Source organism: Arthrobacter sp. TmT3-37 (genome assembly GCF_054510835.1).
This window is the reverse complement of the sequence record NZ_JBTNDU010000003.1, coordinates 226,760-418,213: the sequence shown is the minus strand read 5'-3', so window position 1 is coordinate 418,213 and position 191,454 is coordinate 226,760. Positions and strand designations below refer to the sequence as shown.

The 191,454-nt window shown below is 69.5% G+C and carries 178 protein-coding genes, 1 tRNA gene and 3 riboswitches (1 of these 182 running past the window's edge); of the genes, 76 read left to right on the top strand and 103 right to left on the bottom strand.

The window, feature by feature from the left end; all coding sequences use genetic code 11:
* Positions 1-467: 467 nt before the first annotated feature.
* A complete protein-coding gene (locus ACX80U_RS06970; protein ID WP_459267877.1) occupies positions 468-698 on the bottom strand; it encodes a hypothetical protein in 231 nt (76 codons plus the stop codon).
* Positions 699-701: 3 nt separating this feature from the next.
* A complete protein-coding gene (locus tag ACX80U_RS06965; RefSeq protein WP_459267876.1) occupies positions 702-2,213 on the bottom strand; it encodes a glycosyltransferase family 2 protein in 1,512 nt (503 codons plus the stop codon).
* Between the two features lie 226 nt (positions 2,214-2,439).
* On the opposite strand from ACX80U_RS06965, the gene ACX80U_RS06960 reads away from it, so the two are divergent.
* The gene (locus ACX80U_RS06960; protein WP_459267875.1) at positions 2,440-3,105 is read left to right on the top strand and encodes a dihydrofolate reductase family protein; all 666 of its coding nucleotides are present in this window, start codon (positions 2,440-2,442) and stop codon (positions 3,103-3,105) included.
* A 493-nt stretch (positions 3,106-3,598) separates the two neighbouring features.
* Positions 3,599-4,183, top strand: a complete 585-nt coding sequence (locus ACX80U_RS06955; protein ID WP_208739412.1) for a Pr6Pr family membrane protein — start codon at positions 3,599-3,601, stop codon at positions 4,181-4,183.
* Positions 4,184-4,730: 547 nt separating this feature from the next.
* Here ACX80U_RS06955 and ACX80U_RS06950 read toward each other — a convergent pair.
* Positions 4,731-5,183 carry a VOC family protein gene (locus ACX80U_RS06950; RefSeq protein ID WP_459267874.1) on the bottom strand — a complete coding sequence of 151 codons (453 nt, stop codon included), beginning with the start codon at positions 5,181-5,183 and terminating at the stop codon, positions 4,731-4,733.
* A 330-nt stretch (positions 5,184-5,513) separates the two neighbouring features.
* A complete protein-coding gene (locus tag ACX80U_RS06945; protein ID WP_459267873.1) occupies positions 5,514-5,891 on the bottom strand; it encodes a DUF1304 domain-containing protein in 378 nt (125 codons plus the stop codon).
* Positions 5,892-6,597: 706 nt separating this feature from the next.
* Between ACX80U_RS06945 and ACX80U_RS06940 the strand changes: the two genes are divergently transcribed.
* A complete protein-coding gene (locus ACX80U_RS06940; protein ID WP_133081913.1) occupies positions 6,598-7,077 on the top strand; it encodes a DUF7793 family protein in 480 nt (159 codons plus the stop codon).
* A 418-nt stretch (positions 7,078-7,495) separates the two neighbouring features.
* Here the strand turns inward: ACX80U_RS06940 and ACX80U_RS06935 are convergent, their stop codons facing one another.
* Both ACX80U_RS06935 and ACX80U_RS06930 read right to left on the bottom strand, forming a co-directional pair.
* Positions 7,496-9,739: a rhamnogalacturonan lyase gene (locus tag ACX80U_RS06935; protein ID WP_459267872.1), complete on the bottom strand. Its 2,244-nt coding sequence runs from the start codon at positions 9,737-9,739 to the stop codon at positions 7,496-7,498.
* Between the two features lie 261 nt (positions 9,740-10,000).
* Positions 10,001-10,339: a hypothetical protein gene (locus ACX80U_RS06930; protein WP_459267871.1), complete on the bottom strand. Its 339-nt coding sequence runs from the start codon at positions 10,337-10,339 to the stop codon at positions 10,001-10,003.
* 594 nt (positions 10,340-10,933) lie between these two features.
* On the opposite strand from ACX80U_RS06930, the gene ACX80U_RS06925 reads away from it, so the two are divergent.
* A complete protein-coding gene (locus tag ACX80U_RS06925) occupies positions 10,934-11,293 on the top strand; it encodes a hypothetical protein (protein WP_133081911.1) in 360 nt (119 codons plus the stop codon).
* A 300-nt stretch (positions 11,294-11,593) separates the two neighbouring features.
* Here the strand turns inward: ACX80U_RS06925 and glgA are convergent, their stop codons facing one another.
* Entirely contained in the window at positions 11,594-12,787 is a 1,194-nt protein-coding gene (gene glgA / locus ACX80U_RS06920; RefSeq protein ID WP_459267870.1) for a glycogen synthase, read from the bottom strand.
* 130 nt (positions 12,788-12,917) lie between these two features.
* On the opposite strand from glgA, the gene glgC reads away from it, so the two are divergent.
* The gene (gene glgC, locus ACX80U_RS06915; RefSeq protein ID WP_133081972.1) at positions 12,918-14,177 is read left to right on the top strand and encodes a glucose-1-phosphate adenylyltransferase; all 1,260 of its coding nucleotides are present in this window, start codon (positions 12,918-12,920) and stop codon (positions 14,175-14,177) included.
* A 54-nt stretch (positions 14,178-14,231) separates the two neighbouring features.
* On the opposite strand, the gene ACX80U_RS06910 is transcribed toward glgC, so the two are convergent.
* From ACX80U_RS06910 to ACX80U_RS06900, 3 genes are read right to left on the bottom strand one after another with little or no spacing between them, the layout of a single operon-like run.
* Entirely contained in the window at positions 14,232-15,083 is an 852-nt protein-coding gene (locus ACX80U_RS06910) for a transglutaminase N-terminal domain-containing protein (RefSeq protein WP_133081909.1), read from the bottom strand.
* A complete protein-coding gene (locus ACX80U_RS06905) occupies positions 15,080-16,006 on the bottom strand; it encodes an alpha-E domain-containing protein (RefSeq protein ID WP_133081908.1) in 927 nt (308 codons plus the stop codon). Before ACX80U_RS06905 ends, ACX80U_RS06910 begins: the two co-directional genes overlap by 4 nt.
* Positions 16,007-16,057: 51 nt before the next feature.
* Complete coding sequence (locus ACX80U_RS06900; RefSeq protein WP_133081907.1) at positions 16,058-17,626, bottom strand: circularly permuted type 2 ATP-grasp protein; 1,569 nt, start codon at positions 17,624-17,626, stop codon at positions 16,058-16,060.
* A 109-nt stretch (positions 17,627-17,735) separates the two neighbouring features.
* Here ACX80U_RS06900 and pepN point away from each other — a divergent pair, with 109 nt between their 5' ends.
* The gene (pepN, locus tag ACX80U_RS06895; RefSeq protein ID WP_459267869.1) at positions 17,736-20,336 is read left to right on the top strand and encodes an aminopeptidase N; all 2,601 of its coding nucleotides are present in this window, start codon (positions 17,736-17,738) and stop codon (positions 20,334-20,336) included.
* On the opposite strand, the gene ACX80U_RS06890 is transcribed toward pepN, so the two are convergent.
* From ACX80U_RS06890 to ACX80U_RS06875, 4 genes are all read right to left on the bottom strand, one after another.
* A complete protein-coding gene (locus tag ACX80U_RS06890) occupies positions 20,321-21,397 on the bottom strand; it encodes a lipoyl protein ligase domain-containing protein (protein WP_133081905.1) in 1,077 nt (358 codons plus the stop codon). The two genes, pepN and ACX80U_RS06890, sit on opposite strands and share 16 nt — an antisense overlap.
* Before the next feature lie 234 nt (positions 21,398-21,631).
* Positions 21,632-21,889 (bottom strand): type B 50S ribosomal protein L31, encoded by a 258-nt coding sequence (locus ACX80U_RS06885; RefSeq protein WP_105030659.1) that lies wholly within the window; start codon positions 21,887-21,889, stop codon positions 21,632-21,634.
* Between the two features lie 101 nt (positions 21,890-21,990).
* Positions 21,991-22,818, bottom strand: a complete 828-nt coding sequence (locus tag ACX80U_RS06880; protein WP_459267868.1) for a TrmH family RNA methyltransferase — start codon at positions 22,816-22,818, stop codon at positions 21,991-21,993.
* 40 nt (positions 22,819-22,858) lie between these two features.
* Positions 22,859-23,644 (bottom strand): ATP-binding cassette domain-containing protein, encoded by a 786-nt coding sequence (locus tag ACX80U_RS06875; protein WP_133081903.1) that lies wholly within the window; start codon positions 23,642-23,644, stop codon positions 22,859-22,861.
* A 201-nt stretch (positions 23,645-23,845) separates the two neighbouring features.
* On the opposite strand from ACX80U_RS06875, the gene serB reads away from it, so the two are divergent.
* On the top strand, positions 23,846-24,730 hold the full coding sequence (gene serB, locus ACX80U_RS06870) for a phosphoserine phosphatase SerB (RefSeq protein WP_459267867.1): 885 nt from the start codon (positions 23,846-23,848) through the stop codon (positions 24,728-24,730).
* Position 24,731: 1 nt separating this feature from the next.
* Here the strand turns inward: serB and ACX80U_RS06865 are convergent, their stop codons facing one another.
* Together ACX80U_RS06865 and fabG are read right to left on the bottom strand one after the other, a co-directional pair.
* Complete coding sequence (locus ACX80U_RS06865) at positions 24,732-25,481, bottom strand: SDR family oxidoreductase (protein WP_459267866.1); 750 nt, start codon at positions 25,479-25,481, stop codon at positions 24,732-24,734.
* Between the two features lie 81 nt (positions 25,482-25,562).
* The gene (gene fabG / locus ACX80U_RS06860) at positions 25,563-26,300 is read right to left on the bottom strand and encodes a 3-oxoacyl-ACP reductase FabG (RefSeq protein WP_459267865.1); all 738 of its coding nucleotides are present in this window, start codon (positions 26,298-26,300) and stop codon (positions 25,563-25,565) included.
* A 207-nt stretch (positions 26,301-26,507) separates the two neighbouring features.
* Here fabG and ACX80U_RS06855 point away from each other — a divergent pair, with 207 nt between their 5' ends.
* From ACX80U_RS06855 to ACX80U_RS06845, 3 genes are read left to right on the top strand one after another with little or no spacing between them, the layout of a single operon-like run.
* Positions 26,508-26,933 carry a DUF3099 domain-containing protein gene (locus tag ACX80U_RS06855; RefSeq protein ID WP_459267864.1) on the top strand — a complete coding sequence of 142 codons (426 nt, stop codon included), beginning with the start codon at positions 26,508-26,510 and terminating at the stop codon, positions 26,931-26,933.
* Positions 26,926-27,225 carry a hypothetical protein gene (locus ACX80U_RS06850; RefSeq protein ID WP_459267863.1) on the top strand — a complete coding sequence of 100 codons (300 nt, stop codon included), beginning with the start codon at positions 26,926-26,928 and terminating at the stop codon, positions 27,223-27,225. The genes ACX80U_RS06855 and ACX80U_RS06850 overlap by 8 nt, the downstream gene beginning before the upstream one ends.
* Positions 27,226-28,053, top strand: coding sequence for an SURF1 family cytochrome oxidase biogenesis protein (locus ACX80U_RS06845; protein WP_459267862.1), 828 nt, complete (start codon positions 27,226-27,228; stop codon positions 28,051-28,053).
* 12 nt (positions 28,054-28,065) lie between these two features.
* On the opposite strand, the gene ACX80U_RS06840 is transcribed toward ACX80U_RS06845, so the two are convergent.
* Positions 28,066-28,467 (bottom strand): MmcQ/YjbR family DNA-binding protein, encoded by a 402-nt coding sequence (locus ACX80U_RS06840; protein WP_459267861.1) that lies wholly within the window; start codon positions 28,465-28,467, stop codon positions 28,066-28,068.
* 72 nt (positions 28,468-28,539) lie between these two features.
* On the bottom strand, positions 28,540-30,138 hold the full coding sequence (locus ACX80U_RS06835) for an ABC-F family ATP-binding cassette domain-containing protein (protein ID WP_459267860.1): 1,599 nt from the start codon (positions 30,136-30,138) through the stop codon (positions 28,540-28,542).
* A 168-nt stretch (positions 30,139-30,306) separates the two neighbouring features.
* On the opposite strand from ACX80U_RS06835, the gene ACX80U_RS06830 reads away from it, so the two are divergent.
* Genes ACX80U_RS06830 through ACX80U_RS06820 form a run of 3 tightly spaced genes read left to right on the top strand, consistent with a single transcriptional unit; the run spans position 30,307 to position 32,361 of the window.
* Complete coding sequence (locus ACX80U_RS06830) at positions 30,307-30,948, top strand: biotin transporter BioY (protein WP_244186226.1); 642 nt, start codon at positions 30,307-30,309, stop codon at positions 30,946-30,948.
* A complete protein-coding gene (locus tag ACX80U_RS06825; protein WP_459267859.1) occupies positions 30,941-31,645 on the top strand; it encodes an energy-coupling factor ABC transporter ATP-binding protein in 705 nt (234 codons plus the stop codon). Before ACX80U_RS06830 ends, ACX80U_RS06825 begins: the two co-directional genes overlap by 8 nt.
* Positions 31,642-32,361, top strand: coding sequence for an energy-coupling factor transporter transmembrane component T family protein (locus ACX80U_RS06820; protein WP_459267858.1), 720 nt, complete (start codon positions 31,642-31,644; stop codon positions 32,359-32,361). Before ACX80U_RS06825 ends, ACX80U_RS06820 begins: the two co-directional genes overlap by 4 nt.
* Before the next feature lie 113 nt (positions 32,362-32,474).
* Here ACX80U_RS06820 and ACX80U_RS06815 read toward each other — a convergent pair whose 3' ends face one another.
* Genes ACX80U_RS06815 through ACX80U_RS06790 form a run of 6 tightly spaced genes read right to left on the bottom strand, consistent with a single transcriptional unit; the run spans position 32,475 to position 37,693 of the window.
* On the bottom strand, positions 32,475-32,804 hold the full coding sequence (locus tag ACX80U_RS06815) for a metal-sulfur cluster assembly factor (protein WP_133081892.1): 330 nt from the start codon (positions 32,802-32,804) through the stop codon (positions 32,475-32,477).
* Between the two features lie 56 nt (positions 32,805-32,860).
* A complete protein-coding gene (sufC, locus tag ACX80U_RS06810; protein ID WP_133081891.1) occupies positions 32,861-33,622 on the bottom strand; it encodes a Fe-S cluster assembly ATPase SufC in 762 nt (253 codons plus the stop codon).
* Positions 33,623-33,679: 57 nt separating this feature from the next.
* Positions 33,680-34,039, bottom strand: a complete 360-nt coding sequence (locus ACX80U_RS06805) for a non-heme iron oxygenase ferredoxin subunit (RefSeq protein WP_133081890.1) — start codon at positions 34,037-34,039, stop codon at positions 33,680-33,682.
* A complete protein-coding gene (gene sufD, locus ACX80U_RS06800) occupies positions 34,039-35,367 on the bottom strand; it encodes a Fe-S cluster assembly protein SufD (protein WP_208741107.1) in 1,329 nt (442 codons plus the stop codon). Before sufD ends, ACX80U_RS06805 begins: the two co-directional genes overlap by 1 nt.
* A 2-nt stretch (positions 35,368-35,369) precedes the next feature.
* Positions 35,370-36,842 (bottom strand): Fe-S cluster assembly protein SufB, encoded by a 1,473-nt coding sequence (gene sufB, locus ACX80U_RS06795; RefSeq protein WP_133081888.1) that lies wholly within the window; start codon positions 36,840-36,842, stop codon positions 35,370-35,372.
* A complete protein-coding gene (locus ACX80U_RS06790; protein WP_459267857.1) occupies positions 36,842-37,693 on the bottom strand; it encodes a helix-turn-helix transcriptional regulator in 852 nt (283 codons plus the stop codon). Before ACX80U_RS06790 ends, sufB begins: the two co-directional genes overlap by 1 nt.
* Before the next feature lie 128 nt (positions 37,694-37,821).
* Between ACX80U_RS06790 and ACX80U_RS06785 the strand changes: the two genes are divergently transcribed.
* From ACX80U_RS06785 to ACX80U_RS06775, 3 genes are read left to right on the top strand one after another with little or no spacing between them, the layout of a single operon-like run.
* Positions 37,822-38,772, top strand: coding sequence for an ABC transporter ATP-binding protein (locus tag ACX80U_RS06785; RefSeq protein WP_459267856.1), 951 nt, complete (start codon positions 37,822-37,824; stop codon positions 38,770-38,772).
* Positions 38,769-39,572, top strand: a complete 804-nt coding sequence (locus ACX80U_RS06780) for an ABC transporter permease (protein WP_459267855.1) — start codon at positions 38,769-38,771, stop codon at positions 39,570-39,572. The genes ACX80U_RS06785 and ACX80U_RS06780 overlap by 4 nt, the downstream gene beginning before the upstream one ends.
* A 4-nt stretch (positions 39,573-39,576) precedes the next feature.
* Positions 39,577-40,548 (top strand): COX15/CtaA family protein, encoded by a 972-nt coding sequence (locus ACX80U_RS06775; RefSeq protein ID WP_459267854.1) that lies wholly within the window; start codon positions 39,577-39,579, stop codon positions 40,546-40,548.
* 85 nt (positions 40,549-40,633) lie between these two features.
* On the opposite strand, the gene ACX80U_RS06770 is transcribed toward ACX80U_RS06775, so the two are convergent.
* Together ACX80U_RS06770 and ACX80U_RS06765 are read right to left on the bottom strand one after the other, a co-directional pair.
* Entirely contained in the window at positions 40,634-41,557 is a 924-nt protein-coding gene (locus tag ACX80U_RS06770) for a dihydrodipicolinate synthase family protein (protein ID WP_459267853.1), read from the bottom strand.
* Positions 41,558-41,661: 104 nt separating this feature from the next.
* Entirely contained in the window at positions 41,662-42,606 is a 945-nt protein-coding gene (locus ACX80U_RS06765) for a heme o synthase (protein ID WP_208741099.1), read from the bottom strand.
* Between the two features lie 499 nt (positions 42,607-43,105).
* On the opposite strand from ACX80U_RS06765, the gene tkt reads away from it, so the two are divergent.
* From tkt to pgl, 6 genes are read left to right on the top strand one after another with little or no spacing between them, the layout of a single operon-like run.
* Positions 43,106-45,292, top strand: a complete 2,187-nt coding sequence (gene tkt, locus ACX80U_RS06760) for a transketolase (protein WP_459267852.1) — start codon at positions 43,106-43,108, stop codon at positions 45,290-45,292.
* Positions 45,293-45,351: 59 nt separating this feature from the next.
* The gene (tal, locus tag ACX80U_RS06755; protein ID WP_459267851.1) at positions 45,352-46,461 is read left to right on the top strand and encodes a transaldolase; all 1,110 of its coding nucleotides are present in this window, start codon (positions 45,352-45,354) and stop codon (positions 46,459-46,461) included.
* Between the two features lie 5 nt (positions 46,462-46,466).
* Positions 46,467-48,125: a glucose-6-phosphate isomerase gene (locus tag ACX80U_RS06750; RefSeq protein ID WP_459267850.1), complete on the top strand. Its 1,659-nt coding sequence runs from the start codon at positions 46,467-46,469 to the stop codon at positions 48,123-48,125.
* Positions 48,118-49,662: a glucose-6-phosphate dehydrogenase gene (gene zwf, locus ACX80U_RS06745; protein WP_208741094.1), complete on the top strand. Its 1,545-nt coding sequence runs from the start codon at positions 48,118-48,120 to the stop codon at positions 49,660-49,662. The genes ACX80U_RS06750 and zwf overlap by 8 nt, the downstream gene beginning before the upstream one ends.
* Positions 49,659-50,588: a glucose-6-phosphate dehydrogenase assembly protein OpcA gene (locus tag ACX80U_RS06740; RefSeq protein ID WP_133081879.1), complete on the top strand. Its 930-nt coding sequence runs from the start codon at positions 49,659-49,661 to the stop codon at positions 50,586-50,588. Before zwf ends, ACX80U_RS06740 begins: the two co-directional genes overlap by 4 nt.
* Positions 50,589-50,592: 4 nt before the next feature.
* Positions 50,593-51,414 carry a 6-phosphogluconolactonase gene (gene pgl, locus ACX80U_RS06735; protein WP_133081878.1) on the top strand — a complete coding sequence of 274 codons (822 nt, stop codon included), beginning with the start codon at positions 50,593-50,595 and terminating at the stop codon, positions 51,412-51,414.
* Between the two features lie 77 nt (positions 51,415-51,491).
* On the opposite strand, the gene secG is transcribed toward pgl, so the two are convergent.
* The 13 genes from secG to ACX80U_RS06670 all read right to left on the bottom strand — a co-directional run bounded on the left by secG (position 51,492) and on the right by ACX80U_RS06670 (position 65,912).
* Entirely contained in the window at positions 51,492-51,743 is a 252-nt protein-coding gene (secG, locus tag ACX80U_RS06730) for a preprotein translocase subunit SecG (protein ID WP_043445180.1), read from the bottom strand.
* A gap of 52 nt (positions 51,744-51,795) precedes the next feature.
* A complete protein-coding gene (tpiA, locus tag ACX80U_RS06725; RefSeq protein WP_459267849.1) occupies positions 51,796-52,611 on the bottom strand; it encodes a triose-phosphate isomerase in 816 nt (271 codons plus the stop codon).
* 114 nt (positions 52,612-52,725) lie between these two features.
* Positions 52,726-53,976 (bottom strand): phosphoglycerate kinase, encoded by a 1,251-nt coding sequence (locus ACX80U_RS06720; RefSeq protein ID WP_459267848.1) that lies wholly within the window; start codon positions 53,974-53,976, stop codon positions 52,726-52,728.
* 10 nt (positions 53,977-53,986) lie between these two features.
* On the bottom strand, positions 53,987-54,997 hold the full coding sequence (gene gap / locus ACX80U_RS06715; protein WP_133081875.1) for a type I glyceraldehyde-3-phosphate dehydrogenase: 1,011 nt from the start codon (positions 54,995-54,997) through the stop codon (positions 53,987-53,989).
* Between the two features lie 260 nt (positions 54,998-55,257).
* Positions 55,258-55,887 carry a superoxide dismutase gene (locus tag ACX80U_RS06710; RefSeq protein WP_459267847.1) on the bottom strand — a complete coding sequence of 210 codons (630 nt, stop codon included), beginning with the start codon at positions 55,885-55,887 and terminating at the stop codon, positions 55,258-55,260.
* Between the two features lie 118 nt (positions 55,888-56,005).
* Positions 56,006-56,986, bottom strand: a complete 981-nt coding sequence (whiA, locus tag ACX80U_RS06705) for a DNA-binding protein WhiA (RefSeq protein WP_133081873.1) — start codon at positions 56,984-56,986, stop codon at positions 56,006-56,008.
* A gap of 10 nt (positions 56,987-56,996) precedes the next feature.
* The gene (locus tag ACX80U_RS06700; protein WP_459267846.1) at positions 56,997-58,022 is read right to left on the bottom strand and encodes a gluconeogenesis factor YvcK family protein; all 1,026 of its coding nucleotides are present in this window, start codon (positions 58,020-58,022) and stop codon (positions 56,997-56,999) included.
* Positions 58,022-58,921 (bottom strand): RNase adapter RapZ, encoded by a 900-nt coding sequence (gene rapZ / locus ACX80U_RS06695; RefSeq protein WP_459267845.1) that lies wholly within the window; start codon positions 58,919-58,921, stop codon positions 58,022-58,024. Before rapZ ends, ACX80U_RS06700 begins: the two co-directional genes overlap by 1 nt.
* A gap of 101 nt (positions 58,922-59,022) precedes the next feature.
* A complete protein-coding gene (uvrC, locus tag ACX80U_RS06690; protein ID WP_459267844.1) occupies positions 59,023-61,065 on the bottom strand; it encodes an excinuclease ABC subunit UvrC in 2,043 nt (680 codons plus the stop codon).
* 76 nt (positions 61,066-61,141) lie between these two features.
* Positions 61,142-61,810, bottom strand: a complete 669-nt coding sequence (locus ACX80U_RS06685; RefSeq protein ID WP_208741078.1) for a lysophospholipid acyltransferase family protein — start codon at positions 61,808-61,810, stop codon at positions 61,142-61,144.
* Positions 61,797-62,453, bottom strand: a complete 657-nt coding sequence (locus ACX80U_RS06680) for an HAD hydrolase-like protein (RefSeq protein ID WP_459267887.1) — start codon at positions 62,451-62,453, stop codon at positions 61,797-61,799. Before ACX80U_RS06680 ends, ACX80U_RS06685 begins: the two co-directional genes overlap by 14 nt.
* An 86-nt stretch (positions 62,454-62,539) precedes the next feature.
* Entirely contained in the window at positions 62,540-65,449 is a 2,910-nt protein-coding gene (uvrA, locus tag ACX80U_RS06675; protein WP_459267843.1) for an excinuclease ABC subunit UvrA, read from the bottom strand.
* 85 nt (positions 65,450-65,534) lie between these two features.
* A complete protein-coding gene (locus ACX80U_RS06670) occupies positions 65,535-65,912 on the bottom strand; it encodes a GntR family transcriptional regulator (RefSeq protein ID WP_459267842.1) in 378 nt (125 codons plus the stop codon).
* A gap of 109 nt (positions 65,913-66,021) precedes the next feature.
* Between ACX80U_RS06670 and ACX80U_RS06665 the strand changes: the two genes are divergently transcribed.
* Positions 66,022-66,672 carry an MBL fold metallo-hydrolase gene (locus ACX80U_RS06665; RefSeq protein ID WP_459267841.1) on the top strand — a complete coding sequence of 217 codons (651 nt, stop codon included), beginning with the start codon at positions 66,022-66,024 and terminating at the stop codon, positions 66,670-66,672.
* Positions 66,673-66,712: 40 nt separating this feature from the next.
* Here ACX80U_RS06665 and ACX80U_RS06660 read toward each other — a convergent pair whose 3' ends face one another.
* The gene (locus ACX80U_RS06660; RefSeq protein ID WP_459267840.1) at positions 66,713-67,486 is read right to left on the bottom strand and encodes a trans-aconitate 2-methyltransferase; all 774 of its coding nucleotides are present in this window, start codon (positions 67,484-67,486) and stop codon (positions 66,713-66,715) included.
* Positions 67,487-67,537: 51 nt separating this feature from the next.
* Between ACX80U_RS06660 and ACX80U_RS06655 the strand changes: the two genes are divergently transcribed.
* From ACX80U_RS06655 to ACX80U_RS06645, 3 genes are all read left to right on the top strand, one after another.
* Positions 67,538-70,084 (top strand): DEAD/DEAH box helicase, encoded by a 2,547-nt coding sequence (locus tag ACX80U_RS06655; RefSeq protein ID WP_459267839.1) that lies wholly within the window; start codon positions 67,538-67,540, stop codon positions 70,082-70,084.
* An 87-nt stretch (positions 70,085-70,171) separates the two neighbouring features.
* Complete coding sequence (locus ACX80U_RS06650) at positions 70,172-70,648, top strand: GNAT family N-acetyltransferase (protein WP_133081863.1); 477 nt, start codon at positions 70,172-70,174, stop codon at positions 70,646-70,648.
* Positions 70,645-72,039 (top strand): alpha/beta fold hydrolase, encoded by a 1,395-nt coding sequence (locus ACX80U_RS06645; RefSeq protein ID WP_459267838.1) that lies wholly within the window; start codon positions 70,645-70,647, stop codon positions 72,037-72,039. The genes ACX80U_RS06650 and ACX80U_RS06645 overlap by 4 nt, the downstream gene beginning before the upstream one ends.
* 102 nt (positions 72,040-72,141) lie before the next feature.
* Here the strand turns inward: ACX80U_RS06645 and ACX80U_RS06640 are convergent, their stop codons facing one another.
* The 3 genes from ACX80U_RS06640 to coaE all read right to left on the bottom strand — a co-directional run bounded on the left by ACX80U_RS06640 (position 72,142) and on the right by coaE (position 76,613).
* On the bottom strand, positions 72,142-73,218 hold the full coding sequence (locus ACX80U_RS06640) for a TerC/Alx family metal homeostasis membrane protein (protein WP_133081862.1): 1,077 nt from the start codon (positions 73,216-73,218) through the stop codon (positions 72,142-72,144).
* Between the two features lie 260 nt (positions 73,219-73,478).
* Positions 73,479-75,554: an excinuclease ABC subunit UvrB gene (uvrB, locus tag ACX80U_RS06635; RefSeq protein ID WP_133081861.1), complete on the bottom strand. Its 2,076-nt coding sequence runs from the start codon at positions 75,552-75,554 to the stop codon at positions 73,479-73,481.
* A gap of 81 nt (positions 75,555-75,635) precedes the next feature.
* Positions 75,636-76,613, bottom strand: a complete 978-nt coding sequence (coaE, locus tag ACX80U_RS06630) for a dephospho-CoA kinase (protein ID WP_459267837.1) — start codon at positions 76,611-76,613, stop codon at positions 75,636-75,638.
* Between the two features lie 119 nt (positions 76,614-76,732).
* Here coaE and ACX80U_RS06625 point away from each other — a divergent pair, with 119 nt between their 5' ends.
* A complete protein-coding gene (locus ACX80U_RS06625) occupies positions 76,733-78,397 on the top strand; it encodes a RecQ family ATP-dependent DNA helicase (RefSeq protein WP_459267836.1) in 1,665 nt (554 codons plus the stop codon).
* Between the two features lie 71 nt (positions 78,398-78,468).
* On the opposite strand, the gene ACX80U_RS06620 is transcribed toward ACX80U_RS06625, so the two are convergent.
* Positions 78,469-78,807, bottom strand: coding sequence for a hypothetical protein (locus tag ACX80U_RS06620; RefSeq protein ID WP_459267835.1), 339 nt, complete (start codon positions 78,805-78,807; stop codon positions 78,469-78,471).
* Positions 78,808-79,047: 240 nt separating this feature from the next.
* Between ACX80U_RS06620 and ACX80U_RS06615 the strand changes: the two genes are divergently transcribed.
* The 3 genes from ACX80U_RS06615 to ACX80U_RS06605 are packed head-to-tail and all read left to right on the top strand — an operon-like array spanning position 79,048 to position 81,342.
* Positions 79,048-79,749, top strand: coding sequence for a GAF and ANTAR domain-containing protein (locus tag ACX80U_RS06615; RefSeq protein ID WP_459267834.1), 702 nt, complete (start codon positions 79,048-79,050; stop codon positions 79,747-79,749).
* A gap of 10 nt (positions 79,750-79,759) precedes the next feature.
* The gene (locus tag ACX80U_RS06610; RefSeq protein WP_347876227.1) at positions 79,760-80,173 is read left to right on the top strand and encodes a hypothetical protein; all 414 of its coding nucleotides are present in this window, start codon (positions 79,760-79,762) and stop codon (positions 80,171-80,173) included.
* Positions 80,174-80,193: 20 nt separating this feature from the next.
* A complete protein-coding gene (locus ACX80U_RS06605) occupies positions 80,194-81,342 on the top strand; it encodes a class I SAM-dependent methyltransferase (RefSeq protein ID WP_459267833.1) in 1,149 nt (382 codons plus the stop codon).
* 142 nt (positions 81,343-81,484) lie between these two features.
* Here ACX80U_RS06605 and rpsA read toward each other — a convergent pair whose 3' ends face one another.
* Positions 81,485-82,957, bottom strand: coding sequence for a 30S ribosomal protein S1 (gene rpsA / locus ACX80U_RS06600; protein ID WP_133081856.1), 1,473 nt, complete (start codon positions 82,955-82,957; stop codon positions 81,485-81,487).
* A gap of 379 nt (positions 82,958-83,336) precedes the next feature.
* Between rpsA and ACX80U_RS06595 the strand changes: the two genes are divergently transcribed.
* The 5 genes from ACX80U_RS06595 to ACX80U_RS06575 all read left to right on the top strand — a co-directional run bounded on the left by ACX80U_RS06595 (position 83,337) and on the right by ACX80U_RS06575 (position 89,640).
* A complete protein-coding gene (locus ACX80U_RS06595) occupies positions 83,337-84,893 on the top strand; it encodes an ABC transporter substrate-binding protein (protein WP_459267832.1) in 1,557 nt (518 codons plus the stop codon).
* Positions 84,894-84,915: 22 nt separating this feature from the next.
* The gene (locus tag ACX80U_RS06590; RefSeq protein ID WP_459267831.1) at positions 84,916-85,857 is read left to right on the top strand and encodes an ABC transporter permease; all 942 of its coding nucleotides are present in this window, start codon (positions 84,916-84,918) and stop codon (positions 85,855-85,857) included.
* Entirely contained in the window at positions 85,850-86,680 is an 831-nt protein-coding gene (locus tag ACX80U_RS06585; RefSeq protein WP_459267830.1) for an ABC transporter permease, read from the top strand. The genes ACX80U_RS06590 and ACX80U_RS06585 overlap by 8 nt, the downstream gene beginning before the upstream one ends.
* Positions 86,677-88,320, top strand: a complete 1,644-nt coding sequence (locus tag ACX80U_RS06580) for an ATP-binding cassette domain-containing protein (protein WP_459267829.1) — start codon at positions 86,677-86,679, stop codon at positions 88,318-88,320. Before ACX80U_RS06585 ends, ACX80U_RS06580 begins: the two co-directional genes overlap by 4 nt.
* A gap of 87 nt (positions 88,321-88,407) precedes the next feature.
* Positions 88,408-89,640, top strand: a complete 1,233-nt coding sequence (locus tag ACX80U_RS06575; RefSeq protein WP_459267828.1) for an MFS transporter — start codon at positions 88,408-88,410, stop codon at positions 89,638-89,640.
* Positions 89,641-89,753: 113 nt separating this feature from the next.
* On the opposite strand, the gene ACX80U_RS06570 is transcribed toward ACX80U_RS06575, so the two are convergent.
* Both ACX80U_RS06570 and ACX80U_RS06565 read right to left on the bottom strand, forming a co-directional pair.
* Positions 89,754-91,055 (bottom strand): GNAT family N-acetyltransferase, encoded by a 1,302-nt coding sequence (locus tag ACX80U_RS06570; RefSeq protein ID WP_459267827.1) that lies wholly within the window; start codon positions 91,053-91,055, stop codon positions 89,754-89,756.
* A gap of 688 nt (positions 91,056-91,743) precedes the next feature.
* Positions 91,744-91,962, bottom strand: coding sequence for a hypothetical protein (locus ACX80U_RS06565; protein ID WP_459267889.1), 219 nt, complete (start codon positions 91,960-91,962; stop codon positions 91,744-91,746).
* Between ACX80U_RS06565 and ACX80U_RS06560 the strand changes: the two genes are divergently transcribed.
* Positions 91,943-93,484 carry an HNH endonuclease signature motif containing protein gene (locus tag ACX80U_RS06560; RefSeq protein WP_459267886.1) on the top strand — a complete coding sequence of 514 codons (1,542 nt, stop codon included), beginning with the start codon at positions 91,943-91,945 and terminating at the stop codon, positions 93,482-93,484. The genes ACX80U_RS06565 and ACX80U_RS06560 overlap by 20 nt on opposite strands.
* A 415-nt stretch (positions 93,485-93,899) precedes the next feature.
* On the opposite strand, the gene polA is transcribed toward ACX80U_RS06560, so the two are convergent.
* Positions 93,900-96,548 (bottom strand): DNA polymerase I, encoded by a 2,649-nt coding sequence (gene polA / locus ACX80U_RS06555; RefSeq protein ID WP_459267885.1) that lies wholly within the window; start codon positions 96,546-96,548, stop codon positions 93,900-93,902.
* A 172-nt stretch (positions 96,549-96,720) separates the two neighbouring features.
* On the opposite strand from polA, the gene ACX80U_RS06550 reads away from it, so the two are divergent.
* The 3 genes from ACX80U_RS06550 to ACX80U_RS06540 all read left to right on the top strand — a co-directional run bounded on the left by ACX80U_RS06550 (position 96,721) and on the right by ACX80U_RS06540 (position 98,161).
* Complete coding sequence (locus tag ACX80U_RS06550; protein WP_459267826.1) at positions 96,721-97,209, top strand: hotdog fold thioesterase; 489 nt, start codon at positions 96,721-96,723, stop codon at positions 97,207-97,209.
* 254 nt (positions 97,210-97,463) lie between these two features.
* On the top strand, positions 97,464-97,673 hold the full coding sequence (locus ACX80U_RS06545) for a hypothetical protein (protein ID WP_208741039.1): 210 nt from the start codon (positions 97,464-97,466) through the stop codon (positions 97,671-97,673).
* Complete coding sequence (locus tag ACX80U_RS06540) at positions 97,670-98,161, top strand: hypothetical protein (protein ID WP_459267825.1); 492 nt, start codon at positions 97,670-97,672, stop codon at positions 98,159-98,161. Before ACX80U_RS06545 ends, ACX80U_RS06540 begins: the two co-directional genes overlap by 4 nt.
* 23 nt (positions 98,162-98,184) lie before the next feature.
* On the opposite strand, the gene ACX80U_RS06535 is transcribed toward ACX80U_RS06540, so the two are convergent.
* The 3 genes from ACX80U_RS06535 to ligD form a co-directional block, all read right to left on the bottom strand.
* On the bottom strand, positions 98,185-98,568 hold the full coding sequence (locus ACX80U_RS06535; RefSeq protein WP_133081847.1) for a response regulator transcription factor: 384 nt from the start codon (positions 98,566-98,568) through the stop codon (positions 98,185-98,187).
* Positions 98,569-98,616: 48 nt separating this feature from the next.
* Complete coding sequence (locus tag ACX80U_RS06530; protein ID WP_459267824.1) at positions 98,617-99,237, bottom strand: hypothetical protein; 621 nt, start codon at positions 99,235-99,237, stop codon at positions 98,617-98,619.
* 138 nt (positions 99,238-99,375) lie between these two features.
* Positions 99,376-100,398, bottom strand: a complete 1,023-nt coding sequence (gene ligD / locus ACX80U_RS06525) for a non-homologous end-joining DNA ligase (protein ID WP_459267823.1) — start codon at positions 100,396-100,398, stop codon at positions 99,376-99,378.
* Positions 100,399-100,465: 67 nt separating this feature from the next.
* Between ligD and arfB the strand changes: the two genes are divergently transcribed.
* Positions 100,466-100,891, top strand: coding sequence for an alternative ribosome rescue aminoacyl-tRNA hydrolase ArfB (gene arfB, locus ACX80U_RS06520; RefSeq protein WP_459267822.1), 426 nt, complete (start codon positions 100,466-100,468; stop codon positions 100,889-100,891).
* 25 nt (positions 100,892-100,916) lie between these two features.
* Here the strand turns inward: arfB and ACX80U_RS06515 are convergent.
* Positions 100,917-100,998: transfer RNA gene (locus tag ACX80U_RS06515), tRNA-Leu, on the bottom strand.
* Positions 100,999-101,143: 145 nt separating this feature from the next.
* On the opposite strand from ACX80U_RS06515, the gene ACX80U_RS06510 reads away from it, so the two are divergent.
* On the top strand, positions 101,144-101,746 hold the full coding sequence (locus tag ACX80U_RS06510; RefSeq protein ID WP_208741031.1) for an ANTAR domain-containing response regulator: 603 nt from the start codon (positions 101,144-101,146) through the stop codon (positions 101,744-101,746).
* An 86-nt stretch (positions 101,747-101,832) separates the two neighbouring features.
* Here ACX80U_RS06510 and pyk read toward each other — a convergent pair whose 3' ends face one another.
* The 11 genes from pyk to hisI form a co-directional block, all read right to left on the bottom strand.
* The gene (gene pyk / locus ACX80U_RS06505; RefSeq protein WP_133081842.1) at positions 101,833-103,323 is read right to left on the bottom strand and encodes a pyruvate kinase; all 1,491 of its coding nucleotides are present in this window, start codon (positions 103,321-103,323) and stop codon (positions 101,833-101,835) included.
* A 49-nt stretch (positions 103,324-103,372) separates the two neighbouring features.
* Positions 103,373-104,830, bottom strand: coding sequence for a glutamate synthase subunit beta (locus ACX80U_RS06500; RefSeq protein WP_133081841.1), 1,458 nt, complete (start codon positions 104,828-104,830; stop codon positions 103,373-103,375).
* Positions 104,823-109,445, bottom strand: a complete 4,623-nt coding sequence (gene gltB / locus ACX80U_RS06495; protein ID WP_459267821.1) for a glutamate synthase large subunit — start codon at positions 109,443-109,445, stop codon at positions 104,823-104,825. The genes ACX80U_RS06500 and gltB overlap by 8 nt, the downstream gene beginning before the upstream one ends.
* A 319-nt stretch (positions 109,446-109,764) precedes the next feature.
* Positions 109,765-111,081 carry a prolipoprotein diacylglyceryl transferase gene (gene lgt, locus ACX80U_RS06490; protein ID WP_459267820.1) on the bottom strand — a complete coding sequence of 439 codons (1,317 nt, stop codon included), beginning with the start codon at positions 111,079-111,081 and terminating at the stop codon, positions 109,765-109,767.
* The gene (gene trpA, locus ACX80U_RS06485) at positions 111,078-111,947 is read right to left on the bottom strand and encodes a tryptophan synthase subunit alpha (protein ID WP_459267819.1); all 870 of its coding nucleotides are present in this window, start codon (positions 111,945-111,947) and stop codon (positions 111,078-111,080) included. Before trpA ends, lgt begins: the two co-directional genes overlap by 4 nt.
* A complete protein-coding gene (gene trpB, locus ACX80U_RS06480) occupies positions 111,947-113,311 on the bottom strand; it encodes a tryptophan synthase subunit beta (RefSeq protein WP_459267818.1) in 1,365 nt (454 codons plus the stop codon). The genes trpA and trpB overlap by 1 nt, the downstream gene beginning before the upstream one ends.
* Before the next feature lie 186 nt (positions 113,312-113,497).
* The gene (gene trpC, locus ACX80U_RS06475) at positions 113,498-114,322 is read right to left on the bottom strand and encodes an indole-3-glycerol phosphate synthase TrpC (protein WP_459267817.1); all 825 of its coding nucleotides are present in this window, start codon (positions 114,320-114,322) and stop codon (positions 113,498-113,500) included.
* Positions 114,323-114,628 carry an HGxxPAAW family protein gene (locus tag ACX80U_RS06470; RefSeq protein ID WP_133081835.1) on the bottom strand — a complete coding sequence of 102 codons (306 nt, stop codon included), beginning with the start codon at positions 114,626-114,628 and terminating at the stop codon, positions 114,323-114,325.
* Between the two features lie 115 nt (positions 114,629-114,743).
* The gene (locus ACX80U_RS06465; protein WP_459267816.1) at positions 114,744-115,646 is read right to left on the bottom strand and encodes a Trp biosynthesis-associated membrane protein; all 903 of its coding nucleotides are present in this window, start codon (positions 115,644-115,646) and stop codon (positions 114,744-114,746) included.
* Positions 115,643-117,196 carry an anthranilate synthase component I gene (locus ACX80U_RS06460; protein ID WP_459267815.1) on the bottom strand — a complete coding sequence of 518 codons (1,554 nt, stop codon included), beginning with the start codon at positions 117,194-117,196 and terminating at the stop codon, positions 115,643-115,645. The genes ACX80U_RS06465 and ACX80U_RS06460 overlap by 4 nt, the downstream gene beginning before the upstream one ends.
* 4 nt (positions 117,197-117,200) lie before the next feature.
* Positions 117,201-117,641 (bottom strand): phosphoribosyl-AMP cyclohydrolase, encoded by a 441-nt coding sequence (gene hisI, locus ACX80U_RS06455; protein WP_133081832.1) that lies wholly within the window; start codon positions 117,639-117,641, stop codon positions 117,201-117,203.
* 81 nt (positions 117,642-117,722) lie between these two features.
* Here hisI and ACX80U_RS06450 point away from each other — a divergent pair, with 81 nt between their 5' ends.
* Complete coding sequence (locus ACX80U_RS06450; protein ID WP_133081831.1) at positions 117,723-118,367, top strand: TIGR03085 family metal-binding protein; 645 nt, start codon at positions 117,723-117,725, stop codon at positions 118,365-118,367.
* A gap of 178 nt (positions 118,368-118,545) precedes the next feature.
* Here the strand turns inward: ACX80U_RS06450 and hisF are convergent, their stop codons facing one another.
* The 9 genes from hisF to aspS form a co-directional block, all read right to left on the bottom strand.
* Positions 118,546-119,316, bottom strand: coding sequence for an imidazole glycerol phosphate synthase subunit HisF (gene hisF, locus ACX80U_RS06445; RefSeq protein WP_208741014.1), 771 nt, complete (start codon positions 119,314-119,316; stop codon positions 118,546-118,548).
* A gap of 12 nt (positions 119,317-119,328) precedes the next feature.
* Positions 119,329-120,174, bottom strand: coding sequence for an ATP phosphoribosyltransferase (hisG, locus tag ACX80U_RS06440; protein ID WP_133081829.1), 846 nt, complete (start codon positions 120,172-120,174; stop codon positions 119,329-119,331).
* Positions 120,175-120,240: 66 nt separating this feature from the next.
* Complete coding sequence (locus tag ACX80U_RS06435; RefSeq protein WP_459267814.1) at positions 120,241-120,504, bottom strand: phosphoribosyl-ATP diphosphatase; 264 nt, start codon at positions 120,502-120,504, stop codon at positions 120,241-120,243.
* A 71-nt stretch (positions 120,505-120,575) separates the two neighbouring features.
* Positions 120,576-121,061: a 6,7-dimethyl-8-ribityllumazine synthase gene (gene ribH / locus ACX80U_RS06430; RefSeq protein WP_459267813.1), complete on the bottom strand. Its 486-nt coding sequence runs from the start codon at positions 121,059-121,061 to the stop codon at positions 120,576-120,578.
* Between the two features lie 67 nt (positions 121,062-121,128).
* On the bottom strand, positions 121,129-121,800 hold the full coding sequence (gene ribB / locus ACX80U_RS06425; protein WP_459267812.1) for a 3,4-dihydroxy-2-butanone-4-phosphate synthase: 672 nt from the start codon (positions 121,798-121,800) through the stop codon (positions 121,129-121,131).
* Positions 121,797-122,450, bottom strand: a complete 654-nt coding sequence (locus ACX80U_RS06420) for a riboflavin synthase (RefSeq protein ID WP_459267811.1) — start codon at positions 122,448-122,450, stop codon at positions 121,797-121,799. The genes ribB and ACX80U_RS06420 overlap by 4 nt, the downstream gene beginning before the upstream one ends.
* 94 nt (positions 122,451-122,544) lie before the next feature.
* Positions 122,545-123,603: a bifunctional diaminohydroxyphosphoribosylaminopyrimidine deaminase/5-amino-6-(5-phosphoribosylamino)uracil reductase RibD gene (ribD, locus tag ACX80U_RS06415; protein ID WP_459267810.1), complete on the bottom strand. Its 1,059-nt coding sequence runs from the start codon at positions 123,601-123,603 to the stop codon at positions 122,545-122,547.
* Positions 123,600-124,283 carry a nicotinamide riboside transporter PnuC gene (gene pnuC / locus ACX80U_RS06410; protein ID WP_459267809.1) on the bottom strand — a complete coding sequence of 228 codons (684 nt, stop codon included), beginning with the start codon at positions 124,281-124,283 and terminating at the stop codon, positions 123,600-123,602. The genes ribD and pnuC overlap by 4 nt, the downstream gene beginning before the upstream one ends.
* A gap of 117 nt (positions 124,284-124,400) precedes the next feature.
* A riboswitch (FMN riboswitch) is annotated at positions 124,401-124,542 on the bottom strand.
* 150 nt (positions 124,543-124,692) lie between these two features.
* Positions 124,693-126,465, bottom strand: coding sequence for an aspartate--tRNA ligase (gene aspS / locus ACX80U_RS06405; protein WP_459267808.1), 1,773 nt, complete (start codon positions 126,463-126,465; stop codon positions 124,693-124,695).
* Between the two features lie 188 nt (positions 126,466-126,653).
* Here aspS and ACX80U_RS06400 point away from each other — a divergent pair, with 188 nt between their 5' ends.
* A complete protein-coding gene (locus ACX80U_RS06400) occupies positions 126,654-127,910 on the top strand; it encodes an APC family permease (protein ID WP_244186240.1) in 1,257 nt (418 codons plus the stop codon).
* Between the two features lie 85 nt (positions 127,911-127,995).
* Here the strand turns inward: ACX80U_RS06400 and hisS are convergent, their stop codons facing one another.
* Positions 127,996-129,324 carry a histidine--tRNA ligase gene (gene hisS, locus ACX80U_RS06395; RefSeq protein WP_133081821.1) on the bottom strand — a complete coding sequence of 443 codons (1,329 nt, stop codon included), beginning with the start codon at positions 129,322-129,324 and terminating at the stop codon, positions 127,996-127,998.
* A 677-nt stretch (positions 129,325-130,001) separates the two neighbouring features.
* On the opposite strand from hisS, the gene ACX80U_RS06390 reads away from it, so the two are divergent.
* Both ACX80U_RS06390 and ACX80U_RS06385 read left to right on the top strand, forming a co-directional pair.
* The gene (locus ACX80U_RS06390) at positions 130,002-131,600 is read left to right on the top strand and encodes a DUF349 domain-containing protein (RefSeq protein WP_459267884.1); all 1,599 of its coding nucleotides are present in this window, start codon (positions 130,002-130,004) and stop codon (positions 131,598-131,600) included.
* Between the two features lie 108 nt (positions 131,601-131,708).
* Positions 131,709-132,359, top strand: coding sequence for a hypothetical protein (locus ACX80U_RS06385; RefSeq protein ID WP_459267807.1), 651 nt, complete (start codon positions 131,709-131,711; stop codon positions 132,357-132,359).
* Between the two features lie 9 nt (positions 132,360-132,368).
* On the opposite strand, the gene ACX80U_RS06380 is transcribed toward ACX80U_RS06385, so the two are convergent.
* The 9 genes from ACX80U_RS06380 to pdxT all read right to left on the bottom strand — a co-directional run bounded on the left by ACX80U_RS06380 (position 132,369) and on the right by pdxT (position 142,647).
* The gene (locus ACX80U_RS06380; protein WP_459267806.1) at positions 132,369-134,819 is read right to left on the bottom strand and encodes a RelA/SpoT family protein; all 2,451 of its coding nucleotides are present in this window, start codon (positions 134,817-134,819) and stop codon (positions 132,369-132,371) included.
* Positions 134,820-134,983: 164 nt separating this feature from the next.
* Complete coding sequence (gene secF, locus ACX80U_RS06375) at positions 134,984-135,982, bottom strand: protein translocase subunit SecF (protein ID WP_459267805.1); 999 nt, start codon at positions 135,980-135,982, stop codon at positions 134,984-134,986.
* A complete protein-coding gene (gene secD / locus ACX80U_RS06370; RefSeq protein ID WP_133081817.1) occupies positions 135,979-137,733 on the bottom strand; it encodes a protein translocase subunit SecD in 1,755 nt (584 codons plus the stop codon). The genes secF and secD overlap by 4 nt, the downstream gene beginning before the upstream one ends.
* Before the next feature lie 84 nt (positions 137,734-137,817).
* Positions 137,818-138,384 carry a preprotein translocase subunit YajC gene (gene yajC / locus ACX80U_RS06365; RefSeq protein ID WP_459267804.1) on the bottom strand — a complete coding sequence of 189 codons (567 nt, stop codon included), beginning with the start codon at positions 138,382-138,384 and terminating at the stop codon, positions 137,818-137,820.
* A 102-nt stretch (positions 138,385-138,486) separates the two neighbouring features.
* Positions 138,487-139,602: a Holliday junction branch migration DNA helicase RuvB gene (gene ruvB / locus ACX80U_RS06360; protein ID WP_459267803.1), complete on the bottom strand. Its 1,116-nt coding sequence runs from the start codon at positions 139,600-139,602 to the stop codon at positions 138,487-138,489.
* Positions 139,599-140,228 carry a Holliday junction branch migration protein RuvA gene (gene ruvA, locus ACX80U_RS06355; RefSeq protein WP_459267802.1) on the bottom strand — a complete coding sequence of 210 codons (630 nt, stop codon included), beginning with the start codon at positions 140,226-140,228 and terminating at the stop codon, positions 139,599-139,601. The genes ruvB and ruvA overlap by 4 nt, the downstream gene beginning before the upstream one ends.
* A 215-nt stretch (positions 140,229-140,443) precedes the next feature.
* Positions 140,444-141,013, bottom strand: a complete 570-nt coding sequence (gene ruvC / locus ACX80U_RS06350) for a crossover junction endodeoxyribonuclease RuvC (protein ID WP_459267801.1) — start codon at positions 141,011-141,013, stop codon at positions 140,444-140,446.
* Positions 141,014-141,049: 36 nt separating this feature from the next.
* Positions 141,050-141,808 carry a YebC/PmpR family DNA-binding transcriptional regulator gene (locus ACX80U_RS06345; RefSeq protein ID WP_459267800.1) on the bottom strand — a complete coding sequence of 253 codons (759 nt, stop codon included), beginning with the start codon at positions 141,806-141,808 and terminating at the stop codon, positions 141,050-141,052.
* 2 nt (positions 141,809-141,810) lie between these two features.
* Positions 141,811-142,647, bottom strand: coding sequence for a pyridoxal 5'-phosphate synthase glutaminase subunit PdxT (gene pdxT, locus ACX80U_RS06340; protein WP_459267799.1), 837 nt, complete (start codon positions 142,645-142,647; stop codon positions 141,811-141,813).
* Between the two features lie 111 nt (positions 142,648-142,758).
* Between pdxT and ACX80U_RS06335 the strand changes: the two genes are divergently transcribed.
* From ACX80U_RS06335 to ACX80U_RS06325, 3 genes are all read left to right on the top strand, one after another.
* On the top strand, positions 142,759-144,030 hold the full coding sequence (locus ACX80U_RS06335; protein WP_459267798.1) for a DUF1727 domain-containing protein: 1,272 nt from the start codon (positions 142,759-142,761) through the stop codon (positions 144,028-144,030).
* Entirely contained in the window at positions 144,030-144,800 is a 771-nt protein-coding gene (locus tag ACX80U_RS06330) for a type 1 glutamine amidotransferase (protein ID WP_459267797.1), read from the top strand. The genes ACX80U_RS06335 and ACX80U_RS06330 overlap by 1 nt, the downstream gene beginning before the upstream one ends.
* Positions 144,801-144,944: 144 nt before the next feature.
* Entirely contained in the window at positions 144,945-145,301 is a 357-nt protein-coding gene (locus ACX80U_RS06325) for a VOC family protein (protein WP_459267796.1), read from the top strand.
* A gap of 75 nt (positions 145,302-145,376) precedes the next feature.
* On the opposite strand, the gene ACX80U_RS06320 is transcribed toward ACX80U_RS06325, so the two are convergent.
* Both ACX80U_RS06320 and ACX80U_RS06315 read right to left on the bottom strand, forming a co-directional pair.
* The gene (locus ACX80U_RS06320; protein WP_459267795.1) at positions 145,377-145,787 is read right to left on the bottom strand and encodes a VOC family protein; all 411 of its coding nucleotides are present in this window, start codon (positions 145,785-145,787) and stop codon (positions 145,377-145,379) included.
* Between the two features lie 274 nt (positions 145,788-146,061).
* Positions 146,062-147,081 carry a DUF808 domain-containing protein gene (locus ACX80U_RS06315; protein WP_208739255.1) on the bottom strand — a complete coding sequence of 340 codons (1,020 nt, stop codon included), beginning with the start codon at positions 147,079-147,081 and terminating at the stop codon, positions 146,062-146,064.
* Between the two features lie 322 nt (positions 147,082-147,403).
* Here ACX80U_RS06315 and ACX80U_RS06310 point away from each other — a divergent pair, with 322 nt between their 5' ends.
* From ACX80U_RS06310 to ACX80U_RS06280, 7 genes are all read left to right on the top strand, one after another.
* A complete protein-coding gene (locus ACX80U_RS06310) occupies positions 147,404-147,862 on the top strand; it encodes a hypothetical protein (RefSeq protein ID WP_459267794.1) in 459 nt (152 codons plus the stop codon).
* Entirely contained in the window at positions 147,862-149,550 is a 1,689-nt protein-coding gene (locus ACX80U_RS06305) for a sensor histidine kinase (RefSeq protein WP_459267793.1), read from the top strand. The genes ACX80U_RS06310 and ACX80U_RS06305 overlap by 1 nt, the downstream gene beginning before the upstream one ends.
* The gene (locus ACX80U_RS06300; protein WP_133081803.1) at positions 149,547-150,206 is read left to right on the top strand and encodes a response regulator transcription factor; all 660 of its coding nucleotides are present in this window, start codon (positions 149,547-149,549) and stop codon (positions 150,204-150,206) included. Before ACX80U_RS06305 ends, ACX80U_RS06300 begins: the two co-directional genes overlap by 4 nt.
* On the top strand, positions 150,203-151,735 hold the full coding sequence (locus ACX80U_RS06295; RefSeq protein ID WP_459267792.1) for an SLC13 family permease: 1,533 nt from the start codon (positions 150,203-150,205) through the stop codon (positions 151,733-151,735). The genes ACX80U_RS06300 and ACX80U_RS06295 overlap by 4 nt, the downstream gene beginning before the upstream one ends.
* A 41-nt stretch (positions 151,736-151,776) precedes the next feature.
* Positions 151,777-152,994 (top strand): glycerate kinase family protein, encoded by a 1,218-nt coding sequence (locus tag ACX80U_RS06290; RefSeq protein ID WP_459267791.1) that lies wholly within the window; start codon positions 151,777-151,779, stop codon positions 152,992-152,994.
* Positions 152,995-153,078: 84 nt separating this feature from the next.
* Positions 153,079-155,088 carry a M3 family metallopeptidase gene (locus ACX80U_RS06285; RefSeq protein ID WP_459267790.1) on the top strand — a complete coding sequence of 670 codons (2,010 nt, stop codon included), beginning with the start codon at positions 153,079-153,081 and terminating at the stop codon, positions 155,086-155,088.
* A 25-nt stretch (positions 155,089-155,113) separates the two neighbouring features.
* On the top strand, positions 155,114-155,830 hold the full coding sequence (locus ACX80U_RS06280) for a GNAT family N-acetyltransferase (protein WP_459267789.1): 717 nt from the start codon (positions 155,114-155,116) through the stop codon (positions 155,828-155,830).
* 248 nt (positions 155,831-156,078) lie between these two features.
* On the opposite strand, the gene pdxS is transcribed toward ACX80U_RS06280, so the two are convergent.
* Positions 156,079-156,993: a pyridoxal 5'-phosphate synthase lyase subunit PdxS gene (gene pdxS, locus ACX80U_RS06275; protein ID WP_133081798.1), complete on the bottom strand. Its 915-nt coding sequence runs from the start codon at positions 156,991-156,993 to the stop codon at positions 156,079-156,081.
* Between the two features lie 238 nt (positions 156,994-157,231).
* Positions 157,232-157,343, top strand: a riboswitch (SAM riboswitch).
* Between the two features lie 39 nt (positions 157,344-157,382).
* Between pdxS and ACX80U_RS06270 the strand changes: the two genes are divergently transcribed.
* Positions 157,383-158,000, top strand: a complete 618-nt coding sequence (locus ACX80U_RS06270; RefSeq protein WP_459267788.1) for an AmiS/UreI family transporter — start codon at positions 157,383-157,385, stop codon at positions 157,998-158,000.
* A 95-nt stretch (positions 158,001-158,095) separates the two neighbouring features.
* Positions 158,096-159,346 (top strand): acyl-CoA dehydrogenase family protein, encoded by a 1,251-nt coding sequence (locus ACX80U_RS06265; RefSeq protein WP_459267787.1) that lies wholly within the window; start codon positions 158,096-158,098, stop codon positions 159,344-159,346.
* 45 nt (positions 159,347-159,391) lie between these two features.
* On the opposite strand, the gene ACX80U_RS06260 is transcribed toward ACX80U_RS06265, so the two are convergent.
* Positions 159,392-159,613, bottom strand: coding sequence for a hypothetical protein (locus ACX80U_RS06260; RefSeq protein WP_459267786.1), 222 nt, complete (start codon positions 159,611-159,613; stop codon positions 159,392-159,394).
* Positions 159,614-159,879: 266 nt separating this feature from the next.
* On the opposite strand from ACX80U_RS06260, the gene ACX80U_RS06255 reads away from it, so the two are divergent.
* On the top strand, positions 159,880-160,704 hold the full coding sequence (locus ACX80U_RS06255) for a sigma-70 family RNA polymerase sigma factor (RefSeq protein WP_459267785.1): 825 nt from the start codon (positions 159,880-159,882) through the stop codon (positions 160,702-160,704).
* A gap of 22 nt (positions 160,705-160,726) precedes the next feature.
* On the opposite strand, the gene pgsA is transcribed toward ACX80U_RS06255, so the two are convergent.
* From pgsA to ACX80U_RS06235, 4 genes are all read right to left on the bottom strand, one after another.
* Positions 160,727-161,347: a phosphatidylinositol phosphate synthase gene (pgsA, locus tag ACX80U_RS06250; protein WP_133081793.1), complete on the bottom strand. Its 621-nt coding sequence runs from the start codon at positions 161,345-161,347 to the stop codon at positions 160,727-160,729.
* Positions 161,347-161,958 carry an HIT family protein gene (locus ACX80U_RS06245; protein WP_459267784.1) on the bottom strand — a complete coding sequence of 204 codons (612 nt, stop codon included), beginning with the start codon at positions 161,956-161,958 and terminating at the stop codon, positions 161,347-161,349. Before ACX80U_RS06245 ends, pgsA begins: the two co-directional genes overlap by 1 nt.
* Entirely contained in the window at positions 161,958-163,952 is a 1,995-nt protein-coding gene (gene thrS, locus ACX80U_RS06240) for a threonine--tRNA ligase (protein ID WP_459267883.1), read from the bottom strand. Before thrS ends, ACX80U_RS06245 begins: the two co-directional genes overlap by 1 nt.
* Positions 163,953-164,118: 166 nt before the next feature.
* Entirely contained in the window at positions 164,119-164,421 is a 303-nt protein-coding gene (locus ACX80U_RS06235; protein ID WP_133081791.1) for a chorismate mutase, read from the bottom strand.
* Positions 164,422-164,622: 201 nt separating this feature from the next.
* Here ACX80U_RS06235 and ACX80U_RS06230 point away from each other — a divergent pair, with 201 nt between their 5' ends.
* The 3 genes from ACX80U_RS06230 (at position 164,623) to ACX80U_RS06220 (ending at position 166,692) form a co-directional block, all read left to right on the top strand.
* Positions 164,623-164,880: a mycoredoxin gene (locus ACX80U_RS06230; RefSeq protein ID WP_279628599.1), complete on the top strand. Its 258-nt coding sequence runs from the start codon at positions 164,623-164,625 to the stop codon at positions 164,878-164,880.
* Between the two features lie 97 nt (positions 164,881-164,977).
* Entirely contained in the window at positions 164,978-166,063 is a 1,086-nt protein-coding gene (locus ACX80U_RS06225; RefSeq protein WP_208741251.1) for an S-(hydroxymethyl)mycothiol dehydrogenase, read from the top strand.
* Positions 166,063-166,692: an MBL fold metallo-hydrolase gene (locus tag ACX80U_RS06220; protein WP_208741252.1), complete on the top strand. Its 630-nt coding sequence runs from the start codon at positions 166,063-166,065 to the stop codon at positions 166,690-166,692. Before ACX80U_RS06225 ends, ACX80U_RS06220 begins: the two co-directional genes overlap by 1 nt.
* Positions 166,693-166,724: 32 nt before the next feature.
* Here the strand turns inward: ACX80U_RS06220 and ACX80U_RS06215 are convergent, their stop codons facing one another.
* The 8 genes from ACX80U_RS06215 to ACX80U_RS06180 form a co-directional block, all read right to left on the bottom strand.
* Complete coding sequence (locus ACX80U_RS06215; RefSeq protein WP_459267783.1) at positions 166,725-167,462, bottom strand: lipoate--protein ligase family protein; 738 nt, start codon at positions 167,460-167,462, stop codon at positions 166,725-166,727.
* Between the two features lie 53 nt (positions 167,463-167,515).
* Positions 167,516-167,821, bottom strand: coding sequence for a hypothetical protein (locus tag ACX80U_RS06210; protein WP_459267782.1), 306 nt, complete (start codon positions 167,819-167,821; stop codon positions 167,516-167,518).
* A gap of 75 nt (positions 167,822-167,896) precedes the next feature.
* Positions 167,897-168,694, bottom strand: a complete 798-nt coding sequence (locus ACX80U_RS06205; protein WP_459267781.1) for an alpha/beta hydrolase — start codon at positions 168,692-168,694, stop codon at positions 167,897-167,899.
* Between the two features lie 60 nt (positions 168,695-168,754).
* Entirely contained in the window at positions 168,755-169,435 is a 681-nt protein-coding gene (gene thiE / locus ACX80U_RS06200; protein ID WP_459267780.1) for a thiamine phosphate synthase, read from the bottom strand.
* Positions 169,435-170,340 (bottom strand): hydroxyethylthiazole kinase, encoded by a 906-nt coding sequence (gene thiM / locus ACX80U_RS06195; RefSeq protein ID WP_459267779.1) that lies wholly within the window; start codon positions 170,338-170,340, stop codon positions 169,435-169,437. The genes thiE and thiM overlap by 1 nt, the downstream gene beginning before the upstream one ends.
* A gap of 40 nt (positions 170,341-170,380) precedes the next feature.
* Positions 170,381-170,475: riboswitch (TPP riboswitch) on the bottom strand.
* Positions 170,476-170,525: 50 nt separating this feature from the next.
* Complete coding sequence (locus tag ACX80U_RS06190; protein WP_459267778.1) at positions 170,526-171,557, bottom strand: aldo/keto reductase; 1,032 nt, start codon at positions 171,555-171,557, stop codon at positions 170,526-170,528.
* Between the two features lie 128 nt (positions 171,558-171,685).
* Positions 171,686-171,970 (bottom strand): DUF427 domain-containing protein, encoded by a 285-nt coding sequence (locus ACX80U_RS06185; protein ID WP_133081783.1) that lies wholly within the window; start codon positions 171,968-171,970, stop codon positions 171,686-171,688.
* Positions 171,971-172,086: 116 nt separating this feature from the next.
* A complete protein-coding gene (locus ACX80U_RS06180; RefSeq protein ID WP_133081782.1) occupies positions 172,087-172,863 on the bottom strand; it encodes a thioesterase family protein in 777 nt (258 codons plus the stop codon).
* Positions 172,864-173,131: 268 nt separating this feature from the next.
* Here ACX80U_RS06180 and ACX80U_RS06175 point away from each other — a divergent pair, with 268 nt between their 5' ends.
* Complete coding sequence (locus tag ACX80U_RS06175) at positions 173,132-174,670, top strand: MDR family MFS transporter (RefSeq protein WP_208739744.1); 1,539 nt, start codon at positions 173,132-173,134, stop codon at positions 174,668-174,670.
* 65 nt (positions 174,671-174,735) lie between these two features.
* Here ACX80U_RS06175 and ACX80U_RS06170 read toward each other — a convergent pair whose 3' ends face one another.
* Positions 174,736-175,593 carry a Rieske (2Fe-2S) protein gene (locus ACX80U_RS06170; protein WP_133081780.1) on the bottom strand — a complete coding sequence of 286 codons (858 nt, stop codon included), beginning with the start codon at positions 175,591-175,593 and terminating at the stop codon, positions 174,736-174,738.
* 232 nt (positions 175,594-175,825) lie between these two features.
* Here ACX80U_RS06170 and ACX80U_RS06165 point away from each other — a divergent pair, with 232 nt between their 5' ends.
* The 4 genes from ACX80U_RS06165 (at position 175,826) to ACX80U_RS06150 (ending at position 179,538) form a co-directional block, all read left to right on the top strand.
* Entirely contained in the window at positions 175,826-176,686 is an 861-nt protein-coding gene (locus ACX80U_RS06165) for a pentapeptide repeat-containing protein (protein ID WP_244185991.1), read from the top strand.
* 193 nt (positions 176,687-176,879) lie between these two features.
* Entirely contained in the window at positions 176,880-177,770 is an 891-nt protein-coding gene (locus ACX80U_RS06160; RefSeq protein ID WP_244185989.1) for an SGNH/GDSL hydrolase family protein, read from the top strand.
* A 61-nt stretch (positions 177,771-177,831) separates the two neighbouring features.
* Complete coding sequence (ypfJ, locus tag ACX80U_RS06155; protein ID WP_459267777.1) at positions 177,832-178,734, top strand: KPN_02809 family neutral zinc metallopeptidase; 903 nt, start codon at positions 177,832-177,834, stop codon at positions 178,732-178,734.
* Positions 178,735-178,776: 42 nt separating this feature from the next.
* Positions 178,777-179,538 (top strand): glycosyltransferase family 2 protein, encoded by a 762-nt coding sequence (locus tag ACX80U_RS06150; protein WP_459267776.1) that lies wholly within the window; start codon positions 178,777-178,779, stop codon positions 179,536-179,538.
* A 15-nt stretch (positions 179,539-179,553) separates the two neighbouring features.
* Here ACX80U_RS06150 and ACX80U_RS06145 read toward each other — a convergent pair whose 3' ends face one another.
* Positions 179,554-180,165, bottom strand: a complete 612-nt coding sequence (locus tag ACX80U_RS06145; RefSeq protein WP_459267775.1) for a DNA alkylation repair protein — start codon at positions 180,163-180,165, stop codon at positions 179,554-179,556.
* A gap of 10 nt (positions 180,166-180,175) precedes the next feature.
* Positions 180,176-180,943: a CPBP family intramembrane glutamic endopeptidase gene (locus ACX80U_RS06140; RefSeq protein ID WP_133081957.1), complete on the bottom strand. Its 768-nt coding sequence runs from the start codon at positions 180,941-180,943 to the stop codon at positions 180,176-180,178.
* A gap of 209 nt (positions 180,944-181,152) precedes the next feature.
* On the opposite strand from ACX80U_RS06140, the gene ACX80U_RS06135 reads away from it, so the two are divergent.
* Both ACX80U_RS06135 and ACX80U_RS06130 read left to right on the top strand, forming a co-directional pair.
* Positions 181,153-182,040 (top strand): ribonuclease Z, encoded by an 888-nt coding sequence (locus tag ACX80U_RS06135; protein ID WP_133081775.1) that lies wholly within the window; start codon positions 181,153-181,155, stop codon positions 182,038-182,040.
* Positions 182,041-182,217: 177 nt separating this feature from the next.
* Positions 182,218-182,472: a hypothetical protein gene (locus ACX80U_RS06130; protein WP_208739604.1), complete on the top strand. Its 255-nt coding sequence runs from the start codon at positions 182,218-182,220 to the stop codon at positions 182,470-182,472.
* A gap of 564 nt (positions 182,473-183,036) precedes the next feature.
* Here ACX80U_RS06130 and ACX80U_RS06125 read toward each other — a convergent pair.
* Entirely contained in the window at positions 183,037-183,300 is a 264-nt protein-coding gene (locus ACX80U_RS06125; RefSeq protein WP_459267774.1) for a hypothetical protein, read from the bottom strand.
* Positions 183,301-183,542: 242 nt separating this feature from the next.
* Between ACX80U_RS06125 and ACX80U_RS06120 the strand changes: the two genes are divergently transcribed.
* The 3 genes from ACX80U_RS06120 (at position 183,543) to ACX80U_RS06110 (ending at position 185,508) form a co-directional block, all read left to right on the top strand.
* Complete coding sequence (locus ACX80U_RS06120) at positions 183,543-183,887, top strand: ANTAR domain-containing protein (protein WP_133081772.1); 345 nt, start codon at positions 183,543-183,545, stop codon at positions 183,885-183,887.
* A gap of 302 nt (positions 183,888-184,189) precedes the next feature.
* A complete protein-coding gene (locus tag ACX80U_RS06115) occupies positions 184,190-184,489 on the top strand; it encodes a YegP family protein (RefSeq protein WP_244185979.1) in 300 nt (99 codons plus the stop codon).
* Between the two features lie 305 nt (positions 184,490-184,794).
* On the top strand, positions 184,795-185,508 hold the full coding sequence (locus ACX80U_RS06110; RefSeq protein ID WP_208739602.1) for a VOC family protein: 714 nt from the start codon (positions 184,795-184,797) through the stop codon (positions 185,506-185,508).
* 86 nt (positions 185,509-185,594) lie between these two features.
* Here ACX80U_RS06110 and ACX80U_RS06105 read toward each other — a convergent pair whose 3' ends face one another.
* On the bottom strand, positions 185,595-185,888 hold the full coding sequence (locus ACX80U_RS06105) for a hypothetical protein (RefSeq protein WP_244185977.1): 294 nt from the start codon (positions 185,886-185,888) through the stop codon (positions 185,595-185,597).
* 120 nt (positions 185,889-186,008) lie between these two features.
* Here ACX80U_RS06105 and ACX80U_RS06100 point away from each other — a divergent pair, with 120 nt between their 5' ends.
* The 5 genes from ACX80U_RS06100 to ACX80U_RS06080 form a co-directional block, all read left to right on the top strand.
* A complete protein-coding gene (locus ACX80U_RS06100; RefSeq protein WP_459267773.1) occupies positions 186,009-186,845 on the top strand; it encodes a formate/nitrite transporter family protein in 837 nt (278 codons plus the stop codon).
* 366 nt (positions 186,846-187,211) lie between these two features.
* Positions 187,212-188,618 carry an MFS transporter gene (locus tag ACX80U_RS06095; RefSeq protein WP_459267772.1) on the top strand — a complete coding sequence of 469 codons (1,407 nt, stop codon included), beginning with the start codon at positions 187,212-187,214 and terminating at the stop codon, positions 188,616-188,618.
* A 116-nt stretch (positions 188,619-188,734) separates the two neighbouring features.
* Positions 188,735-189,121, top strand: a complete 387-nt coding sequence (locus tag ACX80U_RS06090; RefSeq protein ID WP_459267771.1) for a PadR family transcriptional regulator — start codon at positions 188,735-188,737, stop codon at positions 189,119-189,121.
* Entirely contained in the window at positions 189,118-189,831 is a 714-nt protein-coding gene (locus tag ACX80U_RS06085) for a hypothetical protein (RefSeq protein ID WP_459267770.1), read from the top strand. The genes ACX80U_RS06090 and ACX80U_RS06085 overlap by 4 nt, the downstream gene beginning before the upstream one ends.
* A gap of 477 nt (positions 189,832-190,308) precedes the next feature.
* Positions 190,309-191,454, top strand: partial view of a saccharopine dehydrogenase family protein gene (locus ACX80U_RS06080; RefSeq protein WP_459267769.1) — the 5' portion only. The gene runs 87 nt beyond the window's last position; 1,146 of the gene's 1,233 nt are visible here — the first part of the coding sequence; the start codon lies at positions 190,309-190,311; its stop codon lies beyond the right edge, outside the window.

Here is a 191,454-nt window from a genome sequence, read left to right as displayed (position 1 = left end):
TCGCGAACCTCAACCATCAACCCGAGGCGACAGTGAGATGAGGCCGAACCAGGGACTGCGGTAACGCACACAACCAATTATCAGCCTGCTTAGTTTTCCAAGGATAGTGCAGTATCCGGCTTGCACGAAACAATCACCCATATGACCAGAGGCGCTGACCGCTAAGGACGGCAGGCGTGTCGGATGTGGCATTGGAGCCGGAATCGCTCGGCAAAAGCAATGACGCGCGAGTCCTGGGGCCCCGCCTCGCGGCGACCAACGCTGACGGCGGACACACGGCGGGTACTTGAGGATCCTACGGGCCGTCATCACATGTCGGCCGCGCGTTCGGTCAGTGCTCGAAGCGGGTTGCTGGTTGCTGTTGACTGACGGATGCGACGACGGCGGCCGCGATGTCGCGGAGCTTGCTGTTCCTCCCGCATGCCGGTAAATGGCGAACAACAGGTGTCATGCGTAGCCCGTGCCCGTTACTTTCGAAGGTCGGGATAGATGCCCCTGGTCTCGGCGCGGCGGTTCCGGTTGGTCACCCAATCCGACGGGTAGATCTTCGGCAGGACATTCGACAGGGCCAGCGAGGCGTAGATGACCGTATTGATCGCTACGAACGCCGCGAGAATGGCGAACAGATTCGAGTGCAGCACCGACTCCGGAAGGAGGATACCAGTGGGGACGATAGGTCCTGCTGACGTGCTGAACATGGCCTAGGCCTCCTGGGATTCGAGCGAGCGTGCCGGGGCGGCGTGAGTGAGGTGCTTCCAGCTGGCCGTACGGCCGAAGGAGAGATCGACGACGCCCTTGACGTAGACGAGGTTGAGGAACATGTCGAAGAACAGCTCGGGGAAGAGGGTCAAAGCCAGCAGCCGTGCTCTCCACCCGCCCTTCCACACCGTGACGACGCGCTCGACGGTGAACAGCAGTCCGAGTCCCAGCCAGAAGGGGAACCAGATCCACGTCTCGAGTGCCACGACGGTGATCAGAATGAGCGCGAGGTAGGAAGTCAGAGCGATCACCCCGTACCCGATGCCGAGCTGCTGCGCCCAATACCGCATGGTGGGAGCTGTGACACCGTAGGCGCCGATGTTCTCAAGCGCTCCGCGCTGCCAGCGGAGCCGCTGGTTCCACAGGGTGCGCCACGACGGCATGAGCTCGGTCACGACGGTGCAGTCCTGTGGCGAGATCATGAGGCCTCCGAGGGACTTGAGGGCGATGGTGAGTTCGTTGTCCTCCGTGAGGGAAGCAGTGTCGTACACATCACTCGGTGTACCGGGGATGGTCCTGCCGCGGCTGGCGGCGATGGTGCGCAGCGCCACCGGCCGGAACAGTGAGGCGGTTCCCGTCAGTACGAACACCCGTCCGCGACGGCGGCGCATCTGGCGTGAGTAGCGGATGTACTCGTTGCGCTGAAACTGGCCGATCAGCCCGTGCCCGTCCTCGCCGTAGAAGAGTCCACCGACCGCCATGAGCGCGCGATCATCGACGAAGCGCGCCACGGCGCTGGCGAGGAAGCCGTCATCGAGCTGTGTGTCGGCATCCATGACCATGACGACGTCGTTGTCCCCCTGCTGCGGCAGGACCTTGGTGAGCGCCTGGTTCAGGGCGCCGGCCTTCTTGTGGGTGTTGCCGACCGACTCGATCACCTCGACACCGGCCTCGCGGGCGACGCGGACGGTATCATCCGTGCAGTTGTCGGCGACGACGATGATGCGCTCCGGCCGGTGCGACTGGCTCTGCAGCGACGCGATGGTCTGCGGGAGGGAGGCCTCCTCGTTGTGCGCCGGGATGAGCACTGTGATCGTGACCTCGCCGGCGAACACGCCTCGGTTGGCGGCCATGACGACCTTGGGGGCAAGGGGCTGGTGGTTCGGGTTCATCGACCGACGCGCCTTCGTCGCGATCCGGCGTTCCACCACGGCGAGTCCGGCTCCTGCGAGCAGTGCGAGGGCGATCGCGGAGAGGATGACGTTCAGATCCGGGGCGTCGGAGTTGTAGAGGAGGCTCCAGACACCGAGCACAGCGTCGTGCGGATCGGCGACCGTGGTCTCGGGGCCGTTCACAGCGACCGCCAGCCAAAGCAGGGCTGCGGCCAGCGTGACGAGACCGACGATCACCAGGCCGACAATGCGATCGAGCTTGCCCTTGGTCGCGTAGGGCGCCGGCTCCGCCTCGTCCGGTTCAGGCTCAAGGCGATTCTGGAAAGCAATTTGCGTGGTCATGGAATGTGTTCCTTTCGAGACCGGCACCACGGCAACTTCCCCTGAAGTACCTGGCATGAGTACAGCGCCACCACCCAGCCGGAAGCCGCGCTTCAGCTTCGAGTCTTCCGCACCATCCTTAATCCAATCCGAGGCTAAACCCGAAGAAATAGGCAACGATTGCTATGGATCACCGCCTCTGATGATCCAGGCCGATGACATTCGTGGAGCTGTTCCGTCTGAGTAGATGACGAAAGAAGATCTGGAAGGAGATCGGATTATGGGACGGATCAGTGTGACGGAGAGTGTGACCCTCGACGGAATCATGCAGGGCCTTGGCCGGGTTGACGAGGACACCCGCAGCGGGTTCGCGCGCGGCGGATGGGGGGCCGGCTATCAGGACGAGGTGTCGATGACTTTCATGGGTGAAAGGATGACCGGTGAGGGGGTGATGCTGTTCGGCCGCCGGACCTACGAGGACATGCTCGGCTACTGGACGGCAGCGACGGACCCGAACCCCTTCACTCAGTATCTGACGCAGGTACAGAAGTACGTAGTCTCCCGCGCACCAAACCCGTCCACCATGAAGCTCGACCACCCAAACTCGACGCTGCTCACCGGTGAGGCAACACACACCGTCCGCGACCTGAAGGATCGAACGGACGGGAACATCACAATCCTTGGGAGCGGCGAGCTTGTTCGCGCCCTGCATACAGCCGGCATGGTCGACGAATACATTCTGCAGATTCACCCCATCGTGCTGGGTCAGGGGACTGCCCTGTTCGGAGCTGCAGACCGGGCAAATCTGACGCTGCAACGGTCCGTCACCACCACTACCGGTGTCATCATCGCCCAGTACTCCGTTACACCCGTATCCAGCGGGAGTGATGAGGCCGAAAGCGGCGACCGATAAGCTCCAATCGGAGAGGTCAGAGCAGTCGGGCACGCTCGAGACGGGGCTTTTCGAGATCACTTGCTCGGTAGGGATCGCCACTGCCCCGATGGAGTCTCGCTGTACGGCCAGGAGCGACTGTGGTGCGGGAGCAAACCTTACTGCAGTGTATGAAGGAACCGGCACGAACCGGAGGTCGATGTTAGCGGTGAGGGTACGAGTGACGTCAGTGAGAATCGAACTCAGTTCTGACGAGGCCATGGTTCTGCACGTGTGGGTGGCCAGCTTCAATCAGACTGGAGAGAGCACACAGGTACTGCCCTAGGACGACGAATAGACGCACCTCGATCGGAAGGTTCAGCATGAGCAGTGAGCGTGGCAGGAACAGAGTTCGGATTGCGCAGGGGCATACTTCGTGAGCGCGCCGGTCACTCGCTCGACCAGTTCATCCCAGGACTCGCGGTCGGAGTTCCGCTTGGTGCGCCCTGTGGCTCGATTGATTGCTGCTTCCGCTGTGGGCACGGCAGTGGTTGCGACGTTCCTCGATACCGCGTCGAGGACAACGATCAATCCGTTCAACTTCTTCGGGTTCTTCACCATGCAGAGCAACATCATGACTGCACTGGTTCTTCTGATCGCCGCGGTCCTGGAACTCGGCCGACGACCGGCTCCGGTGTGGCTTGTGCCCGTACGGGCTGCGGTGACCACCTTCATGGTCGTCGTCGGCGTCGTCTACAACCTGCTGCTGGCAGGTCTTGCTGGCGGAGTCGATCTGGCCTGGGCGAATTGGGTCCTGCACGTCGCGTTCCCCATCTACGCGTTCCTCGACTGGCTCCTCGCCACTGACCGACACCCCCTGCCCTTCACAACTATCGGGCTGACCCTTGTCTATCCACTGACATGGTGCGCGGTCGTCCTCGTTCGTGGTGCCACCGACGGCTGGGTGCCCTACCCGTTCCTGGACCCTGCTACCGGTTATGGATCCGTCGCCCTCTACGTCGTCGTCATTGCCGTCGCGTTCGCCGCGTTCGGCGCCCTCGTCATCGGGATCAGCAGGATACGCCTGCCCTGGGCGAACCGCTCCAACTCCACGCGGTAGGTCCCGCGCGTGGACAAGAGCCGCCGCTCCCAGCCCACCAGAACCGACCGGAGCCCCGAAATGCAGACGGACCACGGTGATGTCCGTGGTCCTTGCCGCTCACATGCTACTTCGTTCCACTCGCATCCGGGCCTTCGCTTCTCGACTTCGAGGAACGCCGCCCATGTCGAGACACACAGTCCGTCAATCCGAAGTTGTGGCTCGTCCCAGCAGCAACCACCAGCGACGCCATGTGCTCCCGCGACGTCGTCGGCCACGCCAAATGCATCGCTCATGGAGCGATAGGCATCACCGCTCAGAACGCGTTCGTCATGCTCACAAGCCGGCTTCTACACCAACACGAAACTCATCGACGTGGCCGAACACCTCGCCACCACCGGAGCAATACCCTCCCGGGCCATGAATGCCTGCCACCGTACTGCGGAGCGGAAACCACTAGTTCCCAACGGTCTGCTGGCCCAGAGGAGAATCGGCGGCCGTGCGCGTCCCGTGGCTTCCTTACGGCCCGGGGCCGTCGTTCGAATGCGTGAGTCGACCGGGGCGTGGCTCAGCTGTGCGTCGTGTTCTTCCGCATCTCCTCGAGGCTCAGCTCCGGTGCGCCGCCTGCTGCCGCCTCCGGGTCCATCCACACGAAGTCCCAGTGGTGGCCGTCGGGGTCGTCGAAGCTCTTGGAGTACATGAAGCCGTGGTCTTGCTCGCCGGCGGGCGTCGCGCCCGCTGCGAGGGCCTTTGCGTGAACGTCGTCGACCTCCTCTTTGCTCTCAGCGCTGAGGGCGAGCTGCACCTCGGTCGAGGTGGTGGCGTCGATGATCGACTTGCTGGTGAACTCGGCGAAGAACTCCCGCGTGAGCAGCATCGTGGTGATCGTGTCGCTGATCACCACGCTCACGGCATTCTCGTCGCTGAAGCCCTCGTTGATGGAGTACCCGAGCGCTTCGAAGAACGTCCGGGATCGCGCGAGATCACTGACGGCCAGGTTGATGAAGATCGTGGTGGGCATGGAGACGATCCTTCTCTCGGGACGCCGGCGGCCCGTCGCCGCCGATCGTCACTGCATGATGGTGAGGGGCGGCCGACATTGTCAAGCGACTGGGAGCAGCGTTGCGGTTCGGCCGGGGCACGTGGTTCCCAGCTGCCACCCGGACGCGGAGGTACGTCCCGTAACCCTGAAGCTTCACACGACAATCGAACGGGTCGATTGCCGTGCCACCTCTTCCCCGGAATCACGGGGCTCCCTCTGTCTGGGGAACTCCTCTCGACGCCCTTCTCGAACGCCTAGCCCCGTATGTCGCCGAACAACGACAGGGCCGTTGCTTCGCTACCCGATGAGCTAGCTGACGGCGATCAGGGTCGCAACGATTGCGAAGACGGGGAGAACGCCTTGCTTGATAGCTGCGCTCCTCTTGGTCGGACTTGAGACGAACAAGACCAACGCTGCGGAAGCCATTGACCCGACCCCGGCGAATATCAATGCCGCGCCGACACCGGCGTCAGCCGCAACGAACACGACGATGCCCACCAGAGCATTGAGGGCGAGGAAGAGATTGTAGAAACCCTGGTTGAACGCGAAACTCTTCGTGACCTTGACCTCGGCATCACTGGCCGGCCCGAACGTGCGACGCGCCTGAGGACCTTCCCACGCGAGGGACTCCATCCAGAAGATGTAGAGGTGCAGTACGGCAGCCAAGGCGGTCAGGATCAATGCCATCAGTGTCATGGTGAGCTTTCCGGTAGACGTGCACGGTCCTAAGCGGCGAGAACGAGACGACTCTACCGAGCCACTACACGCCGAATACGGTCGAGCCCGAGCAGCCAGCGACTCCACGCAGTCGTGCCCACAGCCTATCCGGCCGGATACCATCACGACGCGTTCGATAGGCGATGCCCTGTCGGTGCATCCGGCCAGCGCCGGGAATCCCTAGGTTCGGCACGGCAGACCTCGACCTCATCGAGGCAGCACCACCCCGCAGCCACCACAGACGCACGCACCACCGAAGCAGGTATGGCCCGCGACCGCAGGTAGCCAGCAATACAGCGGAGTCACCGACTCTGGATCTCGAGCATTTCCCGCCGACACGTGGCATATGGAAAGCGAAGGCAACGCCAGTCGGTGGATGACGCGGAGGAACCGGTAGTTGGAGGGAATGCTCGCCGAGCCGCCGGCGGAGGAATCTGATGAGTGAGGACCCTTGATGGGAGTTCGGCTCCGATTCCGGCGGCTGGTCCCTCCGGTAGCTCCGATCTCGACTTCCGCCGCCTGGTGGGAGTCGCCGGATCGCGTCCGAGCGTTCGCTACCCCGGCTGTCGACGCTCAGTAGGGACGGCGCTTCCTAGTAAAATGACGATCGGATCTCCGACTGGTCTCCCAATGCTGATGTGTTGAGTTGGTGTGCCGACGCTGCGAAGGCAGCACCATGCCATCATCCAGTGAGGAAGACCCAGTGATCAAGGCCTACACGTTCGACGACCGATTCGACGTCGTCCGCTTCGAGCGTTGCGCTGTCTCCGTGCGCGCCAGGACGAACGTCGTCATCTCCGAGGTAGATGCTCTGATGATCCTGCGGCGATGCTTCGAGCTGACGGACAACCGGCAGTACGTCGTCCTCCTGACGGTCGCCAACATCATGGGTGTAAGTGCTGGTGCCCGCCGTGTCCTGTCCTCGTCCCGCAACGTTCTTGCTGCAGCGCTGTTCGGCCAGGGTGCCATGGATGAGGTTCTCGCCGCTCCCTATCTGCGGGCCGTGTATCCGGGCGAGTACTTCACCGAGGAAGCCAGCGCCCTGCGGTGGCTGGCCATGATGCACGATCTCGTATGCGCCGACCCTGTCCCCCATGCCCTGAGTCTTACCGTGGACCTGGACCCGTTCCGCCCACGGAAGCCACGAGTAGCCTGAACCGCGGCACTTCCGCGGCACTCGGTCTTTCTGGCGCATGCAGGGCGGAGCACAGCATGGCGTTAGGTGTCGATGGTGGGTCAGCGCAGCCGTCACAACAACCCCCGGCGGGAACTACGCCTCGGGTGATGTGGCGGTCACTGACCCAGCCCGGAGAGGCGGCTCTCGACGCACACATACGGGCACTTCGGGAGCTAGCCGGCACCGTCTGACGCATTATTTCTCGATCAGACGTCTCGTCGACCTGAAGCGTCACGAGACACTCGAAGGGCTCGAGCGCCGTGCAACCATTCCCCGGAATCGAAGGGGGTCCTTCGTCCCAAGTACCCGCCTCATCGGCTTGCAGCAGTATGGGCGGTGGGGAGCAGTTCCCCACCGCCCATACTCAGCGCTGACCCGTTGGCTTCTCCTGGAGAAGCTACTGGGCCTTGCCGTTGCCCGGTCGTACGGTGATCGCAGCCGTTGCGGTGGTTTCGATACCGGCGTGGTTGACCGCGGTGGCGGTGAGCTCGAAGCTGCCTCTGAGCCCTTCGATGGGCAGTTCGTATCGGCCGTCGACTCCGGTGATCTCCTGCCCGTCGAAGGTGACGGTGAGTGAGCGGACGCCCGACTCGGCGTCGTCTGCTCGGACGTCGAGCGTGAGTCCGCGCCTGGCACCGACCTTCGTGTCCTTGAGCCCTGTGACGACTGGTGCTGTCTCGTCGGGCACCGGAGCATTCACGTAGGCGATGCTCGGAGCGGGAGGCGTCGTCATCCCCTCGCCCAGGAAGAAGCTCGTGTGAGGGGGCTGGTTGTAGGCGGTGTTCTGCCATGCGACGCCGAGACGGTACACAGGATCGTGCATCAGGGTGCGGATGCGGTGCTCGGTGACATCGGTGGTGGTGAGGATCTTCAGCGATGAGTGGTCGGTACTGCGGTAGACGAGTTCTTCGCGCCAATCACCGAACAGGTCGGCCTGCAGGGCCGGGTTCCCCTTGGTGCCGTTACCGGTGAGTGTGCCGTCGAGGGTGAGTAGCCGTTCTTCTGTCGTCGACTCCCAGTCCCACTTCGAGATGGTCGGGGTCGCACCGGTGGCGAGCTCCAGCGGGTCGGTGTAGTCGTGGTCGGTGATCTCACGCAGCAGGTCCCCGTCCCACCAGGTGAGGAAGTTCGCCGCGGGAATGCTCGTGCCGAGGTCCGTGCCGTCGGCTGCGCGGAGTGACCCGACCTTGGAGTAGAACTTGTAGGTCCCTCCGATCGCCCACGCCTCGTTGCCCTCATGGGTCGGGTCGATGTCGCCTGCAGCTCCGCGACCGGTGTCACGGGTACCGGGGATGGACCAGAGGATCTCGCCGGTTGCAGCATCACGCATCGTTGCCGCACGCTGTCCGCTGCTCGTCATGCTCTCGTGCACCGAGTAGACCTCGAGCCCGTCACGGGAGGGGATGTGGTCCGTGACGTGCATCGCGTCGCCGTGGCCGAGGCCGGTGGTGTACAGCGGGGTGCCGTCGCTGTCGATCGTCATGGATCCGAAGACGATCTCGTCGGCGCCGTCGGCGTCGACGTCTGCGATGGAGAGGTTGTGGTTGCCCTGGCCCGCGTACTGGCTGCCGGCAGTGGTCGAATCGAATGACCAGCGCTCCTGGATCCTGCCGTGGACGAAGTCGAACGCGGCGATGGAGGTCCTGGCGTAGTACCCGCGGCTGAAGACCATGCTCGGGGTCTCACCGTCGAGGTAGGCCGTGCCCGCCAGGAAGCGGTCCATCCGGTTCCCGCTGGTGTCACCCCAGGAGGCCAGCTCTCCGCGCGCCGGTACGTAGTCGATGCTGTCGAGGGCCGCACCAGTAGTGCCCTCGAAGACGGTCAGATATTCCGGCCCGGCGAGGATGCGGCCGCTCGTGTTGCGGTGGTCCGCCGCGGCGTCGCCGATGACGACGCCGGCACCATCGACTGTGGCGTCGGCGGTCTTCATCGCGACTTCGGCTCGACCGTCACCGTCGTAGTCGAAGACCTGGAACTGGGTGTAGTGCGCTCCGGCACGGATGTTGCGGCCGAGGTCGATCTGCCACAGCCGCGTGCCGTCGAGAGTGTAGGCGTCCAGGTAGACGTTGCCGGTGTAACCGGAGCGCGAGTTGTCCTTCGCGTTCGTCGGGTTCCACTTGAGGATGATCTCGTACTCGCCGTCGCCGTCGAGGTCTCCGACCGATGCGTCGTTGGCTTCGTACTCGTAGGTCTCCCCTGTCGGAGTCGTTCCTCCTGCCGGGCGCTGGAGCGGGATGTCCAGGGACTGGTCCCCCCACGGGCTGAACTCATCGGTGACCGTCACTTCGCGCTGGTCGATCAGCGCGGTCACGCGGTAGACAGAGGTACTGGTCCCTGCCGCGTCGAGCATGTTCGTGCTCCCGGTGATCGGGTCTTCAGTGATGCGCACGCCGTCGCGGTAGACGTGAAACCCGATCGATTCAGGGTCGAGGCCGAGCATCCGCCAGCCGACATAGACTCCCCCTTCGGTCGTCACGGCGACCGGGGCCCGATCGAGGTATTCCATCTGCCGGACCGGCGTGTCCTCCGGCGCAGCTGATGCAGGCATGCTCACCAGCGTTGCAGCAGCAACGGCGGCCACTGCCGCCGCTCCCAGTGCTCGTCGTGATCTTCGTGGGTGGACGAATGAAACCATAACCATCTCCCTTGATGTCCTGGTACAGAAGAAAGCCCAGAGCCTCCCCAGTTGGGAAACCGCTTTCCTTAACGACTTCATCGTCCGTTCGCGGCCCGACGGTTGTCAAGAGCAACAAGCCGGATCGTGCATCGCCCCTGAGGACATCACGGGCCGAACCGCTGTTCACTGCAGAGTGAGGCATCGCAGCGGCGTGGGCTGCTCGGACGGGAGCGGTCCACCGTGCATCCAGCGTTCCAGTAGCCGGATGTCGCACCACCGGTCACTTCAGAACTCTCCGTAGGGCCAGTCGAAGTGGGCGCGCGTCTCCTCGAGCGGCAGATGCAGGGTGCGGGCGATGTCATTCCAACTCGCGCCTTCATTGCGTGCCAGCCGGACGGCCGCTGCCAGCTCCCTCTCGGCTCGCTGCGCCTGTTCCTGACGGTCTTTCAACAGGGACTTCCAGTCATGGATGAGCCGGCCATGCAACGCCAGGTCGTCGTCGCTCGCTTGCTCGAAACAGTCCCCCAGCAGCCGGTACGAGGTGAAGGCTCTGAGGGCTTCGTCGGGGCTGAGGTTGTCGAAGTCGTCGGTGTTGTTCGGACCTGCATAAGGCGGTCTCCTCATCGGCGTGACTCCTCAAGAAAGCGTCGTGTCGGGAAATCCTTCACCCGGGCACAGCGGGAGTAGGGCCCGAACGGCCACCTGCGCCCCTTCACCTGGCCGGCGAAACCATCGTCGTACCTGGGGACAACTGATCCTGCACGGCAGGATAGACCTCACTGGTCGAGTCCGTAACCCTCGACCCCGCGGCCGGGACGACGAACGATGCGTACCAGAAGCAATGGTGCTTCGGCGAGACCACCCGGGCTCGGATGATCGGGAACAGGGTGCGGCTACTGCGCCGGCCGTTCGCGGCGCCGTGGATCTCGATCCGCGTCGCGATGATTCGCGGCTGATATTCGTCGCCGGCGACACTCCTGGGAAGCACAACGGGTGAGACACGTTGCGCCGCTTCCTCTCGTCCGTCAGCGAACTGGCGTGCAACAGCGTCACCGATCAGTGAAGAATGAGAAAGTACGCCACAGGCCGCGCACACCGTGAGTGCTGTTCTCGACGGCGAGGTCGAGAGCCCCTCCGGCGGAAACACCGTATGCCCGCGTATTCGTCCTGGTCTGCGTCCCTGCACAGCGCTGACCCCCATCAGAACAGGAAGTGTTCATGCCCTTTCGAAGCAAGCAGACCCTCGAATCCTGGGTCGAGGAGTTCCGTACCACCCGCGAGGGCGGCGCCCTGATCACTGTCCTCGTGCAGGAGGGATTCGATGGCGCGGACACCGGCCTGGTCACCGTCCCCCTGCGCGACGACGGCACGGAGATCTATATGCAGCCCGTCGCCCTCGGAGACCCGACCTGGTCGGTCACCATCGGGATGCGGAACGCTGAAACGACATTGAGCGCAGCCCAACTCCATGGGCTTGCCGCCGAGCTCCTCCTCGCGGCCTCGCTCTGCCAGTTCCTCCAGGAGAAATCCATCCACCACGTCGAAGAACCAGCCGAAGACCGGGACAGCGACCACTAGGGTCTCGGGGTCCTGCGTCGACAGCCCTCCTGATCACCGATGGAGCGCCTGGCCGCTCGTTGCGCGGCAGGCTTCGCCGGGTCGGGATCCGGGCATCAGCCCGGCCTGTCAGTCCCCTCGTCACTCACGGTGTCAGTGCCGTGTTCTACGCTGTGTAGTGGAGTCCTGTCCGGGGTGTCCGTCGTACTCGACCTACCGTGCACCCTGGGCAGGACTTCCGACTGCCCGCGGGTCCTGCCCGAAGCGCGGCCCCGAGTACGGCCCGCAGCGCGGCCCCGAGGAGGGACCGCGCTGCGGGCATCAGAGGACGCTGCGGTACAGCCCGAGCGTCGTCTCGGCGATGGAGCCCCAGTCGAAGTGCCGCTCCGCGCGTTCCCGTCCCGCCGCGCCCATCGCGGACGCCTTCGCCGGGTCACCGACGAGCGCGTTCAGGGCCGCCGCGAAGTCGTCGACGAACCGCTGCGGATCGAGCGGCGTGCCCGTGCCGTCCTGCACCTGCTCGATGGGCACCAGGGTGCCGGTGACGCCGTCGTCGATCACCTCGGGGATGCCGCCCGTGGCGGACGCGACGACGGCGGCGCCGCATGCCATCGCCTCGAGATTGACGATGCCGAGGGGCTCGTAGATGGACGGGCACGCGAAGACGGTGGCGTGGCTGAGGATCTGGACGACCTCGCGGCGCGGCAGCATCTTCTCGATCAGCACCACGGACCCGCGCCGCTCCCGCAGTTCGGTGATGAGCACCTCGGTCTCGGCCGCCAGTTCCGGCGTGTCCGCGGCGCCCAGGCAGAGGACCAGCTGCACGTCGGCCGGCAACTGAGCGGCCGCGCGGAGGAGGTACGGTACACCCTTCTGCCGCGTGTTGCGGCCCACGAAGACCACGCTCGGCCGGTCCGGGTCGATCCCGTGGGCGCGCAGCGCGTCGTCGTCCTCGTCCCGCGCCCACTGGGCGACGTCAATCCCGTTGTGGACCACGTGCACCTTGCCGGGGTCGACGTCGGGATAGCTGCGGAGGATGTCAGCCCGCATTCCGGCGGACACGGCGATGACGGCCGCGGCCGCCTCGTAGGAGGTCTTCTCCACCCAGGACGAGAGGGCATAGCCGCCGCCGAGCTGCTCGGCCTTCCAGGGGCGCAGCGGCTCGAGGCTGTGCGCGCTCAGGACGTGCGGGATGCCGTGCAGCAGGGACGCGAGGTGACCGGCCATATTGGCGTACCAGGTGTGCGAGTGCACGAGGTCGGCGCCTCCGATGGCGTCGAGCATCTGGAGATCGGTGCCGAGGGTCTGCACGGCGGCGTTCGCTCCGGCGAGCCCCTCCGGGACGCCGTAGGACAGGACGGACGCTCCGTGGTAGTCCTCCGGCCGGGGCGCACCGAAGGCGTGGACCCGGAGGTCGACCTGCGGCGCCAGGACCCGGCTCAGTTCGGCTACGTGCACCCCCGCGCCACCATAGATCTCGGGCGGGAACTCCTTGGTCACAATGTCTACTCGCACTATCTCAACGTAGTGCAGTGCGTCGGAGTCCTCTAGTGTGAAGTGGACCGGAAGGGTTCCGGGATGTGGGACCTACGCCGGATCGGTCCGGATCGGGACGGCAGATCACTCAAGGAAGAGCGGGGGGTCGATAGTGGCACCGAAGAAAGTACTTGCCGTGGTGTTGGCAGGCGGAGAAGGCAAGCGGCTGATGCCATTGACGGCGGACAGGGCCAAGCCCGCCGTGCCGTTCGCGGGGAGCTACCGGCTCATAGACTTCGCGCTGTCCAACCTGGTCAACTCGGGATACCTCCAGATCGTGGTGCTGACGCAGTACAAGTCGCACAGCCTCGACCGGCACATCTCCGAGACCTGGCGGATGTCCACGCAGCTGCAGAACTACATCGCGTCCGTCCCGGCGCAGCAGCGACGCGGCAAGAGCTGGTTCCTCGGCAGCGCCAATGCCATCTACCAGTCCCTGAACCTCATCCACGACGCCCAGCCGGACATCGTCGTCGTGATCGGCGCGGACCACGTGTACCGCATGGACTTCCAGCAGATGGTCGACGCCCATGTGAAGAGCGGCGCCTCCGTGAGCGTCGCGGCCGTGCGGCAGCCGATGAACCTCGTGGACCAGTTCGGCGTCATCGAGGTCGACCAGCACGACCCCGGTCGCATCGCGGCGTTCGTCGAGAAGCCGACGACGACGCCGGGCCTGCCGGACGATCCGAACAGCTTCCTCGCGTCGATGGGCAACTACGTCTTCACCACTGATGCGCTCGTCAAGGCCCTCGAGGACGACGCCGCACGGCTCGACACCAAACACGACATGGGCGGGGACATCATCCCCTACTTCGTGGAGCGCAACGACGCCGCGGTGTACGACTTCACGACGAACGACATCCCGGGCGCCACCGACCGGGACCGCCAGTACTGGCGTGACGTCGGCACCATGGACTCGTACTACGAGGCCAACATGGACCTCATCTCGCCCCTGCCGCTCTTCAACCTCTACAACCTGCAGTGGCCCATCTACACGCGGCAGAGCGTCTCGCCTCCGGCGAAGTTCGTCCGGAGCGCGTCGGGCCGGTCCGGCGAGGCGCACGACTCGATCGTGTCGGCCGGCGTCGTCGTCTCCGGCGGCGCAGTGCAGGGGTCGATCCTGGCGACGGATGTGTTCATCGACGAGGCCGCCGAGGTCACCGGCTGCGTGCTCCTGGACAAGGTCACCGTCGGCGCGGGCGCCGTGGTCCGGCGCGCCATCATCGACAAGAACGTCCGCATCCCGCCGGGCGCCCAGATCGGGGTGGACTTCGAACTGGACCGCAGCCGCGGGTTCGCGGTCACGGATTCAGGGCTGACGATCGTCAGCAAGGGCCAGGTCGTCGCACCGGCCTACCCCACCACCTGACGCACGCGCCGAAAGGCCCCCGGCACGCGCCGGGGGCCTTTCCGTGTCCCGGGGCTAGGCGACCCTCGTGATGGCGACCCTCACGTTCAGGGTGGAGCCCCCGCCGCCGGAGAGGATGCCCTTGAGCGGCGAGACGTCCCGGTAGTCGCGGCCGCGGGCCACGGAGACGTGGAAGTCGCTCACCGGGCCGCTGTTGGTCGGATCCCAGCCGCGCCACTCGCCGTCGTACCACTCGACCCACGCGTGCGACTGACCCGCCACCGTCTCGCCGACGCCGGCGCTGCGTCGCGGGTGGAGGTAGCCGGAGATGTACCGTGCGGGGATGCCGAGGCTGCGCAGGGCGCCGATGGCGACGTGCGCGAGGTCCTGGCAGACGCCCTTCCGCTCGGCCCAGGCATCGCGTGCGTTGGTCTGCACGCCGGTGGCGCCCTGGACGTAGTCCATCTCAGCCCTGAGCCAGTCGAAGACGGCGTGGGCGGCCGCATGCGGGTTCAACCCCTCGGTCACGGCTGCGACCTGTTTCCGCACCTCCTCCCCCGGCTCGCTGAGCGGCGTCTGGCTCAGCCAGTCGGAGAAATCGTCCGTGAGGGACGGCGCCGCGAGGTGCTCCCAGGACAGGATCTCGTCCTCGCCGGGGACGCGCTCGGACCGGCTGACCTCCACGGTCGAGACGGCCGTGACCTCCAGGTGCTCGTGGGGCACGTGGACGTCGAACGAGGTCACGCGTGTCCCCCAGTAGTCGCGGTAGGTCGCGACGGCGGCACTCGAGGGGTTCACCTTCAGCGTGGACTCGAGGACCACCTGCTGCGGATCGGTCAGCGGCGTCATCCGGGCCTCGTTGTAGGACAGCGAGACCCGGCGCAGGTAGTCGTAGCCGGTGCGGTGTTCGATCAGCAGGCGTGTCATGAGACCTCTCCGACCCAGGACAACTCGTCGGCCTGGGAAAAGTACGTGCGGGAAACGGCATCGGAGGCCCGCGCGCAGGCCTTCTGGACGCGTTCCATGTGCTCGGGCAGCTCGGACATCAGGTCCCGCGTCTGGTGGAACTCGAGGAAGGTCCGGGCCTGTCCCACGATCCGGCTGGCGTCGTTGATGAAGCCGACGCGCTGGTAGGCGGGATTCAGCTGGGTCAGGCACTTCTCGGCGTCGCTCAGCGCATAGACGATGGAGCGCGGGAACAACCGGTCCAGGAGCAGGAACTCGGCGGCCTGCTGGTCGCCGAAGGACGCCCGGCGCGTCCGCAGGAACGACTCGTAGGCGCCGGCGCAGCGCAGCATGTTGACCCAGGAGAGGCCGGCCGCGTGGACGTCGTGGGTGGAGAGCATCCGGGCCGTCATGTCCGCCCGCTCCAGGCTGCGCCCGAGGACGAGGAACTGCCAGGACTCGTCGTGGCTCATCGTGGTGTCGGAGAGGCCGCGCACCATCGCGGTACGCTCCACCACCCAGTGGCAGAAGCGGTAGGTGCCCACGACGTCCTTGCGGTGCTGCGTGAGCCCGTACCACGTGGTGTTGAGGCTCTCCCACACGCTGCTGGAGACGGTCTCACGGGCGCGTCGGGCGTTCTCCCGGGCGGCTCCGAGGGCACCGGCGATGGAGGTGGCGCTCGTCCGGTCGTACGCGAGGGCCTGCAGCAGGTCGGAGAGGTCGATGTCGTCCTGCTCCGGGCGGCTGCCCATCACTCCGAGCAGCTGACGCGAGGTCTCGCGCTGCTGGGGCAGCGGCATCTGGTTGAGCCGTTCGAGATGCACGTCCAGGATGCGCGCGGTGCCGTCCGCCCGTTCGACGTAGCGGCCGATCCAGAAGAGGGATTCAGCGATCCGGCTGAGCATGGGGCCTGCCTTCCAGGGGGGTCGTGTGCGGGATGCGGGGCGCGGGAGCGGTCACTGCTGCTGCTGCTCCGACTGCTTGTCCTGCCAGTTCGTCTCGATCGGCCAGACACTGGTGCGCTCGCGGACGGTCACCGCCGGGCGCTCCCGAGGTCCGTCGTCGCCTGCCGGGCCGCGCACCTCGCCGTCCACCACCCAGGTGTCCTTGGATCCGCCGCCCTGGCTGGAGTTCACGATGAGCGAGCCCTCCTTCATGGCCACGCGCGTCAGCCCGCCGGGCAGCACCCACACCTCCTCGCCGTCGTTGACGGCGAAGGGCCGCAGGTCCACGTGGCGGGGGCTGAACTGCCCGCCGGACATCGTGGGCACGGTGGAGAGCTGGAGGACCGGCTGCGCGATCCAGCCGCGCGGATCCTCGAGGACCTTCGCGCGGAGGACATCGAGCTCGGCCCGGGTGGCGTCGGGTCCGATCACGAGGCCCTTGCCGCCGGAACCGTCCACCGGCTTGACGACGAGTTCGTCCAGCCGGTCGAGCACCTCCTCGCGCGCGTCGGGCTCCTCGAGCCGGTACGTGTCCACGTTGGCGATGATGGGCTCCTCGCCCAGGTAGTACCGGATGAGATCGGGCACGTAGGTGTAGACGAGCTTGTCGTCGGCGACGCCGTTGCCCACGGCGTTCGCGATCGTGACCATGCCGGCACGTGCTGCGTTGACGATCCCGGGACACCCGAGCACCGAGTCGGCCCGGAACTGCAGGGGGTCGAGGAACTCGTCGTCGATGCGCTTGTAGATGACGTCCACGCGCTGCTCCCCCGCCGTCGTCCGCATGTACACGCGGTTGCCGCGGCAGATGAGGTCGCGTCCCTCCACGAGCTCCACGCCCATCAGGCCGGCCAGCAGGGTGTGCTCGAAATAGGCGGAGTTGAAGACTCCGGGGGTCAGGACGACGACGGTGGGGTCCTCGACGCCCGGCGGCGCTGTCTTGCGCAGGGCGGCGAGGAGCCGCCGCGGGTACTCCTCGACCGGACGGATGTGCTGCTGACCGAACGCCTCGGGGAGGCCTTTCGCCATCGCCCGCCTGTTCTCCAGGACGTAGCTGACGCCGCTCGGCACACGCACGTTGTCCTCGAGGACGCGGAAGGTGCCCTGCTGGTCGCGCACGACGTCGATCCCGGAGATGTGGACGCGCACGCCGCCGGCCGGCGCGAACCCGGCGACCTCCCGGTGGAAGTGGGCGCTGGAGGTGATCAGGCGCCGCGGGATCACGCCGTCGGACACCACGGCCATCTTGTCGTAGACGTCGCTCAGGAACGCCTCGAGCGCCCGCACGCGCTGCGCCACGCCGCGTTCGAGCACGTCCCAGTCGCTGCCGGCGATCACGCGCGGCACGATGTCGAGCGGGAAGGGCCTTTCCTCGCCCGCGAAGTCGAACGTGACGCCGCGGTCCAGGAAAGTGCGCGCCATCGAGTCGGCGCGCGCCGTCACGTCGGCGAGGTTCAGCTCGTCGAGCGCCGCGGCGACCTGGCCGTACTCGGTGCGCGGGAACTGCCCGGGATCGAACATCTCGTCGAAGGCGGGCGTCTTGCGGGCGGCGGCTGCGTAGTCAGCAAAGAGCTCGGACATGGGTCAACAGTGCCATGGATCCCGCGCCGGTACACCGCGGCACACGCCGGTACACGCACGGTTAACACGCCCGAAACGAAGCGGACGGGGTGCATGGTTGAATGGCCGGATGAAGAACGAGAACCTGCGCCGGGACGAGGCAGCTGCACGTTCGGCACTGCTGCAGACGGAGCGCTACACCGTCGAACTGGACCTCTCGGATGCCAGGGACCCCGCCAGGGGGACGTACCGGAGCACCACCACCGTGTCCTTCACCTGCCGGGAGCCGGGCAGCTCCACCTTCCTCGACTTCATCGGGGAGGTCACCTCCGTGGAACTGAACGGACGCGCCCTGGATCCGGCAGTGGCCGGCGACGGCGCCCGTGTGAGGCTCGACGACCTGGCAGCGCACAATACGGTGACGGTCGAGGGGCTGGCCGCCTACAGCACGAGCGGCGAGGGACTCCACCGGTTCGTGGACCCGGTGGACGGCGAGACCTACCTCTACACGCAGTACGAGCCGGCGGACGCACGCCGCGTCTTTGCGAACTTCGAGCAGCCCGACCTCAAGGCGTCCTTCACGTTCAGCGTCCTGGCACCGGCGGGGTGGACGGTGGCCTCGAACGGCGCACAGGCGAACGCCCTGCCGTCCGACGACGGCACCGTGCACTGGACCTTCGAGCCGACGCGGCGGATCTCGACGTACATCACCACGATCCTGGCCGGCCCCTACCACCGGGAGACCGGCTCCTGGACGGGCACACCGGGGACCGCGGGTGAAGGCCTGGAGGTGCCGCTCGCCCTGTACTGCCGCCGGTCGCTGGCGCCCTCGTTCGACGCCCCGGAGATCCTCGACACGACGCGGCGCGGCCTCGACTTCTTCCACGAGCTGTTCGACTACCCGTACCCCTTCGGCAAGTACGACCAGGCCTTCGTACCGGAGTACAACCTCGGGGCCATGGAGAACCCCGGACTCGTGACGTTCACGGAGAACTACGTCTTCCGGTCGGCCGCCACCGAGGCGCAGCGCGAGGCGCGCGCGAACACGATCCTGCACGAGATGGCGCACATGTGGTTCGGCGACCTCGTGACCATGTCCTGGTGGGACGACCTCTGGCTCAAGGAGTCCTTCGCCGACTACATGGGAGCTCTCGGCGTGGCCGAGGCCACGCGGTGGAGCACTTCGTGGGTGAGTTTCGCCAACCGCCGGAAGGCGTGGGCCTACGTCCAGGACCAGCTCCCGACGACGCACCCGATCGTCGCGGACATCCCCGACCTGGAGGCCGCGAAGCAGAACTTCGACGGCATCACGTATGCCAAGGGCGCCTCGGTGCTGAAACAGCTCGTCGCCTTCGTCGGCCGGGACGCCTTCACCGAGGCGGCGCGGCAGTACTTCCGGAAGCACGAGTACGGGAACACGACCCTCACCGACCTCCTCGACGTGCTGGCCGACGCGACGGGACAGGACCTCGGGTCCTGGTCGCGGTCCTGGTTGCAGACCTCCGGCGTGCCGTCGCTCCGGGCGGAGGTCTCCGCCACGAACGGTGTCCTCTCCGGGGTGACGATCGTGCAGGAGGCCCTGGACCCCGTCACGGGCCGGGACGAGCCCCGGCCCCACCGCATCCGGCTCGGCCTGTACTCCTTCGACACGGAGGGACGCCTGGTCCGGACGAGAACCGAGGCGGTGACGGTCGAGGGCGGGCGGACGCCGGTGCCCGCGCTCGCCGGCGCAGCGCAGCCCGATCTCCTGCTGGTCAACGACGACGACCTCACCTACGCGAAGCTCTCCTTCGACGAGCGGTCGCTCGCCACCCTGCTGTCCTCGATCGACCGCCTGCAGGATCCCCTCGCACGCGCCACCTGCCTGACCGCGCTCTGGTCGAGCACCAGGGATGCGCTCCTGCCGGTGGGCTCCTACCTCGACGCCGTCCTGCTCGCCGCACCGGCCGAGACGGGGGTGGGCGTCCTACAGGTCCTGCTGGCCAATGTGCGCACGGCGGTCGAACGGTTCGCTCCCGCCGACCAGCGGGACGGTCTCCGGGACCGGATGTGCCGCTTCCTGGTGGACGGGCTGCGGAGCGCCGGGGCGGGGTCGGACCTGCAGCTCGCCTGGGGCCGTGCACTCGCCACCGCCGCCCGCACCGTTCCCCGGGCGGCCGACGTGGTGCGCTCCGTCCTCGACGGCGATGAACGGATCCCGGGGTTGCCCCTCGACGCCGAGGTGCGCTGGCTCTTCCTGCAGGGGCTCGCCGCGCAGCAGCGCGTACGGCCGGGCGAGCTGGAGGCCGAGCGCGCGGCCGACCCGACCGCGGCGGGCAGGGTCGGATTCACGCTGGCCTCCGCTGCGATACCGGACGCAGCCATCAAGAAGGCGACGTGGACGGAGGCCGTGCAGGGTGAGCGGCTGTCCAACGAGTTGCTCAGCGCCGCGATCGAGGGCTTCCTGCTCGGCCCGCACGAACTCCTGGCGAGCTACGAGGAGCCCTACTTCGAGGCGCTGCGCCGCGTCTGGTCCGAGCGCGGCATCGAGATGGCGAGCAGGATCGTCCGGGGGCTGTACCCGGGCCGTCAGGATGCCTCGGGTGCACCGAAGTCCCACCCGATCGTGCGGAGGACGGACGAGTGGCTCACGGCCAACGCGGATGCGCCCGCCGCCCTGCGGCGCATCGTCGTCGAGGAGCGGGACCATCTGCTGCGCGCCCTCCGCGCACAGGTTCAGGGCACGCGGTAGAGCCACTCCCCGGTGCCGAACTTGTGCTCCACCAACTCCTCGGCGCGCCGCAGTTCGTCGTCGGACAGGGTCGTGTCCACCGCACCGTAGCGGCGGCGGAAGGTGGACATCATCACGTCGATGATTTGCTCCCGGGACATGCCGGTCTGGCGTCGCAGCGGGTCCACGCGCTTCTTGGCGCTCTTCGTGCCCTTGTCGGACATCTTCTCCTTGCCGATGCGGAGGACCTCGAGCATCTTGTCGGCATCGATGTCGTAGCTCATGGTCACGTGGTGCAGCATGCCGCCGTTCGCCAGCCGCTTCTGGGCCGCGCCGCCGATCTTCCCGATGTCCGTGGCGATGTCGTTGAGGGGCTGATACCAGGCCCGGATCCCGAGCTCCTCCAGCGCCTCCATGACCCAGGCGTCGAGGAAGGGATACGAGTCCGCGAAGCTCATGCCGTCCACGAGGGACTGCGGGACGTAGAGCGAGTACGTGATGGCGTTCCCGTGCTCCATGAACATGGCGCCGCCGCCGCTGATCCTGCGGACCACGGTCACACCGTGCCGGGCGGCGCCCTCCGGGTCCACCTCGTTGCGCATGGACTGGAAGCTCCCGATCACGACCGACGGCGACTGCCATTCCCAGAACCGCAGGACCGGGTTGCGGGCACCCGCACCGACGTCACGGGTCAGCACCTCGTCCATGGCGACGTGCATCGCGGTGGACAGCGGTGTGGGCGGGATGATCTCCCACTGGTGGTCCGCGAAGCCCGTGGCCCGGCCCAGTGCACGGCGCACCGCGGTGGCGACGGCCTCCGCCGAGAAGCCGAACAGGACGGCGGTGGGATCGAGCCGTGTGGTGATGGCGGCGGCGAGTTCTCCCGGCGCGGTGTCGGCGGGCAGGCCCTCGAGGGCCGCGTTGATGTCCAGGAGGGCTTCGTCCGGTTCGAGGAAGAAGTCGCCGTTGACCGAGACGTGGGCGAGGCGTCCGTCGCGCACATCGAGGTCCACGGCCGTGAGCTTGCCGCCGGGCGTCTTGTACTCGCCGTGCAGGCGGTCGGTGTCCGGAGCGTGAGCCATGGCAGTGCCTTCCGGTAGGGCCCGGTGCCGGGCTCCGTGCTGATGGGATGCGGTGATGGGTCCGACACCGGAGTGTGGTGGCGGAGTGTGGCGGCGGATTGCGGTGATGGAGTGCGGTGGTGGAGCGCGATGCGGGTCCGGCGTTAAGCGGGAAGAGCCACGCCGGACCGGCGTGGCTCTTCCTGGCGGACGGTGGGCACGGGGCCGTCTGTCCGGTGCTCGCGCGGAGCTGGGCTACTTCTTGCCGCCGAAGCCCTTGAAGCGTGCGTTGAAGCGCTCGACGCGGCCGGCGGAGTCCATGATGCGCTGCTTGCCGGTGTAGAACGGGTGCGACTCCGAGGAGATCTCGACCTCGATGAGGGGGTAGGTGTTGCCGTCTTCCCACTCGATGGTCTTGGGCGAGCCGACCGTCGACTTGGTCAGGAACGCCTTGTCGGAGGCCAGGTCGCGGAACACGACCGACTGGTACTTGGGGTGGATATCAGACTTCACGGGACTACCTTCTCTGGTTGCCTGGATTTTGCCAGGCACGGGAAATTGAAAGGTTGGCGACAGTGCCAGCTGTCCATACTAGCGCAGGTGGGGCGTCGACGCTAAAGCGCGGGCCGCGCGCCGTCGTCGTACCGGCACTCCCAGAAGGCGACGGCGGCTGCCGCGGCGACATTGAGGGAGTCCACCCCGCCGTGCATGGGGATGGTCAGCGCGACGTCGGCCTCGGCGAGGGCGCCGGAGCTCAGGCCCTCCCCCTCGGTGCCCAGCATGAGGGCGAGTCGCTCCTGTTCCCGGGCCGGGAAGTCGCCGAGCTCCCGTGCGCCGGGCACCAGGGCCAGGGCGGCGACGGTGAAGCCCGCCCGGCGCACGGTGGCGAGGTCGTCCGGCCAGGTGCGGAGCCGCACCCAGGGCACCTGGAAGACGCTGCCCATGCTGACGCGCACGGACCGCCGGTACAGCGGGTCGGCGCTGCGGGGGCTCAGCAGCACGGCATCGATGCCGAGGGCCGCCGCGGAGCGGAAGACGGCCCCGAGGTTCGTGTGGTCCACCATGTCCTCGATCACTGCGACGCGCCGCGCTGAGGTGAGGACGGCGTCGAGCGGGAGGGGCGCCGGGCGGTGCACAGCGGCCAGGGCGCCGCGGTGGAGGTGGAACCCGGTGATGGCCTCGAGCGTCGCCTCGGGCGCCACGAACGCCGGGACGGACGGGAAGCGCGCGAGGACGTCGGCGAGGTCCGGCAGCCATTTCGGGGCCAGGAGGAAGGACCGCGGGGCATGGCCGGCGTCGATGGCGCGGCGCAGCACCTTCGAGCTCTCGGCGATGTAGAGGCCCTCGGCCGGCTCCTTCGCGAGGCGGAGCTGGACATCCGTGAGGTTCCGGTAGTCCGAGAGTCGGGGGTCGTCGACGGTCTCGAGCTGGACGAGCGCCATCAGGTGCGCGTACCGGACGCGGGGCCGGCTGCCGACGGGGTCACGCCCGGGCGACCGCGCTGTAGCGGCCGTTCTCCTCGGTGACCTTGAGAGCGACGTCGAACGCTTCGCTGAGGTTCTCCTCGGTCAGGACGCCTGCGACGGGCCCGGCGGCGACGATGCTGCCGTCGCGGAGGAGCAGCGCGTGCGTGAAGCCGGGGGGCACCTCCTCGAGGTGGTGCGTGACGAGCACCATGGCCGGCGCTTCCTCGTCCCGGGCGAGCTCGGTGAGGCGCTGCACCAGGTCCTCGCGGCCCGCGAGGTCGAGACCGGCGGCCGGTTCGTCGAGGAGCAGCAGTTCGGGGTCCGCCATGAGGGCCCGCGCGATCTGGACACGCTTGCGCTCGCCCTCGCTCAGGGAGCCGAACGGGCGATTCATGAAACGGGACATGCCCCAGGTGTCGAGCAGGCGGAAGGCGCGTCGCTCGTCGAGGCGCTCGTACTGCTCGCGCCACCGGCCGGTGACGCCGTAGGAGGCCGTGACGACGACGTTCAGGACCGTCTCGTGCTCCGGGACCTGGGTCGCCAGGGCCGCGGAGGCGAGCCCGATGCGCGGGCGGAGCTCGAAGACGTCCACCGCGCCCATCACCTCGTCGAGGATGCCGACCACGCCGCGGGTGGGGTGCAGGCGTGCGCCGGCGAGCTGCAGCAGGGTGGTCTTGCCCGCTCCGTTGGGGCCCATGACCACCCAGCGCTCCCCCTCGCCGACCTGCCAGTCGATGTCATCGAGAAGGGTCTTGCCGCCCCTGACGAGGCTCACTCCCGCCAGTTCCAGAACGTTCCTCATGGTCCTAGACACTAGGCTAAGGACCGGCCCCGTGGCGAAACCGGAGAGCCTCCGGCCCGGGGCGCCCGCCCGGCGGGTCGCCGGCTCCGCTCGCGTGGCGCACGGACCGCCCACGGGGACGACGCCTTCACCGTGAGACCTCACGGCCTCGGGACAAGTATTCGACGACGCCGCGGCAGCGGCACGGACAGGAGCGGACACATGCCGGACAACGCCAGGGTGGTCGCCTACGCAGCGACGCTCGAGGACGGCCACCGCCGTGACTTGACGGGAATCCTTGAAGCCCTCGGCGTCGACGTGACGGGGGCGTCCTCCGCGGGAACGTCGTCGTACGACGTCCTGACGCTGGAGGTCGTGCTCCCGGCCGCAGCGGCACCGGTGCGCGCCGCCCTCGCCGCGTGGACCTCGACGACCGGCATCGGCGCCGCGTATGTCCCGGACGCGGTGTACGGGCCGGGACCGAAGCTGCTGATCATGGACGTCGACTCCACGCTCATCAAGCAGGAGGTCATCGAACTGCTCGCGGCGCACGCCGGCCGCGAGGCGGAGGTTGCTGCCGTGACGGAGGCCGCGATGCGGGGCGAACTCGACTTCGCCCAGTCACTCCATCACCGCGTGCGCGCGCTGGAGGGACTGCCGGCGACGGTCATCGAGGAAGTGGTGGCCCGCATCGAACTGAGCGACGGCGCCGAGCGGCTCGTGGAGGCGTATCTCGGGGCCGGTCACCGCGTCGGTGTCGTGTCGGGGGGTTTCTCGCAGGTCCTCGCTCCCCTGGCCGACCGCCTCCGGCTGTCCTTCGCGAAGGCGAACGACCTCGAGGTCGTGGGTGGCGTCCTGACCGGGCGCGTCGCCGGTGCGGTGGTCGACCGCCGGGAGAAGGAGCGCACCCTCCGTGCCGAGGCGGAGCACGCCGGGATCCCGCTCGCCGCCACCGTGGCGGTGGGCGACGGCGCGAACGACCTCGACATGCTGGCGGCGGCGGGCCTGGGTGTCGCGTTCAACGCGAAGCCGGCCGTCCGCGCGGTGGCGGACGCCGCCCTGGACCTGCCGGACCTGGACGTCGTCCGCCACCTGGCAGGCGTGTAGGTCAGCTCTTCGCGAGGAAGTCCTCGGCGCCGCCCACGTACTCCGTGTGGCCGCTCGGCACGTCGGCCGTCGCCATCCCGACGATCTCGGTGGCGAACTCGGCCACCGAGTACAGGCGCCCGGCCTCCTGCCGGCGTGCCTCGATGGCACCCGGGGTGGCCCGGTCGAGCAGGGTCGCGGTGACCGTGCCCTCGATCATGTCGCCGGACACGACCACCAGGGAGATGCCCTTCTCGTCGAGCTGCGGGATCAGGGCGCGCAGCGCATCCTCGCCCGCCCGCTTGCTGCGGGCCACCGGTTCGTAGGCGTCCATGGTGGCGACCTTCTCGATGAAGTGCGCCTGGTGGCTCGTGATGAAGACCACGCGCGACCCCTCCGGCATGACCTCGACGGCCGCCGTCAGCATGCCGACCTGCGCGTCGCGGTTGAGCTTGAGCGCGTAGTCCTCCCCCATGTTCGTCTCCATGCCGCCGGAAGCGTTGAGCACCAGCAGGTCGAGTCCCCCGAAGGTGGAGACGGCGGCGTCGACCAGCGCGGCCGGTCCCTCCGGCGTGGTCAGGTCCGCTCCCACGGCGACGGCCCTGCCGCCGGCCGCCTCGATCGCCGCGACGACCTTAGTGGCGCGCGGCGCCTTCTGGCGGTAGTTGACGACGACGGCCGCGCCCTGCGCGGCGAGCTGCTGCGCGACGTCGGCGCCGATGCCGCGGGAGGATCCGGTGACGATTGCTGTGGTGCCCTCGAGGGTGGCCATGGTGCTCCTTCTACTGGAATTCTGGGTGCTGCCGGGATGCCGCTGGGATCATGCTGGGGTGCCGCAGGTGTCGTGTGCGGGTCAGTGACCCATGCCGAGGCCGCCGTCCACAGGGATGACCGCACCGGAGATGTAGCCTGCGGAGTCGCCGGCCAGCCAGGACACGACGCCGGCGACCTCGTCCGGGGATGCGAAGCGCCCGGCGGGGATGGTGGCCAGGTAGCTCTTCCGGGTCTCCTCGGGCAGTTCAGCGGTCATGTCGGTGTCGATGAAGCCGGGAGCGACGACGTTCGCCGTGATCCCCCGCGAGCCCAGCTCGCGGGTCAGGGAGCGCGCGATGCCAACGAGTCCCGCCTTCGACGCCGAGTAGTTGATCTGGCCGGGGGCGCCGTAGAGGCCCGTGACGCTGGAGATGAGGATGACGCGGCCGCGCCGCAGGCGGATCATGCCGCGCGAGGCGCGCCGGACCACCCGGAACGCACCGGTGAGGTTCGTGTCGATGACGTCGGTGAAGTCGCTCTCGCTCATCCGGAGCAGGAGGGTGTCCCGGGTGATGCCGGCATTCGCCACGAGGACCTCCACCGGCCCGTGCTCCGCCTCGACCTGGGTGAAGGCGGCGTCGATCTGCTCCTCGCTCGTGACATCGGCCCGGACGCCCAGCATCCCGTCGGGGATCTCGCCACTTCGGTAGGTGATGGCAACCTTATCGCCGTTGGCTACGAATACCTTGGCGATGGCGAGGCCGATACCCCGGTTTCCTCCGGTTATGAGGACGCTGCGACCGGTTGTCGTCGTCGTGCTGTCTGCACCAGTTGCCAAGGGGAAACTCCTCTGTCTGCGGGACCGGAAGGGACCCGCGTTGTTCTGTATCGGGGATCGCGCTGAGATCCGGCGGGGCGTCCCAGCCCCTCCGGGCCCGTTCCGCGGCTCTTCCGTCAAACTATCCCGACGATCCTAGCGGCGCATCCCTCAACTTCGGGAACGGGAGCCCGAGTGAGACAATGGAGGGAGTCTTTTTGGAGTGTGATGAGTAAACAAACGAAGCACGACACAGACGTCCACAGCATCTCCGACGCTCGTGAATCACACAGCGAGGAAATGCGTACACGAATGATCAGGTACACGGTCTCGATGAGCATCCGCCTCGTCTGCTTCGTCCTGATCTTCGTCGTCCCCTACGTGTGGCTGCAGTGGGTGATGATCGCCGGAGCGGTCTTCCTGCCCTACTTCGCCGTGATCGTGGCGAACGGCGGCAGCGACACCAGCAACATCCGGCACAGCGACGCACTGATCGACCGCGCTCCGGTGCGGGAGCTCGAGGCGAAGGTGGTCGACAGCGATCCGGACGACGGCGATGACATCCTGAGCGGCGAGATCCTCGACGACACCGCCCACCCCGCGGCGCACGGGTCCTCTGCCGCCGGCAACAGCAGGCCCGGTGGCGATGCCTGATCTCCCCTCCGGCCTTCGGCCCGCGGTCGGCACCTCGACCGCGGGCCTCGGGCTGTTCTCACCCCCTACGGCCGCAGCGGGCGACGGGCCGGTCTGCTCGCGCAAGGGCTGCCGGAACGGGGCCGAGTGGCAGCTGCTCTGGAACAACCCGCGTATCCACACCCCCGAACGCCGGAAGGCCTGGGCGTCGTGCCCGGACCACGTCGCGTGGTTCGAGGAGTACCTCCGGGACCGCGGTCTCTGGAGGCAGACGCTTCCCCTCACCGCCGATCGACCGTTGGAGACCCGCTAGGTGTACCGCTTCCTCTTCTCCGCCCGATGGCTCGGCTGGCTCGCCATGGTCGTGGTGCTGGCCGCCGGCTGTGTGGCCCTGGGCCGCTGGCAACTCGACCGCCGCGAGGCCGTCGTGGAGGACATCCAGCGCATCGTGGCGAACTACGACGCCGCCCCGGAACGCTACGTACCCGGGGAGAACGGCTTCGACGACTACGACCCCTCCCGCGAGTGGTCGCCGGTGACGTTCGTGGGGACCTACGACGTCGCGAACCAGGTGGTGGTCCGCAACCGCCCGATGAACGGGCAGCCGGGGTACGAGGTGCTGACCCCGCTCAGGCTCGACGACGGCACGGCCGTGATCATCGACCGTGGCTGGCTGCCCATCGGCAATGCCGAGGCCGGGCGCCCCGACGAGGTCCCCGAGCCCCCGGCCGGGCAGGTGGAGGTCACCGCCAGGACCAAGCCGGGAGAGCCTGCCGTCAACCGCGGCGCCCCCGAGGGCCAGGTCGCGTCGATCGACCTCCCCGCGCTCGCCGACCGGCTCGACTACCCGGTGCAGGACGCCGCCTACGGGCTCCTGGCGCTGGAGCGCCCGGCAGCGTCGCAGACACCGCTCGCAGCGCCCAAGCCGTCGATCGACGAGGGGCCGCACCTGTCCTACTCCCTGCAGTGGTTCGCCTTCGGGGTCCTGGCCTTCGTCGGCCTCGGCTACGCGGCGCGCCAGCAACGCCGGAGCGACGCGGAGCAGGACGGCACCCTCCCCGAGCAGCCGGTCCGCCGGCGTCGACGTCCGTCGTCGGAGGAGGAAGAGGACGCGATCCTCGACGCGCAGGGCATCCCCTAGGTCCTGCGCGGATCAGGACCCTTCCGGTGCCCCAGGGGCCCAGCCGAGTGCGGCCCGCGCGGCGGCGGGCAGCGAGGCGACGACGAGGTCGTAGGAGTCCTCGATCATGTCCCGCACCGTCCCGGCGGGGAGGTCGCCGTCGAGGCGCACGCCGTTCCAGTGCTTCTTGTCGAGGTGCCAGGCGCCGGTGATCTCGGGGTGAGCTGCGCGAAGCTGGACGGCCAGCGCCGGGTCGCACTTGAGGGAGATGGACGACGGCGCGCGGTCGACGGGGACCAGCGCGAAGATCTTCCCCGGACGCGGGGGCGCGGTCGGCACGCGCACCCGGAACACCGCCACCTCCGGGCCGAACGGATAGTCCTCGTAGGCGCCGGGGAAGGACAGGCACGAGCTCCGGAGCCGGTCGAGATCCACGCCACCACCCTAGCGGCTGCGCTCCGGTGATATCCGTGCAGGCTCCGCCGGCCCCGGTGGTGCCGGCGGAGGCTAGGCGAGGGTGACGAGCTCCAGGTAGTCCTGGTTCCAGAGGTCCTCGACGCCGTCCGGCAGCAGGACCACGCGCTCGGGGTCGAGCGCGTCGACGGCTCCCTCGTCGTGGCTCACCATCACCACGGCGCCGCTGTAGTTCTTCAGGGCACCGAGGATCTCAGCGCGGCTCGCCGGGTCCAGGTTGTTGGTGGGCTCGTCGAGCAGCAGGACGTTCGCCGAGGACGCGACGATGGTCGCCAGGGCCAGGCGAGTCTTCTCGCCACCGGACAGCACACCGGCGGGCTTGTCGACGTCGTCGCCCGAGAACAGGAAGGACCCCAGGATCCCGCGCACCTCGGCGTCCTGCATGTCCGGTGCGGAGGACTTCATGTTCTCCAGCACGGTGCGCTGCGTGTCCAGCGTCTCGTGTTCCTGGGCGTAGTAGCCCACCTTGAGGCCGTGGCCCGCGACGACCTGCCCGGTATCGGGCTTGTCCACGCCGGCGAGCATGCGCAGCAGCGTGGTCTTCCCGGCTCCGTTGAGGCCGAGGATCACCACCTTCGACCCGCGGTCGATCGCGAGGTCGACGTCGGTGAAGATCTCCAGCGATCCGTAGGACTTGCTGAGGCCCTCGGCCGTCATGGGCGTCTTGCCGCACGGAGACGGTTCCGGGAAGCGGAGCGCCGCCACGCGGTCGGAGGCGCGCACGGCATCGAGGCCGCCGAGCAGGCGTTCGGCGCGCTTGGCCATGTTCTGGGCGGCGACGGCCTTCGAGGCCTTCGCCCGCATCTTGTTGGCCTGGTCCATGAGGACCTGGGCCTTCTTCTCGGCATTGGCGCGCTCACGCTTGCGGGCGCGCTCGTCCGTCTCGCGCTGGAGCTGGTACCGCTTCCAGCCCATGTTGTAGACGTCGATGGTCGCGCGGTTGGCGTCCAGCTGGAAGACCTTGTTCACGGTCGCCTCGAGGAGTTCGACGTCGTGGCTGATCACGATCAGGCCGCCCTGGTGGTTCTTGAGGAAGTCACGCAGCCAGGCGATGGAGTCGGCGTCGAGGTGGTTGGTGGGCTCGTCGAGGAGCATCGTCTCCGCGCCCGAGAAGAGGATGCGGGCCAGCTCCACACGCCGGCGCTGACCGCCGGAGAGGGTCTTCAGCGGCTGGTTGAGGATGCGCTCGGGCAGGGCCAGGTTCGAGGAGATGGACGCCGCCTCCGCCTCGGCCGCGTAGCCTCCGCCGGCGAGGAAGGCGGCCTCGATGCGGTCGTAGCGGGCCATCGCCTTGTTCCGCACGGAGGTCTTCTCGCTCGCCATGTCCTCGTGGGCCTGGCGCAGTTCCCCGACCACGGCGTCGAGGTTCCGGGCCGAGAGGATCCGGTCCCGGGCCAGCTGCTCCATGTTCGGCGTGCGGGGGTCCTGCGGGAGGTAGCCGATCTCGCCCGAGCGGGTCACCGTGCCGCCGGCAGGGAGCGACTCCCCTGCCAGGACCTTCGTGAGTGTCGTCTTGCCGGCGCCGTTGCGTCCGACGAGGCCGATCTTGTCGCCCTTGTCCACGCGGAAGGACACCTCGTCCATGAGCAGGCGGGCGCCGGCCCGCAGCTCCAGGTTCGATACGTTGATCACGATGAGGCCTTTCCATGGTGCCGAGGACGGCGATTTCTTGTAGGAATCCCACAAGGGATCCCGGAATGACCGGCGCTAGTGTCGGTACAGAAGCAGTAACGGCTGGAGGAAGTCGACAAATCACCGGAGTAGCCGGTGCGACTCCGGCCTGCTGGAGGAGAGTCCGCCGTGCAGCCACTGGAGAAGACCGTCGCCGGAGCGGGCGGCGCCGGCCGCCCGTCGTCCCGCAAGCGGTGGGATACCACCGATCTCTCGCTGGTCGCGGTCTTTGCCGCCCTCATCGCCGCCCTTGCAATCCTACCCGGTATACCGGTCGGTCCGCTCGGGGTGCCCATCACACTGCAGACTCTCGGGGTGATGCTCGCCGGCGTGGTCCTCGGGCCGGCGCGCGGCGCCGCGGCCGTCCTGCTCTACCTCGCGGCAGGGCTGGTCGGCCTGCCGGTCTTCAGCGGCTTCTCCGGTGGTTTCGGCGTCCTCGCCGGGCCGTCCGCCGGCTACCTCGTGGCGTTCCCCCTCGCGGCCTTCGTCGCCGGCCTGCTCGCCGTCGTCGTGGTGCGCAGGGCACGCCGGTTCCGCACCCTCCTTCTCTTCCTCGCCTGCCTCGCGGCCAGTCTCCTGACCGTCCATCCGCTCGGTGTCGCCGGGCTCGTGGTGAATGCCGGGCTCCCCCTGGGGGACGCCCTCGTCGTGGACGCCGCCTACCTGCCCGGCGACGTGGCCAAGAACGTCCTGGCCGCCGTCCTCGCCGTCTCGGTGCACCGTGCGTTCCCGCGGCTCCTCACCACCGGGACGCGCGCCCCCCGTGATTGAGTTCAGGGGCGCCGCCGTCCGCACCGACGACGACGACGCCCGCGTGCTCCTGCATCCGCTGACGCTGACCCTCAGGGAGCGGCGTGTCTCGGTGATCGGCGCCAACGGTTCCGGCAAGTCGACGCTGCTGCGCCTGATCAACGGACTGCTGGTCCCCTCGGAGGGAGCGGTAGCGGTGTTCGGCGAGGACACCCGGACGGCCGGACGTGCCGTGCGCCGGGCCGTCGGCTTCGTCTTCACGGACCCCCTGTCGCAACTCGTGATGCCGACGGGCCGCGAGGACGTGGAACTGTCCCTGCGCGCGCGCCGGCTCCCGGCAACGGAACGCCGCGCCCGGGCCGACGGCGTCCTGCGCCGATTCGGCCTCGACCACCTCGCCGACCGCAGCATCTACGACCTCTCGGGCGGCGAGCGGCAGATCCTCGCCCTCGCCGTGGTGCTCGCGGTGGAGCCGCGCATCCTGGTCGCGGATGAACCGACGACGCTGCTGGACCTGCGCAACGACGCGCGCATCCGCTCACTCATCGCGGGCCTCGACCAGCAGGTGGTCTTCACGACCCACAATCTCGATTTCGCCCTGGAGAGCGACCGCACCCTCGTCGTGGACGACGGTCGCGTGGTGTTCGACGGCGTTCCCGCCGACGCCGTCGCCCGGTACCGGGATCTCGCCTCGGCCGTGAGGGACGGCCGGCGATGAGGGGCTTCGGCAGCACCCTCGGCCTGTACCGTCCCGGACGCGGATTCCTGTACCGGACGCCCCCGTCGGTCAAGGCGGCCGCCTCGCTCGCCTGCGCGGTCGCCGTCGTCGCCTGGCGATCGCCGGTCACCACGGCCGGTGTGCTGGTGCTCGCCCTGGGCGCACTCGTGATCGGTGCGCGCCTGTCCCCCCTCCGGATCCTCCGGATGCTCCTGCCCGCGGCCCCCGTCCTCGGCATCCTCGCGCTGTACCAGGGCATCGGCCAGGGGTGGCTGCGGTCCTTCACGGTGGTCGGCGGCATCACCGCATGCCTCCTGGCGGCGCGGGCCCTGACTCTCACGACGCCGACGCAGGTCCTCCTCGACGGGGTGGTCCGGCTGGCCGGCCCCTTCCGAGCGGTCGGCGCCGATCCCGAGCGCTTCGCCCTCACGCTCTCCGTCATGCTGCGGAGCATCCCGTACCTCGCGGGGCTGTTCGTGGACGTCCGCGAGGCCGCCCGTGCACGCGGTCTCGAGCGGGACCCGCGCGTGGCCGTGACCCCGCTGGTGATCGGCGCCGTGGCCTACGCCCATCGGACGGGTGAAGCGCTGGCTGCACGGGGCCTCGGAGACGATGACCGCGACGGGCACGACGGCCATCACGACGGGCACGGCCACCTCGGACGCCGCGCCGCCGGGAGCGGCATCGGACGTGACCGCGACCCGGACGGACCCTGACGCGCCGCCGCCCGTGGCTGTGCCCGGCAACCCTCGGATCCGCCATGGGACGCAGGAAGGGCGGTCCCAGCGTGTGCTGCAACCGCCCTCTCCGGAACTGCCCGGTGCCCGGCTCAGATGTTGAAGCCGAGCGCCCGCATCTGGTCGCGGCCGTCCTCGGTGATCCGCTCCGGACCCCACGGGGGCATCCACACCCAGTTCAACCGCCACTCGTCCACCACGCCGTCCAGCGCCTGGCCCACCTGCTCCTCGAGCACGTCGGTCAGCGGGCATGCCGCGGTGGTGAGCGTCATGTCGATCAGGAGGGCGCCGTCCTCCGCGTAGTTCAGGCCGTAGAGCAGCCCGAGGTCCACGACGTTCACGCCGAGCTCCGGGTCGATCACGTCCCGCAACGCTTCCTCGACGTCGTCCAGCGCGGTCTGCGCCTGCTGCACATCACTCATCGCACTCTTCCTTTCGAGCGGTCCGGCACGCGTGCGTGCCGGGAATCCTGAAGGTCCTAGGCCTCGACCGCGGCCGTGAACCGATCGTAGCCCTCTTCCTCGAGGCGGTCCGCGAGTTCCGGGCCGCCCTGTTCGGCGATGCGCCCGGCGACGAACACGTGGACGAAGTCCGGCTTGATGTAGCGCAGGATCCGCGTGTAGTGCGTGATGAGCAGCGTGCCCATCTCACCCTTCGAGTGCTCGCGGTTCACGCCCTCGGAGACCACCTTCAGGGCGTCGACGTCGAGACCCGAGTCGGTCTCGTCGAGGATCGCGAACTTCGGGCGGAAGAGCTCCAGCTGCAGGATCTCCACGCGCTTCTTCTCACCGCCGGAGAAGCCCTCGTTGACGTTGCGCTGGGCGAAGTCGGCATCGATGCGCAGCTGGGCCATGGCCGTCTTGACGTCCTTGGTCCAGTGCCGCAGGCTCGGGGCCTCGCCGTCGAGCGCGGTCTTGGCCGTGCGCAGGAAGTTGGTCATGGTGACGCCGGGGACCTCGACCGGGTACTGCATGGCCAGGAAGAGACCGGCGCGGGCGCGCTCGTCGACGCTCATGGAGAGGACGTCCTCGCCGTCGAGCGTGATCGAACCGCTGTCGACCTTGTACCGGGGGTGGCCGGCGATCGTCGACGCGAGGGTCGACTTGCCGGAACCGTTGGGCCCCATGATCGCGTGGGTCTCGCCTGTGTTGATCGTCAGCGTGACGCCCTTGAGGATGGGGATGTTTCCCTGGTCGGTGTCGATGCTGACGTGCAGGTCCTTGATTTCAAGTGTGGACATCGTGTTCTTTCTCCTTCGCCTGCTCTGCAGGAAGTGTGTGCGTGGACGGCGCCGGCGTCAGCCGAACTGCGGCGCGGGGGCTCCGTTGGTGACCGTCGTGATATCGACATAGACGTTGCCGTCATGGATCTCGAGTGCGAACACCGGGACGGGCTCGTATGCGGGGAGCTGCAGCGGCTGGCCGCTGCGCAGGTCGAACTGGGACCCGTGGCCCCAGCACTCGATGGCGCATCCCTCGACGTCGCCCTCCGACAGGGAGATGTCCGCATGCGAGCAGGTATCGCCCAGTGCGTGGATCTCGCCGTCCGAGTCGCGGACGATGACGACGGGATAGTCGTCGATCAGCACGCGTAGTGCCTGCTTGACCTCGATGTCGTCGACATCGCAGATGAGCTCGCCGCGGGGTGCTTCCGCCATCAGAGGTTCCCTGCCGCGAGCTCACGCTCGACCGACGCGGAGAGCCGCTCCTCGAGGGACGGCACCTTGATCTGCTGGATGACCTCGGTGAGGAAGCCGCGCACCACGAGGCGGCGTGCGTCCTTCTCGGGGATCCCGCGGGCCATCAGGTAGAACAGGTGCTCGTCGTCGAAGCGTCCGGTGGCACTGGCGTGGCCGGCACCCTCGATGAGGCCCGTCTCGATCTCGAGGTTCGGCACCGAGTCCGACCGCGCGCCGTCCGTGAGGATCAGGTTGCGGTTCGTCTCGTAGGTGTCCGTACCCTCGGCGGCCTTGCGGATCAGCACGTCACCGACCCACACGGTGTGCGCGTCGTCGCCCTGCAGGGCGCCCTTGTAGGTGACGCGTGACTTGCAGTTCGGCACGGCGTGGTCCACCAGGAGGCGCTGCTCGAGGTGCTGGCCGGCGTCGGCGAAGTACAGTCCGTACATCTCGACCTCGGCTCCGGTGGCGGTGAAGATCGACGACGGCGTGAGGCGCACGAGGTCGCCACCGAGGCTGACGACGACGTGCTTGTAGCGGGCGTCACGGCCCACCTTCGCCTGCTGCGAGGACACGTGCACGGCGTCGTCGTCCCATTCCTGGACGCTGACGACGGTCAGCTCGGCACCGTCGCCGACGATGATCTCGACGTTCTGGGCGAGGGTGACCGAACCGGTGTGGTCCAGCACGACGACGGCCTTGGAGAAGGCCTCGGCGTGGATGAGGATGTGCTGGGCCGCCGCGCCGGAGGTCGAGCCGGTGACGCTGACCATGACCTCGCCGTCGGCCACCGTCTCCTTCGGGATGGTGATCACGGTCGCGTCGGAGAACGCGTTCCACGCTGCGGCGGAGACGCGGTCCTCGGGCGTGGCCGCGGTGCCGAGGCGGGCGTCGCTGCGATCCACGGTCTCGACGGTGACGTTCCCGGCGCCGGTGACATTCACCGCGGGAGCCGTGCCGGTCAGGGCATCGGTGTGCAGTCCCCGCAGGCGCTTGAGCGGGGTGAAGCGCCAGTCCTCCTCGAGGCCCGTGAGGGACGGGAAGTCGGCGAGGTCGAAGGACCTGCGCCGCTCGCCCCGGGACGCCTCGGGCACCACGGGCGCGTTGCCATGGCTGTGCTTCTTGAGGCCGAGCTGCTCCGAGCCCTGGTCGTCGGCGGAGAGGCTCTCGCCCTCCTCCGTGAACCCGTCGATGGACGCCGCGGCGCCCGAGGGGGCGCCCAGGCGGGCCTTCTCGTCGAGGTCTCCGAGATCGGTGACCTCGCCCTCGGTGTCGGGTGAAATTTCCGTGTGGGTGGTCTCAGCCATCGCTAGCCTACGGCCCCTTCCATCTGCAGTTCGATCAGCCGGTTCAGCTCGAGCGCGTACTCCATGGGCAGCTCGCGGGCGATCGGCTCGATGAAGCCGCGCACGATCATGGCCATGGCCTCGTCCTCGGGGAGCCCGCGGGACATCAGGTAGAACAGCTGCTCCTCGCTGACGCGCGACACGGTGGCCTCGTGGCCCATGGTGACGTCGTCCTCGCGGATGTCCACGTACGGGTACGTGTCCGAGCGCGAGATGGTATCGACCAGCAGCGCGTCGCAGCGCACCGTGTTCGCGGAGTGCTTGGCCCCGTCGCGCACCTGGACGAGCCCGCGGTAGGCGGCACGTCCGCCACCGCGTGCAACGGACTTGGAGATGATCGAGGACTTGGTGTTGGGCGCGATGTGGACCATCTTCGAGCCGGTGTCCTGGTGCTGTCCCTCGCCGGCGAAGGCGATCGAGAGCGTCTCGCCCTTGGCGTGCTCGCCGACCAGGTAGACCGCCGGGTACTTCATGGTGACCTTGGAACCGATGTTGCCGTCGATCCACTCCATGGTGGCGCCCTCGTGGGCGATGGCGCGCTTGGTCACGAGGTTGTACACGTTGTTCGACCAGTTCTGGATGGTCGTGTACCGGACGCGCGCGCCCTTCTTGACCACGATCTCGACGACGGCCGAGTGCAGGGAGTCCGACGTGTAGATCGGGGCCGTGCAGCCCTCGATGTAGTGCACGTAGGAGTCCTCGTCCGCGATGATGAGCGTTCGTTCGAACTGGCCCATGTTCTCGGTGTTGATGCGGAAGTAGGCCTGCAGGGGGATCTCGACGTGGACGCCCTTCGGCACGTAGACGAAGGAACCGCCCGACCAGACGGCCGTGTTCAGCGACGCGAACTTGTTGTCGCCGACGGGGATGATGGTGCCGAAGTACTCCTTGAAGATCTCCGGGTGCTCACGCAGCGCGGTGTCCGTGTCGAGGAAGAGCACGCCCTGGCGCTCGAGGTCCTCGCGCAGCTGGTGGTAGACCACCTCGGACTCGTACTGGGCGGCGACACCGGACACGAGGCGGGCGCGCTCGGCCTCGGGGATGCCGAGCTTCTCGTAGGTGTTGCGGATGTCCTCGGGGAGGTCCTCCCACGTGTTCGCCTGCTTCTCCGTGGAGCGGACGAAGTACTTGATGTTGTCGAAGTCGATCCCGGAGAGGTCCGCACCCCACGCGGGCATGGGCTTGCGGTCGAAGTACTTGAGGCCCTTCAGGCGGAGATCGAGCATCCATTCGGGCTCGTTCTTCTTGGCGGAGATGTCGCGCACGACCTCCTCGCTCAGACCGCGGCGCGCGTTGTCGCTCGCCTCGTTCTTGTCCGCCCAGCCGTACTGGTAGGTCCCGATGCCCTCGAGTTCGGGGTTCTTCTCGAGGATGTCGCTGATCACCGACTCCGGCACTGCCGATGCAACTGGCTTGCGGTCTACTTGATCCGTCATCATGGCCTTCCTTGCTGATGGATGGATAACGTCGCTGGATTGCTGGGGGGACCGGCGTCCGGAGCCGCCGTCGTCCGTCCCAGGGGAATGTGGGTGGTGCAGACGTGCCCGCCGGCGGCCAGCGTGGACAGCCTGCGGACATCGACGTCGAGTAGGCGGGCGAAGACGCCCGTCTCCTGCTCGCAGAACGCCGGGAACGCCGAGGCGAGCCCCTGGATGGGGCAGTGTCCCTGGCAGAGCTGGACGCTCAGCATCACGGGCCGGATCGCGGCGTTGGTGCGCGGACCGCGCCCCTGTGGGAGCCCCACCGTCTTGGTCGATCCCACGAACCCGTCGGCGGTGAGCGCACCTGCCAGGGCGTGGGCTCGCGCCTCGAGATCGGGCCCTGCGGCTTCGACGATCGGGCGGTAGCGCTCCTCCATGCCCGAGAAGCGGGTGCGGGCGAAGTCCTCGATGGCCTGCGGGCCGGCAGCCTCGCCGAGCTGGGCCAGTGCGGCGGTCGCGATGTCGAGGTAGTCGTTGCCGAGCTTCGTCTGGCCGCGCTGGCTCAGGACGTAGCGGCGTGCGGGGCGACCGGCACCGGTCGCGGAACTGCGGACGCGCTTGACCTCGATGAGGCCGTCGGAGGAGAGGGCGTCGAGGTGGCGGCGCATGGCGGCGGGTGTGAATCCGAGGCAGTCACCGAGTTCGGCCGCGCTGACGGGTCCCCGCTCGAGGACGGCGGAGAGCACACGGTCACGCGTACGCTCGTCCGGATCGGGCGAGACGATCTGGGCGGTCCGGTCGGCGGGCGCGGGTCCGCCGGCAGGACCGGCGACCTCGGGAAGGGTGGCGCGGGGCGATACGGTCACGGTCCATTCCTTCCGTCGGCGACAAAATACACAACACAAGCATGACCTAATGTATTCCGGGCCACCAGTTAGGCGAGGCTACCCATCCGGGCCCCCGCGCCTCCTACTACCTGACGTAGAATAATGGGGTGCCGACAACTTCCCCCGCCCTCGAGATCGACGGGCTGATCAAGGATTTCGGGCCCGTCGGCTCGCTCGATGGCCGCATGGTCCGGGTGCTCGACGGCGTCAGCCTCAGCGCGGCGCATGGGGCGGTCACCGTCCTCCTCGGAGCCAATGGCGCCGGCAAGACGACGACGCTCGAATGTGCGCAGGGGCTCCAGCGTGCAGACGGTGGGCTGGTCCGGCTCCTCGGCGAGGACCCCGCGCGCGCGACGCCGGACCTGCGGGCGCGAGTCGGCGTGATGCTGCAGGACGGAGGGCTCCCGCCCTCGGTGCGACCCCTCGCCCTCCTGCGCCACGTGGCGTCGATGTACCGGTCCCCGCTGCCCGTGGAGGCGCTGGCCGAGCGCCTCGGCCTGGACGACTTCGGCGCCGTCTCCATCCGTCGTCTCTCCGGTGGGCAGAAGCAGCGCTTGGCCCTGGCCTGCGCCCTCGTCGGACGGCCCGAGGTCGTCTTCCTCGACGAGCCCAGCGCGGGTCTCGACCCGCAGTCGCGCACGATCGTGTTCGACCTCATCCGGGAACTCCGCGCGGACGGCCTCGCCGTCGTCCTCACCACCCACCTGCTCGACGACGCGCAGAAGCTCGCCGACTACGTCTACATCCTCGAGGGCGGCCGGACCGTCGCCGAGGGTACTGTCGCGGACCTCACGGCCGACACGGACACCGACGGGATGCGTGAGCTGCGCTTCGAGACCGTACCCGGACTCACCCTTCCCCCGGACCTGCTCCCCCACCTGCACCAGCGTGAACCCGAACCCGGACAGTACGTGCTCCGCGGCTCACTGACGGCCCGGGACGTCGCCCGCCTGGCGGAGTGGTGGGATGCCTGCGGCGTGATGCCGACGGCGATCGCCATGACGCCCCGGTCCCTGGAGGACGTCTTCCTCGACATCTCCGGACGGAGCATCCGATGAGCACCAGCGCTCCCGCTCCCCGCCGCACGGCTTCCGGTCCCGACGCCGGTGCCGCCCGCGGAACCGCCGCCGGCCTGCCTGTCCGCGTGCTGCGCCACGGCTCCTACGAGGCCCTGGCGATGCTGCGCAACGGGGAGCAGCTCGTCCTGGCGATCGTCCTGCCGCTGCTGGCACTCACCGCCCTGGTGATCACCCCGCTGCTGGACCCCTACGGCCCGAGCCGCATCGACATCGCCGCTCCCGGCGTCCTCGCCCTCTGCACCATGTCCACGGCGTTCACGGGCCAGGGCATCGCGACGGGCTTCGACCGCCGGTACGGCGTGCTCCGCTTCCTCTCGACGACGCCCCTCGGCCGCTCGGGGCTCATCCTCGGCAAAGCCGTCGCCGTCGCCGGTGTGCTGGCCGTCCAGCTCGTCGTGATCGGGGGTGCCGCCGCCCTGATGGGCTGGTCGCCGCGGGCCGAGGGGGTCCTCCCGGCCGCCCTCCTCCTGCTGGTGGGGTCGGCCGCGTTCACGGCCCTCGGACTCCTCGTCGCGGGCACCCTGCGCCCCGAGGCCACCCTCGCGGTCACCAACCTCGTGTGGATCCTGCTCGCCGCTGCCGGCGGGGTGGTCATCCCGGCCGCGAGCCTGCCCGCTGCCGCCGAACCGTTCGTCACCGTCCTGCCCTCGTCCGCCCTCGGCGACGGGCTGAGGAGCGCCCTGGTGGACGGCGCCCTCGATCCCATCGCGTGCCTCGTGCTCCTCGCCTGGGCCGCCCTCGCTAGCCTGGCGGCCATCCGCTGGTTCAAATGGAGCTGACGCCATGACCCTCCCCTCGCTCTCGCGCCTCACGACCCGACTGCCGCGCACCACGACGCCGCTGGTGCGCCGGCTGGCGATCGCCTCGCTCGTGTCGCAGATCGCCATCGTGGTGACCGGCGGCGCGGTCCGCCTCACGGCGTCGGGCCTCGGCTGCCCGGAATGGCCGCGCTGCACGCCCGACTCGATCGTGACCACGCCCGAGATGGGCTTCCACGGTGTGATCGAGTTCGGGAACCGGCTCCTCACGTTCGTGCTGGTCCTCATCGCCGTCGCCATGATCGTCTCCCTGCTCGGCATGCGGCGCGAACGCAAGGACCTGTTCCGCCTGTCCATCGGCCTGTTCCTGGGGATCCCGGCCCAGGCCGTCATCGGCGGGATCACCGTGTGGACCGATCTGAACCCGTGGGTCGTGGGTCTCCACTTCATCGTCTCGATGGTGCTCGTCGCCCTGGCGACCGTCCTGGTCAACCGTGCCCGGCTCACGACGGAGCAGTACCTCGCACGGCGGGCACCGGCCGCCCCGCCCCTCCTGCGCCAGCTGCTCGTCACGGCCACGGTGCTGACGTCCGTCGCCGTCGTGCTCGGCGTGGTCGTGACGGGTTCCGGCCCCCACGCAGGTGACCACGGCGCTGCCCGCAACGGGCTCGACTCCGACCTCATGACGCGCGCGCACGCCCTCCCGGTGTACCTGCTCGTCGCCACCGTGGTGCTCGCACTCGTCGTCGCCCACCGGGCCAGGGTCCACGAGAAGCTGCGGAAGGCCCTCGGGATCCTCGCCGGAGTGGTGCTGGTGCAGGGCGCCATCGGATACACCCAGCACTTCCTGCACCTGCCGATCGCACTCGTGGCGCTGCACATGCTGGGGGCGTCACTGCTCATGGCCGCCGTCATCCATGCGCAGTACACGGGCACGACCGGCAGGACGCTCCCGGGGACGCGGACCGAGGCGAAGGTGCCGCACACCGTCTCCTAGGGGCGTCGACCTGCGTCCCGTCATCAGGCAGGGAGAACCGGAGCCGTCGACCGGGCGTCGCCTCAGGCGTCGACCGGGCGTCGCCTCAGGCGTCGTCCCTGCCGTCGTCGCTGTCGTCCGCGAACTCACCCTCGAGGAGGTCGAGGAGCCGCCCGAGCTCGCGCAGCTCGGATCCGGGACTCGGCAGCAGGGGCGGGCGCGGATCGCCCGCCGCCACCCCGCAGGCCCGGGCCAGGAGGTGCAGTCCGCTGATCTTCCGCAGCCCCGCCACATGGTCGACGAGGGGCGCGAGGACCGAGCGCACGCGGTCCACCTCGCGCCGGTCGCCCGCGAGGACGGCGGCGCGGAGCCGGCCGTAGTAGGCGGGCAGGAGCGCGGCGGGGCCGCTGTGCCACGCGTCGGCCGCGACCTCCCCCGTCATCATGAGCAGATCCCCGCTCACTCCATGGCTGAAGGTCTCCGGGACGAGTGCGGCGAGTTCGGCGTGCCGTGCGTTGAAGGTCGCCGCATCGGCCGCCGTGTCCTTGAACGCGACGACCTCCGGGAGGGCGGACAGTTCGGCGACCACCGGCAGCGAGTAGTCGAACTGCGTGGTCCCCGGATTGTTGTAGAGGCAGACGGGCAGGTCCGTGGCGGCGCACACCGCCCGCACCTGCGCCAGGACCTCGTCGTCGGTGAGGGGTACGTAGGAGACCGGGGACAGCACGAGTCCGGCCGCCCCTGCCCGCTGGGCGTCGACGGCGGCGTCCAGCACCTCCCGCGTCCCGACGGAACTGATGCCCACCGCCACCGGGACGCGCCCGTCGAGGGCATCGATCGCCGTCCGCGCGATCTGCGAGCGTTCGGCCGCGTCCAGGTAGGCGAAGCTCCCGGAGGAACCGAGGACGGTCACGGCGTCGACACCGGACGTGGCCAGGGAGTCCAGGAGGCCGCGCAGGTCCTCGTGGCGGACGGATCCGTCGGTGTCGAACGGTGTGACGGGGTAGGCGATCAGGCCGGTGAAGTCCATGGCAGCCAGCCTAGGGGGTGGTGCCGCGGCCGGGAACGCGGCGCGGGCCGTGCTTGCCGCCGGAGTGTCCTCGGGTCGGGGCCGGGCTCAGGCCGGGTGCGGGCTCAGGGCAGGATGGCCGAACCGACGAAAGGATCGATCGCGAGGGCGAGGAAGAGCACGGTGAGATAGCTGATGGAGCCGTGGAAGACCTTCATCGCGGCCTTGTTGTTCAACTCGCCCCGCTGCGCCAGGGAGTACAGCGTGTGGGACTCCCGGATGAACCAGGCGCCGCCGAGGAGGGCGGCCACGGAGTAGACCCAGCCGGCACCGGCGGGGACCAGCAGGAGCGAGCACGCCACCATGGCCCAGGCGTAGAGCACGACCTGCACCGAGACGACGCGGGCGCCGGCGATCGCACCGAGCATCGGGACGCTCGCTGCGTTGTAGTCGTCGCTGTACTTCATGGAGAGCGGCCAGTAGTGCGGGGGCGTCCAGAGGAAGATGATCAGGAACAGGACGACGGCGGGCCACTCGACGGATCCGGTGACGGCGGCCCAGGCGATCAGGACGGGCATGCAGCCCGCGGCGCCGCCCCAGACGATGTTCTGCGACGTGCGGCGCTTGAGCACGAGCGTGTAGACGACGACGTAGAGGAAGATGGCGGCGACGCCGAGCAGCCCTGCGAGCGGGTTGGCACCGAACCACAGGACGGCGATCGCCACGGCACCGAGGATCCAGGAGAAGACCAGCGCCTCGCGGGGCGTGACCTCACCGGTCACGAGCGGGCGGTTCTCCGTGCGGTGCATGAGCTTGTCGATGTCGCGGTCGATGTAGCAGTTGAATGCTCCCGCGCTACCGGCCGCGAGGGCTCCGCCGACCATGGTGGCCACGATCAGGCCGAGGGGCGGGAACCCGCCCTGCGCGAAGATCATGGTGGGAAGCGTGGTCACCAGGAGGAGTTCGATCACGCGAGGCTTCGTCAGGGCGAGGTAGGCCTTCGCTTTGCGGCCGAAACCCTGACGGGCCTGCGGGGAACGTGCCGGAGCAGGAGCCTGCTGGGTCTTCACAAGGCAACACTTTCGTTTCTTCCGGAGTAAAAGACAAAGCCCATCATACCCTTTTACGCTCTGTAGAAATCGGGGCCGATCGCCGTCCTGCGGTCCTTGCGGGTACGGCTCCACCGTGTCCGCGAGGACCGGCGACAGGGACCGCGCGGTCGGCGCGGCGCGGAGGAGTGCCCCTGCAGGATTCCGGCGGTGCAGCGCCCATGAGGACGATGGAGCGGCCGGGCCGGTCTCGTGGCTCGTCCCGCTGCCTCTCCGGCGCCGTCCGCAACCCCTTGATGTGACGGACGACATTCTTCGACTCCCACGACTGTTCACGGGCCGGAAGGGATAGTGTGGATTCGAAAGCCCGCTGCAGAAGCCTGCCCGGAATCCCTCCGGGTTCGATGCTGTCCGCGGTCGGTGCTTGAACTCGCAGCATTCAACGGTGAACGGCCAGCCCGACGGCGTGCCTGCAAGCACCCCGTCGTCGGCCGTTCCGGACAGAGAGGGGCCCGGAAACGTGCCACAGACGCAAGAGCAGGAACTGACCTGGACCGAACTCGACCAGAAGGCGGTCGACACGGTCCGCATCCTGGCAGCGGACGCGGTGGAGAAGGTGGGCAACGGACACCCGGGGACGGCCATGAGCCTGGCGCCGGCCGCCTACCTCCTGTTCCACAAGCTGATGCGGCACGATCCGTCGGACCCCGAGTGGACCGGCCGCGACCGCTTCGTCCTCTCCCCCGGCCACACCTCGCTCACCCTCTACATCCAGCTCTTCCTGTCCGGGTACGGCCTCGAGCTCGATGACCTGAAGGCACTGCGCACCTGGGGCTCCCTCACGCCCGGGCATCCCGAGTACCGCCACACCAAGGGCGTCGAGATCACCACCGGCCCGCTCGGCCAGGGCCTCGCGACGTCGGTCGGTTTCGCCTACGGCCAGCGCCGCCAGCGCGGGATGTTCGACGCCGACGCACCGGCCGGCACCAGCCCGTTCGACCACACCATCTGGGTCATCGCCTCGGACGGCGACCTCCAGGAGGGCGTGACGGCGGAGGCCTCGTCCCTCGCCGGCCACCAGGAGCTCGGGAACCTCGTGGTGATCTACGACGAGAACCACATCTCGATCGAGGACGACACGGACATCGCCTTCACCGAGGACGTCCTGAAGCGCTACGAGGCGTACGGGTGGCACACCCAGCGCGTCGACTGGACCAAGACCGGCGAGTACGTCGAGGACGTCGCCGAGCTCTACTCCGCGCTCGTCGCCGCGAAGAACGAGACCTCGAAGCCGAGCATCGTCTCGCTGCGCACGATCATCGGCTACCCCGCGCCGAACAAGCAGAACACCGGCAAGATCCACGGCTCCGCACTCGGCAAGGACGAAGTCGCAGCGCTCAAGGAAGCCCTCGGCTTCGACCCCGAGAAGCACTTCGACGTCGACCCGGAGGTCCTGGACCACGCCCGCGGCGTCGTGCAGCGCGGTGCCGATGCGCACAGCGCCTGGCAGGAGGGCTTCGACGCCTGGAAGGCGGCACACGCCGACGAGGCCGCGCTCCTCGAGCGCATCCAGGCCCGCACCCTGCCCGAGGGCTGGGAGGAGACCCTCCCCACGTTCGAGGCCGGCAAGGACATGTCCACGCGCGCCGCGTCCGGCAAGGTCCTCACGGCCATCGGCCCCGCCCTCCCCGAGCTGTGGGGCGGCAGCGCCGACCTCGCGGAGTCGAACAACACGACCATCGAGGGATCGCCGTCGTTCATCCCGCCGAGCCGCCAGACCAAGTCGTGGTCGGGCAACGAGTACGGCCGCGTGCTGCACTTCGGTATCCGTGAGCACGCTGCCGCGGCCATCGTGAACGGCATCGTGATGCACAGCAGCACCCGCGCGTTCTCGGGGACCTTCCTGATCTTCAGCGACTACCAGCGCCCCGCGGTGCGCCTCGGCGCGCTCATGGGCGTCCCGGCCATCTACGTCTGGACCCACGACTCGATCGGCCTCGGCGAGGACGGCCCCACCCACCAGCCGGTCGAGCAGCTGTCCTCGCTGCGGACCATCCCGGGACTCGACGTGGTCCGCCCGGGCGACGCGAACGAGGTGGCCGTCGCCTGGCGCACCATCCTCGAGAACACCGAGAACCCCGCCGGCATCGTGCTGACGCGGCAGAACATCCCGACCTACCAGCGGGGCGACGGCGCAGCCGAGGGTGACACGTTCGGTTCGGTCGAGGGTGTCGCGAAGGGCGGCTACGTGCTCGCCGAAGCACGGAACGGATCGCCCGACGTGATCCTCGTCGGCACGGGCTCCGAGGTGCAGCTCGCGGTGGAAGCCCGCGAGGCCCTCGAGGCGGAGGGCATCTCCGCGCGCGTCGTGTCCATGCCGTGCCTGGAGTGGTTCAACGCCCAGGACGCGTCCTACCGCGAGAGCGTCCTGCCGCGTACCGTCCGCGCCCGCGTGTCCGTCGAGGCCGGCGTCTCGCAGAGCTGGCACGGGATCGTCGGCGACGCCGGACGCAGCGTGTCGCTCGAGCACTTCGGCGCCTCCGCCGACTACAAGACGCTCTACCGCGAGTTCGGCATCACGGCGGACGCCGTCGTCGCGGCCGCCAAGGACTCCCTCGAGGCCGTGGCCGCCGATCCGCTGGCACCGAACGGCACCGCGGCGATGCCGTCGGGCCACCGTGCCACCGAGACCGGTGACCACCAGTAGTCCCGCACCCTCCGTCAGAATCCAGCACACATTCCGCGGAAGCGGACAAGGAGCACACCATGTCAACACCCACAGCTGACCTCTCGGCCGCCGGCGTATCCATCTGGCTCGACGACCTCTCACGGGAGCGCATCAACTCGGGCGCCTTCAAGCACCTCATCGAGGACCGCAACGTCGTGGGCGTCACGACCAACCCGAGCATCTTCGCCGCCGCTCTGAAGAAGGGCGAGTCCTACGCCTCCCAGGTCGGGGCACTGGCGGAGGCCGGCGCCGATGTGGACCAGGCCGTCTTCGACATCACCACCCACGACGTCGCCCAGGCCTGCGACATCTTCGCCGAGGAGGCCAAGCGCACGCACGGCGCCGACGGCCGCGTCTCCATCGAGGTCGATCCCCGCCTGTCCCGCGACACCGCCGGGACCATCGCCGAGGCCAAGCGCCTGCACGCCAAGGTGCAGCGCACCAACGTGCTCATCAAGATCCCGGCGACCGTCGAGGGCCTCGAAGCGATCTCCTCGACCCTGGCGGCCGGTATCAGCGTGAACGTGACCCTCATCTTCTCGCTCGAGCGCTACCGCGCCGTGATCAACGCGTTCATGGTGGGCCTCGAGCAGGCGAAGGAGAACGGCCACGACCTCGCCAGGATCCACTCGGTCGCCTCCTTCTTCGTCTCCCGCGTCGATGCCGAGATCGACGCACGGCTCGACGCCGTCGGGACCGACGAGGCGAAGGCACTCAAGGGCAAGGCGGGACTCGCGAACGCACGCCTCGCCCACCAGGTCTTCCAGGAGCAGTTCTCCTCGGAGCGCTGGCAGGTCCTGAAGTCCGCCGGCGCCAACGCGCAGCGTCCCCTCTGGGCATCGACGGGCGTCAAGGACCCTAACCTCCCGGACACGCTCTACGTCGCCGGCCTCGTCGCAGCGGACGTCGTGAACACCATGCCGGAGAAGACGCTCGAGGCGATGGCCGACCACGGCGTCGTCGAGGGCGACACCATCACGGGCACGTACGCGGAGTCCAACGAGGTCCTGAACCAGCTCGACGCGATCGGCATCTCGTACGACGAGGTCGTCGAGCAGCTCGAGACCGAGGGCCTCGACAAGTTCGTCGCCAGCTGGTCGGAGCTCCTCGAGACCGTCCAGACCGCACTCGACGCTTCGAAGGGCTGATCCCCATGGGCTCATTCGCACTGACCGCGTCCGGCGCGGCGCTCGCCGCGGTCGAGTCGGCGGTACCCGCACTCGTGCAGGAACGCTTCGCCTCCCGGCTGATGGCGAAGGACCCCACCCTGTGGGGCGGTGACGCCGAGTCCGAAGCCTCGGTCCGCCTGGGCTGGATCGACCTGTTCGAGGGCTCGCGCGCACTCCTCCCGGAGATCGCGGGCCTCCGCGCCGATCTCCTGGCCGAAGGGGTGGACCGGATCGTGCTGTGCGGCATGGGCGGCTCCTCGCTCGCGCCGGAGGTCATCACGAAGGAGGCGGGCGTCCCGCTCGTCGTCCTCGACGCCACCGACCCCGACCAGGTGCGCGCGGCCCTCGAGGAGGACCTGCAGCGCACCGCGATCGTGGTGTCGTCGAAGTCCGGCTCCACCGTCGAGACCGACTCGCAGCGCCGGCTGTTCGAGCAGGCGTTCACCGACGCCGGCATCGACGCGGCGTCGCGCATCGTCATCGTGACCGATCCGGGGTCTCCCCTCGATGAGGCTTCACACAAGGCGGGCTACCGGAAGGTGTTCAACGCCGACCCCCAGGTCGGCGGCCGGTACTCGGCCCTCACGGCCTTCGGCCTGGTGCCGTCCGGCCTCGCCGGCGCGGACATCGAGACACTGCTGGACGACGCGGAGGACAGTGCGGAGTTCCTCGGCGACGACGTCGACGACAACGTCGGCCTGCAGCTCGGCGCCGTCCTGGGCGGGACCAGCCCGCTCCGCGACAAGATCGTCTTCGCCGATGCCGGATCCGGGCTTCCCGGCTTCGCCGACTGGGCGGAACAGCTCATCGCGGAGTCCACCGGCAAGCTCGGCACCGGGCTGCTTCCCGTCGTCGCCTCCAGCGGCGCACCCGAGCTCGCGGACGTGGCCGACGACGTCCTGCCCGTCCTCCTGGCCCCGTTCGACGAGGCTCCCACCGACGAGCTCACCGACGGCACCAGGCTGACGGTCAGCGGTACCCTGGGCAGCCAGCTGTTCGTCTGGGAATACGCGGTCGCCGTCGCGGGACGCCTGCTCGGCATCAATCCCTTCGACCAGCCCGACGTCGAGGCGGCCAAGCAGGCCGCGCGCGGCCTGCTGGACGCCCAGCCCGAGCCCTCCCCGGCGGCCTTCGTCGACGGCGCCGTGGAGGTGCGCGGCGACGCCGGCCTGCTCGGGTCGTCGAGCACGGTCGCGGAAGCCCTCGAGGCGCTCCTCGCCGCACTCCCCGCGAACGGCTACCTCTCGGTCCAGGCGTACCTCGACCGGCACCGGCAGGCCGCACTCGAGGAGATCCGGTCACCGCTGGCCGGCGCCACCGGCCGACCGGTCACGTTCGGTTGGGGCCCGCGCTTCCTGCACTCCACGGGCCAGTACCACAAGGGCGGCTCGCCCATCGGGGCGTACCTCCAGCTGACCGGTGCAGCGCACGAGGACCTCGCCATCCCGGACCGGCCGTTCACGTTCGGCGAGCTGATCTCCGCGCAGGCCGCGGGCGACGCCCAGGTCCTCGCCGACCATGGCCGGCCCGTGCTCCGCCTCCACCTGACGGAACGCGAGGCGGGCGTCGCCCAGCTGCGGCGCGTCGTCTCGGCCCTCGCCGCGTCCGGCCGGGACGAGCGGGGAACGGACGGGCATGCCTGACGGCACGACGGCGAGAGCCACCAATCCGCTGCGCGACCCCCGGGACAGGAGGCTCAGCCGGATCGCCGGCCCGTCCTCGCTCGTCCTGTTCGGTGTGACGGGCGACCTCGCCCGGAAGAAGCTCATGCCGGCCATCTACGATCTCGCGAACCGGGGGCTCCTGCCCCCGAGCTTCGGCCTCGTCGGCTTCGGCCGCCGGGACTGGAGTAACGAGGAGTTCGTGGAGCAGGTGAAGGACTCCGTCACGCAGCATGCCCGCACGCCGTTCAACGAGACCGTCTGGGAGCAGCTCTCCGCCGGCATCCGCTTCGTCCGGGGCGAGTTCGACGACGACGACGCCTTCAAGAACCTCAGGGAATGCATCGAGGAACTCGACCAGAGCAGGGGGACCCGGGGGAACCACGCGTTCTACCTCTCGATCCCGCCCAACGCGTTCGAGGCCGTGTGCCAGAAGCTCTCCGAGCACGGCCTGGCGCAGCCCGACGACGGCCAGTGGCGCCGCGTGGTCATCGAGAAGCCCTTCGGGCACGACCTCGAGTCCGCGCGGGAGCTGAACAGCATCGTCGAGGAGGTCTTCCCTCCGGACGCGGTGTTCCGGATCGACCACTACCTGGGCAAGGAGACGGTCCAGAACATCCTGGCCCTGCGCTTCGCCAACCAGCTCTTCGAGCCCCTCTGGAACGCGAACTACGTCGACCACGTGCAGATCACCATGGCCGAGGACATCGGGATCGGCAGCCGGGCAGGCTACTACGACGGTGTGGGCGCTGCGCGCGACGTCATCCAGAACCACCTGCTCCAGCTGCTCGCCCTGACGGCCATGGAGGAACCGATCTCGTTCGACGCCGACCACCTCCGGTCCGAGAAGGAGAAGGTCCTCGCGGCCGTCTCCCTCCCCGCCGACCTCACCGGCCGGTCCGCCCGCGGACAGTACGAGGCCGGCTGGCAGGGCGGGGAGCGCGTCAACGGCTTCCTCGAGGAGGAGGGCATCCCGGCCGACTCCACGACGGAGAGCTTCGCTGCGCTCCGGCTGGACATCAACACGCGCCGCTGGGCCGGCGTCCCGTTCTACCTGCGCGCCGGCAAGCGGCTGGGGCGCAGGGTCACGGAGATCGCCGTCGTCTTCAAGCGGGCCCCGAACCTCCTGTTCCGGGACCACAACGAGGAGGATTTCGGCCAGAACGCGGTCGTCATCCGGGTCCAGCCCGACGAGGGCGTCACGATCCGCTTCGGCTCCAAGGTGCCCGGCACCCAGACGGAGGTCCGCGACGTGACCATGGACTTCGGGTACGGGCACTCGTTCACCGAGTCCAGCCCCGAGGCCTACGAGCGACTCATCCTCGACGTCCTGCTCGGTGAGCCGCCACTCTTCCCGCGCCAGCAGGAGGTGGAGCTGTCCTGGCAGATCCTCGACCCGTTCGAGAAGCACTGGGAGTCCCTCGACGGCCAGCCCGATCCCTATGTCCCGGGGAGCTGGGGTCCCGCATCCGCCGACGAGCTGCTCGCAGCCGATGGACGAACCTGGAGAAGGCCATGATCGTAGAGCTTCCCGACACCACGACCTCCAAGGTGTCCAAGGAGCTGATGGCGATGCGCGAACGCGGCGGCGTCGTCGCCCTCGGGCGCGTGCTCACCCTCGTCGTGATCACTAGGTCGGGACAGGAGGAGGAGGCCATCGACGCGGCGAACGAGGCCAGCCGCGAGCACCCGTGCCGCATCATCGTCCTCGCCGAGGGATCGCCGGACGAGCCGACACGCCTCGACGGCCAGATCCGCGTCGGCGGCGACGCCGGGGCCTCCGAGGTGATCGTGCTGCGCGGTTACGGGGAGCTCTCCGACGAGAACGAGTCGCTGGTGTCCGCCCTCCTGCTGCCCGATGCGCCGATCGTCGCGTGGTGGCCGCACGGCGTGCCCGAGGCCGCCTCCCAGACGTCGATCGGCAGCATCGCGCACCGACGGATCACCGACTCCGCCAACGAGCCGGACCCGACGGCGGCGCTGTTCAACATCCGCAGCACCTACGCCGCGGGCGACACCGACCTCGCCTGGACGCGCCTCACCAACTGGCGCATCCAGCTCGCAGCCGTGCTGGACCAGCTCGAGGGCGACCAGCCGATCACGGCGGTCACCGTCGAGGGCGCGTCGGACTCCCCCAGCACCGTCCTGCTGGCCGCCTGGCTCACACGGGCGCTGGACGCGCCCGTCGATATCACCGCGGGGCCTGCCGGCACCGGACTCAAACGCGTGCGCCTCATGCGTGACGGTGGGGACATCGAACTCCACCGTCCGCACCACGACGTCGCCGAGCTGCACCAACCGGACCAACCCGTCCAGCGCATCTCACTGCCGCGGCGGGGCCTGCGTGACTGCCTCGCCGAGGAGCTGAGGCGGCTCGACCCCGACGAGGTCTTCGGAGAGGTCATCACCGAAGGACTCGCCCTGACCAACCTGAGGAGCGTGTGACCGTATGAGCGCTGAACCGAAAGTCAGCATCCATCCTTCCCCGACATCCCTGGCGGCGGCCGTGGCGGCGCGACTGATCACGCGCCTGGTCGATGTGCAGAGCGACCGCGGCACGGCCACCGTGGTCCTCACGGGCGGCTCGATCGGCACGGCGGCCCTGCAGGCCGTCGTGGAATCACCGGCGCACACGGCGGTCGACTGGGCGAACGTGCACTTCTGGTGGGGCGACGAGCGGTTCCTGCGCGCCGAGGACCCGGACCGCAACGCCGTCCAGGCGCGCACCGCGTTCCTCGACCGTGTCGCCGTCGACCCCGTGAAGATCCACGAGTTCGGCTCGAAGGACGAGTTCCCCGACGAGGACGCGGCCGCCCTCGACTACGCCGAACAGCTGGCGGCGGCCGCGAAGGCCGAACGCGCGGCGGACGAGGACGCGGTACAGCCCGATCCGCGCCTGCCCCGCTTCGACGTCCTCCTGCTCGGTGTCGGACCCGATGCGCACGTCGCCTCGCTCTTCCCGGAGATGGCCGGCATCCGCACCAAGGGCGAGACGACCGTGGGGGTCGCCGATGCGCCCAAGCCTCCGCCGCAGCGCATCTCGCTGACGCTGGAGGCGATCAACACCGCCCAGGAGGTCTGGCTGTCCGTCAGCGGCAGCGACAAGGCCGGTGCTGTGGGACTGGCCCTCGCGGGAGCCGGCCATGTCCAGGTCCCCGCCGCCGGGGCGCGCGGGGTGCGGAAGACCCTGTGGCTGATCGACCAGGACGCGGCACAGAAGCTGCCCGGGCGCCTGATCGACCACGAGGACGAGGAGGAGTCCGTCGGCTGACGACGGCCCGTCGATGACGAAGGCCCCCGCTTCCTGCTGGAAGCGGGGGCCTTCTCCGTACGGTCGTGTGCTGTGCCCTACGACTCGCCGGCGAAACGCTGGATGAGGCCGAGGGCCACGATGACCACGCCCCACGCGAGTCCGAGGGCCACCGTGAACCGGTTGAGGTTGCGCTCGGCGACCCCGGACGATCCCATGCTCGAGGTCATGCCGCCACCGAACATGTCCGACATACCACCGCCACGTCCCTTGTGGAGCAGGATCAGGAGGGTCAGCAGGAGACTCGTGATCCCGAGCAGGACGAGCAGGATGATACGGAGGATTTCCACGGGGCCCTTTCAAGGCTCGGTAGCCGCTCGGCGGAGCGGCCGGCGCACGGAACTAGTCTGTCACCAGATGCTGTTCGAACCTGACAATACTAGCAAACTCGGACACGTCGAGGCTCGCACCGCCGACGAGCACGCCGTCGACGTCGCGCTCCTTGAGGATGCTCGCGGCGTTCGCCGCCTTCACCGAGCCGCCGTAGAGCAGGCGCGTCCTCGAGGCGGTCTCCGCATCGAAGAGGGAGCCGAGTTCGGCGCGGATGGCGGCGCACATCTCCTGCGCGTCCTCCGGTCCGGCGACCTCACCCGTACCGATGGCCCAGACAGGCTCGTACGCGACCACGAGGGCGGACGCCTGTTCCGGCGTCAGGCCTGCGACGCCCTGGCGGAGCTGCTCGAGCGTCGAGGCGACATGCGTTCCGGCCTGCCGGATCTCGAGGCCCTCGCCGACGCACAGCACGGGCACCAGTGCATGGCGGTAGGCGGCGTGCACCTTCCGGTTGAGCAGCGCGTCCGACTCGGAGTGGATCGTCCGCCGTTCGGAGTGTCCGACCAGCACGTAGGTGCAGTCGAGCTTGGCCAGGAACTGACCGGAGATTTCCCCCGTGTACGCGCCGGAATCCTCGGGTGAGAGATCCTGGCCGCCGTAGACGACGTCGAGGTTGTCACCCTTGACGAGCGTCTGGACGCCGCGCAGATCGGTGAAGGGCGGGAAGACCGAGACCTCGACGCGCGAGAAGTCGTGGCCCGCGTCGTCGAGGGTCCAGGCCAGCTTCTGCAGGAAGGTGATGCCCTGCATGTGGTCCAGGTTCATCTTCCAGTTCCCCGCGATGAGCGGGCGGCGGTCGAAGGCGCCGTTGGTCGAGGTGGTCATCGTCCTACTCCATCTGTTCGTTGCATGGGGGCGGGATCCGCGCGGCCTCGGCCCCGCGGATCCCGCTCTTCCTGTGCGCCCGTTGCCGGGCGGTCGATCGTCCCCGCCCTCCCGCTAGTCGCGGGCGAGAGCCGTGAGGCCGGGCAGTTCCTTGCCTTCGAGGTATTCCAGACTCGCTCCGCCACCGGTCGAGATGTGCCCGAACTGGTCGTCGGCGAAGCCGAGGCCGCGGACGGCAGCGGCGGAGTCGCCGCCGCCGACCACGGTCAGGGCGCCGTCCGCCTGTGCGTCGACGAGGGCCTGGGCGACCGCCCGGGTACCGCCGGCGAACGCCTCGAACTCGAAGACGCCCATCGGCCCGTTCCAGAAGACGGTTCTCGCCTCGGCGATGTTCGCGGCGAAGTCCGCACCCGTCACGGGGCCGATGTCGAGGCCGATGCCGGTCGCTCCGTACGTCCCCGACTCGATGGCGTCCGCGGCGACAACGCCCGAACCGGCGTCGGCGGAGAACTTCTCCGCCACGACGATGTCGGTCGGGAGGACGAACTGCGTGCCGTCACGGGAGCCCCGCTCGAGGTAGCCGCGAACGGTCTCGATCTGGTCCTCCTCGAGCAGGCTCGCGCCCACCTTGTGGCCCTGGGCCGCGAGGAACGTGAACAGCATGCCGCCGCCCACGAGGATGCGGTCGGCCGTGCCGATCAGGTTCTCGATGACGGCCAGCTTGTCGGACACCTTGGAACCGCCGAGCACGACGACGAAGGGCCGCTGCGGATCCTTCGTCAGCCGCTCCAGGACCACGAGTTCGGCCTTGACCAGATCACCCTGGTAGGACGGCAGCAGCGCGGCGATGTCGTACACGCTCGCGTGCTTCCGGTGCACCGCACCGAAGGCGTCGTCCACGTAGGCGCCGTCCGGGCCGGCCAGGTCCGCGATCTCGCGGGCGAAGGCCGACCGCTCGGCGTCGTCCTTGCTCGTCTCACGCGCGTCGAAGCGCACGTTCTCGAGGACGAGCACCTCCCCCTCGGCCAGGGCTGCGGCCGCGCTGCGGGCACCCTCACCCGTGGTGTCCGGCGCGAGCGTGACCGGGAAGTCCGCGAGGTCCCGGAGGACGTCCACGGCCGGCTCGAGCGAGTACTTCTGCTCAGGTGCGCCCTTGGGCCGTCCGAGGTGCGCCAGGACGATCACGGCCGCCCCTGCCTCGCTCAGCCTACGGAGAACGGGCAGGGACGCGCGTACGCGGCCGTCGTCGGTGACCTTCAACTCCAGGACGTCGCCCTCGAGGGGCACGTTGAGGTCCGAGCGCACGAGGACACGGCGTCCGCGGACGCCTTCGGCGAGGAGGTCGTCGAGCGTTGCGTAAGCCACGGGCGATCGCCTAGGAGAGCTTGGCAGCGACGATTTCGGTCAGGTCGACCAGGCGGTTCGAGTAGCCCCACTCGTTGTCGTACCAGCCCACGACCTTGACCTGGTTGCCGAGGACCTTCGTCAGTCCGGAGTCGAAGATGCACGACGCCGGATCCGTCACGATGTCCGAGGAGACGATCGGGTCCTCCGTGTAGGAGAGGTAGCCCTTGAGCGAACCGTCGGCAGCGGCAGCCTTGTAGGCGGCATTGACCTCGTCGGCGGTGACCTCGCGGCCCAGGGTGACCGTCAGGTCGGTGGCCGAACCGGTGGGGACGGGGACGCGGATGGCGTAGCCGTCGAGCTTGCCCTTGAGCTCCGGCAGGACGAGACCGATCGCCTTGGCCGCACCCGTGGAGGTGGGCACCATGTTGATCGCTGCGGCCCGTGCGCGGCGGAGGTCCTTGTGCGGGCCGTCCTGGAGGTTCTGGTCGGCGGTGTACGCGTGGATCGTCGTCATGAGACCGCGCTCGATGCCGAAGGAGTCGTTCAGCACCTTGGCGAGCGGCCCGAGGCAGTTCGTGGTGCAGGACGCGTTCGAGATGATGTGGTGGTTCTCGGGGTCGTAGTCGCCGTCGTTGACGCCGAGCACCACGGTGAGGTCCTCGTCGGACGCGGGGGCGGAGATCAGGACCTTCCTGGCGCCGGCATCGATGTGCTTCTGCGCGTCGGACGCCTTGGTGAAGAACCCGGTGGACTCGATCACGATGTCGACGCCGAGGTCCTTCCAGGGCAGGTTCGCGGGGTCGCGCTCGGCCAGTACCTTGACGCGCTTGCCACCGACCACGAGGTCACCGCCGTCGACCTCGACGGAGGCCTTCAGGCGGCCGGTCACGGAGTCGTACTTCAGCAGGTGGGCGAGGGCCTCGGGGCTCGTCAGGTCGTTGACGGCAACGATCTCGAGGTCTGCACCCTGCTCGAGGGCCGCGCGGAAGTAGTTGCGACCGATGCGGCCGAAGCCATTGATTCCAACACGAGTAGTCACTGGTTTCCATCTCCTTCATAGGTGGTGCCGCCGTGATGACCCTTCTCGGGTGATGCCGGCGACGAATAAATCTGGTACCGGGCACACCTTCGTGCCGAAGTGAATCGGGTCCTGCTGGCTCCCTGCGGAGCGGTGTCCGTCGCCGGAGCCGTGCGGGGACGCGTCCCAGCACGGCTCCAACCTTACTCAGCGCGGCGTTCCGCACGCACTCCGGACGTGGATCGCCCCGGTTGCGCGGGGCGTGTGGTGGTGGCGGCCGGTCAGCGGCCGGGCTTGATGAGCACCGAGGCGCCGGTGCGTGCCGCCTGGAAGCGGGTCTGGACGTCGGCCCAGTTCACCAGGTTCCACCAGGCCTTGACGTAGTCGGGCTTGACGTTGACGTAGTCCAGGTAGAAGGCGTGCTCCCACATGTCCAGCATCAGCAGCGGCACGGTGCCCACGGGCACGTTGCCCTGCTGGTCGTAGAGCTGTTCGATCACGATGTTCTGGCCGAGCGGCTCGTACGCGAGCACGGCCCAGCCGGAGCCCTGCAGGGAGGTGGCGGCGGCCGTGAAGTGGGCGCGGAACGCGTCGAAGGACCCGAACGCGTCGTCCAGGGCCGCGGCCAGTTCACCCTCGGGCTTGTCGCCGCCCTCGGGGGACATGTTCTTCCAGAAGATGCTGTGGTTGATGACGCCGCCGACGTGGAAGGCGAGGTCCTTGGAGAGCTTGGGGATGGTCCCGAACTGCCCGGTCGCGCGGGCCTCGGCGAGCTGGGCGAGGGCGTCGTTGGCGCCCTTGACGTAGGTGGCCTGGTGCTTGGAGTGGTGCAGCTCCATGATCCGGCCCGAGATGTGCGGCTCCAGGGCCGCGTAGTCGTAATCGAGATCCGGCAGTACGTATTCGCTCACGTAGTCCTCCATGTAGTGGTCCCAGGTGCCGGCGCGCCCGTCGGCTCCAGCGGGAGCCCGGACGGCAGGCGGCCCACCTGATCAGAAGCGGGCTTGTCGTTCCATCCTATGCACTTCTTCACTCGTCGAGCATGTCCGCAGTCACATTCGCATCGGTCCCCGGGATCCCGATGTCCGACGCCCTCTTGTCCGCCATGGCGAGCAGGCGCCGGATGCGGCCGGCGATGGCGTCCTTGGTCATGGGCGGGTCCGCCAGGCGGCCGAGTTCGTCCAGGCTCGCCTGCTTGTGGGCCACCCGCAGCTCCCCCGCGTAGCGCAGGTGTTCGGGCACCGTCTCGCCGAGGATCTCGAGGGCACGCTCGACGCGCGCGCCCGCGGCCACGGCGGCCTGTGCCGACCGGCGCAGGTTGGCGTCGTCGAAGTTCGCGAGGCGGTTCGCCGTGGCCCGCACCTCCTTGCGCATCCGGCGCTCCTCCCACACCATGAGCGCGTCGTGCGCGCCCATGCGCGTCAGGAGGGCGGCGATGGTGTCGCCGTCGCGGATGACCACGCGGTCCACGCCGCGCACCTCCCGCGCCTTCGCGGCGATGTCGAGCCGCCGTGCTGCCCCGACGAGTGCCAGGGCGGACTCCGGACCGGGGCAGGTGACTTCGAGGGAGGAGGAGCGGCCGGGTTCCGTCAGCGAGCCGTGTGCGAGGAACGCGCCCCGCCAGACGGCCTCGGCGTCCGCCGTCGAGCCGTTGACGACGGCGGACGGCAATCCCCGGACGGGGCGGCCACGGCTGTCCAGGAGTCCGGTCTGGCGGGCGAGGGACTCCCCTTCGCGCACCACGCGCACCACATAGCGGTTGCCCCGCTTGAGGCCGCCGCCCGAGACGACGATGATCTCGCTGTTGTGCCCGTACACCTCGGCGATGGTCGCCCGGAGCCTGCGCGCCGTCGAGGCGAGGTCCACCTCGGCCTCGATGACGATCCTGCCGGAGATGATGTGGAGGCCCCCCGCGAATCTCAGCAGCGCGGACACCTCGGCCTTGCGGACCGAGGACTTCTTGACGTCGAGGTGGGACAGCTCCTCTTTGACATCGGCGGTCAGGGCCACAGATACACTCCTAGTTCTCCCCGAACATGTCGTTGTAGGACGTCGCCAGCCGCAGGGGATCATGTACGGGCTTACCGGTCGAAACTCCCACTGTACCGAAGACCGCCCGTCCGCCCATTCCTGCGACGGCCTGCTCGAACTCCTCGCGGTCTGTTACCACCGCGGGGTCGGCGAGCACCACGTCGACGGTGAAATCCGGTGCGTAGCGGGAGATCACGCTGAGGTGGTCGACCGCGCTCATGCCCTGGGTCTCCTTGGTGTCGTTCGTGAGGTTCATGGTGAGGCACCGCTTGGCGGAGGTCCGGCACAGGGCGTCCCGGAGCTCGGGAAGCAGCAGGTGCGGCAGCACCGAGGTGTACCAGGACCCCGGCCCGAGGACCACCCAGTCGGCCAGCTCGATGGCTTCCAGGGCGTCCCTGCAGGCCGGTGCTGCTGCCGGGAGGAGGCGCACGTTGCTCACGTTGCCGGTGTCGGCGGCCACGGCCAGTCGGGCCTGTCCCGTCACGGTGGTCACGCGCAGGGACCCCTGCACCTCGCTGAGCAGGTCGCCCTCGATCGTCAGGGGCACGCTGGCCATCGGCAGGACCCTGCCCCGCGCGCCGAGCAGGGCGCCGGCCCACTGCAGGCCGGCGACCGGATCACCGAGGAGCTCCCACAGCGTGACGATCAGGAGGTTGCCCATGGCGTGGTCGTCGAGTGAGCCCTCGACGCCGTCCCGGGAGGTGAAGCGGTGCTGCATCACGTCACGCCAGGTGCGCCCCCAGTCCGTGTCGTCGCAGAGCGCCGCGAGGGCCATCCGGAGGTCGCCCGGTGGCAGGACACCGAGTTCGCGGCGCAGCCGCCCCGAGGACCCGCCGTCGTCGGCCACGGTCACCACGGCGGTCAGTTCCTGGGTCAGGAGCCGCAGGGCGGACAGCGACGCCGACAGCCCGTGCCCGCCGCCGAGCGCGACGACGGACGGGCCGGGGCCCGGTCGGTCACCCTTCCTGCGGGCCGCGGGCGGGACGAGGGGGAGGGACCCGGAGAACAGGGCCACTACTCACGCCCGAGGTCTCGGTGGTGAGCAGCGACCTGCACGCCCGGCAGCTGGGCCAGGCGCTGTGCGATCTCCTCGGTCACGGCGACGGACCGGTGCTTGCCACCGGTGCAGCCGACCGCGATGGTGGCGTAGTGCTTGTTCTCGCGGCGGTAGCCGTCCAGGACCGGGACGAGGGCGTGGACGTACCGGTCGATGAAGTCACCGGCGCCCTGCGCGCCGAGCACGTAGTCGCGCACGGGCGCGTCGAGCCCGGTCTGGGGTCGCAGGACCGGCACCCAGTGCGGATTCGGGATGAAGCGGACGTCGGCCACGTAGTTGGCGTCCACCGGCAGGCCGTACTTGAAACCGAAGCTCATGACGTTGAGGCGGAGGACGATGGGGCCGGACTCGGAGAACAGCTCGGTCACACTCGTCGCGAGGGCGTGCACATTGAGCTCGCTCGTGTCGATCACGATGTCCGACGTGTGCTTCAGTTCCCTGAGCACGTCGCGCTCCGCCGCGATGCCGTCGAGGATCCGGCCGTCTGCCTGCAGCGGATGCGGCCGGCGACCCTGCTCGAACCGGCGCACCAGGACGGCGTCGTCGGCGTCGAGGAAGAGCACGCGGTAGCCGACCCCGGCCGCCCGCAGCCCGTCCAGCGATGCCTTGATGTCGTTGAAGAGCTCCTTGCCGCGGACGTCGATGACCACGGCGAGCTTGGGGATGGACTGCGGCGTCCGCGCCACGAGCTCCGTGAGCGTCGTGAGCATCTGCGGCGGGAGGTTCTCCACGACGTACCAGCCATGGTCCTCGAGCGCGTTCGCGGCCGTACTGCGTCCGGCCCCGGACATGCCGGTCACGACCAGCAGCTCGGACTGGGTGGGTTTGACCGGAGTCAGGCTCGTGGCCTCAGTCATCGTGGTGCGTCCGTTCCGGCTCGTCGGGGCGGCCCGGTATGGGGGCATGCCCTGGTGTGTGCGGTCTCAGCGGCGCGCCTGCGGCCGCGTCCTCAGCCTAGCTAATCTTCGATGATCTCGCCCGTGGTCATGTTCACGGCCGGGGCGGGCGCGTCGTCCGCGTCGACGGCGAGGGAGGTGCGGATGGTTTCGGCCAGGGCAGGGCCGACGCCCGGTACCTCCACGAGTTCCTCGATGCTCGCGGCCCGGATCTTCTTGACCGAGCCGAAGTGCTTGAGCAGCGCCTTGCGCTTGGCCGGGCCGAGGCCGGCGATGTCGTCGAGGGCCGAGGCCGTCATCGACTTCCCGCGCTTCTGGCGGTGGAACGTGATGGCGAAGCGGTGTGCCTCGTCGCGGATGCGCTGCAGGAGGAACAGTCCCTCCGACGCGCGGGGAAGGATGACGGGGAACTCGCTGTCCTGGATCCACACCTCCTCGAGCCGCTTGGCGAGACCGATCACGAAGACGTCGTCGATGCCGAGGTCCGCGAGGGCCCGGGACGCGGCCGCCACCTGGGGAGGTCCGCCGTCGACGACGACGAGGCTGGGCGGGTACGCGAACCGGCTGCGCGGGATCGCCGTCGTGGTGTCGCGGATCGGTGCGCCCTGCTCGTCGACGGCGGGGTGCTCGAGGACCGATGCGTCGTCGTCGACCGGCGCGCTCTCCGGGTCGGGGGCCGCGGCGTCCCGGGTGTCGCCGGCCTTGGACGCGAGGTAGTTGCGGAACCGCCGGTAGATGACGTCGTACATGGAGGCGGTGTCGTCCCGGGCGGCGTCGCCCGTGATGGAGAACTTGCGGTACTCGGACTTCCGGGGCAGGCCGTCCTCGACGACGACCATCGAGGCCACCACGTTGGTTCCCTGCACGTGCGAGATGTCGAAGCACTCGATGCGCATCAGCGGCTGGGGCAGGTCGAGGGCCTCCTGCAGTTCCTGCAGGGCGGCCGACCGGGTGGTGATGTCGCCGGCCCTGCGGCTCTTGTGGAGGCGCAGGGCGTCCGCGGCGTTCTGCTCCACGGTGCCCATGAGAGTGGCCTTGTCACCGCGCTGCGGGACCCGGACGTCGACCCGCGCGCCCCGGAGGCCGCGGAGCCATTCGAGCATCTGGTCGGAGTTGCTCGGCAGGACCGGGACGAGGACCTCTCGGGGGATCTGCTCGTTGCTGCTGTTACCCTCGCCGTACACCTGCTGCAGCAGGTGCTCCACGAGGTCGGGTGTCTCCATGTCCTCGACCTTCTCGACGACCCAGCCGCGCTGGCCGCGGATGCGGCCTCCCCGGACGTGGAAGACCTGGGCGGCGGCCTCCAGTTCGTCCTCCTTCAGCGCGAAGATGTCGGCGTCGGTGTCCTCGCTGAGGACCACCGTGTTGCGTTCGAACACGCGGCGCAGGGCTGCGATGTCGTCGCGCAGGCGGGCAGCCGACTCGTAGTCGAGCTCGGCGACGGCCTCCGCCATCTTCTTCTCGAGTCCGGAGATGAACTTCTTCGCCTCGCCGGACATGAAGTCGCAGAAGTCCTCCGCGAGGGCCCTGTGGTCCTCGGGGGTGATCCGGCCCACGCACGGCGCCGAGCACTTGTCGATGTAGCCGAGCAGGCACGGCCTGCCGGTCCGTTCGGCGCGCTTGAAGACACCGGCGCTGCAGGTCCGGACGGGGAAGACCCGGATCATGGTGTCGACCGTCTCGCGGATGGCCTTCGCCGGGTAGAACGGGCCGAAGTAGCGGGTGTCCTTCTTCTTGTCCCCCCGCAGGACCTGCACGCGCGGGTACTTCTCCCCCATGGTGACGGCCAGGTACGGGTACGACTTGTCGTCCCGGAACATGACGTTGAACCGTGGGTCGAACTCCTTGATCCACGTGTACTCGAGCTGGAGCGCCTCGAGCTCGCTGCCGACGACGGTCCATTCGACGCTCGCGGCGGTGAAGACCATGGTGCGGGTCTTCGCGAGCAGCCCCTGGGGGTTGGCGAAGTAGGAGTTCAGCCGCGACCTGAGGTTCTTGGCCTTGCCCACGTAGATGACCCGGCCGTGCTCGTCGCGGAAGCGGTACACACCGGGATCGAGCGGTATCTCGCCTGTCTTGGGCCGGTATGTCACTGGGTTCGCCACGCCATTCATCCTAGGGCTGGACGGTGACATGCCCCGACCCCGGAGCGTCCTTTCCGCTGACCGCTGACGGGCGGGCCTAGTCGGTCGCGGGGCTCTGGTTGTAGTGCGGGACGCGCTCCTGGCCGGTGAGGGCGGCGATGCTGTCCATGATCGTGTCCGTCGCGCTGCGGCGTGCGGGCAGGGGGTGTCCGGGTCCGGTCTTCGCGAACACCAGGGGCTCGCCGATCCGCAGGGTGAAGTGCTGCGGGCGGACGCCCTTCTTCCCCGCCGGCTGCAGGGCGTCGGTGCCGAGGAGCCCGACCGGCACCACGGGCGCACCGGTGGTGAGCGCGAGCCAGCCGACGCCCGTCCTCCCCCGGTAGAGCCGGCCGTCGCGTGAGCGCGTGCCCTCGGGATAGATGCCGACACCGTCGCCCTGCTCCAGCAGGTCGAGGAGCGTCCGGAGCGCCTGCACGCTGGCGGCCTGCTGCCCGCGCTCCACGGGGATGGAGCCGACGCCCTCGAAGAACGACTTCATCAGGACGCCCTTCACGCCCGAGCCGGTGAAGTACTCCGCCTTGGCGAAGAACGCGACCGGTCGTGGCATCAGCGCCTGGACCAGCACGCTGTCGAGGAAGGACAGGTGGTTGGGCGCGACGATGAAAGGGCCGTCCTTCGGCACGTTGCCGAGTCCCTCGACGGTGGGCCGGCACAGCGTGCTGATCAGGCCGCGGGTCGTGCTGCGCGTCAGGTCATAGACCCCCACGGAGCACCTCCAGCAGGTCGTCGGCGGTGTGCACGACCGCGGCAGCTCCCGCGTCCTCCAGTTCGCCGGGTGCGGCGAAGCCCCACCCGACGCCGATGCAGGCGATCCCGTTGGCGGCCGCACCCTCGACGTCGTGCCGGCGGTCGCCGACCATCACCGGCCGGAGGGCGTCGGACGCGTGTCGTTCGAGCGCCGCCCGGATGATCGGGGCCTTGCCGCCGACGGTCGCGGCCTCGTCGCGCGGGGATCCGTGGACGGAGGCGAAGAGATGGCGCAGGCCCTGCACATCGAGCAGTTCCTCGGCGAGCCACTCGGGCTTCTGGGTCGCCACGGCGACCACCGCTCCCCCGTCGGTCAGCGCCTCGACGCACCGTGCGATCCCCGGGTAGGGGCGGCTGCGCGCCATGCCGGTCGCGACGTAGCCCGCGCGGTAGGTCGCCATGACCGCCTGGACCCGGGACGCCGGGACCCCTGCGAGGGCGGTGAGGGAGTGGACGAGCGGCGGCCCGACCATGGCCTGGAGGTCGTCGTCGTCGGGCTCGGGGAACCCGTGGCTCACCAGGGCCGAGCTGATGCCTCCGGTGATGGCCCCTGCCGGGTCGACGAGGGTGCCGTCGAGGTCGAAGAGTATCAGCGAATGCATATTTGCCACCGGGCAAGCTTGCCATAGCACCGGGAGGGCATGCATCATGCATGCCCTCCCGGGTATATCAGGCGTGCGGCAGGGCCCTATCCGACCTTGTCGAAGATCTCCTTCAGGAACGTCCCCGTGTAGCTCCGCTCATTGGTCGCCACCTGCTCCGGCGTGCCCGTGGCGATGATCTGACCGCCGCCCGAGCCGCCGTCCGGGCCGAGGTCGATCACCCAGTCGGCGCTCTTGATGACGTCGAGGTTGTGCTCGATGGTGATGACCGTGTTGCCCTTGTCCACCAGGCCCTGCAGGACCAGCAGGAGCTTGCGGATGTCCTCGAAGTGCAGGCCGGTCGTCGGCTCGTCCAGGACGTAGATGCTGCGGCCGTTGGACCGCTTCTGCAGTTCGCTCGCGAGCTTGACGCGCTGCGCCTCGCCGCCGGACAGCGTGGTGGCCGGCTGGCCGAGGCGGACGTAGCCCAGTCCGACCTCCACGAGGGTGTTGAGGTGCCGCGCGATTGGGCTGAACGCCGCGAAGAACTCGGCCCCCTCCTCGATGGGCATGTCGAGCACGTCCGCGATGGTCTTGCCCTTGTAGTGCACCTCGAGCGTCTCGCGGTTGTACCGGGCCCCGTGGCAGACCTCGCACGGGACGTAGACGTCCGGCAGGAAGTTCATCTCGATCTTCAGTGTGCCGTCACCGGAGCACGCCTCGCAGCGGCCGCCCTTGACGTTGAACGAGAACCTGCCCGGCAGGTATCCGCGGACCTTCGCCTCCGTGGTCTCCGCGAAGAGCTTCCGGATGTTGTCGAACACGCCGGTGTACGTGGCCGGGTTCGAGCGCGGAGTGCGGCCGATGGGGCTCTGGTCGACGTGGATGACCTTGTCCAGGTGCTCCAGCCCGTCGATCCGCTTGTGCCGCCCTGCCACCTGCTTGGCGCCGTTCAGCTTGTTCGCCAGCACCTTGTAGAGGATGTCGTTGACGAGCGTGGACTTGCCGGATCCGCTCACACCGGTGACGGCGGTGAGCACGCCGAGCGGGATCGTCGCGTCGACGTTCGTGAGATTGTGCTCGCGAGCGCCGACGACCTTCAGCTGGCGGGAACGGTCGATCTTCCGGCGCTTCTTCGGGATCTCGATCCTGCGCCGTCCCGAGAGGTAGTCGCCGGTCAGGGACTTCTCGTTGGTGAGCAGGTCCTCGAGCAGGCCCGAGTGGACCACTTCGCCGCCGTGCTCGCCGGCACCCGGTCCGATGTCGACGATCCAGTCGGCCTCGGCGATGGTGTCCTCGTCGTGCTCGACGACGATGAGCGTGTTGCCGAGGTTGCGCAGCCGGGTGAGGGTCTCGATGAGGCGGCGGTTGTCACGCTGGTGCAGGCCGATCGACGGCTCGTCGAGCACGTAGAGGACGCCGACGAGACCGGACCCGATCTGGGTGGCGAGGCGGATGCGCTGGGCCTCGCCGCCGGAGAGGGTGCCCGAGGCGCGTTCGAGGTTGAGGTATTCGAGACCGACGTCGAGGAGGAACGTCAGGCGCGCCTGGATCTCCTTGAGCACCTGGTTGGCGATCTGGGCCTCGCGGCCGGTCAGCACGAGGTTGTCGAGGAACTCGGCGCAGTCGCGCATCGGCATGGCCGAGACCTCGGCGATGGAGCGCCCGTTGATCAGCACGGACAGCGACGCCGGGTTCAGGCGTGCCCCGCCGCAGGTGGGGCACGGGATCTCCCGCATGTACTCCTCGTAGCGGTCCCGCGCGTTGTCGGACTCCGTCTCCGCGTGCTTGCGCTGGATGTACTGGATGGCGCCCTCGAAGCCCGTGCTGTACTTGCGCTCCCGCCCGAAGCGGTTCTTGTACTGCACCACGACCTTGTGGTCCTTGCCGTACAGGGCGGCCTCGCGGGCACGGTCCGGGAGCTTGCGCCACGGCGTGGTGATGTCGAACGTCAGCTCGGACGCGAGCCCTTCGAGCAGGCGGGTCCAGTACTCGAGCGTCGCGGTACCGAGCGACCACGGCGCGATGGCGCCCTCCGCGAGGCTCAGGTCCGGATTGGGGACCACGAGCTCCTCGTCGACCTCGAGCTTCGTCCCGATCCCCGTGCAGGCCGGGCAGGCGCCGAAGGGGTTGTTGAACGAGAACGAGCGCGGCTCGATCTCGTCGATGGCGAGCGGGTGCTCGTTCGGGCAGGCGAGGTGCTCGGAGAAGGCGTGGAGGCGCTTCTCGTCGTCCTCCGGGAGGTCCACGAACTCCGCGAGCACGCGACCGTCGGCGAGCTTGAGGGCCGTCTCGACGGAGTCGGTGAGGCGCTGCTGGATGCCGCCCTTGACGACGAGGCGGTCGATGATGACCTCGATGGTGTGCTTGTACTGCTTGCCCAGCTTCGGCGGGTCGCTCAGCTGGATGAGCTTGCCGTCCACCCGGGCGCGCGAATAGCCCTTCGCGGTGAGCTCTTGGAACAGGTCGACGAACTCGCCCTTGCGCGCCCGCACGACGGGAGCGAGGATCTGGAAGCGTGTGCCCTCGTCGAGCTCGAGCAGCTGGTCCACGATCTGCTGGGGGGTCTGCTTCGCCACCGGCTCGCCGCAGACCGGGCAGTGGGGGCGGCCGACACGCGCCCAGAGGAGCCGCATGTAGTCGTAGATCTCGGTGATGGTGCCGACGGTGGAACGCGGATTCTTGCTCGTGGACTTCTGGTCGATCGAGACGGCCGGCGAGAGCCCCTCGATGAAGTCGACGTCCGGCTTGTCCACCTGGCCGAGGAACTGGCGTGCGTAGGCGGAGAGGGATTCGACGTAGCGTCGCTGGCCCTCCGCGAAGATGGTGTCGAAGGCGAGGGAGGACTTGCCCGAGCCGGAGAGGCCGGTGAAGACGATCATGGCGTCGCGCGGGAGGTCCAGGTCGACGTTCCGCAGGTTGTGCTCGCGGGCGCCCTTGACGATCAGCCGGGACAGGTCCTGGGGAGCGGGCTCCGGATTATGGGCGTGCTGCTCGAGGGAATTTGCTATAGACACTCATCCACTGTAGGGGAAAAGGGCTTCGAAGACATATTCGAATTCCTTGTTTTCCGCACGGTTGCCGCGGCCTGCGGCGTGCCGTTCACGCTCGGCGCAATGCCGCCCTCGCGATGGCGACCGCATCGGACTCGGACAGCCCGGCGGAGCGCACCACCGCGGCGAATACATCGGCGGCGGCACCCACCTTCTGTCGAGCGGCGTCGCCCCCGGCCGTGATGGTGGTCCCCGCCCGCCCCTTCGTCTCCACGACGCCGGCGTGCTCCAGCTCGCGGTAGGCCCGGGCGACGGTGTTGGCGGCGACGCCGAGGTGCGCTGCGAGCGCTCGGACCGGTGGCAGTCTCGTGCCGACGGCGGCCTCGCCCGAGTTGGCCGCGGCCAGGATGGCCTGCTTGATCTGCTCGAACGGCGGCACGGCGCTCTGTGGGTCCAGCGTCAGCCACCCGGGGATGCCCTGCTCCACGCCCTGTTCCTTCCACGATACGGTGCCGCGGGAGAACGCCTCGCGGTGTACTCGAACCCTACCCGTCGGGTCCGCGCGCCCGGCGCGCGCGAATGCCTACACTGTGCTCATGACCGGCCCCCTGCACGACCTCGACGCAATGACCATCCGCCGCATCTCCGTGTCGGAGATGGACAACAACGTGTACCTGCTGACGTCGAAGTCCAGCGGCGCACAGGTGCTCATCGATGCCGCCGACGACGTCCCGGCGATCCTCGGGCTCCTCGCGGACGCGCAGGAGGACACGGACGCCGAGGCCCGGGTGGCCCTGATCATCACCACCCACTCGCACTGGGACCACGTACGGGCGCTGGCAGAGGTCAAGGAGACCACGAAGGCCCGCACGGCTGCCGGCGAAGCGGACGTCCCGGACATCGCGGTACCGACCGAGGTGCCCCTCAGGCACGGCGATGTCGGGTCCTTCGAGGGATTCGACCTCGAGGCGATCTCCCTGCGCGGGCACACGCCCGGGTCCGTCGCGCTGCTCTACCGGGACCCCACCGGGCCTGCGCACCTCTTCACCGGCGACTCGCTGTTCCCCGGCGGGGTCGGGAACACGCAGGGCGATCCGCAGCGGTTCGCGTCGCTGTACGACGACGTCGTGACCCGCATCTTCGACCGCCTGCCGGACGACACCATCGTGCACCCCGGCCATGGCGGCGGGACGACCCTCGGGGCCGAGCGGGGCTCGCTGGCGGAGTGGAAGCAGCGCGGCTGGTAGCCGGCGGCAGGACGAGGTGGAGGACGAGGCGGGCGGCCCGTCAGCCGGTCCTGTGCCCGACGGCGAAGATCCGCCGGAAGCCGAACACCGTGCCGTGCTCGCCCCGGGGGTAGGCCTCCCGCAGGAGCGCGCCGTACCCGGCCTCGAACTCGGCGGCCTCATCCTCGGACAGTGCGTCCAGCACGGGCCGCAGGGCCGCGCCGCGCACCCAGTCGAGGACGGCGTCCTCCCCCGGGAGCACCTGCTCGTACGTCGTCTCCCACACGTCCGCCTCGAGTCCGGCGGACAGGAGGATGCCGAGGTAGTCGATCGGCTCGCCGACGGCGTCGTCGTGGCGGAGCACACCGCGCAGCCGTGACGCCCACTGCCCGCTGCCGGCATGGCTGCGCAGCAGGGCATGGGACGGCGCCGAGAAGTTACCGGGCACCTGCAGCGCGAGCCAGCCGCCGACCGGCAGCGCTGCGGCCCACCGGGCGAGAAGCCCCTGATGGCCCGGCACCCACTGGAGGGCGGCGTTCGTCACCAGGACATCGTCGGCACCGGGTTCGTAGTTCCGCAGGTCGCCGAGCTGGAACCGCAGGTTCGGGGGCGCCGTCCTCCGCCGTGCGGCACCGACCATCTCCGCGCTGGAGTCGATCCCGACCACCTGCGCGGTGGGCCAGCGGCGTGCGAGGACCTCGGTCAGCTCCCCGGGCCCGCATCCGAGGTCGACGACGGAGCGTGGGGCCTCATGACCCACCCGCGCCAGGAGGTCGAGGAACGGCCGGCCGCGGTGGCCCGCATGCCGACCGTAGAGTCCCGGGTCCCAGCGCATGATCCACCCTAACTCCGCGGGCGACTCCCCCACCGGTAGGCTGAACGGATCATGAGGATCCAAGAGCACCTGCCCCGGCACGACGACGGCGACCTTCCCGCGGACGCGGTCTACGAGGCCTTCACGGGCTGGGCGACGGCGCGGGGCCTGACGCTCTACCCGGCGCAGGACGAGGCGGCGATGGAGCTCGTCTCGGGGCACAACGTCATCCTCGCGACGCCCACCGGCTCGGGGAAGTCCCTCGTCGCGATCGCAGCACACCTGAAGTCGTTCGCCGACGGGCGTACGAGTTACTACACGGCGCCGATCAAGGCGCTCGTCTCCGAGAAGTTCTTCGCGCTCTGTGACATCTTCGGCCCGGAGAACGTCGGGATGATCACGGGCGACTCCGGCGTGAACCAGGATGCCCCGATCATCTGCTGCACGGCCGAGATCCTCGCGAACCTCGCCCTGCGCGAGGGCGCGGCGGCCGACGTCGACACGGTGGTGATGGACGAGTTCCACTTCTACTCCGATCCCCAGCGCGGCTGGGCGTGGCAGGTGCCGCTGCTCGAACTGCCGCAGGCGCAGTTCCTCCTCATGTCCGCGACGCTCGGAGACGTCACGCGCTTCGAGAAGGACCTCACCGAGCGCACGGGCCGGGCGACGGCGACCGTGACCTCCGTCGAACGACCCATCCCGCTCCACTTCTACTATGTCGAGACGCCGGTGCAGGAGTCCCTCGAGGAACTGCTCTCCACCCGCCAGGCTCCGGTGTACGTGGTGCACTTCAGTCAGGCCGAAGCGATCGAGCGGGCGCAGAACCTGATGAGCGTCAACATCTGCACGCGGGAGGAGAAGGACCGCATCGCCGAGCTGATCGCGACGTTCCGGTTCTCCGCCGGCTTCGGGAAGACACTCAACCGGCTCGTGCGCCACGGCATCGGCGTGCACCATGCCGGGATGCTGCCGAAGTACCGGCGCCTGGTCGAGCAACTCGCCCAGGCCGGCCTGCTGAAGGTGATCTGCGGGACGGACACCCTCGGGGTCGGCATCAACGTGCCGATCCGCACGGTCCTCCTGACGGCGCTCAGCAAGTACGACGGCGTGCGCACGCGCCTGCTCAACGCCCGCGAGTTCCACCAGATCTCGGGCCGTGCCGGCCGCGCGGGCTACGACACGGCGGGAACCGTGGTCGTCCAGGCGCCCGAGCACGTGGTCGAGAACGCCAAGGCCATGGCGAAGGCCGTCTCGAGGTTCGGCGACGACCAGAAGAAGCTGCGCCAGGTGGTCCGGAAGAAGCCGCAGCAGGGCTTCGTCTCGTGGGGGAAACCCACCTACGAGCGGCTCGTCGAGAGCATCCCGGACCCCCTGACGTCGTCCTTCTCGGTGAGCCATTCGATGCTGCTGAACCTGCTCGAGCGACCCGGAGATCCCTTCACGGCGACCAAACGGCTGCTGACCGAGAACCACGAGACGCGCGCTTCGCAGCTGCGGCTGATGCGCCGCGCGATCGGCGTCTACCGCGAGCTCGTCACGGCCGGCATCGTCGAGAGGCTGCCCGAACCCGAGCCTGACGGGCGCCAGGTGCGCCTCAAGGTGCACCTCCAGGCGAACTTCGCATTGAACCAGCCCCTCTCCCCGTTCGCCCTCGCGAGCCTGGAACTCCTCGACCCCGAGGCTCCGGGCTACGCGCTCGACGTCGTGTCCGTCATCGAGGCGACGCTCGAGAAGCCGCGCCAGGTCCTCAACGCGCAGGAGAAGAAGGCACGCGGCGAGGCGTTGGCGGCCATGAAGGCCGAGGGGATCGACTACGACGCCCGCATGGCGCGGCTCGAGGAGGTCACCTACCCGAAGCCGCTCGAGGAACTGCTGCAGCAGGCCTTCGACGTGTACCGGGCCTCGGCGCCCTGGCTCGGCGACTTCGAACTCGCGCCGAAGTCCGTGGTCCGCGACATGTACGAGAGGGCCATGAGCTTCGGCGAGTACGTCGCCTTCTACGCGCTCACGCGGTCGGAGGGCATCCTCCTGCGCTATCTCGCCGACTGCTACAAGGCCCTGCGTCACACCGTGCCGGTCGAGGCCCTCCGGGAGGACCTCAGCGACATCCTGGAGTGGCTCGGCGAACTGGTGCGCCAGGTGGACAGCAGCCTCCTCGACGAATGGACCCAGCTCGCCGCCGGGATCGACGCGGGTGCCGCTGCGGGTGCCGCCGTCGACCTGCCGGAGGAACCACCCTCGGTGACGTCCAACGAGCGGGCCTTCCGCGTCATGGTCCGCAACGAGATGTTCCAGCGCGTCAAGCTCTTCGCCGACGAGCAGGACGAGGCCCTCGCTGCGCTCGACGCCGACTCGGGCTGGACCGCGGACCGGTGGGCGGACGCCATGGACGGGTACTTCGGGGACTACGAGGACATCGACGACGGCCCCGAGGCACGTGGCCCCGATCTGCTCCTCATCACGAAGGTCCCGGGCGCCTGGAAGGTGCGGCAGATCCTCAAGGACCCGGAGGGGAACAGGGACTGGGGCATCAATGCCGAGATCGACCTCGCGGCGTCCGACGAGGCCGGCAGCCCCGTGGTCCGGATCCTCGGTGTCGGGGCGCCCGTCGCTGCCTGACCCCGTTCTCGCCGCCCCGGTCCGCATCGCACCGCGGACACGGTGGCCGCGGGCGGAGGGAGGCGGACGGATGGCTACGCTTGGAGCATGACTACCATTCGGGAGGCACGGCCGGCGGACGTCCCGGTCATCCTCCAGCTCATCCACGACCTCGCCCTCTACGAACGTGAGCCGGACGCGGTGAAGAACACGGCGGAGTCCCTCGACGCCGCGCTGTTCGGGGACGCCCCCACGATCTACGCCCACGTTGCCGAGGCCCGGGGGGAGGTCCAGGGCTTCGCCCTCTGGTTCCTCAACTACTCCACGTGGGAGGGGGTCAACGGGATCTACCTCGAGGACCTCTACGTGCGGCCCGAGGCCCGGGGTGCCGGTCACGGCAAGGCCCTCCTCACCAACCTCGCGAAGCTCGCCGCGGAGCGGGGCTACGCTCGCGTCGAGTGGTCGGTGCTGGACTGGAACGAGCCGTCCATCCGCTTCTACGAGAGCCTCGGCGCCCGGGTGCAGTCGGGATGGAGCACCTTCCGGCTGACGGGCGACGCCCTCGCCGCGGTCGCCGCGTCATGAGCGGGCGCGCCCTGCTGCACGACGACGACCACCGGGCCGGTCATGCAGCCGACCCGGCAGCCGGTCAAGCAACCGGTCATGCAGCCGGTCCTGCCGCCGAGCACACCGTCGGAAGGACGGCCGCCATGCGCGGGCTGCGCGCGACGGGCCACACATTCCGTGTGCCGCTCGACCACGCGGACCCGGCGTCGCCGTCCATCGAGGTGTTCGCGCGCGAGTACTCGTCCCTGGACCACGGCGACGACGAGGTCTCCCGCCTCCCCTGGCTGCTGTTCCTCCAGGGCGGACCCGGCGGGCGGGGGGTCCGCGCCACGCAACTGTCCGGGTGGCTGAAGTCCGCGGCCAGGGAGTTCCGGATCCTCATGCTGGACCAGCGGGGCACGGGGTTGTCCACCCCGGCCGACGCCATGACACTCGCGTCGCTGCCGACGCCCCAGGCCCGGGCGGACTACCTCACGCATTTCCGTGCCGACTCGATCGTCGCGGACGCCGAGCTGATCCGCCACCGCCTGGGCAGCCCGCCCTGGACGGTGTTCGGGCAGAGCTACGGGGGCTTCTGCACACTCACCTATCTGTCGATCGCTCCCGAGGGAATGGAGCGCGCACTCATCACGGGAGGCCTCGCACCCCTGTCCGGAGCGCCCGACGAGGTCTACCGGGCGACGTTCCGGCGGGTCGAGGAACGCAATGCCGAGTACTTCTCCTGGTACCCCGGGGACCGGGACCTCGTGACGCGGATCGCCCGCCACCTCGACGCCGTCGAGGAACACCTGCCGAGCGGCGAGCGGCTCACGGCGCGGCGCTTCCAGATGGTCGGTTCGTTCCTCGGTGGCAACACGCGGGTCCACGGCCTCCACTACCTGCTCGAGGACGCCTTCACACAGACCCCGGACGGGCCCCGCCTGTCCGCGACCTTCCTCGAGCAGGTCTCCGGCATCGTGAGCAGGGCGTCCCAGCCGCTTTACGCCCTCCTGCACGAATCGATCTACTGCCAGGGCGCCGCCTCCTCCTGGGCCGCGCAGCGCGTCCTCGAGGAGTACCCGCAGTTCCGCGAGGACGCCGACGCCACCCTCCTCACCGGCGAGATGATCTACGACTGGTACTTCGAGGAGGATCCCGCGCTGCGGCCGCTGCAGGCCGTGGCCGGGATCCTCGCGGAGAAGGATGACTGGGGCAGGCTCTACGACGCCGACGTCCTGGCGACCAACACGATCCCGGCCGCGGCCGCGGTCTACCGACACGACATCTACGTCGATCGGGAGCTCTCCCTGGCGACGGCAGCTGCCGTCCGGAACCTCGAGGTCTGGGAGACGGACGAGTTCCACCACGACGGGATCGCCGACGACGGCGAGGGCATCTTCGAGCGGCTGCTCTCGATGACCCGGCGGTAGCGCCGCCGGTCGACAACGAGCGACGCCGGACGCCGAGGGACCCCGCACATCGTGCGGGGTCCCTCGTCGTCCGGAGGCTCGAGGAGCCTCCGTCAGGCGGTGCTAGTGGCGGGGGTTCTTGGTCCCTGCCTCGTCGGCTGCCTCGTCGAGTCCCTCGTCGACCGCGGGAGAGGACTCTTCCTCGACACCGTCGCGCGCTTCGTTGCCCTCGATGACCCTCGAGCGGATGAGGCTCGCGATTACGGCGATGATGATCGTGGCCACGATGACGGCCAGCGACACGAACGTCGGGATCTCGGGCGCCCACTCGATGTGCTCACCGTTGTTGATGAACGGCAGCTCGTTGACGTGCATGGCGTGCAGGATGAGCTTCACGCCGATGAAGGCGAGGATCACGGACAGTGCGTGCTTCAGGTAGATGAGGCGCGTCATCAGGCCGCCGAGCAGGAAGTAGAGCTGACGCAGGCCCATGAGGGCGAAGATGTTCGCCGTGAAGACGATGAACGCGCTCTGCGTGAGGCCGAAGATGGCCGGGATGGAGTCGACGGCGAAGAGCAGGTCGGTCAGTCCGATCGTCACGAAGACGATGAGCATCGGGGTGAAGACCTTCTTGCCGTCGACGACGGTGCGCACCTTGTTGCCGTCGTAGGACTCGGACATCGGGAGGACGGACTTGAGCTTCGAGATCAGCTTGTTGTCGCCCGCGTGCTCCTCGTCCTCGCCGGAGTCGGTGGCCTGCTTGTAGGCCGTGTACAGCAGGAAGGCGCCGAAGATGTAGAAGATCCAGCTGAAGTTCTCGATGACGGCCGCGCCCAGGGCGATGAAGATGCCACGCAGGATCAGGGCGATGATGATGCCCACCATGAGCACTTCCTGCTGGTACTTCCTGGGTACGGAGAAGCGCGCCATGATGATGATGAAGACGAACAGGTTGTCGATACTCAGGCTGTACTCGGTGATCCAGCCGGCCACGAACTGGCCTCCGTACTCCGGCCCCGTGAAGACGAACATCAGCGCCGCGAACACGAGGGCGAGCCCCACGTAGAAGGCCACCCACAGTCCGGCCTCCTTCATGGAGGGCTCGTGCGGTCGCTTGACCACGAGCAGCAGATCGAACAGCAGGATGATCCCGAGCACGACGAACGTGCCGATCTCAAACCAGACGGGTAACGCGGGCATGGAGTACCTTCCGGAGGGTGCGGTGAATGGCCGTAAGTCTCTCCGCCGCGGCTCGACGCCGACCGACCGCTACGCCCGGCCGAGCGACGATGCTCAGCGTGTTGACGTCCGTAGCGCTTGGGATACTCCCCTACGTTCGGTCCATGGTACCCGCGGAGCGGGAAAGCCGACGACTGATCACCACAGGATGACCACTCGCCGGCTTCCTTGACGTGCCTCCGCCGCTCGTCCAGTGCCGTCCCGAGCGACTGCCCGCAGGATCAGGCGTGGCCTGCGGACTGCATCTGCCGGAGCTCCTTCTTCAGGTCACCCACCTCGTCGCGCAGGCGCCCGGCCAGTTCGAACTGCAGCTCGGCCGCAGCGGCATGCATCTGGTCGGTGAGCTGCTGGATCAGGTCCGTGAGGTCCTCGGCGGGGACCGAGGCCAGCCCCTCGTGGCGGCCCGCGCCCTTCTTCGGCTTCCGGTTCTTGCCCGCTTCCTCGAGCAGGGCGCGCGTATCGGCGTCCTCGCGGTTGATCGTGTCCGTGATGTCCGCGATCCGCTTCCGCAGCGGCGTCGGATCGATGCCGTGCTCGAGGTTGTGCGCGACCTGGATGGCCCGGCGCCGGTTCGTCTCGTCGATCGCGCGTTCCATGGAATCCGTGATGCGGTCGGCGTACATGTGGACCTCGCCGGACACGTTACGGGCAGCACGGCCGATGGTCTGGATCAGGGAGGTGGTGCTCCTCAGGAAGCCCTCCTTGTCGGCGTCGAGGATGCTCACGAGCGACACCTCCGGAAGATCGAGGCCTTCTCGGAGCAGATTGATGCCGACGAGCACGTCGAAGGTGCCCATGCGCAGTTCGCGCAGCAGTTCCACGCGCCGCAGGGTATCGACGTCGGAGTGCAGGTACTCCACCTTCACTCCGTGCTCCAGGAGGTACCCGGTGAGGTCCTCGGCCATGCGCTTCGTGAGGGTGGTGACGAGCACGCGCTCGTTGATCTCGACGCGCTTGCGGATCTCGCCGAGCAGATCGTCGATCTGTCCCTTGGTCGGCTTGACCACCACCTCGGGATCCACGAGGCCGGTAGGACGGATGATCTGCTGCACGAAGCCATCGGCCTTGCCGAGCTCGTACTTGCCCGGGGTGGCGGAGAGGTACACCGTCTGGCCGATGCGCTCCAGGAATTCGTCCCACTTCAAAGGCCGGTTGTCCATCGCCGACGGCAGGCGGAAGCCGTGATCGACGAGGGTCCGCTTGCGGGAGGAGTCGCCCTCGTACATGGCGCCGATCTGCGGGATGGTCACGTGCGACTCGTCGACGACCAGGAGGAAGTCGTCCGGGAAGTAGTCGAGCAGGCAGTGGGGCGCAGAGGCCGGGTCCCGGCCGTCGATGTGGCGCGAGTAGTTCTCGATGCCGTTGCAGAAGCCCATCTGCTGCATCATCTCGAGGTCGTAGGTGACGCGCATGCGGAGCCGCTGCGCCTCGACGAGCTTGTTCTGGGACTCGAGTTCCGCGAGCCGGACCTGCAGCTCGTCCTCGATGTCCTTGATGGCCCGCGTCATGCGGTCAGGGCCGGCGACGTAGTGCGAGGCGGGGAAGACGTACATCTCCTCCTCCTCGCGGATCACGTTGCCGGTCAGGGGATCGAGCGTGTAGATGTTCTCGACCTCGTCGCCGAAGAACTCGATCCGCAGCGCGTGCTCCTCGTACATCGGGATGATCTCGACCGTGTCGCCGCGCACCCGGAAGGTGCCCCGGTGGAAGTCCATGTCGTTGCGCGTGTACTGCATGCCGACGAACTGCCGCAGCAGTTCGTCACGGTTCATCTGGTCGCCCCGGCGCAGCGTGACCATCTTGTTGATGTATTCCTCGGGCGTTCCCAGGCCGTAGATGCAGGAGACGGTCGCGACCACGATCACGTCGCGGCGCGTCAGCAGCGCGTTGGTGGCGGAGTGACGGAGGCGCTCCACCTCCTCGTTGATGGAGGAGTCCTTCTCGATGAAGGTGTCCGTCTGCGGGACGTAGGCCTCGGGCTGGTAGTAGTCGTAGTAGGAGACGAAATACTCGACCGCGTTGTTCGGCAGGAGCTCCCGGAACTCGTTCGCGAGCTGTGCGGCGAGGGTCTTGTTCTGCACCATCACCAGCGTGGGGCGCTGCACCTGCTCGATGAGCCAGGCGGTGGTCGCACTCTTGCCGGTACCGGTGGCGCCGAGCAGGACCACGTCCTTCTCGCCCGCGTTGATGCGCTCGGCCAGTTCCCGGATGGCGGTGGGCTGGTCACCCGCCGGCTGGTACTCGCTGATGACCTCGAAGGGTGCCACGACACGCTTGATATCCTGCGCAAGACTCATGACTTAACGGTAGCCCCTTGCTGTGACACTTCTCCTCGGATCTGCTCGCGGCTGAACCCCGCCGACGGCTGGGCCGGAGGCTCAGGCGGGAGCGGGAGGAGCGGTCACGACCACCGTGACGTCGGTGGCCGGATCGGCCCAGCGGTGTGTCGCGAACGGACCGCCCGCGCCCGGCGGGGCAGCTGCTCCGACTCGCGGGAAGCCGGCGGCGGCGATGGCGCCGGAGACGGCGTCGAACTCCTCCCCCACCCCTGGCAGCACGGACACGGCGGCGGCGGAGACGTCGTCGGGCGGGTGGCGGGCAGCGCCACGGCGGGATTCCACGATCGAGGCGGCGGACGAGGCCGGGAGCGCGGCCCGGAGCTTCGCCGCGATCCGGCGGCCGAGGCCGCTCGTGCCGGGCAGCCCCGCTTCCGCGGGCTGGACGTTCGCTCCGGGCTCATGTGCGCCGGCGTCCAGGGTGTTCCGGAAGGGCAGGATGCGCTGGTGCCACAGGGTATCCGTGGCCGCGAGGAGGTCGGCGAGCCCGCGGTCGTTCGTCAGGACGGCGTCCGCCTCGCGGAGCCGGTCCGTGCGCGACACCTGCGCTTCCATGCGCTGTTCCGCGTCCTCGCGCCGCATGCCCCGCTGATCGACCATCCGCTGGAGCCGGAGCTCGTCCGGGGCGTCGACGACGACGACGAGGTGGAAGCGGGACGCCTGCCCCGTCTCCACGAGGAGCGGGATGTCCTCGACCACGACGGCACCGGCCGGCGCTCCGTCGATCAGCCTCGCCGCCCCCGCACGTACCCGCGGATGCACGATGGTATTGAGGCGTTCGCGCGCGCCGTCGTCGGCGAACACGAGGCGGCCCAGGGCGGGCCGGTCCAGTGCACCGTCGGGCGTCAGCAACCCCGTCCCGAAGGCGGCCACGATCTCGGCGAGGCCTTCGGAACCAGGTTCCACGGCAGCACGGGCGAGGAGGTCGGCGTCGACGACCACGGCACCGAGCTCCGCGAGGCGGCGGGCCACCACGGATTTCCCCGCGGCGATGCCCCCTGTCAGTCCGATGCGCAGCATGAGGCAAGACTAGTCGTGCCTCCCCGCCCAGCTGTCAAGAAGCAGCGGCGCACGCTTCCGGGGCGGAAGTGTCAGTGCCCCGAAATACGCTAAGGGGACTTACCTTTTCGAGGAGGACCGTGACCGTCACCCTGCAGGATCTCAAGGAAACCGCTGCTTCCACCTTCGGCTGGGACCTTCGCCCCGGCCAGAAGCGGGCCATGGAGGCGGTGCTCGATGGGCACAGCATTCTCTGCGTGATGCCGACAGGGAGCGGCAAATCGGCCATCTACCAGGTTCCGGCGCTCGCGATCCCGGGCGTCGCCGTCGTGGTCTCCCCCCTGATCGCATTGCAGCACGACCAGGCGGACGCAATCAACGAGAGCGCCGGCGCCACCCGCGCCCACGTGATCAACTCGGGGAGAAAGAAGAGCGAGATCGAGGCGGCCTGGGCGGCAGCGGCGGACGACGACGAGTCCTCGCGGGCGAAGTTCCTCTTCCTCGCACCGGAGCAGGTCGCACGCGACGAGGTGGCCGCCCGGCTGCGCTCGCTCGACGTCTCCCTCGTCGTCGTCGACGAGGCGCACTGCGTCTCGTCCTGGGGCCACGACTTCCGGCCCGACTATCTTCAACTCGGCCACCTCGTCCGGGACCTCGGTGTTCCCGTCGTCGCCCTGACCGCGACCGCCTCCCACCCCGTGCAGAGGGAGATCGTGGACAGGCTGCACCTGAAGGATCCGGTCGTCCTGGCGGAGGGGTTCGACCGCCCGAACCTCTTCCTCGACGTCGTGCACCACGTCGAGGGAGACGCCAAGCAGCGGGCCGTCCGCGATCAGGTCCTCGGGCTCGAGGGTCCGGGGCTCGTGTACGTCGCGACGAAGAAGGCCGCCGACAGGCTCTCCTCCGAGCTGCAGGAGCGAGGGCGGCGTGCGGACGTCTACCACGCCGGGCGGGTGAAGAAGGAGCGCGAAGCGGTGCACGAGGGATTCCTCGACGGGTCGGTCGACATCGTGGTGGCGACGACGGCCTTCGGGATGGGCATCGACAAACCCGACGTGCGCTTCGTCGTCCATGCGGACGTCTCGGATTCCCTGGACAGCTACTACCAGGAGATCGGCCGCGGCGGACGCGACGGACTCGACGCGCAGGCCATCCTGCACTACCGCCCGGAGGACCTGTCCCTGCGGCGTTTCTTCGCCGCGAAATCCGTCAACCGCAAGCAGCTCCGCGAATTGTTCCTGCTCCTCGCCGCGCAGGAGAAGCCGGTGAAGATGAAGAAACTGAAGGAGCTGTCGGACCTGTCCCCCCGGAAACTCAGCGGGCTCCTCAACCTGCTCGAAGGGTCCGAGAGCATTCGGGACGGCGTCAAGGGCTATCGCGCCAGGAGGGTGCCCGCCGATGACGCCGTCAGGAGGGCCGTCGAGTATGCGGAGAACCGTGAGCGGATCGACGAGTCCCGCATCGAGATGGCCCGTCGCTATGCCGAGACGAAGGGGTGCCGCCGCCAGTTCCTGCTCTCCTATTTCGGGGAGGAACTCCCCGGGCCGTGCGGCAACTGCGGCAACTGCGCCCGGGAGGATCTCACGGCGGATCCGGCGTCCACCGGGGAGAAGCCGATGCCCGACGTGGACGTGCCGTTCGACGTCGACACCGACGTGGAGCATCCCGAATGGGGTCACGGGACGGTGATGGGTTACGAGGAGGGCATCGTCACGGTGCTGTTCGACTCGGTGGGCTACAAGACCCTGTCGGTAGGGCTCGTGGAGGAGAAGGGCCTGCTGACCGCCGGGCCGGCCGCCGGATGACGCGGACGGTCCGGCGGCAGCAGCACTGCCGCCGGCTGTGCAGGGCGGTGGAGCGCCCCGCAGGGCTGCGACTAGCGGGGCTGGGCGGGGTTCGTCGGATCGCCCTGTGAGGGCGGGTTGATCGGCGGGCCGGACGTCGCCGGACTGACCGGCGATCCACCCGCCGTGCTGCTCACCTCGGGTGTCGAGGTGCCCGCTCCCTCGGACAGTTCGGCACCGCCCTGCACCGCCTCCAGGCGCTGCTGCAGGACGAGTTTCACGGGAAGGCGGTTCCCGTGCGCCTCCTCGTAGTCGATCAGCGCGCGCAGGCCTCCCTCGTCGAGGCCCGTAATGCGCGTGGGCAGGGTGCCGAGCGGGATGTGGTCGTAGCCGGGCAACGGTAGTGCGTCATGGCCTGATGATCCGGTCACGTCAACTCCTGGGCTCATTGGGAAGCATGCTTAGTAAAGCCACCCTAGGCACGGGAGCGACCGACGGGCAAGCAGCTCTTGGGTGCGTCGGAGCAGTGGCAGGACGCCACCGGTCGTCCTCCCTACGCCCTCCGCGGGCCGGTGGAACAGCGCATGGAGACCGGGCCGCCGTGTGTATCCTGATACTTTGTATCCCATCCGAACGACTGTGGTGCCGAGGCTGGAACTGTGACTTCTCCGATGGAAGAGCTGACTGTGGTCTTCGCCAGACTCAAGGGCCTCCTGCTCACCGAAGGCAAGGCCGGACGAGCGGTCGAGGACCTTGCCGAGGCCGTGAAGAAGTCGATCCCGGGTTCGCTCGGTGCGGGTGTGTCCCTGATGGACGACCAGGGCCGCAAGCGCAGCACCGGTTACACCGACGACGTGGTGGCCGCCGCCGATGCCCTGCAGTACGAACTGGGCCAGGGCCCCTGCCTGACGGCGTGGGCCGCGGAGACGACCGTGCAGATCGACGACGTCGTATCCGATGACCGATGGCCGCTCTGGCGGAAGGCGGTCGCGGACCTCCCGTTGCGTTCGACCCTCAGCACCGTCCTCGTGCACGACGGCAGGAGCATCGGCGCCCTCAAGGTCTATTCACCCCTCCCGTCCGCCTTCTCGGTCCAGGACCGCAAGCAGCTGGCCCTCCTCGCCTCCCCGGTGGCCACGCTGCTGGGCAGCGCCCAACCGGACAGCGCACCCGCGGCAGCGAGCAGGGCGCTGCAGGCCGCGCTCGGCACCCGGGATCTCATCCATACCGCCCGGGGCATCCTGATGGAACGGCACGGACTGGACGCCGACTCGGCTCTGCGCCGCATGCTGTCGGAAGCATCGACGACGAAGACGGACCTGCGGGCCGTAGCCCTCTCCGTCATCGACGGCACCGCCGGTAGCTCGCACTAAGGCGTAGCCCGTGGAGAACCATCCAGATCACGAATATCAGCGGATCCACCTCCTCCGGGCGATCCGCCATGCGCAGATCGAGGCCAGTGAGCTGTGGCTGCACTACTTCGGCCTGGGCGGAGACGCCGGCGAGTACGAGGTCGAGGCCTACCTCCATGGCTCCTTCACCCTGCCCCCGCTCCAGCGGGACCTCCTCGCCCACGCGGCCAACGAACTGATCGACCGCCTCCCTCCACCGCCCCGCGCCCCCTACAGCACCGATCCCGCCGAGGACGGGGAGCAGCCCGACGGGGACGCGCCCCTGCAGGCGGGCGGGGGTGGCCATGAGGGAACGGCTCTCGACTGGCTCTTCAAGCCGAGGGCCGGCACGGAACCGGAGGCGGACAGCAACGACTCCGACTCCGGTTCTGCCACCGAACCCTGAGCGGACCTAGGATGGTGCGGGTGACTCCGTTCAGCCCCGACCGCCTGCGCCGCCGCCCCGACATCGAGTCCGCGGAGCTGGTCGCCGTCGACGCGGCGGACCGCCTGCTGCTCGACACCGCTGCGGACCGTCTCGCGCTCGGGGGCGGCGTCGCGACGATCAACGACTCCTACGGGGCCCTCACCCTGGGTGCTGTCGGACTGTCGGGCGGAACGCCGATCCGGGTGTTCCAGGACGGCGTGGTCCACGAGCGGGCACTCGCCCTGAACGCCGCCGACGCCGGCATGGCGGACACCTACCGGCCCTGCCCCCTGGACGGCTCGCTGCTCGACGGCGTCGCGACCGTCCTCCTGCGCCTCCCGCGATCGCTCGACGAACTCGACGAGATCGCCTGGACCATCGCCACGCACGGAGCACCGGACGTACAGGTGATCGCCGGAGGCAGGCTCAAACACATGTCCGTCTCCATGAATGCCGTGCTCGGCCGGTACTTCGGGGACGTCACGGCCGGCCTGGCCCGCCAGAAGTCGCGTGTCCTCCGGGCAGCGGAGCCCCGCCCCACGTCCACGTCCACTTTCCCCCGGGCTGCGAGGTTCGACGTCGGCCTCGACCGTCCCCTGGAACTGCGCGCCTACGGCGCGACCTTCGGTGGAGCCGCGCTGGACCCGGGGACCCAGCTCCTGCTCCCCCACCTGCGCGGCCTGGCCGACGCCCTGCCGGACGATCTCCACGCCGGGAAGGTCATCGATCTGGGCTGCGGGAACGGCGCCATCTCGGCCTACCTCGCCCTGACCCACCCGGACCTCGTGGTGCACGCCACGGACCAGTCGGCCTCGGCGACCGCCTCGACGGCCGCAACCGCGGCGGCCAACGGTGTGGCCGACCGGGTCGGGGTGAGCAGGGACGACGCGCTGTCCGCCCTGCCCGACGCCTCGGCGGGCGTGATCGTCCTCAACCCGCCGTTCCATACCGGCAGCACGGTGCATACCGGCGTCGCCCATCGCCTCTTCGACGCCTGCGCCCGTGTCCTGGTCCCGGGGGGCGAGCTGTGGACCGTGTGGAACAGCCATCTCCGCTACCGCCCCGTCCTCGAACGGACCGTCGGCCCGACCCGGCAACTCGACCGCTCCCCCCGCTTCACGGTCACCCGGTCGACGCGGAGGGCATGACCGCTACCGGCGCGCGGATCTCCCGCGGCTGTCCACCGTCCCGCAACCTCCTGGCTGCCGCGGATGGGGGTGGCATGGGATGAAGGAAGGCCCCCGTCCGGTGGACGGGGGCCTTCCTCGGTCTCAGCTGTAGCGCGGCAGCTTACGCTCCGGTCAGCTTCTCACGCAGTGCTGCGAGTGCCTCGTCGGAGGCGAGCGTGCCGGATCCGGTGTCGGCGGCGACGGGCTCCGAGGAGTAGCTCGTCGCGTTCGACTCGACAGGCTCGTTCGCTGCAGCGGCGTCGTCGGACGCGTGCTGGACGACCTGCTTCTTGTGGGCCTCCCAGCGTGACTGGGCCTCCGCGTACTGGGCCTCCCAGGCCGCACGCTGCGTCTCGTAGCCCTCGAGCCATTCGTTCGACTCGGGGTCGAAGCCCTCGGGGTACTTGTAGTTGCCCTCTTCGTCGTACTCGGCGGCCATACCGTAGAGCGCCGGATCGAACTCGGTGCTGTCGGCGTCGACGCCCTCGTTGGCCTGCTTGAGGCTGAGGGAGATCCGGCGACGCTCGAGGTCGATGTCGATGACCTTGACGAAGAGCTCGTCGCCGACGGAGACGACCTGCTCGGCCAGTTCGACGTGGCGGACTGCGAGCTCCGAGATGTGCACGAGGCCTTCGATGCCGTCCTCGACGCGAACGAACGCACCGAAGGGAACGAGCTTGGTGACCTTGCCGGGAACGACCTGGCCCAGCGCGTGCGTACGGGCGAAGGTCTGCCAGGGATCTTCCTGCGTGGCCTTCAGCGAGAGTGAGACACGCTCGCGGTCCAGGTCGACCTCGAGGACCTCGACGGTGACTTCCTGGCCGACCTCGACAACCTCGGACGGGTGATCGATGTGCTTCCAGGAGAGCTCGGAGACGTGGACGAGACCGTCGACGCCGCCGAGGTCCACGAACGCACCGAAGTTGACGATCGAGGAGACGACGCCCGGACGGACCTGGCCCTTCTCGAGCTTGTTGAGGAACGTGGAACGGACCTCGGACTGGGTCTGCTCGAGCCAGGCACGACGCGACAGCACGACGTTGTTGCGGTTCTTGTCGAGCTCGATGATCTTCGCTTCGATCTGCTGGCCGATGTACGGAGCCAGGTCGCGGACGCGACGCATCTCGACGAGGGACGCGGGCAGGAAGCCGCGCAGGCCGATGTCCAGGATGAGGCCACCCTTGACGACCTCGATGACGGTACCGGTGACGACGCCGTCTTCTTCCTTGACCTTCTCGATGTCGCCCCAGGCACGCTCGTACTGAGCGCGCTTCTTGGAGAGGATCAGGCGGCCTTCTTTGTCTTCCTTGGTGAGAACCAGAGCCTCGACCTGATCGCCCACGGAGACGACGTCCCCGGGATCGACGTCGTGCTTGATGGAAAGCTCGCGGGAAGGAATGACACCCTCGGTCTTGTAACCGATGTCGAGCAGGACCTCGTCGCGGTCGACCTTGACGACCGTACCCTCGACGAGATCTCCGTCGTTGAAGTACTTGATGGTGGCGTCGATCGCTGCGAGGAAGTCCTCAGCGGTGCCGATGTCGTTGATGGCGACGACGGGGGCACCTTGCTTCTCGGTGGTGGTGATGGTCATGTAGTTGGGGCTCCGTTGTGGATGTTTACTTGCTCCGGTCAGGACGGACACCGCGATTCCAGCTGGGCCGGGCGCGGGTTCCGATGTCCGGATGTGGACGAAATGGAAAGAACCTCGGAAGGTTCAGGAGAGGTAGCACGCCGAATGGCCTCCGGCTCGTACCGGAAACCACGAGAGCGCACCACGCGCCTGTCCAGTCTAGCTTCGGGGTCCAACAGCGTCAAAGCAATGCGGTCGGGTCGGGGGTCTCCACCGATCGTCTGCGACCTCATCAGTGCGAGGCGGAATACCTCGAGTTTCTATCGACCTCAGGTAAGGCTAACCTAAAGAGTCCCCGCTTCACTTCCTGCCTCCGGGCAGCCCTTCAAGGTGGTCACCCGTGCGTTCGTCCTTCCCGTCCCGTGTCCTCGTGCCCGCGGTGGCCGCCCTCTTCCTCACCGGCTGCGGATTCAGTGGTGGTTCGGTTCCCTCCGATGGCAGCACCGCGGCGGCCGACACGAGCCAGCGCATCGTGGTCGACAACTTCCGGGCTCCGGTGGCCGACTGGGCGCTGGAATCCGATGCCGCCTACATCCTGTCGCTGTCCGGGTGCCTGGAGACGCTCACCCGGTACGACCAGAAGGAAGGGAAGGTCCAGCCCTTCCTCGCCACCGAGTGGAAGCAGGCTTCCCCCCTGGAGTGGGACTTCACCCTGCGCCAGGGAGTCTCCTTCCAGGACGGCACGGAACTGACCGCGGAGTCCGTGGTGTCCGCGCTGAACCACGTCCTGGACGCCGAGGTTCCGGCGCGGGCCTTCAACCGGACGGTGATCAGCTCCGTCAGCGCCGTCGACGCCGATACCGTCCGGGTGAGCACCCCGGAGGAGAATCCCCTGGTGCCGTACCGCCTGGCGAGCGTGAATACCGGCATCCTGGCTCCCGCGGCCTACGGGGACGGCCAGGTGGATCCGTTCGGGCACTGCACCGGCCCCTTCACGCCGGTGTCCGAGCAGCCCAAGCAGTCCCTGACCCTGGACCGCAACGAGAAGTACTGGGGCGGGGACGTGCAGCTCACCGGAGCGGAGATCCGCTTCATCACGAACGGCGCCACGCGGGCGGCACAGATCCAGACCGGGGAGGCGGACATCTCCCTGTCGATCCCCGTGTCCAGCCTGGCGACCCTGAAGGGCGCGCCCGGAGTCACCGTCCTCGAGGCGGACTCGCCGCGCACGGCGACGCTCTATCTGAACAACGGGCGCGCGCCGCTCGATGATGCGGACGTGCGCAGGGCGATACGGAAGGGCCTGGACCTGGACGCGCTCGCGGCCAGCGTGTACGAGGGTGCCGCCCTTCCGGCCACCGGTCCCTTCGCCTCCTCCGAGCCGTGGGCGGACGGCGTGGGCGAGGACCAGGAGCAGGACCTGGACGGGGCCCGCGATCTGCTCGCCGCCGCCGGTTACACCGCTGACCGACCCCTGGAGATCATCGCCATCGTGGAACGTGCGGAGTTCAGCGACGTCGCAGCCGTGATCCAGGAGAACCTGAAGAACATCGGCATCCCGGTGACCATCGAGGCCAAGGAGTACGCAGCGGCGGAACCGGACGTCCTGGCCGGCGACTACGACATGCTGCTGAGCCAGCGCAACCGACTGATCGACATCGCCGATCCCATCGGCTTCCTCACGGCGGACTACACCTGCGAGGGCACGTACAACCTGAGCCATTTCTGCAGTGCGGAGTACGACGGCGTCATCGCCGAGGCGGCAGCGACCGTGGACCAGACCGAGCGCTACGCGTTGTACGCCGAGGCCGGCCGTATCCTCCAGGACGAGGCCGTCAACGCCTGGCTCGTGAACGAACAGGCCACCGACGCTGTCCGCTCCAACGTCCTCTCCTACGTCCAGGACCCGCTCTCCCGCTATGTCCTGACGGCGAAGACCGCCAAGACCGCACCCTAGCCCTCCAGCAGACAGCCCCTCCATGCTGCACTCCATCACCAAACGCATGGCCACCCTGGTGGCCGCCGTCGCGGTGTCCTCCTTCGCGGTGTTCCTCATCCCCTACCTCACCCCGGGGGACCCGGTGCGGAAGATCATCCGGTCACGGGTGGCCGGGGACGCGGTGGACGAGGCCACCGTCCAGGGCCTGGCCGAGAGCCTGGGCCTGAATGACCCCCTTCCTGCCCAGTACCTGCGGTGGGTGGGCGACGTCGCCGGCGGCAACATGGGGCTGTCCTATGTCAGCAGGACCCCGGTGGCGGAGCAGGTGCTGCCGGCACTGGCCGTCACCCTCAGCCTGGTGGTCCTGTCGCTCGGACTGGCGGTCTCGCTCGCCCTCCCGCTGGGCATCGTCTCCGGGCTCCGGCCGGGAAGTGCGGCGGACAAGGCCATCACCACTGTCACGCAGGCCCTCATCGCCATGCCCGAGTACTGGGTGGCGCCCGTGCTGGTCCTGGTCTTCGCCCTCGAACTGTCCGTGCTGCCCACCGCCGGCTGGAACGACCCGTCGTCCGCCGTGCTTCCCGCAGTGACACTGGCCCTGCGCCCCATCAGCTTCTTCACCTCGGCGGTCCGGGCAGGCATCATCGACAGCGCCGCGGCGGACCATGTCCTGGCCTCGCGTGCCCGGGGCCTGAGCCGGGCCCAGTCGGTGGTCCGCCATGTCATCCCGAACGGGCTGGTCCCCCTGTCCACGCTCTTCGCCGTGTGGTTCGCGGGGCTCCTGGGTGGCTCCGTCATCGTGGAGGTCATCTTCGCCGTCCCGGGAATGGGTCGGCTCCTCTTCGATGCCGTCGTCAACGGCGATATCCCGCTCGCGCAGGGCGGAGTGGTGGTGGTCGTGGTCCTCGCGGTCGGCGTCACCACAGCGGCCGACCTCGTCCACCGGTTCCTGAGCCCGGCGCTGGGAGCCTCCCTTGCGTAGCCGGATCACCGGAACGACCGTCGCCGCGTCCGTCCTCGTCCTCATCGTCCTCGTCGTCCTCTTCGCGCCCTGGCTCGCGCCCTATCAGCCCGCGGAGCAGAATCTGACCGAGCGCCTCGCTCCTCCGTCCGCCGGGCACTGGCTGGGCACCGACAACCTGGGCCGGGACACCCTGAGCCGCATCCTCGACGGCGGCCGCTTCTCCATGGCGGTGGCGGCGCTCGCCACCGTGTCGACCTGCCTGCTGGGGGTGGCCATCGGCGTCCTGAGCGCGCGGCGCCGGGGCTGGGTGGACGAGTTCCTGACCCGGACGAACGACGTCCTGCTCGCACTGCCGGAGATGGTGGTGGCGCTGTTCGTCGTGGCGGCGCTCGGGACGGGGTTCGGGCCGTTGCTGCTCGCCCTGACCGTCACGGGATGGACGCCCTTCGCACGGCTGGCACGAGCCCTCGCCTACGACGTCTCCGCCCGTGGCTTCGTCGAGGCAGCGCGCGTGGTGGGCTGCCGGTCGTCGTTCATCGTCCTCCGGCATGTCCTGCCGCACCTGGCAGCTCCCATCCTCGGTCAGGCGGCGCTGCGGTTCGGGCACCTGCTGATCAGTGTGGGAGCCCTGTCCTACCTCGGTCTGGGGGTGCAGCCCCCACAGGCCGACTGGGGGTCCATGATCGCTTCCGCCCAGCCCTTTGCGGACCGCGCTCCGATGGGGATCCTCGCCCCGGGCGTGGTCATCTTCACCGTGGCACTCTGTGTGACCCTGCTGGGCCAGCGTGCGGCGCGCAGAACGGCACCTCCCCTGCTCCTTCCCGCCCGGGCCGACTCGTGACCGCGGGCCTGGTCCTGGACGGTCTCGACGTCGGCACCGACTCCTCCGGGAGCCGGGGTGCGCCACTGCTCGACGGCGTCTCCCTCTCGGTCGGTCCCGGTGAGTTCGTGGCGCTGGTCGGTGGATCCGGCTCGGGGAAGACGCTCACCGCGATGTCCTGCCTGCGCCTGCTGCCGCCTCGGCTCGCCATCACCGGCGGGTCCATCCGGCTCGGTGACCTCGACCTGACCCGGGCCGCCGAGCAGGAACTGAACGGTGTACGTGGGGGCAGGCTGGGGATGCTGTTCCAGCAACCCGGGCGCATGTTCAATCCGAACCGGACCGTCGGACACCACCTCAGGGAACCGTTGCGCCTGCATGCGGGCCTCCGGGGAATGGGAGCGCGCAGCAGGGCCCTCGAGCTGCTCGCCGAGGTCGGGTTCCCGGATCCGGCCCGGGGCCTCAAGGCCTATCCGCACCAGCTCTCGGGCGGGATGGCCCAGCGCGCCATGACGGCCGTGGCGCTGGCGGGGCAACCGGAGATGCTCCTGGCCGACGAACCCACCTCCGCGCTGGACAAGGTCCTGGAACGGCAGATCCTCCAGTTGCTCGACCGGGAACGCCGGGAACGCGGACTGGGCATCCTGTACATCACCCACAACATCGCGTCCGTCGCCGCATACGCCGACCGCGTCCTGGTCATGAGTGCCGGATCCATCGTCGAGGAGGGCGTCACGAGCGAGCTGCTCGCCCGACCCCGGAACCCGTACACCCGGGAGCTGCTGACAGCCGCCCGCCTCGCGCCCGAGTCCCGACGCCGTCAGCCCTCCGCAGAACGCGAGATCCTGGTCCTGGACGGGGTGGGCAAGAGCTTTCCTGCGCCCCGGGGAAAACGCCATACCGCCCTCGAGGACGTCTCCCTCTCCCTCAGGCGCGGGGAGATCCTCGGGATCCTGGGCCAGTCGGGGTCGGGCAAGAGCACACTCGCGAAAGCCGTCGTGGGGCTCGAATCCGTCGATACCGGGTCCATCACCCGTTCTCCCGACGGCGCCGGTGGAGACCGGATCACCGCCGTGCAGCTCGTGTTCCAGGAGCCGCACAGCGCCTTCGACCCCCGCATGACCCTGCGGACCAGCCTCCGCGCACCGCTCCACGCACGCCGGGAACTGACGCCCACGGAACGGGACGACCGGATCAGCGCTGCGATGGAGGAGGTGGACCTGGATAAGAGCCTGCTGGAGCGGCATCCCGGCCAGTGCTCGGGCGGTCAGCTCCAGCGAGCCACCATCGCCCGGGCACTCCTCCTGGAGCCACGGATCCTGATCTGCGACGAGGCCACCTCCGCACTCGACGCGCTCTCGCAGCGCACCATCCTGAATCTGCTGCTCCGCCTGCAACGCGAGCACCACCTCTCCCTGGTCGTCATCTCCCATGACATGGACGTGGTGAGGTACATGTGCGACAGGGTTGCCGTCATCCTGCAGGGGCGGGTGGTCGAGGTGGCCCAGACCCGGGACTTCTTCGCCACGCCCCTGCACCCGCACAGCCGGACGCTCGTCGCCGCGTCGATCCCCTGTCGTGCCGAAGGACTCTGGGCGGCTCTGCATGCTCCCGGGCTGGTCCGGGCGCCGGACGGAAAGGCATCCCGTGACGAGGCCTGACGCGCCGCTACCGGGACCGGCTGCCCGCGCCACCCGTGCTCCCAGACCACCCCGGGTGACACGCTCCGCCTCCGGTGATCTCTCCCGATGATCCCTGCTCCCTCGACGACCCAGGGCGGCGCATCGGTGCTCCTGTCCACCCAACTGGTCTTCAACATCGGCTTCTACGCCGTCGTCCCCTTCCTGGCGCTCGTCATGTCCGAGGACCTCGGGCTGGGTGCCGCCGCCATCGGCGTCGTCCTCGGTGTGAGGACCTTCAGCCAGCAGGGCCTGTTCCTGCTCGGAGGGGTGCTTGCCGACCGGTGGGGCCCTCGCCGCAGCATCCTGTCCGGTTGCGTGCTCCGGGCAGCGGGCTATTACGGATTGGCCGCGGCCGACAGCTTCTGGCCGTTCCTTCTGGGCGCCGTACTGACCGGCATGGGTGGCGCTCTCTTCTCGCCCGCCGTCGAGGGGCTCGTCGGCGCACTCGATCGAGCCCGCGCAGTGGACGGCAGCCGGCGCCGGAGTCTGTTCGCGTGGCTCGTCCTGTTCGGCGAAGTGGGCGCCGTCACCGGGCCCCTGGTCGGTACCGGCCTCCTGCCACTCGGGTTCCCGATCGTCGCCGGGTCCGCCGCCTGCCTCTTCCTCACGGTGGGAGTGGTCCTCTGGCTGATCATGCCGCGGGGGCTTCCGACGACGGCCCCCTCGCCCCGAGCAGCAGCCGGGGGCCATGACACCTGGGCCTGCCTGCGGGAGCGTCGCTTCCTCGCGTTCTGCGCGTTCTTCGGCATCAACCTCCTCGCGTACAACCAGCTGTACTTCACGCTCCCTCTCGAACTCCAGCAGAGCGGGGCGGGCGCCGGACTTCTGGGCGTGCTGTTCACCATCGCCTCGATCCTGACGATCGCACTCCAACTACCGGCGTCGTCCGTGGCAGCGAGGATGGGGACGGTCGCGGCGCTACGGGCCGGGTTCTCGTGCATCGCCGTGGCCTTTCTGCTGATCACGCTGCTCGGTACCACCGGCATGCACCTCGTGCCCGGACTCCCGGCGGCCACTGGACCGGTGTGTCTCGTCGTCCTCCTCAGCCTCGGACGCATGCTCGTCGGGCCCGCCGGGCTGCAGCAGGTGCAAGGTTTCGCCGGGGCACGACCGCTGGGTGCCTACTACGGGCTCCTCGCCAGCTGCGGAGGCCTCGCCGTGGTCTGCGGCAACACGCTGATAGGTGCGCTCCGGGACACCGTGGGCAGCACCTCCGGTTGGGTGCTCCTGGTCCTCCTCAGCGGGGCTGCCGCTGTCTTCCTCCCCCGTTTCCTTCCCCTGCCGTCCACGGCGGCGTGACCTCCGACGGGCATCGGCTCATCACCCCTTCTTCCTGCACCCTCGGATCGGCCGTCGGCGCCGCGCTTCGCAGACACCCTCGATCCGATCCGACGCTCCGCCTGGAGGCGGATCTAGAAATGCGTGATGCAATACGGCTCCTCGGAGCGTCCGAACAGCGTGTCGAGGAGCTCGACAGCGTCCTCGGCTGCAGCGTCGAGAGCGCCGGCCGCTGCGAGTGCTGAAGCCGACACTCCCCCGAGGTACAGCGAACCGAGCGCATTGATGGTGAGGGTGGCGTCGGGTGCCGCCGCGGCCTCGACGTGCTCCACCTGGGCGACGCCGTCCACGACGGTCAGGACGTAGGAGCCTCCGGCGAGCCCGAGCGCGTCCAGGACCTCCAGGACGATCGTGCCGCTTCCACGGTACGAACGCCTGCCGAGCGCGGCCGGCACGTCGAGCAGGCGGACCCAGAGGACGTCCTCGGTCCCCTTCACGTCATAGCAGCGCCGGTCCCGCAGCGCCCAGGGCAGCGGGTCGTCCCGCCGCGCTCCGTCCCAGGTGACGACCTGCACGAGGTCGAGCGATCCCAGGTACCGCCACAGTTCGAGGTAGGCAGAGGGTGTCGCTGCCACCAGATCCACGATCTTCATCGTGTAGGGCGTCGTGTCCCAGCCTGCGAAGCGGTAGGACACGTACCCTGCCGGCGTCCCCTCGGCGTCGTAGTGCACCGCCATCCGCACGTTGCGGTCCTCGACCGGCCGTTCCCTGCCCCACTCGCCCGAGGCGCGGCGCGGGTAGGCGTACTGCCGGCCGACGGAGCCGAAGGTCACGGCGTGGAAGCCTGCGAAGATCTGCTCGGCGAGGCGCACTGCGTGCTCCCGGGCCACCAGCGTCGTCGTACCGGTTCTCGGTGCCGTCACCTCGAACCGCTCGCGGACGTCCACCTCGACGGCCTGTGTGAACGTGGCGCAGCCGAATCCGAAGCGCCCGTAGATCGTCGCCTCCGACGCGGTCAGGATGGCCAGCGGGAGCCCCCGTTCCGCGGCCTCCCGAAGGTCCCAGGTCATCATGGAGCGCAGGATGCCGTTGCGCCGGTGGCTCGGCCGGACAGTGACAGCTGTGATCTGGTGGGCTTCGATCTGTCCCGCTCCGACGTTGAGCGGATGCACCATCGTGCCGTAGGTGGCCACCGGATGGTCCGCACCGAGAGCCTCGGCGGGCTGGGCACGATCGTGGACGCCCCACAGGACCCGCTGGTCCGCCTGGTACGCCCCGAGGAATTTCGGGATGTCCTCCGGATCGAACGTGCCCTCGTGGAACCCGATCCCCTCCGCATCGAGCCACTTCGTGAAGCGGCCGTCCGCCGTGACGTCCTCGTCGGCGGCAGGGCTGAAGATCTCGGTGTGCAGGTCGGGTGCGGTGTTGTGGCTCACTCCACCACCCTAGCCGCGGCGGTCCGGCGTGGACCAGGGGCGCCGTCGGCGCCGACTTCAGGGGTGGCAGGACGACGCCCTCCGGCGGCGGGGGCGGGGCGCCTCTTAGCGCGCTCGCATCGGGAGGAGTACGACGACGGCGCCCGGCTCGAGGGCCGGAATGCCTTTCCAGGCTCCTGTGCCGAGCGCGGGAGGACGACGCCGTCCGGCGGAGGGACGGTGTGTGTCTTCGGGCGCTCGGGCCGGGCATGGTCCGACGACACCGTCCGACGGAGGGGCCGGGACGCCTCTTCGCGCGCTCGCGTCGGGAGAAGTACGACGACGGCGCCCCACCTCTGATCTCGTGAGCGATCGCACCCCGATTCCATGAAAATGGGGAGCGTCCTGTCGTTGTCCACATAGGCCGAGGAGCACGCGGAATAGTACGCGTGTTCGATAAAATTCAGGGTATGGCCATTGCCCCGCTCGAGTGTTCCGCGCAGACCCCGACTGCAGTGGGTACGCTGAACTCGGCCTTCGCTGCGCTCACGGAGTATGCCCGAGAGCTGGGCCGGCAAGGCCGTGTCCCCTCCCGGCCGGAGGCACTGCAGCTCATCATCGACATCGAACGTGTCTCGAGGGTCGTGGACCATCTGCAAGTCCTCGCCGCACGCCTCGCCGAGGAACACTACCGGGTCGACGAACCCGATCACGGCAGTACGTCCGGGAGTACGTCCGCACCCGGGTCGCTGCTGGCCCGGGCAGAACAGGCCATTCGCGCCGAGGCTCCGATTCCGGCCGCTTGCAGCACCGCCTCCGCGGGTACCGCTTCCTCGAGCACCGCTTCCTCGAGCACCGCTTCGTCGGCTACCGCTTCCTCGAGCACCGCTTCGTGGGGTACCGCGTCGTTGGGTGTCGGCAGCGCCACGGGATCCTTCTGGGGGTCGCGGGAGGGTGCAGCACCAGATGGATTCAGGGATTGCGCGGACTTCCTGCGCGGGACCCTGGGGATCAGCCGTGCCGAAGCCCGACGCCGGCTGGCCCTGGCGGACCTGGTGCTGTGCCGGATGTCGCCAACGGGTGCGGCGCTGCCTGCCCGGCTGGAGACCCTCAGTGCAGTGGTGGAGACGGGCCTGGTCAGCGGTCGGGCCGCGACGATCGTGTCCCAGGCAGTACAACGGGTGCAGTCCTTCGCGACCCCGGAAGAGGTCGAGTCGATGGAGGACCACCTGACCCGGCAGGCGGTCGAGTCCGACGAGGACATCCTGCGGGTCGTGGCCCGCCGCTGGGAAGGAGTCCTCGACCAGGACGGGCAGGAACCCACCGACAAGGTGCTCCGGGCTCGCCAGGGCGTCTTCCTCAGGGGCCGCCGCCATGGCCTGCACGTCCTCGAGATCGGCGCCACCGACGAGCAGTTCGAACACCTCGCCACCGTCATGAACACCGCCACCAATCCGCGCATGCACGCCGACCGCGCCAGTACGGCCGGTGCCGCTGCCGCTGCCGACGGCATCGTCGCTGCGGCCGAAAGCGCGGGCGAATCCGGTGCCTCCGGTGCTGCTGCCGAGAGCGGGCCAGGATCAGACATCGGCTACGGCGCAGAGTTGGGTACAGGGTTCAGTGCAAGCTCCGGTTGGGGTGAAGGATCAGATTCAGGCAGAAACACGGATTTGTACGGTGACCCGGAGGGAGCAACAAGGGCTCAGATGTTGCTCGAAGGATTGGTCTCCGCGTGCAAGATCGCCCTGAGCACGACGGGTCTTCCGGCAACCGGCGGCCACCGACCTCAGGTGATGGTCACCATCGATTATCAGGACCTCATCGACCAAACCCAGAACCTCACCCTGGACCTCCCCGGCAACCTCGCCAGGGGCCTCACCGGTCAGACGCAGCGGGCAAAGCAGCGGCCGGGTCACACGGTCTTCGCCGGCCAGGCCAGTGCCAGGACCATCCGGCGGATCGCCTGCGACGCGGACATCATCCCGATCATCCTCGGCGGTGCGGGTCAGGTCCTGGACCTCGGGAGAGCCCAACGCCTCTTCCCACCCCACCTGCGTCGAGCCCTGGTCGCCCGTGACAAGGGCTGTGCCTTCCCGGATTGCACCATCCCGGCGCCCTGGTGCGAAGCCCACCACATCGACCCCTGGTCCCGCGGCGGGAGAACGAGCATCAGCAACGGAGCACTGCTGTGCTCACGACACCACCACCTCATCCACCAGGGCACGTGGAGGATAGAGCCCCGAAGCGGCATTGCCTGGTTCCACGCGCCCGGATACCCTGGCCGGGCAGGCGCTCCCCGGACCAACACCTACTGGCACACCGGACGAATCGTTCGAGAGACGAACTACTGCACCACGAACAGCTGCACGACGAACCACACCACCACGAACAGCTGCACGACGAACCACACCACCAAGGACGACGGCCCCTCGAACCACTCCACGACATGACCCGGGGCATCCCCGCCACCCTTGCCTGGAACAGGGCGGAGCAGACGAGGTCAGGCTGGAGCCAACCGGAACAGACCACCCCTGGTTGGAACCGACCGGAACAGACCTACCCGGGCGGGAACAAAGAGGTACTGACCTGAACCGCTATGGTCCGACCTGACCCGACATGACTTAACTTGAACCGCCTGAACCGCCCTGATCGACCTGATCGACCGAATTGACTCGATTGACTCGATTGACTCGATTGACTCGATCGACCGGAACGGACGTGAGCAGATCAGCCCTGCTTCGGAAGAACCGATACGGATCCGACAAGACCGTCACAGGCCAGAACGGACCGGACCGGACCGGACCGGAGCACCGCAACACCTCGTTCTGGTCCGCGGGCGCTCAGGTCGTCCCCGGCGCACTACACCTAGTGGGCGGCGTCGTGCCAGCTTGCTCCTGTACCCACCGAGACGTCGAGCGGAACGGAGAGATCCGCCGCTGCGCCCATCTGCTGCCGCACAAGCGCCTCGACCTCCTCGGACTCACCCTCGGCGATCTCGAGCACGAGTTCGTCGTGCACCTGCAGCAGCATGCGCGACGCGAGGCCCCGCTGGGTCAGTGCGTCGTCGACGCCGAGCATGGCCTTCTTGATGATGTCCGCAGCCGAACCCTGGATGGGCGCGTTGAGGGCCGCCCGCTCTGCCATCTCGCGGAGCTGCCGGTTGTCGCTCGACAGGTCCGGCAGGTAGCGGCGCCGACCCTCGATGGTGGAGGTGAAGCCGTCCTTGCGGGCCTGCTCCACGATGCCGCGCAGGTAGTCACGCACCGCGCCGAAGCGCTCGAAGTAGTCACGCATGAGGGTGCGCGCCTCGTCGACTGAGATGTTGAGCTGCTTGGAGAGCCCGAACGAGCTCAGGCCGTAGACCAGCCCGTAGGACATCGCCTTCACCTTGGACCGCATGGCGCTGGTGACTTCCTCCGGCGCGACGCCGAAGATGTGCGAGCCGACGAAGCGGTGGAGGTCCTCGCCCTCCTGGAACGCCGAGATGAGTCCCTCGTCACCGGACAGGTGCGCCATGATGCGCATCTCGATCTGCGAGTAGTCGGCCGTCATCAGGCTCTCGAACTTCTCGCCGTTGCGTCCCTGCCCGACGACGAACACCTCGCGGATACGGCGGCCCTCGTCGGAACGGACGGGAATGTTCTGCAGGTTCGGATTGGTCGAGGAAAGCCGGCCTGTCGCCGCGATGGTCTGCAGGTACGTGGTGTGGATGCGGCCGTCGTCGTCCACCGCCTTCCGTAGCCCCTCGACCGTCTGGCGGAGCTTCAGTGCATCGCGGTAGGCGAGAAGCTGCTCGAGGAAGGGGTGCCCCGTCTTGGCGATCAGGTCCGTCAGGGCGTCGGCGTCGGTGGAATAGCCCGTCTTGATCTTCTTGGTCTTCGGCAGCTCGAGCTCGTCGAACAGGACGGTCTGCAGCTGCTTCGGCGAGCCGAGATTGATCTCCTTGCCGATGATCCGGTACGCCTCGGCTCCGGCGGCACTGATCGTCTTCGAGAAGTCGTCGAAGAGCCGGTCGAGCCCGTCGACGGAGACGGCCACGCCGGTGAGTTCCATGCGGGCGAGCACTTCCGCGAGCGGAAGCTCCAGCCCACCGAGCAGCTGGTTGGCCCCGCGCTCGACGAGCTGACCGGCGAAGTGCTCACTGAGGCGCAGTGCGGCATAGGCGGCGACCACGGCCGGCGATGCGACGTCGTTGCCGCCGAGGTCGAGCGCCTGCTGGCCCGACGAATCATTGGCAGACGCCGTGATGGACAGCCGCAGGTGGTACTGGGCGAGGTCGGCGAGATCGTAGCTCCGCCGGTCGGGCTGGATGAGGTACCCGGAGAGGGCTGTATCGTCGATCTCCCCCGCCAGCACGAGGCCCCGGGCGGACAGCAGCTTGAACACTGCCTTGAAGTCGTGGACGATCTTCGGCGCGTCGGTGTCGGACAGCCAGTCCCCCAGCACCTTCTCGGCCTCGGCATCGAGCGCTTCCAGCGGGATGAAGGCTGCGGAGAGCCCGGTGACCACGGCGACCCCGACGACGTCGGTCACCCCGGCCGTCGTCTCGGTGGCCAGCGCCACCGAGGCCTGCGCCTGGTTCGTGGCCCTGAACCATTGCTCGAGTCCGGCGGCGTCGTCGAGCAGCACGTGTGCGGGAGCACTCTGCTCATCGCCCTCGTCAGCGGTCTCCTCCTCGCCGAAGAGGTCGAACAGCCGTTTGCGCAGCGTGTTGAACTGCAGGGAATCGAAGAGGTCCTCGACCGCCGACCGGTCCGGGTGCTGCGAGACCATGGCGTCGAGGTCCACGGGTAGGTCCAGATCGGTGAGCAGCCGGTTCAGGCGCCGGTTCCGCTTGACGTCCTCGATGTTGGCGCGCAGCGAATCCCCGACCTTCCCGCCGATCTTGTCGAGGTTCTCGAGGATCCCCTCGAGCCCCCCGTACAGCTTGATCCACTTCGCCGCGGTCTTCGGGCCGACGCCGGGTACCCCCGGCAGGTTGTCGGCGCTCTCCCCCACCAGCGCAGCGAGGTCCGAGTACTGGTGCGGCGGTACGAAGTACTTCTCCTCGATGGCCTGCGCATCCATCTGCGGGATGTTGGTCACGCCCTGCTTCGGATAGAGCACGGTCACGCGGTCGTTGACGAGCTGGAAGGCGTCCCGGTCCCCGCTCACCACCTGCACGTCCCAATCGGCACTCGCCGCCTGGTACGCGAGGGTGGCCAGGATGTCGTCCGCCTCGTAGCCGTCGAGGGAGATGGTCGGGATGCGCATCGCCTCCATGACCTTGATGATCAGGTCCACCTGTCCGTGGAACTCCTCGGGCGTCTTGGAACGGCCGCCCTTGTACTCCGTGTACTCCTCGGAGCGGAAGGTCGGTGTGTCGAGGTCGAAAGCGACTGCCACGTGGCTCGGCTTCTGGTCCTTGATGAGGTTGATGAGCATCGCCGTGAAGCCGTAGACCGCATTCGTGTGCTGGCCGGTGTCGGTCGAGAAGTTCTCGGGCGGGAGCGCGTAGAAGGCACGGAAGGCCATGGAGTGCCCGTCGATGACGAGGAGCCGGTTGCGTGAACCGTCGCTGCGACGCGCCGGCGCCTGCCCGCCGGCCGGTGCCACAGAGCCGTCCGGAGTGCTCTCCGCGGGCGGTGCGATGGTCAGGGTGGCAGCTGGTTTGGTCGTTTCACTCACAGGTGCCAGCCTAGTTGCCATGACAGACAACCGCACCCGGCCCGACGCCGTCCACGCACCCTCCGAAGACCGGCTGGCCGAGCTCGTCGCAGCGGGCATCCCGCCCGAGATGCACAGCTGGCTCGGCCGCTACGGCGTCGGCGCCCTGACCGTGAAGATGGGCATCGTCTTCTCCGAGATGAGCGCCGAGCGCATGGTCGCCACCATGCCGGTCGAGGGCAACCAGCAGGTCGCGGGCATCCTCCACGGCGGCGCCCACGTGGTGCTCGCCGAGACCCTGGGGTCGTTCGCCGCGGGACTCCACGCCGGCCCGGGCAGGCAGGCCGTCGGCATCGAGGTGGGAGCGACGCACCACCGCAGCATCGATTCCGGCACGGTGACGGGCACCGCGACGGCCATCCACCTCGGCCGGACCCTCACGACGCACGAGGTGGTGATGACCGACGAGCAGGGTCGGCGCCTCTCCACGGCCCGCATCACGAACTTGATCCGGGAGATCAGGGACTGATCCGGCGTACCGGCCGCGGTGCAGCTCCTTCCGAGCCGGGAACGGGACACCGTACCCCGATGCGGAGCCGACCGGATCGGGCAACGATCCGGCCCGTCCGATGAGCACGACGGCGACCTACCGGGCGGGTGCGGGGTCGCGATTGCAAGCTCCGACTGAGCCGGGAACTCATGTTGCCCCGCCCGAGGGCGCTGCCTACCGTGAAAGAAGGGCGGCACCACCGCCGCCCCGGTAGGAACTCGAACGGAGACCCCGTGGCCGACAAGAAGACGAAGACCATCGCCGCCGTTCTCGCCGCCGGCGCCCTCTTCCTGGGCGGGTGCGATCTCGGCAACAAGGACAGCGACAACTCCGGCACCGACACCGGGAACTACGACGACAACAACGGGATCGACACCGACCTCGGGGACGACAGTCGCGGCAACGACCTCGACGACGCCCCGGACGGCGGGAACGACAAGTGACGGATCGCGGTCCCGTCCTCGCCCGGGCGGCGTTGCGCGGCGTGGCAGCGGGCCTGGTCGGGACGGCCGCGATGACGGTCGGAGAACTCGTGGAGCAACGCATCACGGGTCGTCCGGACTCGCACATCCCCGCCCGGACCCTCCGGATCCTGCTGGGTCGGCCCACCGACGACGCCGTCTGCTACCCCGTGTGGAACCACGCCATGCACTGGCTGACCGGAGCGACCCTGGGCGCGCTCCGCGGCCTGTGGTCGGTGACGGGGATCCGTGGGGGTTCCGCAACGGCGGCGCACGCCGTCGTCCGCCTCGCGTTCGACCAGACGCTGGAGAACGCCACGGGTGCGGGCGCAGCCCCCTCCCTTTGGCCTGCCGGCGAGAAGACCGCCGACTACCTGCACAAGGGGATCTTCGCCGTCGTGACGGGAGCGGTCTCCGACGCCCTCAACCGGCCCGTGCTCGTGAGCACGGCGGGGGCGCGCAGCCACTGAGCGACGCCCGCCAATGACACCCATCAGGCGTCCGCCGCCGCCATGCCTTCCTGGATGTGCCGGCGCAGCTCCGCCGGACGGAACGGCTTGCGGAGATAGCGGTCGGCGCCGGCCTCGAAGCCCCGTTTCTCGTCCGACGGATGGGCGCGCGCCGTGAGCATGACGATGAAGGTCGTCGAGAACCTGCGGATCCGCTCCGCCACTTCGAAGCCGTCGATGTCCGGCAGGCCGACGTCGAGCGTCACCACGTCCGGCATGAGGCGGCGGACCATCTCGACACCGGCGAGACCGGCCGGCGCGGTGTGCACACGGAAGCCCGCGCCGGTCAGCACGGTGTGCAGCAGATCGCGGACGTCATCGTCGTCTTCGATGACCACAGCAGTGCGGGTGTGCTCCTTGCTCGGCATAGCCTGAGTTTACTCCGCAGCGGTGTCCGGCCGGTCGTGCGAACCGGCTCAGGACTCCGGACGGACAGTCGCCTCCACCGGGTCGGCCCCGCCCGTCGGCTGGACCAGAACGCGCTGGACGGTCTCCGGTACGTCGGGGAACGCCCCGATCATGAGCAGTTCGCTCGTCTCCCCGGGCAACGCTCCCCCGCTGTACTGCTCCACCAGGTCGACGACCTCCGGGGAGGACTCCCCGGAGGTCGTCGCCGCACCCCATTCCTCGAGGACGGTCGCTGCCGGCCTCAGCTCGAGGTCCTGGCCTTCCGGAGTGGAGACGGTGATCGTCTCCAGGTCGAGGGTCACTCCCCCTTCGGGATTCTGCACGGTCACCAGTGAATAGGTCACCGCCTCCTGGCCCAGCTCCTCGCGCACCGCCTCGACATCCTCGGGCGCCTCGGCCGGCAGGACGACGTCGCCCCTGGCCTCATCGATCAGGAACGAGAACGTACCGCTGTTGGCATCCGCGAGGCCCTCGACGGACGGCGCATCCGATGGTGCTGCGGCCTGCTCGGTCGCCGTCTCGGCGGGGTCGGGCGTTGGACCGGGAGGCTCGGCATCGGTGGCGGGATTTCCGCCGCACCCGGTGACCAGGATGAGCAGGAGGGTCGAGAACAGCACGGTCTTCTTCATGGTTCTCCCGATGGCCGGGCAGCGGCCGGAGTCAGGCCCGGCTCCTGCCGGGCGCGGCAACGTTCCCTCCCGTTCTACCAGCGCGGGCAGGGGCTCGCGCCGGGAACTGCTCGTCCGGCCTTTCGTTGACAGGGCGGCTCAGGCGCGGTTACGTGCGCGGCTGGGCTGCACGCGCAGAGGTTCCCCTGGCATCTTCGGGAAGTCCGGCGGGAACGGCAGCTCGCCCAGTCCCGCCTCGACGTCGCGGTCCCACCATTCGCGGAGGACGTCGATGCTCCCGGGATCGGCATGCAGCCCCTCCCAGGGGTCGCCGGTCGTCGCCAGCCTCTGGGGCACGGTCGTGATGGTGAAGGCTGCCGGGTCGACGCCGGTCAGTTCGTCCCAGCTGAGTGGGCACGACACGGGGGCGTGGGGCAGGGCGCGCGGGCTGTACGCGCCGGCCATGGTGCGATCGCGGTTCGCCTGGTTGTAGTCCACGAAGATGCGGGCACCGCGTTCCTCCTTCCACCAGGCCGTCGTCACCCGGTCCGGCATGCGCCGCTCGAGTTCCCGTGCGGCGGCGATCACGGCCCGGCGGACCTCGAGGAACTCGTGGGTCGGCTCGATCGGCGCGAAGACGTGGAGCCCGCGGTTCCCCGACGTCTTCACGAAGCAGGTCAGTCCCGCCTCCCGCAGGACGGCCCGGAGTTCGTGGGCGGCCGCCACCACGTCCGCGAACGTCGTCCCGGGCTGCGGGTCGAGGTCGATCCGCAATTCGTCCGGCAGGTCGGGGGCATCCGCGCGGGACGCCCACGGATGGAAGACCACGGTGTTCATCTGCGCGGCCCACACGGCGGACGCCGGCTCGTCGAGGACGAGCTGAGGGTGTGCACGGCCACTGGGATAGACCACCGTCACACTCCGCACGTAGTCCGGCGCACCCTTCGGCGGATTCTTGCTGAAGAAGTACTCGCCGTCCACGTCGCCGCCGAAGCGCTGCAGGGAGACCGGGCGTCCGCCGTTGGCGCGCAGGAAGGCAGGCGCGACGGCGACGAGATAGCGCGCGAGGTCCAGCTTGGTCAGCCCGGCCTGCGGCCAGAGCACACGGGACGGGCTGGACAGGCGGACGGCCCGGGAACCGTTCGGACCGTCGACATCGAGGATCATCGCTTCGCTGGCCATGGACCCAATCTACCCCCGGCATCTTCGAGCGGGACTTCCCTGCTCCTGACCGTGCGACGCTTGGTACATGGATCTCGAGGTGACTCCCGCACTCACGATTCCCGCATCGGAACTGGGCTGGCGGTTCTCGCGTTCGTCCGGGCCGGGAGGCCAGCACGTCAACACCTCGGACAGCCGCACGGAACTCTCGTGGGATGTCGCGCGCTCGGCGGCGCTCTCGGACAGCCAGCGCCAGATACTGCTCACGCGTCTCGGACCCCGTCTCGTGTCCGGGGTGATCACTGTGACGGCCTCGGAGCGCCGATCACAGCTGCGCAATCGCGAGATTGCCCTGGCCAAACTCGCCGCCAAGGTGGCAGAGGCGCTCGCACCCGAGCCGGCAGCCCGCCGGGCGACGCGACCCACCAGGGGCTCGGTCCGCCGGCGACTGGCTGCCAAGGAACGACGGTCGGCCACGAAACGGCAGCGGCAGCGACCCGCGACCGAGCAGTGACGTCCCCGGACGTGCTGAGGACCGGTGCCCGAAGTGGGACTCGAACCCACACACCTCTCGATACTGCATTTTGAGTGCAGCGCGTCTGCCAATTCCGCCATTCGGGCCGTTCGCGCCCGGGCGGGGCGGAGGTACAGGGACTTCATTCGCCTCCGGTGCGCGAATCCACTCTACATGCCGATAGGCTGTTTCCGGGAACGGGAGCATGCCCTCTCCGGGCCCATCGGAACGCCACATCATCAAGGAGCAACAGTGTCTGAACCCACCGAATCCACGCCCGCCGGACCCGCACGCCGGGTCATCGTGGCCGAGGACGAGACGCTCATCCGACTCGACATCATCGAGATCCTGCGTGGGGAAGGGTACGAGGTCGTCGCGGAGGCCGACAACGGCGAGAAGGCCGTGGCCCTCGCCGAGGAGCACAAGCCGGACCTCGTCCTCATGGACGTGAAGATGCCCGTCATGGACGGCATCACCGCCGCGGAACAGATCGTCAAGGCACGTATCGCGCCGGTGGTCCTGCTGACGGCCTTCAGCCAGAAGGAACTCATCGAGCGCGCCCGCGACGCCGGTGCAATGGCCTACGTGGTCAAGCCCTTCACACCGGCCGACCTCATCCCCGCCATCGAGATCGCCATGTCGCGCCACGAGGAGATCAAGGCCCTCGAGGCAGAGGTGTCCGACCTCCAGGAGCAGTTCGCCACCCGCAAGCTGGTGGAGCGTGCCAAGAGCCTGCTGACCACCAAGATGGGCCTCACCGAGCCCGAGGCCTTCCGCTGGATCCAGAAGACGTCCATGGACCGCCGCCTCAGCATGCGCGAAGTCGCCGAGACGATCATCAACCAGGTCAACTGACCCCTGGCCGAGGACCCTCCGGTCCGCAGACGCGAAGAGCCCCATCCTCACGAATGGGGCTCTTCGCGTCTGACCGGTGGGTCGGCCTACTTCTTCTTGGTGGGCCAGGGGCCCACGTCCTCCTTGATGTAGGACGTGTGGCTGTCGGGAAGCTGGCCGGCGTCGGTGATGTCGCCGACACGGTGGACCTTGATCGAGTTGGTCGAACCGGCCTGTCCGGGAGGGGAACCGGCGGCGATGACCACGAGGTCGTCGACCTCGACGAGGCCCTGCTCGAAGAGGACACGGTCCACCTGCGAGGTCATCTGGTCGGTGTGCTCCACGAACTCGACGAGCTTGGGCTGGATACCCCAGATGAGCGACATCGTGTTGAGCGTCGACTGCACCGGGGTGAACGCGAAGACCGGCTTCTTCGGGCGGAGGCGCGAGAGACGCCGGGCGGAGTCACCGGACTGCGTGAAGGTGCAGATGTACTTGGCGTCGAGCTGGTCCGAGATCTCGACGGCGGCACGGGTGATCGCACCACCGCGGGTCTTCGGCCTGCTGCCCAGCGGCGGGACGCGCTCGAGGCCGTGGCGCTCGGTGGACTCGATGATGTCCGCCATGGTGCGGACGGTCTCGATCGGGTACTTGCCGACGCTCGTCTCGCCCGAGAGCATCACGGCGTCAGCACCGTCGAGGACGGCGTTGGCGCAGTCCGACGCCTCGGCGCGCGTGGGGCGGGGGTTGTCGATCATGGATTCGAGCACCTGCGTGGCGACGATGACCGGCTTGGCCCAGCGGCGGGCCAGCTCGACGGCGCGCTTCTGGACGATCGGGACGTCCTGCAGGGGAAGCTCGACGCCGAGATCGCCGCGGGCCACCATGATGGCGTCGAAGGCGTCGATGATCTCCTCGAGGGCGTCGACGGCCTGCGGCTTCTCGATCTTCGCGATGACGGGGACCCTGCGGCCTTCCTCGTCCATGATCTCGTGCACGCGCTTCACGTCACCGGCGTCGCGGACGAAGGACAGCGCCACCATGTCGACGCCGATCTGGATGGCCCAGCGGAGGTCCTCCTCGTCCTTGTCGCTGAGGGCGGGGACGTTGACGGCGACACCGGGCAGGTTGATGCCCTTGTTGTTCGACACCATGCCGCCCACGACGACCTCGGTGGTGACCTTGACGTCGTCGACCGCGGTGGCGCGGAGCGAGACCTTGCCGTCGTCGATCAGGAGCATGTCGCCCACGTTGACGTCCTGGGGCAGTCCCTTGAACGTGGTGGAGCAGATGTCCTGCGTGCCTTCGACGTCCTCGACGGTGATGGTGAAGACGTCCCCGGGGGCGAGGGCGTGGGGGCCGTCGGCGAACCGGCCGAGACGGATCTTGGGACCCTGGAGGTCCGCGAAGATGCCGACGGGCTTGCCGAGTTCCTCGGACGCGCGGCGCACGTTCTCGTAGGTGCTGCTGTGCACGGCGTAGTCGCCGTGGCTCATGTTCATCCGGGCTACGTCGACGCCCGCCTCGAGCACCGCGAGGGTGTTCTCATAGCTGGCGATTGCGGGGCCGAATGTTGCAACAATTTTTGCGCGTCTCATAAACCTAGCCTAGTCGTGTTTGGGTCGTGGGGATTCTGTGCGGAGCCGGTCAGAGCACGGCGATCGAGCGGTCGGTCGGCGCCACGGGCGCGGGGAGCTTGGTGGAACCCATGAGCCACTGGTCCACGGCGGCAGCGCAGGCGCGCCCTTCCGCGATGGCCCAGACGATCAGCGACTGGCCGCGGCCGGCGTCGCCCGCCGAGAAGACCCCCGGCGTGTTCGTCATGTAGTAGCCGTCCCGTGCCACGTTCCCGCGGTCGTCGAACTCGGCCTGGACCTGCTCGGTGATGCCGGCGGGCTCGGCCCCCGTGAAGCCCAGGGAGAGGAAGACGAGGTCCGCGGGGATCTCGCGCTCCGTGCCCTCCTTCGGCACCCGTCGGCCGTTCACGAACTCCGTCTCGGCGACCTTGATGCCGCGCAGTACGCCGTTGTCGCCGACGAACTCGACGGTGGAGGCCAGGTAGCGCCGCTCGCCGCCCTCCTCGTGGGCGCTCGCGATGTCGAACAGCGTGGGGAAGGTGGGCCAGGGCTGGTCCGGGCGGCGCTCGGTGGGCGGCTGCTGGCCGATGGCGAGCGTGGTGACCGATGCCGCGTGCTGCCGGTGGGCCGTGCCCAGGCAGTCGGCACCGGTGTCGCCGCCGCCGAGGATGACGACGTGCTTGCCCTCCGCATGGATCTGGTCCTCGATCGCCTCGCCGGCGACGACGCGGTTGGCCTGTACCAGGTAGTCCATGGCGAAGTGGACGCCCTCGAGGTCCCGGCCCGGGATGGGGAGGTCGCGCGGCACGGTGGCACCGGTGGCGACGACGACGGCGTCGTACCGCCGCTTCAGCTGGCCCCAGCTGATGTCCTTGCCGACGTCGACGCCGGTCCGGAAGCGCGTGCCCTCGGCCTTCATCTGGTCGAGGCGGCGCTCTAGGTGGATCTTCTCCATCTTGAAGTCGGGGATGCCGTAGCGGAGCAGTCCGCCGATGCGGTCGTCGCGCTCGTAGACGGCCACCGTGTGGCCCGCCCGCGTCAGCTGCTGCGCGGCGGCGAGCCCCGCAGGTCCCGAACCGACGACGGCGATGGTGCGGTCGGTCAGGCGCTCCGGCGGATGCGGTTCCACCCAGCCCTCGTCGAAGGCCAGGTCCGCGATGGACACCTCGACCTGCTTGATGGTCACGGGCGGCTGGTTGATGCCGAGCACGCACGAGGACTCGCACGGTGCGGGGCAGAGCCGGCCGGTGAACTCGGGGAAGTTGTTCGTGGCGTGCAGGCGATCGATCGCCTCACGTCCCTTGTCGCGGAACGTCAGGTCGTTCCACTCCGGGATCAGGTTCCCGAGCGGGCAGCCCTGGTGGCAGAACGGGATGCCGCAGTCCATGCAGCGGCCCGCCTGGCTCTTGAGGACGCCCTTCTCCTGCGCCTCGTACACTTCCTTCCAGTCCATGATGCGCACCGGAACGGGCCGGCGTGGCTGGGTCTGGCGCTCGCGCACCTTCATGAATCCGCGTGGGTCAGCCACCGGTTACCTCCAGGATCTTTGTCCACGCCTCTTCGCCGTCAGGGTCGAGGCCCTGCTCGACGGCGGTGGCGCGGGCGTCCAGTACCGCGGCGTAGTCGCGCGGCAGGACCTTGGTGAATCGGGGGACGGTGTCCTCGAAGGACGCCAGCAGGCTCTCGGCGAGGTTCGACTCGGTCTCCTCGACGTGCTGGATGAGCAGCCGCCGCACGATCTCGACGTCCTCGGCGTCCAGCCCGACGAGCAGCAGCTCACCGTTCTCGAGGCTCTGCTTGTTGACGCGCGCGCGGTCGAGGTCCAGCACGTAGGCCGTGCCACCCGACATGCCCGCACCGAAGTTGCGGCCCGTGCGGCCGAGGATCAGGGCCTGGCCGCCCGTCATGTACTCGCAGCCGTGGTCGCCGATCCCCTCGGCCACCGCCGTCGCCCCGGAGTTCCGGACGAGGAACCGCTCCCCCACCTGGCCGCGCAGGAACATCTCGCCGCTCGTGGCACCGTAGCCGATGACATTGCCCGCGATCACGTTGTGGTCCGCGCGGAACACGTTGGAGCGGTCCGGGCGCACGATGATGCGGCCGCCGGACAGTCCCTTGCCGACGTAGTCGTTCGAGTCGCCGAGCAGCCGCAGCGTGATCCCGGCGGGCAGGAACGCGCCGAGCGACTGCCCCGCCTGTCCCGTGAGGGTGACGTCGATGGTGTCGGTGGCCAGCGTGTCCAGTCCGAAGGTCCGGGTGACCTCGTGACCGAGCATGGTGCCCACCGACCGGTCCGTATTGACGACGTCGACGGAGATGCGTACCGGCGAGCGGTGGTGCAGTGCGTCGGCACTCATCTCGATGAGCTTGTTGTCGAAGTGCTGGTCCAGCTCGTGGTTCTGCGGGAGCATGTTCCGCATCGGCTCGCCGGAGTCGGACTCGTTGCCCCGCAGGATCGGGTCCAGGTCCAGGCCGTCGGCCTTCCAGTGCTCGATCGCCTCGCGGGCGTCGAGCAGCTCGCTGTGACCGATGGCCTCCTCGAGCGTCCGGAAGCCGAGCTCCGCGAGGATCTCGCGGACCTCCTCGGCGATGAACTCGAAGAAGTTGACCACGAACTCGGGCTTGCCCGTGAAACGGCTGCGCAGCTCCGGGTTCTGCGTGGCCACGCCGACGGGACACGTGTCGAGGTGGCAGACGCGCATCATGATGCAACCCGACACCACGAGCGGTGCCGTGGCGAAGCCGAACTCCTCACCACCGAGCAGTGCTGCGATGACGACGTCGCGCCCGGTCTTGAGCTGGCCGTCCACCTGGACCACCACGCGGTCGCGCAGCCCGTTGAGCATGAGGGTCTGCTGCGTCTCGGCGAGCCCGAGCTCCCACGGGATGCCCGCGTGCTTGAGCGAATTGAGCGGGCTCGCGCCGGTCCCGCCGTCGTGGCCCGACACGAGCACGACGTCGGCCTTGGCCTTCGTGACGCCCGCGGCGACCGTGCCGATACCCACCTCGGAGACCAGCTTCACGTGGACCCGTGCGCTCGGGTTGGACCTCTTGAGGTCGTAGATGAGCTGTGCGAGGTCCTCGATGGAGTAGATGTCGTGGTGCGGCGGCGGCGAGATGAGCGCGACGCCCGGCGTGGAGTGCCGGGTGCGCGCGATCCAGGGGTACACCTTCTGGCTCATGAGCTGGCCGCCCTCGCCGGGCTTGGCTCCCTGGGCCATCTTGATCTGGATGTCGTCGGCGTTCGTCAGGTACAGGCTCGTGACGCCGAACCGGCCCGAGGCGACCTGCTTGATGGCCGACCGACGCTCGGGATCGAGCAGGCGCTCGACGTCCTCGCCGCCCTCACCCGTGTTGGACTTCGCACCGAGGCGGTTCATCGCGATGGCGAGCGTCTCGTGGGCTTCCTTCGAGATGGAGCCGTAGCTCATCGCGCCCGTGGAGAAACGCTTGACGATGGACGAGACCGGCTCGACCTCGTCGATGCCGATGGGTTCGCGTGCGTCGCCGCGCAGCCTGAGCAGCCCGCGGAGCGTCATCAGGTCCCGCGACTGGTCGTCCACGCCCTGGGTGTACGCCTTGAAGATGTCGTAGCGGCGCTCGCGCGTGGCGTGCTGCAGCCGGAAGACGGTCTCGGGGTTGAAGAGGTGAGGCGGCCCCTCGCGGCGCCACTGGTACTCGCCGCCGTTGTCGAGGCCGCGATGAGGATCCTCGATGCCGTCCTGCGGGTACGCGCTCTCATGGCGAGCGGCGGTCTCGGCCGCGACGACGTCCAGCCCGACGCCGCCGAGCTGGGTCTGCGTGCCGTGGAAGTATTCGTCGACGAGCTCCTGCGACAGCCCGAGCGCCTCGAAGGTCTGGGCACCGCAGTAGGAGCTGACCGTCGAGATGCCCATCTTGGACATGATCTTCAGAACACCCTTGCCGAGGCCCTTGATGAGATGCGCGACGGCGGCTTCGGCCGTGACGCCGGTGATGTCGCCGTTGCGGACGAGTTCCTCGCAGCTCTCCATGGCCAGGTAGGGGTTGACCGCGGAGGCTCCGTAGCCGATGAGCACCGCCACGTGGTGGACCTCGCGCACGTCGCCGGCCTCGACCACGAGCGAGGTCTTGGTGCGGTTGGCGCTCTTGAGGAGGTGGTGGTGCACGGCGCTGGTCAGGAGCAGGGACGGGATGGGGGCCCACTGTGCGTTCGAGTCGCGGTCGGACAGCACCACGTACTCGACGCCGCGGTTCAGCGCGCTGGACACCTGCTCGCAGATCTCCGCGAGGCGTGCCCGCAGGGCGGCCTCGCCACCGTCGTGCCGGTACAGGCCGCGCACCCGGACCGTGAGCCGGTCGCCGTCGTCGGTCTCGAGGTTGGCGATCTTCGCCAGCTCGTCGTTGGTGATGACGGGGAACTTCAGGGCGATCTGCTTGGATCGCACCTGCCCGGTGGAGAGCAGGTTGCCGTCCGGTCCGATGGTGACGCCCATCGAGGTCACGAGCTCCTCGCGGATCGAGTCCAGCGGCGGGTTGGTCACCTGCGCGAAGGACTGCACGAAGTAGTCGAACAGGAGGCGCGGACGCTTGGACAGCACGGCGATCGGGGTGTCCGAGCCCATGGCTCCGAGCGGCTCGGCGCCGCTCTTCGCCATGGGGCCGAGCAGGATGCGCAGTTCCTCCTGCGTGTACCCGAAGGTGCGCTGGCGGCGGTTGATCGACGCCTTGGTGTGGATGACGTGCTCGCGCTCCGGGAGGTCCTCGAGCTGGATCAGGTTCTCCTTGACCCACTCCCCCCACGGGTTGGCGGCGGCGACCTCGGCCTTGATCTCTTGGTCCTCGATCAGGCGGCCTTCCTCCGTGTCGACGAGGAACATCTTGCCCGGCGAGACACGGCCCTTGCGGACCACGCGGGAGGGCTCGACGTCGAGAACACCCACCTCGGAGGCGAGGATGACGAGGCCGTCCTCGGTCACCCAGTAGCGGGCGGGGCGCAGTCCGTTGCGGTCCAGCACGGCACCGACGAGGCGGCCGTCGGTGAAGGACACGGCCGCCGGTCCGTCCCAGGGCTCCATGAGCATGGAGTGGTACTGGTAGAACGCGCGGCGGGCGGGGTCCATGGTGGCGTGGTTCTCCCACGCCTCCGGGATCATCATCATGATCGAGTGCGTGATCGGGCGGCCCGAGAGCGTCAGCAGCTCCGCGACCTCGTCGAACGACGCCGAGTCCGAGGCGCCCGGGGTGCAGATCGGGTACAGCTCCTCCGGCGAGTCCCCGAGCAGCGGGTTGGACAGCTGCGACTGCCGGGCACGCATCCAGTTGCGGTTGCCCTTGACCGTGTTGATCTCGCCGTTGTGGGCGATGGTCCGGAAGGGCTGCGCGAGCGGCCAGGACGGGAAGGTGTTGGTGGAGAACCGGGAGTGCACGATGCCGAGGCGCGTCTTGAAACGCTCGTCGGACAGATCCGGGTAGAAGGGCTCGAGCTGCGCCGTGGTGAGCATGCCCTTGTAGACGATGGTCTTCGAGGACAGCGAGGGGAAGTAGACGCCGTACTTGTTCTGGGCACGCTTCCGCACCCGGAACGCGCGTCCGTCGAGATCGGCCGTGCTGCCGTCCGCCGGGGCCAGGAAGAGCTGCACGAAGTGCGGCATGCACGCACGGGCCATGGCACCCACGAGGTCGGCGACGACGGGGACGACCCGCCAGCCCAGTACCTCGAGACCTTCGGACTCGGCGATGGACTCCAGCCCGGCACGCGCCGTCTCCTCCTCCTTCGCCTCGGCCGGCAGGAACGCGGTGCCGACGACGTAGGAGCCGGCGGGCGGCAACGGGAAGTCGACCACGGCGCGGAAGAACTCGTCGGGGACCTGGGTCAGCAGGCCCGCACCGTCCCCGGTGCCCTCGTCCGCGCCCACGGCACCTCTGTGCTCGAGGTTGCGCAGCGCTGTCAGGGCGGCGTCGACGATGTCGTGGCCGGGCTCACCCCGCAGGGTCGCGATCACGGCGAGGCCGCACGCGTCCTTCTCGTTCTCCGGGTTGTAGAGGCCGGTCGCCTCCGGCAGGGAGGCGAACCGCGTGAAGGGGGATTGCACGGTCGCAGCCGTGGATGGTGTCGTTCCGGAGTCCGTCCCGGTCGACTTTCCTGGCGTCAAAGCAGTCATAGAAAGGATCCTTCCCCCATGATGGAGCGTCGGGAGGGGACAGCCCTGGCCCCGGGGGCACCGCTGTCGGGAAGCGGGCACCGTCTATCGATCTCGTGCACATCGTCCGGCCGACGTTGCCCGGCGCTCTTGGCGGGCAATCGCAGAAGTGGTCCTGCGCCGGCTGGGGACGGTGTCGGTGCGGGCAGGAAGGTGATCCGGCCGTCGCACCTGGAGTCCACAACTGTGTGGTGTTGCGTCCTTTAGGGGCGGTGGCCCGGGGACTGCTATCGGGAGCCGGAGACCGCGGCCCCGCTTGCGCGGAGTCCTGGAACGGTACTCAGGCGCCGTTTGTTTCGGAAAGATTACCACGATCGTTCCGCGTGCCCAGCCCGGTGTCCGCTGCGTGGGCACCTGTGGCTGAAGCGTTATCGGATGCACCCGACCGGCCTGCCACAGGAGCCTCAGCCGGCCCCGTGCCGTCGCCTCCTGGGACGGGACCCGCCGCTGCGACACGCCGGGTCCCGGCCTCGGATGCCGCAGGTGCATCGGCCTTCACCGCTCCACCGGCCTTGCCCGTGTCACCGGCCTCGCCTGTGTCGGCAGCCTTCGCTCTGGCGGCGGCCTTCACCGCGTCGGCGGCCTGTGCCTCGGCACCGGTCCTGCCCGTGTCGGCCGCGTTCGATCCGGCCCCCGGATCGTCTGTGCCTGCGGTCTTGGCCGTGCCACCGGCCGTAGCGCCGGGCGCGGTGCCGTCCTGCAGCCCGGTGCCGTCCTGCGGCTCGGGCTCGCGACCGGGGAGATACACGGACGGGTCGTCGGCGGGACGGCGCTTGACCGCGAGGAACACGAGCACGGCGAGCGACACGAGGAACACCGCGATGCTCGTCCAGACGTTGAGCCGCTGCGTCACGCCGAACAGGGTGACCATCTCGGCGTCGTCGATGCGCAGCGTCTCGATCCAGACGCGTCCGAGCGTGTAGTACGCGGCGTAGAGCCAGAACATGCGCCCGCCGCGGAGCCGGAAACGCCGCGCGAGCAGGAGCAGGAGCGCGACGCCTGCGAGGTTCCACAGGAGTTCGTAGAGGAACGTCGGGTGGAACAGGGTGCCCGGTTCCTGGTCGAGCGGGAAGTTCGCGTTGTCGGCGTCGATCTCGAGGCCCCACGGAAGGGTGGTGGGCGCACCGAAGAGTTCCTGGTTGAACCAGTTGCCCAGGCGGCCGACGGCCTGCGCGAGGAGGACGCCCGGGGCTGCCGCATCGGCGAAGGCCGAGAGCCTCACTCCTGCGCGTCGGGCACCGATCCACGCTCCGACGGCGCCGAGAGCGATCGCACCCCAGATCCCGAGGCCGCCCTGCCAGATCTGCGGGATCCGGGCGAGGTCCCCCTCGGGCCCGAAGTAGGCGTCGGGCGAGGAGAACACGTGGTAGAGCCGGCCGCCGATGATACCGAACGGGATGGCCCAGATCGCGATGTCCCACACGGTGTCGGCGGAGCCGCCGAACGACACGAAGCGCCTCTGCGTCAGGATGAGCGCCAGGATGATGCCGGCGAGGATGCACAGCGCGTAGGCATGGATGGTCAGCGGTCCGAGGTCGAAACTGGCCCAGGCTGCGGGTGGGCTCGGGATCGAGGCCGCGAGGCCGCCGCCGATCATGCCGGAGCCTTCGCCGTGCCGGTGCTGAGCTCCCGGGTGAGTTCGGCGACGGCTTCCACGCCGCCGTCGCGCAGTGCGGCGACGAGGGCCGTACCGACGATGACGCCGTCCGCATAGGCACCGATCTCGCGCACCTGGGCCGAGGTCGAGACCCCGAGGCCCACGCAGGCACGCTCCGCGCCGGCAGCATGGGCGGCATCCACCACGGCGCGGGCGGCGGCGCCGACCGAGGTACGGGCGCCGGTCACGCCCATGACGGACACGGCGTAGACGAAGCCGCGGCTCGCGTCGACGGTGTCCTGCATGCGCTGCGGAGACGTGGAGGGGGCGACCAGGAAGACGCGGTCGAGGCCGAATTCCTCGGATGCCTCGAGCCACTCGGAAGCTTCGTCGGGAATGAGGTCCGGGGTGATGAGTCCGGCGCCGCCTGCTGCGGCGAGGCGCTCGGCGAATGCACGGACTCCCATCCGCATGACGGGGTTCCAGTAGGTCATGACCAGGACGGCGGCGTCCGTGCTGCGGGTGATGCCCTCGACGACGTCGAAGATCCGGGGCACGGTGAAGCCGTTGGCGAGAGCCTCGACGGTCGCTTCCTGGATGACGTGGCCGTCCATGACGGGATCCGAGTAGGGGATGCCGATCTCGATGAGGTCCACGCCGTTCTGGGCCATGGCGATGCCGGCGTCGATGGTGGTCTGGACATCGGGGAACCCTGCGGGCAGGTAGCCGATGAGTGCTGCGCGGCCCTCGCTGCGCGCCTTCTCGATCGCGGCGGCGGCCTTGGAACCGCCGGCGGCCGATCCGGCCGCGGAGCGAGCGGGATCAGGGACGTCCACGGGAGGCGTCGGTCCGGTCGAATGCGTCATCACAGTTGTTCACCCTCCTGGGCGATCTCCTGCTCGGCGCTGTCGTCCGGCAGCAGGTCGAAATAGCCCGCGGCGGTCGCCACGTCCTTGTCCCCGCGACCGGAGAGGTTCACGACGACGATCTTGTCCGACGCCTGCTCCCCCGGCCCGAGGTCCGCAGCGAGGCGCCGACCCACCTTCATGGCACCGGCGAGGGCGTGCGCCGTCTCGATGGCGGGGATGATGCCCTCGGTCTGGCTGAGGAGGCGGAACGCCTCCATGGCCTCCGCGTCGGTGATGGGTTCGTAGTGCGCCCGTCCGATGTCGGCGAGGTACGCGTGCTCCGGTCCGACGCCGGGGTAGTCGAGGCCCGCGGAGATGGAGTGGGACTCCATCGTCTGGCCGTCCTCGTCCTGCATGAGGTAGGACCGCGCGCCGTGCAGGACGCCGGGGCGTCCCAGGGTGATGGTGGCCGCGTGGCGGCCGGTCTCGACGCCGTCGCCGCCCGCCTCGAAGCCGTAGAGTGCGACGTCGCGGTCGTCGAGGAAGCCGTGGAACATGCCGATGGCGTTCGACCCGCCACCGACGCAGGCGCAGATCGCGTCGGGGAGCCTGCCGGCCTGGTCGAGGATCTGCTCGCGAGCCTCCTCCCCGATGACCTCGTGGAAGTAGCGCACCATCGCGGGGAACGGGTGCGCTCCGGCTGCCGTCCCGAGGAGGTAGTGCGTGGTCTCGACGTTGGCCACCCAGTCGCGGAGGGCGTCGTTGATGGCGTCCTTCAACGTCTGCGAACCGTTGGTGACGGGGATGACCGTCGCCCCGAGCAGCTGCATGCGCGCGACATTGAGGGCCTGGCGCCGCGTGTCCTCGGCGCCCATGTAGACGACGCACTCGAGGCCGAGCAGGGCCGCCGCGGTGGCGCTCGCGACGCCGTGCTGGCCGGCACCGGTCTCCGCGATCACGCGGGTCTTGCCCATGCGCTTGGCGATCAGGGCCTGGCCCAGCACGTTGTTGATCTTGTGCGAGCCGGTGTGGTTCAGGTCCTCGCGCTTGAGGAACACGCGGACGCCCCCGCAGTGCTCGGCGAAACGCTGCGCCTCGGTGAGGAGCGACGGCCTGCCGGCGTAGTTCCGGTTCAGGTCGGCGACCTGCGCGGTGAATTCGGGATCAGCCTTGGCCTTGTCGAACGTGTCCTGCAGTTCGTCGAGCGCGGCGATCAGTGATTCCGGCATCCAGCGTCCGCCGTAGGCGCCGAAGTAGGGGCCGGGAGCATTGCGGAGGCTCTGGTCGTGGCTGAGGAAGGCCTCGGCCGTCCCCGCGTCGATGGCGTCCGCTGCTCCGTCGCCGGCTCCGGGGTTGCCCGTGTCCTGGTGCGTGTCGGTCATGACTTCAGCTGTCCCGTCCTGTTGGTCCTGACCCGGGTGGCTCTGCCGTCCGGGTCCGTCTCGGACCGGCGATGGCCGGCCCCTGTTTCGTGCTCGCTGTACTGCTGCCGGTTGAACTGCCGGCCGCGTCGGCGCCGGATTCCGGGCCTGCCCGTGTGCCCGGCCGGCCGCGGGTCCCGGCGTCGGTCAGGTGTGCGCTGCGGCCCTGTCCTGCAAGGCCGTGCGGCCTGACTCCTTGAACGCGTCGATCGTGCCGGCCGGATCGTTGTGCCGGACGAGTGCCTCCCCCACCAGGACGGCGTGCGCGCCGTGTCCTGCGTAGTCGGCGACATCGGCGGCGTCCCGCACGCCCGACTCGGCGATGACGACCGCGCCGGCGGGGACGAGGTGCGCGAGTTCCGCGAAGACCCCGCGGTCGATGTCGAGCGTCTTGAGGTTCCGGACGTTCACGCCGATGATGCGGGCCTCCGCGGCCGCGGCACGCCGCACCTCCTCCGCCGTGTGCGTCTCCACGATCGCGTTCATCCCGAGCCGGTGCGTCAGGGCCAGGAACGAGGTGAGCTCCTCGTCGGAGAGGGCCGCGACGATCAGGAGGACGACGTCGGCTCCGTGGGCGCGGGCCTCCCAGATCTGGTACTCGTCCACCGTGAAGTCCTTGCGGAGCACGGGGAGGCCCACGGCGGCGCGGACGGCGTCGAGGTCGGCGAGCGATCCACCGAAACGCCGCTGCTCCGTCAGCACGGAGATGACGGCGGCACCGCCCTGTTCGTAGGACGCGGCGAGGGCCGCCGGATCGGCGATGTCGGCCAGGGCACCCTTGGACGGGCTGCTCCGCTTCACCTCGGCGATGACCGCCAGGGCATCGCCCCGGCCTGCCCCGAGCGCCTCGAAGGCGTCGAGCGGAGCGGGTGCGGCGAGGGCTGCGGCCCGGACGTCCTCGAGGGGAAGGCTACGGCGACGCTCCGCGAGGTCCTCGCGGACGCCGACGATGATGTCGTCGAGGACCGTCATCTAGTGGCCGTTGTTCTTGAGCTTCGATCCGCCCACGCCGTAGCCGATCCTGCGCATGATGAAGCCGACGATCAGGCCGACGAACATGATGCCGATGCCGACCCAGAAGAGCAGCGTGCCGAAATCGTGATTGCCCTCGGTGCTGGCGAGGATGTAGGCGAAGGAGGCGAGTGCGGCTCCGGCCAGCATGATGAACACGCAGGTCCACGCCGCGGGGCTGTTGCCGTGACCGATCGTCTCGTCGCCCATCTGGGCGTGGTTCGCGGGGGTGTTGCGGGTAGCGGAGGTGCGGGTCTCGGATGCCATGGAAATCTCCTTCGAACGGGTTCCGTTCCATTCTGCCATTGATGGCGTGACCCGGCGGAACGTGGATGGTGGAGCCGGTGGACGGCGGCTCCGGGAGGCGCGGCCGGGGAAGAGGTCAGCGCGTCGGATCGTTGCCGCGCGAGAGCTCGTCCCAGCTGTCGATCTCGTCCGCGTGGGAGCTGGTGCGCCCTGTCGGCGTGCGGGCGGAGCCGGGGGCCTCGACCGGGCCGGTGCCCGGTACCGGCGGAGCGTCCTCGGTGCCGCTGCCGGAGCCGTCGGACACAGCACTGCCGGAACTGCCGGAACTGCCGGAACCGTCGTCGCGCCCTGCATCCTGCTCCGCCGTGGGCACCGACGGGGTAGGCGGGGTGGGCGGGGTCGACACCCCCGGCCCAGCCGTCCGCGCGGCGTCGTCGGAGACGGCGCCGGGGGCGACGTCACCCGTGGACGGGACCGGCGCGCCGGGTCGGAGGCCGCCTCCAGGAGTCCGCCCGCCCCGGGACGCGCCGGCGTCGTACCGCCGGTTCACCCCCCAGGTCCGGCCTGCCAGGACCACCCAGGCGGCGGCGAGTGCCAGCAGGATCCCGGCCACGACGGCGAGCCAGGGCATGCCGGTGGCGCTCGCCTCGGCTCCGGTCAGACCGCTGACACCGATGGCGGTGCCGATGGCCGGCTCTGCCGCTCCGGCGGGATCGAGGGCCACGGATGCGCTGGACAGCGCGATCCCGACGCCGGACAGCACGAGGATGACGGCGATGATCCAGCGCGCCACCCGGCCGGCGATCGAGACGGCGAGGGCCGCGGCCAGCGCCACGAGCGCGAACGCCGTCACGGGGGTCGCCGCGTCGCTGCCCGCGATGGCGAGGTCGGGCATCTGGACGGCATCCTGCGGCAGGCGCACCGAGAGCCAGGTCCGGGTCGTCGAGCCGAAGGCGAGCAGTGCGAGGACCACGATCCCCATCACCACGATCCCGCGGCGCGCGAAGCGGCGCGGTGCCGGTCCCTCCGCGGCGCTCACGGCACGTCCGCCGTCGCCGGGCGCAGGCCGGCCGCCGTGAGTGCCGCGCGCAGTGGCGCTGCTGCCTTGTTGACCGTCTCGAGTGCCTCGGCCTCGAGGACGGAGTCGGCGACGATCCCGCCGCCGGACTGCACATAGGCCTTCCCGTTCCGCAGGAGCGCGGAGCGGATGGCGATCGCCATGTCCATGTCCCCGGCGAAGTCCAGGTAGCCCACCACTCCCCCGTAGATGCCCCGCCGGTGGGGTTCCACCTCGTCGATGAGGCGCAGCGCGCGTGGCTTGGGTGCGCCGGAGAGCGTGCCGGCCGGGAAGGTCGCCGCCAGGACGTCGTAGGCGCTCCTGGCGGGCGAGAGCCTGCCGACCACGGTGGAGACGAGGTGCATGATGTGGCTGAACTTCTCGACCTCCATGAACTGCGTGACGTCGACGCTGCCCGGTACGCAGACCTTCGAGAGGTCGTTGCGCGCGAGGTCGACGAGCATGAGGTGCTCCGCCTTCTCCTTGGTGTCGGCGCGGAGCTCGACGGCGAGGTCGCGGTCCTCCTCGGTGGTCCTCCCGCGGGGGCGGGAACCGGCGATGGGGTGCGTGATGACCTCGTCGCCCGTGACCGTCACGAGGGCTTCGGGCGAACTGCCCACGATCGAGTAGCCCTGCCCCTCTGCGTCCTCGAGGCTGAACAGGTACATGTAGGGGCTCGGGTTCATGGTGCGGAGGATGCGGTAGACGTCGAGGGCCGAGGCGTCGCACTCGATCTCGAAGCGGCGGCTGATGACCACCTGGAAGACGTCGCCGTCCACGATGGCCCGCTTGCCGCGCTCGATCGCCTTCAGGTAGTCGGGCTCGAACCAGGACTCACGCACGCGGTCCATGGACGCCTCGGCTGTCGGCGCGTCCGGTGCCATGACGGACACGGCGAGCTCGGCGGGAGCCACGAGCGTGGCGAGCATCGCGCGGACCCGCGCAACGGCGTCGTGCCAGGCCTCGTCGACGCGCTCGTCCGTGCCGTCGAAGTTGATCGCATTCGCCACGAGGGTCAGGGAGCCCTCGGCGTTGTCGTGGATGGCCAGGTCGGAGACGAGGCACATCGCCAGCTCGGGCAGCAGCAGGTCGTCCTCGGGCGGGCTGGTGAGCCGCTCCCAGTGCCGGACGGCCTCCCAGCCCACGAAGCCGACCATGCCGGACGTGAACGGGGGCAACTCCTCGAAGCGCTCCGTGCGGAGCGCCTCGACCGTGAGGCGCAGGGCCTCGACGGGGTCACCGCCCACCGGGACCCCCGCCGGCGGTTCACCCAGCCAGTGCGCCTCGCCGTCGCGGGTGGTCAGCGTGGCACGGGACCGCGCGCCGATGAAGGAGTAGCGCGACCACACCCCGCCCACGGCCGCGGACTCCATCAGGAACGTCCCGGGCTGCCCGGCTGCCAGCTTCCGGTAGATGCCGATGGGCGTGTGGGAGTCCGCGAGGACCTTGAGGTGCACGGGGACCACACGGCGGCCCTGGGCCAGCTCGCGGAATTCCTCGAGGGTGGGGCGGATCGTGCCCAGCTGCTCCATGGCGTCAGGGTCCTTTCACATCGGGACGGCCGGCGGTCACCGCGGGCAAGGCCCGGCCGTCGAAGCAGGTGCGCGTGCCGGTGTGGCAGGCCGCACCCTCCTGGTCGACCGTGACGAGCAGGGCATCGCCGTCGCAGTCCAGCGCGACGCCCCTGACCCACTGCCGGTGGCCGGAGGTGTCACCCTTGCGCCAGTACTCCGAGCGGGACCGCGAGTAGAAGGTCACACGGCCGCTCGTGAGCGTGCGGTGCAGCGCCTCCTCGTCCATCCACCCGAGCATCAGCACCTCGAGTGTGTCGTACTGCTGGACGACGGCGGCGACCAGGCCGGCGTCGTCCTTCTTCAGCGCCGCGGCGATGGCCGGGTCGAGGAGCGGACGCTCCTCCCCGGCGACGTCGGTCGGGGCAGCGGCGGGATTGTCCGGGGAGGAGGTGGAGGAAGGCATCACCTGTGATTCTAGTGCGGTCGACGGCGGGGCGCGGCGCAACTGCCCCGGCCGGTGTCCCCCGTGCTACTTTCAGCTGTGATGCACTACGTAACCCCGTCCCGCGAGGTCCTGGCCGAGACGCTGCTGGCAGCCGGCCCCGACGCACCGACACTGTGCGAGGGCTGGCGGACACGCGACCTGGCCGCACACCTCTACCTCCGCGAGCACAAGCCTGCTCTGGGCGTCGGGATGGTGGTCCCGAGGCTGGCGGCCCTCACCGAGCGTGCGACGCGGGACATGGCCGAACGTGCCGCATCACCTGCCGGATTCCAAGCGCTGGTGAACCGGTTCCTGGCGGGACCGCCCGCCCTCTCGCCGATGCGCATCAACCCGATCGACAAGAGCGTCAATCTCATCGAGTACTTCGTCCATACGGAGGACGTCCGCCGCGCCGGCACCCGATGGGCTCCGCGCGCGCTCGACGAGGACTACGCGGAGGCGCTCTGGGAGGAGCTCGTCAAGCGTGCTGCGATCCTGTACCGCGGCGCGGACCTCGGCATCGTGCTGGTACGCCCGGGCGGTCCGCGGCACGTGGCCAAGCGCGCACCGGTCTCGGTGGCCATCGTCGGGGACCCCGGAGAACTCCTCCTGCACGCCCACGGCCGGCGCCGGCAGGCCCTGGTCACCTTCGAGGGTCAGCCGGACGCGGTCGCCCTGCTCGAGAGCGCCGACGTCGGCATCTGAAGCCGCCGCGCGGCTCCTGCGGCCACCGGCGCCTGGAGTGCGCACCGACCGCGCAGAGACTGCGGGCCGCGCTCCAATCGCGAGTACCCACCGACGGCGCACCAGTACACCGGCCTGACACCGACTTCACACCGCCACCGCTCCGCCCCTGACCGGGGGCGGAGGATGGTCCGGTCCGTCAGCGGACGGGGAACCCAGCAGCGCGGATGGCGGCCTTGACCTGCGCGATGGCGTCCACCGGGCCGAAGTGGAAGACGGACGCCGCGAGGACCGCGTCGGCGCCTGCCTCGACCGCCGGCGGGAAGTGCTCCGGCCTGCCGGCCCCGCCCGAGGCGATGAGCGGCACCCCGACGGCGGCACGGACGGCGCGGATGAGTTCCAGGTCGAAACCCTCCTTGGTGCCGTCGGCATCGATGGAGTTGAGCAGGATCTCGCCGACACCGCGGTCCGCCGCTTCCTTCGCCCACGCGACGGCGTCGATCCCGGTCCCCTTGCGGCCTCCGTAGGTGGTGACCTCGAAGCCCGACGGGGTGCTCGCGTCCCGGGTGCGCCGCGCGTCGAGCGAGAGCACGAGGACCTGCGCACCGAAGTGGCCCGTGATCTCGTCGATGACGGAGGGGCGTGCGACGGCGGCCGTGTTGATGGACGCCTTGTCCGCGCCGAAGCGCAGGAGGCGGTCGACGTCGGAGATCTCGCGCACGCCTCCGCCCACGGTCAGCGGGATGAAGACCTCCTCGGCGGTCCGGGCGACCACGTCGAAGGTCGTCTCGCGGTTGCCGGAGGACGCGGTGACGTCGAGGAAGGTCAGCTCGTCCGCGCCGGCGCGGTCGTAGCGGTGCGCGAGCTCGACGGGGTCACCGGCGTCGCGCAAGTCCTCGAAGTTGACGCCCTTGACGACGCGCCCGGCGTCGACGTCGAGGCAGGGGATGACGCGGACGGCGACGGTCATGGCTGTGCTCCCCTAGATCCGGCAGGCGTGGATGGTGCTGACGAGGATGGCGCGCGCGCCGAGTTCGTACAGCTCGTCCATGATGCGGTTGGTCTGGTTCCGCCGGACCATGGACCGCACGGCGACCCACTCGGAGTCGCGCAGCGGCGAGACCGTCGGGGACTCGAGTCCCGGCGTCAGGGCGGCGGCCTCGTCGACGAGGTCCTTGCGGATGTCGTAGTCCATCATCACGTACTGGCGTGCCACGAGGACGCCCTGCAGGCGCCGCAGGAGCACGTCGAGTCCTGCGGGGGCCTCGACGCCCGCGCGGCCGATCAGCACGGCCTCGCTCCGGAGGATGGGGTCCCCGAAGATCTCCATCCCCGCGGCACGGAGTGTGTTGCCGGTCTCGACGACGTCGGCGATCGCGTCGGCCACGCCGAGGCGTACCGAGGACTCCACGGCACCGTCGAGCCTCACCACGGCGGCGCTGATGCCGCGCTCGGCGAGGTAGTCCTTGAGCAGGCCCTCGTAGCTCGTGGCGAGGCGCTTGCCCTCGAGCTGCTCCACGGTGGCGAAATCGCCCACCGGACCGGCGAAGCGGAAGGTCGACGCGCCGAACCCGAGCTGCAGGAGCTCCTCGGCCTGCACCTGCGCGTCGAGGAAGAGGTCCCGGCCGGTGATGCCGACGTCGAGCGTGCCCGAGCCGACGTACACGGCGATGTCACGGGGACGGAGGAAGAAGAACTCGATCTCGTTCTCGGGATCGACGAGCACGAGCTCCCGGGAATCACGGCGCTGGCGGTAGCCGGCCTCGGCGAGCATGGACGAGGCGGCCTCGGAGAGGGCGCCCTTGTTGGGGACTGCTACACGGAGCATTGGGGGGTCTTTCGCTGGATCGGAGGGGTGGCACGCGGGAGCCGCGGGCGGGGTACGCCGGCGCGGCTAGAGATGCTTGTAGACGTCCTCCAGGGTGAGTCCCTTCGCCAGCATGAGGACCTGCAGGTGGTACAGCAGCTGGGAGATCTCCTCGGCGGCATCCTCGGCGGACTCGTACTCGGCGGCCATCCACACCTCGGCGGCCTCTTCGACGACCTTCTTGCCGATGCCGTGCACGCCTGAATCGAGCTCCGCGACGGTCCGCGATCCGGCGGGCCGCTCGGCGGCCTTCGCACTCAGTTCCTCGAACAGGGAATCAAAGGTTTTCACGTCCCCTAGGCTATCGGCTCGGCGGGCCGACCCGTTCCTCCGGCTCCCCGGTGTGACGGACGCCTCCGCGCTCACCGCGTCCACGATCGCAGGACGGCGGCCGTCGCCAGCGCCGCGGAGACCGCCTCGTACCCCTTGTCCTCGGAAGAACCCGGCAGGCCGGCGCGGTCGAGCCCCTGCTGTTCGGTGTCGCAGGTCAGCACACCGAAGCCCACCGGTACGCCCGTGCTGACGCTCACGTCCGTGAGGCCGGACGTCGCCGCCTGGCAGACGTACTCGAAGTGGGGGGTGCCGCCCCGGATGACGACGCCGAGCGCTGCCACGGCGTCCACGTGCGGAGCGAGGCGCGCGGCGGCGACAGGCAGTTCGAAACTGCCGGGGACGCGGATCTCGGTCACCTCGGCTCCCGCCTCGGCTGCGGCACGGCGGGCGCCGTCGAGCAGACCGTCCATGATCTGCGTGTGCCAGCTGGCCGCGATGATCGCGAGACGCAGGGGGGCGCCCTCCTGCGTGGTCAGTCCGCTGATGTCGATGCTGGGTGCTCCGTGGCCGCTCATGGTTCTCCTTCGGTGGTGCTGATGCTGGGTGGTGTGGTTCGTCGGGTCGTGGTGGGGTGCCGCCGGCTCAGGCGCCGGCCGCGTCCGGCTGCTCGTCGACGTCGTCGCGGCCGTCGCGCTCCCCCAGGTACGCGACGAGGTCCTCGATGGAGACGAGCGGGATGCCGTGGTCGTCGGCGAAACGGCGCAGCGCGGGCAGACGCATCATGTCACCGTGGTCGTGCACCAGTTCCGCGATCACCGCGGCGGGCCGCTTGCCGGCGAGCCTGCTCAGTTCGACGCCGGCCTCGGTGTGTCCCTGCCGCTCGCGGACGCCGCCGGGGGCGGCGCGCAGCGGGAAGACGTGACCCGGCCGGGTGAGGTCCGAGGGGACGCTGGCCGGATCCGCGAGCACCGTCACGGTGCGGGCGCGGTCCGCGGCGCTGATCCCGGTGCTGACACCGGTCGCGGCGTCGCACGAGACCGTGTAGGCCGTGCCCTTCGAGTCCTCGTTAACGGCGGTCATCGGCGGCAGGAGGAGACGGTCCGCGTCCTCGGCCGGCAGCGGCACGCACAGGACGCCCGACGTCCAGCGCACGGTCCAGCCCACCAGTTCGGGTGTGGCGTCCTGGGCGGCGAACACGATGTCGCCCTCGTTCTCACGGTCCTCGTCGTCGACGACGACGACGGCGCGTCCCGCGGCGATGGCCTCGACGGCGTCCCCGATGGGGTCCAGCCGGATGCCTCCTGCAGCGCTCACTGCCCGCCTCCGGCGTCCGTGCCCGACCGCGCATCCACGGCGGCGAAGCCGAGGAGCCGTTCGGCGTACTTCGCGAGCACGTCCATCTCGAGGTTGACGGGGTCGCCGAGGGACTTGGCCCCGAGGCCGGTCTCCTTGAGGGTGGTCGGGATCAGCCCGACCTCGAACCACTGCTCCGGTTCGTCGGGTGCGCTGACGGCGGTGACGGTCAGCGAGACACCGTCGATGGCCACCGAGCCCTTCTCCGCCGCGTACCGGCCGAGTTTCGCCGGGAGGCCGAAGCGGAGCCGGTGCCAGGCGCCCAGGTCCTCGCGTTCCAGCAGCACCCCGAGGCCGTCCACGTGGCCCTGCACGACATGCCCATCGAGGCGGCCTCCGGCCGGGACGCAGCGCTCGAGGTTGACGGGAGCCCCGGGCCGCAGCTCGCCGGTGGTGGTCCGGCGGAGGGTCTCCCCCATGACGTCGACGCCGACTCGCCCGCCGTCGAGCGTCACGGCCGTCAGGCACACGCCGTTGACGGCGATGGACGCGCCGGGGGTGAGGTCCTGGCCGGTCTGCGGCGCCTCGAAGACGAGGAGGCCGCTCTCGCCGTCGGGCGCGAGCTCGAGTGAGACCACGCTGCCCTGCTCGGACACGATTCCTGTGAACACTGGTACTTCCTTCGGCTGGAGGTCGGGACTGGAGATGGGGCTGGGGATGGGGCTGGAGATGGGACGGGAGATGGGGCTGGCCGTCCCGGAGAGGTCAGGGGCCGGTGGACGGTGGCCGCAGATGCATCCGGACGTCCGGGCCCAGCTGCTGGATGCCCGGCCCCCCGGCATCGTCGAGGGCCCACCGGGCGGCGGCTTCGAGGGTGCCCACGCCCAGGTCGGGGAACGCCGGTGCGCCGTCACCGAGGACCAGCGGGGCGACGTAGCTGAACAGCTCGTCCACCACACCCTCCCGGAGGAAGGCGGAGGCGACGCGGGGTCCGCCCTCGACCAGGAGGTGGCGGACTCCCCTGCCGAACAGCTCGTCGAGCACCTCCCGCACGTCCCGCGTCGGCAGGTGGAGGAAGCCCGGCCCCCTGATCGCGGCGTCTTCGGGTACGGCGGTGCGGCCCATCACGACGCGCAGGCCCTTCCCCGGGGTCGGGGTCGCTGCGGGGGCGCCGCGGGGCGTGAGGCGGGGGTCGTCGGCGAGGAGGGTACCCGTGCCCACCAGGACGGCGTCGGCGAGGGCACGGATCCGGTGGCCGTCCGCGCGCGCCTGCGGACCGGTGATCCACTGGCTCGTGCCGTCCACGGCCGCGACCCGGCCGTCGAGCGACTGCGCGGATTTGAGCGTGACGAACGGCCGGGCTCCGGCGAGGGCTGCGGCCCAGCGTGCGTTGAGCCGGCGGGAGCGGTCGGCGTCGAGACCGCCGACGCAGTCGACGCCCGCTCCGCGGAGCCGCTGCGCTCCCCCCGCAGCCGGCCCGTTGACGTCGGCGGCGGCGTACACGACGCGTGCGACACCCGCGTCGATGAGGGCCTCGCTGCAGGGGCCCGTCCGGCCGGTGTGGTTGCACGGTTCGAGGGTGACCACCACGGTGGCGCCGCGCGGGTCGCCGCCCCGACGACGGACGTCGGCGAGGGCGGCCGGTTCGGCGTGCGGCGTGCCCGCGCCCCTGTGGTGGCCCTCGCCGAGGAGTGCGCCGTCGGCCGAGAGCACGACGGCGCCGACGAGGGGGTTCGCGCCCCGCACGCCCTGCGCTGCGAGGTCCAGGGCGCGGCCCATCGCCTCCGACTCTGCCGTGGTCACGGCCGGCGTCGTCGTGCTCATCGCAGGGTCGGATCCGGCAGGAGTGTCTCGATGGCCGGCTTGGCAGTGCGCTGGGCGCGCGCCCAGACGAAGAAGCCGACCAGGGTGAAGGCACCGTAGAAGATGTACATGAAGGCGCTCGCGTAGTAGCCGGCGCTGAAGAGGAGGGGCACGCCGACGATGTCGACGGCGACCCAGACGAGCCAGAACTCGACCCAGCCCTTCGCCATGCCGTAGGTGGCGAGCAGGGAGCCGACGAAGGTCCAGGCATCGGCCCAGACCGGCTCGTAGGAGCCGAGCACGCGGAAGAGCGGCGTCAGCGCGAACGTGCCGACCACCAGGAAGGTGACCATGCCAAGGCGCGCCCGGGTGCCGGCCCACTGAGGCGTGACGGCCTGCCCGCCGCTGTGCCTGCTGGCCTGCCACTGACGCCAGCCGTAGATCGAGACGGCGATGAACATGACCTGGCGTCCCGCCTGTCCGAGGAGGTTCGCTGCACTGGCGGCACCGAAGAGGGAGCCGAGGAACACCGTCAGGAGGAGGAGGTTGCCGACGATGCCGACGGGCCATGCCCAGACCCTGCGGCGCATCCCGCCGAGGGCGCTGAGGAGGCCGAACACATTGCCGACCACTTCACGCGCCAGGAGGGAACCGTCGCCTACCGGGATGCGGGCTTCGAAGAGCCACTGCAGAAAGTCCATGCCGATCCTTCGCCGATACGACGGCTCCGGGCAATGGCAGCAGGAGGGCACCCTCCCGCGGGCGATGCCGCCGAAGGCGCTGCGGCCCGTGGTGCGGGCAGCGGCGAGCCCCTGCTGTTCGTGCTTCTCCCATCCAGACTTTGACTGTCGGTCCCGGAATTCCACCGGCTCAACCGCCGCCGTCCCGCGGGTGCGGAACGAGGAACGGGTCGCGGACTATCACCGCCGGTTCGGACTCACACCGACCCCGGAGCACGTACTGCTCCCAGTATTTCACAGGCGGGCCGCAGGTCCGGGCCCGTTGTCACAATTCTTCCGACAGCGATCGGACGGCAGGACGCGGTGCGGACACGACAGGGCACCCCGTGCGGAGTGCCCTGTCCCGGTGCTGCCAGACCCCGCCGTCGGATCAGCCCTCGGCGGCGGCCTTCGGCTTGGCGTCGACGCCGGCCTCCCTGCGCTGCTGCGGCGTGATCGGCGCGGGCGCAGCCGTCAGCGGGTCGTACCCGCCGCCGGACTTCGGGAACGCGATGACGTCGCGGATCGAATCCGTGCCTGCCAGCAGGGAGACCACGCGGTCCCAGCCGAGCGCGATGCCGCCGTGGGGAGGCGCACCGTACTTGAAGCCCTCGAGCAGGAAGCCGAACTTCTCCTGGGCTTCCTCGGCGCCGAGGCCCATGACGGCGAACACGCGCTCCTGCACGTCGCGCTGGTGGATACGGATGGATCCGCCGCCGAGCTCGTTGCCGTTGCAGACGATGTCGTAGGCGTACGCCAGGGCATTCTCGGGGTCGGTGTCGAAGCTGTCGAGGAACTCCGGCTTCGGGGACGTGAACGCGTGGTGGACGGCCGTCCACGCTCCTCCGCCGACGGCGACGTCGCCTGCGGCGACCGCAGCCGAGGCGGGCTCGAACATGGGTGCGTCGACCACCCACACGAAGGCCCAGTCGCCCTCCTTGATGAGCCCCGTGCGTCGCCCGATCTCGACGCGCGCAGCGCCGAGGATGGCGCGCGAGGACGTCCTGTCCCCCGCGGCGAAGAAGATGCAGTCGCCGGGGGCCGCACCGACGGCGGCCGCGAGGCCGTCCCGCTCGGTGTCCGTCAGGTTCTTGGCGACCGGGCCCCGGAGGCTGCCGTCGTCGTCGATCAGGACGTAGGCGAGGCCCTTGGCGCCGCGCTGCTTCGCCCACTCCTGCCAGGCGTCGAGCTGGCGGCGGGGCTGGGATCCCCCGCCGGGCATGACCACGGCGCCGACGTAGGGCGCCTTGAAGACGCCGAACCCGGTGTCCTTGAAGAACTCGGTCAGCTCGGTCAGTTCGAGGCCGAAACGGAGGTCCGGCTTGTCCGAGCCGTACTTCGCCATCGCGTCCGCGTAGGTCATGCGGCGGATCGGGAGCGGGATCTCGACGTCGATGAGCTTCCACAGGGCGGACACCAGCTGCTCGCCGAGGGCGATGATGTCGTCCTGCTCGACGAAGCTCGCCTCGATGTCGAGCTGCGTGAACTCGGGCTGGCGGTCGGCGCGGAAGTCCTCGTCCCGGTAGCAGCGCGCGAGCTGGTAGTACTTCTCGAACCCGCCGACCTGCAGCAGCTGCTTGAACAGCTGGGGCGACTGGGGCAGGGCGTACCAGGAGCCGGGTGCGAGCCGGGCGGGCACCAGGAAGTCGCGGGCACCCTCGGGCGTGGAGCGTGTCAGCGTCGGCGTCTCGATCTCCACGAAGCCGTCGCCGTGCAGCAGTTCGCGTGCCACGCGGCTGGCCTCGGAGCGCAGGCGCAGGTTGGCCTGGGGGCCGGGACGGCGGAGGTCGAGGTAGCGGTGGCGCAGGCGCGCCTCCTCGCCGACCTCGACGTGCTCGTCGATCTGGAACGGCAGCGGGTCGGAGGTGTTGAGGATGGTCACGGTGTCCGCGATGACCTCGATCGCCCCCGTGGGCAGTGCGGGGTTCTCGTTGCCCTCGGGGCGCTGCTGGACACTGCCGGCGATCTGGAGGACGTACTCGTTGCGCAGGCTGGAGAACACATCCTCCTCGCGCACCACCACCTGGGCGACGCCTGAAGCGTCACGGAGGTCGAGGAACGCCACCCCGCCGTGGTCGCGGCGGCGGGCCACCCAGCCCGCCAGGGTGACCGTCTGTCCTACGTGCTCGGGCCGAAGGGAGCCCAGTTCATGCGTGCGGAGCACAGCATTCCTTCCCACAGATCTGTTTCGATGAGTCGCAGGCCAGCTGCACCTGCCTAGAGTTGGTTCAAGCCCGACCAACTTTACCGGTCCGGTCCGGCGGGTCGGACCGTCGCCCCCGACGGCGGCGTCCGGCCCTCGTACCGCCGGTGCTCCGACGCCGCGTACCGCGTCCGACCCCGAGGAGAACCGTGTCCCAGCCCCCGGAACTGCGCCGAGCCATGGGCGGCTTCGACGCCACCACCGTCGGGATCGGCGCGATGATCGGCGCCGGCGCCTTCGTGGTCTTCGCCCCGGCAGCAGCCGCCGCCGGCTCGCTCCTGCCCCTCGCCGTGGTCCTCGCGGGTCTCGTCGCCTACTGCAACGCGTCGGCGACGGCCGCCCTGGCTGTCCGGTACCCCTCGAGCGGTGGGGTCTATCTGTACGGACGGGAGCGCCTGGGACCCTGGCCCGGCTTCCTCGCCGGCTGGGGCTTCGTCACGGGCAAGCTCGCCTCCTGCGCCGCCATGGCGCTGACCTTCGGCCTCTATGCCGCGCCGGGCGCGGAGAAGGCCGCCGCGGTGGCCGCCGTCGTCGCACTGACGACGGTGAACCTCTTCGGGATCACGCGGACGGCCCTCGCCACACGCGTCATCGTCTCGCTCGTGCTGCCGGTGCTCGCCTTCGTGATCGTCGTCGGATTCACGTCCCCGGCGGCGACGGTGGACGCCGTGCCGGCAGGGGCAGGGGGCGTGCTCCAGGCCTCGGCGCTGCTCTTCTTCGCCTTCGCGGGGTACGCCCGGATCGCGACGATGGGCGAGGAGGTCCGGGAACCGCGCAGGAACATCCCTGCAGCGATCCTCGGCGCGCTCGGGGTGACGCTGGTGCTGTACCTGCTGCTGGCGCTCTCCCTCCTGCACGCTCTCGGGCCCGAGGGCCTGGCCGGCACGACCACGCCGCTCCGGGACGTCATGGACGTCGGGGTCCCCGGCGAAGGATCGATGGGGCGGGGCGGTGCCGTCGTGACCCTCGCGGCGGCACTCGCCAGCCTCGGCGCACTGCTCGCCCTCATCGCGGGGGTCGGCCGCACGAGCCTCGCCATGGCCCGCGGCGGCGACCTGCCGAGGGTCCTCGCCCGCATCTCGGTCCGGCACTCCGTACCCTGGGTGGCCGACCTCGCGACGGCCGTCGTCGTCGGAGCCCTCCTGCTCGCCACGGATGTGCTGACCGTGGTCGGGTTCTCCAGTTTCGGCGTCCTGCTGTACTACGCGATCGCGAACATCTCGGCGCTCACGCTCCGCGAACGCCCGTGGTACTCCCCGCGCTGGCTCAACGGTGTGGGTGCGGTCGGCTGCCTCGTCCTCGCGTTCACGCTGCCGGCGGCGTCGGTGCTGACCATGGTCGCGGTGCTCGCCGCGGGGGTGGCCGTCCGCGCCGTCGTCCTGGCCGCGCGGCGGCGGGCTGCCTGAACGGCATCTGAGGAGCGCCGCCCGACGGCACGATGGGGACCTGGGACCTGGGACCGCGGCGGCACCGGCGAAGTGCCGGGCGGGCTCAGGCGGTGGCGACCACCGGGCGCAGGTCCGCGGCCGGCGGGGACCACGACGCGGGGTCGGCGGACACCTGCTCGCCGGACCGGATGTCCTTCACCTCGTGCGCGCCGTCGGGCGAGGTGAACCACACGAAGGGGATGCCGCGGCGGTCGGCGAACTTGATCTGCTTCCCGAACTTCTCGGCGCTCGCGGCGACCTCGGCGGAGATCCCCCGGCTCCTCAGTGCAGCGGCGACGTCCTGTGCCTCGGACCACGAGTCGTCGTCCGCGAGCGTCACCAGCACAGCCGTGGGGACGGGACGGGAGACCGTGGCGAAACCCTGGCTGAGGATCCGCGACACGATGCGGGTCACGCCGATGGACAGCCCGACGCCGGGGAACGTGCGGTTGCCCTTGCGTGCCAGGGCGTCATAGCGCCCGCCGGAGCAGATCGAGCCGAGGCCCTCGTGTCCGTTCAGGACCGTCTCGTAGACGGTGCCCGTGTAGTAGTCGAGACCGCGGGCGATGCTGAGGTCCGCGACGACCCGGCCCGGCGCACGCCGCGACGCCTCGCCGACGACCTGCCGGAGTTCCTCGAGGCCCTCCTCGAGCAGCTCGCCGGAGATGCCGAGGCTGCGGACGCGATCCACGAAGGAGGTGTCGGCGGTGCGGATGCCGGCGAGTTCGAGTGCAAGCCTCACCTGCTCGTCGTCGGCGCCGACCTCCTCGCGCAGCAGGGCACCCACCTTCTCCGCGCCGATCTTCTCGAGCTTGTCGATGCTCCGCAGGACGGCGGCCGTGTCCTCGAGTCCGATACCGCGATAGAACCCCTCGGTGAGCTTGCGGTTGTTGACGCGCAGCGTGAAGTCGGGGATCGGAAGCGCACCGAGGGCCTCGACGACGGCGAGGGCGAGTTCGACGTCGTACCGGAACGGCAGCACGCCGTCACCCACGACGTCGATGTCCGCCTGGGTGAACTCGCGGGCGCGGCCCTCCTGCGGCCGCTCCCCGCGCCAGCACTTCTGGATCTGGAACCGCCGGAAGGGGAAGGCGAGGTGGCCGGCGTTCTCGACGACGTAGCGGGCGAACGGAACCGTCAGGTCGTAGTGCAGCGCGAGTCCGCTCTCGGAGGCGGACGCCTCGTCGGCCTGGAGGCGGGACACGGCGTACACCTCCTTGTCGATCTCACCCTTGCGCAGCAGGTGCTCCACTGTCTCGACGGCACGCGTCTCGATGCTCGAGAAGCCGTGGAGCTCGAAGGTCCGCTGGAGCACCTCGAGGACGTGGAGCTCGATCAGGCGCTCCTCCGGCAGCCATTCGGGAAAGCCTGACAGTGATGCCTTGCGGGCCATGGGGTGGGTCTCCTCCGGGGCGGGGTGTGCCGGCCGGCGCCCGGGCAGGGCGGCCGGCCGGTTCTGCGGCCTCAATCCTAGGTGCCGCGGGTGGTTCGCGGGAAAAGCACCGAGCGGGGACGCCGCCCGCCGTCCAGCGGGAGGCTCCTCTACCCGCTCCGGGACGCGGGTGGAGGACCAGTGGGTAAAGTAACCTCAGGGCAGGTTCCGTGATGTTCCTGGATCCTGCAGAAAATGGCCCCGGCGTTGCTCACGGCCATCCGACGAGCGAAAGACTTCTAGCGGTGACAGACAGTCAGCAATCCGACGAAACGACCATCAGCGGAGCTCCCCAGCAGGACGGCGGGACGGACGACGGTATTCATGCCCCGTCCGCCGGCGATGGTTCGGACACCTCCACGGACGGGTCCCCCGCCGCCGTGACCGGAGCCGCGCCGCAGGACGGACCCGACGCAGGGCCCTCCGCCGACGAGGTGGATGCCCCCGCTGTCGATCCGTCCGGCATGGCGGATGCCCTCGCAGCCGATCCAGCGGACGCGGCCGACGCCGCCGTGGCGGATCCCGTAGCCGACGCCGCCGTGGCGGATCCCGTAGCCGACGCCGACGCCGCCGTGGCGGATTCAGCAGGCAAGGCCGACGCCGCCGTGGCGGACCCAGCAGGCAAGGCCGATGCCGCCGTGTCAGATGCCGCCGTGTCGGATCCCGTAGCCGACGCCGACGCCGCCGTGGCGGATGCCGCCGGCACCGCGGAAGCGGAGGCCTCTGCGCCTCCGGCGGAAGGATCCGCGGACCCCGTGGAGTCCTCCGACGACGACATGCGCTCACCGGAGGACGCGGACGTGCCGGCAGAGGGGACGACCGGGACGACCGAGCAGACTGTGCCCCTGGCGCCCGAGCCTGCCCCGCTGAGCACGCCGTCGCCCCGCCTGACCGCTCCCCGCCCGCCGCTGCCGACGGCGATGGCCCCGCGTCCGGCGAAGAAGGCCGCACAGCCCGTGGCAGCACCCCCGGCCCACAGCACCTCCCTCGAGGAGGCGGGCAGATTCGCGCGCGTGGAGGAGGACGGCCACGTCTTCCTCCTCGTGGAGGGGGACGAGCACGCCGTCGGCCAGTACCCGGACGCCACGCGTGAAGAGGCGCTGGCCTACTTCGTCAGGAAGTACGACGACGTCGTCAGCCAGGTCGCCCTGCTCGAGCAGCGCGTGCATGCAAAGGCGCCGTCCTCGGACATGGCGAAGACGGCCAAGCACCTGCGTGCGCAGGTCGGCGAACGGAAGATGGTCGGAGACGTCCTGGCCCTCGAGGCGCGGATCGATGCGCTGCTCGGCGCCATCAGCGGGCTCGAGAAGGCCGAACGCGCGGTGCAGGACGAGCTGAAGGCGAAGGAGCTCGCGGCCCGCGAGGCGATCGTCGCCGAAGCCGAGGAACTCGCCGGCAGGGACCCCTCCACCGTGCAGTGGAAGGCGAGCAGCACCCGCATGAACGAGTTGTTCGAGCTGTGGAAGGCGGCGCAGAAGAACGGGCCGAGGCTGGGCCGCGGCACGGAGGATGCGCTCTGGAAGCGGTTCCGGTCGGCACGCACGGTCTTCGACCGGCACCGGCGCGCCTACTTCTCCCAGCTCGACAGCGACAACGCCGAGGCGAAGCAGGCGAAGGAAGCCCTCATCAAGCGCGCCGAGCAGCTCGCGGACTCGACGGACTGGGGCCACACCGCCGCCGAGTACCGGCGCCTGATGGACGAGTGGAAGGCATCCAAGCGCGCCAGCCGCAAGGACGACGACGCCCTCTGGGCCCGTTTCCGCGCGGCGCAGGACCGCTTCTTCGAGGCCCGGAAGGCAGCCAACGAAGCCGTCGACGAGGAGTACGCGGGCAACCTGACGGCCAAGGAGGCACTGCTGAAGGAAGCCCAGCAGATCCTGCCCATCAGGGACCTCGCTGCAGCCAAGAAGGCACTGCAGTCCGTGCGTGACCGCTGGGACGAGGCAGGCAAGGTCCCCCGCGCCGACATGGGGCGCATCGACGGTGCCCTGCGGCAGGTCGAGGACGCCGTGAAGGCTGCCGACGACGAGCACTGGACGAAGACGAACCCCGAGACGAAGGCACGCACCAACAGTGCGCTCGCCCAGCTCGAGGCGACGATCGCGCAGCTCAGGGACGACCTCGCCGATGCCGAGCGCGCGGGGAACGCCAAGAAGATCGCCTCCGCGCGGGAAGCGCTGGCGGCACGCGAGCAGTGGCTCGAGATGCTGCAGAAGTCGGCGCAGGACTTCTCCTGAGCCCATCCCTCCCGTCCGTCCGCGGACAGGTCCGAGCCCCCCGGCACCGTTGTCCACATCGGTGCCGGGGGGCTTTTCCGTGCGCAGCGCAGTGGCGATGCTGGAGCGATGCCTCCCCTGGACAGCGCCGGCGCCGCAGCTCCACCCGAACGCACCCTCGGCACATCGAATCCGGTGACGTCCACCGGCGGAGCGCTCTTCCATGCGGGTGAGATCTTCACCTCGGCAGAGCTGCAGGCCATGCGGCTCGACGGGCTCGTGCAGCTGGTCATCGGCGACTCCTATCTCCGCAGCGATTTCCGGGAGGATGCGGCCGCGCGGTCGCAGGCAGCGGCACGGAGCGTCCCCTCCTCCCTCCGCCCGCGCGTCGCGCTCGGCCGCACCTGCGCCGCCTGGGTCTACGGCTGTGCTCCCCGGCCGTCGCTGATCAGCCTCGTGACGGATCACCGCCGCCGCACCACGGCCCTACCGCCGTTCACACCCGCAGTCCTGCATCAGGTGGCGCTCGGGCCCTTCGACGTCAACCTGGTGGGAGGGGTCTCGGTGACGACACCGCTCCGGACGGCGCTGGACATCGCCGTGCACGGGGAGGACACCGGCGCCGTCGAGATCCTGCGTGCGATCGGGACGGCACGGGAGCTCGCGTGTCCGCTGCGGCTCGTGGAAGCAGCACTGGTCAACACCTCGCGGGTGCCGGGCAAGACGCGGGCCCTCGCGAGGCTGCGCCTCGCCCGTAACCCGGGGCAGTCCCGGGCGTGAGCGGGCCGGTCAGGAGCGGCGCTGGGAACCGGTGGTCCGGTACACGTCGAAGACGCCGTCGATCCGGCGCACGGCGCTCAGGATGTGGTTCAGGTACTTCGGATCGCCCATCTCGAAGGCGAAGCGCGACATCGCCACGCGGTCCGACGACGTGTTGACGTTCGCGGCCAGGATGTTCACGTGGTTCTCGGCGAGCACGCTCGTCACGTCCGAGAGCAGGCTCTTGCGGTCCAGCGCCTCCACCTGGATCTCCACGAGGAACACACTGGACTGGGTGGGAGCCCAGTCCACGGGGACGATACGGTCCGGCTGGTCACGCAGTTCCTGCACGTTGCGGCAGTCGCTGCGGTGGACCGAGACGCCGGACCCCCGTGTGACGAACCCGATGATCGGGTCCGGCGGGACCGGGGTGCAGCAGCGAGCCAGCTTCACCCACACGTCCCCGACCCCACGCACGGTCACACCCGAGTCGGAGAACTTCGGGCGGCGGGGCTGCGTGGCGACCGCCGTCTCCGCGATGTTCTCCTCCGCCCCCTCGTGTCCGCCCATGAGCGCCACGAGGTGCTCGATCACGTTCTGGGCCGACGTGTGGCCGTCACCGACCGCGGCGTACAGGGCCGAGATGTCTTGGTGGCGCAGATCCTGCGCGACCGTCAGCAGCGCGCTGTGCGTCATCATCCGCTGCAGCGGCAGGTTCTGCTTGCGCATCGCGCGCGTCAGCAGTTCCTTGCCCTTGTCGATCGCCTCTTCGCGGCGCTCCTTGGTGAACCACTGGCGGATCTTGTTCCGGGCACGTGGGCTCTTGACGAAGCCCTGCCAGTCCTGGCTCGGCCCCGCCCCCTCGGCCTTCGAGGTGAAGATCTCCACCCAGTCGCCGTGGTTCAGCTCGCTGTTCAGCGGCACGAGCTTGCCGTTGACCCTCGCGCCGATGGTCCTGTGGCCCACCTCGGTGTGCACGGCGTAGGCGAAGTCGACCGGCGTCGAGCCGGCGGGCAATGCCATGACCTCACCCTTCGGGGTGAAGACGAAGACCTCGCGCGCGTTGATCTCGAACCGCAGCGAGTCGAGGAACTCGTCCGGGTCCGACGTCTCCTGCTGCCAGTCGACGAGGCTGCGGAGCCAGCCCATGTCGCCGTTGTCCGAGGCCTCCAGCTGCCGGCCGCCGCTCTTGTACTTCCAGTGCGCCGCGACGCCGTACTCGGCGCGCCGGTGCATGTCGTGCGTCCGGATCTGGATCTCGACGGGCTTCCCGCCGGGGCCGATCACGGTGGTGTGCAGGGACTGGTACATGTTGAACTTCGGCATCGCGATGTAGTCCTTGAACCGCCCCGGCAGGGGGTTCCAGCGCGAATGCAGCGATCCGAGGGTCGCATAGCAGTCGCGGACACTGTCCACCAGGACACGCACGCCCATCAGGTCGTGGATGTCGTCGAAGTCCTTGCCCCGCACGATCATCTTCTGGTAGATCGAGTAGTAGTGCTTCGGCCTGCCGGTGATCGTCGCCTTGATCTTGACTGCCCGGAGGTCTTCCTCGATCTGGTTCCGGACGAGGCCGAGGTGCTTCTCGCGCTCCGGGGTCCGGTCCCCCACCATCCGCACGATCTCCTCGTACACCTTGGGGTGGAGCGCCGCGAAGGAGAGGTCCTCGAGTTCCCACTTGATGGTGTTCATGCCGAGGCGGTGGGCGAGCGGCGCGAAGATCTCGAGCGTCTCCCGCGCCTTCTTCGCCGACGAGGCGGGCGAGACGAAGCGCCACGTCCGCGCGTTGTGCAGCCGGTCCGCCAGCTTGATGACGAGGACACGGATGTCCTTGGCCATCGCGACGACCATCTTGCGCACGGTCTCGGCCTGCGCGGCGTCCCCGAAGGACACCTTGTCGAGCTTCGTGACGCCGTCGACGAGCATCGCGACCTCCGGCCCGAAGTCGCGCTTGAGTTCGTCGAGCGTGTAGGAGGTGTCCTCGACGGTGTCGTGCAGCAGGGCGGCCGCCAGGGTGGTGCCGGTCATGCCGAGCTCGGCGAGGATCGTGGCGACGGCCACGGGGTGCGTGATGTACGGGTCGCCGCTCTTGCGGGTCTGGCCGTCGTGGCTGCGTTCCGCGACGAGGTAGGCACGCTGGATGAGGTCGAGGTCCTCCCTGGGATTGTTCGCACGGACGGTGCGCAGGAGGGGCTCGAGGACGGGTGAGTAGCCGGAGGAGCCGCGGCCGGTGAGGCGGGCGATGCGCGCCCGTGTGCGGCCCCGCCGCCCGGGCGCCACCTGGTCGGCACTCGTGGCCGACGGTGCGGAGGCTGCCGAGGCCGGCTGCACCAGCCCGCGTGGGGCCGGCGCCGCGGGCTGCACGAGTCCGCGGGAAGGGGCAGGTCGTGGGTCATCGGTGGCGATCGGAGCAGGAACTCCTGGCGCCGTAACGCCCTGGTCCTCGCCGGACCGTACCGCAGGGTTCACCGCTTCAGCCATATGCAGTCCCTCAATCTCGATCTCGGATCCGGCAAGGACTCAAGATGCCACACGTTCGCGACAACTCCAAGTCTAGCTGGGCTTTGAATGGCATCGGCCGCAGGGATGCCCGGACGGGCTCCCTGCGGCCGATGGTCGTGCTGCGGTCGGCAGCGGTGCGTGGATCAGGCCGACGCCGTTTCGAGCGACCGCCGGTTCAGGACCTTCTTCTCCTGCTTCTTCAGCTCGGGCTCGTTGAGCCGCAGGGCCGCGTACAGCGGCGCCGCGATGAAGATGGTGCCGAGGGTGCCGAGGATGATGCCGATGAACAGTGCCAGCGACAGGTCCTGCAGGGTGCCGGCGCCCAGCAGGAAGGCGCCGATGAACAGGATCGACGCGACCGGCAGGATCGCGACCACCGAGGTGTTGATCGAGCGGACGAGCGTCTGGTTCACCGCGAGGTTGACCTGCTCGGCGAAGGTGCGCTTCGTGGAGATCGTGACGTCGGCCGTGTTCTCGCGGATCTTGTCGAACACCACCACCGTGTCGTACAGGGCGTAGCTGAGGATCGTGAGGAAGCCGATGATCGCCGAGGGTGTCACCTCGAAGTCGCTGAGCGAGTACAGTCCCGCGGTCACGACCATGACCACCACGAGGGCTGCCATCGCAGCGAGGGCCATTTTCCACGTGCGGAAGTAGATGGCCATGAGTACCGCGGCCAGGAAGACGAACACACCGAAGCCGATCAGGGCCTGGCGGCTGACGTCCTCACCCCAGGTCGGGCCGACGAAGCTCGAGGTCACCTGGTCCTCGCCCACCCCGTACCCGCTGATGAGGTTGTCGCGGACGCTGAGGGTCTCGTCGTCCGAGAGGCGCTCGGTCTGGACACGCATGGTGTCGGCCGCGATGTTGGTGACCCGCGGGACGGCGTCGGGCACGACGTCCGTCACGGCGGCCTCCCCGATCGCGGTGTCGGTGTTCTCGGTGGCGGACACCGTGAACTCGGATCCGCCGCGGAAGTCGATGCCGAGGTTGAAGCCGCCCTTGACCACCGGGATGATGATCGAGATCAGCACGGCGAGACCGGCGATGAGGAACCAGAGGTTCCGCTTGGCGACGAAGGGATAGGAGCGCTTCCCCGAGTACAGCTCGTTGCCGAACGTGGCAAAGCTTGTGCGGCTCATTCGTTGTTCTCTTTCTGGGACGAACCGGTGCGCCCGGCAAGGGCCTTCTGCTGCTCCGCGCGGCGGCGCTCGGCGATGGTCATGCGGCGGTCGGCTTCGGCCGCGGCGCCCTTGTTCCTGGTCCGGGCCACGGCGACGGACTGCTCCCCCTTCTCGGTCCTCTCGCCCGGCTCGCGCAGCCTGCCTGCTCCGCGGTAGAGCGGGATGCCTCCGAGCCTGCTCGGGTCCAGCCCCGACCAGGGGTGTCCCTCGCCGAAGAACTTGGTCCTGGCCAGCAGGCGGAGCACCGGATGGGTGAAGAGGAAGACGACCACGAGGTCGGCGATGGCCGTCAGGCCGAGCGTGAAGGCGAAGCCACGGACGTTGCCGACGGCCACGAAGTACAGCACGAGTGCGGCCAGCAGGTTCACGGCCTTCGACGCGAGCACGGTGCGCTTGGCACGGCGCCAGCCGTTCTCGACGGCGGAGATGAGCCCGCGCCCGTCACGGAGCTCGTCCCGGATGCGCTCGAAGTAGACGATGAACGAGTCGGCGGTCTGACCGATGGCGACGATCAGCCCGGCGACACCGGCCAGGGACAGCCGGTAGTTCTCCGTCCAGCCGAGGATGCAGATGGCCAGGTAGGTGAGGACGCCGGCGACCACCAGCGATGCGATGGTGACGAGGCCCAGCAACCGGTACTGGAACATCGAGTACACGGCGACGAGGAGGAGTCCGATCAGGCCGGCGACGAGACCGAGCCGGAGCTGGTCGGCACCGAGGGTCGCGGAGATCTGCTGCTCGCTCTGGATCTCGAAGCTGATCGGCAGTGCGCCGTACTTCAGCTGCTCGGACAGTGCGGCGGCGGATTCCTCCGTGAAGTTGCCACTGATCTGGGGGTTGCCGTCGGGGATCACGGCGTTGGTGGTCGGCGCCGAGACGATCCGGCCGTCGAGCACGATGGCGAACTGGTTGCGGGGGTCTCCCGAGCCGATGGCGTAGAGGCGCTCGGTGACCTCCCGGAAGGTCTGCGTGCCCTCGTCGTTGAAGTCGATGTTCACGGCCCAGGTGTTCAGTGCCTGGCCCTGCGCTCCGCGCTGCAGCCCGTAGCTCGCGGTCGAGATGTCCGTCCCGGGGACCTCGACGGGTCCCAGGATGTACTTGCCCTGCGTGTCGGGCTCGCAGGCGACCATCGGCTGGTCGGCCGGCGCGGGCTCCTCGGCGGGCTCGAGCGCGGCGGGATCGAGGCAGTCCAGTGCCTCGAACTGCTTGTAGAGCTCCGGGGTGATCCAGTTCGGATCGCTCGCGTCCTGCGGCTCGGCCGCCGGCTGCGGCAGCTGGTCGTCGGGTGTCGGGGTCTCCGCGGGCGGCGCCTGGCCCGGTCCTCCGGCGAGGACCGGTCGGAACTCCATCTGGGCCGAGGCCTGGATGAGGTCGCGCGTCTCGGGATCCGGGGTGCCGGGCAGCGACACGATGACGTTCTGCCCGGACTGGGTGTTGATCTCGGCCTCGGCGACGCCGGAGCCGTCCACGCGCTGGCGGATGATCTCGACGGCCTGGTCGAGCTGTTCGGGAGTGATCTCCGTGCCGCCCTGGACCCGTGGGGCGAGGATCATCTGTGTTCCGCCCTCGAGGTCGAGGGCCAGCCGGGGACTCCAGCTCGCGGTGCTCCAGTAGGAACCCGCTCCCAGCAGGATCGCGAGCAGTGCTGTCAATGCGCCCAGCCAGACTAGTGTCCGCTTGGCTGCCGTCCCGGGACCGGTACGAGGCATGGTGGGTGTCCTTATTCAGTGGCGCGGCTCTCGCGCCGGGTTGATCCAGAGAGGGCGCGGCTGAGTACCGCGCCCCAGAAGATGCTAGTTGTCGGGGTTCACTTTGGGGTCGCGCGCATCCCGCGCGTCGCGGTTCTCCCGGGTGGACTGCTCGCGGTCCAGCCGCTCCAGCGTCTCCTCCGGGGTCTCGACACCCGATACCGCGCCGGGAGTTCCCGCGGCGGTCGAACCGGCCGTCGGCGTCCGATCGAGCGACGACGCGTCGTCGGGCACCGCGGCGCCGTCGTAGGCGTCGAGATCGCCGCGGTCCGCCGTGGCGTCCGCGTCATGGGCGACGGTCGGTTCCTGCGTGACGACCTTGGAGAGGGCCTGGGTGTGCACCGTGGCGGTGTTCCCGGGCGACAGTTCGAGGACGGCCTTGTTGTTCTCCTGGTCGATCGAGACGATCGTCCCGTAGAGGCCGAACTGGGTCATGACCTCGGTGCCGGGCTCCATCTGCGTCCGCATCTCCTTCACCTGCTGCTGCGTCTTCCGCTGCCTGCGGAACATGGTGAAGATCAGGAATGCCAGCGCCAGCGGCAGCAGGAGGGAGAAGATGTCGAAGGGAGGGGCATCTCCGGAGGTGGTCTGGGCGACTACATGTGCGAGCACTGGGAATTTCCGTTCCTGGGACTGGAGGTGTGGGCGGCAGGACTGTGCCCCGGCACACATTCGAAGACACCAGTGTAAAGGGGAAAGCTGGGCGTCTCCTCGTCAGGAGTCCGGCCGGCTCCAGCCGTCAAGGCCCGATTCCGCTCCGAGGAGGGTGTCCGGCGCCACGGAGAACAGGTCCTCCGGCATGGCCGCGGCCACGTTCGCGGGCATCTCCAGGCCCAGATGCTTCCACGCTGCCGCCGTCGCGATCCTGCCCCGCGGAGTGCGCCCCAGCATGCCCTCACGGACCAGGTACGGCTCGGCGACGGTCTCCACCGTCTCCGGTTCCTCCCCCACCGCGATGGCGAGGGTCGACAGCCCCACGGGACCGCCGTTGAACTTGGTGATCAGCGCTGTCAGGACGGACCGGTCCAGCCGGTCCAGGCCCCTGGCGTCCACCTCGTACATGTCGAGGGCTGCACTGGCTGACCGCGCGTCGATGAGGTCGATGCCATGAACGAGCGCCCAGTCCCGCACGCGTCGGAGCAACCGGTTCGCGATACGGGGCGTCCCCCGTGAACGCCCGGCGATCTCGGCGAAGGCGGCGGAGTTCACCTTCATGTCCATGAGCATCGCCGAGCGGCGGAGCACCAGCTCGAGCTCCCCGGTCGAGTAGAACTCGAGGTGGCCGGTGAATCCGAACCGGTCGCGGAGGGGTCCGGGCAGCAGCCCGGCGCGGGTGGTCGCGCCGACGAGCGTGAACGGCGGCAGCTCCAGCGGGATCGCGGTGGCCCCGGGGCCCTTGCCCACGATGATGTCCACGCGGAAGTCCTCCATGGCCATGTAGAGCATCTCCTCGGCGGGCCGCGACATGCGGTGGATCTCGTCGAGGAACAGGACCTCCCCGTCCGTCAGGGACGAGAGGATCGCGGCGAGGTCACCGGCGTGCTGGATCGCGGGCCCGGAGGTGATGCGCAGCGGTGCGTTCATCTCCGCGGCGATGATCATGGCGAGCGTCGTCTTCCCGAGTCCGGGAGGGCCGGAGAGCAGGACGTGGTCGGCGCTGCGCCCGCGCAGGCGCGAGGCCTCCAGGACGAGCGAGAGTTGCCGCCGTACCCGCTTCTGACCGACGAAGTCGTCGAGGTTCTTCGGCCGCAGGGCCGCCTCCACCGCCCTGTCCTCGGGGTCGGCCGCCGGCGCGACGAGCGGGGCGTCCTCGGGGTGGCTGTCCGTCATGACCCGACCTTCGTCCGGGCCGAGCTGCGCGCGCCGTCCTGGCCGAGGCGACGCAGGGTGAGTTTCAGGATCTGGCCCACGTCACCCGTCTCGGCGACCTCCGGTGCCTCCGCGACGGCCGCGTCGATGGCGGCCCCGGCGTCCTTCTCGGACCAGCCGAGCCCCATCATGGCCGTGAGCACCTGGCCCTGCCACGTCTGCTGGGAGACGCCCGGCTTCGACTCCAGGGGTACGAGCTTCCCGGCGAGTTCGAGCACGATGCGCCGCGCACCCTTGGGGCCGATGCCGGGCACCTTGCTGAACGCCTTGTCGTCGCCCGAGGACGCAGCCACCCGGATCGCGTCCGGTGCGTGGACGGCGAGGACGGCGAGGGCGAGGCGGGGGCCCACGCCGCTGACCGCCAGGAGGGTCTCGAAGACCTCGCGCTGATCGGCGTCCTCGAAACCGAAGAGCGTCATGGAATCCTCGCGCACGATCATCGCGGTGGCGACCGTCGCCTCGGCCCCGACGCGCAGCCCGGCAAGGGTCTGCGGCGTGGCCTGGACCTGCATGCCGAAGCCGTTGACGTCGATAACGGCGGAGTGCAGGCCCACGTGGGTCACTGTCCCGCGCAGGGAACTGATCATGAGGGTCTCCAGGGGCACGAGTGGGAAGGGGCAGGCCGGGCTGTCACCCGGCGTCGAACATACGTTCTAATCGTCAACCGTACCGGCCTCTCCGCGCAGGGGCGACCCCGCCACACCGGGAAGGGCGTATCCGCTCCGGTGCGGAGCGGCTGCAGGGCCGGTCGACGGCGATCGAGGCACCGTGCCGGGGTTCGGGCAGCGTAGGCCCGGACCGGCTAGCGACGTCGGGCGCGGGCTTCCGCCTCGGCCCAGATCCGCTGGGCGGGCGTGACGGACCCGCCGGACGCCGCAGCACCCTGCAGGCCCACTCCCCTCCGCCAGGCGTGCGTGATCGCGAGCGCGAGCGCGTCGGCGGCGTCGGCCGGCTTCGGCGCGGTCTCCAGGCGCAGGATCTTGGTCACCATCTTCGTGACGGCGACCTTGTCCGCCTGCCCGTTCCCCGTGACGGCGGCCTTGACCTCGGTGGGCGTGTGGAGGGCCACCGGGATGCCCCGGCGCGCGGCGGCCACGATGACGACCCCGGACGCCTGCGCGGTACCCATGACGGTACTGATGTTGGTTCCGCTGAACACGCGCTCGACGGCGAGGGCCTGCGGTTCGTGCAGGTCCAGCCACGAGTCGACGGCCTCCGAGATGACCAGGAGCCGCTCGTCGAGGCTCCTGCCCGCCTCCGTACCGACGACGCCGACGGCGACGAGCGTCGAGCGCCGGTTCGGCTCGATGTCGACGACGGCGAGGCCGCAGCGCGTCAGCCCCGGGTCCACGCCCATGACGCGGTACGTCACGGTGTCACCGGTCCTGCGATGCCGAGCGGTGCGATGTCAGTCGTCGTTCTCGAGCTCACCCAGGACGTCGTCCGAGAGGTTGGCGTTCGAGTAGACGTTCTGGACGTCGTCGAGCTCCTCCAGGGCGTCCACGAGCTTGAGGAACTTGCGGCCGCCGTCGGCGTCGAGGTCCACCTGCATCGACGGCACGAACTCGACCTCGTCGGTCTCGTACTCGATGCCGCTCTCATCGAGCGCCGCCACCACGGCCCGGAGGTCCTGCGGGTCGGAGACGATCTCGAAGGTGTCGGTGGACTCCTTGACCTCGTCCGCTCCCGCGTCGAGGACCGACAGCAGCAGCTCGTCCTCGGTGAGTCCGTTCTTCGGCAGCGTGACGACGCCCTTGCGCGCGAACAGGTACGCCACGGAACCGGGATCCGCGATGGTCCCGCCGTTGCGGCTGATCCCGAGGCGCACCTCGGAGGCCGCGCGGTTCTTGTTGTCCGTGAGGCACTCGATGAGCAGGGCCGAGCCCTGGGGCCCACGGGCCTCGTACATGATGGTCTGGTAGTCGACGGCCTCGCCGAGCAGGCCGGCGCCGCGCTTCACGGCACGGTTGATGTTGTCGATCGGCACGGAGGTCTTCTTCGCCTTCGACACGGCCAGCTCGAGGCCGGGGTTACCCGCGACGTCGGCCCCGCCGGCCCGCGCGGCGACCTCGATGTTCTTGATCAGCTTGGCGAAGGACTTCGCGCGCTTGGCGTCGATCGCCGCCTTCTTGTGCTTGGTGGTTGCCCACTTGGAGTGCCCCGACATGCTTATGCTTCTCCTCTGATCATCCGAATAAACAGTTCGTGGACCCGCCGCTCCCCCGTGACCTCCGGATGGAAGCTCGTGGCCAGCAGGTTCCCTGAACGCACTGCGACAATTCTAGCGACCGGCTCCAACTCGGACGCCCCGCCGGCACCATCGTCCCCCGCCGCCCCGCCCGGGCTGGTGGACGTGCCGGCGGCCGGGCCCGGCTGTGGAGCCTGCCCGGCGGGCACCTGCGCGAGCACCTCGACGCCGTCGCCCACCTTCTCCACCCACGGCGCGCGGATGAAGACGGCCCGCACGGGGTCGCCTCCCGCAGCACTGCCGGTCGTTGCGAGGCCCGCGAAGGCGAGGTCGGTCTCGAAGGACTCCCGCTGGCGGCCGAAGGCGTTGCGCCGCACCACCATGTCGAGCCCGCCGAGCGTCTGCTGCGGATTGCCGAGCCGGTCCACCGATGGATCGGCGATGACGTCGGACAGCAGGATCATGCCGGCGCACGAGCCGTAGACGGGCAGGCCGCCGGCGATGAGGTCCCGCAGCGGGTCCGCCAGGCCGAAGGTGCGGGTGAGCTTGTCCATCGTCGTGGACTCGCCGCCGGGGATGATCAGGCCGTCGATCGCTGCGAGTTCCGAGGGCCGCCGGACGGGCACGGCGCGCCCGCCCAGCGAGGTGACGGTCGCGATGTGCTCGCGCACGTCACCCTGGACCGCGAGCACTCCGACGACGACGTCCGTGCGGACCGTCGTCGTACCGGCGGCAGCGCGGACCGTGGCGTGGTCGGAGGCGGCGGACGGAGCGGCGCCCGACGTGGGCAGGGGGGCCGAGAAGGACGGGGAGGTCATCCCTCAATTCTAGGTCGCCGGCACCGTCCTGCCGCCGCCGGAGGGCCGGCGTGAGCAGCGCCTCCCCGCCGCGTCCCGGGAAGGCGGGCCGGCCTGCGATAATTTGTAGCCATGAATCCCCTTCCAGTCCTCGTGGGCAAGGCCGTGCGCGTCGCTTCGCGCCTGCGCGGCGGCGGCTCCGCGTTCCCCGGCCTCGTGGTCGAGCGCCTCGACCCCGGCTTCATGGGCCGGGCGCTCTCCGGCCTCCCCCACGGCGTCGTCGTCGTGAGCGGGACGAACGGCAAGACCACCACCACCAAGATGGTCGTCGAGCTGCTCGAGGGCCAGGGCCTGAGCGTCTTCACCAACCGGACGGGCAGCAACTTCACCCGCGGCGTCGCCGCCGCGCTGCTCGGCGAAGTCGACTGGCGTGGACGCCTGAAGGCCGACGTCGCCGTGCTCGAGCTCGACGAGGCGCACGCCGTGCACTTCGTGAAGCTCGTCCCACCCCGGCACTCGCTGCTCCTGAACGTCCTCCGCGACCAGCTCGACCGCTTCGGCGAGATCGATGCCACGACACGCCTGCTCGAGCGCATCGCCCTCGCCACCACGGGGACCGTCGTCCTCAACCGTGAGGACCCCCGCGTCGCGGGCCTCGCCTCGTCCGTACCGGCGACCGAGGTCGTCTACTTCGGCCTCGACGCGTCGCTGAGGAGCACCTTTCCCAACGACGACGAACTGCGCGGTGCCGAGTGCACCGCGCCGGCGTCGGCCCTGCCCGCGGACGTGGTGCTGCGCTCGGTGGACGGGAACTCGGCGGAGTTCGAGGTCGCGGGTACGACCACCCGGACCGACCTCCGCCTCCGCGGCGTCTACAACATCTTCAACGCTGCGGCGGCCCTCGCGGCGGCCCGGGCGGTCCTGGGCGGGACGGCCGACACCGCGAGATTGTTCTCGTCGCTGGCCGCCGTCGAACCCGCCTTCGGTCGCGGGGAGAGCCTCGTGGTCGACGGGCAGGCGCTCGAACTGGTGCTCGTCAAGAACCCGAGCGGTTTCCGGCTGGGGCTGAAGTCCTTCGACCCCGCCGGCTGCGCGACCATGATCGCCATCAACGACAACTACGCCGACGGCCGCGACATGTCCTGGCTGTGGGACGTCGACTTCGACTCCCTGGGCCTCGGCGGCGTGGACGTCGTCAGCGGCGTCCGCGCCTACGACATGGCGCTCCGGCTCAAGTACGACGACGTCCGGGTCGGCGCCGTCGAGCCCGACATCACCGACGCGCTCAGGGAGTTCGTCCGGATGTCGGCAGGGCGCCCGAAGCGTATCTTCTGCACCTACACCGCCATGCTCGCGGTCCGCCGCGAACTGTCCAAGATCACGAAGGTCGAGGTGGTCTCCTGATGAGTGACGCCCCATCCGCGAGCTCGCTGACGGAGGCCCCTGCCGATCCGTCGAAGGGCTCCCTGCGCATCCTGCAGCTGTACCCGCGGGAGATGAACATCTACGGCGACTACGGGAACGTCCTCGTCCTCAAGCAGCGCCTCGCGTGGCGAGGCTACGGGGCCGAGATCCTCGAGCACAACGCCGGGGACGCCTTCCCGGAGGACGTCGACATCATCGTCGGCGGCGGCGGCCAGGACAGCGGGCAGGTCGTGATCCAGGACGATCTGCAGGCCATCGCCCCCCGCCTGCGGGAGCTGGCCGAGGACGGCACCCCGATGCTCCTCATCTGCGGCCTCTACCAGCTCTTCGGCAACGTCTTCCGCACGCACGACGGCACCGTCATCCCCGGCATCGGCGTCCTCGACCTGGAGACACGCGGCGGGACCGAACGGTTGATCGGCAACGTCGTCGCGCGGAGCGACGAGTTCGGGGAGATCCACGGCTACGAGAACCACAGCGGGCAGACCTTCCTCGGGAGCGGACTGAGGCCCCTGGCGACAGTGGTCAAGGGGGCGGGCAACAATGCGGAGGAGAACCACGAGGGCGCCCGCCATCGGAACATCGTGGCGAGCTACCTCCACGGTTCCCTGCTGCCGAAGAATCCCGCGATCGCCGACTTCCTGCTGCGCACCGCCGCGGAACGCCGGTTCGGCTCGTTCCAGGACGACGGCGTCGACGACTCCCTGGCCGAGCTCGCCCGGCAGCACGCCGGCGCGAGACCGCGGTAGCCGGGACAGCATCCCGGCGGGCCCGTCAAGGCCCCGGGCCGACCGGGAAGCCCGGCGGGTGGTGCCGGTAACGTTCGGTGCGACGGGCCCGGTCAGGGCCCGCGAGCCGTCGGACCGCCGCACGCGGTCCGCGAAAGGAGCGCCATGGCACAGGGAATTGCAGCAGTCTGGGTACCCGTCGAGGACATGGACAGGGCCGTCGCCTTCTACCGCGACACCCTCGGTCTCAGCGTGACGATGCAGGACACCGACTGGACGGAGATAGACGCCGGTGGCCTGACCATCGGTCTCAACGCCCGGGAGAACACCCACGGCGGATCGGGCGGTGGCGCCGTCATCAGCTTCTCGCCCGAGGGTTCCATCGAGGACGAGGTGCAGCGCATCGCCGCGCGCGGTGGCGCGTCGATCGAAGGGGAGATCAGCGAGTACCCCTGGGGCCGGATCCTGCCGTTCAAGGACAGCGAGGGCAACGACCTCCAGCTGTACAGCCCGCCGGCCTGACCGGCGGCCTGACCGGCGAGGTCCCGGAGGTGCGGGGAAGGGTCCGGTGCGTCGCCCGGGCGGAGGGCCGAGGACCTACGAGGGGAGCCAGTCCCCTCGGTTCCGGATCTCCTGCACGGCCCAGCCGTTGCCGTCCGGGTCCGAGAAGTAGATGAAGGCGGACGCGTCACCCTCACCCATCCGGGTGACGGGATCGACGGCGACGCCGCGCTCCACCAGTTCCGCGCGGGCCAGTTCGACGTCACGCACCACGAGCTGCAGGCCGGAGACGGGTCGGCCGGCGTCGGACCCCATGCCCTCGGTCAGGACCACCGAACACGAGGATCCCCGGGGCGTGAGCTGGACGATCCTGACGCCCGGCGCAGGCTTCACGTCGTGATCCAGGACGAAGCCGACCCGGTCGCGGTAGAACGCGAGCGAGCGGTCGAGGTCGGCGCTCGGGAGCACGACGACTTCCAGTTTCCATTCCAGTGCTGTTTCCGGCATAGGCGAACACTACAGGCACTCCTGCCCGGCGACCCGGCGTCCGGGAGCGGTTCCCGGGACGCTCTGCCGTCCCGGCCGTCCTCGCCGTCCCGGTCCCCATCGCTCTCGGCTGGTGCCGGTCACCTGCCGTCCCAGGACCGGTCGGGGCACGAACGACACCCCCGCCCGACGGCGCGACCAGCCGCCTGCCGGCCGACCCGCAGGAACCCGCCGGAACGCGCCGGAACTCGCCGGAATTCGCGGGAATTCGCGGGAATTCGCCGACGACCGGTTATCAGGTGTGCGGTCGTTCGCGTCCCGCCGACTTGTGGCCGGCGATGGCGGCGCGGAGGTCGCCCTCTTCGTGGCCGCCCTTCTTCCTGCTCGAGGGCAGCAGTCCCAGCAGGGGGTGCACGACGACGAGGACCAGGGCACCCCAGGCCAGTCCGAGGACGGCCGAGCAGAGGGTGTTCACCAGCCATGCAAGGAGACCGCCGACCACGGGGACACCGACGAACGGGTGCTCGAGCACGTGGACCAGGTCGTACGGCGCATGCCAGCCGAGGTCGTAGGCACCCTGCAGCATGATGTGGCCGCCCACCCACAGCATCGCGACCGTCCCGACGAGGGTGATCGCCGCCAGCACTCCGGGCATGCCCTTCACGAGCATCCGGCCGAGGCGCTGCGAGCCCTCCGAGTCCTTGGTGGTCAGGTGCAGGCCGATGTCGTCCATCTTGACGATCAGCGCCACCGCGCCGTACACGAGCACCGTGATGGCGAGCGCGACGACGATCAGGATGAGCGCCCGGGCCACCAGGGACTCGTCGGACACCTCGTTCATCGAGATGACCATGATCTCGCAGGAGAGGATGAAGTCGGTGGTGATGGCGCCCTTGGTGACCCTGGCCTCCGCCTCCGGCCCCCGCTCCACCGCCGGCGCCTGCTTGGACTCGTGGTGGCCGCGGATCTTGTGCCAGACCTTCTCCGCACCCTCGTAGCAGAGGTAGGTGCCGCCGAGCATGAGGATGAACGGGATGATGCCCGGGATGAACGCACTGACGAGCAGCAGGGCGGGCAGGATGATCAGCAGCTTGTTCCGCAGCGAGCCCCAGAAGATCCGCTTGATCATCGGCAGCTCGCGGGAGGGATCGGCGCCGGAGACGTACTGCGGGGTGACGGCGGCGTCGTCGATCACCACGCCGGCGGCCTTCGCCCCCGCTTTGGCGGCGCCGGCGGCGACGTCGTCCACCGAGGCGGCTGCGATGCGGGCGAGGGCTGCGACGTCGTCCAGCAGGGCGACGAGACCGCCGCTCACAGAGCGCGTCCGCTCTGCTCGCGGGCGGGCTGCTGGGCAGGACTGCTGCGGTCGAGGCACGGATTCGGCATGTTCGGAGTATATGGGAGCGCCGGCCGGTGGGCCGCGTGGCGCGGGCGCAGGACCGGCGGCAGCGTCCGGGCGCAGGACCGGCGGCAGCGTCCGGGCGGCGAAGATGAAGAAGTCCTCATGCAGTATTCACGACGACCTCACCTGCGTGCGCCAGAGTAGGTACGGCGACGGGGATTCCGACGCCGGCGGCCCGGTACCGTCCCGATCCGCCCCCGTTCCGACCCATCCGCACGACCACAAGGAGAACCCCATGGCTCTTGGCCCCCGCATCCTCGCTGCAGCAGGGCTGCTCGCGGTGCCGGCACTCCTCGCGGTCGGGAGCCAGGAACTGAGCCGCCCCGCCGACATCCCTTCGGTGGATCCGCAGACCGTCGTCGTGGAGCTCGCTCCGACCGGGGGGAAGGACACCCGGACGACCGCGACCGATGAGCCCTCAGGGTCCGTGCCGACCCCGGAACCGCCGGCCGCACCGGCGCCCTCTGCCAGCCCGGCCCCCACGCTCCAGCCCGCGCCCGAGCCTGCCCCTGTCCCCGCACCAGCAGCCCCACCGGCGCCTGCACCCGTACCCGCCGCCCCACCGGCGCCTGCACCCGCGCCGGGCCAGGGCACCCCCGGGCTGGTGGAGCGCGAGGTGTTCGACGACGACGGGGAGGACGAAGGACCCGACGAAATCGACGACGACGCCACGAGCCAGGACGGCCAGGACTGATGGGGCTGCAACCACTTGCTCCGGGCTCGAGGCCCGCCGCGGGATCAGCGACCGCGGGGCGGACGATCCGGCCCGTGGGTGGCTCGGCCGTCTCCGCACGATGGCGCATCGTGGGCTGGATCGTGCTCACCACGGCCCTGGCCCTCCTGGCGCTGCTCGTCACCGTCCGCTCCCTGCTGATCGCCGGCGTCGATCGGGATGCCAACGACGACGTCGTCCAGGAAGCGCAGGAGTTCACCACCTTCGCGGCGGAGGCCGTGGATCCACTCACGGCGCAGCCGTACTCGTCGGTCAGCGAGCTGCTGGAACGCTATCTGTCCCGCCAGAACGCCTCCGCCGGCGAGGTGATCCTCGGAGTGACCGGGGGCGAGGTGCTGTACCTGGGGTCCGATGGACGCGGCAACAACGACGAATACCGGCTGCCCTCCGACACGGCGCTGCTGGAGGAGCTGCGGACGGACCCGGCCGCGTCCGGCGTACGCGAGACGGCGGCGGGGCCCATGCGGTGGGGGAAGGTCGAGGTACAGGCCGGTACCGAGTCCGGGACACTCGTGGTCGCCGCGTTCCCGCGCGGAGGGTACGAGCAGGTGCAGGAGACCGTGACCGTGATCTTCTTCGTCGCGCTCGGCGGTCTGCTGTTCACCGCCGGGATCGCGTGGCTGGTGGCAGGCCAGATCCTGCGGCCCGTCCGGGACGTGAGGCGCGTGGCCACCGAGATCACCGAGTCCGATCTCACCGCACGCGTGCCGGTCCAGGGCCGCGACGACGTCGCCGCGCTCGCGGTCACGTTCAACGACATGCTGGATCGCCTCGAGCAGGCGTACGTCACGCAGCGACGCTTCATCGACGACGCCAGCCACGAACTGAGGACGCCGATCACCGTGATCCGCGGGCACCTGGAACTGATCGACGACGACCCGGAGGGCCGTGCGGCCACCCTGACCCTCGTGGACGGCGAGCTGTCCCGGATGGCGAGGATCGTCTCCGACCTCCTTCTGCTGGTCAAGGCAGAGCGCCCCGACTTCGTCCAGCCCGCCCCGACCGACGTCGCCGAGCTGATGCTCGACCTCGAAGCGAAGATGCAGGCACTCGGCGACCGGCGATGGCTCCTCATGGAGGTCGCCGAAGGGACGGTCGCGCTGGACAGCCAGCGCGTCACCCAGGCGGTGCTCCAGCTGGGAGCCAATGCCGTGCAGTACACGCCCGACGGCACCGACATCAGCCTCGGTTCCGCGTTCGAAGGTGCCGGTACCGACCGGCGGCTGCGTATCTGGGTGAAGGACTCCGGCCCCGGCGTGACCGAGGACGAGGCCGCGGTGATCTTCGAACGCTTCGAGCACGGTTCGGCGAACGCGCTGCCGGCCGACAGGCTGCGGACCGGCGGAGCGCGCGGGGGTGCGGGACTGGGGCTGTCCATCGTGCGGGCCATCGCGGACGGGCACGACGGCTCCGCCTGGGTGCGCAGCGAACCGGGCCGCGGTGCCACGTTCGGGCTCCTCCTGCCGGCACCCGCGAGGCTCCGGGTCGATCCTGCGTCGGGACCGCCCCTCCAGCCGCCGGGGACCCTCCCCCCGGGCAGGGGCACGACGACCGGCCGGCAGACCACAGGGAACAAGCCGTCGACCATCTCCCAGCCCGCTCCGCCCCCGCGGGCCATCCTACGACCGACACCGCAGGAGACACCATGAGCCGCATCCTGATCGCCGAGGACGACCCCCGCGTCGCCTCCTTCATCCAGAAGGGCCTGCACGCGGCCGGCTACTCCACGGAACATGCCGCGGACGGCGAGACGGCGCTCTTCCTCGCCCGTGCCGCCGGTTTCGACCTCATCATCCTCGACATCGGACTCCCCCTGATGGACGGGTTCGAGGTCCTCGCCCAGATCAGGGGGGAGGGCGTGCCGACACCCGTGATCGTCCTGACCGCGAGGGACAGCGTCCCGGACACGGTGGCGGGGCTCGAGGGCGGTGCCGACGACTACGTCACGAAACCGTTCCACGTCGCGGAACTCCTCGCGCGTATCCGCCTGCGCCTCACGGACCGTGCACCCATGACAGCCGGCACCGTCATCGAGCATCAGGGCCTGTCGCTGGACCTCCACTCCAGGCGGGCACGCATCGGGGACGACGCCGTCGAGCTGACGTCGCGCGAATTCGCGATCCTGGAGGTCTTCCTGAGGCACCCCGACCGCGTCATCTCCCGCGAGCAGCTCCTCAACCAGGTGTGGGGCTACGGATTCGATCCGGGCTCGAACGTCGTCGACGTCTACGTCCGTGCCCTGCGCCGGAAGATCGGCGCAGAGCGGATCGAGACGATCCGCGGAGCAGGATACCGGCTGCCATGACCCTGGTCGAGCACTCCACCGCGCCGCCACGGACGGCGAAGGCGCCCGGCACCCCGCCCGTCACCGATGCCGGCGCACGGGCCGCTGCCCGACGCTCCCTCGTCATCCGGTCGGTGGCCGCCACCGTCGGACTCACGATCGCCGCCGCCGTCGTCCTCGCCGCCCGGCAACCCGACGCAGGCCTGTCCCCGCAGGGCGCGGTCACGCTCATGGTCTTCGTGCTGGCGGTGTGGCTCTGGATCTTCACCTCGATCGACGACACGTACATCGCGCTCGGCGCGGCGACCGTCCTGGTCCTCACCGGGACGATGGAGACCGGGGAGCTCTTCTCCACCCTGGGCGAGGAGACCATCTGGCTGCTCCTCGCCGCGTTCGTCATCGCCGCAGGTGTCCGCGCCTCGGGACTGGCCAACCGCGGGGCAGCGTTCATCATCACGGGCGCGACGACACCGCGGCAACTCGCACACCTGACGACCCTCGCCCTCGTCGTCACCACCTTCGCCGTCCCCTCGACGTCCGGGCGCGCCGCGCTGGCCCTGCCGGTGTTCCTGGCACTGAGGCAGGCACTCGCCGGCCGCGTCGCGCTCGTCAAAACCCTGGCGATCCTCTTCCCGTCGGTGATCCTCCTCTCCGCGGTCGGGTCCTTCCTCGGGGCCGGCGCCCACCTCATCACCAGCCAGATCCTCGAGACCGCGACGGGCAGCAGTTTCGACTTCGCCACGTGGCTCCTTCTCGGCCTGCCCCTCGCCCTGGTCGCATCCCACCTCTGCGCCGAGATCGTGCTGCGCATGTTCACCACCGCCGCCGAGCGCGGCGAACGCCTGCGGATCCATGTCGCCGCCCTCGAGGAGCACTCCGACACCCCCGTCACCGGTCCGCTGACTGTCGCCGAGTCCCGTGCCGCGCTCCTGCTGGGCGCCGTCGTCGTCCTGTGGTGCACCGAGCCGCTGCACGGGCTCCATCCCGCCCTCGTCGCGCTGATCGGCGCCCTCGTCGCGGCGTCGCCGAGCTACGGCTCGGTGGACCTCGCCAAGGGACTGAAATCGGTGCCGTGGTCCCTGCTGCTCTTCATGGCCGCGACGCTGGCTCTCGGCAACGCCCTCGTCTCCACCGGAGCGGCCGACTGGCTGGCGAGCGGCGTGCTGGGGCCCATCCGTTCGCTGGGAGCGGCAGCGGCCCCCCTCTTCGTGGTCCTCGTGGTGCTCCTCTCCACCGTCGCCCACCTCGTCATCCAGAGCAGGTCGGCGCGGTCGGCCGTCCTGATCCCCGTCGTGATCGCCCTCTCACCGGCCGTCGGGGTGGAACCCATGGCAGCGGCATTCGCCTCGACGGCGGCTGCGGGTTTCTGCCACACCCTCACGAGTTCCGCGAAGCCCGTGGCGATGTTCGCCGCGGTGGACGGCGTCGAGACCTACACGCCGAAGGACCTCCTCCGGCTGTCATCGCTCCTGGCGCCCGTCAACGTGGCCCTGGTGCTGCTCTTCAGCTTCCTGGTCTGGCCGCTCCTCGGCCTGCCGCTCTTCCCCTGACGACCCGTTCCATCGCCCGTCCTACCCGAAGGAGAACCACCATGGCAGTCCCCCAGCGCATCCTCATCGCACCCAGCGGCTTCAAGGAGTCCCTCGACGCGGAGACGGTGGCCCGGTCCATCGCCGCGGGCGTCCGGCGGGTCCTCCCGGGGGTGCAGGTCACTGCCGTGCCGATCGCGGACGGCGGCGAAGGGACGGCCGCGACCCTCGCGGCCGCGACGGACGGCGTCCTCGTGCCGGTGAACGTCACAGGACCGGTCGGCGCGCCGGTCGAATCGCACTATGCGAGGCTCGGCGGAAGCGCCACCGGCACGGCCGTCGTCGAGATGGCCGCCGCCGCCGGGCTCCGCCTCGTGCCGCGAAAACTCCGCGACCCCGGAGCCACGACCACCTACGGCGTGGGTGAGCTGATCCGCGCGGCGCTCGACGAGGGCATCCGCACCATCGTGGTGGGGTGTGGGGACTCCGGGACGAGCGACGGAGGCGCCGGGGCGCTCCAGGCGCTCGGTGCGCGCGTCCTCGACGGGAAGGGGCGGGACCTCCCCTTCGGCGGCTCCGCCCTGATCGACGCGGAGCGGCTCGACCTCTCCGGCCTGCATCCAGCCGTCCACGAGGCGACGATCGTCCTGGCGTGCAACCAGCACAACGTGCTGTGCGGCAAGACCGGCGTCGCCCGCGTGTTCGGACCGCAGAAGGGAGCCTCGCCCCGGCAGGTCGAGGAACTCGCCAAGGCCATGCGCCAGTGGGCGAGGGTCCTCGAACGTGACGGGCTCGCCGCCGGGACGGACTACCGGACCGGGCCGGGGACGGGGGCGTCCGGCGGCCTCGGTGCCGGGCTCGCCGCCGTCGGCGCCCGGCTGGTGCCACGCTTCGAGGCCCTGATCGACAGCGGTCTCGCCGGACTCGACCTCGACGCGCTCATGCGCGGGGCGGACCTCGTCATCACGGCCGAGGGCGCCATCGACTTCCAGACACCGAACGGAAAGGTACCCGCCGTCGTCGCGCGCAGGGCCCAGCTCGCCGGCGTACCCGTCCTGGCACTGGCGGGCTCCCTCGGGAAGGGCGCCCCGGACGTGCACGATATCGGCATCGACGCGATCGCCTCCATCATGACCATCCCGATGAACCTGGCGGACGCCGTCGCGAACGGCGAGCAACTGCTCATCGAGGCCACCGAGCGGACCATGCGGTTGCTCCTGCTCGGCGCCGCCGTGTCATCGTCCATCGACGCCCGGTACCGCGAGCTCCGGCCCATCTGACGCAGTACGGCGGCACGCGGACGGAGTGCGGACGAGCCCGCAGGTAGTGCACGGATGAGCGACGACGTGCAAAAGTTAGTTCCCATGAGCAACCCTTTCCTCGCGCCAAGCACCCTCGACTACCAGCTGCCGCCGTTCGCCGCCATCCGGGACGAGCACTACCTGCCGGCCTTCGACGCGGGTTTCGCCGAACACCTCGCCGAGATCGACGCCATCACGGACACCGCCGAACCACCCACGTTCGACAACACCGTGCTGCGGCTCGAACAGGCGGGCGGCACCCTGGACCGCGTCTCGCGCGTGTTCTTCAGCAACTCCGTCAGCCATGCGACGGACGCGATCCAGGGCCTCGAGCAGCAGGTCGCCCCCCGCCTCGCGGAGCACGAGGACAACATCAAGCTCAATCGCGCACTGTTCGAACGCCTCCGTCAGGTGCCGCTCGACGGCCTGGACGGCGAGTCCACGCGCCTCGTCCAGGAGTACGTCCGCAGCTTCGTGCGGGCGGGAGCCGAACTCGACGACGACGCGCAGGCGACGCTCCGCCGGCTCAACTCCGAACTCTCGGCCCTCAGCACCGAGTTCTCGCAGAAACTGCTGAAGGACACCAACGACTCCGCCCTGCTGCTCGACTCCGCCGACGACCTCGACGGACTGTCCGCGGACGCGATCTCCGCTGCGGCCACGGCGGCGACCGACGCGGGCCACGACGGCAGGTACCTCCTGACACTGATCCTCCCGACGGCGCAGCCGGCACTCGAGTCACTCACCGACAGGGAGGTCCGCCGTCGCCTGCACGAGGCCGCCGTCGACCGCGGCGCACGCGGCAACGACGCCGACACCCTCGCGATCGCCACCCGCATGGCGACCCTGCGCGCCGAGCGCGCAGCCCTGCTCGGCTTCGACACGCACGCCGCGGCAGCGACCGACAACCAGACCGCCCCGTCGCTGGACGCGATCATGGACCGGATGCGCGAACTCGCGGCCCCCGCCGTGCGCAATGCCCGGGCCGAGGCCGCAGAGCTGGAGGCCGAGGCAGGCCATCCGATCGAACCGTGGGACTGGGCCTACTACGCCTCGAAGGTCCGGAAGGCGAAGTTCGACGTCGACCTGGACGCCCTCCGCCCCTACTTCGAACTCGAGCGCGTCCTGCAGGACGGAGTGTTCTACGCCGCGACCCGGTTGTACGGTCTCACGTTCACCGAGCGCCCCGACCTTCTCGGGTACCACCCCGATGTGCGGGTGTGGGAGGTCTTCAACGAGGACGGCTCGGGCCTCGGCCTGTTCCTCGGCGACTTCTACACCCGCGACACCAAGAGCGGCGGTGCCTGGATGAACTCCTTCGTGGACCAGTCGCGGCTCCAGGGCACACGCGCCGTCGTCATCAACAACCTGAACATCTCGAGTCCCGCGGCGGGCGAGCCCACCCTGCTGTCCTACGACCAGGTGGTCACCATGTTCCACGAGTTCGGCCACGCACTGCACGGCCTGTTCTCCGACGTCACCTACCCACTGTTCTCCGGCACGTCGGTGCCGCGCGACTTCGTGGAGTACCCGTCGCAGGTCAACGAGATGTGGATCCTCTGGCCGGAGATCGTCGCGAACTACGCCCGTCACCACGAGAGGGGCGAACCGCTCCCCCAGGACGTCATCGACCGCATCCACGCCGCCGGCGCCTGGGGCGAGGGATTCGAGACGACCGCCTACCTCGGTGCCACCCTGCTGGACCTGGCCTGGCACTCGATCCCGCCGGGCACGGTCGTCGAGGACCCGCTGGCCTTCGAAGCCTCGGCCCTCGCCGATGCCGGCGTCGACTTCGCGCCCGTTCCGCCGCGGTACCGCACCTCCTACTTCAAGCACATCTTCGCCGGCGGGTACGCGGCGTCCTACTACGCCTACATCTGGAGCGAGATGCTCGACGCCGACACCGTGGAGTGGTTCAAGTCCTCGGGCGGCCTGACGCGCGCCAACGGGGACCACTTCCGGCGGGAGCTGCTGTCGCGGGGCAACAGCATCGATCCGCTGGAGGCGTTCCGCGTCTTCCGGGGCCGGGACGCCGACCTCGAGCCGCTGCTCGTCCGCCGCGGGCTCGCATGACCGGCCCTGCCGGCGGTCCAGCCGCATGGTGACCATCGCCCAGTGCCAGCGGCTGCAGGCCGCCTGGTCCGCGGCGCTGGCCACGGCGACGGGCGGGAGGACCTTCTCGACGCACGGCTCCACGTGGGTGTGGCTGCCCGCGCGACGCGAACTGGGGATGATGTTCCCGGAGTCCGTGAGCGCGCACGCCGTGCGGCCCGCCCTGGCCGAGGGGGTGCGGCTCGGCGCCTCCTCGGTCCGGGTCTGGCTCAACGGCGCGGTGGACCCCGTCGAGCTCGCCGGTCTGGGATTCGGTCCGAGCTGGCAGCCCTGGTGGATGGCGGCACCCGCGGCCGCCGTGGTCGTGCCCGGGGACGACCACGCCGTCCTCGCCACCGACGTACCCGACTACTCGGGTCCGCTGGAACAGGAGCTGCGGGTGGTCCGCTCCCAGCCGCGGCAGGCGTGGCATGCCGTGACACGGAGTGGGGAAGGCGGCAGCATCTCCGGAGCCGCGTACTCGTTCTACCCGTCCGGCGTCACGGGCCTGCGACGCCTCGGCGGTGTCCGCAACCTCGAGGTGCTCCCGGACCACCAGCGGCGCGGGCTCGCCACGGCCCTGCTGAGCGCCACGGCGCGGGCCGCACTGCAGGCCGGTGCGGTGGACCTCGCCGTCAACGCCACACCGCAGGGCTACGAGTTCTTCTCGAAGCGGGGCTTCACACTGCTCGGCCGCGGCAGGACCTACGCGCTGCACCTCTGACCGGCTGCGGCCCGACGGTGGACGCATGACAGCCGAGCCGCGTCCCCCCGCCGACGGTGATGTCGGAGGTGCGTGGGCCCGGTCCCGGCGGGACCGCGCCCGGGCGTTCGGGGCGACGGCCGAGGACATCCTCGGGGACCTCCTCGGGGACCGCGAGGCCCCGCGAGGCACTGACGCCGTCGCCGCGGGAAACGGCAGAGGACCGGGGGCTGCCGGCCGCGTTCCTCTGCACTGCCCGTGCTGTGCTGCTACCAGCCGCGCTCGGCGAGGCGGTGCGGCTGCGGGATCTCGTCGACGTTGATGCCGACCATGGCCTCGCCCAGACCGCGCGAGACCTTGGCGATCATGTCCGGATCGTCGTGGAACGTGGTCGCCTGGACGATCGCGTTGGCGCGTTCGGCCGGGTTGCCCGACTTGAAGATGCCGGAGCCGACGAAGACGCCGTCCGCGCCGAGCTGCATCATCATGGCCGCGTCCGCCGGGGTCGCGATGCCGCCGGCGGTGAACAGGACCACGGGGAGTCGACCGGCGGAGGCGACCTCCTTCACCAGCTCGTAGGGCGCCTGGAGTTCCTTCGCGGCGACGTACAGCTCGTCCTCGGCCATGGAGGAGAGGCGGTTCAGCTCCGCGCGGATGGTGCGCATGTGCATCGTAGCGTTCGAGACGTCGCCGGTGCCGGCCTCGCCCTTCGAGCGGATCATCGCAGCGCCCTCGGTGATGCGCCGCAGTGCCTCACCGAGGTTGGTCGCACCGCAGACGAAGGGGACGGTGAACTTCCACTTGTCGATGTGGTTCGCGTAGTCGGCGGGCGTGAGGACCTCGGACTCGTCGATGTAGTCGACCCCGAGGGACTGCAGGACCTGCGCCTCCACGAAGTGGCCGATCCGGGCCTTGGCCATGACCGGGATGGAGACGGCCTCGATGATGCTGTCGATCATGTCGGGATCGCTCATGCGGGACACGCCGCCCTGGGCGCGGATGTCCGCGGGAACCCGTTCGAGCGCCATGACCGCTACCGCACCGGCGTCTTCGGCGATGCGGGCCTGCTCTGCTGTGACGACATCCATGATGACGCCGCCCTTGAGCATTTCGGCCATCCCGCGCTTGACCCGGTTGCCGCCGGTCTGTGCTGTGGTTGCCGAATTGTCTTCAACGGTGGACACGACTTGCCCCTAAAGGTAGATAAAAGCTGACCCTTCATGATACGCCGCCGCAGGACGCCCTTCCGGTCGCGGCCGCCGCCCCGGTCCCGGCCGTTCCCGCGGGCTCCGGACCCCGGCGCGGGACCGCGCACGGCAGCGATCCGGCAGCGATGCGGCAGCGTCACACGGCGTCACGCGGCGGAATGCCGCGTCGTCCTGCTGGAAAGCGGACGATATGCCGCCTACGCTCGGAGCCACAGATCAAGAGTTCCGACGCGAAGCCCTGGCTCGTCGGACGGCAACCCCCTCCGTGGCGGGGTGCCCCAGGTGAAGATCCGGCCCCGTGCATCAGCGCGGGGCAAGCACGGCGCGGACCTCCAGCGGTTCCGCGTCCCGTCGATGGGACATCCATGTCGTACATCTGCCTGCTGCTCTCGGGAGCAGCCCTTCTGATCAACGGACTCGGCCTCCTCGGCCGGGTCCCGCCACGGGACGCGGGATTCCTCAATCTCGCGGTCGGTGTGCTCCAGCTCGTCCTCGCAACGGTCGTCGCAGCGACCGGGGCGCCGGATCCTGCCGCGTTCAGCACGGCGAGCGGGATCTTCCTCTTCGGGCTCACCTACCTGTACGTGGGTCTCGGCTCCGTCGCGGGCCTGGGCTCCGCCGGCGTCGGCTGGTTCTGCGGGCTCGTCGCCGTGCTCGCCGTCGTCTTCGCGGCCACGTCGCTGGACACCGACCCGCTCGGCTCGGTGCTCTGGCTCGCGTGGGCGGTGCTGTGGGGTCTGTTCTTCCTGATCCTCGCCCTCGACGCCGTCCGCCTCGCCCGGGTCACCGGCTGGAGCGCGATCCTGGTCGGAACCGCCAGCACCGTGATCCCCGCCGTCCTCGGCCTCAACGGGGCTTGGCCGGCCGGCGGAGCCTCCGCCGTCGCCGCCGCGGCCGTCATCGGCGCACTGTTCGTCGGCGCCGGCGTCGCCGGTTCCCGTACGGCGAGGGCGGCCGCCCCCCGGGTCGCCGTCCACGCCTGATCTCCTCGCCCCGCTCCCGTCCTGCCACCTCTCCCCCCAGCCCCACTCCCAGCCCCACTCCCAGCCCCACTCCCAGCCCGATCGGAAGGCCCACCATGACCACCCTGACGCACACCCATCCCACCGCGGACGCCGACTACGAACTCCTCGCGGCCCGCTTCCGGCCCCTCTTCGCACGCATCGCGGACGGCGCATCGCGCCGCGAACAGGAGCACGAGCTCCCCCGGAAGGAGATCCGCGCCCTGATCGACGCCGGATTCGGGGCGCTGCGGGTACCGGTCGCCGCCGGCGGGTTCGGCGCCTCGCTCCCGCAGCTGTTCCGCCTCCTCACCGAACTGGCCGCCGCCGATTCGAACATCCCCCAGGCGCTGCGCGCCCACTTCGCGTTCGTCGAGGACCGCCTCGTGTCCGCCGGTCCCCAGCGCGACGTATGGCTCCAGCGCTTCGTGGACGGCGAGATCGTGGGCAACTCCTGGACGGAGGTCGGCACCGTCACCATCGGTGACGTGATCACCAAGGTGAGCCCGGACCCGGGCAGCACCCACGGCGACTTCCGCATCAGCGGCACGAAGTACTACTCGACCGGCAGCATCTTCGCGGACTGGATCGACACGTTCGCCCAGCGGACGGACAACGGTGTCAAGGTCATCGCGGTGGTCAGCACGCACCAGGAGGGCGTCACGCACGGGGACGACTGGGACGGCTTCGGCCAGCAGACCACCGGCTCGGGTACGTCCACCTTCGACCGCGCCCGCGTCGAGGCCGGGAACGTCATCGACTTCGACACCCGGTTCAAGTACCAGACGGCCTTCTACCAGGCGGTGCTGCTGGCCGTCCTCGCGGGCAGCATCACCGCGGCCGAGCGGGACGTCGCGCGAGAGGTACGGAACCGCACGAGGATCTTCAGCCACGGGAATGCGCCGTCGTTCGCTGCCGATCCACAGATCCTCCAGGTCATCGGCGAGGTCTCCGCCGCCGCCTACGCCGCGGATGCCACCGTGGAGCGGGCCGCCCGGGCCCTGCAGCACGCCTACGAGGGCGCGTTCCTGGCCGACGAGGTCGAGGACGAGCGCCGGAACGACGTCGCCGAACTCGAGACGGCCAAGGCGCAGGTGGTCCTGTCGGCGCTCGCCACCCGCGCCACGTCCGACGTCTTCAATGCGCTGGCTGCGTCCGGCGTCAGCACGTCGAAGAACTTCGACCGGCACTGGCGGAACGCGCGCACTGCGGCCAACCACAACCCCTGGGTGTTCAAGGCGAGGATCGTCGGCGACCACTCCGTCAACGGGACCGTGCCTCCCCGCGTGTGGTCCATCGGTGCGGCGCCGGGTGCGGGCAAGCCCTGAGCGACCTGGAGGACGGGACCGCCCGCGGTCCCGTCCTGCCCGGCCTCAGCCGCGCCACGCACCGGCCGCCTGCCGCGCCGGGCAGACCTCGCGCCGCTCCAGTTCGTCCAGCACGGCATCGAGTGCCCCGGCGGGCCACGGCGACGACGGCGTCCTCACCGCCCGGTGCAGCGGCGCAGAGGGAGCCGTCCTGCGCTGCAGCAGGAGGAGGTCCGTCTCGGAGACGATGTGCAGATCGGTCGGGAGGAACCCTGTCCCGGGTGTCATGGCGTGTCCTGTTCTGGTGGATGGGTCGTCCTCCCTTAGACGCACGACCGGGGGCCGGATCATCGGTTTCGGCGCAAGGAACGGCGAAGGATGCGGGCCCGCCTCCACCGCCTGCCGTCGAAGCTCAGCCTTTGGGCAGGATTGGCCCAGCGGATCAGTCGTGACGAGAGCCCGCTGATAGCTTTCAGAAGACACCTGCCGTCCTCGGCCGCTCTTTCGGGAGCGATCCGGGGCCGCACGGCCACTGAGCAGCTGGGGAGCTTGCTATGAATTCTCGCGAACGCGAAAAACTGATCGTCGACAACCTGCCGCTGGTCGGGTACCTCGTCTCGACCCTGTGCGCCCGCGCCACGCATCTCTCGCGGGATGACCTCGCGTCGGTCGGGGCCATCGCCCTGATCACATCTGCGGACTCCTTCGACCCGACCCTGGGCGTGCCCTTCGGCGCCTACGCCCGGCGCCGTATCACGGGGGCCTTCGCCGACGAGATGCGGTCCAACGACTGGGCTCCGCGGTCCGCGCGACGGCGGATCGGCGACACGATCGCTGCACAGGACACGCTGGCCGCCTCCCTCGGGCGCACGCCCACGACGGACGAGCTCGCCATGACGCTCGGCGTCAGCCGGCACGAGGTCCAGGCTGCGCTCGGCGACGCCGCGCGATCCGTCCAGGCGCTCGACGAGACCGTCCTCGACATCGTCCCCTGCCTCGACCAGCTCCCCGAGGCATCGCTGCTGGCCGACGAGCAGGTCCGGCACATCCGCGCCGCAGTGGCCCATCTCCCCGCACGCATGCGCCACATCATCCAGGAGGTCTTCTTCGAGGGACGATCGGTGACCGAGGTGGCAGCGGAGCTCGGGACCACCCACTCGGCCGTCTCCCAGCAGAAGTCCGAGGCGCTCCGGCTGCTGCAGGACGGCCTGGCGACCCACTACTCCGACACAGCGGGCTCCGCGCCCGCTCCGATCTCGCGCGTCTCGCCCAAGCGCAGGGCGGAATACCTGTCCGCGCTCGGTTCGGCGCTGACGCCCCTGCGCGGCCACGCGGCGACGTACGCCCCGGCTCGCCCGGCGTTCGCCTCGGCGTCCTGACCGTCCCGTACCGGCGGCGAGGTCAGGACGCGGGCCTGGCCTCCAGCGACTGGCGATGGACGGCCCGCACCCTCTGGTAGACGGTGACGAGGCTTGCCGCGGCCAGGACGACGAGGACGGCCAGCAGGAAACCCTCGGGCAGGCCCAGTCCCGTCAGCCCGGTGACCACCAGGACGGAGACGAGTCGCTCCGCACGCTCCGCGAGCCCCACGTTCGCCGTGAAGCCGAGCGACTCGGCCTTGGCGCGGGCGTACGAGACGATCATGCCCAGCACGAGGCAGGCGAGTGCGGCGACCGCGATCGCGGCGTTCCCGCCACCCGTGAAGAACCAGATCGCGACACCCGCGAACAGCGCGCCGTCGGCGACGCGGTCGAGCGTCGAGTCGAGGAAGCTCCCCCACCGGCCTCCACGGCCCTGCATCCGGGCCATGATCCCGTCGATCACGTCGGAGAACACGAACAGCGTGATGAAGACCGTTCCCCAGAACAGCTGGCCGAGCGGGTAGAGCACCAGCGCGCCGCCGGCGACACCGACCGTCCCCGCGATCGTGACGGCGTCGGGCGTCACGCCCCACCTCAGCAGCAGGCGTGCCAGCGGCGTGAAGAGGGCCGTGAAGAATCCCCGCGCGTATCGGTTGAGCATCAGGCGTCCGATCCCGCCGGCCCGGCCGCGGACGGCCAGGCAGCCGCCACCTGCGCATGCACGTCGCCGAGGGTCTGCGTGATCGCCTTCGTCTGCGCGATGATCGGCAGGAAGTTCCCGTCACCGCCCCAGCGCGGCACGACGTGCTGGTGGAGGTGGGCGGCGATACCGGCGCCCCCGGTGACGCCCTGGTTCATGCCGAGATTGAACCCCGACGGGTTGGACACCTTGCGCAGCACACGCATGGCCGTCTGCGTGAGGGCGGCGATCTCCGCGGTCTCCGCCTCGTCGATGTCCGTGTAGTCGGGCACGTGCCGGTAGGGGCAGACCAGGAGGTGGCCGGCGTTGTAGGGGAACAGGTTGAGCAGCACGAAGGCATGGGTCCCGCGGTGCACGATGAGGGATTCCTCGTCGCTCCGGTGCGGCGCCCGGCAGAACGGACAGGTCTGTTCCGACGTGACCTGGTCCTGCCCTCCCTTGATGTAGGCGAGCCGGTGCGGTGTCCACAGCCGCTGGAAGGCGTCCGGCGCGCCCGCCAGCCCGAAGTCGTCCGTCACCGCCGCATCCCCCGGAGGGGTCGCGGGCATCCCCCGGCTGTCCGCGTCCTCCATCAGACGGTGGCTTCCCTGCTGCGGACCGCCTCCACGATCCGGCGGACGGCCTCGTCCACGGGCACCTGGTTGTCCTGGCTGCCGTCCCGGAAGCGGAAGGAGACGGCGCCGGCCTCCTGGTCCTCACCGCCGGCGATGAGGACGAACGGCACCTTCTCCTTGCTCGCGGTCCGGATCTTCTTAGGGAACCGGTCCGATCCCGCGTCGACCTGCGCGCGGATGCCCTCGGCCTTCAGCTTGTCGACGACGTCGAACAGGTAGTCGTTGAACGCCTCGGCGACCGGGACGGCGAGCACCTGCACGGGGGCGAGCCAGGCGGGGAACGCGCCGGCGTAGTGCTCGGTGAGCACCCCCATGAAACGCTCGATCGAACCGAACAGGGCCCGGTGGATCATGACCGGACGCTGGCGGGACCCGTCGGCCGCCTGGTACTCGAGCTCGAAGCGCTCGGGCAGGTTGAAGTCGAGCTGGATCGTCGACATCTGCCAGGTGCGGCCGATCGCGTCGCGTGCCTGCACGGAGATCTTCGGGCCGTAGAACGCGGCTCCCCCGGGGTCGGGCACGAGCTCCAGGCCGGAGGCCTCCGCGACCTCGGCGAGGGTGCGCGTCGCCTCGTCCCAGATCTCGTCGGAGCCGACCGACTTCTCCGGGTTGCGCGTGGACAGCTCGAGGTAGAAGTCCTCGAGGCCGTAGTCCTTGAGGAGGCCCAGGACGAAGTTCAGCGTCCCGGTGAGCTCGTCCTTCATCTGCTCGCGCGTGCAGTAGATGTGGGCGTCGTCCTGGGTCATGCCCCGGACCCGCGTCAGGCCGTGGATGACGCCGGACTTCTCGTACCGGTACACCGAGCCGAATTCGAAGAGCCGCAGCGGCAGCTCACGGTAGGACCGCCCGCGCGAGCGGAAGATCAGGTTGTGCATCGGGCAGTTCATCGGCTTCAGGTAGTAGTCCTGGCCGGGCTTGCGCACGGTGCCGTCCTCGTTGAGCTCCTCGTCCACGTGCATCGCCGGGAACATGCCGTCCCGGTACCAGTCGAGGTGGCCGGAGACCTCGTAGAGGTGGCCCTTCGTGATGTGCGGCGTGTAGACGAACTCGTACCCGGCGTCGGTGTGCCGCTGGCGGGAGTAGTCCTCCATCGCCTTGCGGATGATGCCGCCCTTGGGGTGGAACACCGGCAGCCCCGAGCCCAGTTCGTCCGGGAAGGAGAAGAGGTCGAGCTCGGTGCCGAGCCGGCGGTGGTCGCGACGCTCCGCTTCCGCGAGGCGCTCCTGGTAGGCCTTCAGGGCGTCCTTCGTCGGCCACGCCGTGCCGTAGATCCGCTGCAGCTGCTTGTTCTTCTCGCTGCCGCGCCAGTAGGCGGCCGCCGAGCGGGTCAGGGCGTACGCGTTGGAGATGAGCTTGGTGTTCGGCAGGTGCGGGCCGCGGCAGAGGTCCTTCCAGACGACGTCCCCGGATTTGCGGTCCACGTTGTCGTAGACGGACAGCTCGCCGACGCCCACCTCGACGGACGCGCCGTCCTCGTCCGTGGCCCCGCCCTTGAGCCCGATCAGCTCGAGCTTGTACGGCTCGTCCTTCATCGCCACGCGGGCCTCGTCCTCGGACACGACCCGCCGCACGAAGCGCTGGTTGGCGTTGACGATCTTGAGCATCATCTTCTCGAGCTGCTTGAGCTCGTCGGGCGTGAACGGCTCCTCGACGTCGAAGTCGAAGTAGAAACCGTCGGTGATGTACGGGCCGATACCGAGCTTGGCTCCCGGACGCAACTGCTGGACGGCCTGCGCCATGACGTGCGCGGCGGAGTGCCGCAGCACCTCCAGCCCCGCAGGATCCTCGAGGGTCACGCCCTCCACCGAGGCACCCTCGGCCAGTTCCTGGTCGAGGTCCTTCAGCTCGCCGTCCACGCGCATCACGACGACGTCCCGCCGCTCGCTGAACAGCTCCGTCCCGGTGGTGCCCGTGGTCGCCTGCTGCTCTTCGCCGTCGACGATGAGTTTCATGGACTGGGGCGCTGACACGGGGAGTCTCCTCGATGCTGGGGAAATGGGCCGCCCGGAAGGGCGTGACGGGATCCGGCCGGGACCGGGACCGCCTCGTCGATCGTATCGGGTGGGCGGAGGGGCGACCAACAAGCTCGCCGCAGGACGTCGCCGTCCCACGCAGGGGCTAGGGCTCCCGCCGCACCCGCAGCTCGAACTCGATGAACGCGGAGATCATCGCACGGTAGGTCTCCTCGACGACGGCGGGATCGACGCCCTGCCTGGACGCGTAGCCCCGCACGTTGGTGATCACCTGCTCCACGCGGGCCGGCGCCCGCACCGACGCGTCGTCGTGCTTGAGCGCTCCTGCCCTCCGGACGAGCCGCTCCCTCCGGGAGATGAGGGACACGATCTGCTCGTCCACCTCGTTGATGGCCACCCGGACCGCCGCCAACTGCTTCGCGTTCTGCTCTTCGTCTGCTTCAGCCATGGCGGAAGCCTACCGGGGCATCCGGCACCCGACGGGGTCGGACCGGGGGCGGACCGGGTCGGGCTGGCGCGGGAGGACGTCGGTTCGGTGCTGTGCGAGGAATGACGCGGCACCGTCCCGTGTTGATGCAGGTGCGGGTGGACGAGCCGCCCGCGACCGACAGATGCGCGCGGCGACCCGGGCGCAGATATGAGGAGCACCGTGGACTACACGCCAGAAGCCGGATCCATCACCATGTTCTCCACCTCGTGGTGCGGATACTGCCGGCGCCTGAAGTCTCAGCTCGACGCCCAGGGCATCGGCTACAACGAGGTCAACATCGAGGAGGTCGAGGGCACCGCCGAGCTCGTTGCCTCCCTCAACGGGGGCAACCAGACCGTGCCCACCGTCATCTTCCCGGACGGCACGACCGCCACCAATCCCTCCGCCGCCGAGGTGCGCGCCAGGATCGCCGTCTAGCCCGGACGCGATCCGCGCACCGCGGCCGTCCCCCCATATGCTGGGAGCGGTGGGCCCGTCCTCCGGTCCACCGCTCCCAGCGGAAGGACAGCAAGACATGGTGCACAGAGTTCAGGGCGTCGTGGTGCGGGCGAAGGATGCCCCCGCGGCCATCGAGACCATCCTCGTCCCGGATCCGGGGCCCGGCGAAGCCCTCGTCGACATCCTGACCTGCGGCGTCTGCCACACGGACCTGCACTACAAGCAGGGCGGCATCAACGACGAGTTCCCCTTCCTGCTGGGGCACGAGGCCACCGGCGTCGTGAGCGCCGTGGGCGACGGCGTCACCACGGTCGCCCCCGGCGACCGCGTGATCCTCAACTGGCGGGCCGTGTGCGGCGAGTGCCGGGCATGCCGCCGGGGTGAACCGCAGTACTGCTTCGACACCCACAACGCAACCCAGAAGATGACGCTGGAGGACGGCACGGTCCTGTCCCCCGCCCTCGGCATCGGCGCGTTCGCCGAGAAGACGCTCGTGGCGGCGGGCCAGTGCACGAAGGTGGATCCCGCAGCGGACGCAGCGGCCGTGGGACTGCTGGGGTGCGGCGTGATGGCCGGCATCGGCGCCGCCATCAACACGGGCAGCGTCTCCCGCGGTGACTCCGTCGCCGTCATCGGGTGCGGCGGCGTCGGCATCGCGGCCGTCGCGGGCTCGAGGCTCGCGGGCGCCACCACGATCATCGCCGTGGACATCGACGACCGGAAGCTCGAGCTCGCGAGGGGCCTCGGCGCGACGCACGTGCTGAACTCGAAGGACGAGGACCCCGTGGAAGCCATTCGCGCGCTCACCGGCGGGAACGGCGCCGACGTCGTGATCGACGCCGTCGGGCGTCCCGAGACGTACAAGCAGGCGTTCTACGCCCGCGATCTCGCCGGGACGGTGGTGCTCGTCGGGGTCCCCACGCCCGAGATGACCATCGAACTCCCACTGCTCGACGTCTTCGGGCGCGGCGGATCGCTGAAGTCCTCCTGGTACGGCGACTGCCTGCCCAGCCGCGACTTCCCGATGCTCGTCAGCCACTACCTGCAGGGCAACCTCGACCTCGATGCGTTCGTCACCGAGCGCATCCGGCTCGACCAGGTCGAGGAGGCCTTCGGGAAGATGCACGGCGGCGCCGTCCTGCGCTCGGTGGTGGAGCTCTGATGGCCGCACGCGTCGAACACCTCGTCACGTCGGGCACCTTCTCGCTCGACGGCGGCACCTGGGACGTCGACAACAACGTGTGGATCGTGGGTGACGACGAGGAGTGCGTCATCATCGACGCCCCGCACGACGCCGCCGCGATCGTGGACCAGGTGAACGGGCGGGTCGTCCGGGCCATCCTCCTGACCCACGCCCACGACGACCACATCCGCGCGGTCGGCGACCTCTTCGACGCCGTGCACGCGCCGATCCATCTGCACGACGGCGACCGGGAGCTCTGGGACATGGTGTTCCCGGAGCTGAGTCCCGACCAGTCGATCGGTGACGGCGACACGATCGAGGTCGCGGGCGTGTCCCTGAGGGCGCTGCACACGCCCGGCCACTCCCCCGGCTCCGTCTGCTACTACCTGGAGGAGGCCGGCACCGTCTTCACGGGCGACACGCTGTTCCAGGGCGGCCCGGGCGCCACAGGGCGTTCCTACAGCGACTTCCCGACGATCATCGAGTCCATCCGGACGAGGCTGCTGACCCTGCCGCCGGACACGATAGCGCGTACCGGCCACGGGGACAGCACCACGATCGGCGACGAGGCGCCGCACCTCGAGGAATGGATCCGGCGCGGACACTGACCCGTGCAGCGCCGGAGGCGTCCCGTCGCCCGTCAGTGGCGGGACGCCTCCGGTGTCTCCAGGCGCACGACGGCGGTGTAGGCCGCCAGCAGCGCGTCCTGCACGGCGTCGACCGTGACGTCGTGCGCGAGATCCTGGGCGGCACCGGCGGTGGCCGGCCGCCACGGAAGCTCCAGGGCTGCATAGACATCGGTGAGCACGGCGCGCAGCGGGGCCGGATCCTCGACGACGACGACCGACGAGAACAGCCAGGCGCCGGCGACCACCCGCTGGGCGGTGCCGACGAGCTTGATCGTGGGCACGCCGTCGATCCGCCCGTGGACGCTGAACTCGCCCGGGCAGTACTCGCCCGGCACCTCCCCGACGTGCGCGTCGACTCCCAGGCCGGCGAGGACCTCCGCGAAGAAGGTCCCGAAGGACGCGAAGCGCGCGCGCGTGCCGGCCACGGGGTCGGGCGCGGGTTCGATGTGGTCCACCACGAGGCAGCCCCGGTGGTAGGCGGCAGCGCGGCCGCCGGCCCGCCGCACGAGCGGCTCGAACCCGAGCGCCGCGGCGGCCGCGCCCGCCGCCGGGAATCTGGGGAGCCGCGCGTCCCGCTGCCCGAAGGCGACGGTGGGGCTCGGGCGGTACAGGCGTAGTGTGGCGGGTCGTCCGCCGGCGGCGACGTCGCGCAGCAGTGCGATCCCGCGCCCCAGCTCCCCGCCGGCGTCCGCCGACGGCGGGTCGAGGACGAGTGCCAGTTCGGCAGCGCCGTGCCACGGATTGCTCATCGGTCCATCGTAGGCAGTGCGCGGCGGTCCGACGGCACGGGCGGCCGGAGGGATCAGGGGACGACATCCATCCACAGCGTGGTCTCGTGCCCGTAGTCGCCGAGGGAACGCCGCGTGAGCCGGACGTCCGTCCCGCCGGGCATGTCCAGCAGGCGTGTCCCGGCGCCCAGCAGGACCGGCTCGATGAAGACCAGGATCTCGTGCAGGCGCCCGAGCGCCCGGCACTGCCGCGCGATGTCGGCGCCCAGGACGGCCACGTCCCTGTCGCCCGCCGCCTCTTCGGCCCGGTCGAGGCCGCCGGCGACGTCGGACACGTGGTCGACGCCGTCCGCGCCGGTCCCTGCGGGGCCGTGGGTCACGACGAACTGGGGTCCCGACCAGGTGCCGCCGAAGGCGCCCTCGGCGTCGGTGCCGCTGTTCGGATCGTCGCCGGATCAGGGCGTCGGCAGCGGCGTCCATTCGAGCCAGAGGCCGGCCTCGACGGCGATGGCGGTGGGGACCGTGTGCGGACCGTCGAACTCCCGGTACACCACCTCGTAGCCGCGCCGCTTGAGCGCGGGAACCACCTTCCTGCTCGTGGCGTCGATCGGGAGGACGGTGTCCGCCGTCCCGTGGGAGATGAAGACGGCGGGCTGCCCGTTCGAGGGTCCGGCGGGGACGAAGCCCGGGGAGAAGGCCACCACCTTCCGGAAGAGGTCCCCGTTCGCGAGCCCCAGGCCCAGGGCGTAGGAGGCGCCGTCGGAGAAGCCGCCGATACCGATGCGTTCGGGGTCCACCCGCACGAACGAGAACACCTCCTCCAGCGCCCGGCCGATGACCTCCGTGTCCGGACCGTACCCGCCCCGGATCGCGTCCCAGGTGGCTGCCCGTGACGCCGGTGCGAGGATCACGATCCCGAGCTGCTCGGCGGCCGCCCGCAGCACGGACAGGCCGCCCTGTGCGTCGCCGCCGGCGCCGTGGAGGGCGACCAGGAGCGGGACGGGTCCGCCGGTGTCCAGCGACTCCGGCACGAACACGATCGGGTCACGCATGGTCGCGATACCGAGGGCATGGACCCCCGTTCTGGTCCCGCTGCCGGATTCCGACGTTCCCGGGCGCGCGGCCAGGAGGGCGGGATGCGGCGCCGCCTCGTCGGGCTGTCTGCGGTTCATGGGTCCTCCGTCGCACGCCGTCTCCGCGACGAGGAGCGGCGCGGCCAGCGCGCCGGCAAGCACGGTCCTCCTCGTCGCCACATCCGGATTCTAGGTCCCGGTGGTCCCTACTCTCCCGGTTGCCGTTGCGCCCGGACTCGGCTATCGGCTCCGCCATCCCGTGGGGGCACGCCATGCTTCAGCCAGGTCCCTGGTGGAAGCGGCGGGGTCGGCCGCCGCGCAGATGGCGGACACCACCGCCATTCCCGCCGCCCCGGCACCCCGCAGCGCGGCTGCGTCCGCGGTGGTGATCCCGCCGATCGCCACACAGGGCAGGTCGGCGCCGGCGGCCAGCGTCGCGAACCCCTCGACGCCGAGCGGCGCCGGATGGTCCGGTTTCGTGGCGGTGGCGTGCACCGCTCCGATGCCGAGGTAGTCCACCGTGCCGGCGGGCAGGGCGTGCGCGGCGGCGACCTGCCCGGGTGTCGCCGCGCTCAGTCCGACGACGGCATCGACGCCGACGATGCGCCGCACCACGCCCGGTGGCAGGTCGGACTGGCCCACGTGCACGCCGTCGACGCGCGCCCCGAGCTCTCGCGCCGCGAGGTAGACGTCCACCCGGTCGTCGACCAGGACCGGCACCCGACCCTCGGCGGCGCGGGCCACCGCGGTGACGAGCGACACGAGGTCCCGCCCGCCCGCGTGCTTGTCCCGGACCTGCACGCAGGTGACACCGGCGGCGACGGCCGCCGCGACCACGTCGGTGACGGCCCGGGGCGCGCACAGGGCCGTGTCCGTCACGAGGTAGAGCGGCAGGTACTGCGCCGTAGCAGGCCGGGGCATCAGTCGCTCCCGGACAGGCGCAGGCCACGGCGGACATCCGACGGCGTGACGTCGGCGAGCGCATCGAGGAAGCGCGGGGCGAACGTGCCGGGACCTGCCGCCCCGGCCGCGGCACGCTCCGCGGCGAGGGTGTACACGCCGGTCGCCGCTGTGGCCGCGAGCAGTGCATCCGGGGTGAGGGACGCGAAGGCTGCCATCACGGCTCCGAGCGCGCAGCCTCCACCGGTCACGCGCGTCAGGAGCGGGTTGCCGTTGGCGATCCGGACGACGGGCCCGTGCGCCGGCACGACGGCGTCGACGGCCCCCGACACGGCGACGACCGAGCCGTGGCGGATCGCCAGCAGGCGCGCCGCGTCCAGCGCGTCGTCGGGACCGTCCACGGAGTCGACGCCGCGCCCGCCGCCTCCCGTGCCGGCCAGCGCGATGATCTCCGAGGGGTTGCCGCGGATGATCGTCGGCCGGATCGCGACGAGGTCCTGTGCCGTCCGGGTCCGGACCGCGAGGAATCCCACCGCGACGGGGTCCAGGACCCACGGGGTCCCCGCGGCGGACGCCGCCTCCGCCGCCTCGCGCATGGCGACGCACTGGGCCGGGGTCGGTGTGCCGAGATTGACCAGGACCCCCGAGGCTACCGGCGCGAACTGGCCGGCCTCCTCCGGGATGTCCACCATCGCCGGCGTCGCGCCCACGGCGAGCAGCACGTTCGCTGTGACATTCGTGACCACGGCGTTGGTGATGCACTGCACCAGCGGCACGGCGTCGCGCAGTGCGGCGAGCAGCGCGGCACACGCCTCGGCCGTCACCTGCGGGTCGGCGCCCCGGAGGCTCTCGGGCGGTGTTCCGAGGGGTGTTCCGAGGGGTGCTTCGAGGGGTGCTTCGAGTGGTTCGAGGGTCGGTTCCGACATGTGCTGCCTTTCGCTTGCCACGGCGGAAGGACGGCCGGACGTCGGACCGGCAGGACATCCCTTCGCCAGTATGAGCTGGATCAGGTTCGACGGGTCTCATCTCAGCCCCGGAAAGGGACACCCCGTGTCGCTGCTCGAACGATAGCGGCTGGCTGCCGGAGCGTCCAGCCCTGCGGGCGCCCCGGTCAGCGGCCGCCCTGGATGCGGCGGCTGCGCTGCTCGATGCCGGGGCCACCGTACGGGTAGTCGCTGAAGGTGGGGGCACTGACCTCGCCGAGGCGGCCGAGGTCGCTGGGCGACAGCTCGAGGTCGGACGACGCCAGGTTGTCCGCCAGCTGTTCCCGGGTGCGGGCACCGAGGATCACCGAGGTCACCCCCGGTTGCGCGGCGACCCAGGCGAGAGCCACGTGGGAGGCGTTGACGCTCCGCTCCGCGGCGATCTCCGTGACCGTGTCGATGATCCGCCAGGTCCTGTCCTGGGCGTTGCGCTTCTCCCAGGCCTCCATGCCGCGCTGGGGGTTCTCGCCGAGGCGGGTGGCCCCGGTCGGCTCGGTGTCACGGGAGTACTTGCCGGTCAGCCAGCCGCCACCGAGGGGCGACCACGGCAGCATGCCCATGCCCGCGTCGAGGACCGCGGGCACGATCTCGGCCTCGATCTCCCGCACGAGCAGCGAGTACTGGGGCTGCAGCGTCACCGGCAGCGAGTAGCCGCGCTGGCGGGCGAGCATGACGGCCTTCGTCAGCTGCCAGCCGGTGTAGTTCGAGAAGCCGTAGTACCCGATCTTGCCCTGGACGACCGCCTCGTCGAGGAAGCCGAGCGTCTCCTCGAGCGGCGTCAGCGGATCCCACGAGTGCACCTGGTACAGGTCGATGTGGTCGACGCCGAGCCGCGTGAGCGAGGCGTCGAGCGCCCGGCGGAGGTGCCGTCTGGACAGCCCGAGGTCGTTGACGTCGTCGCCCATGGGGAACCGGCCCTTGGACGCGAGCACCATGCGGTCGCGCTCCGTCGGGTTCCTGGCGAGCCACCGACCGATGATCTCCTCGGACGCCCCCGCCGTGTACACGTCCGCGGTGTCGATCAGGTTGCCGCCGGCCGCTGCGTAGTCGGCGAGGATGGCATGGGAGGTGGACTCGTCCGACTCCGCTCCGAAGGTCATCGTGCCGAGGGCGAGGTGAGAGACCGACGTGCCGCTGTTGCCGAGTTTCCGGTATTCCATGGGGTTCTCCTTCGTTCGGGCGCCGGGCGGCGCCGTGGATCGGGCGGGTGGATCGGGTAGGTCGCGCAGTACTGCTGGCGCACCGCAAGGGGACGCCGTCGATCGGACGGCGCCCCTGTGCGGAGTGCTCAGTCGGTGACCGTGACGCCCTTCCAGAAAGCGTAGTAACCGCGGATGTTCTCCGCCGCTTCCTTCGGTTCCGGATAACTCCAGGCGGCGTCCTGGTTCTGCTCCCCCGCCACGTCCAGGGTGAAGTAGCTGGCCGTGCCCTTCCAGTGGCACACGGTGTGTGTCCCGGTGGGGACGAAGAACTCCTGCGAGACAGAAGCGGGCGGGAAGTAGTGGTTCCCCTCGACCATCACGGTGTCCGCTGATTCCGCGATCACGGTGTCGTTCCAGATTGCTTTCGGCATGGTTCCTCTTCCTCGAAGACGTCCCACGGACGCGTGGGGGCGCTGTCCTCCGCCGCGGCGTCGGCCATGACACCTGCAACCCCGGGGACGGCCCCGGCATTCCGGCTGCAGAGCTGCTACAGCTTCCGCACCGTGAGGATCTGCTCGAGCCGCCCGAACGGGCCGTCGAGGTCGTGGACCACGCTGGAGGTCAGCCCCACGCCGTTCGCGCCGAACGTGACCCGCGTGTCGAGGCCGAGCCACTCGCCCTCCGGCAGGCGGTGCAGGTGGATCTGCAGGTCCACGTTCGGGTAGAGCCAGCTGTCGCCGCCCGGCGGGACACGGGTGGCGATCCCGTTGGCGGCGTCCATCATGCCCACGAGCCGCACGACGTCGGGGGTCTCCTCTCCCTCGACCATCGAGTAGGGGTTCCTCATCCAGACCTGCCCCCGTCCTGGCCGGTGGCCGGGGACCACCCGGACCTCGAGCGACCTGATGAACCCTCCCGGCCACGCCGTCATGCCCTCGTGCGGTCCGGCCTCGTCGGGGCCGGGGATCCGCGGGTCCTCGACAGCGGCGACGACACCCGTGTCCTGGCCGGCGAGGCGCCACGCCTTCGCAACGATCGCCGTCCTGCCGCCTGCCTCCATCCGCGCCTCCACCAGTTCGATGGTCCGGCCCGGCCGGACGACGGCGGTCGTCACCTCGAACTCGCCTCCCGGGATCAGGCCGAGGATGTCGAAGCTCAGGCGGCCCAGATGCATCCCGTCGCGCGGCTCGCAGGCGAGCAGGCGCTGTGTGAGGAGTCCCGAGATGGGCGCCATGTGCTGCTCGTGGGCGTTCCAGGCACCCTGGGCGTGATCGGTCGACGCGAACCTGCCGCCGCCGAGATCACGGTAGAAGGAATCAGGCACGGGGAATCTCCTTCGTCGGGGAATGCCGGGGCTCCTGCGCTGCGCGCCGGAAAGAGCGGCCGGGACCGCGACCGCACCCGCCCCATGCTAGTGGAGCAGCGGCGCCTTCCTGCCCGGAGCGGGAGGGATACCGGGGGTCGGAATAGAGTTCCGGTGTGCGGGGTTCAGATGATTGACCGGGCCTGCGTTCGCACCTGCCCGATCCACGACCACGGCACCCGGGACGATCGATCCCGACGGTGCGCACAGCCGAACCGAGCGGATCACCATGACCTCCCAGAGTCCCCCGTCCCGCGTCTCCGACGCTCTTCCGACACCGCCGGACACTCCACCGGCCGCCGGCACCCCCGCTCCCGCCCCCTCCCGGTCCACAGGCGTCGACGGCGCCCTCCCGGCACGCGACAAGCTGGTCATCACGCTGCTGCTCATCTCCGCCTTCGTGGTGATCCTCAACGAGACCATCATGGGCGTGGCGATCCCCCGCCTCGTGGAGGACCTGGGCATCACGGTGGGCGCCGGTCAATGGCTGAGCACCGCGTTCATGCTGACGATGGCCGTCGTCATCCCCGTGACGGGTTTCCTCCTCCAGCGCTACAACACGCGACCGGTCTTCATGGCCGCCATGGGCCTGTTCAGCCTCGGCACGCTCATCGCCGCGATGGCGCCGGGCTTCGGCGTCCTCGTGGTCGGCCGCGTGGTCCAGGCCACCGGCACAGCGATCATGATGCCCCTGCTCATGACCACCGTGATGACCCTCGTGCCGCCGATGTCCCGCGGCAAGATCATGGGCAACATCTCGATCGTCATCTCCGTGGCCCCCGCGCTGGGCCCGACCATCTCGGGCGCCATCCTCAGCGTGCTCGACTGGCGCTGGATGTTCTGGCTGGTCCTGCCGATCTCGCTCGCCGCCCTGGCCGTCGGTTCCGCCAAGATGCAGAACGTCACCGACCCCCGGCGGTCCGCGATCGACGTCCCGTCGGTCGTCCTGTCCGCGGTCGCCTTCGGTGGCGCCATCTACGGTCTCAGCCAGCTCGGCGAGGCCTCGACCGGCAGCGCCGTCCCTGCATGGCTCCCGCTGGTCGCGGGCGTCGTCGGGCTCGCCGCCTTCATCTCGCGCCAGCTCGTGCTGCAGCGGCGCGACGCGGCCCTGCTGGACCTCCGTGTCTTCGCATCGAGGAACTTCACGGTCTCGATCGTCGCGATCGCCATCAGCATGATGGCGCTGTTCGGCACCATCATCCTGATCCCCATCTACGTCCAGACCGTCCTCGGGATGGATCCGCTGGTCTCAGGACTGCTCCTCCTGCCGGGCGGCCTGGCCATGGGGCTCCTGGGTCCCGTCGTCGGCCGCATCTACGACCGCCGCGGCCCTCGCGTGCTCCTGGTGCCGGGCGCGCTCCTGGTCAGCGGGGTGTTCTGGTCCATGACGCGGGTCACCGAGACCACCCCGGTCTGGCTGGTCCTGGTCGCGCACGTCCTGCTCAGCGTGGGCCTGGCGCTCATGTTCACGCCGCTGCTCACCTCCGCGCTGGGGTCCGTCAAACCGCACCTCTACTCGCACGGCAGCGCCGTGTTCGGCACCGCCCAGCAGCTGGCGGGGGCGGCCGGCACCGCCCTGTTCATCTCGGTCATGACCATCCGGAGCACGTCCCTGGCCGGCACGGGCGTCGCCGCGGAGGCCGCCCTGGCCGGCGGCATCCGCGCGGCGTTCCTGTACGGCGCGATCATCTTCCTGCTCGCCGTCGTCGCCTCGTTCTTCGTGCGGGCGCCCGAGGAGAACGGGAGCGCCCCCGTCCCCGTGCACTAGGCATCCGCACGACGACGAAGCCCCGCCGGACGGTTCCGGCGGGGCTTCGTCGTTCGCGCGTGCACTCAGGAGGCGGGCTGGCGCAGTTCGATGTAGCCGTCCGTCGTGACCCGGGTCTCGTACACCGGCTGCGGCACAGCGGCCGGTCCGCGGTAGTTCTTGCCGTCGTCGAGCCGGAACATGCTCTGGTGCCACGGGCAGGTGATGCAGCCGTCCTCGATCGTGCCCTCCTCCAGCGGCCCGCCGAGGTGGTTGCAGACGCTGTCCATGGCAGTCAGCTTCCCACCGTGGCGCAGCAGCAGGATCGGCACGCCGTTCGCTTCGACCGTGTGCCGTCCGCCTTCGACGACGTCGGCGTCGCTGGCCACCCGCGTCCAGTCCTTCGGTGCCTCGTGCCACGCCGTCCGGTTCACATTGACGCCGCTCGCGTAGCTGAGGTGGCCGCCGAGGAACGCGCTGAGCAGCATCGACCCCAGGCCGCCCAGGCCGAGCAGCACCCCGAGGCCGCGCCGGTCCTTCGCCCTGGCGACAGCGGAGGCGGTGTACAGCGTCAGGGCCAGTGAATTGCCGGCCGCATGGACGATCCCGACGCGGCGCTCCTTCTCCTGCGTGTCCGACCAGTCGTGCAGGCCCGTGGCCGCCGTCGGGACGGCGGTGAGGATCCCTACCGTCACGAGGAGGTCGGCCGCCCTGCGGGAACTCCTGCCACCGGCGAGGTCGAGGAACGAGGCCATGCTCCAGGCACCCGACGGGATGACGACCAGCATGGGATGGAGGTGGTGGCCGATGGCCGTACCGCTCAGGAGGTTGCGGATCCTCCGGGGCCGTACGGCCTTGCTGACGGCTGCGGCGAGGGGATCCGCGATCCGGTCCAGCGACGTCGCGTGCTCGAGTCCGTCCAGGATTCCGTACACGATGTTCATGCTGTGCTCCTTCTGATCCGGGACGGTGTCCCGCATGTCCGGCGGGTGTCGACGACGGTGCCGCCCGTTCCCCACCGTTCCAGCAGCCCCTACACCTGACAACCCGGCGCGGCGCAGCGAGGTTTCCCTTGGCGACGCACCGGATCGGTGCGAGAATCCCGCAGGGTGACCACCGCGCACAGCGTGGCGCGCCGCCCCGCCATCGATCCCCGCACCCCTGGAAGGACCGGCCGTGCCCGCCGTGCCGCTGCACCTCTCCGCCCACCCGGACGTCGAGCTGACCGCCGACTGCTCGAGGTGCTTCGCGCTGTGCTGCTCCGCGCTCGGCTTCGAACGATCGACCGACTTCGCGCACGACAAGCCCGCAGGCCAGGCATGCCGCAACCTCGCCGCCGACTTCTCCTGCACCATCCACGCCCGGCTCCGTGGCGAGGGGTACAAGGGCTGCACCGTGTTCGACTGCTTCGGCGCCGGCCAGCACGTGGCGCAGCAGACGTTCGGCGGTCGCAGCTGGACGGCACATGCGGAAGTACGGCCCGCGATGTTCGCCGCCTTCCCCGTCGTCCGGCAACTGCACGAGGTGCTCTGGCACCTCGACGACGCCGCGCGACTGGCAGGATCGTCCGGGTCCGTGCCTCCGCAGCACGCCTCCTCGATCGCCGCCCTGGTGTCGGAGACGGTGTCCCTCACGCGGCTGGATCCGGCGGGCCTCGACGCCGTCGACCTCGACGCGCTCCGGGCCAGGGTCGGACCGGCGCTGTCGGCGGTGAGCGGAGCGGTCAGGACGGCTGCCGGCGGCAGGCGCATCCCCCGGCGGCTGGCGCCGGGTGCCGATCTCCTCGGTGCGGACCTGGCCGGGCAGGACCTCCGGGGTGCGGACCTCCGGGGCAGCTATCTCATCGCGGCCGACCTCAGGGGGGCCGACCTGCGCTGGGTGGACCTGCTCGGTGCCGACCTGCGGGACGCGCACCTGCACGGCGCCGACCTCTCCCATGCGCTCTTCCTCACCCCGATGCAGGTCGCCGCGGCGTCGGGTGACAGCCGGACGCGGCTGCCCGACCGGATCGACGCGCCGTCCTCCTGGAACACCTGAGGACATCCGCGCCGCGCCACCGGTACCGCCGGAATGCCACCGGATCAAGCACGAAGCTGCCTCCCCGCGCTTGTAAACTGGGGACAGGACTCCGGATGGGGGCAGTCCGGGCGACAAAAGGGTGGCAATGCACAGCAGCACGACGAGCGGGGCCCGCGGCGCCCCGGTACCGCGTCGGAGGAACTCGGCGCACGTGGCCCTTCTGTCCCTCGGGCTCTCGCTCGGTCTTCTGGCAGGTACCGTTCCTCCCGCCTCCGCGGAGACCCGCGACGCCACGGCCTCGGACGCCGAACCTCCTGCGGCCATGGCCCGGCAGGCGCGGACCGACAAGACCCCGGGTGAGACGCCCGCGGATCCGACGACCGCGAAGCTACCTGCCGTCGCGCCTGCGCAGCTCCCGGTCGGCAGCGCCGCCAGGAATCCCGCCACGGGTCGCCTCGAAGTGGTCGTGCCCGACGTGCAGCGCACCGCAGTCCTCATCGGCGACTCGCAGTCGGGCGGAGCGGACACCTGGCCCCAGATCGCCCTGCACGAACTCGGGTACTCCGTGCGGTTCCTCGGCGCGGGCGGTACGGGCTTCGTCGCGACGAACGGAGCGGGCGACGCGAACTACCACGATGCGCTCACCAGCGGGGACTGGGTCCTGCCGCACGGGGATCCCGCCCTCGTGGTCGTCGAGGGCGGAGGCAACGACGCCCGGTCCGGCGTCTCGGACGGCGACATCCTCGCGAGCGCCAACGCCCTGATCCTCGAGCTCGAACGCACGTACCCGTCCTCCCGCATGGTCATGATCGGCACGCTCAGCCGCAGCGCGACGGACGGCGGCGCCCGTCGGGCCGAGGTCGACGCCCTGCTCGGCACCCTCGCGAGCCAGCGCGGGATCCCCTTCGTGTCGGCCGGGGGCTGGCTGACCACCCACGCCCTCGAGGAATTCCTCGCGGACGACGTGCATCTCAACCCCGTGGGCCATCAGAAGGCGGCGCTCCTGCTCGAGCAGGACCTCGCCGCCCTGAAGCTGGCTGCCGCATATACCGCCGTCGACCCGCTCGCCCGCCTGCCGCGGGAACTGCGCCCCCTCGAATAGCACGACGGGGCTCAGCCGCGCAGTGTCCCGCGTCAACCCTCAGTCGGCTTATTGTTGATCCATGAGCTTCAACGACAACACCCGGCTCGATCCGTCGCGCGTTCGTGACCGTCGCGGACGCGGCCGGGGTGCCGCCGTGGGCGGCGGGGTCGGTGGCGGCCTCCTCCTCATCCTCTCGCTGATCTTCGGACCGGACGTCGTGGATCAGCTGGGACTCCAGGAGGGCGCTCCGACCTCGCAGCAGGAGGACAGGGAGGTCGAAGCGATCAACGCGTGCCAGACCGGCGCCGACGCCAACGAGCAGCTCGATTGCCGCATCCTCGGCACGGCCGAAAGCCTCGACAGCTTCTGGCTTCCCTACCTGGACCAGTTCGGCGTCGCCTACACGCAGCCCGGTGTCGTACTCTTCACCGGCAGCACGGATACCGGCTGCGGGACGGCCACGAGCGCCGTCGGGCCCTTCTACTGCCCCGCGGACCAGCAGACCTACTACGACACGGCGTTCTTCGACGAGCTCGTGACGCAGTTCGGTTCGGCCAGCGGCCCGCTCGCCCAGGAGTACGTAGTGGCCCACGAGTTCGGCCACCACATCCAGAACCTCATCGGCACCCTCGGTGCCGCCCAGCAGGATCCGGAGGGAGCCGAATCCGGCGGTGTCCGCGTCGAGCTGCAGGCCGACTGCCTGGCCGGGATGTGGGCCGCCCACGCCACCTCGGTCCCCGATCCCGAGTCGGGAGAACCGTTCCTGCGGACGTTCTCGACGACGGACCTCGAGGACGCGCTCTCCGCCGCCGCGTCCGTCGGTGACGACCGCATCCAGGAAGCCGTCACCGGCCGGGTCGACCCGGAGGGCTGGACGCACGGCTCGAGCGCCCAGCGGCAGGCCTGGTTCTCGCAGGGCTACGAGACCGGGGACCTGAGGTCCTGCGACACCTTCGCCGCCCGCGACCTCGACAGCCCCTGACGCCATGCCGTCGATCCACGCCCTGGCCTCGGAGCCCGGACGATGACCGAGCCGCTCGCCGTCGTCGTGCCCGTCTTCAACGAACCCGGGGTCGCGCGGACCCTCGAAGCACTGCGCCGGCAGCGCGGGGACGCGGACCTGCGCATCTACGTGGTGGACAACGGGTCCACGGACGACACCGTGCTGCGGGTCCGGCGGTTCGCCGCGGCCCACCCGTTGCTGAACGTTACGGTCCTCACGGAAGTCCAGAAGGGCACGGGAGCTGCGAGCGACACCGGTTTCCGCGCCGCGATCGCCGACGGGTTCCGCCTCGTGGCGCGCACGGACGGTGACAGCGAGCCGGCGGAGGACTGGGCCGACCGCATCCGCAGGACGTTCGCCCGGCACCCGGAGGTCCAGTTGCTGGGTGGGACCAGCGTGCCGCTGCGCGACCGGTACTACCGGTGGGGTGATGACCAGCTGATGCCCGGTGCGCTGGTGCTCCTGCGGATCATGATGGCCGTCACCTATCTCGACGTCGCCTACCTGCGCTTCGTCGCTGGTCACAACATGGCGATCCGGGCGTCCGCCTATCTGGAGGTCGGCGGATTCGGCCGGACGGCGATCGACACGCGCGACGAGGACATCGATCTGTCCGTCCGCGTGTCCCGCCGGCTGGGTCGCGCCGCGGTGCGCATCGACGCGGGGCTGAAGGTCGCGACGTCGATGCGGCGGGTCCGGCGCTACGGCCTCGGCCTCATGGGCGTCCACCACCTCGTACCGGCGCTGCGCGGCAAGCTCATCCGGACCATCGACATCCGGTAGCGCCTCCGGTCCCGGTCAGCCGGCTCCGGCGGCCCGCACCAGCGCCACCGCGTCCTCGACGGCCGTGTCCCGGCCCGTCTGCGCGCCGGAGACCAGCCGCACCGTGCGCCGGAAGGATGCGTCGTCGCCGTCCCCGGCCCGGAAGGCCGGCAGGTGCGCGAGGACCGCTGCACGGCGCAGCCACGGGTCGTCCGCCGCCGCCCAACGGTCCAGCACGGCGGACGCGCGGACGGCATCCTGTCCCCGCAGGCGCAGCAGCAGGGGGCCGACGACGTCGACGGCGAGGGGGTCCACGAGCTCCCGGAGGAGCGCCGAGCGGAGGAAGCCCTCGATCCGGGTGAGGTCGGACGAGCGCAGGAGCCGCACCGACGACTGCAGGAGCACGACGGCCGCGAACCGCCGCTCGAACACCGGGCGGGACCACAGCTCGGAGGCGACGGCCGCGACGTCGTCGTGTCCGAGGCTCCGGTACCGGCGCTCCGCGTTGCGGACGGCGCCCCGGACCGCCCCGACGGAATCGCCGTAGTACGCGAGGTCCGTCCCGTACCGCCGCTCGTACTCCCCCGCCCGCTCCTCCGAGCTCTCGTACTGGAGCGACTCGTCGATGAAGTCGGCGGGATCGCTCATCGATGCGCGCTCAATAGAGGAAGATGTCGATCCACGCGCGGTTGTGCGCGTGGATCAGGACGAGGAACAGGACGAAGTCGAACAGCAGGTGGACGCACACGATGTACGAGAGCGATCGCGTCCGCGTGAAGATGAAGGCCTGGAGGAGCGCGAACGGGAAGATGAACAACGGCGCCCAGGCGTGGAAGCCCAACTCCCACAGGAACGAGGTGAAGAGCACCGCCTGCAGCACGTTGGCCTGCGCCATGGGCAGGTGGCGGCGCAGGAGGGCGAAGACCGTGCAGATGAAGAAGAGCTCGTCCCAGATGCCGAGCCCGTTGGTGCCGAGGAACAGCCGGGCGATCTCGTCCGGCTCCGAGGCCGCGGGCCAGTTCTCGTACACCCCGGTGCCCAGCATGTAGACGGGCAGCAGGGCGTAGCCGATGACGACGACGGCGGGAAGGTACCACTTCTCCGCGCGTGACCACGGTCCGGAGCGCACCGGGAAGGTGATGGCGTGGTCGCGGTAGGCGAAGCGGGACACCGCGTAGGGGACGCCGACGGCGAGGATCATCGCCGTGCCCATGACGCCCATGTGTGCCGGACTGATGTCCGTGGTGATCGGCACCAGGCTCATGACGGCCAGCCCGAAGGCGATGAGCAGCAGGTCCCGGAACAGCACCCGGTCCAGCACCACCGCCGCGACGAGCGCGATCGCCAGCAGGAGGTACCCGATACCCGATGCATGGAGCACGAACAGGGCGAAGCCCGCGAGGGAGACCAGCGTGGCGGGGATCAGCGCGCGCGACGGCGTGTTCCAGGCGCCCTGCTTCCAGGCCCGCCGGCGCGTCTCCTCCGGCTGTGCCGGTGCCACCGGGCGGGCGTGCTGCTCCACGGGATCGTGCTCCTTCGGTGGTTCCTCGCCATCATTCTTTCGCCTGCCGACCGATCGGTCCACTGCCGGCCCGCGCCGCGCTCCCCCGGTATCCCCGATGCGAGACTGGGGTCATGCGTGAGCTCGTCATCCTCGGCACGGCCTCCCAGGTGCCCACCCGGTCCCGCAACCACAACGGCTACTTCCTGCGGTGGGAGCGCGAGGGGATCCTCTTCGATCCCGGCGAGGGCACGCAGCGGCAGATGATCCACGCCGGCGTCTCCGCCTCGCGGATCACGAGGATCTGCCTGACGCACGTGCACGGCGACCACTGCTTCGGGCTGCCCGGCGTGCTGTCGCGGATGGTGCTCGACGGCGTGGAGCACCCCGTGCACCTCCACTATCCGGTGTCGGGCGAGGAAGTGGTGCGGTCGCTCGTCTCCCTCGCGACGCCGGGGTTGGACCTGCACCTGCACCCGCATGGTGTCGAAGGACCGATAGCCGCCGGGATCGAGGTGCAGCCCCTGAGGCATCGCATCGAGGCCTACGGCTACCGTGTGACGGAACCGGACGGGCGGAGCTTCCTCCCCGACCGCCTCGCCGCCGCGGGCATCGGGGGGCCCGACGTCGGCCGCCTGCAGCGCGAGGGCCGGCTGGGCGACGTGCGACTGGAGGATGTCAGCGTGCACCGGCCGGGCCGCCGGTTCGCCTTCGTCATGGACACCGCACTGTGCGACGGCGCGTTCGCGCTCGCCGACGGCGCCGACCTGCTCGTCACGGAGAGCACGTTCAGCGACGACGACGCAGCCCTCGCGGACCAGTACCTGCACCTGACGGCCGGCCAGGCGGGCAGCCTCGCGCGCGCCGGGAGAGCGGGCACCCTCGTGCTGACGCACTTCTCCTCCCGGTACGACGACGTCGGGGAGCTCGCCGCGCAGGCACGCCTCTCGGCCGGTCGGGCGACCGTGGTGGCGGCGTCCGACCTCGACCGCCTTCCCTTCCCGCGGCGGGCGCGAGGATAGACGCCGGGCGGGCCGGGGGCACCCGCCCACGCCGTGCCCCCGGACTGCCGGGCCGCTGGGACGCAGCCCGTCGCGTCGTACCGCGCCCCGGGTGGTCGCGAACCCGGCGGCCGCCTCGACAGTGCAGCGGGCGGGATCCACACTTGAAGCACCGGACAGGGATTGGAGTGGCACCAAGTGGACCCGAACAGGTACGAGGATCACGGTGAGCGTCGGCGCGCGCCGACGGAGCCCCGCCGTCGGACGCTGAGGATGGTCCTGCTGCTCGCCATCGCGGTGTTCGCCGTATCCATCGCCTTCGTCCTCGTGTATGCCACGGGACTCTCCTGGCCGACGGCCGTCCTCATCACCGTGGTCCTCGCCGGAGGCCAGGCCTATACGCTGCGGCGCACCCTGTTCCCCGGGGACGGGGACGACGGCACGGACCCGTAGTCCGCTGCGAGCCGGAGATCGAGGCGTTCGCACCTCGCGGGTGTCCATGGGGCGACAGGCCCGGACCGCTCTCGTCGAACTGATCGGCCCGCTACTCGCACGGTAGCCCGACGGGACCGCGTGCTCGCCGGGGCACCCCGCCCTGGAATCGGTCCACGCGTCCGCGACCCATGTATCGGCCGGGGAAACCACCGACGACGAGCAGGGTCGCACCCGCGCGGGCAAGGCAGACGCCCAACCCGTGGCGACCCTGCGCCCACGCACACCAGGAGCCGAGGACCACGAGAACGGCGGACCTATCGGCAGCGGCACGGACGATCCCCACTCGCCGTGCGACCGCCCCTTGCCGTGCACCCCTCGTGGTGATGGCAGCCCTCTGAGCGCGGGTCGGGTCCATGTCTCACGCGGCGACGCTTCCGCCGTCGTGCCATCCTCGTGACGGTCCGATCCGAATACCCGATGACATCCTTCCATCGGGTTTAACAGTGGGCCCGCTGGGAGGATGTCGCCTCCTTCACCGGGATCACCGCGGGCGATGCCGCCTGCGGAACCTGCGGTGCGGTGTCAGACGTACCAGTGCCAGGCAGGTGGCTGCCAGAAATCCGGGACAGCGTGGGAACTGTACTGGTTGCAGCCCATGCACAGATAGCTCACGGTGCCGAGGTGCTCCTGCCCGTCGGGCAGCACCCTGCTCGGTACGAAGTCCTCGAACGCCAGATGCTCGGCGGTGTCACATGCGGCACAGAACGGGATGTCCCCCTGATCCGGGGATGACTGACCGATCGGGATCCGGGGCACGGGAATGATGGACGCAGAGGATAAAGCCATGGTTTCTCCTCGAGAATCCGACCATGGCCGCTGTTTGACCACTGTGTCAGGCCGGGCCTCAAGCGTAGGTCGTCAAGGAAAGCCCGACAAGCCCCCGATGAGCAGAAATGCTTGACGAACACGGAAAGTGCGTGTCGCCTTCGGCCGTAAGGAAGTGCCGTGCGGTCGACATCGCATGAGAGAGTGTGGACCGGGGGAAGGATCTGGTCGGTCTCAGCCGCGATATCTCGAGGATCCAAGTGATGGGGAACGACCCGAATGACACGAATCGCCGAGGCGACCCGAACGAGCAGGACGAGCCTGCCGATCGGAGCGATGCGGGCACACCGGACGACGACGCGGCTCTCGAGCGGGTGACGGAGCGCCTGCGGGAGATGACCGAGAAGGTCGAACACCTGACGATGGGGATCGAGAGCCGGGATGTGATCGGGCAGGCCAAGGGCATCCTCATGGAGCGCTACGGCCTCACGGGCGAGCAGGCATTCGAAGTACTCGTCTCGGTGAGCTCGACCACGAACCTGAAGCTTCGTCAGATCGCCGTGGACCTGGTGGTCACCCGGACCCTGCCGGGGCTCCCCGAGCAGTAGCGGCCACAGCCCGTGCCCCGCCGGGCTCCGGCCCTCCCAGCGGCGCCCGAAATCGACGCACCGAAGATTCCGAGCGGCTGAGCAGAACGGAAAACCAAAAAAGCTAGGCTGATGAGCAAATGCATAAAGCAGAATCCTAGGGTGCTTGATAAACAGCCGGGTGAAAGCACCCCCGAGCCCGCTGACCCCTTCTGCGATTACTCGCCAGTACGAAATACGACGCCTACCATGGATGAATTGGGTGTGGCTGGGGTCACATAGGGGTAGCCCTATCCCGCTTCCGGGCCAGCCGGAAAGCAGCGTTGAATTCCGGTTTCGACGACGAGCCCGGGCAGTTCCTCTGCCTGGGTGACGAGGGGGTAATGATGGCCGGATCGTTCGAACTCTTCCGTGACGGAGGAATTTCCTTCAGGTTCAGGTTGAAAGGGCCCGACGGTACGGTTGTCGCCGTATCCGGGCCGTTCTCGGACAAAGTGTCGGCGGTCGAGGGTATCGACGCCGTTCGTGAGTGCGCGGGGACGGGGCTGATCACTGACCTCTGCCCACCGATGTCCCATGAAGCGATGGCATTCGACCCGGCGTCCTCCACCAGGGCGGCATAACGACCCCCTCGAAGCGCTCGCAGCGCCCGGCCAAGAATATGCCGGAGCTGCAGGCCGGACGCTATCAATAGGACGGCACGGTCCCCGACATCCCGTTCCGAGAGGCGAAACCGACAATAGCCCTTCTGCTGGCTGCGGTGCCCCGGAGCAATAGGATCAGGCGACGTCGAAGGGAGCGCATCGGCCGATCTGCAGGCACCCGAACTCGACCAGGACGTCGACATCACGTGATTCATCGTCAGCAATCGCGAGACCGACGTGTTCGTCCCTTGAGCCACGTGCCCGCCTGGCCTACGGTGGCCTGCATGTATCTGGAGAATCTCGTCGTCGACGCCGCGGAACCCCGGCGACTCGGCCGCTTCTGGGAGGCGGTGGTCGGCGGAGAGACACTCACGGACGAGCCCGGGGTGTACGAGACCAGGCTCAGTATCGAGGGTGGTCCGGTGCTGGATCTGTGCTTCCAGCGCGTCCCCGGCTCTCCCCCACCGCCGCGGCTGCACGTCGACCTTCGGGGCGGCTCCCGGCAGACGGAAGAGGTCGATCGGTTACTCGGGCTCGGTGCCCGGCACCTCGATGTGGGTCAGGGGGACGTGCCATGGGTGGTTCTCGCCGATCCTGAGGGAAACCCCTGCTGTGTCATGGACGAGCGGGCGGACCATGCCCGGACCGGGCCGATCGCGGCGCTGCCCCTGGACTCCGCCGACGCGGACCGGGACGCGCGGTTCTGGTCCTGGCTCACCGGCTGGATCCGGGTCCCGGGACGGTTGCCCACACTGCGCCACCCGTCGCTGCGGGGCCCGCTCCTCGTCCTCTGCCCTGAGCCGTCACCCAAGGGCACTGCGAAGAATCGGCTGCACCTGGACGTCAGGCTCGAGGATGGGGATGATCCCGACGACGTCGCGGCGGGCATCATCGAGCGGGGCGGCCGTGAACTACGCCCCGACTGGGGCGACCTGCCGTGGCGTATCTACGCCGATCCGTCGGGCAACGAACTGTGCGTGCTGCCGGCCCACTCCTGACAGCGGGCCTCACGCCGACACCGCCGGGATCACGTCGGGAATCCCGTTGCCGTAGTCCTGAGCTGCATCGATGTCCCCGAAGGTCGTCAGGCACTCCACCCGAGGACGGCGCCCCCGAACACCATCGCGCCGAACCACGTCACCACCGCGACGACAGGCACGAGGAGTAGCCGATAGGACCGGCGCAACGCCAACTTCACGCCGACACAGGTCAGCACCAGCCACCAGCCGAGGAACACTGCCAAAGCCCACAGCGGGGCGACGAGACCGCTGGTCAGGTAGAGATACCCGACCGCGAGCTGAGCGGCTGCGGCAAGAACGGCAGTCACCACGTACAGCGCGAGGCCCCCGCGGTCGAGTGCGGGCTCGGGATAGTGCACACCCGCAGTCTAGTCGGGCCGTTGGGAGACACTGTCGTGGTGGGGAGAGGACGCAGGCCGTGGCCTCGGGGATCGTGAAGCTCATCCTCCCAGCGCCCCACCCAGGCACAGGAAGGCGACATGAGCGAGGACCGCAGACGGGAACTGGGTGCATCAGATGCCCCGGTCGAGGACGAACTGAAGGAGTCCTTCGACAAGACGATCGAAGAAGGCGCCGAAAGACTCCATCGCACCACGAGGAACATCCTCGTGACCGGTGTCTTCGGAGGGTTCGAGATCGGCCTCGGCATCATGGCCTATCTGGCCGTCATGCACGAGACGGGAAACCACCTGCTCGCCGGCCTCGCCTTCAGCGTCGGCCTCGTCGCGCTCCTGTTGGCGCACAGCGAGCTCTTCACCGAGAACTTCCTCATGCCGGTCGCCGCCGTCGTCGCCAGAGAGGGAAGCATCGCCCAGCTCGGAAAACTATGGGCAGGCACCCTCGTGGCCAACCTGGCCGGTGGGTGGGTTTTCGTCTGGATCGTCATGCAGGCCTTCCCGGAGTGGACCGACACGGTCAGCGAGAGCGCACACCACTACGTCGACGCGCCCTTCTCCCTGCAGACCGTCGCCCTCGCCGTCCTCGGGGGAAGCACCATCACCCTGATGAGCCGCATGCAGCAGGGCACGAACAACGACGTCGCCCGAATCGTCGCCACCGTCATCGGCGGATTCCTCCTGGCGGGACTCCAGCTGTTCCACTCCGTCCTCGACTCGCTGCTCATCTTCGCCGCCATCCACGCCGGCGCCGACATCAGCTATGGGCAATGGCTCGGCTGGTTCGGCTACACGCTGCTCTTCAACATGCTCGGTGGACTGGTACTGGTCACTCTGCTCCGGCTCGTTCGTACCAAGGAACTCCTCGAGCAACGCAGGAGCGAAGCCCCGGATGACCCGGAAGCACCCCACGACCGATAGCAGGACTCCGCACGGACACGAAGCCCTGCCCGCGGATGATCAGGGTGCTTCCGGTGCACGACGGCGTGGCCCTTGCCGCGGTTGATGAGCAAGCGGTTTCGGGGCGTCGTGTGGATGGTCGCCAGAACGGCGACGGAGATGATGTCGGCTTTCCTCGAGCCTCGGACCGGACTGCTTCGATCCCGAGTACGTCCGGGTTGACTCTTATACCCCCCGTGGGTATAAAGGACAGCGTATACCCCTTAGGGGTATTTTAAGAACACAGCGACCCTGCAGGAGCGCCCCATGCCCACGACGTCACCCACCTCCCGGCCTGCCGACGGGTCTATCCCTGAAAAGAGTCGGAAGCTCGGTCTGGCGTTGTTGGTGGACGCGAGCACCCAGCTGATGCTGGTCCTCGATGATTCGATTGCGAACATCGCCCTGCCGTCGATCCAGAACGAGCTCGGCATCCCCTCTGCGAGTCTGCCCTGGGTGATCAATGCCTACATCCTGGCGTTCGGCGGTCTGCTGCTCTTCGGGGGAAGGCTCGGGGACCTCTTCGGGCGGCAGCGGGTCCTGCAGATCGGCATCGGCATGTTCACCCTCTCGTCTCTTGTCGCGGGAATCGCGCCCGCCGGTCCCGTCCTCGTCGCGGCCCGCGCGGTGCAGGGACTCGGCGCGGCGCTGACTGCACCGAACGCCCTCGCCCTGATCACCACGACCTTCCCTGCCGGCGAGGCACGGAACAAGGCACTTGCGCTGTACGGGGCCATGTCCGGCCTCGGCGTGACCGTGGGACTACTCCTGGGAGGTGTGCTGACAGGGACGCTCGGTTGGCGCTGGGTGTTCTTCATCAACCTCCCCATCGGACTCGCCCTGCTCGCCGGCACCCGGATCCTCGTCGACGCACCCCGGCACACCGGGCGACTCGACGTCCCCGGAGCAGTCACGGGGACCGGCGGGATCGCCGCCCTGGTCTTCGCCATCATCCACGGAGGTGAGCAAGGCTGGGATGTCCCGGCGACACTGATCGCGTTCGCCCTGGCCGCCGTCCTGCTGCCTGCGTTCGTCATCATCGAAGCCCGCAGCACGGACCCGATGCTCCCGTTGCGCCTGTTCCGGGACCGCAACCGGACCGGTTCCTATCTCGGCATGCTGTTCATCAGTTTCGGGCCCATGGGCACCTTCTACCTGCTGACCCTCCACATGCAGCACATCCTCGAATACGGCGCGGTCCGCACCGGACTGGCCTGGCTGCCCTTCGGCGCCGGCATCATCATCTCCGCCGACCTCGCCTCGAGACTCGTCCTCCGCTTCGCTCCCCGCACTGTCGCAGCCGCCGGGATCCTCGTCTCCACCGCCGCCATCCTGTGGCTGTCGACCATCACCCCGACCTCCGGGTACGTCCAGCATCTCATGGTCGGCATCTTCGCCGTCGCCGTCGGATTCGGGTTGAGTTTCGTGCCACTGACCCTCACCGCCGTGACCGACGTCCGCCCCGAAGACTCCGGGATCGCCTCGGCTCTCCTCAACGCAGCCCAACAGATCGGCGTCGCCCTCGGCATCGCAGTCCTGTCCACCGTCAGCGTCACCGCGACAGAAAACCGAATCCCGAATGCGCTCACGGTCCTTCACCAGGCCCGGGCAACGGGCGATACCGGTACTGCCGCGACCACGAGCCAGGCCATCGTCGACGGCTACACTACGGCGTTGAGCAGCGGAGCACTCATCCTGGCCGCAGCCGCACTCGTCGTCACCCTCATGGTCACCGCCCGCCCCCACCAGCGCTGACATCTCATCCAAAGCCTTCAGGATCAGCGACGGCGCCCGGCCGCGATCGAGCGGCACCCGGTGCAGAACGATGCGGCAGGCTTTACAGGCTAACTACTTAGAGAGACAATCTAGCCATGGAAGTTTCAGCTGCAGATCCGCGAGTCGCGGCAGGTGTCGAATGGCCCAGCGACTGGCTCAGAGCCACGCTGGGTTTCCTCGCGCTTCGCGCCTTGTCCGCCGGGCCCTCCTACGGGTACGCGATCATCAGCGAACTGGAGCGACATGGCTTCGGGACCATCAAGGGTGGAACCCTGTATCCGCTTCTCACCCGGTACGAGGCAGCGGGCCTGGTGACCACGGAGTGGCGGGCCGGCGAGGGCGGTCCAGGCCGCAAATATTTCGCCCTGACCGATCAGGGCCGCTCCGAACTCACTCGTCTCGGTGCTGACTGGGAGCGCTTCGTCGAGACAAGTGTGCAGTACCTCGATCCCGCACGATCAACAAAGGGGACCTCCGCATGAGGCAGCAGACCAGCGACAAGAAGTGGTTCGACCAGCTCGTCATCGAGCTCCGGCTACGCCAGGTACACGGGAGCGCCATCGGGGACACCGTCGCGAGCGCCAGGGAACTCCTCGGCGACACCGGCCAACAGGCCGACGAAGCGTTCGGGCCCGCGCGTGATTACGCTGCAGCACTCGAACTCCCCTCCGCGCCCCGGAACGACTGGGTGCGGGATGCGCTCTGGCCATCGCTGCTCGGACTCCTGGCCTTCCTGCTCTTCAACCAGGCAGTCGTGTCATGGACCCGGTCCGAGCTCTTGCTCGTCTCCCCGGCGCAGCTGGCCCTCCTCGCCACACCAGTGGTGCTCGTAGCCTTCCTGCCGCTCTATCTCGACGCCGTCATCCGCCGGATCTGGGTCGGCATCGGCATCAGCGGTATCTGCGCGCTGGCAGGAATCCTGTCGGCCTTCGCTGCCCCTGACGATCGTGCCGAGGCATGGCTGGCAATCGACCCGGTGCCCTGGCTCATCGGCAGCGCCCTGGTCATGGTGGCACTCTCGGTCAGGAACACCGCCCGGTCGTCCCTCTCGACGGACGACGAGATCATCGATCCACGCTCGGGTACCGCGGACGCCACCGGAACGGGTGCGAGAGTCCTGGTCCAGGTCACCAACTGGCTGTTCCCCCTCCTCGCCCTCGTCATGCTCGGCCTCGCAGTCGCACTCCGCTAGCACTGTCCGGGCGACCGGAACGACTACTGCTGCGGGGCTATGCGCCAGTATGGACATCCCTCGGACGATCGAGCGCAGGCGCCAGGGCTCGGATGACGACAGCGGCGCCGATGAGAGTTGTACCCATGGGTATCAACGCCCAGCGGACCAGCGTCAGAACGATGTCCACTGCTCCTACCCCGATTGCTGCAGTCGGCCCCACGGCCTCTGTGAGCAGACCGAGTAGCTGAGGAAGGAGAACCAGCACGAATCCGCCGGCCACAACGAGGATGACGCCCCACTGAACACACTTCTTCGCTGTCGATTCCACTGTTCCCCCGAACGAAATTTCTAGTTGTCCGCTGATCCTAGTGGCCAGGAGTGGGGAAGGAACAGGTGATCCGCGAGCCAGGTGCAGAATCGTCGGGTCCTTCTGCCACAGGCGAGGTCGACACCGCTCCTGTGTCGGTCCGATCGCTGCCATGGAAGACTGCTGGCATGAATGCCCCAGCGCGCGATCACGACCTCGTCCTCTTCGGTGCCACCGGCTTCGTCGGCGAACTGATCGCCGGCTACCTCGCGGTCCACGCTCCACCGGACCTGCGCGTGGGACTCGCGGGGAGGTCGAGGGAGAAGCTCGAGGCGGTACGGCGCAGGCTGCCTGCTGCTGCGCGCGACTGGGCCCTCATCGAGGCCGACTCGGAACACCCTGCGACGCTCGCCGCGCTGGCTGCGGACACCCGGGTCCTCTTCACCACGGTGGGTCCCTATGCGAAGTACGGGCTCCCGGTCGTCGAGGCATGTGCCCGCGCCGGCACGCACTACGGGGATCTGACGGGTGAGGTGTCCTTCGTCCGCGAAGCCATCGATCGCTTCGACGCTTCGGCGAGGACCACCGGTGCACGGATCGTCCATGCGTGCGGTTACGACTCCGTCCCCTCGGACCTCGCGGCGCTCCTCCTGCACCAGGCCGCGGAGTCCGACGGCGCAGGCGGACTGACCGAGGTCCAGCTCGTGGCGACGGCCAAAGGTGGCTTCAGCGGCGGCACCATCGAGTCGATGCGTGGGCAGCTCGATGCAACGCGGTCGGACCCCGTGCTGCGATCACTGCTGGGCGATCCCTACTCCCTCGCTGCGGATCGGGCGGCGGAGCCTTCGACCCGGCAGCCGTCGGATCTGGGGTGGGTCGGCCGCTCGGAGGACGGCCTGTGGACCGCACCCTTCGTCATGGCGTCGGTGAATACGCGCATCGTGCGTCGCAGCAATGCCCTGCAGGGTTGGGCCTACGGTCGGACCCTGCGGTACGGGGAGGTGATGGGCACGCGGCGTGATCCCGCAGGCGCCCTCCTCGCCGGAGCGATGGCGCTCGGCCTGCGGGTGTTCGGAGCCGCGATGGCCTTTCCTCCGACGCGGAAGCTACTGGACCGGGCCCTACCCGCCCCGGGCACCGGCCCGACCGAGGCTGTACGGACCTCGGGCTGGTTCCGTTCCGAGGTGACCGCGTCGACGGAGAGCGGCCGGCGGTACCGCGCTGTCGCAGCCGGCCCGGGCGACCCCGGATACGCCGCCACCGCCGTCATGGCCGGGGAGGTGGCGCTCTCACTCGCGCTCGACGGCGACCGCCTGCCGCCCGCCGCAGGATCG

Excerpts from the sequence above, each read along its gene's own strand:
- ACX80U_RS06090 (WP_459267771.1), top strand. The coding sequence starts at position 188,735 with ATGGAAGTTTCAGCTGCAGATCCGCGAGTCGCGGCAGGTGTCGAATGG.
- secD (WP_133081817.1), bottom strand. The coding sequence starts at position 137,733 with ATGCCTCGTACCGGTCCCGGGACGGCAGCCAAGCGGACACTAGTCTGG.
- secF (WP_459267805.1), bottom strand. The coding sequence starts at position 135,982 with ATGAGCCGCACAAGCTTTGCCACGTTCGGCAACGAGCTGTACTCGGGG.
- ACX80U_RS06190 (WP_459267778.1), bottom strand. The coding sequence starts at position 171,557 with ATGGAATACCGGAAACTCGGCAACAGCGGCACGTCGGTCTCTCACCTC.
- coaE (WP_459267837.1), bottom strand. The coding sequence starts at position 76,613 with ATGCTGCGCATCGGACTGACAGGGGGCATCGCCGCGGGGAAATCCGTG.
- ACX80U_RS06875 (WP_133081903.1), bottom strand. The coding sequence starts at position 23,644 with ATGAGGAACGTTCTGGAACTGGCGGGAGTGAGCCTCGTCAGGGGCGGC.
- ACX80U_RS06260 (WP_459267786.1), bottom strand. The coding sequence starts at position 159,613 with ATGACACCCGGGACAGGGTTCCTCCCGACCGATCTGCACATCGTCTCC.
- sufC (WP_133081891.1), bottom strand. The coding sequence starts at position 33,622 with ATGTCCACACTTGAAATCAAGGACCTGCACGTCAGCATCGACACCGAC.
- pyk (WP_133081842.1), bottom strand. The coding sequence starts at position 103,323 with ATGAGACGCGCAAAAATTGTTGCAACATTCGGCCCCGCAATCGCCAGC.
- ACX80U_RS06265 (WP_459267787.1), top strand. The coding sequence starts at position 158,096 with ATGACCACCCTGACGCACACCCATCCCACCGCGGACGCCGACTACGAA.
- ruvB (WP_459267803.1), bottom strand. The coding sequence starts at position 139,602 with ATGACGGACAGCCACCCCGAGGACGCCCCGCTCGTCGCGCCGGCGGCC.
- ACX80U_RS06855 (WP_459267864.1), top strand. The coding sequence starts at position 26,508 with ATGAGTAAACAAACGAAGCACGACACAGACGTCCACAGCATCTCCGAC.
- ACX80U_RS06145 (WP_459267775.1), bottom strand. The coding sequence starts at position 180,165 with ATGAGCGATCCCGCCGACTTCATCGACGAGTCGCTCCAGTACGAGAGC.
- rapZ (WP_459267845.1), bottom strand. The coding sequence starts at position 58,921 with ATGACTGAGGCCACGAGCCTGACTCCGGTCAAACCCACCCAGTCCGAG.
- ACX80U_RS06215 (WP_459267783.1), bottom strand. The coding sequence starts at position 167,462 with ATGAGCAATCCGTGGCACGGCGCTGCCGAACTGGCACTCGTCCTCGAC.
- ACX80U_RS06100 (WP_459267773.1), top strand. The coding sequence starts at position 186,009 with ATGAGCGAGGACCGCAGACGGGAACTGGGTGCATCAGATGCCCCGGTC.
- ACX80U_RS06740 (WP_133081879.1), top strand. The coding sequence starts at position 49,659 with ATGATCGTAGAGCTTCCCGACACCACGACCTCCAAGGTGTCCAAGGAG.
- ACX80U_RS06615 (WP_459267834.1), top strand. The coding sequence starts at position 79,048 with ATGGAAGAGCTGACTGTGGTCTTCGCCAGACTCAAGGGCCTCCTGCTC.
- uvrB (WP_133081861.1), bottom strand. The coding sequence starts at position 75,554 with ATGAGTCTTGCGCAGGATATCAAGCGTGTCGTGGCACCCTTCGAGGTC.
- pgsA (WP_133081793.1), bottom strand. The coding sequence starts at position 161,347 with ATGCTCAACCGATACGCGCGGGGATTCTTCACGGCCCTCTTCACGCCG.
- ACX80U_RS06935 (WP_459267872.1), bottom strand. The coding sequence starts at position 9,739 with ATGGTTATGGTTTCATTCGTCCACCCACGAAGATCACGACGAGCACTG.
- ACX80U_RS06775 (WP_459267854.1), top strand. The coding sequence starts at position 39,577 with ATGACCCTCCCCTCGCTCTCGCGCCTCACGACCCGACTGCCGCGCACC.
- ACX80U_RS06385 (WP_459267807.1), top strand. The coding sequence starts at position 131,709 with ATGCCTCCCCTGGACAGCGCCGGCGCCGCAGCTCCACCCGAACGCACC.
- ACX80U_RS06120 (WP_133081772.1), top strand. The coding sequence starts at position 183,543 with ATGGGGAACGACCCGAATGACACGAATCGCCGAGGCGACCCGAACGAG.
- pepN (WP_459267869.1), top strand. The coding sequence starts at position 17,736 with ATGAAGAACGAGAACCTGCGCCGGGACGAGGCAGCTGCACGTTCGGCA.
- rpsA (WP_133081856.1), bottom strand. The coding sequence starts at position 82,957 with ATGACCATCACCACCACCGAGAAGCAAGGTGCCCCCGTCGTCGCCATC.
- trpC (WP_459267817.1), bottom strand. The coding sequence starts at position 114,322 with ATGACGGTCCTCGACGACATCATCGTCGGCGTCCGCGAGGACCTCGCG.
- hisF (WP_208741014.1), bottom strand. The coding sequence starts at position 119,316 with ATGACCGTCGCCGTCCGCGTCATCCCCTGCCTCGACGTCGACGCCGGG.
- ACX80U_RS06295 (WP_459267792.1), top strand. The coding sequence starts at position 150,203 with ATGACCCTGGTCGAGCACTCCACCGCGCCGCCACGGACGGCGAAGGCG.
- thiE (WP_459267780.1), bottom strand. The coding sequence starts at position 169,435 with ATGCCCCGGCCTGCTACGGCGCAGTACCTGCCGCTCTACCTCGTGACG.
- ACX80U_RS06780 (WP_459267855.1), top strand. The coding sequence starts at position 38,769 with ATGAGCACCAGCGCTCCCGCTCCCCGCCGCACGGCTTCCGGTCCCGAC.
- ACX80U_RS06655 (WP_459267839.1), top strand. The coding sequence starts at position 67,538 with ATGAGGATCCAAGAGCACCTGCCCCGGCACGACGACGGCGACCTTCCC.
- trpB (WP_459267818.1), bottom strand. The coding sequence starts at position 113,311 with ATGACCGACACGCACCAGGACACGGGCAACCCCGGAGCCGGCGACGGA.
- ACX80U_RS06325 (WP_459267796.1), top strand. The coding sequence starts at position 144,945 with ATGGCACAGGGAATTGCAGCAGTCTGGGTACCCGTCGAGGACATGGAC.
- ACX80U_RS06110 (WP_208739602.1), top strand. The coding sequence starts at position 184,795 with ATGTATCTGGAGAATCTCGTCGTCGACGCCGCGGAACCCCGGCGACTC.
- ACX80U_RS06530 (WP_459267824.1), bottom strand. The coding sequence starts at position 99,237 with ATGAAGAAGACCGTGCTGTTCTCGACCCTCCTGCTCATCCTGGTCACC.
- ruvA (WP_459267802.1), bottom strand. The coding sequence starts at position 140,228 with ATGATCAGTTCCCTGCGCGGGACAGTGACCCACGTGGGCCTGCACTCC.
- ACX80U_RS06770 (WP_459267853.1), bottom strand. The coding sequence starts at position 41,557 with ATGGACTTCACCGGCCTGATCGCCTACCCCGTCACACCGTTCGACACC.
- ACX80U_RS06170 (WP_133081780.1), bottom strand. The coding sequence starts at position 175,593 with ATGAACATCGTGTACGGAATCCTGGACGGACTCGAGCACGCGACGTCG.
- ACX80U_RS06575 (WP_459267828.1), top strand. The coding sequence starts at position 88,408 with ATGATCCCTGCTCCCTCGACGACCCAGGGCGGCGCATCGGTGCTCCTG.
- ribH (WP_459267813.1), bottom strand. The coding sequence starts at position 121,061 with ATGAGCGGCCACGGAGCACCCAGCATCGACATCAGCGGACTGACCACG.
- ACX80U_RS06930 (WP_459267871.1), bottom strand. The coding sequence starts at position 10,339 with ATGAGGAGACCGCCTTATGCAGGTCCGAACAACACCGACGACTTCGAC.
- ACX80U_RS06470 (WP_133081835.1), bottom strand. The coding sequence starts at position 114,628 with ATGGCATCCGAGACCCGCACCTCCGCTACCCGCAACACCCCCGCGAAC.
- tal (WP_459267851.1), top strand. The coding sequence starts at position 45,352 with ATGTCAACACCCACAGCTGACCTCTCGGCCGCCGGCGTATCCATCTGG.
- ACX80U_RS06960 (WP_459267875.1), top strand. The coding sequence starts at position 2,440 with ATGACGAAAGAAGATCTGGAAGGAGATCGGATTATGGGACGGATCAGT.
- gltB (WP_459267821.1), bottom strand. The coding sequence starts at position 109,445 with ATGACTGCTTTGACGCCAGGAAAGTCGACCGGGACGGACTCCGGAACG.
- ACX80U_RS06125 (WP_459267774.1), bottom strand. The coding sequence starts at position 183,300 with ATGGCTTTATCCTCTGCGTCCATCATTCCCGTGCCCCGGATCCCGATC.
- ACX80U_RS06220 (WP_208741252.1), top strand. The coding sequence starts at position 166,063 with ATGGCCGCACGCGTCGAACACCTCGTCACGTCGGGCACCTTCTCGCTC.
- ACX80U_RS06965 (WP_459267876.1), bottom strand. The coding sequence starts at position 2,213 with ATGACCACGCAAATTGCTTTCCAGAATCGCCTTGAGCCTGAACCGGAC.
- ACX80U_RS06335 (WP_459267798.1), top strand. The coding sequence starts at position 142,759 with ATGAATCCCCTTCCAGTCCTCGTGGGCAAGGCCGTGCGCGTCGCTTCG.
- thrS (WP_459267883.1), bottom strand. The coding sequence starts at position 163,952 with ATGAAACTCATCGTCGACGGCGAAGAGCAGCAGGCGACCACGGGCACC.
- ACX80U_RS06650 (WP_133081863.1), top strand. The coding sequence starts at position 70,172 with ATGACTACCATTCGGGAGGCACGGCCGGCGGACGTCCCGGTCATCCTC.
- pdxT (WP_459267799.1), bottom strand. The coding sequence starts at position 142,647 with ATGACCTCCCCGTCCTTCTCGGCCCCCCTGCCCACGTCGGGCGCCGCT.
- pnuC (WP_459267809.1), bottom strand. The coding sequence starts at position 124,283 with ATGGACTTTCTGCAGTGGCTCTTCGAAGCCCGCATCCCGGTAGGCGAC.
- ACX80U_RS06225 (WP_208741251.1), top strand. The coding sequence starts at position 164,978 with ATGGTGCACAGAGTTCAGGGCGTCGTGGTGCGGGCGAAGGATGCCCCC.
- thiM (WP_459267779.1), bottom strand. The coding sequence starts at position 170,340 with ATGTCGGAACCGACCCTCGAACCACTCGAAGCACCCCTCGAAGCACCC.
- ACX80U_RS06450 (WP_133081831.1), top strand. The coding sequence starts at position 117,723 with ATGCACTACGTAACCCCGTCCCGCGAGGTCCTGGCCGAGACGCTGCTG.
- ACX80U_RS06185 (WP_133081783.1), bottom strand. The coding sequence starts at position 171,970 with ATGCCGAAAGCAATCTGGAACGACACCGTGATCGCGGAATCAGCGGAC.
- ACX80U_RS06135 (WP_133081775.1), top strand. The coding sequence starts at position 181,153 with ATGCGTGAGCTCGTCATCCTCGGCACGGCCTCCCAGGTGCCCACCCGG.
- ACX80U_RS06660 (WP_459267840.1), bottom strand. The coding sequence starts at position 67,486 with ATGCGCTGGGACCCGGGACTCTACGGTCGGCATGCGGGCCACCGCGGC.
- ACX80U_RS06270 (WP_459267788.1), top strand. The coding sequence starts at position 157,383 with ATGTCGTACATCTGCCTGCTGCTCTCGGGAGCAGCCCTTCTGATCAAC.
- zwf (WP_208741094.1), top strand. The coding sequence starts at position 48,118 with ATGCCTGACGGCACGACGGCGAGAGCCACCAATCCGCTGCGCGACCCC.
- ACX80U_RS06665 (WP_459267841.1), top strand. The coding sequence starts at position 66,022 with ATGACCGGCCCCCTGCACGACCTCGACGCAATGACCATCCGCCGCATC.
- ACX80U_RS06925 (WP_133081911.1), top strand. The coding sequence starts at position 10,934 with ATGCCCTTTCGAAGCAAGCAGACCCTCGAATCCTGGGTCGAGGAGTTC.
- ACX80U_RS06175 (WP_208739744.1), top strand. The coding sequence starts at position 173,132 with ATGACCTCCCAGAGTCCCCCGTCCCGCGTCTCCGACGCTCTTCCGACA.
- ACX80U_RS06255 (WP_459267785.1), top strand. The coding sequence starts at position 159,880 with ATGAATTCTCGCGAACGCGAAAAACTGATCGTCGACAACCTGCCGCTG.
- polA (WP_459267885.1), bottom strand. The coding sequence starts at position 96,548 with ATGGCCTTCCGTGCCTTCTACGCGCTCCCGCCCGAGAACTTCTCGACC.
- ACX80U_RS06940 (WP_133081913.1), top strand. The coding sequence starts at position 6,598 with ATGCCATCATCCAGTGAGGAAGACCCAGTGATCAAGGCCTACACGTTC.
- ACX80U_RS06910 (WP_133081909.1), bottom strand. The coding sequence starts at position 15,083 with ATGACACGCCTGCTGATCGAACACCGCACCGGCTACGACTACCTGCGC.
- ACX80U_RS06890 (WP_133081905.1), bottom strand. The coding sequence starts at position 21,397 with ATGGCTCACGCTCCGGACACCGACCGCCTGCACGGCGAGTACAAGACG.
- ACX80U_RS06380 (WP_459267806.1), bottom strand. The coding sequence starts at position 134,819 with ATGGCTGAAGCGGTGAACCCTGCGGTACGGTCCGGCGAGGACCAGGGC.
- ACX80U_RS06970 (WP_459267877.1), bottom strand. The coding sequence starts at position 698 with ATGTTCAGCACGTCAGCAGGACCTATCGTCCCCACTGGTATCCTCCTT.
- ACX80U_RS06645 (WP_459267838.1), top strand. The coding sequence starts at position 70,645 with ATGAGCGGGCGCGCCCTGCTGCACGACGACGACCACCGGGCCGGTCAT.
- ACX80U_RS06900 (WP_133081907.1), bottom strand. The coding sequence starts at position 17,626 with ATGTCCGAGCTCTTTGCTGACTACGCAGCCGCCGCCCGCAAGACGCCC.
- ACX80U_RS06680 (WP_459267887.1), bottom strand. The coding sequence starts at position 62,453 with ATGCATTCGCTGATACTCTTCGACCTCGACGGCACCCTCGTCGACCCG.
- ACX80U_RS06820 (WP_459267858.1), top strand. The coding sequence starts at position 31,642 with ATGAGGGGCTTCGGCAGCACCCTCGGCCTGTACCGTCCCGGACGCGGA.
- ACX80U_RS06290 (WP_459267791.1), top strand. The coding sequence starts at position 151,777 with ATGGCAGTCCCCCAGCGCATCCTCATCGCACCCAGCGGCTTCAAGGAG.
- ACX80U_RS06305 (WP_459267793.1), top strand. The coding sequence starts at position 147,862 with ATGGGGCTGCAACCACTTGCTCCGGGCTCGAGGCCCGCCGCGGGATCA.
- tpiA (WP_459267849.1), bottom strand. The coding sequence starts at position 52,611 with ATGACCACCTCGACCAACGGCGCCTTCGACCGCCGCCCGCTCATCGCG.
- ligD (WP_459267823.1), bottom strand. The coding sequence starts at position 100,398 with ATGGCCAGCGAAGCGATGATCCTCGATGTCGACGGTCCGAACGGTTCC.
- lgt (WP_459267820.1), bottom strand. The coding sequence starts at position 111,081 with ATGATCGGCGGCGGCCTCGCGGCCTCGATCCCGAGCCCACCCGCAGCC.
- ACX80U_RS06280 (WP_459267789.1), top strand. The coding sequence starts at position 155,114 with ATGGTGACCATCGCCCAGTGCCAGCGGCTGCAGGCCGCCTGGTCCGCG.
- ACX80U_RS06535 (WP_133081847.1), bottom strand. The coding sequence starts at position 98,568 with ATGCCGAGCAAGGAGCACACCCGCACTGCTGTGGTCATCGAAGACGAC.
- ACX80U_RS06285 (WP_459267790.1), top strand. The coding sequence starts at position 153,079 with ATGAGCAACCCTTTCCTCGCGCCAAGCACCCTCGACTACCAGCTGCCG.
- ACX80U_RS06550 (WP_459267826.1), top strand. The coding sequence starts at position 96,721 with ATGACAGACAACCGCACCCGGCCCGACGCCGTCCACGCACCCTCCGAA.
- ACX80U_RS06750 (WP_459267850.1), top strand. The coding sequence starts at position 46,467 with ATGGGCTCATTCGCACTGACCGCGTCCGGCGCGGCGCTCGCCGCGGTC.
- ACX80U_RS06310 (WP_459267794.1), top strand. The coding sequence starts at position 147,404 with ATGGCTCTTGGCCCCCGCATCCTCGCTGCAGCAGGGCTGCTCGCGGTG.
- ACX80U_RS06320 (WP_459267795.1), bottom strand. The coding sequence starts at position 145,787 with ATGCCGGAAACAGCACTGGAATGGAAACTGGAAGTCGTCGTGCTCCCG.
- ACX80U_RS06590 (WP_459267831.1), top strand. The coding sequence starts at position 84,916 with ATGCTGCACTCCATCACCAAACGCATGGCCACCCTGGTGGCCGCCGTC.
- ACX80U_RS06245 (WP_459267784.1), bottom strand. The coding sequence starts at position 161,958 with ATGGAGGACGCGGACAGCCGGGGGATGCCCGCGACCCCTCCGGGGGAT.
- arfB (WP_459267822.1), top strand. The coding sequence starts at position 100,466 with ATGGATCTCGAGGTGACTCCCGCACTCACGATTCCCGCATCGGAACTG.
- hisI (WP_133081832.1), bottom strand. The coding sequence starts at position 117,641 with ATGCCTTCCTCCACCTCCTCCCCGGACAATCCCGCCGCTGCCCCGACC.
- serB (WP_459267867.1), top strand. The coding sequence starts at position 23,846 with ATGCCGGACAACGCCAGGGTGGTCGCCTACGCAGCGACGCTCGAGGAC.
- ACX80U_RS06850 (WP_459267863.1), top strand. The coding sequence starts at position 26,926 with ATGCCTGATCTCCCCTCCGGCCTTCGGCCCGCGGTCGGCACCTCGACC.
- ACX80U_RS06085 (WP_459267770.1), top strand. The coding sequence starts at position 189,118 with ATGAGGCAGCAGACCAGCGACAAGAAGTGGTTCGACCAGCTCGTCATC.
- trpA (WP_459267819.1), bottom strand. The coding sequence starts at position 111,947 with ATGACGCATTCGACCGGACCGACGCCTCCCGTGGACGTCCCTGATCCC.
- hisG (WP_133081829.1), bottom strand. The coding sequence starts at position 120,174 with ATGCTCCGTGTAGCAGTCCCCAACAAGGGCGCCCTCTCCGAGGCCGCC.
- ACX80U_RS06815 (WP_133081892.1), bottom strand. The coding sequence starts at position 32,804 with ATGAGTGATGTGCAGCAGGCGCAGACCGCGCTGGACGACGTCGAGGAA.
- ACX80U_RS06950 (WP_459267874.1), bottom strand. The coding sequence starts at position 5,183 with ATGCCCACCACGATCTTCATCAACCTGGCCGTCAGTGATCTCGCGCGA.
- ACX80U_RS06345 (WP_459267800.1), bottom strand. The coding sequence starts at position 141,808 with ATGTCGGGGCACTCCAAGTGGGCAACCACCAAGCACAAGAAGGCGGCG.
- ACX80U_RS06235 (WP_133081791.1), bottom strand. The coding sequence starts at position 164,421 with ATGGCTGAAGCAGACGAAGAGCAGAACGCGAAGCAGTTGGCGGCGGTC.
- ACX80U_RS06905 (WP_133081908.1), bottom strand. The coding sequence starts at position 16,006 with ATGCTCAGCCGGATCGCTGAATCCCTCTTCTGGATCGGCCGCTACGTC.
- sufB (WP_133081888.1), bottom strand. The coding sequence starts at position 36,842 with ATGACGGATCAAGTAGACCGCAAGCCAGTTGCATCGGCAGTGCCGGAG.
- ACX80U_RS06880 (WP_459267868.1), bottom strand. The coding sequence starts at position 22,818 with ATGGCGCTCGTCCAGCTCGAGACCGTCGACGACCCCCGACTCTCGGAC.
- ACX80U_RS06330 (WP_459267797.1), top strand. The coding sequence starts at position 144,030 with ATGAGTGACGCCCCATCCGCGAGCTCGCTGACGGAGGCCCCTGCCGAT.
- ACX80U_RS06300 (WP_133081803.1), top strand. The coding sequence starts at position 149,547 with ATGAGCCGCATCCTGATCGCCGAGGACGACCCCCGCGTCGCCTCCTTC.
- hisS (WP_133081821.1), bottom strand. The coding sequence starts at position 129,324 with ATGGCCCGCAAGGCATCACTGTCAGGCTTTCCCGAATGGCTGCCGGAG.
- sufD (WP_208741107.1), bottom strand. The coding sequence starts at position 35,367 with ATGGCTGAGACCACCCACACGGAAATTTCACCCGACACCGAGGGCGAG.
- ACX80U_RS06460 (WP_459267815.1), bottom strand. The coding sequence starts at position 117,196 with ATGGAGCAGCTGGGCACGATCCGCCCCACCCTCGAGGAATTCCGCGAG.
- ACX80U_RS06805 (WP_133081890.1), bottom strand. The coding sequence starts at position 34,039 with ATGGCGGAAGCACCCCGCGGCGAGCTCATCTGCGATGTCGACGACATC.
- ACX80U_RS06945 (WP_459267873.1), bottom strand. The coding sequence starts at position 5,891 with ATGGCATTGATCCTGACCGCCTTGGCTGCCGTACTGCACCTCTACATC.
- ACX80U_RS06640 (WP_133081862.1), bottom strand. The coding sequence starts at position 73,218 with ATGCCCGCGTTACCCGTCTGGTTTGAGATCGGCACGTTCGTCGTGCTC.
- pgl (WP_133081878.1), top strand. The coding sequence starts at position 50,593 with ATGAGCGCTGAACCGAAAGTCAGCATCCATCCTTCCCCGACATCCCTG.
- ACX80U_RS06150 (WP_459267776.1), top strand. The coding sequence starts at position 178,777 with ATGACCGAGCCGCTCGCCGTCGTCGTGCCCGTCTTCAACGAACCCGGG.
- ACX80U_RS06865 (WP_459267866.1), bottom strand. The coding sequence starts at position 25,481 with ATGGCCACCCTCGAGGGCACCACAGCAATCGTCACCGGATCCTCCCGC.
- ribD (WP_459267810.1), bottom strand. The coding sequence starts at position 123,603 with ATGAGCACGACGACGCCGGCCGTGACCACGGCAGAGTCGGAGGCGATG.
- ypfJ (WP_459267777.1), top strand. The coding sequence starts at position 177,832 with ATGAGCTTCAACGACAACACCCGGCTCGATCCGTCGCGCGTTCGTGAC.